The sequence below is a fragment of the Vibrio sp. L5-1 genome (assembly GCF_021728315.1).
Taxonomy (GTDB): Bacteria; Pseudomonadota; Gammaproteobacteria; order Enterobacterales; family Vibrionaceae; genus Vibrio; species Vibrio splendidus_K.
This window is the reverse complement of sequence record NZ_JAKKCQ010000002.1, coordinates 400582-631267: the sequence shown is the minus strand read 5'-3', so window position 1 is coordinate 631267 and position 230686 is coordinate 400582. Positions and strand designations below refer to the sequence as shown.

Annotated in this window: 193 protein-coding genes and 1 pseudogene (2 of these 194 running past the window's edge); 119 read left to right on the top strand and 75 right to left on the bottom strand. The window is 44.0% G+C overall.

Annotated features, from left to right (window positions below; all coding sequences use genetic code 11):
- The 3 genes in view from hisA to hisIE are tightly spaced (each overlapping or abutting the next) and all read left to right on the top strand, a layout consistent with a single transcriptional unit that may run on beyond the window.
- A protein-coding gene (gene hisA, locus L3V35_RS09640) for a 1-(5-phosphoribosyl)-5-[(5-phosphoribosylamino)methylideneamino]imidazole-4-carboxamide isomerase (RefSeq protein WP_012604374.1) crosses the window boundary here: on the top strand, window positions 1-668 show its 3' portion. Its footprint begins 70 nt before the window's first position; the window shows 668 of its 738 coding nt (coding positions 71-738); its start codon lies beyond the left edge, outside the window; its stop codon occupies window positions 666-668.
- Window positions 650-1423: an imidazole glycerol phosphate synthase subunit HisF gene (gene hisF, locus L3V35_RS09635; RefSeq protein ID WP_004734577.1), complete on the top strand. Its 774-nt coding sequence runs from the start codon at window positions 650-652 to the stop codon at window positions 1421-1423. Before hisA ends, hisF begins: the two co-directional genes overlap by 19 nt.
- Entirely contained in the window at window positions 1420-2070 is a 651-nt protein-coding gene (gene hisIE / locus L3V35_RS09630; RefSeq protein ID WP_004734578.1) for a bifunctional phosphoribosyl-AMP cyclohydrolase/phosphoribosyl-ATP diphosphatase HisIE, read from the top strand. Before hisF ends, hisIE begins: the two co-directional genes overlap by 4 nt.
- A gap of 184 nt (window positions 2071-2254) precedes the next feature.
- On the opposite strand, the gene L3V35_RS09625 is transcribed toward hisIE, so the two are convergent.
- The 4 genes from L3V35_RS09625 to L3V35_RS09610 all read right to left on the bottom strand — a co-directional run bounded on the left by L3V35_RS09625 (window position 2255) and on the right by L3V35_RS09610 (window position 5552).
- The gene (locus L3V35_RS09625) at window positions 2255-2779 is read right to left on the bottom strand and encodes a YchJ family protein (RefSeq protein WP_171327523.1); all 525 of its coding nucleotides are present in this window, start codon (window positions 2777-2779) and stop codon (window positions 2255-2257) included.
- A gap of 118 nt (window positions 2780-2897) precedes the next feature.
- The gene (locus tag L3V35_RS09620) at window positions 2898-4115 is read right to left on the bottom strand and encodes an EAL domain-containing protein (protein ID WP_017093549.1); all 1218 of its coding nucleotides are present in this window, start codon (window positions 4113-4115) and stop codon (window positions 2898-2900) included.
- A 123-nt stretch (window positions 4116-4238) separates the two neighbouring features.
- Window positions 4239-4973 (bottom strand): UDP-2,3-diacylglucosamine diphosphatase, encoded by a 735-nt coding sequence (gene lpxH / locus L3V35_RS09615; protein WP_237299483.1) that lies wholly within the window; start codon window positions 4971-4973, stop codon window positions 4239-4241.
- Window positions 4974-5057: 84 nt separating this feature from the next.
- The gene (locus tag L3V35_RS09610; RefSeq protein WP_004734582.1) at window positions 5058-5552 is read right to left on the bottom strand and encodes a peptidylprolyl isomerase; all 495 of its coding nucleotides are present in this window, start codon (window positions 5550-5552) and stop codon (window positions 5058-5060) included.
- A 191-nt stretch (window positions 5553-5743) separates the two neighbouring features.
- On the opposite strand from L3V35_RS09610, the gene cysS reads away from it, so the two are divergent.
- Window positions 5744-7129 (top strand): cysteine--tRNA ligase, encoded by a 1386-nt coding sequence (cysS, locus tag L3V35_RS09605; protein WP_004734583.1) that lies wholly within the window; start codon window positions 5744-5746, stop codon window positions 7127-7129.
- Between the two features lie 97 nt (window positions 7130-7226).
- On the top strand, window positions 7227-7805 hold the full coding sequence (locus L3V35_RS09600; RefSeq protein ID WP_004734584.1) for a thymidine kinase: 579 nt from the start codon (window positions 7227-7229) through the stop codon (window positions 7803-7805).
- 129 nt (window positions 7806-7934) lie between these two features.
- Here L3V35_RS09600 and L3V35_RS09595 read toward each other — a convergent pair whose 3' ends face one another.
- The 3 genes from L3V35_RS09595 to L3V35_RS09585 all read right to left on the bottom strand — a co-directional run bounded on the left by L3V35_RS09595 (window position 7935) and on the right by L3V35_RS09585 (window position 9819).
- The gene (locus L3V35_RS09595) at window positions 7935-8627 is read right to left on the bottom strand and encodes a YdcF family protein (RefSeq protein ID WP_237299482.1); all 693 of its coding nucleotides are present in this window, start codon (window positions 8625-8627) and stop codon (window positions 7935-7937) included.
- Entirely contained in the window at window positions 8620-9474 is an 855-nt protein-coding gene (locus L3V35_RS09590) for an NAD(P)H-binding protein (RefSeq protein WP_237299479.1), read from the bottom strand. Before L3V35_RS09590 ends, L3V35_RS09595 begins: the two co-directional genes overlap by 8 nt.
- A 114-nt stretch (window positions 9475-9588) precedes the next feature.
- A complete protein-coding gene (locus L3V35_RS09585; protein ID WP_004734587.1) occupies window positions 9589-9819 on the bottom strand; it encodes a TIGR02647 family protein in 231 nt (76 codons plus the stop codon).
- 257 nt (window positions 9820-10076) lie between these two features.
- Here L3V35_RS09585 and L3V35_RS09580 point away from each other — a divergent pair, with 257 nt between their 5' ends.
- Both L3V35_RS09580 and focA read left to right on the top strand, forming a co-directional pair.
- Window positions 10077-11384: an ATPase gene (locus tag L3V35_RS09580; protein WP_237299478.1), complete on the top strand. Its 1308-nt coding sequence runs from the start codon at window positions 10077-10079 to the stop codon at window positions 11382-11384.
- A gap of 363 nt (window positions 11385-11747) precedes the next feature.
- Complete coding sequence (focA, locus tag L3V35_RS09575) at window positions 11748-12590, top strand: formate transporter FocA (RefSeq protein WP_017078992.1); 843 nt, start codon at window positions 11748-11750, stop codon at window positions 12588-12590.
- 351 nt (window positions 12591-12941) lie between these two features.
- Here the strand turns inward: focA and L3V35_RS09570 are convergent, their stop codons facing one another.
- Complete coding sequence (locus tag L3V35_RS09570) at window positions 12942-13736, bottom strand: ABC transporter permease (protein WP_237299476.1); 795 nt, start codon at window positions 13734-13736, stop codon at window positions 12942-12944.
- A 437-nt stretch (window positions 13737-14173) separates the two neighbouring features.
- Here L3V35_RS09570 and torE point away from each other — a divergent pair, with 437 nt between their 5' ends.
- Genes torE through torA form a run of 3 tightly spaced genes read left to right on the top strand, consistent with a single transcriptional unit; the run spans window position 14174 to window position 18077 of the window.
- Window positions 14174-14356, top strand: coding sequence for a trimethylamine N-oxide reductase system protein TorE (gene torE / locus L3V35_RS09565; protein ID WP_004734591.1), 183 nt, complete (start codon window positions 14174-14176; stop codon window positions 14354-14356).
- 52 nt (window positions 14357-14408) lie between these two features.
- Window positions 14409-15590, top strand: coding sequence for a pentaheme c-type cytochrome TorC (gene torC / locus L3V35_RS09560; RefSeq protein ID WP_065205537.1), 1182 nt, complete (start codon window positions 14409-14411; stop codon window positions 15588-15590).
- A gap of 24 nt (window positions 15591-15614) precedes the next feature.
- Window positions 15615-18077: a trimethylamine-N-oxide reductase TorA gene (gene torA / locus L3V35_RS09555; protein WP_065205536.1), complete on the top strand. Its 2463-nt coding sequence runs from the start codon at window positions 15615-15617 to the stop codon at window positions 18075-18077.
- A 372-nt stretch (window positions 18078-18449) separates the two neighbouring features.
- On the opposite strand, the gene L3V35_RS09550 is transcribed toward torA, so the two are convergent.
- Entirely contained in the window at window positions 18450-19664 is a 1215-nt protein-coding gene (locus tag L3V35_RS09550; protein WP_065205535.1) for a putative manganese transporter, read from the bottom strand.
- A gap of 201 nt (window positions 19665-19865) precedes the next feature.
- Between L3V35_RS09550 and L3V35_RS09545 the strand changes: the two genes are divergently transcribed.
- Together L3V35_RS09545 and L3V35_RS09540 are read left to right on the top strand one after the other, a co-directional pair.
- Complete coding sequence (locus tag L3V35_RS09545) at window positions 19866-20771, top strand: manganese-dependent inorganic pyrophosphatase (protein WP_065205534.1); 906 nt, start codon at window positions 19866-19868, stop codon at window positions 20769-20771.
- Window positions 20772-20920: 149 nt separating this feature from the next.
- The gene (locus L3V35_RS09540) at window positions 20921-21310 is read left to right on the top strand and encodes a DUF2750 domain-containing protein (RefSeq protein WP_004734596.1); all 390 of its coding nucleotides are present in this window, start codon (window positions 20921-20923) and stop codon (window positions 21308-21310) included.
- Between the two features lie 248 nt (window positions 21311-21558).
- Here L3V35_RS09540 and L3V35_RS09535 read toward each other — a convergent pair whose 3' ends face one another.
- The 7 genes from L3V35_RS09535 to pspF all read right to left on the bottom strand — a co-directional run bounded on the left by L3V35_RS09535 (window position 21559) and on the right by pspF (window position 28738).
- Window positions 21559-22338: a DUF2927 domain-containing protein gene (locus tag L3V35_RS09535; RefSeq protein WP_065205533.1), complete on the bottom strand. Its 780-nt coding sequence runs from the start codon at window positions 22336-22338 to the stop codon at window positions 21559-21561.
- Window positions 22339-22374: 36 nt separating this feature from the next.
- Window positions 22375-23157 carry an ATP-binding cassette domain-containing protein gene (locus tag L3V35_RS09530; RefSeq protein ID WP_004734598.1) on the bottom strand — a complete coding sequence of 261 codons (783 nt, stop codon included), beginning with the start codon at window positions 23155-23157 and terminating at the stop codon, window positions 22375-22377.
- Window positions 23154-24155, bottom strand: coding sequence for an oligopeptide/dipeptide ABC transporter ATP-binding protein (locus L3V35_RS09525; RefSeq protein ID WP_017078997.1), 1002 nt, complete (start codon window positions 24153-24155; stop codon window positions 23154-23156). Before L3V35_RS09525 ends, L3V35_RS09530 begins: the two co-directional genes overlap by 4 nt.
- Window positions 24155-25042 carry a putrescine export ABC transporter permease SapC gene (sapC, locus tag L3V35_RS09520; RefSeq protein ID WP_017078998.1) on the bottom strand — a complete coding sequence of 296 codons (888 nt, stop codon included), beginning with the start codon at window positions 25040-25042 and terminating at the stop codon, window positions 24155-24157. Before sapC ends, L3V35_RS09525 begins: the two co-directional genes overlap by 1 nt.
- Window positions 25029-25991: an ABC transporter permease subunit gene (locus L3V35_RS09515; protein ID WP_004734601.1), complete on the bottom strand. Its 963-nt coding sequence runs from the start codon at window positions 25989-25991 to the stop codon at window positions 25029-25031. Before L3V35_RS09515 ends, sapC begins: the two co-directional genes overlap by 14 nt.
- Window positions 25991-27613 (bottom strand): ABC transporter substrate-binding protein SapA, encoded by a 1623-nt coding sequence (sapA, locus tag L3V35_RS09510; RefSeq protein ID WP_054546643.1) that lies wholly within the window; start codon window positions 27611-27613, stop codon window positions 25991-25993. The genes L3V35_RS09515 and sapA overlap by 1 nt, the downstream gene beginning before the upstream one ends.
- Before the next feature lie 102 nt (window positions 27614-27715).
- On the bottom strand, window positions 27716-28738 hold the full coding sequence (gene pspF / locus L3V35_RS09505) for a phage shock protein operon transcriptional activator (protein ID WP_004734603.1): 1023 nt from the start codon (window positions 28736-28738) through the stop codon (window positions 27716-27718).
- A gap of 316 nt (window positions 28739-29054) precedes the next feature.
- Between pspF and pspA the strand changes: the two genes are divergently transcribed.
- From pspA to L3V35_RS09460, 9 genes are all read left to right on the top strand, one after another.
- Window positions 29055-29726: a phage shock protein PspA gene (gene pspA / locus L3V35_RS09500; protein WP_065205531.1), complete on the top strand. Its 672-nt coding sequence runs from the start codon at window positions 29055-29057 to the stop codon at window positions 29724-29726.
- 14 nt (window positions 29727-29740) lie between these two features.
- Entirely contained in the window at window positions 29741-29974 is a 234-nt protein-coding gene (pspB, locus tag L3V35_RS09495; RefSeq protein ID WP_004734605.1) for an envelope stress response membrane protein PspB, read from the top strand.
- On the top strand, window positions 29967-30353 hold the full coding sequence (gene pspC, locus L3V35_RS09490) for an envelope stress response membrane protein PspC (protein WP_029405178.1): 387 nt from the start codon (window positions 29967-29969) through the stop codon (window positions 30351-30353). The genes pspB and pspC overlap by 8 nt, the downstream gene beginning before the upstream one ends.
- A 157-nt stretch (window positions 30354-30510) precedes the next feature.
- Complete coding sequence (locus L3V35_RS09485) at window positions 30511-31545, top strand: efflux RND transporter periplasmic adaptor subunit (protein WP_065205530.1); 1035 nt, start codon at window positions 30511-30513, stop codon at window positions 31543-31545.
- A gap of 1 nt (window position 31546) precedes the next feature.
- Entirely contained in the window at window positions 31547-32632 is a 1086-nt protein-coding gene (locus tag L3V35_RS09480; RefSeq protein ID WP_065205529.1) for an efflux RND transporter periplasmic adaptor subunit, read from the top strand.
- Window positions 32625-35735: an efflux RND transporter permease subunit gene (locus tag L3V35_RS09475; RefSeq protein WP_017083278.1), complete on the top strand. Its 3111-nt coding sequence runs from the start codon at window positions 32625-32627 to the stop codon at window positions 35733-35735. The genes L3V35_RS09480 and L3V35_RS09475 overlap by 8 nt, the downstream gene beginning before the upstream one ends.
- A gap of 76 nt (window positions 35736-35811) precedes the next feature.
- On the top strand, window positions 35812-36378 hold the full coding sequence (locus L3V35_RS09470) for a DNA-3-methyladenine glycosylase I (protein ID WP_017093177.1): 567 nt from the start codon (window positions 35812-35814) through the stop codon (window positions 36376-36378).
- Between the two features lie 109 nt (window positions 36379-36487).
- Entirely contained in the window at window positions 36488-37480 is a 993-nt protein-coding gene (locus L3V35_RS09465; RefSeq protein ID WP_054546638.1) for a winged helix-turn-helix domain-containing protein, read from the top strand.
- Window positions 37471-37941 (top strand): hypothetical protein, encoded by a 471-nt coding sequence (locus L3V35_RS09460; protein WP_054546637.1) that lies wholly within the window; start codon window positions 37471-37473, stop codon window positions 37939-37941. The genes L3V35_RS09465 and L3V35_RS09460 overlap by 10 nt, the downstream gene beginning before the upstream one ends.
- A gap of 86 nt (window positions 37942-38027) precedes the next feature.
- Here L3V35_RS09460 and L3V35_RS09455 read toward each other — a convergent pair whose 3' ends face one another.
- Window positions 38028-39212, bottom strand: coding sequence for a cystathionine beta-lyase (locus tag L3V35_RS09455; protein ID WP_017094405.1), 1185 nt, complete (start codon window positions 39210-39212; stop codon window positions 38028-38030).
- Window positions 39213-39395: 183 nt separating this feature from the next.
- The gene (gene cls / locus L3V35_RS09450; protein ID WP_004734615.1) at window positions 39396-40850 is read right to left on the bottom strand and encodes a cardiolipin synthase; all 1455 of its coding nucleotides are present in this window, start codon (window positions 40848-40850) and stop codon (window positions 39396-39398) included.
- Between the two features lie 367 nt (window positions 40851-41217).
- Here cls and L3V35_RS09445 point away from each other — a divergent pair, with 367 nt between their 5' ends.
- From L3V35_RS09445 to L3V35_RS09430, 4 genes are all read left to right on the top strand, one after another.
- The gene (locus L3V35_RS09445) at window positions 41218-42651 is read left to right on the top strand and encodes a sodium-dependent transporter (RefSeq protein ID WP_017093179.1); all 1434 of its coding nucleotides are present in this window, start codon (window positions 41218-41220) and stop codon (window positions 42649-42651) included.
- A 213-nt stretch (window positions 42652-42864) separates the two neighbouring features.
- Window positions 42865-44481 (top strand): methyl-accepting chemotaxis protein, encoded by a 1617-nt coding sequence (locus tag L3V35_RS09440; RefSeq protein WP_054546635.1) that lies wholly within the window; start codon window positions 42865-42867, stop codon window positions 44479-44481.
- A gap of 179 nt (window positions 44482-44660) precedes the next feature.
- Window positions 44661-45359, top strand: coding sequence for a TIGR01621 family pseudouridine synthase (locus L3V35_RS09435; protein WP_004734618.1), 699 nt, complete (start codon window positions 44661-44663; stop codon window positions 45357-45359).
- A gap of 8 nt (window positions 45360-45367) precedes the next feature.
- The gene (locus L3V35_RS09430; protein WP_237299475.1) at window positions 45368-46321 is read left to right on the top strand and encodes a class I SAM-dependent methyltransferase; all 954 of its coding nucleotides are present in this window, start codon (window positions 45368-45370) and stop codon (window positions 46319-46321) included.
- 76 nt (window positions 46322-46397) lie between these two features.
- Here L3V35_RS09430 and L3V35_RS09425 read toward each other — a convergent pair whose 3' ends face one another.
- The 5 genes from L3V35_RS09425 to L3V35_RS09405 all read right to left on the bottom strand — a co-directional run bounded on the left by L3V35_RS09425 (window position 46398) and on the right by L3V35_RS09405 (window position 51366).
- Window positions 46398-47015, bottom strand: coding sequence for a CDP-alcohol phosphatidyltransferase family protein (locus L3V35_RS09425; RefSeq protein WP_017083285.1), 618 nt, complete (start codon window positions 47013-47015; stop codon window positions 46398-46400).
- The gene (locus tag L3V35_RS09420) at window positions 47005-47655 is read right to left on the bottom strand and encodes an ATP-binding cassette domain-containing protein (RefSeq protein ID WP_102557723.1); all 651 of its coding nucleotides are present in this window, start codon (window positions 47653-47655) and stop codon (window positions 47005-47007) included. The genes L3V35_RS09425 and L3V35_RS09420 overlap by 11 nt, the downstream gene beginning before the upstream one ends.
- The gene (locus L3V35_RS09415; protein WP_237299473.1) at window positions 47621-49321 is read right to left on the bottom strand and encodes a thiamine ABC transporter permease; all 1701 of its coding nucleotides are present in this window, start codon (window positions 49319-49321) and stop codon (window positions 47621-47623) included. The genes L3V35_RS09420 and L3V35_RS09415 overlap by 35 nt, the downstream gene beginning before the upstream one ends.
- Before the next feature lie 5 nt (window positions 49322-49326).
- The gene (locus tag L3V35_RS09410; protein ID WP_065205520.1) at window positions 49327-50493 is read right to left on the bottom strand and encodes an ABC transporter substrate-binding protein; all 1167 of its coding nucleotides are present in this window, start codon (window positions 50491-50493) and stop codon (window positions 49327-49329) included.
- A gap of 426 nt (window positions 50494-50919) precedes the next feature.
- The gene (locus tag L3V35_RS09405) at window positions 50920-51366 is read right to left on the bottom strand and encodes an META domain-containing protein (RefSeq protein WP_017057112.1); all 447 of its coding nucleotides are present in this window, start codon (window positions 51364-51366) and stop codon (window positions 50920-50922) included.
- A 187-nt stretch (window positions 51367-51553) separates the two neighbouring features.
- On the opposite strand from L3V35_RS09405, the pseudogene L3V35_RS09400 reads away from it, so the two are divergent.
- A pseudogene (locus L3V35_RS09400) lies at window positions 51554-51810 on the top strand (DUF1289 domain-containing protein).
- Window positions 51811-51919: 109 nt separating this feature from the next.
- Window positions 51920-52087 carry a hypothetical protein gene (locus tag L3V35_RS09395; RefSeq protein WP_017079018.1) on the top strand — a complete coding sequence of 56 codons (168 nt, stop codon included), beginning with the start codon at window positions 51920-51922 and terminating at the stop codon, window positions 52085-52087.
- A gap of 74 nt (window positions 52088-52161) precedes the next feature.
- Here the strand turns inward: L3V35_RS09395 and L3V35_RS09390 are convergent, their stop codons facing one another.
- The 3 genes from L3V35_RS09390 to L3V35_RS09380 form a co-directional block, all read right to left on the bottom strand.
- Window positions 52162-52464: a thiamine-binding protein gene (locus tag L3V35_RS09390; RefSeq protein WP_017065764.1), complete on the bottom strand. Its 303-nt coding sequence runs from the start codon at window positions 52462-52464 to the stop codon at window positions 52162-52164.
- A gap of 142 nt (window positions 52465-52606) precedes the next feature.
- Window positions 52607-52828, bottom strand: coding sequence for a hypothetical protein (locus L3V35_RS09385; protein ID WP_004734659.1), 222 nt, complete (start codon window positions 52826-52828; stop codon window positions 52607-52609).
- 250 nt (window positions 52829-53078) lie between these two features.
- Window positions 53079-54317: a DEAD/DEAH box helicase gene (locus L3V35_RS09380; protein WP_237299471.1), complete on the bottom strand. Its 1239-nt coding sequence runs from the start codon at window positions 54315-54317 to the stop codon at window positions 53079-53081.
- A gap of 255 nt (window positions 54318-54572) precedes the next feature.
- Here L3V35_RS09380 and L3V35_RS09375 point away from each other — a divergent pair, with 255 nt between their 5' ends.
- Both L3V35_RS09375 and L3V35_RS09370 read left to right on the top strand, forming a co-directional pair.
- Window positions 54573-55199, top strand: coding sequence for a LysE family translocator (locus L3V35_RS09375; RefSeq protein WP_237299470.1), 627 nt, complete (start codon window positions 54573-54575; stop codon window positions 55197-55199).
- A gap of 218 nt (window positions 55200-55417) precedes the next feature.
- Window positions 55418-55774: a hypothetical protein gene (locus L3V35_RS09370; RefSeq protein WP_004734656.1), complete on the top strand. Its 357-nt coding sequence runs from the start codon at window positions 55418-55420 to the stop codon at window positions 55772-55774.
- A gap of 155 nt (window positions 55775-55929) precedes the next feature.
- Here the strand turns inward: L3V35_RS09370 and L3V35_RS09365 are convergent, their stop codons facing one another.
- On the bottom strand, window positions 55930-57054 hold the full coding sequence (locus L3V35_RS09365; protein WP_004734655.1) for a M14-type cytosolic carboxypeptidase: 1125 nt from the start codon (window positions 57052-57054) through the stop codon (window positions 55930-55932).
- Window positions 57055-57191: 137 nt separating this feature from the next.
- Window positions 57192-57467: a nitrogenase-stabilizing/protective protein NifW gene (locus tag L3V35_RS09360; protein ID WP_004734654.1), complete on the bottom strand. Its 276-nt coding sequence runs from the start codon at window positions 57465-57467 to the stop codon at window positions 57192-57194.
- Between the two features lie 173 nt (window positions 57468-57640).
- Between L3V35_RS09360 and L3V35_RS09355 the strand changes: the two genes are divergently transcribed.
- On the top strand, window positions 57641-57853 hold the full coding sequence (locus tag L3V35_RS09355; RefSeq protein WP_017093192.1) for a TIGR02450 family Trp-rich protein: 213 nt from the start codon (window positions 57641-57643) through the stop codon (window positions 57851-57853).
- Between the two features lie 39 nt (window positions 57854-57892).
- Here the strand turns inward: L3V35_RS09355 and L3V35_RS09350 are convergent, their stop codons facing one another.
- Window positions 57893-58630, bottom strand: a complete 738-nt coding sequence (locus L3V35_RS09350; RefSeq protein WP_054546626.1) for an HAD-IIB family hydrolase — start codon at window positions 58628-58630, stop codon at window positions 57893-57895.
- Between the two features lie 745 nt (window positions 58631-59375).
- On the opposite strand from L3V35_RS09350, the gene proV reads away from it, so the two are divergent.
- From proV to proX, 3 genes are read left to right on the top strand one after another with little or no spacing between them, the layout of a single operon-like run.
- Window positions 59376-60563, top strand: coding sequence for a glycine betaine/L-proline ABC transporter ATP-binding protein ProV (gene proV, locus L3V35_RS09345; RefSeq protein ID WP_017079026.1), 1188 nt, complete (start codon window positions 59376-59378; stop codon window positions 60561-60563).
- Between the two features lie 3 nt (window positions 60564-60566).
- Entirely contained in the window at window positions 60567-61661 is a 1095-nt protein-coding gene (proW, locus tag L3V35_RS09340) for a glycine betaine/L-proline ABC transporter permease ProW (protein WP_065205516.1), read from the top strand.
- Window positions 61654-62661 carry a glycine betaine/L-proline ABC transporter substrate-binding protein ProX gene (proX, locus tag L3V35_RS09335; RefSeq protein ID WP_004734648.1) on the top strand — a complete coding sequence of 336 codons (1008 nt, stop codon included), beginning with the start codon at window positions 61654-61656 and terminating at the stop codon, window positions 62659-62661. The genes proW and proX overlap by 8 nt, the downstream gene beginning before the upstream one ends.
- A gap of 212 nt (window positions 62662-62873) precedes the next feature.
- On the opposite strand, the gene L3V35_RS09330 is transcribed toward proX, so the two are convergent.
- Window positions 62874-63248 (bottom strand): nuclear transport factor 2 family protein, encoded by a 375-nt coding sequence (locus L3V35_RS09330; protein WP_237299468.1) that lies wholly within the window; start codon window positions 63246-63248, stop codon window positions 62874-62876.
- Window positions 63249-63389: 141 nt separating this feature from the next.
- On the opposite strand from L3V35_RS09330, the gene L3V35_RS09325 reads away from it, so the two are divergent.
- Entirely contained in the window at window positions 63390-64256 is an 867-nt protein-coding gene (locus L3V35_RS09325; RefSeq protein ID WP_237299466.1) for a LysR family transcriptional regulator, read from the top strand.
- Window positions 64257-64284: 28 nt separating this feature from the next.
- Here L3V35_RS09325 and L3V35_RS09320 read toward each other — a convergent pair whose 3' ends face one another.
- Window positions 64285-66144, bottom strand: coding sequence for a helix-turn-helix transcriptional regulator (locus L3V35_RS09320; RefSeq protein ID WP_237299465.1), 1860 nt, complete (start codon window positions 66142-66144; stop codon window positions 64285-64287).
- Window positions 66145-66450: 306 nt separating this feature from the next.
- Here L3V35_RS09320 and L3V35_RS09315 point away from each other — a divergent pair, with 306 nt between their 5' ends.
- The 3 genes from L3V35_RS09315 to L3V35_RS09305 all read left to right on the top strand — a co-directional run bounded on the left by L3V35_RS09315 (window position 66451) and on the right by L3V35_RS09305 (window position 81404).
- Window positions 66451-76842, top strand: coding sequence for a DUF11 domain-containing protein (locus L3V35_RS09315; RefSeq protein WP_237299926.1), 10392 nt, complete (start codon window positions 66451-66453; stop codon window positions 76840-76842).
- Window positions 76843-76869: 27 nt separating this feature from the next.
- Window positions 76870-80385 carry a hypothetical protein gene (locus L3V35_RS09310; protein ID WP_237299463.1) on the top strand — a complete coding sequence of 1172 codons (3516 nt, stop codon included), beginning with the start codon at window positions 76870-76872 and terminating at the stop codon, window positions 80383-80385.
- A 62-nt stretch (window positions 80386-80447) separates the two neighbouring features.
- Window positions 80448-81404: an OmpA family protein gene (locus tag L3V35_RS09305; protein WP_237299461.1), complete on the top strand. Its 957-nt coding sequence runs from the start codon at window positions 80448-80450 to the stop codon at window positions 81402-81404.
- Window positions 81405-81497: 93 nt separating this feature from the next.
- On the opposite strand, the gene L3V35_RS09300 is transcribed toward L3V35_RS09305, so the two are convergent.
- Both L3V35_RS09300 and L3V35_RS09295 read right to left on the bottom strand, forming a co-directional pair.
- Window positions 81498-81917: a BLUF domain-containing protein gene (locus tag L3V35_RS09300; RefSeq protein ID WP_123325881.1), complete on the bottom strand. Its 420-nt coding sequence runs from the start codon at window positions 81915-81917 to the stop codon at window positions 81498-81500.
- A 205-nt stretch (window positions 81918-82122) separates the two neighbouring features.
- On the bottom strand, window positions 82123-82314 hold the full coding sequence (locus tag L3V35_RS09295) for a hypothetical protein (RefSeq protein WP_004734640.1): 192 nt from the start codon (window positions 82312-82314) through the stop codon (window positions 82123-82125).
- Between the two features lie 527 nt (window positions 82315-82841).
- Here L3V35_RS09295 and L3V35_RS09290 point away from each other — a divergent pair.
- From L3V35_RS09290 to L3V35_RS09265, 6 genes are all read left to right on the top strand, one after another.
- A complete protein-coding gene (locus tag L3V35_RS09290; RefSeq protein ID WP_004734639.1) occupies window positions 82842-83267 on the top strand; it encodes a hypothetical protein in 426 nt (141 codons plus the stop codon).
- A 236-nt stretch (window positions 83268-83503) separates the two neighbouring features.
- On the top strand, window positions 83504-84316 hold the full coding sequence (locus L3V35_RS09285; RefSeq protein WP_237299459.1) for a zinc-dependent metalloprotease: 813 nt from the start codon (window positions 83504-83506) through the stop codon (window positions 84314-84316).
- A gap of 123 nt (window positions 84317-84439) precedes the next feature.
- The gene (locus L3V35_RS09280) at window positions 84440-84691 is read left to right on the top strand and encodes a TIGR03643 family protein (RefSeq protein WP_237299458.1); all 252 of its coding nucleotides are present in this window, start codon (window positions 84440-84442) and stop codon (window positions 84689-84691) included.
- Between the two features lie 58 nt (window positions 84692-84749).
- Window positions 84750-85145: a DUF3465 domain-containing protein gene (locus L3V35_RS09275; RefSeq protein WP_054546616.1), complete on the top strand. Its 396-nt coding sequence runs from the start codon at window positions 84750-84752 to the stop codon at window positions 85143-85145.
- A 50-nt stretch (window positions 85146-85195) separates the two neighbouring features.
- On the top strand, window positions 85196-85735 hold the full coding sequence (locus tag L3V35_RS09270) for a GNAT family protein (protein ID WP_065205505.1): 540 nt from the start codon (window positions 85196-85198) through the stop codon (window positions 85733-85735).
- A complete protein-coding gene (locus L3V35_RS09265) occupies window positions 85735-86268 on the top strand; it encodes a GNAT family N-acetyltransferase (RefSeq protein WP_065205504.1) in 534 nt (177 codons plus the stop codon). Before L3V35_RS09270 ends, L3V35_RS09265 begins: the two co-directional genes overlap by 1 nt.
- An 87-nt stretch (window positions 86269-86355) precedes the next feature.
- Here the strand turns inward: L3V35_RS09265 and L3V35_RS09260 are convergent, their stop codons facing one another.
- Window positions 86356-86877: a type II secretion system protein gene (locus L3V35_RS09260; protein WP_017083309.1), complete on the bottom strand. Its 522-nt coding sequence runs from the start codon at window positions 86875-86877 to the stop codon at window positions 86356-86358.
- Between the two features lie 204 nt (window positions 86878-87081).
- Between L3V35_RS09260 and L3V35_RS09255 the strand changes: the two genes are divergently transcribed.
- From L3V35_RS09255 to L3V35_RS09220, 7 genes are all read left to right on the top strand, one after another.
- Window positions 87082-87744 carry a DNA alkylation repair protein gene (locus tag L3V35_RS09255; protein WP_237299456.1) on the top strand — a complete coding sequence of 221 codons (663 nt, stop codon included), beginning with the start codon at window positions 87082-87084 and terminating at the stop codon, window positions 87742-87744.
- 71 nt (window positions 87745-87815) lie between these two features.
- A complete protein-coding gene (locus L3V35_RS09250; RefSeq protein WP_237299454.1) occupies window positions 87816-88577 on the top strand; it encodes a nucleotidyltransferase domain-containing protein in 762 nt (253 codons plus the stop codon).
- A gap of 389 nt (window positions 88578-88966) precedes the next feature.
- Window positions 88967-89176: a hypothetical protein gene (locus L3V35_RS09245; protein WP_237299452.1), complete on the top strand. Its 210-nt coding sequence runs from the start codon at window positions 88967-88969 to the stop codon at window positions 89174-89176.
- On the top strand, window positions 89177-90439 hold the full coding sequence (locus L3V35_RS09240; RefSeq protein WP_237299450.1) for an integrase: 1263 nt from the start codon (window positions 89177-89179) through the stop codon (window positions 90437-90439).
- Entirely contained in the window at window positions 90436-90753 is a 318-nt protein-coding gene (locus tag L3V35_RS09235) for a transposase (RefSeq protein ID WP_346730172.1), read from the top strand. The genes L3V35_RS09240 and L3V35_RS09235 overlap by 4 nt, the downstream gene beginning before the upstream one ends.
- A gap of 500 nt (window positions 90754-91253) precedes the next feature.
- Window positions 91254-91808 (top strand): hypothetical protein, encoded by a 555-nt coding sequence (locus L3V35_RS09230; RefSeq protein WP_237299447.1) that lies wholly within the window; start codon window positions 91254-91256, stop codon window positions 91806-91808.
- A gap of 286 nt (window positions 91809-92094) precedes the next feature.
- Entirely contained in the window at window positions 92095-93039 is a 945-nt protein-coding gene (locus tag L3V35_RS09220) for an SIR2 family protein (RefSeq protein WP_237299445.1), read from the top strand.
- 22 nt (window positions 93040-93061) lie between these two features.
- On the opposite strand, the gene L3V35_RS09215 is transcribed toward L3V35_RS09220, so the two are convergent.
- Window positions 93062-94018: an IS110 family transposase gene (locus L3V35_RS09215; RefSeq protein WP_237299443.1), complete on the bottom strand. Its 957-nt coding sequence runs from the start codon at window positions 94016-94018 to the stop codon at window positions 93062-93064.
- A 277-nt stretch (window positions 94019-94295) separates the two neighbouring features.
- On the opposite strand from L3V35_RS09215, the gene L3V35_RS09210 reads away from it, so the two are divergent.
- The 6 genes from L3V35_RS09210 (at window position 94296) to L3V35_RS09175 (ending at window position 99988) form a co-directional block, all read left to right on the top strand.
- A protein-coding gene (locus tag L3V35_RS09210) for an IS3 family transposase (protein ID WP_237299441.1) occupies window positions 94296-95476 on the top strand; the annotation gives its coding sequence in 2 pieces (ribosomal slippage) (window positions 94296-94575 and window positions 94575-95476; 1182 coding nt in all).
- Between the two features lie 153 nt (window positions 95477-95629).
- On the top strand, window positions 95630-96103 hold the full coding sequence (locus L3V35_RS09205) for a hypothetical protein (protein ID WP_237299440.1): 474 nt from the start codon (window positions 95630-95632) through the stop codon (window positions 96101-96103).
- A complete protein-coding gene (locus L3V35_RS09200; RefSeq protein WP_237299438.1) occupies window positions 96100-96735 on the top strand; it encodes a hypothetical protein in 636 nt (211 codons plus the stop codon). The genes L3V35_RS09205 and L3V35_RS09200 overlap by 4 nt, the downstream gene beginning before the upstream one ends.
- 795 nt (window positions 96736-97530) lie before the next feature.
- Window positions 97531-98433 (top strand): hypothetical protein, encoded by a 903-nt coding sequence (locus L3V35_RS09190; protein ID WP_237299435.1) that lies wholly within the window; start codon window positions 97531-97533, stop codon window positions 98431-98433.
- A 143-nt stretch (window positions 98434-98576) separates the two neighbouring features.
- Complete coding sequence (locus L3V35_RS09180; RefSeq protein WP_237299432.1) at window positions 98577-99266, top strand: hypothetical protein; 690 nt, start codon at window positions 98577-98579, stop codon at window positions 99264-99266.
- Between the two features lie 152 nt (window positions 99267-99418).
- Complete coding sequence (locus L3V35_RS09175; RefSeq protein ID WP_237299430.1) at window positions 99419-99988, top strand: hypothetical protein; 570 nt, start codon at window positions 99419-99421, stop codon at window positions 99986-99988.
- 1215 nt (window positions 99989-101203) lie between these two features.
- Here the strand turns inward: L3V35_RS09175 and L3V35_RS09165 are convergent.
- The gene (locus tag L3V35_RS09165) at window positions 101204-102229 is read right to left on the bottom strand and encodes an IS110 family transposase (protein ID WP_237299429.1); all 1026 of its coding nucleotides are present in this window, start codon (window positions 102227-102229) and stop codon (window positions 101204-101206) included.
- A 225-nt stretch (window positions 102230-102454) separates the two neighbouring features.
- Between L3V35_RS09165 and L3V35_RS09160 the strand changes: the two genes are divergently transcribed.
- The 8 genes from L3V35_RS09160 to L3V35_RS09125 all read left to right on the top strand — a co-directional run bounded on the left by L3V35_RS09160 (window position 102455) and on the right by L3V35_RS09125 (window position 107051).
- The gene (locus L3V35_RS09160) at window positions 102455-103183 is read left to right on the top strand and encodes a hypothetical protein (RefSeq protein ID WP_237299427.1); all 729 of its coding nucleotides are present in this window, start codon (window positions 102455-102457) and stop codon (window positions 103181-103183) included.
- Between the two features lie 160 nt (window positions 103184-103343).
- Window positions 103344-103664 carry a hypothetical protein gene (locus tag L3V35_RS09155; protein ID WP_237299425.1) on the top strand — a complete coding sequence of 107 codons (321 nt, stop codon included), beginning with the start codon at window positions 103344-103346 and terminating at the stop codon, window positions 103662-103664.
- A 21-nt stretch (window positions 103665-103685) separates the two neighbouring features.
- Entirely contained in the window at window positions 103686-103958 is a 273-nt protein-coding gene (locus L3V35_RS09150; protein WP_237299424.1) for a hypothetical protein, read from the top strand.
- Window positions 103959-104330: 372 nt separating this feature from the next.
- Window positions 104331-104480 carry a hypothetical protein gene (locus L3V35_RS09145; protein ID WP_237299422.1) on the top strand — a complete coding sequence of 50 codons (150 nt, stop codon included), beginning with the start codon at window positions 104331-104333 and terminating at the stop codon, window positions 104478-104480.
- Entirely contained in the window at window positions 104477-105268 is a 792-nt protein-coding gene (locus L3V35_RS09140; protein WP_237299420.1) for a hypothetical protein, read from the top strand. The genes L3V35_RS09145 and L3V35_RS09140 overlap by 4 nt, the downstream gene beginning before the upstream one ends.
- Window positions 105269-105393: 125 nt before the next feature.
- Window positions 105394-105834: a hypothetical protein gene (locus L3V35_RS09135; protein WP_237299419.1), complete on the top strand. Its 441-nt coding sequence runs from the start codon at window positions 105394-105396 to the stop codon at window positions 105832-105834.
- A 177-nt stretch (window positions 105835-106011) separates the two neighbouring features.
- A complete protein-coding gene (locus L3V35_RS09130) occupies window positions 106012-106599 on the top strand; it encodes a hypothetical protein (protein WP_231900863.1) in 588 nt (195 codons plus the stop codon).
- Window positions 106600-106724: 125 nt separating this feature from the next.
- The gene (locus L3V35_RS09125; RefSeq protein ID WP_237299417.1) at window positions 106725-107051 is read left to right on the top strand and encodes a hypothetical protein; all 327 of its coding nucleotides are present in this window, start codon (window positions 106725-106727) and stop codon (window positions 107049-107051) included.
- Between the two features lie 1184 nt (window positions 107052-108235).
- Here the strand turns inward: L3V35_RS09125 and rplY are convergent.
- Window positions 108236-108514: a 50S ribosomal protein L25 gene (rplY, locus tag L3V35_RS09120; protein WP_017079048.1), complete on the bottom strand. Its 279-nt coding sequence runs from the start codon at window positions 108512-108514 to the stop codon at window positions 108236-108238.
- 369 nt (window positions 108515-108883) lie between these two features.
- Here rplY and L3V35_RS09115 point away from each other — a divergent pair, with 369 nt between their 5' ends.
- Together L3V35_RS09115 and L3V35_RS09110 are read left to right on the top strand one after the other, a co-directional pair.
- Window positions 108884-109612 carry a glycosyltransferase gene (locus L3V35_RS09115; protein ID WP_065205493.1) on the top strand — a complete coding sequence of 243 codons (729 nt, stop codon included), beginning with the start codon at window positions 108884-108886 and terminating at the stop codon, window positions 109610-109612.
- Between the two features lie 14 nt (window positions 109613-109626).
- Complete coding sequence (locus tag L3V35_RS09110; RefSeq protein ID WP_237299415.1) at window positions 109627-110934, top strand: LssY C-terminal domain-containing protein; 1308 nt, start codon at window positions 109627-109629, stop codon at window positions 110932-110934.
- A 77-nt stretch (window positions 110935-111011) separates the two neighbouring features.
- On the opposite strand, the gene L3V35_RS09105 is transcribed toward L3V35_RS09110, so the two are convergent.
- The 4 genes from L3V35_RS09105 to L3V35_RS09090 all read right to left on the bottom strand — a co-directional run bounded on the left by L3V35_RS09105 (window position 111012) and on the right by L3V35_RS09090 (window position 115473).
- The gene (locus L3V35_RS09105; protein ID WP_065205491.1) at window positions 111012-112358 is read right to left on the bottom strand and encodes an ATP-binding protein; all 1347 of its coding nucleotides are present in this window, start codon (window positions 112356-112358) and stop codon (window positions 111012-111014) included.
- 121 nt (window positions 112359-112479) lie between these two features.
- Window positions 112480-113139 (bottom strand): response regulator transcription factor, encoded by a 660-nt coding sequence (locus L3V35_RS09100; protein WP_004734666.1) that lies wholly within the window; start codon window positions 113137-113139, stop codon window positions 112480-112482.
- 88 nt (window positions 113140-113227) lie between these two features.
- Complete coding sequence (locus L3V35_RS09095; RefSeq protein WP_004734667.1) at window positions 113228-113626, bottom strand: membrane protein; 399 nt, start codon at window positions 113624-113626, stop codon at window positions 113228-113230.
- 104 nt (window positions 113627-113730) lie between these two features.
- Window positions 113731-115473, bottom strand: coding sequence for a DEAD/DEAH box helicase (locus L3V35_RS09090; protein ID WP_237299414.1), 1743 nt, complete (start codon window positions 115471-115473; stop codon window positions 113731-113733).
- A gap of 97 nt (window positions 115474-115570) precedes the next feature.
- Here L3V35_RS09090 and rsuA point away from each other — a divergent pair, with 97 nt between their 5' ends.
- The 3 genes from rsuA to L3V35_RS09075 all read left to right on the top strand — a co-directional run bounded on the left by rsuA (window position 115571) and on the right by L3V35_RS09075 (window position 118335).
- Entirely contained in the window at window positions 115571-116266 is a 696-nt protein-coding gene (gene rsuA, locus L3V35_RS09085; protein ID WP_171307737.1) for a 16S rRNA pseudouridine(516) synthase RsuA, read from the top strand.
- Between the two features lie 192 nt (window positions 116267-116458).
- Window positions 116459-117676 (top strand): Bcr/CflA family multidrug efflux MFS transporter, encoded by a 1218-nt coding sequence (locus L3V35_RS09080; RefSeq protein WP_017079054.1) that lies wholly within the window; start codon window positions 116459-116461, stop codon window positions 117674-117676.
- Complete coding sequence (locus L3V35_RS09075; RefSeq protein WP_054546588.1) at window positions 117676-118335, top strand: DUF2913 family protein; 660 nt, start codon at window positions 117676-117678, stop codon at window positions 118333-118335. Before L3V35_RS09080 ends, L3V35_RS09075 begins: the two co-directional genes overlap by 1 nt.
- A gap of 168 nt (window positions 118336-118503) precedes the next feature.
- On the opposite strand, the gene L3V35_RS09070 is transcribed toward L3V35_RS09075, so the two are convergent.
- Entirely contained in the window at window positions 118504-119964 is a 1461-nt protein-coding gene (locus L3V35_RS09070) for a DUF2867 domain-containing protein (protein WP_237299412.1), read from the bottom strand.
- A gap of 96 nt (window positions 119965-120060) precedes the next feature.
- Between L3V35_RS09070 and L3V35_RS09065 the strand changes: the two genes are divergently transcribed.
- The 5 genes from L3V35_RS09065 (at window position 120061) to nhaA (ending at window position 127237) form a co-directional block, all read left to right on the top strand.
- Window positions 120061-121434 (top strand): MATE family efflux transporter, encoded by a 1374-nt coding sequence (locus L3V35_RS09065; RefSeq protein ID WP_237299410.1) that lies wholly within the window; start codon window positions 120061-120063, stop codon window positions 121432-121434.
- A 122-nt stretch (window positions 121435-121556) separates the two neighbouring features.
- A complete protein-coding gene (locus L3V35_RS09060; protein WP_004734674.1) occupies window positions 121557-122228 on the top strand; it encodes an ABC transporter ATP-binding protein in 672 nt (223 codons plus the stop codon).
- The gene (locus L3V35_RS09055) at window positions 122209-124662 is read left to right on the top strand and encodes an ABC transporter permease (RefSeq protein ID WP_065205488.1); all 2454 of its coding nucleotides are present in this window, start codon (window positions 122209-122211) and stop codon (window positions 124660-124662) included. Before L3V35_RS09060 ends, L3V35_RS09055 begins: the two co-directional genes overlap by 20 nt.
- A complete protein-coding gene (locus L3V35_RS09050; RefSeq protein ID WP_054546584.1) occupies window positions 124652-125800 on the top strand; it encodes a lipocalin-like domain-containing protein in 1149 nt (382 codons plus the stop codon). The genes L3V35_RS09055 and L3V35_RS09050 overlap by 11 nt, the downstream gene beginning before the upstream one ends.
- Before the next feature lie 273 nt (window positions 125801-126073).
- The gene (gene nhaA, locus L3V35_RS09045; RefSeq protein ID WP_054546583.1) at window positions 126074-127237 is read left to right on the top strand and encodes a Na+/H+ antiporter NhaA; all 1164 of its coding nucleotides are present in this window, start codon (window positions 126074-126076) and stop codon (window positions 127235-127237) included.
- Window positions 127238-127486: 249 nt separating this feature from the next.
- Here nhaA and L3V35_RS09040 read toward each other — a convergent pair whose 3' ends face one another.
- A complete protein-coding gene (locus tag L3V35_RS09040; RefSeq protein WP_065205487.1) occupies window positions 127487-128098 on the bottom strand; it encodes an OmpA family protein in 612 nt (203 codons plus the stop codon).
- On the bottom strand, window positions 128098-129405 hold the full coding sequence (locus tag L3V35_RS09035; protein ID WP_065205486.1) for a TolC family outer membrane protein: 1308 nt from the start codon (window positions 129403-129405) through the stop codon (window positions 128098-128100). The genes L3V35_RS09040 and L3V35_RS09035 overlap by 1 nt, the downstream gene beginning before the upstream one ends.
- A 301-nt stretch (window positions 129406-129706) precedes the next feature.
- Here L3V35_RS09035 and L3V35_RS09030 point away from each other — a divergent pair, with 301 nt between their 5' ends.
- The 4 genes from L3V35_RS09030 (at window position 129707) to fabV (ending at window position 138338) form a co-directional block, all read left to right on the top strand.
- A complete protein-coding gene (locus tag L3V35_RS09030) occupies window positions 129707-133516 on the top strand; it encodes a VCBS domain-containing protein (protein WP_237299408.1) in 3810 nt (1269 codons plus the stop codon).
- Window positions 133517-133958: 442 nt separating this feature from the next.
- Window positions 133959-134588: a TetR/AcrR family transcriptional regulator gene (locus tag L3V35_RS09025; RefSeq protein ID WP_237299406.1), complete on the top strand. Its 630-nt coding sequence runs from the start codon at window positions 133959-133961 to the stop codon at window positions 134586-134588.
- A gap of 55 nt (window positions 134589-134643) precedes the next feature.
- Window positions 134644-136926, top strand: a complete 2283-nt coding sequence (locus tag L3V35_RS09020; RefSeq protein ID WP_004734682.1) for an acyl-CoA dehydrogenase — start codon at window positions 134644-134646, stop codon at window positions 136924-136926.
- Window positions 136927-137135: 209 nt separating this feature from the next.
- A complete protein-coding gene (gene fabV, locus L3V35_RS09015; protein ID WP_237299405.1) occupies window positions 137136-138338 on the top strand; it encodes an enoyl-ACP reductase FabV in 1203 nt (400 codons plus the stop codon).
- Between the two features lie 474 nt (window positions 138339-138812).
- Here fabV and L3V35_RS09010 read toward each other — a convergent pair whose 3' ends face one another.
- The gene (locus L3V35_RS09010) at window positions 138813-140495 is read right to left on the bottom strand and encodes an aspartate:alanine antiporter (RefSeq protein ID WP_017077841.1); all 1683 of its coding nucleotides are present in this window, start codon (window positions 140493-140495) and stop codon (window positions 138813-138815) included.
- A gap of 250 nt (window positions 140496-140745) precedes the next feature.
- Window positions 140746-141009, bottom strand: coding sequence for a GrxA family glutaredoxin (locus tag L3V35_RS09005; RefSeq protein WP_009847069.1), 264 nt, complete (start codon window positions 141007-141009; stop codon window positions 140746-140748).
- Window positions 141010-141524: 515 nt separating this feature from the next.
- Here L3V35_RS09005 and L3V35_RS09000 point away from each other — a divergent pair.
- Window positions 141525-142817 (top strand): iron-containing alcohol dehydrogenase, encoded by a 1293-nt coding sequence (locus L3V35_RS09000; protein ID WP_108155564.1) that lies wholly within the window; start codon window positions 141525-141527, stop codon window positions 142815-142817.
- Window positions 142818-142925: 108 nt separating this feature from the next.
- Here the strand turns inward: L3V35_RS09000 and L3V35_RS08995 are convergent, their stop codons facing one another.
- The 5 genes from L3V35_RS08995 to L3V35_RS08975 form a co-directional block, all read right to left on the bottom strand.
- The gene (locus tag L3V35_RS08995) at window positions 142926-143780 is read right to left on the bottom strand and encodes a MurR/RpiR family transcriptional regulator (RefSeq protein WP_004734686.1); all 855 of its coding nucleotides are present in this window, start codon (window positions 143778-143780) and stop codon (window positions 142926-142928) included.
- A 359-nt stretch (window positions 143781-144139) separates the two neighbouring features.
- Window positions 144140-145783 (bottom strand): pyridoxal-dependent aspartate 1-decarboxylase PanP, encoded by a 1644-nt coding sequence (panP, locus tag L3V35_RS08990; protein WP_237299403.1) that lies wholly within the window; start codon window positions 145781-145783, stop codon window positions 144140-144142.
- A gap of 119 nt (window positions 145784-145902) precedes the next feature.
- Window positions 145903-146430, bottom strand: coding sequence for a hypothetical protein (locus tag L3V35_RS08985; RefSeq protein ID WP_004734688.1), 528 nt, complete (start codon window positions 146428-146430; stop codon window positions 145903-145905).
- Between the two features lie 174 nt (window positions 146431-146604).
- Entirely contained in the window at window positions 146605-147510 is a 906-nt protein-coding gene (locus L3V35_RS08980; protein ID WP_171312065.1) for a lysine exporter LysO family protein, read from the bottom strand.
- 54 nt (window positions 147511-147564) lie between these two features.
- Window positions 147565-148485, bottom strand: a complete 921-nt coding sequence (locus tag L3V35_RS08975; RefSeq protein ID WP_004734690.1) for an HDOD domain-containing protein — start codon at window positions 148483-148485, stop codon at window positions 147565-147567.
- A 358-nt stretch (window positions 148486-148843) separates the two neighbouring features.
- Between L3V35_RS08975 and L3V35_RS08970 the strand changes: the two genes are divergently transcribed.
- Entirely contained in the window at window positions 148844-149425 is a 582-nt protein-coding gene (locus tag L3V35_RS08970) for a TfoX/Sxy family DNA transformation protein (RefSeq protein ID WP_004734691.1), read from the top strand.
- A 161-nt stretch (window positions 149426-149586) separates the two neighbouring features.
- Here the strand turns inward: L3V35_RS08970 and L3V35_RS08965 are convergent, their stop codons facing one another.
- The 3 genes from L3V35_RS08965 to L3V35_RS08955 all read right to left on the bottom strand — a co-directional run bounded on the left by L3V35_RS08965 (window position 149587) and on the right by L3V35_RS08955 (window position 152791).
- The gene (locus tag L3V35_RS08965) at window positions 149587-150129 is read right to left on the bottom strand and encodes a hypothetical protein (RefSeq protein WP_004734692.1); all 543 of its coding nucleotides are present in this window, start codon (window positions 150127-150129) and stop codon (window positions 149587-149589) included.
- 228 nt (window positions 150130-150357) lie between these two features.
- A complete protein-coding gene (locus tag L3V35_RS08960) occupies window positions 150358-150855 on the bottom strand; it encodes a response regulator (RefSeq protein ID WP_146458092.1) in 498 nt (165 codons plus the stop codon).
- Window positions 150848-152791 (bottom strand): ATP-binding protein, encoded by a 1944-nt coding sequence (locus L3V35_RS08955; RefSeq protein WP_146458094.1) that lies wholly within the window; start codon window positions 152789-152791, stop codon window positions 150848-150850. The genes L3V35_RS08960 and L3V35_RS08955 overlap by 8 nt, the downstream gene beginning before the upstream one ends.
- 183 nt (window positions 152792-152974) lie before the next feature.
- Here L3V35_RS08955 and L3V35_RS08950 point away from each other — a divergent pair, with 183 nt between their 5' ends.
- Window positions 152975-154237 carry a DUF945 family protein gene (locus L3V35_RS08950; RefSeq protein WP_171307730.1) on the top strand — a complete coding sequence of 421 codons (1263 nt, stop codon included), beginning with the start codon at window positions 152975-152977 and terminating at the stop codon, window positions 154235-154237.
- 162 nt (window positions 154238-154399) lie between these two features.
- On the top strand, window positions 154400-155494 hold the full coding sequence (gene serC / locus L3V35_RS08945) for a 3-phosphoserine/phosphohydroxythreonine transaminase (protein WP_054546572.1): 1095 nt from the start codon (window positions 154400-154402) through the stop codon (window positions 155492-155494).
- A gap of 77 nt (window positions 155495-155571) precedes the next feature.
- Here the strand turns inward: serC and L3V35_RS08940 are convergent, their stop codons facing one another.
- On the bottom strand, window positions 155572-156384 hold the full coding sequence (locus L3V35_RS08940; protein ID WP_237299402.1) for a helix-turn-helix transcriptional regulator: 813 nt from the start codon (window positions 156382-156384) through the stop codon (window positions 155572-155574).
- Between the two features lie 134 nt (window positions 156385-156518).
- Here L3V35_RS08940 and L3V35_RS08935 point away from each other — a divergent pair, with 134 nt between their 5' ends.
- Window positions 156519-157211, top strand: a complete 693-nt coding sequence (locus L3V35_RS08935; RefSeq protein WP_237290632.1) for an MOSC domain-containing protein — start codon at window positions 156519-156521, stop codon at window positions 157209-157211.
- A 139-nt stretch (window positions 157212-157350) separates the two neighbouring features.
- Here L3V35_RS08935 and L3V35_RS08930 read toward each other — a convergent pair whose 3' ends face one another.
- Window positions 157351-158067: a 3'-5' exonuclease gene (locus L3V35_RS08930; RefSeq protein ID WP_237299401.1), complete on the bottom strand. Its 717-nt coding sequence runs from the start codon at window positions 158065-158067 to the stop codon at window positions 157351-157353.
- Between the two features lie 5 nt (window positions 158068-158072).
- Window positions 158073-159962, bottom strand: coding sequence for a DUF294 nucleotidyltransferase-like domain-containing protein (locus L3V35_RS08925; RefSeq protein ID WP_004734701.1), 1890 nt, complete (start codon window positions 159960-159962; stop codon window positions 158073-158075).
- Window positions 159963-160112: 150 nt separating this feature from the next.
- Here L3V35_RS08925 and L3V35_RS08920 point away from each other — a divergent pair, with 150 nt between their 5' ends.
- Window positions 160113-160754: an outer membrane beta-barrel protein gene (locus L3V35_RS08920; protein WP_237299399.1), complete on the top strand. Its 642-nt coding sequence runs from the start codon at window positions 160113-160115 to the stop codon at window positions 160752-160754.
- 167 nt (window positions 160755-160921) lie between these two features.
- Here the strand turns inward: L3V35_RS08920 and L3V35_RS08915 are convergent, their stop codons facing one another.
- The 3 genes from L3V35_RS08915 to L3V35_RS08905 all read right to left on the bottom strand — a co-directional run bounded on the left by L3V35_RS08915 (window position 160922) and on the right by L3V35_RS08905 (window position 164456).
- Window positions 160922-162112, bottom strand: a complete 1191-nt coding sequence (locus tag L3V35_RS08915; protein WP_237299398.1) for an amino acid aminotransferase — start codon at window positions 162110-162112, stop codon at window positions 160922-160924.
- Between the two features lie 202 nt (window positions 162113-162314).
- Entirely contained in the window at window positions 162315-163817 is a 1503-nt protein-coding gene (locus tag L3V35_RS08910) for an HD domain-containing phosphohydrolase (protein WP_054546566.1), read from the bottom strand.
- A gap of 339 nt (window positions 163818-164156) precedes the next feature.
- Window positions 164157-164456 carry a hypothetical protein gene (locus tag L3V35_RS08905; protein WP_017074608.1) on the bottom strand — a complete coding sequence of 100 codons (300 nt, stop codon included), beginning with the start codon at window positions 164454-164456 and terminating at the stop codon, window positions 164157-164159.
- A gap of 220 nt (window positions 164457-164676) precedes the next feature.
- On the opposite strand from L3V35_RS08905, the gene L3V35_RS08900 reads away from it, so the two are divergent.
- From L3V35_RS08900 to L3V35_RS08885, 4 genes are all read left to right on the top strand, one after another.
- Window positions 164677-166080, top strand: coding sequence for a PLP-dependent aminotransferase family protein (locus L3V35_RS08900; protein ID WP_171307725.1), 1404 nt, complete (start codon window positions 164677-164679; stop codon window positions 166078-166080).
- A gap of 127 nt (window positions 166081-166207) precedes the next feature.
- Complete coding sequence (locus tag L3V35_RS08895) at window positions 166208-166414, top strand: hypothetical protein (RefSeq protein ID WP_004734707.1); 207 nt, start codon at window positions 166208-166210, stop codon at window positions 166412-166414.
- 407 nt (window positions 166415-166821) lie between these two features.
- Complete coding sequence (locus tag L3V35_RS08890) at window positions 166822-167499, top strand: hypothetical protein (protein ID WP_171307832.1); 678 nt, start codon at window positions 166822-166824, stop codon at window positions 167497-167499.
- A gap of 1 nt (window position 167500) precedes the next feature.
- The gene (locus L3V35_RS08885) at window positions 167501-168661 is read left to right on the top strand and encodes a trypsin-like serine protease (RefSeq protein WP_146458110.1); all 1161 of its coding nucleotides are present in this window, start codon (window positions 167501-167503) and stop codon (window positions 168659-168661) included.
- Window positions 168662-168807: 146 nt separating this feature from the next.
- On the opposite strand, the gene asnS is transcribed toward L3V35_RS08885, so the two are convergent.
- Complete coding sequence (asnS, locus tag L3V35_RS08880) at window positions 168808-170208, bottom strand: asparagine--tRNA ligase (RefSeq protein ID WP_004734710.1); 1401 nt, start codon at window positions 170206-170208, stop codon at window positions 168808-168810.
- A gap of 746 nt (window positions 170209-170954) precedes the next feature.
- Between asnS and L3V35_RS08875 the strand changes: the two genes are divergently transcribed.
- The gene (locus L3V35_RS08875) at window positions 170955-172445 is read left to right on the top strand and encodes a SulP family inorganic anion transporter (RefSeq protein ID WP_171314645.1); all 1491 of its coding nucleotides are present in this window, start codon (window positions 170955-170957) and stop codon (window positions 172443-172445) included.
- Between the two features lie 151 nt (window positions 172446-172596).
- On the opposite strand, the gene L3V35_RS08870 is transcribed toward L3V35_RS08875, so the two are convergent.
- Both L3V35_RS08870 and L3V35_RS08865 read right to left on the bottom strand, forming a co-directional pair.
- Window positions 172597-174231, bottom strand: coding sequence for a methyl-accepting chemotaxis protein (locus L3V35_RS08870; RefSeq protein WP_237299396.1), 1635 nt, complete (start codon window positions 174229-174231; stop codon window positions 172597-172599).
- 328 nt (window positions 174232-174559) lie between these two features.
- Entirely contained in the window at window positions 174560-176884 is a 2325-nt protein-coding gene (locus L3V35_RS08865) for an FdhF/YdeP family oxidoreductase (RefSeq protein WP_237299394.1), read from the bottom strand.
- A 600-nt stretch (window positions 176885-177484) separates the two neighbouring features.
- Between L3V35_RS08865 and L3V35_RS08860 the strand changes: the two genes are divergently transcribed.
- From L3V35_RS08860 to L3V35_RS08845, 4 genes are all read left to right on the top strand, one after another.
- Window positions 177485-178369, top strand: coding sequence for a LysR family transcriptional regulator (locus L3V35_RS08860; RefSeq protein WP_237299392.1), 885 nt, complete (start codon window positions 177485-177487; stop codon window positions 178367-178369).
- A gap of 89 nt (window positions 178370-178458) precedes the next feature.
- Window positions 178459-179289: a formate dehydrogenase accessory sulfurtransferase FdhD gene (gene fdhD / locus L3V35_RS08855; RefSeq protein WP_171327465.1), complete on the top strand. Its 831-nt coding sequence runs from the start codon at window positions 178459-178461 to the stop codon at window positions 179287-179289.
- Between the two features lie 266 nt (window positions 179290-179555).
- Window positions 179556-179753 carry a hypothetical protein gene (locus L3V35_RS08850; RefSeq protein ID WP_171327464.1) on the top strand — a complete coding sequence of 66 codons (198 nt, stop codon included), beginning with the start codon at window positions 179556-179558 and terminating at the stop codon, window positions 179751-179753.
- 81 nt (window positions 179754-179834) lie between these two features.
- A complete protein-coding gene (locus L3V35_RS08845; protein ID WP_237299919.1) occupies window positions 179835-180977 on the top strand; it encodes an aromatic amino acid transport family protein in 1143 nt (380 codons plus the stop codon).
- A gap of 111 nt (window positions 180978-181088) precedes the next feature.
- On the opposite strand, the gene L3V35_RS08840 is transcribed toward L3V35_RS08845, so the two are convergent.
- The 3 genes from L3V35_RS08840 to L3V35_RS08830 all read right to left on the bottom strand — a co-directional run bounded on the left by L3V35_RS08840 (window position 181089) and on the right by L3V35_RS08830 (window position 184733).
- A complete protein-coding gene (locus tag L3V35_RS08840) occupies window positions 181089-182450 on the bottom strand; it encodes an L-serine ammonia-lyase (protein ID WP_054546558.1) in 1362 nt (453 codons plus the stop codon).
- A gap of 120 nt (window positions 182451-182570) precedes the next feature.
- Window positions 182571-183824: an aromatic amino acid transport family protein gene (locus L3V35_RS08835; RefSeq protein WP_004734718.1), complete on the bottom strand. Its 1254-nt coding sequence runs from the start codon at window positions 183822-183824 to the stop codon at window positions 182571-182573.
- 309 nt (window positions 183825-184133) lie between these two features.
- Window positions 184134-184733: a CoA pyrophosphatase gene (locus tag L3V35_RS08830; RefSeq protein WP_054546557.1), complete on the bottom strand. Its 600-nt coding sequence runs from the start codon at window positions 184731-184733 to the stop codon at window positions 184134-184136.
- 305 nt (window positions 184734-185038) lie between these two features.
- On the opposite strand from L3V35_RS08830, the gene L3V35_RS08825 reads away from it, so the two are divergent.
- Window positions 185039-185581, top strand: coding sequence for a heme NO-binding domain-containing protein (locus tag L3V35_RS08825; protein ID WP_017080579.1), 543 nt, complete (start codon window positions 185039-185041; stop codon window positions 185579-185581).
- A gap of 1 nt (window position 185582) precedes the next feature.
- On the top strand, window positions 185583-187301 hold the full coding sequence (locus tag L3V35_RS08820) for an ATP-binding protein (RefSeq protein WP_237299390.1): 1719 nt from the start codon (window positions 185583-185585) through the stop codon (window positions 187299-187301).
- A 230-nt stretch (window positions 187302-187531) separates the two neighbouring features.
- On the opposite strand, the gene pabB is transcribed toward L3V35_RS08820, so the two are convergent.
- Complete coding sequence (pabB, locus tag L3V35_RS08815) at window positions 187532-188911, bottom strand: aminodeoxychorismate synthase component I (RefSeq protein WP_171312037.1); 1380 nt, start codon at window positions 188909-188911, stop codon at window positions 187532-187534.
- A gap of 254 nt (window positions 188912-189165) precedes the next feature.
- Between pabB and L3V35_RS08810 the strand changes: the two genes are divergently transcribed.
- The 8 genes from L3V35_RS08810 (at window position 189166) to L3V35_RS08775 (ending at window position 197077) form a co-directional block, all read left to right on the top strand.
- A complete protein-coding gene (locus tag L3V35_RS08810) occupies window positions 189166-190683 on the top strand; it encodes a fumarate hydratase (protein ID WP_004734730.1) in 1518 nt (505 codons plus the stop codon).
- 163 nt (window positions 190684-190846) lie between these two features.
- On the top strand, window positions 190847-191032 hold the full coding sequence (locus L3V35_RS08805) for a hypothetical protein (protein WP_004734731.1): 186 nt from the start codon (window positions 190847-190849) through the stop codon (window positions 191030-191032).
- A gap of 204 nt (window positions 191033-191236) precedes the next feature.
- Window positions 191237-192610, top strand: coding sequence for a YcjX family protein (locus tag L3V35_RS08800; RefSeq protein WP_237299388.1), 1374 nt, complete (start codon window positions 191237-191239; stop codon window positions 192608-192610).
- Between the two features lie 14 nt (window positions 192611-192624).
- Window positions 192625-193677, top strand: a complete 1053-nt coding sequence (locus L3V35_RS08795) for a TIGR01620 family protein (protein ID WP_237299386.1) — start codon at window positions 192625-192627, stop codon at window positions 193675-193677.
- A gap of 164 nt (window positions 193678-193841) precedes the next feature.
- Window positions 193842-195386, top strand: coding sequence for a transcriptional regulator TyrR (gene tyrR / locus L3V35_RS08790; protein WP_017077872.1), 1545 nt, complete (start codon window positions 193842-193844; stop codon window positions 195384-195386).
- Window positions 195387-195404: 18 nt separating this feature from the next.
- Window positions 195405-195992 carry a ribosomal protein S5-alanine N-acetyltransferase gene (gene rimJ, locus L3V35_RS08785; protein ID WP_237299385.1) on the top strand — a complete coding sequence of 196 codons (588 nt, stop codon included), beginning with the start codon at window positions 195405-195407 and terminating at the stop codon, window positions 195990-195992.
- A 139-nt stretch (window positions 195993-196131) separates the two neighbouring features.
- Window positions 196132-196605, top strand: a complete 474-nt coding sequence (locus L3V35_RS08780) for a DUF2947 domain-containing protein (protein ID WP_004734736.1) — start codon at window positions 196132-196134, stop codon at window positions 196603-196605.
- Between the two features lie 256 nt (window positions 196606-196861).
- The gene (locus L3V35_RS08775; RefSeq protein WP_054546551.1) at window positions 196862-197077 is read left to right on the top strand and encodes a hypothetical protein; all 216 of its coding nucleotides are present in this window, start codon (window positions 196862-196864) and stop codon (window positions 197075-197077) included.
- A 156-nt stretch (window positions 197078-197233) separates the two neighbouring features.
- Here the strand turns inward: L3V35_RS08775 and L3V35_RS08770 are convergent, their stop codons facing one another.
- The 3 genes from L3V35_RS08770 to L3V35_RS08760 all read right to left on the bottom strand — a co-directional run bounded on the left by L3V35_RS08770 (window position 197234) and on the right by L3V35_RS08760 (window position 202839).
- Complete coding sequence (locus tag L3V35_RS08770; RefSeq protein WP_237299384.1) at window positions 197234-200074, bottom strand: Hsp70 family protein; 2841 nt, start codon at window positions 200072-200074, stop codon at window positions 197234-197236.
- A gap of 138 nt (window positions 200075-200212) precedes the next feature.
- Window positions 200213-202207, bottom strand: a complete 1995-nt coding sequence (locus tag L3V35_RS08765; protein ID WP_237299382.1) for an Hsp70 family protein — start codon at window positions 202205-202207, stop codon at window positions 200213-200215.
- Window positions 202207-202839: a DUF2760 domain-containing protein gene (locus L3V35_RS08760; RefSeq protein WP_017091262.1), complete on the bottom strand. Its 633-nt coding sequence runs from the start codon at window positions 202837-202839 to the stop codon at window positions 202207-202209. The genes L3V35_RS08765 and L3V35_RS08760 overlap by 1 nt, the downstream gene beginning before the upstream one ends.
- Before the next feature lie 350 nt (window positions 202840-203189).
- Here L3V35_RS08760 and L3V35_RS08755 point away from each other — a divergent pair, with 350 nt between their 5' ends.
- The 6 genes from L3V35_RS08755 to L3V35_RS08730 all read left to right on the top strand — a co-directional run bounded on the left by L3V35_RS08755 (window position 203190) and on the right by L3V35_RS08730 (window position 208345).
- Window positions 203190-204728 carry a sensor domain-containing diguanylate cyclase gene (locus L3V35_RS08755; RefSeq protein WP_146458133.1) on the top strand — a complete coding sequence of 513 codons (1539 nt, stop codon included), beginning with the start codon at window positions 203190-203192 and terminating at the stop codon, window positions 204726-204728.
- 87 nt (window positions 204729-204815) lie between these two features.
- A complete protein-coding gene (locus tag L3V35_RS08750) occupies window positions 204816-205346 on the top strand; it encodes a 3'-5' exonuclease (RefSeq protein WP_004734743.1) in 531 nt (176 codons plus the stop codon).
- A 369-nt stretch (window positions 205347-205715) separates the two neighbouring features.
- Window positions 205716-206072 carry an antibiotic biosynthesis monooxygenase family protein gene (locus L3V35_RS08745; RefSeq protein WP_004734744.1) on the top strand — a complete coding sequence of 119 codons (357 nt, stop codon included), beginning with the start codon at window positions 205716-205718 and terminating at the stop codon, window positions 206070-206072.
- 16 nt (window positions 206073-206088) lie between these two features.
- On the top strand, window positions 206089-206784 hold the full coding sequence (locus L3V35_RS08740) for a hypothetical protein (RefSeq protein WP_004734745.1): 696 nt from the start codon (window positions 206089-206091) through the stop codon (window positions 206782-206784).
- Between the two features lie 230 nt (window positions 206785-207014).
- Window positions 207015-207905 carry a helix-turn-helix domain-containing protein gene (locus L3V35_RS08735; RefSeq protein WP_237299917.1) on the top strand — a complete coding sequence of 297 codons (891 nt, stop codon included), beginning with the start codon at window positions 207015-207017 and terminating at the stop codon, window positions 207903-207905.
- Between the two features lie 2 nt (window positions 207906-207907).
- Complete coding sequence (locus L3V35_RS08730) at window positions 207908-208345, top strand: hypothetical protein (RefSeq protein WP_017077881.1); 438 nt, start codon at window positions 207908-207910, stop codon at window positions 208343-208345.
- A 135-nt stretch (window positions 208346-208480) separates the two neighbouring features.
- Here L3V35_RS08730 and L3V35_RS08725 read toward each other — a convergent pair whose 3' ends face one another.
- The 3 genes from L3V35_RS08725 to L3V35_RS08715 all read right to left on the bottom strand — a co-directional run bounded on the left by L3V35_RS08725 (window position 208481) and on the right by L3V35_RS08715 (window position 211651).
- Window positions 208481-208930, bottom strand: a complete 450-nt coding sequence (locus L3V35_RS08725; protein WP_237299380.1) for a TerB family tellurite resistance protein — start codon at window positions 208928-208930, stop codon at window positions 208481-208483.
- Window positions 208931-209077: 147 nt separating this feature from the next.
- Entirely contained in the window at window positions 209078-211159 is a 2082-nt protein-coding gene (locus L3V35_RS08720) for an alkaline phosphatase family protein (RefSeq protein ID WP_237299378.1), read from the bottom strand.
- A 6-nt stretch (window positions 211160-211165) separates the two neighbouring features.
- The gene (locus tag L3V35_RS08715) at window positions 211166-211651 is read right to left on the bottom strand and encodes a hypothetical protein (RefSeq protein WP_237299377.1); all 486 of its coding nucleotides are present in this window, start codon (window positions 211649-211651) and stop codon (window positions 211166-211168) included.
- Window positions 211652-211732: 81 nt separating this feature from the next.
- Here L3V35_RS08715 and L3V35_RS08710 point away from each other — a divergent pair, with 81 nt between their 5' ends.
- From L3V35_RS08710 to L3V35_RS08700, 3 genes are all read left to right on the top strand, one after another.
- Entirely contained in the window at window positions 211733-213046 is a 1314-nt protein-coding gene (locus L3V35_RS08710) for a MipA/OmpV family protein (protein ID WP_146458144.1), read from the top strand.
- A 252-nt stretch (window positions 213047-213298) separates the two neighbouring features.
- Window positions 213299-217399 carry an ATP-dependent RNA helicase HrpA gene (gene hrpA, locus L3V35_RS08705; RefSeq protein WP_237299375.1) on the top strand — a complete coding sequence of 1367 codons (4101 nt, stop codon included), beginning with the start codon at window positions 213299-213301 and terminating at the stop codon, window positions 217397-217399.
- A gap of 142 nt (window positions 217400-217541) precedes the next feature.
- Window positions 217542-218036, top strand: a complete 495-nt coding sequence (locus tag L3V35_RS08700) for an outer membrane beta-barrel protein (RefSeq protein WP_114633312.1) — start codon at window positions 217542-217544, stop codon at window positions 218034-218036.
- A gap of 150 nt (window positions 218037-218186) precedes the next feature.
- On the opposite strand, the gene L3V35_RS08695 is transcribed toward L3V35_RS08700, so the two are convergent.
- Both L3V35_RS08695 and L3V35_RS08690 read right to left on the bottom strand, forming a co-directional pair.
- Window positions 218187-218972 carry a hypothetical protein gene (locus L3V35_RS08695; protein WP_237299915.1) on the bottom strand — a complete coding sequence of 262 codons (786 nt, stop codon included), beginning with the start codon at window positions 218970-218972 and terminating at the stop codon, window positions 218187-218189.
- Entirely contained in the window at window positions 218893-219708 is an 816-nt protein-coding gene (locus L3V35_RS08690; RefSeq protein ID WP_114633314.1) for a hypothetical protein, read from the bottom strand. The genes L3V35_RS08695 and L3V35_RS08690 overlap by 80 nt, the downstream gene beginning before the upstream one ends.
- Before the next feature lie 554 nt (window positions 219709-220262).
- Between L3V35_RS08690 and L3V35_RS08685 the strand changes: the two genes are divergently transcribed.
- The 7 genes from L3V35_RS08685 to pheT all read left to right on the top strand — a co-directional run.
- The gene (locus L3V35_RS08685; RefSeq protein ID WP_017074568.1) at window positions 220263-221048 is read left to right on the top strand and encodes a TetR/AcrR family transcriptional regulator; all 786 of its coding nucleotides are present in this window, start codon (window positions 220263-220265) and stop codon (window positions 221046-221048) included.
- 120 nt (window positions 221049-221168) lie between these two features.
- Entirely contained in the window at window positions 221169-223676 is a 2508-nt protein-coding gene (locus tag L3V35_RS08680) for an MMPL family transporter (protein WP_237299373.1), read from the top strand.
- A 95-nt stretch (window positions 223677-223771) separates the two neighbouring features.
- Window positions 223772-224527, top strand: a complete 756-nt coding sequence (locus tag L3V35_RS08675; protein ID WP_237299914.1) for an outer membrane lipoprotein-sorting protein — start codon at window positions 223772-223774, stop codon at window positions 224525-224527.
- A 9-nt stretch (window positions 224528-224536) separates the two neighbouring features.
- Window positions 224537-225769, top strand: coding sequence for a hypothetical protein (locus L3V35_RS08670; RefSeq protein ID WP_237299372.1), 1233 nt, complete (start codon window positions 224537-224539; stop codon window positions 225767-225769).
- 202 nt (window positions 225770-225971) lie between these two features.
- Window positions 225972-227081, top strand: coding sequence for a GGDEF domain-containing protein (locus tag L3V35_RS08665; RefSeq protein ID WP_237299370.1), 1110 nt, complete (start codon window positions 225972-225974; stop codon window positions 227079-227081).
- Between the two features lie 356 nt (window positions 227082-227437).
- The gene (gene pheS, locus L3V35_RS08660) at window positions 227438-228421 is read left to right on the top strand and encodes a phenylalanine--tRNA ligase subunit alpha (RefSeq protein WP_004734764.1); all 984 of its coding nucleotides are present in this window, start codon (window positions 227438-227440) and stop codon (window positions 228419-228421) included.
- A gap of 18 nt (window positions 228422-228439) precedes the next feature.
- Window positions 228440-230686, top strand: the 5' portion of a protein-coding gene (pheT, locus tag L3V35_RS08655) for a phenylalanine--tRNA ligase subunit beta (protein ID WP_237299368.1). The gene runs 159 nt beyond the window's last position; 2247 of the gene's 2406 nt are visible here — the first part of the coding sequence; its start codon is at window positions 228440-228442; its stop codon lies off the right edge, out of view.

Sequence of the window (230686 nt, the reverse complement as noted above, 5' to 3'; positions counted from 1 at the left end):
TAACAGAATACAAAGTCGATCCAGCAGAGCAGTTCAATCTGTATCACCAAGCTGGCGCAGGTTGGCTTCACCTTGTTGACTTAACGGGTGCAAAAGACACAACCGCTCGTCAACTTGACCTCATCGCCAAGCTACTTGCTAGTACGCCTGCCAATATCCAAATTGGTGGTGGCGTTCGTAATGAACAAGATGTCGTTGATCTGCTAGAAGCTGGCGCACAGCGCGTTGTAGTTGGTTCAACGGCAGTGAAACAACCTGAGCTTGTTAAAGGTTGGATGGAGAAGTACGGTGCGGAAAAAATCGTGCTGGCTCTGGACATCAACATTGACGAAAGCGGCACACGTAAAGTGGCGATTTCAGGTTGGCAAGAAGATTCAGGCGTGACCATTGAAGCGCTAATTGAAGATTACCTCACTGTTGGTCTGAAACACGTTCTGTGTACTGATATTTCACGTGATGGCACGCTAGAAGGGTCAAACGTAGAGCTCTATGTTGATCTTTGTAAGCAGTACCCACAAGTGCAATTCCAATCATCGGGTGGCATTGGCAGTCTAGCTGATATCGAAGCACTGAAAGGCAGCGGCGTTGCGGGTGTGATTGTTGGTCGCGCACTGCTTGATGGCAAGTTCACTGCAGAGGAGGCATTTGCATGTTGGCAAAGCGAATAATCCCTTGTTTGGATGTCCGTGATGGACAAGTGGTTAAGGGCGTTCAATTCCGTAATCACGAAATTATTGGTGACATCGTTCCGCTAGCACAACGCTACGCAGAAGAGGGCGCTGATGAATTAGTATTTTATGACATCACCGCATCAAGTGATGGCCGTGTGGTCGATAAAAGCTGGGTGAAACGTGTAGCTGAAGTGATTGATATTCCTTTCTGTGTGGCTGGTGGTATTAAGTCTGCGGAAGATGCAGCACGCATTCTTGAGTTTGGTGCAGATAAAGTATCCATCAACTCGCCTGCATTGGCTAACCCACAGCTGATCACTGACCTAGCTGATAAGTTCGGAGTACAGTGTATCGTTGTCGGTATCGATTCATACTTCGATAAAGAGACGGGTAAATATCAGGTTTACCAATTCACAGGCGATGAAGCGCGTACCAAAGCAACCAAGTGGGAAACCAAAGATTGGGTGCAGGAAGTACAGAAGCGTGGCGCCGGTGAGATCGTGTTAAACATGATGAACCAAGATGGCGTTCGCAACGGCTATGATATCGACCAGTTAAACATGGTACGTTCAGTGTGTAATGTACCCCTGATTGCATCAGGTGGCGCAGGTGCGATGGAGCACTTTGCTGAAGCCTATAAAAAAACCAACGTGGACGGAGCACTTGCGGCTTCGGTATTCCACAAGCAAGTCATCAATATTGGTGAACTTAAACAGTATTTGAAACAACAAGATGTAGAGGTGCGACTATGAGTTTTGAACCCGTAAGCTTATCAAAAACAGAAGTAGGCGCATTGTCAGAGCGTATTGATTGGGAAAAAGTAGATGGCTTAGTGCCAGCTATTGTTCAAGATTACCAATCGAGCCAAGTGCTGATGATGGGATACATGAACCCAGCAGCGCTCGAGAAAACAGGTGAAACTGGCCAAGTGACGTTTTTCTCTCGTACTAAAGAGCGTCTTTGGACGAAAGGTGAAACGTCGGGTAACGTATTGCAACTGCAAAACATGTCATTGGATTGTGACAACGACACCTTGCTGGTTAAGGTTAATCCCATTGGCCCAACGTGCCATACTGGTACCACAACGTGTTGGGATGGCGATAAGCAAGAAGAAACACAGATGGTGTGGCTTCATCAGCTTGAGCAGCTACTGGCTGCCCGCAAGGACGCAGACCCTGAGTCTTCTTATACTGCCAGTTTGTATGCCCGTGGCACCAAGCGTATTTCGCAAAAAGTGGGCGAAGAAGGCGTTGAAGTCGCGCTTGCGGCGACGTCGGGCGATAAGGCGGAGTTAGTGTGTGAATCTGCGGATTTGATTTACCACTTGATGGTTCTTCTTCAAGACCAAGGCTTATCGATGAACGACGTGGTAAATAAACTAAAAGAGCGCCATAAGTAAGCCCTCTTTAGATTAATAGAACCACGTAAAAGACAAATAAAAGCCCCGTAAACAAACATGTTTACGGGGCTTTTTTAGCGTTCAATTCTTGAGTACATCTCTTCACCTTTAGGCGTTGTCATTCCGAGGAGCCCAAGCGACATCAGGAATCTCTTCTCTTAATCTGACTTCCTAGATGTACGAGTTACCCACAGCACTTTTTATATTTCTTACCACTGCCACAGATACATGGGTCATTGCGGCCGATTTTGAAACTCTCAACCGTTTGGTTTAGACGCGGGTCAATCTCTGGCTCTGATCGTTCTTCTTGTTCATCTTCTTGCTCAGGGAAGGTGCCATCAATGTAATACCAAATACCGTCTTCACGAACAAATCGAGAACGTTCTTGCATACAGAACTGCTCAGCCCCGTCGTTGAAGTAAGCTTTAAACTCAACAAAGCCTTCATTCTCATGTGAACCTGCGGCAGTATCGATGACTTCTAAACCCGCCCAATCACTATCTATGGATTCAGCAATACCTTCTCTCTGCGCTTCTGCGTTACAAGTCGGATGGTAAGTAGCAACCACATAATCAACCAAACCAAGTACATGTGCAGAATAACGTGAGCGCATTAATTGCTCGGGTGTTTCAACTGCACTGTGGTTAAGGTGCGCTGATTCACAGCACTGTTGGTAAGTATTTTTGCTACCGCATGGGCATAAAGACATAGTCAGATCCTGTAAAAATGGCCTCTATTAAGAGGCCATATATGAATGCGTTGGAGTTTACCAAGAAACGATCGCTCACCAAAGCTTAGTTTCTATTGAAGCAGCAATGTGAAGTGAACTATTTCAACGAAGGTGATAACAGCTCTTGAGCCCAAGTAGTCGCTTCATCATAAGCTTGACCAAGTTCCGCTTCACTTAGCTTGAGAAGTTTACGAATGCGCGTTGCTTCGTCCCAGCGAGCTTGTTCATAAGCGATAACCATCGCCAAAATTGCACCCAGCACACCTTTTCGTTGAATCAGAGCTTGCTTGATCTCTTCATCGATTGGTACTGAGTCCAAGACTTGCTGTAACGGTTGGTCAAAGAGTGAATCAAGTAGAGAGAACATACCGGTCAAAAAGGCTTGTCCGGGTTCTACTTTCACATTCATTTTTTCTACTAAGAGTTCACACTCACGTGCTCGTAACACGGCTAAACCATAGAGTGAATCCGGCTTATCTTCTTTCGCTGAGGCAATCGCTACCAGTGAAACGAACTTACGCAGCTTTTGCTCGCCAAGAAAAATAAGTGCTTGGCGGAATGAACGAATGGTCGTTGCTGAGCCGCCTGCGGAGTTCACGTAGGCAAGTAACTTGTAAGACAGCGTGACATCTAGCGTAATTAAACGTTCTACTTCGCCAAAGTCGATAGGGTCGTGCGCAATCTCTTTTAACAGCTGAACAATCGTCAAAAACGCAGGGTTGAGAGCACGAGTTTGAATCATTTCCGGCTTGCTGAAGAAATAACCTTGGAAGTAGGTGAAGCCTGCTCGATTTGCTTCTTGATATTCATCGTAAGTCTCGACCTTTTCTGCGAGGAACTTAATATCCAACCCTTTGAGAGAGTTCATGAACATCGAAGCTTTCGCGATTGAGATCAAACGGATATCAAACTTGATAATTGAAACGTACGGTAAAAAGCGCTTCCATGCTTTGCTTGGTACAAAGTCGTCTAACGCGATGGTGTAACCCGCGTCATAGATAGCTTTTATTGCTTCAAGTAGTTCGTCTGTTGGTTCGCAGTCTTCAAGAACCTCAACAACGAGGCTTTCTTTGGGGAACAGAGTCGGGACTAAGTTGATTAGGCTTGCATAAGGGAAGTTCACGAACCCCAATTTATCACCCAACGTATTATAGTGAGTTGATAAAAAGTGATCGGAAAGCAAACGGCTAGTAGCGAGCTCCGGCTCTACTTCAGGGAAAGTGTTCTTAGGACCATCCCTGAATAGCAACTCGTAACCTATGGTTTTCTTGTCTGTATCGAGTATGGGTTGACGCGCTACGTATGAATATTTCAACTTGGTACTGTGTTCGGTTTATTTCTGGTAGAGAGATAATAGCTAATTCAGTAGAAATTACCATACACTTTCTATGAAAGTCTGACCGATAATAATAATCAAAGTGAAAGTTTAAGAGTGATGTTAAAAGCGGTTGCTAAACTCTCGATTCTGTAGTTCAAAACTTTGCGGAGTGAACACCAGCACTGAACCTTGCGTATACCAATCACCCAATACGATACGAGTTTTAGTGCAATCATTGACGTTAAAGGTGTGGATGTCAGGACGATGAGTATGGCCGTGGATCATAAGATCGACGCTGTTTCGTTCCATCACATCTTCCACTTCTTGTTGTGTCACATCCATGATGTCGAGAGATTTGGTCTGCTTGTCATCTTTGATGTCAGATTGAACCTTCGAGACAATTTTCTTCTTGATGAAAAATGGAATTCTGTTGAAGACCCATTGCAGCCATGGTTGATGCACTTTTTCACGGAAGGCGAGATATTTTACATCTTCGGTACACAGGGTATCACCATGTAACACCACCGCTTTTTGTCCGTAGATATCGATCGTTGATACTTCATCTAGAAGTTGCACGCCCGTTTGCTTGGCAAATTTCTTACCAACTAAAAAGTCGCGGTTACCTTGTGTGAAGTAGCAAGGTACGCCCGTTTTCACTAAGTCGATAAACGCTTGGCGGATAGAAGTCGCGAACTCACTCTTATCGTCGTCACCAATCCAGAACTCGAAAAGGTCGCCTAACACGTAAAGTGCATCCGCTTTTACGGCTTCTTTCTTCATAAAGGTTAAGAAGCAGTCAGTGATGTCTTGTCGTGACGGAGTAAGGTGCAGGTCTGATATAAAATATGTTTTCATAGGTCTAAAAAAAGGGAGCGATTCGCTCCCTATATCCTGATTTTATCGGCTCATCAATTATTATTACTAACCGAAAGCAAGTGATTAAGCTTCGATTGTAGTACCAGTGATGATCACTTCTTCTAGAGGTACATCTTGGTGCATACCCATAGAACCAGTGCTAACACCTTTGATCTTGTTTACGATGTCCATGCCTTCAACAACTTCTGCGAATACACAGTAGCCCCAACCGTCTAGGCTTTCGCTACGGAAGTTTAGGAAAGAGTTGTCGTTAACGTTGATGAAGAACTGAGAGCTCGCTGAATGCGGTTCCATAGTACGAGCCATTGCTAGCGTACCAACTTTGTTTGCTAGGCCGTTGTTTGCTTCGTTCTTGATAGTTGCACGAGTTGTTTTTTCTTTAAGGCCAGAAGTCATACCGCCGCCTTGAACCATGAAACCATCGATAACACGGTGGAATAGCGTGTTGTCGTAAAAACCGTCACGGCAATACTGTAGGAAGTTTGCGCTTGTTTCTGGTGCTTTTTCTTCGTTAAGTTGAACTTTGATGTCACCAAAATTTGTGTGAAGGATGATCATGATTGTTACCTTACTGTCTTTTTAATATGAAGTTCGAATTCTAGCGCATGTTGGCGGACTTTCAAATCACCAAATCATTAACTTAACTTGGTTGTTTGAGGTAATTACTGCTTTGGGGGATTACCTAATAACGCATGAATTGATATACTTGACCTCTTATTTTGATTAATACACAAATATAGATAGAGATCATGCTGAAAATTTATAACACACTCACAAGACAGAAAGAGGAATTCAAACCAATTACAGCTGGCAAAGTCGGCATGTATGTCTGTGGGGTAACCATATACGATCTCTGTCACATTGGTCATGGCCGCACGTTTGTTTCTTTCGATGTAGTAACTCGTTACCTTCGTTACCTTGGTTACGATTTGAACTTCGTTCGTAACATCACTGATATCGATGATAAAATCATCAAGCGCGCTAATGAAAACGGTGAGTCTTGTGATTCTCTGACTGAGCGCCTGATCGGGGAAATGCACGCGGACTTCGATGCATTGAACATGAAGCGCCCTGATGTTGAGCCTCGTGCGACTGAATTCATCACTGAAATCGTTGAACTTGTTGAAAAGTTAATTGAACGTGGTTTTGCTTATGTTGCAAGCAACGGCGACGTGATGTTCGAAGTTAAGAAATTTGACGAATACGGTAAGCTTTCAAAGCAAGACCTTGATCAGCTTCAAGCGGGTGCTCGTGTTGATGTCGATTCTGCAAAACGTAGCCCGTTAGATTTCGTGCTTTGGAAGATGTCTAAGCCAGGTGAACCTACGTGGGAATCACCATGGGGTCCAGGTCGTCCGGGTTGGCACATTGAGTGTTCAGCGATGAACTCTTCTATTCTTGGCAATCACTTCGATATCCACGGTGGCGGTTCAGATCTACAGTTCCCGCATCACGAGAACGAAATCGCACAATCTTGCTGCGCACACGGCACACAGTATGTGAATACTTGGATGCACAGTGGCATGGTGATGGTAGACAGAGAAAAAATGTCTAAGTCACTGGGTAACTTCTTCACTATCCGTGACGTACTTCAGCATTACGATGCAGAAACAGTGCGTTACTTCCTAATGTCTGGTCACTACCGTAGCCAACTGAACTACAGCGAAGATAACCTAAACCAAGCTCGTGCATCACTTGAGCGTCTCTACACATCACTTCGTGGCCTAGACGTTACAGCAGCTCCGGCTGGTGGTGAAGAGTACGTGACTCGTTTCTCTACAGCGATGAACGATGATTTCAACACTCCAGAAGCTTATTCAGTACTGTTTGAAATGGCTCGTGAAATCAACCGCATCAAAACTGAAAGTGTCGAAAAAGCAAGTGCACTAGGTGCATTGATGCGTGAACTAGCAGACATCATCGGTATTCTTCATCAAGATCCAGAGGCTTTCTTGCAAGGTGATGCGGCAGGCAACGATGACGAAGTGGCTGAAATCGAAGCGTTGATTAAGCTACGTAACGACTCTCGTGCTTCGAAAGATTGGGCGAATGCCGACCTTGCACGTGACAAGCTAAACGAGTTGGGTATTGTTCTGGAAGATGGTCCAGAAGGTACGACTTGGCGTCGTAAGTAAGTATTATAAAAAGGGCTGATTTTCAGCCCTTTTTTCTAGCAAAAATTCTCTAATTTCACCTTTTTATCTTCAACTTTTAATTAACAGGAATATTTCTGTGGCTCAGATGTATTTTTATTACTCGGCAATGAATGCGGGTAAATCAACAACGCTTCTTCAGTCTTCATTCAACTACCAAGAGCGTGGCATGACGCCAGTGATCTTCACGGCTGCATTGGATGATCGTTATGGTATCGGTAAAGTTAGCTCTCGAATTGGTTTGCAATCTGAAGCTCAACTTTTTAAAAATGACACCAATATGTTTGACGCAATCCAAAAACTCAATGAAGAAGAAAAGCGTCATTGCGTTTTGATTGATGAGTGTCAGTTCTTGTCGAAAGAACAGGTGTACCAGTTAACAGAAGTGGTCGATAAACTGCATATCCCTGTACTTTGCTACGGTTTACGTACTGACTTCTTGGGTGAACTGTTTGAAGGTAGCCGTTACTTATTATCTTGGGCAGATAAACTGGTTGAGCTTAAAACCATTTGTCACTGTGGCCGTAAAGCTAATATGGTAATCCGTACCGACGAGCACGGTGTGGCGATTGCTGAAGGTGACCAAGTGGCTATTGGCGGGAATGATCAGTATGTTTCTGCTTGCCGTTTGCACTACAAAGAAGCGTTAGGTAAATAAGCCGATCTCAGAGTTCAGCTTGCTAAAACGAAAAACGGTGACCAAGTGTCACCGTTTTTGTTTATTGAGCCTGTGTTTTTGCTTTGTTCCAAGTCGCATCTTTGCTTTATTCGAAGTGGAGCTTTTGATTTATTCGAAGCCAAGCTGCTTCAAGGCTTGATAGGCATGATCAACGTCATCGGGGATTGGCATCTCAATTTGAAAGCCTTGGGCTGGGTAGAATTTGATTCGTTCATAATCAGCAATCAATGCGCCCAAGACCATGTCTAACGGCAACTCTTCATTAAAGTAATCATCCCAACTTTGCCATTGCGAAGTCACGGTTATTTCTACACTCTCTTCAGGCCATTGTTTACTAAACGTGGCGTAGGTACGTTTCTCCATAAAGGGCTTCTGTACTAAGGTCAGTCTTTTCGGTGACAGCCCACGCTCAATAAGCAATTTGTGGGTGAATCGTACATTCTCCCCAGTATTGGTTGCGTGTTTCTCAATGATAATGTCAGAGTCTGGCACGCCAGCATCTCGTGCAATAGCCGCGAATGTTTCGGCTTCTGAACGTTCAAAGCTCCCTTCTGTAAAGCGTCCCACACCGCCAGAAAATACGATATAAGGCGCCACACCTTGGTGATAGAGCTCAGCTGCGTATTCAGCAACGCGAGTATCATTACTGCACAGCACAAAGATGCAATCTGAAGGCGTAACCTTGTGGCCCATAGACATGAAGTTCCAAAGGGTGTCGATCGAACGATGTAGCTTAATCCTCGATTTATTTGTTACAGATTGCTTAGCTATGTCTTGGTTAGCTATGGATTGATTAGTCATAAAGAGCGTCCAGTGTGGATTCAAATTTAAACGAGTAACCTAAGTCGAGAATCTTTTTCGAAGAGATCAGCTTGTCTGGTGTATCGACCACGAGGGGCAGCGGCTCACTGCTGTTGGCGCTTTTCAGTGCAGCGGCATAAAATTCCGCCTTACTCACCGTGTTCGGGGTCGTAACATTAACCACTTCGTTATGCAGTTGGTTGATAGCGAAGTTGACCGCGCCAATCGCGTCGTCAAGATGAAGCATGTTGGCAGGAGCTTGAGTGCTGACCTGTTTCAATTTACTTGCAAACCTAGATGGGTGGCGGCTAGGGCCGATTAACCCACTGAAGCGAAGGATGGTGTAGTCGATACCGGAATCAATGATGTACTGTTCTGCTTGTAGCATCACGCGTGCATTGTCCGAAAATGAGTTGGCTTGTTCATCACTCGACGTAGAAATCGCTAATGAGGCATCTTGCTCGTATAAGATCCCTGGCTTGGTCGGGTAGACCGTAGTCGAGCTAACCATGATCAGCTTTTTGACATTGGCTTTCTGACAAGCATTGGTTAGCTGTTGCCAGTATTCAGCATATTCTTGTCCCGCACCTTTTCTAAAGCCGGGAGGGAAGCTACCAATGACGATCTCTGCATTATTTTCGAGTAACAGCGAATAGAGTTGGCCGATAGTATGCTCAGGCTCCGATGAGTCAAAGCTGAAAACTTCACATGGGATACGTTTGTTACCAATGGCGTCTGCACCCGCTCGGGTCGTTTTTGTGACCACCACTTGGTTACCATGTTTTTCTAGATGTTTAGATAAAGGTGTACCGACCCATCCTGCACCAACAATAAATATAGAAGCCATGTGTTCCTCACAACTGCAAATGACGAATTTACAATAAGCCTAACAAACCTTTGGCCAAAAATGAAAAAACTCCACGGCCGAGGCGAGTGGAGTTTTTACTAGAACAATGGAGCTTTAGTTTAGTACGCGAAGTAGTTTGTCTGCGCGCTCTGCCATCTGTATACCTTCATCTGTTAGGTAACCGCCGTCTGGCTGAGTACAAAGGTTCTTTTCGAATAGGCGCTTAACAGCGTCTTGAGTTTCTTGAGCTGCCTCTTGATGAACTTTAATTCCAGTAGCGGCGCTACTTACATCAAATTGAAGAAGGAGGTTTAAATCAGCAATGTTTTCAGCGTTGTACTTCATAATTAACCTATATATTCATAACGTTCTCTACCTTCACCTTAGTGCGCATTCACGGCTCAGGCAATAGCAAATAAAGAGAATTGATAAGTGATACCAAATTGATTGATTAATCATCGAGTGATGAGTTTATTTTGGTTATATTGGGTGATTTGCATCCACTTAAATCATCAGTGATGTTTATTGCTAAGTGGTTGTAATATATTGTGACTAGAAATAATTTGCATTGAGCGAATATTGTATAAAAAGGATATGCAGAAGTGAGAGCGAACAAAGTAGCATTAATGATCAGTATGCTATTTGCTATCGCAGGGTGTCAGAGTACACCTTCAGAGCAGACAGACGCGAACCAAACCACAAACAACAATAACCAATCTACAATCGAGGTCCGTTCATTTCAGTCTGTCCAAAGCGTTTACTCCGAATGGGAGGCTAAGCTCGCAGACCACGCTCAGTTGTCTCTCTATGCTCCAGAGAATTACAATGAACTATTAGACGCTTGGGACGACGCTGAAAGCATTTATGCGGATTTACTGAAAGACGAAACTCGGCTCACCAAGAGTTATTCAATTTTTTCGAGCCTGACTTACGCTGAAGCTTTTGATGAAAAAATTGCGTTGATCAAATCAAACTATGACTCGATATTAGTGCTAAAGAAGAAGGCTGACCGAGTATTAGCGGATTCGATTGTGCAAATGGATTACCTCAAGTTCCTTGGCGCAGATACCCTGTTTACCTCGAGCTACAAACGCTTGTATTTAGAATACAGTGAGTTGTTTGAGTATGTGCTGGTCGATGAGCTTGAAGACGCTCAAGAAGCACAGGTGGAGTTTCTTAATAATGCTCGCTTATTGGAAGTTAAAGTGGCACATAAGAAATACATCGAACCATTGAAGGACGAGTTAGAGTTCTTGGAAGATGAAGATTTTGATGACGTTGCTCCACTGACTTTTGCTAAAGCAGCATCTCAAATTGCTTTGGCAGAAAGCCAAGTCAAAGCCAGTCCCCGTGAAAAGTCGATCATTGAAGATGCGGTCCACGCTGCGGAGTTTGAGTTGAACCACGTGCGCAGTGTCGCTCATGAAGTCAAAGTGCTCGCGAGTGTAAAGGGCGACAAATTCGAACAGTCGGTTTTGAATGCAGAGAATCAGTTGTTGAGCATTTCACAAGTAGTTAATGATGAAGATTACCGAGATGTTGGGTTGCGTCAGCAATCTCAGAAAATTGTATCGAGTGTGAAAGCGTTAAAAAGCTTAGATATGACAGCGTCATTAAAGTCAGAAATTGAAACTTTGACTGAACAACTCGCTAAGCTAGAGAGTGATAATCAGAAGCAGGCGCAACAATTGTCTGAGGCGACTAAGCATAGCAATCTTCTAGATGAGCAGATTACCAAGAGTGATGCGCATATTAAGAGTTTAGAAGAGCTAGTGGACAGTTTGAGAAATCTAGGTGGTAAAGTTGCCAATGAAAGTGATTCTGATGTAATCCCTTTGAGTACTGGATCGAATCTAGAGGGCTCTGCTCTAGAACAATCATCAGAAGAAGTGATTGAACCTTCGGTTTAGCATCACTAATTTCTTTATTTGTGATTCAGTTAAAAGCGCCTAAGGGCGCTTTTTTACGTTCTGTTGATCTATATCAAAATCTAGAGGCAACAGCGATCTGTGAGTCATTATAGTGTACGTTATTCCTTTGCTTTCTTTCGTAACTTATTGATATTTATAAGTGTGCCATTTTTTAAGTTGATAACCTTTCATTCAGCATAGTTTTCTTTTTACTACTAAAGTTGTATGAATTTTGAATAACTTGGGCTATTTCCTTTCCACAAGGTTGTGGGAGGTATTTTGAGTCCCAAATAGCTCTTGAATTCAGAAATGAAAGAGAGGATTATCTCGCTCCCGACAACATGTTTCAAAATGTAAATCATCATGAATCTGAACCAATTTGACTCATTATTACCGCCACAAATGGCTGAGCGCGCTGCAGATATTGGCGTAGGTAAAGCAACCAAAGATCCAACCAAATCTTTTCTCCTAGCGATTTCAGCTGGCATACATATCGGTATTGCGTTTGTGTTCTACACAATTGTAACCACTGGCGCTGGTGATTTACCTTGGGGTATTACTCGCGTCCTAGGTGGCCTTGCATTTAGCTTGGGCTTAATCCTCGTTGTTGTTACTGGCGGTGAACTGTTTACCAGTTCGGTGCTCACTCTCGTTGCTCGCGCAAGCGGCAAGATTACCTGGGGAACCCTAGTAAAGAACTGGGCGACCGTTTATATCGGTAACCTTATTGGTGCTTTATTGCTAGTGGCATGCATGCTTCTGACTAAACAGTACATGTTCGACCATGGGCAAGTGGGTTTGAATGCGATGGCCATTTCTCAGCACAAAATGCACCATGGTTTTATCCAAGCTATCGCGCTTGGCATCATGTGTAACGTATTGGTTTGTATCGCGGTATGGATGACGTTTAGTGGACGAACACTGACTGACAAAATTGCAGTACTGATTTTACCTGTCGCGATGTTTGTATCATCGGGCTTTGAGCACTGTATTGCGAATATGTTCCAAGTCCCTTTAGCTATCGGTATCAAAACATTTGCTCCTGCTGAATTCTGGACAATGACAGGGGCTAATCCGGCAGACTATGTTGACCTAAACATGATGGACTTTCTGATGAACAACTTGCTGCCCGTTACTATCGGTAACATCATTGGCGGCGGTATCTTTGTTGGCATGTGGTATTGGTTGATTTATTTACGCGATTGATAAAGATGGCGGATCAACAAAGCTGCGTGACTAGCTCTGTGACAAGATTAGTTAAAGCTCAGTGAAAACATTGAACTGACTTATGACATTTACAAGACGGCCTGCATTGCAGGCCGTTTTTTATTTGTGGAAAACTTACTCGTTGATTTCCTAAATTATCATCTGAACGCTTAACAACGCAGTTCTGCTCGTGTGTATATGTCTTTGAAATCACCCAAGGATCAATGGCGATGATCTTTGTTCGAGCCGAAATGGACAAAAAAGGATCTATATAGATTTGGTTATCCACAATTTCTGTGGATAACCTGTATCAAATTCAGTGAGTAACCAGATCTAAGAGGAGACGGGAGGTTATTTTGAAGGCTGTATTTGAGCGAGAACTCGCCCTTCTTTGGTCAAAGAAGTCTTTAAAGAAAGGTGAAGTGCGAGCGCCAATGAACTACTCATCATCACGAAAATAGCCAACATGATCATCAGTTGATACTTAATTGCGATCATTGGTGAAGCTCCCCCGAGAATTTGACCTGTCATCATCCCCGGTAGCGTTACTAAGCCTGTGGTTGCCATTGAGGCCATAATAGGAGACATCGCTTTCTGTATAGCATTACGCACAAAAGGCGCTGCAGCATAAGTAGGAGACGCGCCTAACGCGATTGCTGCTTCATATTCTGATTTCTGTGTTTCAAAAGCACCGAACAAGTTCTGTAATGCCACGATGTTACTGCTTAAGCTATTACCTAACAGCATCCCTGCAATAGGGATTAAGTACTGCGCGTTAAAAACCGGTGTTGGTTTAATGATGAATAAGCAGATAAACAAGACAATGGGTACACAGGTTACCGCTAGGCTCACAGCGACAGGGACTAACAATAGGTTTCGCGGTAACTTGGATTTTTCAACAATCGAGCTTGCCCCAACGATAATCATCGTAAATAACCACAGTAAATTGACCCACAAGCTATTCAAAGTGAATAGGTATTCTAGGTAGAGGCCAACCAGAAATAGCTGAACAGTCATGCGAATGATGCTGATAGAAGCCTCTTTGCCCAGGCCAAGTTTTAGCTTGTGGTTGATTACAATTGGCAGCAAGAGAAGTGAACTGAAAAACAATAATTGCCACCAAGATATATCAATAACGTCTTGCATAATGCTTCCTTTTAATAAGGCTTCTATCATATCTGAAAGTGCCAAATGATGCATTTCGACTGCAAAGTCATCGATTCTAAAAACGATCAATCATTTAACATTCAAAGTACAAAATAATGGTTATTTGAGGGTTTTTTGGCTACTACTTAGTAGGTAAAACGTTAAAATTGGTTACAATGTGGTTGCGCAAATGTTGGTTTTTAACATTTGTGAAATATACTTAATTCTTCACATTTGTTAATACTTTTTAATAACTTTGTTTAACTAAAAACAAGTTTGGATGACCTCAAAAAAGTATTGATTAGCAAGGGATATAACAGGAGATTTGATTGAACCCTACTTTGTGTATGGTCTAAAATTTGTTGTTAGATACTCAAGAACTTTAGCTCCTTAGAATGAGCTACTCGAAATTACTAAATACAAAATAGGCAAAATGTATGAGTGATGTTAATAAAATTGAAACTGGCGAAAAACGCTCGTTGGAGTGGAAGTCATTCCTCTTCATCGCAGTGGTTCTCTTTCCAATATTAAGTGTGGCTTTTGTAGGAGGCTACGGCTTTCTAGTTTGGGCACTGCAAGTGTTTGTATTAGGTCCTCCAGGTGCACACGGCGGCATGTAATGCCCTCTTGCTATCACATTTTTATTAGAACTAATTTTTAAGAGAGCTAAACATGAAATCATTTTTAGTTAAATTATGGCGCACAATGACTCGCCCAGCAGTACACATCAGTCTTGGTGTACTAACCATGGGTGGCTTTATCGCCGGTGTTATTTTCTGGGGCGGTTTTAATACAGCGCTAGAACATACAAATACAGAAGAGTTCTGTGTAAGCTGTCACACCATGCGTGACAACGTATACGTAGAACTACAAGAAACGGTTCACTGGAAAAACACTTCTGGTGTACGTGCTACTTGTCCTGACTGTCACGTTCCACATGAATGGACAGCAAAAATTGCTCGTAAGATGCAAGCATCTAAAGAAGTATTCGCTCAAGTATTTGGTGACCTAGATACGCCTGAGAAATTCGAAGCTCGTCGTATCGAACTGGCTAAACACGAATGGGATCGTTTCTCTTCGAACAAATCTCTAGAGTGTAAAAACTGCCACAACTACGATTCAATGGATTTCGAAAACATGCGCCCAACAGCGCGTATCCAGATGAAGAACGCGGCAGAGCGTGATCAAAGCTGTGTTGACTGTCACAAAGGTATTGCTCACAACCTTCCATTAGATATGGCATCAGCGAGCGGCATTGTTGGTGAGCTAGAAAATGTAGCAAGCAGCACATCTTACGCAAATGGTTCTGACGTGATCTCTATTCGTCACCTGCCAATGTACACAGATGAAACAGCAACAGTTGAAGCGGGTCTACTAAGCCCTGCAAGTAAAGTTGCGGTTATCGACGAAAAAGGCGACATGATCAAGATTCAAATCGACGGTTGGCGTAAAGCGAAAGGCTTCGGACGTGTAATCCAAGAAGACTTCGGTATGAACATCTCAACTGCAATCTTGACGAAAGATGTATCTCAAAGTGACGTTATCACTGTTGGTGAGAAGAAAGAAGATGAGCTTACTGGCCTTCCATGGGAAGAAGTTAACCTAGCACTTTGGATGAAGAAAGAGTCTATGGTTGATAACTTCGATCCAATCTGGAACGCAGCGGGTCAAGCGTACCAATCTAACTGTTCAACGTGTCACTCACAGCCAGATGAAGCTCACTTCAGCGCTAACGGTTGGGTAGGCATGCTAGATGGTATGATTGCGTTCGTTAACTTCGATACAGATACAGAAGCACTTGTTCTTAAGTATCTACAGAAGCACTCATCAGATTTTTCTGAAGGCCATCACTAATAAGACGTCAATTGGAGTAACACAATGGCAATTACAAGAAGAAGTTTCCTGAAAGGTGTCGCTACTACAAGTGCGGCATCGGTTATCGGTCCAAGCTTATTGGCGTCGGCATCAGCGTCTGCTGCAGAAACAGACGGCGCGTGGAAAGTCTCTGGTTCTCACTGGGGTGCATTCCGAGCTCGCGTTTACGCGGGTAAAGTGCAAGAAATTAAACCTCTAGAAATCGATCAGCATCCAACAGAGATGTTGAAAGGTATCAAAGGCATTATCTACAGCCCTTCACGTGTGCGTTACCCTATGGTTCGCCTAGATTGGTTGAAGAAGCATAAATACAGCGCAGACACGCGTGGTAACAACCGCTTTATTCGTGTGACTTGGGATGAGGCACTAGACCTTGTTTACCGCGAACTAGAGCGCGTACAGAAAGATTACGGTCCATGGGCACTTCACACCGGTCAAACTGGTTGGAGACAAACGGGTCAGTTCCACAGCTGTACTAACCATATGCAACGTGCAATGGCACTTCACGGTTACTCTGTGAAGAAAATCGGTGACTACTCGACAGGTGCTGGTCAAACGATCATGCCTTACGTGCTAGGTTCGACTGAAGTTTACGCACAAGGTACATCTTGGGAACTTATCCTAGAAAACAGTGACAACATTGTTCTTTGGGGTAACGATCCAGTTAAAAACCTTCAAGTAGGTTGGACATGTGAGACTCACGAGTCGTTCGCATACCTAGAACAGCTGAAAGAGAAAGTTGCTAAGAAAGAGATCAACGTTGTTTCTGTTGACCCTGTTCAAAACAAAACAGGCCGTTACCTAGAAAACGAGCAGATGTACATCAACCCACAAACTGATGTGGCGTTCATGCTTGGTGTTGCTCACGTTCTTTACAACGAAGGCCTATACGACAAGAAGTTCATCGAAACTTACTGTCTAGGTTTTGAAGACTTCATCAAGTACGTTCAAGGTGAAACGAAAGATAAAGTTGAGAAGACACCAGAGTGGGCTTCGGCTATCTGTGGCGCAAGCGCGGACTCTATCCGTGAATTCGCTAAGATGCTGGTTAACGGTCGTACGCAGATTCTTGTTGGTTGGAGTATCCAACGCCAAGAGCACGGTGAACAGCCTTACTGGATGTGTGCAGTTATCGCAGCAATGGTTGGCCAAATTGGTCTTCCGGGCGGTGGTATCTCTTACGGTCACCACTACTCAGGTATCGGTGTATCTTCAACTGGTTTCGCTGCTCCGGGTTCTTTCCCGTTGAACATCGACCAAGGTCAATCACCTAAACACACGAATACAGATTACAACGGTTACAGCCGCGTAATTCCAGTAGCTCGTTGGGTTGATAGCTTGCTTGAACCAGGTAAGAAGATCAAAGCGAACGGTTCTACTGTAACGCTACCAGACATTAAGATGATGGTATTCAGTGGTAACAACCCGTGGCACCACCACCAAGATCGCAACAAGATGCGTAAAGCATTCAAGAGTCTACAAACTGTAGTGGCTGTTGATTTCGCTTGGACTGCAACTTGTCGTCACTCTGATATCGTGCTTCCAGCATGTACTCAGTGGGAACGTAACGATATTGATGGCTATGGCGCGTACTCTGGCCGTGGTTTGATCGCAATGCACAAGCTAGTGGATCCTCTGTTCCAGTCTAAGACTGACTTCGAGATCATGTCTAGCCTAACTAAGCGTTGGGGTCGTTACAACGATTACACGCGTGGTATGGACGAAATGCAGTGGGTTAAATCTCTGTATGACGAATGTCGTGCATCAAACGAAGGCAGCTTCGAAATGCCTGAGTTTGCTGAGTTCTGGGAGAAAGGTTTCTTAGACTTCGGTAAAGGTAAGCCATGGACTCGTCACGCTTCATTCCGTGAAGATCCAGAGATCAACGCACTAGGTACACCTTCTGGTTTCATCGAAATCACAAGCCGTACTGTTGGCAACATGGGTTACGAGCACTGTCAAGAACACCCAATGTGGTTCGAGAAATCTGAACGTTCACATGGTGGTCCAGGCTCTGACAAACACCCGTACTGGCTGCAATCTTGTCACCCAGACAAGCGTCTTCACTCTCAGATGTGTGAATCTGAAGAGTGGCGTGCGACTTACGCGGTACAAGGCCGTGAGCCTATCTACATCAACCCAGTCGATGCTAAGAAGAAAGGCATCAAAGATGGCGATGTAGTACGTGTGTTTAACGACCGTGGTCAACTACTAGCAGGTGCTGTTCTAATGGATAGCTACGCTCCTGGTGTTGTTCGTATCGAAGAAGGTGCTTGGTACGGTCCGATCAACGAGAAAGTGGGCGCGCTAGATACTTACGGCGATCCAAACACACTAACTCAAGACATCGGTACGTCTGAACTTGCTCAAGCGACTTCAGCAAACACATGTTTGGTTAACTTCGAGAAGTTCCAAGGCAAACTGCCTCCAGTAACTTCATTCGGTGGTCCAATCGAAGTTTCTTAAGACTTGTTCTTGAGAACCAAGATTGAAGCTTGAATTAAAGCCCCTGTAAGGATTCTTACAGGGGCTTTTTGTTTTTCTGGTATTCGTGTTGGGGGTTTCTAATTAAGCATTGTAGCGACGCTTATGGAGGCGTATATGGGAAGCGCTATAATGTGATGCGAATTAAGCAATTGAGCCGAGAGGGTAAGTCAAAAGAATCTCTTTTGAGAAGCTTGGGTTACTGGAAGCAATTAGATTACTGGAAACAAAAAGGCCGATACAAAGTACCGACCTAATAGAAACCTATGGAGTTAAGCTTGAACCTTGGATACAAACCGGAGCCTTAGATAAAAACTCAAGCTTCGATTATAAACCTAAGCCTTGAACGTAAAGCTACAGCTCGAACATAAACCAATAACCGTATGCACAGATTAACGCGGGCACACTGGAATACAAGGTCGCGACAAGCGCTGCTTTTGGTGCCATTGCAATCGCAGGGAATAGCGCGTCACCATCATTCGAAATTGCGTTACCTACTTGAGCTGACAGTGGCAGTGCACCAGAAAGGTACAGGCTAGTGACCAGCAACTGCGGACCACACCCCGGTAGCAAGCCCATCAACACTCCCGCCAGGGGGAGCATCATGCCCCAGCTTGAGAATAGCGTCGCAAAATCGACATTTGCTATCACAGAGCCAAATTCGAAGAAAAGAAAAGCAACCACCACCCATGCAGTAACGAAGTTAGTATCTTGAGCCGTTTTTTGTAGTGGATGAGAGCCTACACATTTCTCGTCTTCACTGACGGCTGATTTGTAATCTTCAATTTCACGGGTGAGACCCCATAGAAACATCGAGCTAATCAGCAAAATAGTGCCTGCCCATTCCATCGACATTTTGGGCAAAGCGAGCAACTCATTCACATCCACTTGAAAAGAGCCAAGTAGGGCAACCGCAGCACCTGGAATAATGAGTACAGACCAGAGATAGCCTTGTAGGTTGATCGCTTTTTTCGATACTGCTTCTTTGTCTTGAGATTGAGAAGCACAGCTGCTCACCGCTTGATTTTTTTCTGCTTTTTTTGGGCGTAAGAAGTCGTCTGCGTGAAACAAGTTAATGATTCGACCTGACGCAGTTCCGACGATCACGCCCATCGCCATCATGGCTAAACCAGTCTTGGGTTCGCTTGCAATGAGCAGGAAGGCCGCATCACCCATGGTTGAGACGAGCACAGCAACAACTGCGCCGAATCCGAGTTTGCCCGAGATAAATTGTGTGGTAACCACGATCGCACCGCCACAGCCGGGTAGCGCCCCCATAAGTGCAGCGAATACAACTTGGTTTGAACGGGATTGATGGACGAGCTTGTTGAATACGTTATCTTTGTTGATATACAGGCTTAACCCGTGGTAAATCGCTAAGGTCAAAGCAACATAACAAGACACGGCCCAAAAGGCGTCTGACAAGGTAGTGACCGTCAATTCTCGCGTGGCAGGCGCCATAACTAAAGCTGCAAGTGAGATTGGTAAAAGCAGGCGCTTAAAGGACAGTGAAAACTGAGTTGTTTTCGCAGCGCTACTGCTTGGCAAAAAAGAGATTAGTCGATCCATAGGTGTTACTCAAAATTAGTGGCTTAAGATAAATATATACGAATGATAATAATTATCAATTGCATTTGTTGTTTTTTTATCTATTGTTACCATTGGCTAAACCTACGAAACATGACCAACCTGAAAAAATGAGGTAAAGTATGGCTAATAAAGAGAGGCTCTAAAGGTAGAGTCATAATTGTTAGTGTAATAGGAAGAAACATGATTTTAGTTGTTGGTCACAAAAACCCTGATAGTGACAGTATTTGTAGTGCGTTAGTTGCAACAGAGCTTCTTAAAGCTCGTGGCGAGGAAGCGACACCAATTCGCCAAGGCGAGATCAACCGCGAAACTCAACACATTCTTGAAGTCGCTGGTGCTGAAAAGCCAGAACTTCGTACTTCTGTTGCTGGTGAAAAAATCTGGCTAGTAGACTACTCAGATCTAGCACAAGCACCGGACGATGTTGCTGAAGCTGAGATCGTAGGTATTGTCGATCACCACCGTTTAGGTGACGCGATGACAGTTAACCCTATGGAAGCTTGGATCTGGCCTGTTGGTTGTACAAATACTGTACTTTTCAACATGTTCAAGATTGAAGGTCACTCTATCTCTCAACAAATCGCTAAACTGATGATGTCTGCAATTCTTTCAGACACGGTTGGTTTTGCTTCTCCAACATGTACTCAAAAAGACAAAGACGCTGTTGCTGAGCTTGCTGAAATTGCTGGCGTGACTGACATTGATGCATTCATCAAAGCGCTTCTAATCGCTAAGACAAACATCGAAGGCCTATCTGCTGCACAGCTAGTAGAAAAAGACCTTAAAGGCTACCCATTCAACGGTCGCGATGTTGTTGTTGGTCAAGTTGAGCTTGCGACTCTTGAGCAAGTAGACGGCATGATTGAAGCGCTAGAAGCGGATCTTGAAGCGCGTTGTGAGAAAGACGGTCTAGCGTTCGCTGCAGTAATGCTAACAGACATCACTACAGCTCAAACTCGTCTTCTATACAAAGGTGAGTGGGCTGATAAGTTGGTTAAATTCGAGAAAGACGGTGTATTGATGATGGAAAATACATTGAGCCGTAAGAAGCAAGGTTGGCCTTGGCTTCAAGGCGAGCTTGTTTAACCAAGTCGCTTAATTATAAACGCCTGCTAATTTAGCAGGCGTTTTTCTTTGAAGTAGATTTTCTTCTTCATCGAAAATGTTTGAAGTTAAAAGCTCTCGGCATAAAATAGCTTTAAGAGCAAAGTTACTGACTAAAGTAGGAAATTAAGATGACTACACAGCTAGACGATAAAAAAATCGCTGAAATCAATAAGTATACGGGTGAGCAACGCCTAAAGTACTGTGTGAAAGAAATCGTAGCGAACCGTGAAGTATGGATCTTAACCGATGAACACGGTTGTGTAATGCTGAACACAGAAGATGAAGACTGTGTTCCAGTATGGCCAAACCAAGAGTTTGCTGAATCTTGGGCTACGGGTGATTGGTCTGAGTGTAAAGCTGAGTCTATCTCGTTGAACAAATGGCACAGCCGTTGGACTAACGGTCTAGAAGACGACGAGCTTGCAGTGGTTGTGTTCCCGAACGAACAGGAAGAAGGTGTTATCTTGTTTCCGGATGAGTTCGACTTCGAATTGAAAAAGCAGGCTGCTAAGCGCTAGTGCTTTCGTAACATTGTTACACGGTTACACGGTTACACGGTAAGTCAGCGTTGCCTTTTCTTAGGCAGCGCTATCATTCTATTTTCCCATCTAAGCTGTTCAGACAAACAAAGTAACGTCCCTGCCTATTTCCGCTAGTACTCAATTCTTCCGTTAGCCCTCAATATTCCTGTTCGTGGCTAGTTATTCCGTTAGTACTCGATCATTCCGTTAGTATTCAATATTTCTGTGTGCAGTCAGTTATTCCATTAGTACCCAATTAACTGATACAACGGTGCTTGCTGCGCTGCTTTTGAAGCTTGTTGGAGCACGCCAGTTTCGCTGTATTGCTTTAGTATCTTTCGAACAATAGGTTTTACTTCAGATTTTGTCATTCCAGCTTTCAATTCTGGCTCATACAGTAGCTTTAATAGCACCATATCTAAGGGTGACAATAAGTCTTCTGGCGTATGGTCATTAAAAATAGAAGGGTAGGCTTTATCTGAATCATTCGGCAGGCCTAAAACCTGTGTGATTTCTTCCACGATACAGGCGACGAGCTTACCTCGAGATCTTGCTTGATCAACGGGAATAACAATCCCAGCGTAAACAATCTCACCTTTAGAATTAGTTCGATAACCCGCCGTGCAAATAGCGTTGTTTAAGTGCTCAGTTGATTTGAGTTTGAGCACCAATTTCGCCTCAGATACCCACTGACCTTGCCTCGTGTATATCCATTTTACGTTCGCTTCAGACTCTTTGTTGACGATTGTTATCGGGTGCTGGGTGACTTCGGATAAGTGTCGGATATGAAGCTCTGTGAGCTCTTGATGCAGTTCTTCATCACCCACTCGATGATCGATCCAAATCTTGATCGGTTGTTTCCATTTGGCGAGTGGCTTGTTGCCTTGGGAATATTCGTGTTGAAGTGCGACGTTATAAAAGGCAATTTCGACGAAGCTTCTATCTAACCAAGTGAGCGGTGTGCTTGCTGCGTTAAAGGAAAACAGCGCTAACAAAAAGGGAAGCATTGAAGCTCTTAATAACATACCTTTCCCCTTTGTTAAACGTAGCGTGATTCGAGGTTAGTGGTTCGGCGCTTTGGAGAAATGGCTCTCAACCAATCTTTGGGTGATTTGGTGAGTTGGATTGGTTAGCACTTGATCCGTTTCCCCACTCTCAACCACATTACCTTCGTGCATGACGATGATTTTGTCTGTAATGTGCTTAACAATACCGAGGTGTTGAGATACATAAACGAACGATACGCCCATCTCTTCTTGTAACTCTAAGAACAGGTTGATGATTTGCGAGCGCATTGCCATGTCTAAACCATTCAACGCCTCATCAGCAACGATGATGGATGGCTGAAGAATCAAGGCACGAGCCAAACAAACCCTTTGTTTCTGACCTGCAGCCAGCATCTGCGGGTAGAAGTAAGCATGTTCCGGTAGAAGACCCACACGTAATAGGGTGTCTTTCACACGACGCATACGGGCTTCTGGTGGCATATTGGTGTTTCGCTTTAATGGACCTTCAAGAATTCGACCAATCTGAATGCGCGGGTTAAGCGAGGTGTTCGGATCTTGGAAGATCATTCGAATCAGCTTACAGCGAGTCGAGTAGTCCTTGTGCTCTAGCTTTTCACCGTTCACACGAATCTCGCCCGCAGTTGGCTCTACCATGCCCGCTAGCATTCTTGCTAATGTCGACTTTCCTGAACCATTCTGACCGATAAAACCAATCGTCTGTCCCGCCTCAAGCGAAAAGCTTACTGGTTTCACTGCCTGATGAATCTTTTTACGGAAAAGACCAGAGCGAGTCGTAAAGTCTTTAGATAAATCAATGACTTCTAATAATGCACTCATGATTTCTTTTTCTTCTCCATATTAAGAGGGAAGTGACAATTGAACTTATGGTTTTTGATTCGTTTGGTATAAGGAATCTCAACACATTGCCTTTGCGCATACGGGCAACGTGGTCCTAGTCGACAACCAATAGGAAGGTGCTGCAACGGAGGGATTGAACCTGGCAAAGACTGTAGCTTCTCTTTATGAGGAATCCAGTCGTTAAAGTCAGGCATCGCTTTCAGTAGAGCGACGGTATATGGGTGTTTAGGTGCATCTAACAGCTTCTGCGTATCCGCTGATTCCACAGACTGACCACAGTACATAACGGTAATGCGGGTTGCCCATTGGGTAATGGTGGTTAAGTCATGGCCGATCAGCACGATGGTCGTGTTATTGATCTGATTCATACGACTCAACAGACGCAATATTTGAGACTGTGTGATCGGATCTAGATCGTTGGTTGGTTCATCAGCGATCAAGACTTTTGGTTTGGCTGCGATCGCCATGGCGATCATAACTTTTTGACACTCACCATCGGTCAACTCATAAGAGTAACTGTCCATAAGACGAGAGTGATCTTTAATACCGACTTTGTGAAGTAGAGCGATGGCCTGCTTCTTACGCCATTTGAATCTCTGCCACCACCGACCTTCAAACGAATAGGAAGGAATCGCTTCAATCAGTTGATGGCCCACTTTTTCAGATGGATCAAGACAGGAGGATGGCTCTTGAAAGATCATCGCGATATCACGAGCAATAACTCGGCGTCGTTCTTTGGGTGTCAGTTGCAGGAGGTCGATATTGCCAAGGCGCATTCGGTCGGCAGATACTTTCCAGTTTTCTTTACAAACCCCAACGATCGCTTTTGCAACCAAGCTCTTGCCTGAGCCTGATTCACCTACTAAGCCGCGAATTTCCCCTTCATTGAGGGTAAGACTCATTCTGTCAACGGCTTTAACCATCCCTTGAGGGGTCTCAATCTCGATGGTTAGATGTCGAATATCAAGTAAAGGCATTATTCGATTCCTGCATTTAGCGCTTGGCGAACACCTTCACCGACGAGGTTAATCACGATCACTGTAAACATAATGGCTAAACCGGGTAGGGTTACTGTCCATGGTGCGAGGTAAATCAGCTCTACAGAGTCACCCAAGATTGAGCCCCATTCGGTACTTGGTGCTTGAGCGCCAAGCCCTAAGAAACCCAAAGCCGTGATATCAAGAATGGCGACTGACAATGCCAGAGTAATTTCAAGTGCCACCACGGTAAGAATATTAGGAAGGATTGAATTCCATAAAAGGTAGAAGTCGTTCGCACCATCGAGGCGAGAAGCCAAAATATAGTCTTTTTCTACCTCAGCGTGCACGGCAATGTATACCGAACGAATAAAGCGTGGAATCAATGCTAAACATAAGGCAAGCAAGATATTAAACTCGCCAAAACCAAGAAACGCCACGAAGATAATGGCCAGTAACAGAGACGGAATCGACATAACGGTATCAAGCAGGTGGTTTAGCGTGCTTGATAGTAATCCACGAGTCATCCCCGCAAGTACGCCAATCAGGCAACCAATGACTGCTGCGATAAAGGTAATCACAACCGCGGCACCAAACGTCAGCTGAGAGCCGATAATCAGACGAGAAAGAATATCTCGGCCTAAGTCATCGGTACCTAAGAAATACTCAACTGTTCCTGAGGGATCCCAAGAGGGTGGGGTTAACAGGTGTCCCGTTTGTTCTTGAGCATCATGCGGAGCTAGCCATGGTGAAGTGACGGTGATTAGAATGATTAAGGCCAAACACCACAGTCCAAACATAGCGAGATTATTGCCACGGAAGCTGCGCCAGAAACGCTCGAACTGGGTTGGAATCTGCTCTTCTTGGTAGACGTTATTTGTTAGCATACCATTCCTTCCTTACCAGTGGATTGACCATCGCGCCCAATAGATCGGACAGAATGTTTGCGGTCAAAACCAAGGTTGCTACCACGATCACGCCCGCTTGAATTGAAACGTAATCTTGATTAGATAAAGCATCCAATAACCAGCGGCCAATACCCGGCCAGTTAAAGATAGACTCGGTAATAATAGCGAGCGTTAACATACTTGATAGTTGAACGCCGACCTTAGGAATAATCGGTGGTATCGCATTTCTTAACACGTGCTGCGTGACGATCTCTCTTGTTGAAAGACCTTTAATTCGTGCGGCGCGGATGTAGTTTTGAGTCATCACTTCAGCCACTGACGCTCTCATCAGTCGAATTACCTGAGTCGTTGGGGCGAGTGCCAATACAAGACAAGGTAACGCCATATGTTCGATAACACTTTGCAGTGCGTGTGCTCGATAACGACCTTCTGCAAAAAAGGCATCAATTATAGCGAAGCCAGTGACGTGTTCAATTTCGTAAAGCAGGTCGTATCGCCCACCAACTGGGAACATCTCAAAGTGCAACGAAAACACCATGATCATCAGCAGTGCGACCCAAAATATAGGTGCAGAGTAACCGGCCATTGAAGTAAACGATATGGTGGTATCGACAAACTTGCCCTGTCTCATGCCAGCAATAGTGCCGAAAGGGATGCCGATAAACAGCGCAAGCACAAAAGCAAAGAAACACAGCTCTAACGTTGCAGGGAATACCACGACAAGCTCATCGATGATAGGCGCTCCGTGCTTGCTCAAGCCAAAGTTCAGTGTCGATAATTCTGTGATATAGCTAAGCCAACCGGGCCAAAAATCTTGAATCGCCCAGGGTGAGGTTTGGTCTAGTCGAAGCAGAGCGAACCCCACTAACGTCAGGATCCCCAGTGTAATAATGAATAAGTTTACACGTCTTAATGTATACCAAAACATCACTGCACCTCTCTTCTGACTTGATCAAAAGGTTGAGCATTGAACGGGCTCTGCTTAAAGCCACTTAGCGAACGATCGTGCACGCGGAATTGCACGCCATGAGCGAGAGGAATCACAGGAACTTCTTCATTGAGAATGTTTTGGGCTTGTCGATACAAGTTCACACGGTGCCTTTGTTGATTGATCTCTAATGCTAAGTCGAGAAGGAAATCAAAGTCTGAATTACACCACATAGAGACGTTTAATCCTGCTCGTTCTGAGCTACATGAAAGAAGCGGACGTAAGAAGTTGTCTGGGTCGCCCGTATTGCCGATCCAACCTGTGAGCAACAAGTCCGTTGAGGAAATGGATGACAGCTGTGTACGATCAAATCGGTCGTCGGTATAGAGCTTAAGTTCGATACCAATATCAGCTAAATTTGCTTGGATTAATTCTGCTGTTTTTCTTGGGCTTGGGTTGTAAGCTCTTGGTTCTAAAGGAACCCACATTGAAAGCTCTAGCCCAGGTTCTACCCCGGCTTCTTTAAGAAGCGCAACTGCGTAGTTGCGGTCATAGCGAACTTGAACGCTGTCTTTTTGGTAAGCCCAAGAGGTCGGTGGCAAGAGAGTGTAGGCTTTCGTGCCCGTACCGTAATAAACAGAATCAAGAATGTTCTGACGATTGATAGCCAAGTTCAGCGCTTTGCGCACTCGTGAGTCACGCAGTGCAGGGTGCTCGGTGTTCAGTGCGATGAAAGAGACATTAACCGCAGGCGTGGCGGAAATCTTCAACTCTTCATGAGCTTGAATAATAGGAATCTGACTAGAAATCGGTGAGTTCAATACATCACACTCACTACGAAGTAGCTTGGCAAGAGTCCCTGTCCCACGTTGTGAAGTATCAAACACAACTTGGTCCATTTCTACGTCACCCTTCCAATAGTGCTTGTTCTTTTTCAAGCGAACTAGATCATTGATTTGGTATTCATCCAAGTAGAAAGGACCTGTGCCAACGGGCTTGGAGTCTATTTCATTCTTTTCATCCGTAGCAATGAGTTTATTGGCATATTCTTTAGAGTGAATGACCGCATAGCTGGTGGCGATATTGTTGAGGAATGAATTGTCTGGGCGACTTAATTGGAATTTCACTGTTAGGTCATCAACCGCAGTGATATTGACGATCAGGTTTTGGAAGTCGATACCAGCAAACCATGGGTATAGGCCGCCGCCCACATAATGAAATGGGTTTGAACTGTCAATGATTCGCTCAAAACTAAAGACCACATCTTGTGCATTCATACTGCGAGTTGGGGTAAACCAGTCTGTGGTTTGAAACGCAACATTAGGGCGCAGTTTGAAAGTGTACTCTGTACCTGATTCATCGACAGACCAGCTTGTTGCCAAGTTCTGTTTTGGTCGATAAGTCATTGGATCAAGAGTGAGCAGTGTATCGAAAATTTGAGGGCTCAGCGATTCTGAGGTAATGCCACTATCAACCAGTTGTGGGTTGAAAGTACTAGGATTACCTTGGCCGCAATAAATGAAGCCTTTTTCACGGATTTGCTCGTGATTCACACTCTCACCACATCCAGCTAAAAAGCTCAGCGTGCAGATGCTCAGTGATAGTCTTATTAGTGCTTTCATAAAAAGAAATACTTTTCGAAACGAGGCGTTAGAGGAGCCTCAAGATCCGGACAATTTAACATTTTATTTATTCGGCTCCAAATAATAATCAAGTGCGGACAACTATTTATCGTTAGCTTGTCCGACAATCGCGTACTTCCTCACCATTCCACGTAATTGGTTGTAGGTTAATCCAAGTAATTCTGCTGCTTGTTTCTGGTTATACTTGCTTTGCTTTAGGGCTTGATTGAGCAGCTTGATGTCTTGTTGTTCTTGCCATGCTTTGTAATCAAGTGGCAAAGAAAACGAGCTCTCTGATGAAGTATGGCTGTTGGACGGCGCATTGCCAATTTCATGCGTGGAATCTTGATCTATTTTCCATGCGGGTTTGAATGGGTTAAACACCAAAGATTCAATAGGATATGGGTCTTTACCGTGCTGGTAGACTGCGCGCTCAATAACGTTCTTGAGTTCTCGCACATTCCCTGGCCATGAATAATCCAGCAGCGCCTCTACGGCAGACGGAGCAAAGCCAACAAACAACTCCAATTCTAATTCACGGCACATCTTAATGGCGTAGTATTCCGCCAGCAGCGTGATGTCTTCTTTTCGCTCTCGAAGAGGGGGAATAGTAATCACGTCAAACGCTAGCCTGTCCAATAAGTCAGCTCTGAATTCGCCCCTTAATGCCATGTCTGGCAAGTCAGCGTTGGTCGCGCAAACCAGTCTTACGTTGGCACTTAAAGCTTTTTGTCCGCCGACACGTTCATACTGCCCGTATTCAATAACGCGCAATAGCTTCTCTTGAACGGCTAGGGGCGTGGTTGCGAGCTCATCAAGAAACAGTGTTCCACCTTCCGCTCTTTCAAATCGACCCTGATGACGACCTTTTGAACCAGTAAAGGAACCAGACTCATGACCAAACAACTCAGAATCAATCAAACCTTCACTGAGCGTTGAGCAATTAAGTGAGATCAACGGCTGATCCCATCGCCTTGAAAGGTAATGCAGCCTTTGAGCTATGAGCTCTTTACCCGTCCCACGCTCTCCAATGATCAGGATCGGTCTTTCGATTGGTGCGAGTTGAGATACTTTATCTAAAACGGAGAGAAAACTGGGTGATTCACCAATGAGGTTCTGCTGCATAGCGGGTCCTTGTGCGATTTGAGCGCCGATGGATGTGATTTAGAGGGCTTTATTTAAGTCACGTCATGTAAATAGCTTAAGTATAAGAGTCGTAGTGGTGAAAAATACCAATACTTGGCCAAATTCATCATAGCATGGTTCGGGTTAATCACCATTTTATTGTAAGTGCCTGATAATAAATGGCTTAAAAGTTGGCACGTTACTTGGATTACTTATGGTAGGTTTAACAACAAACGTAAATTTTTGAGCAAGTGGATTGATAAATCGAATAACGCTTTAAAGCACATTTGCCATCATTGTAATTAAGGAGTTCCTCATGGGTATTTTTTCTCGCTTTGCAGACATTGTAAATTCGAACATCAGTGCACTTTTAGACAAGGCTGAAGATCCTGAAAAGATGATTCGCCTGATTATCCAAGAAATGGAAGATACGCTGGTTGAGGTTCGCACTAACTCCGCTAAAGCTATCGCAGATAAAAAAGAGTTAGCACGTAAAGTTGAAGCTATCGAAACTCAGATTCTAGATTGGCAAAATAAAGCGACACTAGCACTGACTAAACAACGCGAAGACTTAGCTAGAGCGGCGCTAATCGAAAAGCAAAAACTTGAAGATATCATCAAAAGCCTTCACACAGAGCAAACCTTGGTTCACGAAACCATCGAAAAGCTGACCAGTGAGATTGGTAAGCTCGAAACTAAAATCGTAGAAACTCGCGCAAAGCAACAAGCATTGATGATTCGTAATAATGCTGCGACTAATCGTCGTGATGTTCAAAAACATCTGCATTCAAGCAAAACCAACGAAGCAATGGCGAAGTTTGAACAATTCTCGCGTAAAGTGGATGAATTAGAAGCCGAAGCGGACGTTTACGCGAAAACAGGTAACGCAAAATCTTTAGATCAAGAGTTTGCAGAGTTACAAGCTCAAGATGAAATTGAAAAAGAGCTGGCGAAACTGAAGCAACAAGTTGAAAACCGCGATAAATAATTTAGGAGTTGTCTATGTCAACATTTCTAATTGCAGGCCCACTGATTGTCTTTTTAATCTTCGTGGCACCGCTATGGTTGTTCTTACATTACCGCAGCAAGAAGAAATCCAGTAATGGTCTTTCAGAAACGGATCTTCAGCGTTTGCACAAGCTTTCTGCTCAAGCTGAATCGATGCAAGACCGAGTGAAAACGCTAGAAAAAATACTGGATGCGGAGTCACCTAACTGGAGACGAAACTATGAGTAGAGAACTGTATCGCGATCCTATTAACGGTAAGCTGTCTGGCGTCTGCGCAGGGTTAGCGAACTATTTTGGCTTGGAAGTGTGGTTGGTTCGCATCTTGGTTATCTCGGCGGCACTGCTTGGTGGTAGCTTTTTGGTGTTATTAGCGTATTTAGCTTTGACATTTATGCTTGAAAAACAACCACCTCAGTATGTCGATCAGATGAAAGCCAAACAAGAGCACACGCTGAAGCAAAAACCTTGGGAAAAAGGGCAAACCGCAGAGTCGTTACTGGGCACTTTAGAGGGTGATTTCCAGAAATTAGAGACCAGTGTCCGCAATATGGAAGCTTATGTGACTTCGGATACTTTCAAAGTCGATCGCGCATTTAAGAACATGTAGTGGTAAACCTGAAAAACATTAGATAACGGTTTAGGAAAATTTATTCCAAGCCGTTATTTTTTTTAATAATTTTGTCTCAATAAATCTTACGATAACTGGTAAGTTACATGTGATTAATCTATGTTATAAAAATATTTATAGTTATGGATGATCACTAATGTATAGAGCCTCCGTTGTCCTATTGACAGCCTTAGCTGGGTTGTCTGGGTGTGGTAAGGAGCTTCCTCCCGTACCTGAACCTGATTCTAGACCCGCCAAACTCTTCACTGTCTCCGTCGGTAGTAATGCCTTTGAACGTAGCTTTCCTGCCACCACAGAAGCGGGTGACAAAGCAGTACTGGCATTTCGTGTTCCAGGGCTACTTCAGACTATCGATGTCACATCTGGTCAACAGGTTACCAAAGGTGATGGGCTTGCAACGCTTAATCCTGACGAATATCAGTTGTTAGAGAAGCAAGCGAGAGCCAACTTTAAGCTTGCCGATGTTCAATACCAACGTTCAATTAAGTTGCGCAAAGATCGCGTCGTATCTGAGCAAGACTTCGACCAAGCGAAAGCTAATCATAATTCTGCTAAAGCGGTGCTTAACCAAGCAAAAGCCAACCTACGTTATACCACCTTGGTTGCGCCTTACGATGGTACTATCTCCATCATTCCTGCTGAAAACCATGAATATATCGCTGCCAAACAAGGCGTGATGAATATTCAAACTAATCAAATCCTCAAAGTCGTATTCTTATTACCCGACCAACTTATCACGCGCTTTTCTTCAGGGTTTGAGACGGATGCAACCATGGTTTTTGATGCTTTCCCGGGTAGCTCCTACGCTTTAGCATTCCAAGAAGTGGATACCGAAGCGGATCCCAAAACCGGGTCGTACAAAGTCACCATGGTAATGGAGAGACCAACCGATGTTGGTATTTTGCCGGGTATGTCAGGCACGGTTCATTTAGTTTCAGCGTTAGCGGCGGCTACAAAAATCCCTACATCAGCAATGATGACTGATGGGGATGATGTCTCTGTGTGGCGAGTGAATAGCGACGGTATTGTTGAAAATGTCGCAATCATTATCGATGAAAATCGCCATATTGTTTCAGGGTTGAACGATGGTGATCGCATCGTAACTTCTGGTGTTAATGGTCTTGAACCGGGCGTTAAAGTTCGAGAGTGGATCAAGGAAAGGGGGCTATAACATGAAAACACTTAAAGTGGCCGCTGGACTGTCGTGTTTGGCTTTACTTACGGCTTGTGAAGATAAACAAGTTGTAGAAGTGAATAACACACCCTTGGTTAAAGCTATCGAGATTTCAGTCATCGATTTTAGCGACAAACTCTATTTCCCTGCGGTTGCAAACGCTGCCGAGAAGGCTCACCTCAGCTTTCGAGTCGCTGGTGAAATCAATAAGCTTGATGTGAAAGAAGGTGAAAGAGTTTCACAAGGAGACATCATTGCAGAGCTTGACCCGACCGATTATCAACTGGATGTCGACAATGCTCAGGCGCGTTACACGGTAATTAACAGTCAATACAGACGTTCAAGTCCGCTAGTGAAGAAAGGTTTATTGGCGAAGTCACAGTTTGATGAAATTGCTGCTCAACGCCAGATCGCTTATGCCGAGCTGGAACTCGCAAAACTGCGCTTGTCGTTCACTAAGCTTCGTGCCCCTGTTGATGGGATCATTTCTCGTGTCAGTGTCGACCAATATGAAAATATTCAGGTAGGCCAACAAGTGGTAAATATCCACAGTGTCGAAGATGTTGAGGTTGTTATTCAGCTGCCTGACCAAATCTACGTCAACCAACCGAGTGAACAACTGTTATCGAACGTTGAGGCTGTGGTTAGAGTGCCAAGTGGTAATGAATACTCTGCAGGTATTAAGGAGTTCACCACTGAACCGGATCCAAGTACGGGCACGTTTACGGTGACGCTTGCTTTGCCAATGCCCGAAGATGATTTGATTCTGGACGGTATGGCCGTTGAGGTGACATCAAATGGGCGAGATATCGGCTTGGAGTTAAAAGCTGGGGTACTTATCCCAATCGAAGCTGTGTTTAATGCGGATGGCGATGATTTAACGCGTCAGAACTCTTATGTATGGGTGCTTAATGACGACAGTACCGTCTCGAAACAGCAAGTCGTATTAGGAAAAGCAAATCAGAAAACATTGCAGGTCATGAAAGGATTGGAAATGGGGCAGCATGTCGTTGTTGCAGGCATATCGCGATTGCGAGATGGGATGACAGTGGAAGTATTGTCTCAGGAGACGAACAATGAGTGAAGTAAATAACAAGCCCCAAAATGACGATCAACAAGGTGATGATCAGATCACAGGTGTTGCTTCTTACTTTATACGTAACAAAGTCATTAGCTGGATGCTATCTCTGATCTTTCTTATTGGTGGTGTCTCTGCCTTTTTCGGCTTGGGTCGTTTAGAAGATCCTGCCTTTACCATCAAAGATGCGATGGTTGTGACCTCTTACCCAGGGGCCACACCTCAACAAGTCGAAGAAGAAGTTACTTACCCACTAGAAAAAGCGATTCAGCAACTTACCTATGTGGACGAAGTGAACTCTATCTCTAGCCGCGGCCTATCACAGGTAACGGTGACGATGAAGAACAACTACGGCCCAGATGATCTTCCGCAAATATGGGATGAACTTCGCCGAAAAGTGAATGATCTCAAGGTTGAACTGCCACCCGGCGTCAATGATCCTCAAGTCATCGATGACTTCGGTGATGTTTACGGTATTTTGCTGGCGGTGACGGGGGATGGCTATAGCTACAAAGAGTTGCTGGATTACATTGATTACCTAAGGCGAGAGCTAGAGTTGGTTGATGGGGTCAGTAAAGTCTCCGTTTCTGGCCAACAACAAGAGCAAGTGTTCATTGAGATATCGATGAAACGGATAAGCTCTCTGGGTCTGTCTCCAAGCACGGTATTTAACCTTTTATCGACTCAAAATATTGTATCAAGTGCAGGAGCGGTAAGGATTGGTGATGAATATATTCGAATCCATCCAACCGGTGAGTTCCAAAACGTTGAACAGCTTGGAGATTTGATTCTTACGGAAGGTGGCGCTCAAGGGCTTATCTATCTAAAAGATGTGGCGAATGTAACTCGTGGTTACGTTGAGGTACCGAGTAACATCATTGGTTATAACGGCGAACTCGCGCTTAACCTGGGTGTCTCTTTTGCGCAAGGCGTGAACGTGGTCGCAGTGGGTGAAGACTTTGATCGAAGACTCGCCGAGCTTAAATATCAACAACCCGTCGGTATCGACATCTCCGAGGTTTATAACCAACCTAAAGAGGTGAACAAGTCGGTAAGCGGATTTGTGGTGAGTTTAGGGCAGGCGGTTGCGATCGTAATCGTGGTGTTACTGTTCTTCATGGGAGTACGATCGGGCCTGTTGATTGGCTTAATACTGCTATTGACCGTATTCGGCACCTTTATTTTCATGCAGTACTTCAAAATCGATCTTCAACGTATTTCACTGGGCGCGTTGGTTATTGCCTTGGGGATGCTGGTGGATAATGCCATTGTGGTGGTGGAAGGGATATTGATCGGCACGCAGAAGGGGAGGACCCGGATGCAGGCCGCCACTGATATCGTGACCCAAACCAAATGGCCACTGCTTGGCGCAACGGTGATTGCGGTCACCGCGTTTGCTCCAATAGGTTTGTCTGAAGATTCAACGGGCGAATACTGTGGCACCTTGTTCACGGTGCTATTGATTTCATTGATGCTGAGTTGGTTTACCGCCATCTCGATCACGCCGTTTTTTGCCGATATCTTCTTCAGAGGACAGAAGGTTGATCCCGATAACGAAGGCAAAGACCCATACAACGGGATGGTTTTTGTTATCTATAAAAACTTCCTTGAGTTCTGTATGAAACGCGCGTGGCTAACCATGATCGTTCTGGTAATTGGTTTAGGTGCGAGTGTGTACGGTTTTGGCTTTGTGAAACAAGCATTCTTCCCATCTTCAACTACTCCGATGTTCCAAGTGGATGTTTGGATGCCAGAAGGTACTGATATTCGAGCTACTAATACCAAGTTGAGAGTGCTTGAGAGTTGGTTGTCGGAACAAAGTGAAGTTGAACATATCACGACCACAGCCGGTAAAGGTCTGCAGCGTTTCATGTTGACCTACTCACCCGAGAAGAGTTATAGCGCGTATGGCGAAATCACGGTTCGTGTGAAAGATTATCAGGTACTTGAGGGGCTGATGCGTCGCTTCCGTGAACACGTTGACAGTCAGTTCCCAGAAATTGATTACAAACTTAAGCAAATTGAATTAGGTCCTGGTGGCGGTGCGAAAATTGAGGCTCGAATCGTCGGTTCAGATCCAACCGTGCTACGTTCAATCGCAGCTCAAGTTATGGACATCATGCGTGCCGATGACGGAGCGTTTAACGTTCGTCATGATTGGCGTGAAAGAACTAAGGTCTTAGAGCCTCAGTTCAATGAAAGCCAAGCGCGTCGTTATGGTATTACCAAGTCTGACGTTGATGATTTCCTAGCGATGTCTTTCTCTGGTAAGTCGATTGGTGTGTATCGTGATGGTACTACGCTGATGCCTATTGTGGCTCGTTTACCTGAAGATGAGCGAATTGATATTCGCAACATCGAAGGTATGAAGATTTGGAGCCCGGCATTAAGCGAATACATTCCGTTGCAACAAGTGACGCTTGGCTACGAATTGGAATGGGAAGATCCACTTATCATCCGTAAGAACCGTAAGCGTATGCTGACGGTAATGGCCGACAACGACCTATTGGGTGAAGAAACGGCTTCGACGTTACAGAAACGCTTACAGCCACAAATTGAAGCGATTGAGATGCCACCGGGTTATTCGTTGGAGTGGGGTGGTGAATATGAGTCATCTGCTGATGCACAAGCGTCACTGTTTACCACTATGCCAATGGGTTACCTGTTCATGTTCTTGATTACCGTGTTCTTGTTCAACTCGGTCAAAGAGCCGTTGATTGTTTGGCTAACGGTTCCATTAGCGCTAATCGGAGTAACGACAGGCTTGTTAGCCTTGAATACACCATTTGGCTTTATGGCATTGCTAGGCTTCTTGAGTTTATCCGGGATGCTACTTAAGAACGGTATCGTATTACTTGATCAAATTGAGATTGAAATGAAATCAGGTAAAGACCCTTATGTTGCGGTAGTTGATGCAGCATTGAGTCGTGTTCGCCCAGTATGTATGGCAGCGATTACAACGATTCTAGGCATGATTCCGTTACTGCCTGACATCTTCTTCAAGCCAATGGCAGTAACCATTATGTTTGGTTTAGGCTTTGCGACTGTACTCACGCTAATCGTAGTACCTGTGCTGTATCGTTTATTCCATAAAATTGAAGTGGCTTAACGTCAACTAACCTTTGAAATAATGCCCCTATTTGGGGCATTATTTTTCTGTACGATTACTAAAAGAGACTATCGAAATGGAAGCGAATACAGTTGATAGAACGTGTGCATGGGCGCTTAAACATGAGCTAGAAAGGGAGTACCACGATGCAGAGTGGGGCGTGCCTGTTTATGATGACCAAGTTCTGTTTGAGTTCATTACTTTAGAAGGCGCTCAGGCGGGTCTTAGCTGGATTACTATCCTTAAAAAGCGCGAAGGCTATCGTGCTGCGTTTGATAACTATGATCTCAACAAGCTTGCAGCGATGAACGAAGACAACGTGCCTCATATCATTGAAAACTTCGATGTGGTTAAGCATAAGGGCAAGATCGCCTCTGTATACGGTAATGCTCGAGCAACGCTTGAACTCCAGAAAGAGTTTGGCTCTTTATCAAATGCTTTATGGCAATTTGTCGATAACAAGGTGATAGAGAACAACTGGACTGAGATGTCTCAAGTTCCCGCTTCTACCGAGCAATCTAAAGCTATGAGTAAGTTTTTGAAGAAGAGAGGCTTTAAGTTTGTAGGGGAAACAATCTGTTACGCGTTTATGCAAGCGACAGGTATGGTTAATGATCATCTAGAAGGTTGTCCACACAAATAAAAGTGTTATTTCTCGTCGCGAAATAATTGCGTGAGAATTGGAAAATTTACTGGTCATTTGTAAACTATTCAATATCATATGCGACCGAATTCAAACCTAGAAGACGATAGTGAAACAACAAATCTACCAAATATGTGATGCTAGTTATGATCCCTTGCTTAGGCAGTTTGTGCGTGAAGATGGCCACGTAGAAACTATTGCGCCGTTAGAAGGTAAGGTGTTTCTATTCTTGCTTGAAAATGCTGGCGAGTGCATCGAGCGAGGTCTGATATTTGATAGGTGTTGGGGCAATGTAATTGTTTCAGAGCAAGCGCTGACTAACGTTATCTCAAAGATTCGAAAAACACTGTCTAGGGTAACTTGTGGTTGCGCGACGATTCGTACCGTTAGTAAGACGGGGTATTCTCTTGAAATCGACGAGTTGAGCCGGTCCACAGTAACTGAAGAGGTGCCTTCTCAAGCGAGTAAAGAAGTCTACGAACTCGGTGTCTCGCTTGCCGATTCTACGTTGAAGCAAAACGTACCTTTGTCCCAAGAAATGTCCCAAGAAATAACCCAAGACCCGTTAACAATAAATGAAGTCTTGATTGATGCAGATTCTGCGAAAGTTGTTTCTTCCGAGCTACCTAGTGACTCACATCTAGACCAGAGTGCAGTTAAGCAAGAACAGGCAAATGTCGTGTCTAATAGACACCTAGCTAACGCCGGTTATTTGCTCGCTTTGGTTTGTGTCGCAGTAACGGCATTTAACCTTTTCCAAGCCTACTATACGCCTCTGCCTTATTTTATTGATAAAGCGGAATATCGTGACAGTTACACCGACAATACCAACCACTACTTCTTCCATATTGCTCATAATGACTCCTATTCGTTGCCTGCGGTTACTCAAAAGCTTACAGCGGTGATACCGAGCCACTGTAACGTTGATGTATTTGTCCGCATTTACCCATCAGTCGACCAACCCGAAGATGACGCGTTATACATGTTGATTCAAAGGAAAGATGGTGAGGTTCTGAATTATAGTGCTTCGGTTTTCAATGTAGAGTCGTCTTTTGATTCCTTTGCTCAGTATATGAAGAAGAGGAGTTACTTTTGCGACTAATTGGTTTACTCATTTTGATGGTAATTGCTGCGGCAAGTTTTTTGCCAGAACAGAACGTATTAGCGGGCACTCGATGGCATTGTAAAACGATTAAAACTGATTTTTTATCTCAGGCATTCCAACCATATCAATCGCTTTATGAGCGTATAAGCCTTACTTTTCAATCTGACCATACCTTTAGCATGAGAGAGTTTGTGACGATTACAGAGCAAGACGGTAAGGAGAGTACTATGGAAAATCTGTATTTCGGGCACTATGAGCTTGATGGGAATAATTTGTCGATGAGCATTATAGATGTGAGAACGGCGACCCCTTTCCATGATCCAATTATTAACAATGAATATAGTGAGTATAAAGGGGTGACGATTGATTACGCTATTGCAGTTAAGGATCAGTCTTTGTACTTGTTCAATGAACACCGCTCTGAAATTTTCAATTGGGCGTGCTTTGACGTTCAGTAGCTTTTTAAAGCGATGTGTCTAATGCGCTAATCTAAAAAAGGCAGGAATATCCTGCCTTTTTGGTCTGAGTCTGCTAACGCTTTAAATTAAACGAGCGCGTTGTAACGCTCCAATCCTGCCTCTAGGTCCGCAATCAGATCGTCAACGTCTTCTAAGCCGATATGAACACGTACCAAGGTTCCAGCGAAGTTAGGGTTCGCCACTGTTCTTAGACTATCAAAGCTGTTCGGTTCGTTCGCTAAAATCAAGCTTTCAAAACCACCCCATGAGTAACCCATACTAAAGTGCGTCATACCATCAAGCAGCGCGGTGGTCGCTTTTGTATTTGAGTTCTTCAGCACGAAAGAGAACAAGCCATTACCACCAGTGAAATCTCGTTTGAAGAATTCATGGCCTGGGCAAGACTCAAGGGCAGGGTGACGAACATGATCAACCTCAGGTCGAGTCTCCAGCCATTTTGCGACTTTCAAGCTGCTCTCTGCATGTTGGCGTAGTCGAACGTCAAGAGTACGAATACCACGAAGGGCAAGGTAAGCGTCATCTGGTGATACACATTGCCCCATCAAATAGCTCTGTTCTCTTAGTTGATCCCAACACTTCTCGTTGGCAACAGCCGTACCTAACATCACATCAGAGTGACCAACAATGTATTTGGTCGCAGCTTGAATCGAGATATCAACGCCAAAATCAAACGGTGAGAAGTTCACACCAGCAGCCCATGTGTTATCGAGCATCACGATGATGTCGTGTTCATGAGCAATACGCGCTAGCGTTGGAATGTCTTGCACTTCCATGGTGACTGACCCAGGAGATTCGGTAAACAGCACCTTAGTGTTTGGCTTAATAAGGTCTTGGATGCCTTCACCGATCGTTGGCTCGTAGTAGGTCGTCTCTACACCCATCTTCTTCATGATGGTGTCACAGAAATCACGCGTCGGTTCGTAGCAGGTGTCGACCATCAGAATATGATCGCCTGTTTCTACAAAAGAAAGAATGGCATTTGAAATGGCCGCAGTACCACAAGGGTAAAGTGCACAGCCTGCGCCGCCCTCGACTTCAACCATGGCATCTTGGAAAGCGAAGTGAGTGTTGGTTCCACGGCGTCCGTAAAAAAGCGTTTTATTAGCGCGATTAATCGTAGCTTTACGCTTTTCTTCTACTGAGTTGAACACGACAGTAGAAGCGCGCTGTACTGGTGGGTTAACGACACCATTGGTCCACTTCTTATCACGACCTGCAGTGATCAGTTTAGTGGTTTTGTTCTCGGACATGCTGTGAATTCCTTATCAATCGGTTATGTCCTATTTAAAACATGCCAATAGCATTCAAAGCAAGAGCAGAGGGGGAGTTTTTATGCTTTTCTTTCGCTTTTTAACCTTTCACGTCGTTTATCGTGAAAGGTCAAAAATCTGATAAGCAGAGAGATATGAGTCGCAGTGGGTCCATTGATTGGATTACAGCAGTGGATTGAACAAATAGAACAATCGTTCGAAGAAGCGGTTACGTAAATTTCTCTGCTCCCATTGCTCCAATTCCACTGGATGAGATGATTCAATATAGGATTGCTGCAAATCAAACAGTTGCTTAGTGAAGTGCACGTCATCAACGGCTAGTGTCACTTCGAAGTTTAGCCAAAGGCTGCGCATGTCGATATTGACCGTTCCGATTAAGCAAAACTCTTCATCAATCACTACCGATTTGGTGTGAAGAAGGCCACCGTAAAATTCGTAAATCTTAACGCCAGCTTCAAGTAACTCTGTATAGAAAGCACGAGAAGCCCATTTAACCATCAATGAATCGTTGTTGTGTGGAATGATCAGTTCGACGTTTACGCCCCTTTGTGCTGTCATTTTTAGCGTTTCTAACAAGTCGGCACTCGGTACAAAATAAGGTGTAGTGATGCGCACAGAACGATTGGCTTGATTAATGGCAATAGTCAGAACTTGTAGGATCAAATATTCCGGCATACCAGGACCTGACGGAACGACCTGAACCGGATGGTGCGTCATTATTTCTTCAATCGGGCATTCAGGTAAATCAGGAAGAATGCGTTCGCCTGTTTCTACTTCCCAATCCCAACCATGAATAGCCGAAAGTACGTTAACGGTTGGCCCAGTGACTCGGACCATTACGTCGATCCATTGACCAACGCCTGAACTCTGTTTGAAATGCGCCGGATCCACCATGTTCATTGAACCGGTATAGGCGATGGATTCATCAATGACGATGATCTTACGGTGCTGTCTTAAATCAAGGCGACGTAAGAAAATACGCCATGGGCTTACTTCTAATGCTTGCACAACTTGCACACCAGCGTCTTTCATCATTGAACGCCAATGGCTTTTGAAAAAGCGTGGACTACCTGCTGAATCGAGTAAAACCTTAACATCTACGCCACGTTTGGCCGCTCGAATCAGTGCAGAGGCTACGGAGTCGGTTAGACCACCAGGATGCCAAATATAGAAAACCATTTTGATACTGGTTTGTGCGTTTTCTATATCTTCGATAATTGCGTGAAGGATCTCATTGGGTGAAGCTTGCAGTGAAAGTGTGTTTCCACTAAGTGCAGGGATACCCATTCGATTGTTACAAAGCTCATCAATCTTGTGGATTGGGGAGCCAACTTTACCTGGGAGGTGAACCTGACAATCATTTAATTGGCGGAACCAATCACCGAACGGAGTAAACATGCGATGTGCGCGCTCAGCCCTCTTTCTACCTAGGTTTAGCTCGCCGAAAAGGAAGTAACAGGCCACGCCAACAATCGGGATAATGTAGATAACCATCAACCACGCGAGAGAAACGCTGACAGAGCGTCGTTTTAGTACGACACGAAAGGTCACACCGGCGACGAGAACCCAGTACAAAGCAACGGAAGCTAAAGTTAAAAAATGGTAGAGCTTTTCCACATTGAATACTCGAAAAAAGAGACACTTAGATAGTAATGCTATTTTGAGGATATGGGAATTTAAGGAATCAACTATTTACAAAATAGAGCAAAAGCTGTAAACAGGTTATAGTTGTTAAGTTTTGGTTAACTTAAGACGAAAACGATTGTTTTGTATAAAAAGACGGCATTTAACCATAAAAATTTACATTGGTAACGAAATATGTACGGTTCGGACTTCCAATTTTATTCTTAAACTGGTTTACTTGCCATACAACGAGCGTCAATCAAATCTTTTAAGTGTGTAAATTTTTTTATACACCTTATCTTTTAAAGACGCCACCCAAAGCAAAACACAACATCACACAACACAAAAGTTTGGAGTACACGTGGCTACTAGTAATACAACCACAACACCCCGCGATACCTGGGGTTCGAAGTTAGGATTCGTAATGGCTGCAGCAGGTTCTGCTGTTGGTCTAGGTAACATCTGGAAATTCCCTTACACAGCAGGCGAAAGTGGCGGCGGTGCATTCGTTGCAATTTACCTGTTTTTTGTAATCTTCATCGGTTTCAGTGTCATGCTGACTGAATTTGCGATTGGCCGTCACACGCAAAAATCAGCAGTAGGTGCATTTAAATCAACTGACCGTCGTTGGACGTTCGCCGGTGTTATCGGCGTAGTCAGTGGCCTACTTATCATGGGTTTCTACCCTGTAGTAGGTGGCTGGTCTATCGCATACATCGGTAAGATTGCTGGTGGTCTACTAGACGCACCTGAAGCAATCGGTGACAGCTTCGGTGGCTTTATCTCAAACCCAGTTCAACCACTTATGTGGATGGGCCTATACCTATTACTTAACGTTGTCATCGTTATGAAGGGTATTTCTGGTGGTATTGAGAAAGCGGGTAAGATTCTGATGCCACTTCTTTTCATTATCCTTATCGTGGTATCAATCAAAGGCCTAATGCTTCCGGGCGCGATGGCTGGTCTTGAATTCCTATTCAGCCCTGACTTCTCTAAAGTAGACAGCGGTGTAATTCTAGCTGCACTAGGTCAAGCATTCTTCTCACTATCTCTTGGTATGGGTTGTATGTTGACTTACGGTTCTTACCTTAAGAAGAAAGAGAACCTAGTTCAAACTACAGCTATGGTTACGGCGATGGATACAGGCGTTGCTATCCTAGCGGGTGTTGCAATGTTCCCTGCAATGTTCGCATTCGGTATGGAACCTGCAGCGGGTCCTGGTCTAGTATTCGTTGTTGTTCCTCAGCTATTCGCTGAAATGGGCGGCGTAGTTGGTCTGCTATTTGCTCTAATGTTCTTCGTTGGTCTAAGTGTTGCGGCACTGACTTCTTCAGTATCTCTACTTGAAGTTGTAGTTTCTTACCTAATCGATGAGAAAGGCATGAAGCGTGTGACTGCAGTACTGTCTGCAAGTGTAGTTATGGCGATTCTATGTATCTTCGCTTCTCTATCACTTGGCGGCTTCGGTCCAACATTGTTTGGTACTGGTGCATTCGATATCTTCGACTTACTAACGGATAAAATCTTCCTAGCAGTTGGCGGTATGTTGGTATGTATCTTCGCTGGTTGGAGACTAAACCGTGCTGACCTAGAGAAAGAAATCACTAACGATGGTGAAGTATCTTTCCCACTATTCGGCCTATGGTACACACTTGTTAAGTACATCATCCCAGTAGCTATCGCTATTGTAGCGTTCATGGGTATCTCTTCTGGCTTCGACAGCGGTAAAGGTGCAATCATGCTACTAGGTATTGGTATTATTGCTGGCTCTGCGGTCATCTCTAAGAAGTTATAGTTCTAAGAAGCTATAGCTCTTAGAAACCATAGCTCTTAGTAGCTACAATCGCGAGTTAAAGTAAGTTAAGAAACGGGAGCCATTGGCTCCCGTTTTTTTATGCTACTAACTTAATTATCAAAGAAAAATAAATACTTAAAGTTATTGGTCTGGTAGCCGATATAATGAAAAGTAATAGCTGATTGAGCTGTATTTTATTTAAGTAGGTGTTGTGTGAAATTGTCAGTTAGGAAGAAGTTGTACGCTGGGTTTGGCTCTATATTGGCGGTACTTGTCACGTTAGTCGGTATTGTATGGATAGAAGTCATTGGAGCTCACAAGAGCGCTGATGAAATTAGGATGGATGATGTCCCGGGAACGGTGACCTACCTTGTATTGATAGATGAGGCTGGGGATGTTTATCGCGATGCACTTGGTGCGATTACTCAGGCCGACAATGCGCTTAATGATTATCGAACCAACAAGAATGAATTTGCTCAGGCTATTAAAGAAGCAAAACGTTTAGAGAGTAGAGGTTCAGAAGACCATCGCCGTATTGAGCGAATTGAAGACCTGATGGGGCGCTTTACTCAAGAGTTTGAATCTAAGCTTGTACCTATGATCAACGATGAGTCTGCGCTGTTATCGAATATCCAGCAGCTTCGCTCCTTATATGAGAGCAATCTAATCCCGGTTGAAAACTTACTGGATCAAGCGTCTGCAAGTGAGCGTGCCGATACAGAACAATCGCTACTTGTATTAACCGATTCGTTTACCACCATCGAACGCACTATCATGGTGTTGTCTGCCATTGCGATTGTGTTTGGTTGTGTGATTGCGTATGTATTGTCTAGCTCTATTACTAACCGTCTAACTCGTGTTGAACAAGTTGCGCGACGCGTGGCAAATGGCGACCTTACCGCTGGAGATATTGTTGATAATTCTGGCGATGAACTGGCCGATCTTGCCACGTCGATTAACCAGATGCAGAAATCTTTGGTCAACCTATTAGGTTCAATTTCTTCTGTGACGAACCAAGTTCAATCGGTGACAGGTGAGCTATCATCAATCAGTCAAGACATCGTTTCTGGTGCCTCTGCACAAGCTGATAAAGCTAACCTGATTGCGACTGCCGCAGAAGAGCTAAGCTTGACCATTTCTGAAGTCGCGCAACAAGGTACTTCTACTTATGAAGAAGCGCGTCGCTCAGAAACGTCAGCAGAAGATGGCCGTAACGTGATTGTTGAAATGGTGGCAAGTATCCAACAAGTATCGACTCAAATGAGTGACATGTCGGTACAAATGAATACGCTAGGTTCACATGGCGAACAGATTGGCAGTGTTATTAAGGTAATCGAAGACATCGCTGGACAAACCAACCTACTGGCGCTGAATGCTGCGATTGAAGCGGCACGTGCTGGTGAGTTTGGACGTGGCTTTGCGGTGGTTGCAGATGAAGTACGAGCATTGGCAGAGAGAACGACCAAAGCGACTCAAGAAGTGTCTGGTATCATTCAGTCGATTCAATCTGGTACGCAAGAAGCGGTGACTTACACTCAAGATAACTGTCGTTTAGTTGAGATTGGTGTAGAGCAAAGCTCTGGCGCAGTTTCGGCGCTAGAAGCGATTGTAAGTGGTGCTGGCAATGTACAAAGCATGGTCAATTCTATCGCTACTGCGGCAGAAGAACAGACAGCGGTGACCAAAGAAATTGCAGCGGATATTACGGCGATCAGTGATATTTCTGAGCAGTCTTTGCAATTGGCGACTCGCAGCTCTGAAAATACCTCAGGCTTGAACGCTAAGGTTGCCGAGCTAGAAGCATTGGTGGGTAAGTTCAAACTTGCTTAGTGTGTGTGGCTTTGTTCTATTTGCCGAATGCTAATCGAGTAAAGACCAAGCACTGATCGCTACTTGCTGAAAAGAAGCCCAATGATTCAATATTTATTGAGTGAGTTGGGCTTTTTCGTAGCTGGAATCTGGATTCAGACACGGTATACTCCACGTTCTACAATGGAGCTAGCCTTTAAATGTTCGACATTCTTCTGAACCACTCTGATTTTTTACTCATAAACAAACATCCTGGCGTCAGCGTCCATAAAGACGATGGCGATACCATGTTGTTGCAAGAAGTTGCTAAGGCAATCAACGAGCCGAAGTTATATCTCGTTCACCGCCTCGATAAAATGACCTCAGGTATTCTGCTGTTAGCAAAGAATGCCTCGGCAGCGAGTGAGCTTTCACAGCTGTTCGCAAAGCGTGAAGTCGAGAAGTACTACCTTGCGATTGGTTCGAAGAAACCAAAGAAAAAGCAGGGGCTGATTTCAGGAGATATGGAGCGTTCACGACGCTCAAGCTGGAAGTTACTGACAAGCAAAGAAAACCCAGCGATTACCCAGTTTTTATCTGCAACGGCTGAACCCGGTGAGCGTCTATTTTTATGTAAACCCTATACGGGGCGAACTCACCAGATCCGTGTTGCGATGAAGTCGATCGGCTCAGCCATTGTTGGTGACCCTATTTATAATCCATCGAGTGAGGCCGACAGAGGTTATCTGCATGCCTTCGCGATTCGATTTACCTATCAATCACAAGCCTACGAATATGTCTGCGATCCAAGAAGCCTAAACTCCTTGGGCGAGAAGTGGCATCAAGAGATCGTGTCTAATGGTTTAGACAACTGGCTTGAACCTTGGTCATTAACTTGGCCAAAGCTAAACACTAAGTGAGTGAAATAATGGAAGCATCAGCTTTACCTCTGTTTTTTAGTCATATTGAACAGCAACTTAATGAAGTGCCGAATGAACTACGCCGTATTTTTCACGGTCGTGGTAAGTTTTGGCCAGGCCTAGATCAACTGACATGTGATTGGGTTGATGGGCAGTTATTGGTTAACGTATTCAAAGAAGTGGATGATGAGTTCTTATCATCTCTTAAAGCTGGATTGGTTGATTTGACTAATAAAGACATCTGGCAAGCAAAGCAGGGCACCAGTATTGTTCTGCAACATCGTTATGCCGATGGTGCGCCGTCAGAAGTTTTATGGGGCGAACTTAATGACTCACCCGTTGTGGTTGAGCACGGTCTTAAGTACCAACTAGACATTGGCCGTAATCAGAACTTTGGTTTGTTCCTCGACATGCGTAATGGTCGCCAGTGGGTACAAGACAATGCTAAGGATAAGAATGTTCTTAACCTGTTCGCATACACTTGTGGTTTCTCAGTAGCGGCTATAGCTGGTGGCGCTCGTCAATGCATGAACGTAGATATGTCGCGCGGCTCGCTAAACAAAGGCCGTGATAACCACCGTTTGAATGATCACGACATGCGCTCGGTTAACTTCCTTGGCTACGATATATTTAAGTCGTGGGGAAAAATCAAAAAGGGTGGCCCTTACGAGTTGGTTATCATCGACCCGCCTTCGTTCCAAAAAGGCAGCTTTGCTTTAACTAAAGATTACAAAAAGATCTTACGTCGCTTGCCTGATCTTCTGACAGAAGGCGGAGAAGTGATTGCTTGTGTTAACTCACCAGCAGTATCACCAAACTTCCTAATTGAGACGATGGCAGAAGAAGCGCCTAGTGTTGAGTTTATCGAACGTTTAGACAACCCACCTGAGTTTGTCGATGTCGACCTTGATTCAAGCCTAAAGGTATTGAGATTTCAAATTAAAGCCTCTACTGACGCTTAATTGAATTTCAGAATCAGCTAAAAAACGCAGCTCATATGAGCTGCGTTTTTGTTTATGAGGAATGCAGAAATTCACATTAGTTGGTTTGATTCTTGAGTGTCTGAAACCCAAAATAAATACGCATAAACGTAGTCAGCCAACACGCAGCGCCAAAGGTATAAGCGATAACTGCAAAGTGTTGAGGCCAAATACAGAAAGCAATGAAACAAGCGATGGTTTCTGTGCCTTCGGTTAGTCCAGACATGTAATAGAGAGACTTATGTTTATAGACTGGGTTTTCAATGCCTCGCTTACCAGCCATAACCGCAAACGCTAAAAAGCTGCTGCCAGTGCCGATAAAAGAGAAGATCAAAAATGCACCCGCAATGGCGTTGTGTTCTGGGTTGGCGATCACAAAGCCAAAGGGGATTAATGAGTAGAAAAGAAAATCGAGGCTGATGTCGAGGAAACCGCCCGCATCACTAATGCCTTGGATTCGAGCCAAGGCCCCATCAAGCCCGTCACAAACCCTGTTAAATACAATAAACCCTAACGCCCATTCGTATTGTTGAAATGCCAATGCTGGAAACGCTAAACATCCCACCACAAATCCGAATAACGTGGTTTGATTGGCCGTGATACCAAATTGGTTCAGTAACTTAGCCGACTGATTTAATGGCCACTTAATGACCTTGATGGAGTACTTATCCAGCATGGTTACTTCTCCACGGCCAAGACAGAACTTTTGCCCCTTGAGGCACATCAGCTTGGTCGTGCGTCACCATTAATGTCGGAATATTCGCTTTAGTGAGTTGCTCAAATACCCAGTCGCGAAACTGGGCTCTGAGTTCTTGGTCGAGCTTACTAAACGGCTCATCAAGCAACGCCAATTTCGGTTTCGCCAATAGCATACGAGTTAAGCTAATTCTCGCTCGCTGGCCGCCAGATATTTGGTCGGGAAACGACTCAGCCAAGCGGGTCAGTTCAATGTCTTTTAATGCTTCCATTGCTTGTTGTTGGCGATCTGAACCCTTAACCGAGTTTGGTAACGAAAAGGCCAAGTTCTCCCATACTTTTAGGTGTGGAAACAACAAGTCATCTTGAAACAGAATGCCGACTTCACGCTGATGTGATGGGATCTCGTCTAGCTGAATATCGTTCAAAATAACGGTGCCAGAGTATGAGAACTCGTCATTCAGGTGACCCGCGATGGCATCTAACAACGTCGATTTTCCGCAGCCGCTTGGCCCCATCAACGCCAATATTTGGCCTGATTCTAATGTTACGTTTAGCGCTGAAAACAGCGATTCGCCACCGTTTTTATGGATGGCGAGGTCGTTGAGGTGCAGACTCATTAGTAAGAAAACCTTTAAAAGTAAGACGGCGATATCTAAGTTGAAGTCGGCTGACTAATATCGCTAAAGAGAAAAAGAACAGAGGCAACAAGGCCTGCCAAATGGCATAAATTGCGGTTACCCTGCGGTCGAAACCACTGGTTAGGGCAACGGCTTCTGTGGTGATGGTGCTAATACGACCAGCACCGAGCATCAATGTCGGTAAGTACTGAGCTAAGCTCACACTGATCCCAACCGCCCAAGCGAAGGCGATGGCGGGCAATAATATAGGCAGCTTGATCGAATACCAGCTTTGAAATGGCGATTTACCCAAGCTCAGTGAAGCTTTTATCAGCCCATCGTTGAAGCTTTTCCATGGGCCGTCCAAAGACAAGTACACAAATGGAAAGGCGAAGAAAACATGCGCCCAAATAACCCAAAGCTCATAGGCACTACTGCCAATGTATAGAGTGGTGATTTGCATGCCGAACAACACCGACAGTTGAGGTATCAACATTGGAATAGCGATAATAAAGCCTGGGACTTGCCACTTGTATTTGATTCTGTATTCGTGAGCAACCAACGCAAGCAACAAAGCGATTGAAGCAGCAATCAGACCAATCCATAAGCTTTGACCAACGGTGCTCATGATGCCATCCCACTCGAACTCCCAGAAGCGCATGCTGTAGCGACTAGGCAGTAAATCAGGGAAGCGCCAGCGCTGCGCAAAACTCCAGATAATCATCAATGGAATGATCATCAGTGACAAAGCTGCAAGAGCTGTGAATACCGTTTTCCCCGGAAGGTTTGCTCCTGTTCTTCCTGAATACTGCCAAGTTCTAAAGTACTTAAGAATTGCCCATTCAACTAAACGCGCCAAGGCGATGATCAACGAAGCCAAGCCAAACAAAACGATCGCACCAGCAGCAGCTCGTGGTAGTAGATTAAGATCTGGGTCGTTGAACCATTGCCATACCAAAACGGCAAAAGTCTGTGGGTTGGTTGGGCCAATGATCAGAGCGATGTCGACAACCGATACGCTATAGGCGAGCACAGCCAGCATTGGGAAGCGAAGCTTAGTAAACCATTGAGGGAAAATACACTTCCACCAGATCTGAGCGCGGCTGTAACCGAGTGATGCACTCACCTTAGTGATACGTTCTACATCGATTTGTTGAAGTATCGATATGCTCATCAGCAACAAGAAAGGAACTTCTTTGAGTGCGAGCATAATGATTAGGCCAAACGCGTAAGGATCTTTGATCAGCAAAGCCAATTCAGAGCTTGTAGCCGATTCACCAAGTAAGTGATGCACGGCTCTTGCGCCAAGCCCTGTTGGGCTAAACAGAAAAGCAAAGCCGATAGCGAAAGCCACATGCGGAATGGCAAGCATTGGCGATAGCGTTAGCTCAATCTTTCTCCAAAACTTGTTTCCCCAAGAAGCCTGAAGAATACAAAAGGTCAGGAAGCAGGCAATGTAGCTGCTGGCGACCGCTGAACCTAGGCTTAAGCCAATAGAGTGCCAAGCCCCTTCCCATTGAAAGACTTGGCTAAAGCCGTTGAGTGTTGGCTTCTCTAAACCTAGGGGCGGGATGAAACTCAGTGACGAAGCCACGACTCCCGCTACCCCAGGAATGGTTGGGATAATGCACACAGCTATAACAACAAAATATAGAGCGCGAAGCATGGAGGTTAGTTACCGTATCGTTTAAGCCACTCTTTCTCGAGCGCGTTTTGCCAACTAGGATGCGGTTCATCAATCGATTTAAATTGCTGAGTATTTTTAGCGCTGCCGGTTAGGTACTTACTGCTCAATACAGAAGGGTCACCCCAGACATTGAGGTCACCTTTGCGAGATTGTGCTTCTGGGCTCAACAAGAAGTTGATGGTCACTTGAGCACCCGCGGTTGCATTGGCATTCCAAGGAATCGCAAGGAAGTGAATGTTAGACAGAGCGCCGCTTTCTAACGCATAAGCCTTGGTGGTTTCCGCTAGGCGGCCACTTGATTGTGCTGAATATACAGAGTTTGGATTGAACGTAATCGCGAGGTCGAGCTGTCCGTCATCCAGAAGTTGAATGCTTTCAGATGTACCTGCAGGAAATTGCTTTCCGCCTCTCCATGCCACTTTATGGAATTTATCTAAGTAAGCCCACAGTGGTTCCGTAACTTCTTGGAAGGTATCTTCTGAAACGGGTTTAGCAAGCGCAGGACTGTTGTTTGTTAGCTCAATCAGTAGAGACTTAATGAAGCTCGTACCGTGAAACTCTGGTGGGCGCGGGTAGCTTAAGCGATTCGGGAAAGCCTGAGCGTAGCTCAACATCTCTGAAAACGATTGTGGCGGATTGTGCAGTGTTTCTTGGTCGTGGATGAAGACAAGTTGCCCAACGCCCCAAGGTGCCTCCAAGCCTTCTGTCGGCTCCGAGAAATCGACATCGATCGGCAAAGACTTATCCACGTACTGCCAGTTTGGAAGTGTTTGAGTGAATGGTCCAAACAACAAGGCATTTTCTTTCATTGAACGGAAATTCTCACCGTTAATCCAGACGATATCGACACTGCCTTCAGTGTTCTTTCCTGCCGCCTTTTCTGCGAGTAAGCGAGTGGTAGTTTCTGCAATATCGGTTACTTTCACATGTTTTAAGGTAACACCGTACTCACTTTGTAATTTCTTGCCCGCCCACTGTAGGTAACGATTGATTTCTTGGCTACCGCCCCAAGCGTGAAAGTAGACAGTCTGTCCCTCTGCCTGCTGTTCGATTTGGTTCCAGTTATTGGTTGATGTTGCTTCATCAGCATAAATGGTTGCGCTGTATGCAACGGTTGCCATGATTCCTAACGTACTTACTATCTTGTTCATAAACTTTTCCATTTGGTAGTGAACGGGTAAGAGCATTGTTATTTAGAACTTCCTAGGACGTGTTGACCTTTCGCGGCTAACGAAAGATCAACACGGCCTAATAGTTATTCTATCTGTTTCTGAAATAATTTCTAATTCAACAGTAAATTCAATCAATTACTAGGGTGTGCTGATCTTTTTTGGTTGAACTTTGTTCGATATGCGATCGTCTCGAAAGCTCGACAGACTCTAGGCTCTTACCATCCTAGCAATAGACCGATAAACCAGTGAATTTATTGCATCTAAATGAGAGATATTTGAGGTTTATTGGAGGTTGGTACGAAAAGTAGGCGATGAGTGTTAATTTTGAAGGTGTTGTGAGGATAAGCAGGCAATAAAAAAGGAGCCATGAAGGCTCCTTTAATCAATATCTATTTCGAGAACGGATTAGTTTACCCAATCACGAATTGTGTACGTTAGCGTATGTACATCGTTTTTCAGTACTAGCGTATCGTTTGTTAGTGTTACGTCGCTCCACTCGCTTAGAGTAGCAGAAACCGATTGTTCGATTTCCATCGCAGAGCCGTGACACATTTTCATTGTCATGCCCATTTGCTTAATGCGGAATTGACCGTCTTTCAGCTCGCCTTGACCGAAGAAGTTGTTACAACCAGCCATGCCGTTTGCAGTCATCTTTTCGCCGATCTCTAGACGAGGAGCTGCTTGGTCTTCGTTTTTCACAATGTCCTTGCCATCAATTTGCGCAAGTTCCCAATTATGGTGCTGTAGATCGGTTGGTGTTACTTGCATCGCGTTGTCACCTGTTGTTGTGCATGCTGCTAGCATCATAGGTAAAGCGGCTACTGCTAGTAATTTTTTTGAACTAAACTTCATATTATAAGGCTCCAAAGGAAAGAACGAAGTTACCGAATAAGTGTAACTTGATGGGTTCAAAGTATAGTTTACAAAACACTATATGTGTCAGTATAAGGTCATAGTTTAGTATGAATTTCACGAGCTGGGCGACAAGTTAATCGCTTATTTTTTAATTAGTAAGCTCGATTTTGATGTGTAAGGAGGCATGGTGGAGCAGTTAGAGTTTTTCCAAGCCCTTGCGTTGGGGTTTGCTCAAGCGATGATAAAGGCTATTGCAATGGTTGTATGCGCAAAAGAGAAGAGCGCTTTAATTGGATGTCGATGACTCCGTCAGAACAATTGCACGTGATTAAGCTGTGTCGTCAGCGCTATCGGAGGAAGATAATGAAGCAAAAAAACTTGGTTGGTAAGTCGGTCGACGAAGAGGGAAATACAAGTCCCCAAAGAGATCTTTTCGGTTAAAGAGGAAGTATCAAGATTTTATTTAACTCCGAAGTAACTATTACTTTACATAATGGTTGGGGTGTAATATTAAGGTAGGTACCTTTGTACCAGAAGGAGTGATGTCGGTATGAATAAAAAGAACGTAAAACTCAAAAAAGAACCGGTTAAAGCACTGGATCGAAAAAACATTGGGGCCAAAAATGACCCTGAAGAGAGCCCGCGTGATTGGCATTCGATGTCAGAAGAAGAACGAATGGAAATCCTTTCTCACCTTTCAGACATGCCTTTTCAATAACATCACTGGTTCTTCAGAGTCTTTCTTAAAACCCTGTTTTCTTAAATAAACAGCTTTCTGAAATAAACATATTATTAAACAAACATGTGATTCGCTTTCGTTACACCACGATGGTATGTACAAAATGTATCATCGGCCTCGGTGGTTTTACTATGAATCTTAATGTTAGTTATCACTTCTACAGCCCCTGCATCGTAACAAGCTTGCTCTGCCTTTTTAACGATATCGAGTAATTGATTGAGTTCACCTTTCATTGTGGTTTCCATCGCACCAACTTGAAAAGGCACATCGGCTGCTTTCACAACTTCAATGGCTTTATCAACTACTTCGAAGTTGTTGCCTTCTTTAACGCGAGGGATCACTTGGAAGGCAACCATCACTTCTTTTTCTCTTTTTAACTCAGACACTTTCTGCTTACTCAATGATAGGGATTTGTTGCAGATGATAGGTTAATGCTGAGATAAATTCTACAACGGTTACGCTGCTTTATTTATGACACGAGTGACTGGAGATATCGGACTACTTGCTACCCCAGTGGTCGCTAACCCAACCACCAATATGCTCATCAAAATGACTACCACTGAACCTCTGGTTGCGTTCCACCGAGGTATCACAGTCGTCTTTGTTGTCGATTAGGTTTTGTATGTAGTTTGCCATTGGGTCATTGGAACTCTGACGATCTCGGCGAGTAGCCACTTCCTTAATCAGTTGTAATCGATATGTAGAGCTTGCACGTTTCATTTCAATGACCTCCCAGTTTTTAGACACTAATAGAAAAATCTAGTTGCCAGATATAGGGGCGTCAACGTGATCAGAAAGTATTTTTTTTGAGCAACCAAGAATCAATACCTTGGCATCATAATTCACAAAAATGTCATTTAAATTGGCATTTTGTCTGAGTCGATAGGTTGTGATCTTACATCTGATTGCATATAAAAAGCCCAGTGCAAACTGGGCTAATCGACTTTCTATGGTTATTTTGAAGAACTGGCTATTTCGAAGAACTTGGCTTGCTCTTAAATTGCTTAGCACTTTTCTTCTTTGCGGTTCTTCGGTTAGCCATTTTGTCTTTAGGTGGACGTTTGCGAGCTGTCGCTTCCGATGCAGGTTTGTCTGTAACAGGAAAACCTTCTAATGCTTGTAGCACAAGAGGCTTATTGGTCAGAGTACGAATCGCATTCAAGTAGTCAGTTTCGCTATGGCTAACCAGAGAGATAGCGCAACCAGTGCTCCCTGCTCTTGCTGTGCGACCAACTCGGTGTACGTAAGTTGCGGAGTGTGTCGGTAAATCAAAGTTAATCACGACAGGCAGCTGATCAATATGGATGCCGCGAGCCATCACATCAGTCGCGATAAGCACACGGGTCTCGCCATTTTTGAAACTCTCTAATGCTTGCTCTCGTTCTTCTTGGCTCTTATTTCCGTGTAACGCACTCACATTGATTTTAGATTTATTCAATCGCTTGGTTAATGCGTCGGCATTGTCTTTCGCACCAATGAACACCAATACTTGCGGCCATGTGTGTTGATTGAGTAGGGCAATGAGCGCTTGAGCCTTACTGCCTTTGTTCACTAAATACAGAGTTTCTTCAATAGTCGCGACCACGCTGTTTTCTTGGTGTGTCGTGACTTTAACTGGATTTGAAAGAAGCTCTTCAGCTTGCCCCACTAATTCGGGCGGAAGTGTCGCCGAGAATAACAACGACTGGCGTTTACTAGGCAGCGCTGCGGTAATCGCTTGAATATCTGGCCAAAAGCCCATGTCGATTAGGCGATCGGCTTCATCAAGAACCAATGATGAACACTGAGCGACATCCAGTTCACCACTTTTGATTAAAGCAAGTAGACGCCCCGGAGTAGCGATTGCTAATTGTGGTTGGGTTAGTAATTGTTGCTGCTGATCATCAGTATTCACGCCACCGGTTAAGGTTACAAATTTGATATCGAGCGCTGTCGCGACCGGCTCTAAAGATTCAGTCACTTGAGACGCGAGTTCACGTGTCGGGACGATGATAAGCGCTTGCAGTCCATTCACATCATGGTTGATGTTGTTCAGCAAGGGTAAGCCGAACGCCAATGTTTTTCCGCTACCCGTTTGAGCCAACGCAAGTACGTCTTTACCCGCAATAATTGATGGAATTACCGCTTGTTGTATCTCAGTCGGTTTGTCGAATTGAGAAGGGATCGTTGTGACGGTTTTTGCGTTAAGGGTGAGGCTATCAAATGACATAAATGAACCAAGTATCAAAATGGAGGTGGAGTCTAACAGGGCTATAAATGTTAGAGAATGAGTTTTGCTGCGTTACAGGATAAACGGGTGAATTATACACGTTAAATTTAAGCGTTATCCATACAACTGGAACTAAGGCAAGCGAGCTAAGCTAATTAAACGTTGGGCATATTGTAATGGTATTGAATGGACGTACAATACCCGCCCTAAAACGATCAAGAAATGAATAGGAAGCTTTAAGGAAATGAGAGCGAAATGAGTTGGGAAAGTATCTGGCTGTTTATTGTCATCGTGTTTTTTATTGCCATTATTCCAGGCCCAAATGCTCTGTTGGTATTGAGCACGGCTTTAACTCAAAGAAAGTTGTTTGCGTTTATTAACGTGTTGGGTGTGTCATGCGGGTTCTTGTTTCATGCGTTTGTTTCTGCGAATGGCATGAGCTTACTGTTATCTCAGACTCCAATGGCCTTTGAGGGACTGAAGTGGGTGGGTGTCTTGTACTTAGTCTGGCTTGGTTATAATCATTTTCGAGCGGCACTGCGAGCTCAAGAGGGCGTGCTTGCTATAGTGAGTGCATCGAGCAGTAAGCTTTATAACCAGTTTTTCAAAGGACTCCTCACTAATCTACTTAACCCTAAAATTGTTCTGTTCTACCTTTCGATATTCCCTCAGTTTGTTTCTAAGGGTCACATTGTGTCCGACAGTTTAATGCTGGGCGCGATACAGGCGACAGTGGTTGCTACATGGTTTTTGGTTGTCATTTTGATGGCTGATACGTTTAAGAAATTATTGACGAAAAAGCGCACGTCTCAATGGATGAACATTGTGTGCGGGTTGTTGTTTGTTGGCTTCAGTATTCAGTTGGCGCTGTTTCAGCTTTAGGGTTCATAGTTAATAATCGACCCCCTAGCATCTACGACTCATATCTCACTTTTTACTGAATGCTCAGCAATCCTTGTTTCTGTGCATAAATCTCTAAAGCATTAGCTCGTAAAGTCGATATAATGGTCAGATATCAATTCAGTGAATGTGTTCGTTCGAAATCCAATTGAAGCTAAAGGCTATTGCTTGACCGAATAAACAGAGACAGGGAGTCACAGATGAGTGAAGAGTTATTCACCCAGAAACGCAAATATTACCGCTTGAAGTACCCAAAAAAGGCACGTCCAGTGATGCGAATTAAGGATGAGCTTTTTCATGTGAGTGAAGTGTCTGAAAAGGGTGTGCGCTTGATGATGCGTAACATCATTCCTGTTTATCGAGGCTTCTCAATGGCGGGCAGTTTAAGACTGCACGATAACAACACCATTGATATTAGTGGTGCAGTGCTGCGACAAGAAGGCGATGAAGTGATCGTTCAGTTGTTAGAAGGACCAAGCTTCAAAGATATGGTGTCAGAACAAAGACATATTAGACAAAGATACCCAGTATTTTTTGCTAGCCTCAGAGTGGCATAGAAAGCTTTTAAAGTTAGATGCCTTAAAGCCCAAGTCACTCCTTTAGATCCGATATTAAAAAGCCCAGCACTTTCACAAGTGCTGGGCTTTGCTATATATCTAAGAAAACTAACTATACGGACAAACTAAGGCGCTTAGCCTGTCCATGGTTCGTTTTATAGCTCGTCTACTGTTGCCCAAACCGCTGCTAGCATGTCGTGACCAAATGCAACACTACGCTCTGGAGACCAGCCGTAAAGTTCGTCAGCGTGGCTGATGTGATCTTTAAATGGCATCTCGACAGTGTAAGCCAGACATTTGAACTGCTCGCCGATCCAGTTTGTGCCGACGGTCATATTTGCTTTGCCCGGTTCGTCTTTATCGTAACCAAATTCATCTTGGAATTCTGGCGTGATAGTTAGAAGAGCTTGCTTGAAGTGATTCTCCAGTTTTGCAATGCGCTCGTTGTATGAAGGTGTGCCTTCGCTACCTGCAACAAAGTTATATGGAATCGCTTCGTCGCCATGAATGTCTAGGCACAGATCAACGCCAGTTTCTAGCATGCGCTCGCGCACAAGGAAAACTTCAGGGCTGCGTTCTAGAGAAGGTGATTGCCATTCACGGTTAAGGTTTACACCAATCGCATTAGTGCGCAGGTGACCACGGATGCTGCCATCTGGGTTCATGTTCGGTACAACGCGGAACACAACGCTGTCTAGAAGAGAGCGACCGACTGTGTCTGTCTCATCAAGCAGGCGTTGCAGCAGACCTTCGATTAGCCATTCAGCCATAGTCTCGCCTGGGTGTTGGCGACCAATAACCCAGATGTTTTTCTTCTCTTCACTTGGCTCACCAATGGTTAGCAAAGTGATGTCATTGTTGTCTAGCGTGTGACCTAGAGTTTCAAGCTTACAAGCCGGGTGCGTTTGAGCACTGTGCAGAAGATCCTGGTGACGATCGTATGAGTACGGCGCGAAGTACGCGAAGTACATTGAATCGTGTTCAGGGATGATATCAAAGCTTAATGTATCGCCATCGAACTGAGATGGAATTCGGAACCACTCTTCACGGTCATAAGATGCTACAACATCATAATCTTTCCACCCATCAGGGTAAGCAGATGTTGCCAATTGGCCGATTTCAAAGTGGTGAGCTTGTTGAGCTTCGCTTTCTAAACGGAAGTGAAACCACTGAGAGATTTCAGTCTGGTTGTCTGCTGGGATAGTCAGTTGAATATTTTGTGGTGAATCTGCTGAAACGACGTGAATGTTGCCGCTTTCGAAATTGCTGAAAATTTTCATTGTAGTTTTTATCTCGTAGTTGAGTTGCCGTAAGACTAGCACACTTTTTTTCGAGCAAACCACTAACTAAATCGTAATGAGATGTTATTTCAATTCTCAATTTTTTGTTATCTACGTTTAAGCTTTCTGATTTTGAACTAGCGGCGTTGGCAAGTCGTACAACCACGACAAGCAGAACGTGTGTAACGATCCAGCTTACTGCGTTGAACCTTACAGTACGCGTTTTTCAGTGCTCTTCTTCCAGAAAACCAATCATCGGGTTTCGAGAGAATCAGATAACCATTAAAGCGCTTCACAAGCTCTATTCTATTTTGGTCGATAAACTTGCTATCAAAGCCAATTTCAAAGTAATCAAGCGCTTGTTCTATGGCGGTGAAACTCGCTATTTTTTGCTGGAATTCTGTTTGGTTCATGGGGATTAGTCTCTGAACTGGTGGCAGCTATTGTACCGAGTCTACGACTTGTTTTATTGACTTTAGTTATGACTTATCTGGATTTTAGTCGTGGGCTTTTTCAACTTAAAATGATCTTTTTAACTCTTTGAAGCTTATAGATAAAACATCAATCAACTGTGCAGGAAAGGATCATGAATCGAATTAACCCAAAGAAACTGCTCCGCAGTAAATGGACTGCTGTTAGCCCAGTAAAGAAAGAAAAGCATTTTATGGTCACTGAGGTTGAGTTTGAAGAAGGGGAGGTGATTCGTTGCTTGATAGAAGCAGTGATGACCAAACGAGAGGAAGCCATTAATTGGCGAGATCTAACCGACAAGGAGCATTGGCTTCCAGGTTGGAAGTAAGGACGTGAAGTAACGAAGAGTATCTCAACTACGCCCGTTTTAACTTCCCGCTACCGTTTGCGATTGCCAGTATTTGAGTCCTTCTAAAACACCTTCAGCGTGTGTTGCTCTGCTAGTATACACATTGTCTCGATCAGACAAGTGAGCGACCTCAGGATAATGGTTAGCCACTAATATTGAGTTTACGCCCTTTATCGTCAGCATCGAGGTGTCGTTGGCAGAGTCACCGGCAACGCACACTTCTTCAACGCTCAACTCATGTTGTTTAAGTAGATGATGAATCGCTGTGGCCTTATTGACACCTTTAGGCGTGATATCTAGGTACCAATCGTGAGAGTAAGTGAGGTGTACATCTATCCCATGTAATTCTAAGCTCGATTCGATCAGTTCATGCTGAGGCTCTGAGAGCTTTCCTTCAAAAGTGATTTTGTAATCACCCTGATGGCTCTCTAAGCGTTCGCCCATGAAATCGAGTGGCGCCAGTGCTGACTCTACCTTTGATTTGTTCCAAGAAGCTTCTAATTGGTTGTGCCAAATATGATCAGGCTTTTGGGAGTGAACGTGATGAATTCTGGTACCCACATCGCTGATAATACTGTGTGGTTTCGGGTAGTTATTTGATGCCAAACCCACTCGGATTGAGGGCAGAGTTCTACCCGTCGCGATGATAAAGCGGATATCAGGTTGCTCCGCTAAGTAGTCAAATAACTGATTAACCCCATGAGATGAACCCCCATCAAGTGTACCGTCAAAGTCACACACCAGCATTTTTATCATTCGAGCGCCTTGTCCTTTTCTTTAATAATCGCGGAAAGTATGTCGATTTCTTCTATAAATAATGGCTCAGCAATGAGGACTCTACAAGTTGTCTTTCGGCTTAGATAATCGACACTCATTAGTTTGCAGTAAGCATCACACTTGGCGTTATGTTTTGGATACTGAAGATAATTCTATCAATTTGACCAGTGCCAAACTTGGTTTATTCCATCGGCTATTTCTATTTTCATATAGTGACTTTCTGGCCCTCTATTGGTTTAAATGAGCGGTTGTAAATACCTCTGCGTTCTTGCCGAAGCTATACCGATCTTCTTGTTACATCGATAAAGAAGAAGGGGGGAGGTTTTGCTCTCCGTAAAGCGCAAATTTCCAGTTTTTAGATATCGTTAAAACTACAATAAATAGTTTGTATTCGAATTATTTGTGCACGAAGTATTTGTGTTGAATCCTAGTCTGTTTCACCCATTAATTGTTTTAATGTGAAATAAATATTCAATAATCTATCAGTAAGTAATAGATAATCTCGAACGCATTTATATCGTTTTAATATCCTTTATTATCAGTGTTTTGGTGGTTTTCGTCTGGGTGTTGAAACTTAATTTTGGTTGGCGAAATGATTGTTTTTGATAAGGGTTACCGAACGCAACCCCTTGATTTACAGCTCTACATTGCTTAGAGTGCTAATCGTTTTTCGAGCTTAAATAACCATTTTTAAGTTAAAATAGCTAAGAAAGGATTAGATTATATGGATCCCATACTGGAAGTTAAGGGACTGTACAAGGTGTTTGGTGAAGATACCGACCGTGCTTTTTCGATGATTAATGAAGGCGCGGATAAAGACAAAATTTTCGAAGAAACAGGGTTAACGATCGGTGTTAACGATGTTTCTCTTAGTATTCAAGAAGGCGAGATTTTCGTGATTATGGGATTGTCAGGATCTGGCAAATCAACCCTAGTACGCCTTCTTAACCGCTTAATCGAACCTACCAAAGGTAATGTGCTTCTTCGAGGCAAAGACATTGCCCACATCTCAGAAGATGAACTGCGCGAAGTCCGCCGCAACAACATCTCCATGGTTTTCCAAAATTTCGCACTGATGCCGCATATGACAGTTATCGAAAATGCTGCATTTGGCCTTGAGCTGGCAGGTGTTGAAGTAGATAAACGAAAACAGTCAGCATTTGAAGCGTTAGAGCGCGTAGGCCTTGGCGCATACTCAGAATCGTACCCAGATGAATTGTCTGGCGGTATGAAACAACGTGTTGGTCTAGCGCGAGCCTTGGCATGTGACCCAGATATCCTGTTAATGGACGAAGCGTTCTCGGCACTCGATCCTTTGATTCGTACTGAAATGCAAGATGAACTGATTCGCCTTCAAAATGACGATAAACGAACGATTGTATTCATCTCTCATGATTTGGATGAAGCGATGAGAATCGGTGACCGTATTGCCATTATGCAAAACGGTGAAGTGGTTCAAGTGGGCACACCAGACGAAATTCTTAACAACCCAGCGAACGACTATGTCGAAGCCTTTTTCCGTGGTGTAAATGTCGCAAGCGTACTTACTGTGAAAGACATTGCGCGTAAGAAACCGGCTGCGGTATTTAAAAAGTCAGAACACGACGGCCCAGCTTCCGCTCTGCAAATCCTAATGGATAACGACCGTGAATACGGCATCGTTGTTGAGAAGAGCAGCCTTTACTCCGGCATTGTTTCCATTGACTCCCTTCGCAAAGCTCACAAAGAGAACAAATCATTAGTGAGCGCGCAGCTCGATGATGGATTAACGCTGAACCCTGATTTACCAATCAATGACGTGCTTGGCCTTGTTGGTGGTGTGCCTTACTCAGTTCCTGTTGTGGATGAGCAAGGCAATTACTTTGGCGTGGTAACTAAGTCACGTTTGCTACAAACATTGGATAAGGGGTAGATCATGTCGTCTGAACAAACAAATAATGACCCATGGTCACAGTCTGCTCCTGCCGCTCAGCCATCAAGTGATCCTTGGGGTCAAGCCGCTGACTCTTCACCATCGGCAGATTGGCTAAGCAGTGAAACCGTAGAAACCATTCCTTTTGATCCTCTTAATCCTTTTGCAGAAGCCGTGCTACCTGTTGATACTTGGGTTGAGTCTGGATTGAATTGGCTAGTTGAACACGGACGACCATTGTTTCAAGCAATTCGTGTACCTATCGATTTCATTCTAAGTTCATTTGAAACGGCATTGGTGTCTACGCCAGCCCCATTTATGCTCATCATTTTGTTCTTGGTGGCATGGCAGTTTTCAAACCTGAAACTGGGTGTTGCTACGGCAGTATCTCTTACTATGATTGGTTTGATTGGCGCTTGGTCTGAAGCGATGACCACGCTTTCACTGGTGATGACATCTGTATTCTTCTGCCTGTTGATAGGTTTACCTATGGGGATATGGCTCGCCCGAAGTAACACGGCGGCTAAATTCGTTCGCCCAATTCTGGACGCTATGCAAACAACGCCAGCCTTCGTTTACTTAGTACCCATCGTAATGTTGTTTGGTATCGGTAACGTTCCAGGTGTGGTGGTGACCATTATATTCGCACTGCCACCGGTGGTACGTTTAACCATTCTGGGTATTCAGCAAGTACCGGAAGATTTGATCGAAGCGGGTCATTCATTCGGTGCAAGCAAAAAGCAGATGCTTTACCGAATTCAACTGCCACTTGCATTACCAACCATTATGGCGGGCGTGAACCAAACACTGATGTTGTCGCTATCTATGGTGGTTATCGCATCAATGATCGCGGTAGGTGGTTTAGGGCAAATGGTACTGAGAGGTATCGGCCGTCTAGATATGGGACTGGCCGCTGTTGGTGGTCTCGGCATCGTTATTCTAGCAATCCTGCTTGACCGCATTACCCAAGTTCTCGGGGTAAATGCAGGTAATACAAAATTACGCTGGTACCACATGGGCCCTGTTTCTCTTGTGCTCAATGCGATAAATCGCGGTAACAAATCAGAACTACAATTAAGGAAAAACACCAATGAATAATTCATGGAAGAGCAAACTTGCAGTTAGCATCGTTTCTACATTAGCAGTATCAACGAACGTGTGGGCAGCAAGCTTACCGGGTGAAGGTGTATCAGTTCAGCCAGTTCAATCGTCTGTAGCGGAAGAAACATTCCAAACGTTGATTGTTAACCGCGCCCTTGAAGAGCTTGGCTACGACGTGAAATCTACGCAAGAAGTGGACTACAACGTAGGTTACACCTCTATCGCAAAAGGTGACGCGACGTTCCTAACCGTAGGTTGGTTCCCGCTTCATGCTGATAAATACAAAATGGCGGGCGGCGATGACAAATTCTACCGCGAAGGCCAATATGTAAGCGGTGCCGCTCAAGGTTACCTAATTGATAAGAAAACGGCTGAAAAATACAACATCACTAACATTGGTCAACTGACGGATCCGAAAATCGCGAAGCTGTTTGATGCTGACGGTGATGGCAAAGCAGACCTTACAGGCTGTAACCCAGGCTGGGGTTGTGAGATGGTGATTGAACATCAACTTTCAGCGTTCAAACTGGACGATACGGTAACTCACAACCAAGGTAACTATGCGGCGATCATCGCAGATACAATTTCTCGTTACCAAAAGGGTGAATCAATCCTTTATTACACGTGGACACCTTACTGGGTAAGTGGCGTATTGGTTCCTAACGAAGATGTAGTTTGGTTAGAAGTACCTTTCTCAGCACTTCCTGGCGAGCGTTCGAATGTGGATACGACGTTATCTAACGGTAAAAACTACGGCTTCGAAATGAACTCAATGCGCATTATTGCGAACAAAGAGTTTGCTAAGAACAACCCATCAGCAGCGAAGCTTTTCGAGATCATCAAACTTAACATCAATGATGTAAGTGCTCAGAACATGATGATGAGTAAAGGTAAAAACAGCTCTGCAGATATCGAAGCGCACGTAAACGGTTGGATCAAAGCGAACCAAAGCACGTTCGATGGTTGGATTACAGAAGCGAAGAAAGCAGCACTGTAACTTTGACTTGTATTTGCTCTGTCTTACGAAACATTTTGATTTGAAATGATGAGCGTGTTGAGTGATTGTGTAGAGTCACTGAATCACCTTTAAATCAAGTGAAAAGGCGACAGAGTCAAATATTAAAAGGCCAGCAGTCCAATTTGGATTGCTGGCTTTTTGTTTTCTGTTTCTATTTTTGAGCTGTGAGCTTCTAGCTTTTAATTACAGCTCTAGCGTTCGCCTTGAACCTCAAAATCATCGCTGACTAAACGAGCGCAACCATCCGCTTCTAATGCCCAATGTTCACGATGCACAACACCAAACGCTTTGTTCATTGTCCAGCTAGCCGTAAGAATGTAGCCGCCTTCTGGGTGCTCTTCCCACTTAACATCGGTGTAATCAACGTCTTTGAAGCCTTGAACGATGATGTTTTGCCAAAACGCCTGTATTGCTTCACGACCTTCAAAAGTACCAAACGGACGCGCTTCCATTACACAGCTTTCAGTATATTGATCTGCACAGCCTTTCGCATCTTGGCTGTTGAAAGCTTTTTGCCACGCGTTAATGCCTTGCTTACATGCTTCTAAAATCTGGTTGTCTAACATTGTCTTTCTCCATAACAGTCTTGTTTCGAGCACTGTCTTTTTGATTTGCTATCTCGATAAGTTGAATTGAGTTTAGTCTTGGAAATTGATTTGAAAAACAGAGATAATAGAAAATACTGTTTGTAAAAAGAGAACAATAAGATGAGTAAGTTAAAGCAGATGTCGATTTTCGCTCATATCGTAGAGCAGGGTTCAGTATCAGCTGCGGCTGAAAAGCTTGAGTTGTCTAAATCTGTCGTCAGTCAGCACCTCAAAATCTTAGAACAAGAGCTAGGCGCTTCTCTTCTTAAGCGCACAACACGCAGGCAATCGCTGACCAGTATGGGGGAGCGTTTTTATTTGAGTTGCAAAGACATCAACGTGATCGCTGAATCGGCTTGGGATATGGCGAAAGCTGAGCTAGAAGAGCCCCAAGGTCGGATTCGTATTACGGCGTCAAATGCTCTGATGGACTTGCTCGTCGTACCCGTCATTGCAGATCTGATGAAGCAATATCCGAAGCTAAAACCAGAACTGATAAGCGACGATCAGCACCTAGACTTCATGGAACACGATATTGATCTCGCAGTACGAGTGGGCAGTTCTCGTGACAGTAACCTCAAACAGAAACGCTTGGGTGAATTTAAAGACGTGTTATGTGGTGTTGAAAGCATGCGAAGTCGTGAGCTTGAATCTATTCCTTACATCGCAAATTCTTGGCAGGGAAAACAGGTGACTCATCACTTTAGTTCGCAAAATGAACAAGACTTTATTTACCAACAGCCAGCCAGCTGCATTACGAACTCCTTTCACAGTTGTCTCGCCTTGATCAAATCTGGCGTTGGCATCGGTGTGATTCCAGATTTCTACCTCTCTCAGTTATCCAATGAAGTCGTCGACATGATGCCAAGCTTCCAACTACCGACCAACACGGTTTATGCGCTAAACCCATTCGCTTCAAATACGCCTATCGCCATCAAACTTTGTGTTCAAGCGTTGGAAGATAAGCTTAAGCAGAATTTAGTATAAGCTTTCTATAGTTAGTAAAATCCGGTGCTTAACCATATTTATTAATGAATGCGATAACATTCTTGTTACTCAGTAATTCAATCTTGTCGATAGTCAGTACGCAGTAGCGATAGTTTTTGTTTTTAAATGTGATGTTCGACTTTTCCTCTGTTGGTTCAGAAAACTTATAGATTTCAAATCCGATATTCTTCATAAGGTCCAATGCACTGGGGTTTTTTATGATCATGGAATACTTTTTAATCTTAGTGTTTCTTGCAAGAAGCTTCATATCGGAAATTAGGTTCGCAATAGATTGTTCGCGCTTCTCAGAATGACCGCTAACCACAATGTAATTTAAGTTATGATTGGATTCTAAAGAACAGGCTTGCTTAATATGTAGGTTCTTATTCTGGTATTGGGCGAATATATCTTCGTTGAAGAAAAAACCTAGGCTATGACTAACAATATCACCATTAACATTGACCATTTTTCTGCCATGCGCCTTTTTTTCACTGCAATAGAGAAACAGATCGATAGTATCAAGGGCTGAAGAATCCACCTTTGTATATTGTGAAATCAGCTTTATTCTATCTATTACTGCTTTGTCATTCTGATCTGTCATCAATGGCATGATCTGACAGTCGCAGCCTTCTTCTATCTCCCCTTTAGTGATAGACGATATTCGGCTTTGAAACGAAAAGAACCTCTCACGAAGGAAGTCTTCAAGTAGCGCACTGTCTTCGTTATCTTCTGAATCAAAGGATTTCAACGTTGTATACAAGTCCAGACCAAGGCTGTCCAATAACTTTAGGGCTTTGTAATTACTTGGCTTTACTTTGCTATTTTCCCATCGATTTATCGTTACGACATCTACAGAGCTGAATTCATCATCTAAGTGATTAATGTATGCCGCAAAATCCTTTTGCGTTAACTTCAATTTCTTGCGCGCTTCGCGCAGTAATTGCGGAAATTTCATCATGGTAGAATATTCATCTTTGATTAGTGACATTACATTCCGATTAGTCAGATAGTCTATTTTGTCAATCGTTAATATACAGTAGCTATAATGTTTATTTTTGAATGTGATATTACATTTTTTAGCAGAAGGTTCTGAAAATTTGAATACTTCAAATCCCACTCCTTTCAAGAGTTTCATCATGTTGGGATCTTTTACTAAAACAGAGTATCTTTTTATATTTTCATTCTGAGAAAGTAACTGTATATCTGAAACTATATGCTCAATAACATGATGTTTTGTCTCTGAGTGTGAGCTTATATTAAAATAATTTATGCTTTTGCTTGAATTTAAAGAGCAAGCCATTCTTAGATCTAGTTCTTGAGTCTTTAAATTCTCGAATTGATGCTCTTCAAAGAAAAAGCCTACGTTGTGACTCACAATGTCGCCATCTGTATTGATGAGCTTGTGACCGTGTGCTTTTTTTTCACAGTAATAGAGATATAAATCAATTTGGTTCAGTGGCGAAATATCGACTTTTGTGAATTTAGAAAGTAGTTTGATTCTGTCGATAACGCCAGTGTCACAAGGCTCTGACATTAAAGGCTGTGACTTAAAGCTGCGGCTGCCTTGTTGTTCATTCAGGCTTGATAGAGCTGAAATTCTACTTTGAAATGAACCATAGGATTCGTTTAAAAACAGTTCGATTAGTGTGTCTTTTTGTTCGGATTTAAAGCTCTTTATTGTCTCAAACACATCTCCGCCAAGGTACTGTAAGATCTTGAGTGCTTTGTATGCACTAGGCTTTACCTTACTGTTTTCCCAGCGATTTATCGTTACAACGTCAACCGCATTAAACTCATCGTCCAGCTGATTTAAGTAGGTTGCAAACTCTGTTTGTGTAAATTGAAGTTCCTTTCTGAAGTTACGTAACAACTGTGAAAACTCACTCATTAAAACATTAACCTTCTGATAATTAACTCAATGTCTTGATTCTAATTTAGACATCAGACTCTCTATTTAACATCTTCAGTAATTTGTTTTTTACGGATGTTAATTGTTCGGATTATTTGAACTGTATGTTGCGCATGTCCCTATTAGGCTAAGTGCCAAATTGGTGACGTCAAATCTATGGCTTCTTGCCTAGACACTTGTCAATCTACTGTGAAGTGCGCGTTAATGTTCAGATACAATCTTGCCTTTTTCTTATCCATTCTGCTGTTTCCATTGGCCTCCTATGCGGACACAACGGGTCTTGTTATGGATCTGTCTGTTGACAGTGCGTCTTATGACAACGACCAAGAGGTGGCTTATACGCTTGTTTTAACGAATGAGTCGGATAAAGCTATCGCTGAGTTGGACGTTAAAGATGAGCTGTTAAACATCTTAACGACAGATGATCAAGGAAATAATGTCAGCGCGTTCTCGCAAGTCTCGACTCAAGCGCAATCCTCCTTCCTCTCATCTCCAGGTGATTACAGTCGCTTCGGAAACTTAGATGCATCAGGTGTACGTATTGCGGCTGGTGGATCGGTGACCTATAGCATGGTGGCCACCGTTTCTGGTGACGCAGCCGGTACGATCGATAACGTCGCAAGTGCGAGCACTGGACTGTTGGGTGCTGTTGAATCAAATACAGAATCCATTCAGCGTGGTGTGTACCAACATGATGTTGTGGTGTCAGTAGACAAGACAAACTACCAACTGAAGAATGAACTCACGTACTCGATCAAGGTGTCGAATACTGGCGATTTGGTGATTAGAACGCTTGATGTTCAAGATGCTATTTCAGATATCAAGGCATTCGACATCGATGGTGTTCTTCAACAGGCCTTCACTGACAACGTGAACTCTGCCGAGGTCCAAGGCGGCGAAAGTGATGCGGGTACCTATAGTTTTTCAGGGGACTTGTCAGTCGCTGATGCATCGATAGATATTGGCGGATCTATCACCTACACAATTCGAACGACTGTTGCCGACAAACTCGTCGGCGACATTGTTAATGACGACATAACTGCTGAAACACGCGATGACTTGGTTACAGTTGATGAGGTTATCACTCCACCCACTGAGCCTAGTATCACCCTGACACATACCTTGAACCAATCGGATAACTACCTAGTCGATGATGAGTTTTCCTATACGGTCACGGTTGCCAACCAAGCAAGTACTGGTATCGCGTACCATTATTCTGTTCAGCAGTTTCTTGCGGATCTTGAAACCGATCTAGGCAACGATGTCAGCAACGAAAAGAATGCAACTGACACGGTTGGTAACCCCTACGATTTTTGGACCAATGAAGTGACCTCGATTGGTTCTCATAGCCTTTCTGAACTCAATGTATCTGGAAAGGAGTCCAACAAGTCACTAGAAGACAAAGTGTCTATCTATCCCGGTGAGCAGATTGTTTATTCCGTTGTAGTGGACGTTAGCCCTGTGTCTATTGGTCAAATTCCCCAAGTTGCAGCCCGAGTGGTTGATGCTGATGGCCTCGCAGATTCTGGCGACGCTTTGGCTAATATTCTTGATTCGAAAGGCGTTCTGACGACGTCATCAAGTCAAATTACACGTAATAAGAACACCACTGATACTACTTATGTTCCGGGGATAGTCGGTGATAACGAAGTGGTCTATGACATTGTTATTTCTAACAAAGATACTGAATTCTTCGCCAACGATATTGAAGTGATCGATAAATTTGCTTGTATCGTGACAGAACAAGCCGATGGCACTAATGCTTCTGCATTCTCTGAATGGAAGCTAGAAGTGGATGAGAGCAGCGGTGAGGGTTCTAACTATGGCTCATTTAATTATGGAGCTTGGACTACGAACGACATCAACCTAAAAGTCGATCTGGCACCTGAAGGTTTTGTTCATTACAAGTTAACAGCAAAAGTAGCAGATACCAGTGTGGGTCAAATTGTTGATGATGGTACTGATGCGGGCTTGTGCTTAGGGGATAATTTAGGCGAGTCAGGCTCTGGTGTTCAAATGCCAAACTCGAAATTAAAAGTCCAAAAAGAAGTGGATTCTCGTTACTACTCAGCTGGCGGTACCCTGAACTACGACATCACGGTAGAGAATAACGGTGACGGCTACGCGATTGATGTACCGGTTTATGATGATTTAGTCTCTGTCATGACTCAGTCTATTAATGATACAACGACCAAAGCGTATTTGAGCTGGGTTGTGACGGCGAAATCTTATGGTTCGGATGACTTAGTCTCAATAAACAGTGATCCCGGTTTTAGCGGTGAAATTTTAGGTAATCAGAGCAATAAGAACATTTTGGATGTGGAAGCGAAGCTAGCCCCACACGACAAAATCATCTACAGCATTGCAGCGGTGGTAAACCCGATTGCCGATGATGAGATTCGAAATGAAGTGACGGTAGACAGCGTGCTTTATTCCGACAGAGGTTCATACCCAAGAGACTATTACCTAGTCTTGGATAAGCGTGTCGATGGCAACAATGAACAAAACGCTTACACCGATACGACAAAGGAAGTCACTTATACAATCAGCGTTACCAACCCAGAAGGGAATGGTTTCGCGTCTAACATCAATATTAAAGATGAAATCAGCACGATAGAGGCTGAGTTACTGCATGAACCGGGTGAAACCAAGCCTGTGTTCTCATCGTGGACGATCAGTGCAGAAAGAGAAGCAGACTCTCCGTGGGTGAAAGCCGTAACCGACCCTGGATCGTTCTCGGATAATAATGATTTGGATGCCACCGCTCAGATCCCGCCAGGTGCGACGATTACCTATACCATTGTTGGGACACTCGATCGCAGTGTCGACAGCGAGATTCTTTGGGGAGCGTTCACCAATACCGCAACAGTGACGGGACCAGATACTAACCTATCGGATACCGTTCGCACCTACCCAAATGAACCTAATCTTGTTGTCGCTAAGACAGCTCGTAATACCGATTTTGTTGTAGGTGAGCGCGCTACGTTCGATATTTATATCTATAACCGTGGCATCGGCTACGCAAATGACGCAACGGTACAAGATAGCATTTCAGCACTTAATTTCTTTGATAGTTGGACTGTTGTTGGTTCAACCAACACTGATAAACCAGGTTCTCGCTACGGTGATATTGCTAACGACACTGACATCAATACCGACGTTGATATAACTCCTGGAGGGTGGGTTCATTACGAAGTGAGCGGCATTGTTAAGTCTGACTATGAAGAAGAACAAGTATCGAATCGTGTTGATGTTTACGATCCTATCACGGATCGTGACCACAGCTCTTCCGCTCAAATAGATAACTCACACAGTACCTATGACATCAATGTTTCACTAGCCAAAACGACCGATGTTGTTCGTTACACGCCGGGTGAAGATCTCACCTATACCATCGTTATTGGCAATAACAGCGACACTGATGAGACCGATCTTATCTTCATGGATCGCCTGAGTGAGATCACTACTACGCTAGCGAATGATAAAGATGGTGAAGTAGAAGACGTTCTTAATCAAAACCCGTTTGACTATTGGTCTGTTGATACTGGTTCTGGTTTCGGCCCTCAAACGACTGAAGATGTGGAGTTTCCAGTTTCAATTCCCGCGAAGAGCTTTGTCACGGTGCGTATTAAGGCGCATGTCAAAGACAATGCGGTATCTAACGGTGTCGCTGACAGAGACGGCGGCATAATCCGCAACGAAGCGGTGCTGCTACATGATGATAATGCAGGTTGTACTGACGATTGTGAGTATGCGAAACGTGCCGTGGCTGAAAACCATCAGGTACATAACAGTGGCGGCGTTGTTCGCACAACTAACATTAACCGCTACTCTCCGGGCGAACAGTTGACTTATACCATCAAGTACAACTCTCAAGACGGGCACGGTTATCGAAATAACGTTGACGTTAACGAACTGATTAATGACATATCAGTGGAGCTACAAGACGGCAATTCAGGTAATCCATTTTTCGATGATTCGGTAGGTTCAAACAAGTTTACGGTGGCGGTTGCTAAGAGCGACCCTGCGAACGCGGGTACAACCGATGGTACCAAAGACGGTGATGTTGCGAACGACACTGACATTGTGACTTCAATTGATATCGATGCTGGCGAAGACGTGACTTACACAGTAACAGGTACAGTAAGACCGGATGCGGTCGGTGATATTCATTACCGAGATACCGTCGTGATTCCCGATGATTACCATTTAGATTTTGATAAAACGACTGATGAAGTGGTGTACGAGCCAGCTCAGACGGTGACCTATCATTTAGTGATTGAAAATGACGGCAAAGGTAACGCTCACGATATTCCAATCGTCGATAACCTCGAAGATATTACGGTCAGCTTAGTGGATGGTAATACAGGACCAGCGTATTCAGATTGGACTATCACATCGATCGCAACTGGAACTGATTCTGAGTATGTGGATGCGGGCGCAGGTGCTGGCAATGTTTACACATCAACCAACAGTAACCTAAATGTTGAAGCCGATATTCCGATGGGCGCTAAGCTTGAGTACCAAGTTGTCGCGACCATCAATGACAAAGCCAATGGTGGTGTTGTTAACGTTCTAACCGTTGATGGTGACACGATATCTCATGATATTCGTCAAGAAGCTCGAAAAGTTGATTTTGAAAAGAACATTCTGGCGTATTACGACACGGATGAAAACGAACTGGTTGGCGCAACTAACTACATGCCAGGTGGTTATGTTGAGTATGAAATTTTAATTGAGAACATTGCAAGCGCCCACGTTGATGATATGAGCTTGCGTGATGACATCGACCAAATTAACACTCAATACTTTGATGGAACGCGTGGCCCTGCATTTGATAGCTGGACGATTGAAACATTCACTGATAGCTCAGGTATTTCCAACCCAGATGTTGATAACTCAATCCAAGACAATAAGCCGATTGATACTCACTTCGATATCTCGGCAGACAACTTTGGCCGAGCTGCATCGTCAGCGTTTGTCCGCTATGTCATAAAAGCCAAGATCAGTCCGAAAGCGGTTGGTTCTTTTACCAACAAAGCTTTCATCGACGAAGACAATGGCAATGAGTTGATCGCGGTATCGCCACCATCAACGATGGCCGATCCTGAAGTCACGTTCTCTAAAAAAGCGTTTTATGATGCAGGCTTCTCTTCGCAAAAAACTGAATATTCTCAAGCTTCTGGTGAGAGTGAGGTTTATTACCGCGTTGAGATTAAGAATGCGGGTGATGGTATTGAATATGGTTCTCGCCTAGAAGATGCGATTTCGGAAATTCAAACTCGTATTGCAGAAGACAGCACCACCACAGGTGGTGATCCTGTTGGAAAACCGTTCTTGGCTGGCTGGGAAGTTAGCCTAGATAAAACGGCTGCGACAGGCTCTATTACCGACGCGATTGATTTCGTACCGGGCAATAACATCAATATTGATAACGAAATTGTTATCGCGCCTCAAGAAAGCCTAACGTTCACTATTCATGCTCAAATTCGTGAAGATGCATTGGGTGACATTCAAAATAAAGCGACGTACGACGGTAGTGCTCGAACAGCGAATTTAATGCCGCTTGAAAATAATACCAGTGTTGAAAAACGTGTGGTGTCGATCAACGGCAACCCGTTCAGTGGTGGTGATACCTATCTTCCGGGTGACGAAGTTGAGTATGAATTTGTAGTCACAAACCCTGAAAACGGTTGGGCGAATGATATTCAGATCAAAGACACAATCACAGACATTCAAGTCGAAGTGATTGGCGGTAAAACGGAATCCGCTTTTGTTTCTGGCGATATCACCCATGAAGTCAGCAATGGTATTGATGCCAACGCTGATACTTATGTACCAAGCTACAACACCAGTGGCAACCTTGATATTGAAATCGATATTGCCGCGGGAGAAGTGCTGACCTTTAACTTAACCGGTGTCGTTCGTGACGACGCTTTGGGCACGATTGATGCGAACCAAGTGACCGCAGGAAGTGGCTCTGCGACGTCGCAAGTGATACCACCTAAAGATGCCGAGCTCGATTACTTCAAAACCTTGGTTTATACCGATGGTGAATCGGCTGGCTGTTCTGTTCCTTCAAACGATGGCAGCGGTTGTACTTACGCACCACGTGGTGATGTTGAGTATCAAGTTACGTTAGATAACACAGGCGATAGCATCGCAAATGATGTGAGCGTTATCGATGCGATTCACACCATCAAAACGGAAGATGGCGATGATGCGTTCTCTGATTGGGCAACAGCGATTGCAGTTGAACCGGTAGGATCTTATGACGTACAGGGCGACTACAACGGAAGTGTCCCGTTGGATGTGACTGTCGATCTTCGCCCCGGCGAACGCATCGTGTTCGATGTTAAAGGCACGGTTTCAACATCGGCAACAGGTACCATTACTAACACAGCACAAGTGAACGGCGATGACACCAACGACATAGTACTTGACCCCGGTCGCTCGAATATCTTAATCGATAAGTGGACAGATACACCCACGTACGTACCGGGTGGAACGGTGAATTACTACATCGACATCACAAACGACGATGTGGATTCTGGCCTGTTTTCGATTCGTGACATCATCAGTGGCTTCGAAGTCGAAACGGTCGATGGTTCAATGCAAACCGCACTCACAGAGTGGCGTGTCGATTACGATGTTTTATACAACTCTGCACCATCTGATCCTAACGCGAATGATTTCTCAGAGTTAGACAAGCTGATAGGAAAAAACAGTCCAGACATCGATTTACCTGCTGAGTCAGTCAAGATGGCAGGTCGTGATGATGCGGGCACTGGCGGTGGTGACAAGTACACGGTTGTTCGAATCCATGTTGAAGGCAAGGTGCGTGATGACGCGATTGGTCGCTTTACCAATACTGCATACCTACGACATGGCTTGGACGATTCGAAAATTGCTCGCTTAAGAGAGGGGTACATCACGCCTCAACCGGGACAGTTGGTGCTAACCAAAGAAGCCACCCCGATTGTCGAGCCTGATGCTAAGTACCAACCGGGTCAACCTATCTCCTACAAGATCACCGTGGCTAACACAGGTGAAGGTTACCTTGTGGATCAAGTCCTGACGGATCGTATTGATACCATAATGACAGAAGTGGCTAATAGCCCAGATCAAGAACAAGCCCTTACCGGCAATTGGATCATCAGCGATGAACAGATTGATGGTAGTGGCGACCCAACACTGAATGCTCGCAAGGATGTGTCCAATACCACTCAAGGTTACAGCGCCACTTACAGCATTCACCCCGGCGATAGCTATTCGTTTATTGTCACCAATACCGTGAATGACAAAGCCAAAGGTGAGATCACTAACGTTGTTAAAGTGGCTGGCAATGATGGTGAATACACCGCAGACGCGACTTACATTCCAGAAGACGCACAAGTTGAGATCACGAAAGATGTTGATAAAACGGAATACCTTCCGGGAGAAATACTTCAATACACCGTGACCGTTAAAAATAACGGCTTAGGTTGGGCAGAAGATGTTGTGATTGAAGATGCGTTGAAATCGGTTGAAACCACGATTGCTGGTGGTGAGACGAATCAAGCCTTTGATCCTGCTTCAATCCAAATTTCAGCGGTATCGACGACGGGTGAAACGCCAGTACCAGACGCAACCAGTGGTGAAGACCTCAAGGAGACGCTCGATATCGCACCTCAAGACAGCATTGTTTTTACGATTCAAGTAGCGACGAATGCGCTTGCGACAGGCGATATTACTAACATCGCATCAGCGACCTTTGACGGCACAACATTTGATGACAGTGTTACCAGCACACCAGTGTTGGCGACGGTTTCTATCGATAAGACTGTCGACACGTCATCTTATGAAGTGACCAAGCTGGTTAACTATGAGGTAACGGTAACCAATAGTTCTGATGCTTTTGCCTCTGACGTTCAGCTGCAAGACATCATCAGTGACATTCAAGTCGACACGACCGCGGATAAACAAGAGTCGGCATTTCTATTATGGGAAGTGAGCTTTGAAGCCTCAGATGATCGCTCCGTAGTAACTCCAAAGACGTTCGACCTCAGTGAAGACATTGATGTGAGTATGGATGTTGCGCCACAGAGCACAGTGACTTTCCACGTTAAGGCGTTGATTCGTACTACGGCGATTGGCGATATCAGTAACACGGCAACCATCACTTACAACGGTACACCACAAGACTCGACGGTAGTCATTACGCCGAAAGGCTCTGAGTTTGTTGCGACGAAAACCAACGTACAAACCGAGTATGAACCGGGTGGTGAGCTAGAATTCTTGATCACTATTGAAAACACCTCAAACAACTACATCAGTGACCTAAGCGTTGTCGATGATATGAGTACCATTGAGGTGAGCTATTACGATGGTACCACTGGGCCTGCTTTGGTTGACGGAACCACTTCTTTGGTTGTTGACTCAACCACGGTCGGGACTACGACCGAGCAAGTTAGCCCGACGGAATACAGTGTGGATATTGCTCCGCACGGTACGGTTGTATTCCGCTCAAAAGGTACCGTGGTCGATACTGCGACTGGGCGTATCATCAATACAGCGCAAGTCGACGGCGGTGATGTGGTTAGCCCTCCGGTTCAAACTGTTGCCGCGGTTGTTCAAGCCGATCTCTTTACAGACGCACCTTATTACGTGCCGGGCGACCAAGTCGAGTATCACTTAGTGGTACAAAACATTGGTCGTGGCATCGCTAAAGATGTCGCGCTTTACACCCAGTTCTCTGAGTCAATGGGTGATTACATCGACGGTTCTCGCAGCAATGCTTTTGATGGTTGGACACTTACCGCTAAATCGGAAGGGGCTGAAACGCAACCGGGTACGTTTGATCATGACAAAGACTTATTCACTTTGGTCGATATCGCGCCGGGCGGCAAGATTGATTACACCTTCACCCTGACAGTTAACGAAGACATGCTGACCAACATCGATGTGCTTGGCTACTACCTTGATTTAACCGGTAGCCCAACGATGCGTGCTCGTTCTAAAGGCATGTTGGCATCAGAAACCTCGATGCAGGCAGTGGCAGACCAAGTATCAGCTCTGGATTTACCGCCAGTGGGTGCAGATCTGGTTGTCGAAAAGCGTTCAGACAAACCTGAATACACTGAAGATGACGACAGTGTCACTTATTACCTAGCCGTGACCAACAATGGTTTAGGTAATGCAGCGAATGTGCGACTCACTGATGAGATCAGCGAGCTGCAAAATAGCGTTGGCAACAAAGTGTTTACTGACTGGACGATTGAAGGCGTGGAAGTCGATGACACAGGCTCGGTGATTCAGCGTCATAGCTTCCCGTCGAGCAAAGACCTAGACACTACCGTTAACCTGAAGTCCCAAAAGCGAAATGCCTATGCATTTGAAGTGGTGGGTACATTAGGTAAAGGTTTGGATGACGACATTACTAATACCTTCACGGCGACCGAATCTGACGGTACCGAAACCAGCGACAGCGTAACCACTCACATCAAGAAGATTCCTGATAACTCTGGGGAATTGGAGCTGACTAAATCTGCACTGCAAGATACCGCGCAAGTCGGTGATGCGGTTGAGTACGAGATCATCGTCGAAAACAACAATGAATCTTACTTTAAGAACGTGGCGGTAGAAGACCGTTACCCAGGTGGCTTGAAGTACATCGTGGACACGTCAGAAGTGGTGTTGAGCGGTATTGATGGTGAGTTTGGTACGGAAGACGATCAGGTTCTTTCTCAAGAGCCATCAGACACTGGCAAGCTTATGTTCACTTCGTTGAACTTTGATCCGGGCGAGAAGCTACGTATTCGATACTTATTGCGTGTATCGGTAGGTGCCACCTTTGGTGACTACATCAACACCGCAGTCGCGAAAGTGGATGGCTCGGCTGTTTCCAATGAAGACACCGCTAAAGTGACCGTAGAGCCGGACAAGGTGTTCGATACCTCATCAATCATCGGTAAAGTTTTTGAAGATCATAACAAGGATGGATTCCAAGCTGATGCAACCGCTTTTGATGTTGAGTTAACTGCGAACCTATCAACGCAAGGCTACATCGCTGACTCGACACACATCATCCGTGATGGTCAAGACGTTGTTGTTCAAGATGGTGCGATAACCACTGGGCTTGAGCAGGGCTTGGATCTTGGCGATCTTTGGGGGCATTCAGTAAACCGAACACTGCCAGAAACCAGCAAAGTGGTGGTTCAATTTAAGACTCGCACACAGCAGAGCTTTGATTTCTATGTCACGACCGATTCGGGCTCTCGTATTGGGTTCGACACAAAAGGTCAGATTCAGTTCAAGCATGAATCCGATAAGAAGAAGGGACTGAGCGCGGAAAACCTCAACGTAACCAGAAACCTATATCGCGATGGCGAGGATTACCTATGGGAAATCGTTATCGAGAACAAAGGTATTTACGAAGATGGTATTCCGGGCGTTAAGTTGATGACGGTTGAGGGAATCGTTATTTACACAGACCAGTACGGTCGTTACCACGTGCCCGACCAATGGGTACTCAATAAGAAAGGTAAGAACTTCCTAGTGAAGTTGGACACTGATTCGTTATCCACCTCTATGGAAGTGGTGAGCGAAAACCCGAAAGTGTTGCGAATTACCCCGAACAAGCTCACCAAGTTCAACTTTAGCGTTCATCGCAAAGATCAAGAAAGTGAACAGAAGTAAGCCATTGGAACCGTATCTGGAAATTATATGAAAGTATTTAGTAAGTCTCGTTTAGCGACGTGTGTGTTGACTGCCATCCCAGTGATGGCGGTAGCGAAAGACACAGGTAAGCTTGAAAAACTCGGTTCTGAGACGACTGGCATTGAAATCACCAAACCGAATCAAGACCAAGACAGCTCACGTATTTACCTAGAGCAAGGCGCTATTTGGGCAAGCCGTGACATCACTCGCTTTGACCCAGTATTAGATGTCAGTGTCAGTGATGAATTAGAAGTCGAACAAGGCACACTGCGTGACAGCGTCGGTTTCACCGTCACCACCAACTATGGTTACTACATCAAAAAGTACCAATTGGAAGTGTACCGTGTGGGTGACTTTGGCTTGTCTGAGCCAATCGCTGTGCTTGATGGCGATAAACTGGCAAACGATTCTGACATCAACTGGGATGGTCAAACTGATGTCGACTACCAGTTTGCGGTTGGTGAGCAGTTGATGTTCCGCCTAAAAGCGTGGGACAAAGATGGTAACATGGATGTGACTACCGTTGGTGTGACGGACTTAGTAAAGCCTGATTCTGAAGTCGATATCGATCGCAACGATAACGACGATGAAGAGAGCAAAGACAAAAGCTATGGCCAAGCTAAGCTGATGCGTCACAATATCCCGACCAATGCAGGCCTAGCCAAATTCATTGGTAACGGTTTAAAAGGCGTCGATAAGGTCATCATCGGTGAAGACGAATTTGACGTTGAAGACGGCAACTTATACGCAGAGCAGTACTTACCTACAGACTCCTATATTTTCCCAACCAAGGTTGTGTTTGATAACGGTGATGAACGCCGTTACAAGTTGTACGTTCGTATCCCAGATACTTATTACGCGCAAACGGGTTTGGCTGATCTTTATGTTGGTAAGAACAATGTTTCTGGCAATAGCGATGCATTAAGTGTCGATGACCAGTATCAAAATGACATCTATAATCAAGGTCGTTTAGCCTACTTTGGTCAAGGTAAATTTGGTGACAAGCTTCGCGTGACAACTCACTTCGATACTCGAGAAAGTGAGATCAAAGACATGTTCAAACATCCGTTCGCATCAGACGATTCGGATGTATTCGATATCCTCGAAGACGACGATGAGCTGTATTACGGTAACTATGGTGACAGCTCAAACATCGAAAAAGTGGTCAACACTAAGGGTAAGGTTTACCTCAATGTGGAATACGATAAATCGCAATACTTGTGGGGTAACTACAACACAGGTTTAACCGGTACTGAGAACAACGACTACAACCGTAGCTTATATGGTTTCAAAGCTGATTACCGCACTCGCGATACCACCCAATACGGTGAAGACCGCTTGAACGTGGTCGGATTTACGGCAGAAGCTGACTCCTTGTATGCGCATGATGAGTTCTTAGGTACGGGCGGTTCTCTGTATTTTCTTCGCCACGGCGAAGCGGTACCGGGAAGCGACAAGGTTTACGTAAAAGTAAAAGATGAATATGGCCTAGTACAAAATGAAATCCCACTTGAGCCGGGCGTCGACTATGACTTTGACCCGTACCAAGGTCGCATTATTTTGACCAAGCCACTCGACAACATCCTATCCGACAGCTTTGGCAGCGTGATTGAAAACGGCGACGACTACGAAAACTTTCTGGTTGTTGATTATGAGTATGTTCCTCAAGGTTCAGACTCGTTAGATGCGATGTCTTACGGTGGTCGTGCCAAAGGTTGGGTCAACGATTACATTGGCGTGGGCGTGACGTATGCGACTCAAGAAAAGGACAATCAAGACTACGAGTCTTACGGCACCGACTTAACGTTACGTGCGACAGAAGGCACTTACATTAAAGCTGAATTTGCACACAGTGAAGGTAGGCAAACCGAGTCGAATTTCGTCTCTACCGATGGTGGTTTAACCTTTACACCAATTGGCGACACATTGGAAGACCGCGAGGGTGACAGTGTTCAAATCACAGCTGTTACCAGCCTTTATGACCTTGCTCCCACCATTTTTGGTGCCGTTGGTAATGACCTGAAGCTTTGGTACCGAGACAAAGACGCGGGATATAGTTACGCAAGCAGTAGCGATGATCTAGAACAAGAAGCCTACGGTGCAGAACTTCGTTTGCAAGCGACCGATCGCTTGGCGGTTCTATCTCGTTTCTCTACCAATGAAGAGCGTGATGTCGACGGCAATTTAGAAGCGGATACTGAAACCATTGAGGTCGAGACTCAAATTAAAATCACTGAGCACATCAAGGTGTCTGCGGCGGGGCAACAAACTGAAGAGCTTAATCAAAACGACGAGCACAGCGATGCGACCTTAGCGGGTGTGCGTTTGGAATACATGTGGGACAGTGACAATAGCGTCTACATTAAAGGCCAAACCACAGTCTCTCAATCGGATGACTACGACGAGAACGATAGCGCATCGATTGGTGCTGAATTCCAAGTATTGGAAGACTTGTCATTGGGTGGTGAATACACCGACGGCGACCGTGGCCAAGTTGCTGAAGCAACGGTGACTTACGATGTATCCGATGACCACTCAACCTACGTAACTTATGTAGATGATAACTACGAAGGCCAAAACAACGTGATTGTTGGTCAGCGTGCAGACCTGACTAGCAGTGTCGATTTCTACCAAGAGAACCAGTTCGTTGATGAAAACGATGGCCACGGTCGTATAGACTCGTACGGCTTTGGTTACGATGTGACGGAAGATGTCGAGATGGGGATCGGTTATCAACTTGGGGAAATTGAAGATGACCAGAACATCACCACAGAGCGTGAATCTATTAGCTTAAATGCTTCAATTGACCTAGATGACATCACCTTAAGTCACAAATTTGAATATCGAGTGGATAAGAGTGAAGACGACCCTGACATCGCTCAACGAGAGCTACAACAAATCGTGACGACCAACCGTTATACGCATCACTTAACGGAAGAGTACACATTGTTCGGTAAGTACAACTACTCCATTACCAAAAGCGAGACTACGGGCGAAACCATGGCGCAATTTACCGAAGCCACTGGCGGCCTCGCGTATCGTCCGATCTACAACGATCGACTCAATTTACTGAGCCGCTACACCTATATTGCAGATTACGACCAACTGGATCGCGATGTGGATTATCAAGACGAAACCAGTCAGATCATTGAAGTTGAAGCGATCTATTCGATCGACCAACACTGGGATGTCGGTACTAAGTACGCGCACAAAGACAAACAGCAAGCTTTTGAACGAGCGTCTGGTTCGAATGAGCTGGTTAAAAGCGATATCGACCTATACGGGTTAAGCGCTTCTTACCGCGTGATGAAAGAGTGGGATGTGACGGGTGAATACCACTGGAAAACAGACACTCTCAACGATGAGCTAGAACACGGTGCATTAGTTTCGGTGAACAAGCACATCGGCGAGAACTTCAAAATGGGGATTGGTTATAACTTCTCTGCGTTTGATAGTGACTTAACCAATGATGATGACTACGACGCATCCGGTGTGTTCATTAACTTAGTCGGTAAGATCTAAGCCAGCCCAAAAGTGGGTTGAAAGTTAAGAGTTGAGAATTCGAAGTGACAGTTAAGAGTAAGATGAAAACAATTATTTTCCTAATAAGCGCAGTGATGAGTACGTTGCTGCTTTCCGGCTGTGCAACCGACACGTACGTGAGTCAGGAGAACCGAGACAAGTTTGCTGGCATAGACGTGTCTAAGTTTTTAATCAACGAGTGTTTGGCGCCAGAGCGTGAGGTGCACATCGCCATCGCAGAGCATTTTGCCTTTGATAAACACCAATTACGCGACCTCGACAAGATCAACTTGGATACCTTTGTTAAAGAGATCAGAGGCCTCAAAGGGCGTATCACGATTGTCGGCCATACTGACTACAAAGGTTCTCTGGAATACAACGAACGTCTTTCACAGCGCCGTGCTAAATCGGTCGCAGATTATTTGAAAGGGCAACTAGACCCAATGCAATATGACTGGGAAGTGAAACACCTTGGTGAGACTCAACCCCTTCTGTTTGGTAAGACAGATAAAGACCGAGCGGAGAACCGCCGTGCATTTATTGTGTTTGAAGAAGCTCAGAAGTATGAAGAGATGCCTTTCTGTGAGCCACCAAAACCAGAACGTAAAGTTTATATGGCAATGACGCCGCACTTTGATTTTGATAAATCAGTGCTTAAGCCAGAAGACTTAACTCAGTTGGATGATTTCACGGCTCAGTTGAGTGGCTTGCAAGGCAGTATCATGGTAGCAGGGCATACCGACCAAGCGGGTTCGCTCTCTTATAATGAGAAGTTGGCCGAGCACCGCGCCGAAACGGTGGTTGAATACCTCAAAACCAAACTCGACCCTAAGCAGTTCATTTGGGAAGTGAAGTCGTTTGGTAAGTTACAGCCAGCGATTAATGAGCGAACAGAGCAAGCCGATGCGTTAAACCGTCGTGCATTCATTGTGTTCAAAGAGTCTGATATTACTGCCGAACAGCAAGCTCTTTCTGGCAGTGAACAAGAGACGGTGAGCAGCGAGAGTAGAAATTACTGAAAAATAACAAATAGATGCCTCTATAAAATGCAAAAAGCCCCATATGTTGGGGCTTTTTGTTGCTAACTCTAGGGATTAAGTCGGGTCGAAGATCTATTCAGATGGCAAATTTTTCTTTAACTCTAAAAGCATTCGATAAGCACTTTCGCCAGACATTTCGTACGGGTTAAATTGGTCTGACGTTGAAAACTGTAAGTTCAACAGATCGGTTAAATTGGACTGCGGAATGTCTCCCATCGACCAATCTCCAAATTCTCTGCTATCAATCTCTTTAAAATAAAGTATTGCGACGTGATTGTGTCTCTCGTCGTTAAGAATATGATTGTACGTGTGGTTAACGGCCTCTCTAGACCCTTCAATGCATTGAAGAAAGTACTTTTGATTATGGCTGAGAAGCCCCGTTAAATGGCTCTGCCGATTATGATCTCGCGAGATAGCGAGTATCTCCTCCAATGCTTTGGAATCACAACATTCGGAAAGCGTACTGACATAAATTAACCGAGTTAGGAACATAGGCATCATTTCGAATTTTTGTTCAAAGGGTATTAATAAATATAAGCCAAGCTCATGGAATTGCGAGTTATTGATTTAATTGTCACTCGGTGACTTTTGAAAAGAAGAGGATGGGGATGAAGTAGAAAATGGCAGGTCGCAAGATACGCTAAAATGACTCGAATGTTGGCCATTCAATTATTTTAGCGACCTGCTTGTGAGCTCGTTAGTTGTTTAGAATTGAAATCGATTCAACGTTTGAAGACGCATCAAAACGAACATTGACCAACACACTCTCTCGTTCGAAAGTCACATCATCAAAGTCAGTAGCAGCGATCTTGAATCCATTTCTTGCGAATAAACTCGTCACTGTTGTTCGTTGTTTCTGTTCCATAGCGCATGTCAGTAGTTCATTCATCGTGATCTCCATTAGGTAACCGTGTGCATAACGCAAGCGTACAGTCTCTTTGTTATGAAATCAATTGCTTAATTGATAAGCTATGTTGATATGTTCAATTGAATGATTTTGGTATTCAAAAAATCAATGATCAAGAGGGAGGGTGGCTGTTCTGATTATGGAAGATGGAGCGTTATGTGACCGTGGTTCAGCATTCCTAGAGCGTGAGATTCATTGCAAAAATCTCTTTGAAATAAGTAGTTACAAAGCAGGGTGAACCATGCCCGCCGTTTAGTATGTTCGGTCGATTATCGGAATCACTATCGGCCTATATCTCACTTAACTAAAGTACACCGATTTATGATGAGTAGATTCCTTAATAAGCCTTCTTTGTATTGAAATTTGACATGTAAGATGGTGTTGTTATAAGTGTTATTAATTGCATAAGCTTGATTTTAATATTAGTTTGATTTATAAAATAAGCGCTCGTTCATTAACTTCATGATTATATTAGTTTTTACTAACCTTTAATAACATGGAGAAAGGCGATGAAAAAGAACCAAACACGCAACAGGTTAGCGAATTTAGTGCGACTCCGTAGGTCATACAAAGCATCAGATTTTCTGGTGAGCTCTAACGAACTCCGAGTGAAGAAAGATGTGTATAGCTTACGTAAAATCAAACAGTTAGAAATTCGTCAATTGGGTCTTAAAGAAAACGCAATCAATATTGTTTCGTTGGCTTTAGTTCTCTCGGCTGCGACTTGGGCATTTGTTCCTCAGTTCGGTTTACCGATGCTTGCACTGACCTTTATCTTGGCGTTTGTTACATGGCGAAGATATGAATTGCGTGCAGAGTTTAAAGGAGCCGATGAAACTGGCGACCATTGGGTTTCCGTGGCACGCGGTTGTACTCGCGAAGAGTTCAAAGTGTTGAAAAACGTTGAATTGGCTTTGCGCGATCAGGTGTCTTAATACTTTAGATTTCTTCGTATTTGGGCCTTGTTAATGCCAGGGTCTTATAACCGTTGAACTCCCATAATCAATAAAGCTCGTCATTGCATGGCGAGCTTTTTGTTTTCTGAAAAACACAGATAGTGCAGGTTACTTTGAGAGGCCAATGCTTATATGTGTAATGGTGATTGATATGAATCTTAAGTCACGGCATTTGTGATGCTTTTTGTGGTTTTGAATATAGGGAGAGGGTGGAAATGAATACACGAGTCAGTGAGAGTTCTTTTAAAAGGCTCATCCAGTTAGTTGGTTGTGTTTTGATTATAGTGTTGAGCAATAGTCGACTCTCCAATGCTCAAAGCATCGAGTTTCCTACTTGTGCACAGAGCGAGGTTTTGAATACAGAAATACACCTTTATGTTGATGAATCGGTGTTAGCCGAATATTCCAAAGCATTTATAGCCTCTAAGATAGCGACATGGGAAAGCTATTCGAATCTGGTATTGAAGAACTCCTGCATCCCTATGACGAGAAAAGTTACCAAGGTGACTTATACGCCAGAAATCGACAGCCTTTGGTTTCAAGATTTGGGCGCAGCAGAGAGGTTATTAAAACTCTCGATGGATGAGCCGATTCCAGAAACAACAGAAGACGGCGTCCCCATTTTTACTGGGATAGTATTTTCTAATTATAATTTTAGCTTTGAGTCTGATTATTGTGGTATGTCATCTTCAGTATCCTACTTTTTTTCTTTAGCGGTAAACTGCCCTGATTACTTAATGGAGCATGAAATTGGCCATTTAAGTGGTGCTAATCATGACTATAAAACGTTATTGAAAGATTTTGATAGTATCGAAAGTTACATTTCTGGAACGTATCCAAGAGCTCCTCAATATTCCTTCGGCGCAATTTGTGCTGACAGAGGGACTGTGATGTCTTATGAGAGAGATGTTATACCTGCTTATTCCAGCCCGGACATCAGAGTGGATGGCATAAAGTGCGGGGATAGCAAATACCACAACAATGCGAGAGTGCTTAGAGAGTTCGTACAAGCTTATTTAACCCCATGATTGCCTCGCTGCTAGCCTGTTGTTTTATCGAACTTTATAAGTCGTGGAGTTCAAAGTGGTCACCCTGTGATCTTTAAATCTAAGACGAGCGTATTTCTCCCAGTTTATAAAGGAAGAGTATGCATGATGTTATCTAAAGAGAATGAATCAAGAATTATTGAAATGGCGTGGGAAGACCGAACGCCGTTTGAAGCAATAGAACTGCAATTTGGTTTGAATGAATCGCAAGTGACTCGTTTTATGCGTAGCCATCTCAAGCTTGGCAGTTTTAAGCTGTGGCGCTCACGTGTTTCTGGGCGCTCGACCAAGCATGTAAAACTGCGCAGTTCGGACGTTTCGAGAGGTTATTGTCCGACTCAGTACAAGCATCGTTAAAAGATGGGATGCCCAGTCAGTATCCCAAATCAACACACAGATATGGGAAATGAAAGGAATGAAACAATTTTGCGCTCTACTTTTGGTGCTGCTTAGCTTCGGCATCAGTCATGTTCAAGCGAATGATACGCGACTTAAGCAAGCTTACGAAAATCATCAAAGCGACGTTCAGGTGCGCGGCTCGGGTACGGTGTATCGAGTACTTCCTGATGATAATAAAGGATCTCGACATCAGAAATTCATTTTGCGACTCGATAGCGGACAAACCTTGTTAGTCGCACATAATATTGACTTAGCGCCTCGTGTTCAGGGACTGGCAAAGGGCGATCGAATTGAATTTTATGGTGAATATGAGTGGAACAAGAAAGGTGGCGTAATGCACTGGACACACAAAGACCCTCGTAATCATCATACTCATGGTTGGTTAAAGCATAACGGGAAAGTATACGAGTAAACACCTTCGAGACTTTTCCCTTCAAGGCTATAAGATAAAAAGGAACTTTGATGTTTAAGCTGGAAACTGACAGGTTGATTCTTCGAGATATGAGTCTCGAAGACGAGTGTGCGTTTGTTGCGATGTCTCAAGACGTGAAGTATCAGCGTTTCTATGACGAAAGTGATTGTGAACCTAACAAATATCGAGAGCTAACTCAGTTGTTTGTTGCGCAGGCTTTGGAAGTTCCGCGCCGGTCTTTTCAATTAGTGGTTGAAAGCAAAGACTCGGGGAAGTTTATTGGAACCGTTTGTTTGCGCCTTGAGGGCGAGCGACAAGCTTCGATGGGCTGTGCTTTCTCAAGGGAAATTCAGGGAAAAGGGCTTTCTATAGAAGCTTCTGAAGCCCTCGCTGATTTTGGTTTCTCAGAGTTAGGCATACACCGTATCTACGCCGAAACCATCAGCAAGAACTTGGCTGCGATTAAATTATGTAAGTCAATGGGAATGAAACAAGAAGCGTGTTTTAAAGATCATCGATTCTTCAAAGGTCAATGGTGGGATACCGTTGTGTTGGCGGTTCTACGTTCTGATTGGAAAAAGGCTTGGTGATGGAAAGTGAAAGGCTCAAATTAACCCCTCCATCATTAAAATACAGCGAAGAGATGTTTGAGGTGATAAATGAGTGCAAGGCCGAGTTTTCCCCATTCTTACCTTGGGTTTCTGATTCTCTAAGTAAAGAGCAGCTAGAACTTAACATTCAAGATGCTACCAATAATTTCGCCAACTTTACTGGCGAGTTCTGGTTCAATATTATTGAAAAGCAAACAGGGGTATTTATCGGGGCTATTGGTTTTATGATCAGAGACGATACTGTCCCTTACTTTGAAATCGGCTATTGGTTGCGAACATCAAAAACGGGCTTGGGTTACGTGAGTGAAGCTGTCCGAATTATCGAAGAATATGCATTCACTCAAAAAGGTGCGAAAAGAGTCGAAATTAGGATGGCAGGCTCGAATCTTAAAAGTCAGGCCGTGGCCAAACGATGTGGCTATCAACTTGAAGATCGCTTAGCCAATGATCGACGTTTGCCATCAGGAGATATGGACAGCACGCTTGTTTACGCCAAAATAAGTCAGTCTTAAATGTGTGCTGTTGATTCTTAATGTGTGGCACTTTTATTGAGAGAAACCGTAAATTCCCAAGTACTCTGAAAGACCAACATTTAGCGCTTAGTTATCTGGCTCATCGTCTACAGTGACGTCACCATTCATTGAGTTGTAGTTAATGGAAACTCCCGGCACGACTCGATAATGATAGATACACTGATCCGTCTGTATATATTCAGCAATGTAGTCGGTTTCTTCTGGTGAATTGAAACTTGAAATACTAGGTGGATCGAGGAGCAGTGCGCCCCATACCGAAATGCAGTCTTCAGCGTTATCTAATCTTGGGGACTCTTCGGGTAAGTGCCATTGTTGGGCCGGGTATCCCCATTCATTGAAATCGAGCTGACCTGTTGCAGAGTCATCATAGATAGGGACGTTCGTGGAAGCACCGCCACCGTTTGAGGTTAAATTTTTTGAATAGGCAAGATCGACCCCTGTTTTAAAAGAGGCTCCAGTGCCTTTTACAACTGCAATATGAGAATCAGTACTTACGTTGAGGAACCTTGGAGCAGCAGTTACGGCGAGTATTCCAAGGATCACAATAACGACAACAAGCTCAATAAGTGTAAAACCGTTCTTTTTCATTTAGCACCTCTTTTAAAGGCCGCTAGTATGCATTATAAGTTACTCTTACCAAAGGGAATATCCTTATTTTAGTGGTAATTTAAATGCTCAATAATGAATGTTGTGATTAAGGTAACTTATATTTTATAAATCCAATGCGTATGGTTTAAGTGCTGTGTATCTCACTTTGATATTAATTTTAGTTCTATGAAGGTTTGGCAATTAATGAATATCGTTGAAACGGTAAAGCTTCATCTTTCAGACGTTGGTTATCCAGAGGCTAGTGTTAAAACAGGGCAGGTTCGATCTATATCGGCGCTCGTTTTTAAAACCATCAAAAATAAAGATATCTCTAATGTTTTGTCCCTGTGTACTCAATTGCTTGAAGAAAGGGATTGGGCGTTAGGTGTTATTGCTTACGACTGGGCTTTTAGAGTAAGAAAACAATATTCTAAAGAAACGTTCTTCATATTTGAACATTGGTTACTCCACTACGTTACTGACTGGAATGATTGTGATGATTTCTGTACTCATGCGTTTGGTGAGTTACTGTCTCAGTACAATGATTTGTTCGAACTCACAACCAAATGGGTCGAGCATTCCAATTTTTCTGTACGTAGAGCTGCTGCTGTCACCTTAATTTATTCTATCAATAAGAATCGATATTCTGCGTTGGATCCGTTTCGTGTGTCGGATTTATTGTTAAAAGATGATCATGACCTCGTACAGAAAGGATATGGTTGGATGCTTAAAGTCCTCAGTAAAAAGGAACCTCAACAGGTTATTGGTTATTTAAACGCTAAGCATGCTGTAATACCAAGAGTTGCTTTTCGCTACGCGATTGAAAAGCTGGACGATAAAACTAAGCGAGAGTTAATGTTACTTTAACCACTGGCACTCCTCAAATCATCATCAGAATCCGGTGTGATTAATTATAACGATTAAAATAGGAACCCAAGGTGCAAGAACAAACTAGAGGACTCGATCGAGAAGGGTTCATTCAAAATCTTTATTCGCCAAAGAACATTGCGCCTGAATTTCAAGACGTGGTGTCAGCAGTCGTTGATTCGTTGCTAAGAGAGCTCCCAGGTCAAGTTGATGGTATCTACCTGTATGGGAGTGTGCCTAGAGGAACGGCCATTGTTGGTAGCTCTGATTTGGATGTTTCTATCGTACTCACTACGCCGCTTGGTCAAAAAGAGAGGGGAGTATTTAAGCACCTTTCTGACACCATACCCCAAATCTATCCTCAAGTGACTAAGCTTGATATTGATCCAGGATCTCTCTCAGAGGTTCTGCAGCCCAGCGAAGAATTCCATTGGCAGTTTTGGCTCAAGCATTGTTGCTGTTGTATTTGGGGGAATGATTTATCTATAAAGTTTCCACGATATAAGCCCAGTAATGAAATAGCCCAAGCTCTTAATGGCGATTTATCGACTTTTCTTAAGCAAATGACCCCGAGTTTTAAAACAATGGCTGATACGGATGTCGCCAAGGTGATTGGCAAGAAGCTAGTTCGAGCGGCGTATTACTTTGTGGCTGAGAAAGACGGCAGTTGGTACACCAATCTGAGCCAGTGCGCTGCAGTCGCCAAGCGCTATTACCCCAACCAAAGCGACGATATTGAGCTCGCTTATCAATACGCTCTCGGAAATTTGATATCTAAAACGGAAGCTTTTGAATTGTATGAAAGGCTGAGCAAAAAGCTTGTTGTAAGTTAAGCATTAACACAAGCGAGAAAATCAAACTTAACCACCGTGCAACGGTTCAAGGAAACCCCGATGTTGGTAGTAATCTTAGCTGTATGATGTTGATTTATATGAATTTCATGTATTTAGAGCTGGTGGTTAAGCTATAATTGGCCTAAAAAACGGTTAAAAAGGCCAATGAAATAGTCAAATAAAATCAATGTATTAGCAACTTGGTACTACTGTATTAGTCCACCCTAAAGTGGGCTTGAAATCGATTCGTTGAATCGTTTTACGCTTCGGGAATCCTTTTCGTTAATTGCTGCGCAAATAGAATGTCACTGAAAAAATCGTGCATAGTTTTTCTACCAGTAGATGAAAAATCTTAATTTTCATGTAGTGAGAAAGGTAAGGAGAACGACATGGCGACGCGTAAAATCAGACCTAGACAATTTATTGATGAGTTTTACCCTGATTCAGGGATATGCAATACCACCATCATAAACTGGATTAAACATGGCAAGCTCGAGGGCATTAGAACGCCAACGGGCCGATATTTAGTCTGTGTTGACGACGAGATAGGGAACCCTGCAGACAGGGTGAGTGAACTTCTAAGATTCTTGGAGTCATAAATGGTTGGTAGAGCTAGAAGCAAAGAAACGGCTCATTACCCTCCATTCTTGGTGAAAATGAGCCATAGGGGGCAATCTCGATTTCGGTTTACGACCGTAGATGGTGTGAAGAAGCTATTTCCTATCGGGACTGTAGAGCAAGAAGCGATACAAGCTGCGCATGTTTACAACTTGCAATATCGTCCTGAGCTAGGAAGCGCGTTTTCCCTTTCTGAGATGACCCCATTTCGTAAAGCTGTCTCCAAAGGCCGTAAGGACAAATTTAATCGGCCTTTAAAAGAGTGGCTTCCATTAGTGTTGTCTCGTGTGAAGAAAGAAGAACGGCTTTCCAAAGACGTTTATCGAAATTTGGGAAGGGACTGTTACCGCCTTGATGAGTTCATGGGGCGGTTGCCAACCAAATCGATCAAGTTACAGCACATCAATGAGTTCCTTTCGAAATACTATTCAGAGTTAAGTAATCGTCAGCTCAACAATAAGATCAGTAATCTTAAAAAGGTATTTTCCTACCTTGCTGATGAGAGCGCTATTGAGAGTAATTTTGTACTCAATAAAAAACAGCGTCGATTGACCAGAGAAGATTACACAAAAGCTCGCCACGACCTAGATATCGAAAACTACCAAAAGGTCTACGATGCAGCGCCACTGTTTCTTAAGGTCGCAATGAGCTTAACACTTGAGACGACTCATGCTGTGAGAGAGATCTATAGGCTTCGTTATCGTATATACAAACCACGGGAAGGCGTTTGTGGGATTCTTTGGAACCCTGACAAAGAGGTGGAGTATGTTGATGGGCATGCTGTGTATGGAATGCTATATGTTCACCGAGAGAAGGTGAAAAAATCCGATGCTTCCACTGTAGCCATTCCTGTCACTCAGACGATTAAAGACATTGTCGACCTTTCTAAAACATCGAGATTAATTTGTCCTTATATCGTTCATCGTAAACCCAAACAGCAGCAACGTGGCATTTCAAAAGAGACCGACCATCTTTACCAAGTACATCACCACAATATAAGTAAAGAGTTCAGTAAGGTTCGAGACTCTTTAGGGCTATATAGCCATCTAAAGAAATCGCTAAGGCCGACCTATCATGAAATTCGAGGACTAGCAGCTCGAATGATTGAACAGCAAGGGCAGAGTGCTACCGAGCGAATGGCGCATGCGAACGCAAAAACAACAAAAATCTATACAGGCACAAGTGACATTGTTTGGCATCAAGTACCACCTGTTGAGGTTATGCCGAAAAGTGGCCAGAAGTGATTTTTGTCAGTTGTTTAGTTTTGGAGGAATTCGGAATCCGAATTTCATCTATCAAGAACTTATTAGAAGAAGCCGCTAGTAAGAGATGGGTTGTGTACAGTAAACCTGTACTCCACGAGCCCACAGCGGTAGTGGGGTATCTATCTCGGTATTGCAATCGTATCGGGCTAAATCCAAACCAATTAAGTTATAACGTGGATGGCCGTATCACGATGAGTTACAAAGACTATCGAACCAATGGGACGCAAAGAATGTGTTGTAATGCGGGCGAGTTACTTCGACGCTTACTTTACATGTGTTGCCTAAAGGGCTAATGCGTATACGCTACTATGGCTTTTTAGCCAAGGCTGTATGGGTAAAAGCGACAGCGGAAATTAGACATAACTTACGAGAGCGACCCGCAGAAAAGTCGGAAGTGTTGAAAGAGAAACTGTGTTGTCCGAACTGCCATAACAATACTATGGTACTTGTGTGCATCAATATCAGGCCTAGAACAGTCGTTTCAGAGCACCGACTGACCTAGTTGTCTGATTATAATGAATAAAATTTTCGCTGTGTTATGGCGAGAGAGGGGTATTGTTCGCTTTTAAAAATATTATGCAACGGGTATAGTCGCTGTAGATAAATTGGCGGCTAGAAGTGGAAAATGTACGGCTGACGGGGTACCGGTCTTAATAATAATAGTGGAACGTAAGTCAGTCCTAAAAAGCAAATTCCATAGATAGAAGCGGCCAAGTCCAACAGGTATTTATCCATTGTGCTACGACAACGGATAAATACTTAAGCGTTGTCATAGCCAGCAGGGGTTGATCAGATGTTTATAAAAACAAAAGAAATATTAGAAGCTTCAGAGTCTGCTTTACTCGGATTTTCTATAAATCGAAGTTTGCTGAAGCCAGTTCAACGACTTTTTGTCTATCCTTTGGTCTACCTAAAGCTAGGCTTCGGTGATTTCACCAAACCTATGGCTGTATGGTCTTTTACGAGCTTTGCATTAATGGTGCTATTGGCACTGTTTTCATCAAGTATGGAGATGCCTCAAGAGATATTTCTCATATTATTTAATATCTGCATTTGGGGAATATTGTTATTAACAATTTTTTCAACACCTAGTGCTTACGCATTCTATGGAGCGACTGAGGCTAGTGTTAATAAAATTGTCGATATACTTGATAAAAACGGAGTTCAAAGTGAGTCAGGCATAGAACTCTTAGAAAGCAACCTTGAGAAAGTCGAACAACGTATTGATGCTAAAGTGAAGTTCTACAAATGGATAATTGGTGCTTTTTGGGGGCTGTATCTATTAAGTCTTAACTTCCAGCTACGCTTTCTCAGTTTGTCGGGCGAAAAAATAGACGACACTTTTTAAATAGTAGTTTTGAAGACTTCTTGTATGTAGTTTTGTTTACAGTGTTCGCCTTATTAGCAATGATCAGCTACAAACGAGCATCCAACATGTTAATAGCGAACCTTCAATACGCGTGTGTAGAACAGAAGGCTCGCCACCCAGCAGTTTAACAAACTGTTCCAGAGAGATTCGCAACGCGTGGCATTTTTACTATGCGTTGGTTTTAGTGTTTAAGATGGTATGCAGCGGCTTAGGTATTGCGTTGCTCACCCCTTAACAGGGCGTTAGGCGATATGAGGAGGATTCATTGGTAACTTTATTTCTAGGTGCGGGCTTTTCGAAATGGGCGTTTGACCTACCGTTAGTTAATAATCTGTTTGATTTTGATATAGGCACCACCTCTGACGCCGAAGAGAGAAGACTTGAGCTCATCAAAAAAGACTGGGTTCTGTGGAGGGAAAGCAACCCCGATTGCACTCCAGAAAAGTTTGTTCATTGGTGCGTTGAAAAATCTAGCCACAGGAAAAGTCGAGTTATCTGGTATGTGAATCGACGCCTTACAGAACCATTTATGACTAGAATTAGTGGGTCATATTCAGCAGCAATGTTTGACGAGCGTGTTGTTAGAGAAAATGAAAAAATTGTTGCCCTAAAACAATTCTTTGAGAAGCTGAAAGTTTTTGGTCTAAACGGCATTATTACGTGTAACTATGACACGATTGTCGAATGTGCACTTGGAACATCGGGCTTTAATTATGGCGTGGTTGGGGAGCAATTAAGAGGTCGAGGAATCAATCCACAGTTTCCATGGCAAAATGCGCATTTAAGAGTTACTGGTGACACACCATTGGTTAAGCTCCATGGCTCACTTTCGTGGGATAAAGACACCAAATATACTAGCGGTAAGCCAGGAAAGGCGGGTAACGCACTAATTGTCCCTCCGGCTCCTGAAAAAGAGCCTCCAGCTGAACTAAAAGAAGTTTGGGATCTAGGGGCAAATATACTATCTCAATCACAAAGCATTATTATTTTTGGTTTTGCGTTTAACCCTTATGACCAAGCATTATTGGAGTATCTTAAAAAGTTTGGTTCAAATATCAAAAACGTTCTTTTAATTGATCCTTATCCGCAGGTTGAAAGTGCCAAGAGCCTATGGGCTAATAGTAAAATTGAGGTGTTGGATCCTAGAGAAGAATTTGATATTGAGCCGTGGGTAGAAACGTGTACCGTATCGCGCGTGGTCATCGCCTAACAAACGACTATGGCGTCAATGATTAGTTTTTGGCTGTATTTTCATCCCACATAGCGCCATCTCTCAGCATAGAGTTTAGGGTCACAACCATCTTTCGAACACACGCGATTATTGCGACTTTCTTAGGCTTTCCGGCAGCTAAAAGTCGAGCATAAGTCGCTTTGAATACGGGGTTACATTGCATGGCTGACATCATTGCCATATATAACACTGTGCGTACTTGCGCTCGACCGCCTTGGATCACGCGCTTACCTTTGTAGCGCACACTTTCGCGTGTTATTGGAGTGACACCAATCAGTGATGCTGCTTGTTTATTCGTGATGTAACCAAGTTCAGGTACGTTGCTAATTATTGATGCAGCGGCAATGTTTCCTATTCCTGGGACGCTTTGCAATATTGTGTTTTTAGCTTGGTATTCAGGGTTATCTTCAATGAGTTTAACGAGCTTTTCTTCTAACTTGGTGATTTGATTTTTTATCGTGGTTAGCATTGGTTTGATAGTCGGATGGAGAGAGGCGGGAAGTATCTGGATTCGGTTCTTTTCCATGGTTTGCATGGATAACAACTGGTTTCGGCGAATGACTAAGTCACTCATTAGGCGTATGTTTTTTGGCTTTATGACAGTAAGAGCTGGTTTGATTGCTTCTCCATAGTGAGCGATCAATTCTGCATCTAAACGATCATTTTTGGCTCTGCGGCCAATAGCACCAGCGAATCGTTTTATGTGGACAGGGTTTGCTCTGACAATAGGTAATTGAGCCTCTGCACATGCAAGAACAAAAGGCATTTCTAATCGGCCTGTAGCTTCAATAACGATTCGTTCAGGACTATGACTCTTAATCGTTTTGAGTGCTTTTTTGATGCCTTTATCATTGTTCTCTACTGAGAAAAATAGGTCTAGTGGCCTGATGTGGATGTCTAATTGTGTTTTGCCGGTATCAACTCCAACGTTGATGCTTTGATTGATTTTGGTATTCATAATAAGCTAACTCATGCTTGCGTAATGCGGGTTCGAGACCCAGTCGACTATTCGAGGTTTATGCTTGAAGTCCTATGTAGCGTTCATGTTTGTTATCGGTCTCTCGATAGAGGAGCCAGCGTTTAAACGAACTGCTACATAGAAAGCTTTAGTTGCAGCTAAAGCCTGGGTCTCACATTACCCGATTGGAGCGCTTATTATCCATACAAACTGTTCAAGAGGGATTCTGTAGTTGACCCGATCTAGTGGACACCTTCAATTGTAATTGGAGGTGTTTATGCCAGCTTATAAATCAGGTAAAAAAACTCAACAATATCTCACGGAATTTAAGGTAACTGCCGTCCGACTTTCGCTTCGAGAAGGAGCTACAGTTAAAAGCGTGGCGCTATCATTGGATATCCATCCTTATATGCTTTCTAAATGGCGAAAGGACTATAGAGAAGGGGTTATTATGGAAGATAAACGTAAGAAAAGGACTAAGATCCCGAGTCAGAAAACTGAGTCTAGTCGGATTGCAGAGCTTGAACATCAGAACGAACAACTTAAGCTCGAGAATGGCTTGCTAAAAAAGTGGCAACGATTCGTTGCCCAAGAAAATCGACAAAATTCCGATTCATAGCCCATTACAAAACGCGTTATTCCATTGTATTGATGTGTCGCTTTCTATCTGTTTCTAAGTCGGGTTACTACGCATGGCTTGATAGAGAGCCAAGCTGCTACGCTCAAGAAGAGCAGGTTTTGAAGAAGCGGATAATTAAAGTGTTTACCCAGAGTCGAGAGACTTACGGTAGTCCACGAGTTCATGCAGAGCTGAGGCGCCAAGGAGTTTTGGTTAGCCGCAAGCGTGTGGCTCGGATCATGAGAGAGCAAGGGCTAAGAGCGCGAAGTTATCGCATTTACATGAAAATGGCCAATCTACATCGGTTCTATCAATCGATTAAGAATATTAAAAAAGACACACCAAAACCAACGGCAGTTAATCAACAATGGTCTGGAGATCTAACGTATATAAAGCAAGGTAAACGTTGGATGTATCTAGCGGTCGTTATCGATCTTTACTCGCGTAAAATCGTCGGTTGGTCACTTGGTAGTAAGAAGAGTACACAGCTAACGATGAGCTCGTTGAGAATGGCAATTAGAAATCGAAAGCCACAAGAGCGCTTATTGTTTCATACCGATAGAGGCTCTGAATATCGAGCTCATGAAGTTCAAGCTTTATTATCAAAAAATGGAATGGTCCCAAGTATGAATCGTCCAGGTCATTGCACAGACAATGCGGAGGTAGAGTCGTTCTTCCATACGCTCAAAGGCGACATAATTAGGAAAAATAGTTTTAAAAGTGAGAAGCAGCTTAGAGATAAGCTTGCCGGTTATATCCAGCATTTTTATAACCGTTATAGACTGCACTCAAGTCTTGGATATCGAACCCCGCATGAATATGAAGTAGCGACGGGTTAAAGATAATAGGGTGTCCATTTTATCGGGTGAAGATCATTCCCAACGCTTGGCGTTTTCGGTTTGATTCGGCTTTAGTATCTACGGCACAATGGTTTAGGTAAGGTGGTAGCGTTGCTCACCACTTAACGCGGCGTTATTCGGCAAGGAGGGTACGTGAAAAAAAATAATAGATTATTCGCTTGGGGTAATACGACAAAAATTGGTGTTTTTGACCATACTTGGGTAACAACGTATTCAAAAGGGCAAGGTGAGCCTAATAAGAGTTTAGGTGATTATTGGTATTGTTGGGGAGACCCACACTCTAAGGCTACTCTTTTTGGCGAGAGTGATACGGGAGGGGATTTTGCTAAAGAAGTTGCAAAACCAAACGAACCTCAAGAAAGTGTAAATATCAAGTATGGAGTTGATGGAGTTTGTCACCAAATGGCTAACAGATTGCTTATGTTTACTAAGAGTAAAACAACAGGTGAACCTATTGTGGTCTCTAAGGCATCGGGTTATCAGTTGTCAAAAGCTATGTATGGTGTATATGGTGGTTCTAAGAAATCTAAAGACCGAAAAGAACGTTTGGAGGCATGGGAGTCAAAAGTTGATTCATACCTTAAAGCTACAGGGACGAAAAAATGAGTAGAGAAGAGCGTATTCATGAACTAGCGAACCTTCATCCAGCATTGTCTACGGAGGTGGTAGAAAAAATTTATAACCTAGAATTACAATTACAGTCTAATAATGATTTAGTTATTGAACTATTGGAAAGGAATATAATTGCTGAATCCGAAATTACCGAGAAAATTGACCGTTGTTTTCAAGTATTCTTGAAAGATGTGGTAAATACGTGCGGTGAAGATATCTGTAAAGACATTTATGACTACCTACCGGGTGAGAAAATAGGTTTTCTTAATGAATATAAGCCTAGCGAAATTGATGGCGTTCACGCAATTGAAGTGGCATCTATCGAGCTGTTTAATGCTATAGAAGTTGTAGCTGCTTCTAAACTTGACCTAGAGAGTCGGCATAGAATAACTGCAACATCTCGTCATTTCAAAGCACTTAGCTCTAATATCGTTGGCAGAGTGTATCGAAGAAGAGCAATGCTGGCTGAAATAACCAATGAGTTGGATCGTGAGGTTGGTGTAATTAAAGCTGCAATAGATAACGTTGATATAGGCGATATCGAAGTTATCAATACAGATATTGAAGCTATAAACATCGAATTAGAAGAAATCTCCCATCGATTTATCGAATCGGAAGCCGAATAACAAACAATTTGAGAGTGATTCAGCACGCTTTGCATTTTCGGTTTGGGGCAATTTTAGTGATTAAGGTGTTTAAATTGAGTGTCGTGGTAGCGTGCTTCACACCTTAATTGGGCGTTATTTTTCAGAGTGTCCCGCATCAAATGGAGCTAAATTTAAGTGAAAAAACTATACGAAAATTTTAAAATGATCAGCCCTTTACCTGTGTTTTGATAATTGGTCTGCTAGCACAGCTTGTTTATCCGACAACAAAAATTAATTCTGACAATGTTTCCGTTGCAACTCTACAGTTTGGTGGGCTTCTTTAATTGAAAACTCTAAAAAAAGTCATTATTTACAATTCTTTTATGACAGCTCAAAACAGTTTGCGGAACTAGCTATGGGAGTTGCTGGTTTTTCATCTGCCTATTTTTTGTACCATGAAGTGGTGTGCCTACCTGTAATCCTGATAATCTGTTCGTTAGTACTCTCAGTCTGCTTGAATCATCTATATTTGGTAATCTTTGACGAGAAAGATGTAGGTACATATAAGTGGGCGTTAGAGCTTGATAAAAAGCATGGTAATTTGAAGTCTTCCAATCTAGTTAAAGCCGTTGCTGGGTTCTTTTCGAGCCTGTCTGTGGTGGTTTTTTGTACTTTTGCGTTGGGGTGGTTATCAACATAACAAACAATTCCAAGTGATTCATCACGCTTGGCATTTTTGGTTTGCGTTGAGTTCAGTGATTACGGTAGTCAAGTTGACTGCCGTGGTTGCGTGCTTCACAACTTAATTGGGCGTTATGTTTATAGGAGAGTTCTGTGAGTGGAGTGAAGATTCCATTTGGTTATGATTCAAATCGAAACCAAGTAACAATTCTAAATTACTTACCTTTTGGAAGACCTGATCCAATATTTTGTGGTGGAAAAGGCTGTGAAGCGGAGCTTGCGTATGTTTCAGCCAGTCAAAGGGTAGGTAAGTCAAAAACAACACAAGTTCCAGCTTATTTCAGGTTGGCGAAATATGAAGATCATTCAGTGACTTGTTCATTTGCTACAAAAGGCAAACAAGTGATTGATGCAGCAGGTTCAACCAATGAAGTTCATACTGCTCTTGCTAATGGTAGCCGGGTTTTTCGTATCCATTTGATGGATGATAATGACCAAGTGAGAATGAAAGGTAAGGAAAATGATTTTTTAAAAAATCATAATCATGACACTGTAAAACGAACCTATAAAACGCGTGGTAGAAAGTTACCTTATGTAAATAATCTTAATGGCTTATTTGACCTTTACGAATATGGGCGTAAGAACCCAACGATGCGTCAGTTGATTTTCGTTATGGTGGATAAAGAAAAATTAAGATGGGATGAATTCTTCTTTGATGTTAAGCACTATGATGAATTACACCAAAAGGTACTTGCTAGTGGTACAGTTAAAGCCGCAGTTATAGGTCAGGTTAATAAAGTTAACTTTAGTAGCCCAACTAGGCGTTTCTCGTCGGCAGAGCTTTCCCCAAAGCTTCAAGGCAAAGGGAATAATATTTACCCGATCGCTCGCTTAAAATTTGGCTTAAGTCATCGCTTCATTACGCCCGGTAAGAAAGTAATGTGCTTTGGTTCGTTTAAGTTAGAGTATGATGTATCTAAACGTATAGTCCCTTCTAATAGAGGGTATGAACTAGTTATGGGCTTAGCAGCACCATATCAGTGGTTTGAAATATAAACATAACAAGCATTTAGGAGTGATTCGGCACGCGTGGCATTTTTACTATGCGTTGGTTTTAGTGGTATGCGGTGACTCAGGTATTTCGTGCCTAACACCTTAATAAGGCGTTATATGCAATTACTAATATTTAGAGAGATGAGATGTTTAGCGATAGTTTTCTAGAGACGCTCGGTGCTTGGCAAAATGGATGGAAAGAGAATCAGGAATTAAGGACTAAGTTAGCAGATAAGCTGCTATCAGAATCCGCTAAAATTTCAGATGAATTTAGGAAGGTTGATCGTGTATGTTATCGAAAAAGGTTTCTTCACTACGGTGAACTATTCGAGATAATTATGGTTGACTCTAAAAATGAGGGTATAGTTAGTTGGACTCAGGATCAAGCATATGCAGAACGATTTAAAGGGCTCTATAAACCTAGTGCTGTTTCTGGTGCGATTTTTGAACACACTCCTAAAGAAGCAGAAGTTGTTGTAAACATCTGTGCGCTCTGGGAGTCAGAAGAATTCATCGACGCTGTTAGGGTCTATACCAATAAAAAAGGCTTGCATTGTAAGGCATTGAATAACTTCAAGGCGACGCAGGGAGAAGTGGTTTTATCTTCACCATTGAAAGGATCGGAAATTATTGCATTAACGGGAGCATCTAGCCCATTCGATGATCTTTGTGATGAACTTAAAGTTCCCGAAGAAATGCGAGACGAGTACTTTCGACAACTGGTGAATCAAGGTATATGCCCTGAAGAGATCAAGTATACCTCCAAAGAAGGAACTCAAAGAGTTATCGCTAAGACAATTAAAGCGTTTGAAGCAAAAATGGCATCACTCAAGTAGCATCTAATAAATGCATCAACACGATTTGCTACATTCGACGTTATCAGTTTGCCTTTAGTTTCAGTGATTAAGGCCGTAAAATTCAGCTTGGTTTGCATAGTAGCAAACGTGTTATGCCGGCGTTAGGCTTTTGTATTATCGAGTCAATAAAAATGAAAAATTCCAACAAATTGTATAAAGCATTATTTTTAATCTCTTTAATCGCCACATTCATAATTGCTGTGGTTTTGTACTTTTATATTGATACTTTTAGCGCCATTATAAAAACTGAACCAGGTGTATACGGAACAGTTGGCGATTTTTTAGGTGGGACATTAAATCCAGCACTTAGCTTCTTAGGTCTGATAGCACTTTTGCTGACATTAGGGCTTCAGCATCAGCAACTAGAGATTTCTCACAAAGAGTTACAGTTATCACGAAAGGAGCTACAAGAAACTAGATCAGAGTTGAGTCGAAGTGCAAAGGCACAAGAAGAAGCTACACAACATCAACAGAAGCAAGTAAGGGTTCAAGAATTGGCCACTAGACTTTCTGCTATTGAAATGCTTCTTTCCATTGATGGAAAAGATCTAACCGTGCACTTTGCGAATGGATACTCAAGTTCAAGAGTCGATGTTAAAAGCTACTCAGGAGTGCAAAAAGCAGTTTTATATCAAGAGTTAGGGGATATTTATAAAGAACTTTCAAAGATGGATCGCCCAAAAGCCGAACAAAGCGTTTAAGACTGATTCCCAACGCTTGGCATTTTTGGTTTGATTCGACTTTAGTATTTACGGCACAATGGTTTAGGTAAGGCGGTCAGCGCTGCTCACTACTTAACGCGGCGTTAAATTACTTAGTTTAAGAACATCACAAGGCTCGAAATGATTTTCTACATTTACTCCTATTTCTCGTACATACTTTTTGAATACGTATTTAGGAAAAAGCTATTTAAACATGAGTGTCGAAGTAAGTCATTGCATGAGTGTAAGTGGAAAAAGGGGAAAGAGCATTGGTTGCTCTTTAGCCCAGGGTATTGGTTTACTCGATACTACAAGAATAAGATTAAATTGTTTTGTCCAGAAGCTGAGGCAGAGCTAAGAAAAAGTTATTTGAAGTCTATGAATGCATGGAACCTTTGGATAACAGTTGCGATCTCAGTTCTTTACTTGGTGTTATCTAATTTTGAATATGAGTTTGTTCAAGTTTTTGCTGGTTTCCTTCTATTTCGTTTCTTTTCACGAATGCTAGAGGTCTCATACGCATTTGTTAGTGATGTGCTTTCTCAAAAAATAGAAGTAATTTAAGCCGATATGAGAGAGTTAGGCTTGTATCGTCTAGTTATATAGAGCTCTTTTTCTTGTCTGCTCCTGTATATTTAATTTTCAATCTAGTGTGTGACCCGTTGACAGCCTTTACCGCTTCACTCTCCGTTGGGACACATTACTAATGTTGGTTTCTGGTACAGGATAGGGCGTCAATTTTGGTGAATATTGCTTTCGTTCAAGTGCTCGTGACTATGAGTTTAATTATCTTTTCGCTGGCTATGTATTTATCGCGGGAAAAGTAATTTAACAAACAATTTAAGAGTGATTCGGCACGCGTGGCATTTTTACTATACGTTGGTTTTAGTGTTTAAGGTGGTATGCGGAAGCGTCGATATTGCGTTGTTCCCCCCTCCTTAACAGGGCTACATGGATTCCCCCCAGGTTGTCAAACATCCGCTAAACTTATGTTGATGGGTTTTGGACTGCCGCTCTACATTCGGCCTACTTATCGACGATTCGCATACGTCGTGGCCCTGATGACTTGCGCGACTGCGGTGCCTAATTCGTTAGATGACATCTAGTGTGTCCGCCGCATTAACAGGCTCTCCGCAAGTGGTCTTAACCTATCTCCATCATTAGCGTCTGCAATGACCCGGTGGGTTTAACTCTTTATGCTGCTTAGGTTTTTACTTAAGCAGCATAGTTTTCATATTCTGTTTGATTGTGTAAAAGCGAGCATATAATTCGTGCGTTCTTCGCAGCAAGTGCCACTATTGCTCGGTTCATTCCTCTCCGCTCTAGAACGCCCCGACACCACTGACTTAATTTATCTTGCTTGTCGCCAAGGTTGGCAATCACGGTCCTTGCTCCGTGAGCTAATAGTGTTCGTAAGTATTTGTCGCCGTGTTTGGTTATCCGACCTAAGCGAGGCTTTCCTCCCGTCGAATATTGTTTTGGTACTAGTCCTAGCCAAGCTGAGAAATCACGGCTTTTATCAAATTGAGAACCATTGCCTATCGACGCAAGTATCGCAGTAGCGGTTTGCGGTCCAATGCCACGAACCTTCATCACTCGTTGAACATTAGCGCTGACCTTAGCAAAAGAGTCAAAGACTTGTTCTGTATCGGCGATACGTTGATTCAACTCACCAAGGTGGTGATAAGCATCGGCAATGACTGTTCTTGCGAGGTGTGGCAGTTCATTTTCTGCATCTTCGAGCATTAAGGGAACGTGTTTCAACAATGAAGAGCGACCAACAGGAATGATTAATCCGAATTCAGAAAGCAGGGCACGCATGCGATTCATAAGCGCGGTGCGTTCACGAACCCAATGCTCTCTCATTCTATGTACCGATAGGATGGCTTGTTGCTCGGGGGATTTTACGGGTACAAAGCGAGTTGATGGACGCTGAACAGCTTCGCAGATAGCGACTGCATCATTAAGGTCGTTCTTCCCTTTAGTTCGATAAGGAACCACGTATTTAACGGCCATGATACGGGCGTCATGCCCCAGTTTATTGAGTGTTCTTGCCCAATAATGTGCACCACCACACGCTTCGACGCCTATACTCATGAGTGGCATATTTGCTATTGTAGTCAGTAGTTTAGAGCGGGTTACTGACTTATGAAGTATGACCTTACCATTTTGGTCTACGGCATGAAGACTGAAGTGGTTTTTAGCTAGGTCGATACCGCAGAAATAAGAATAATCAGACATGGTGCCTCCGATGCATTTAAGTACCACATAAGTGTGGCAGATCCTCGGTAGGGGGAATCCATGTCATTCGTTAGTACAACAAATCAACACCTTCAAACTTGAATTAGCTTAAAATTGGCTATGACTTCTCAATTATTGGATGTTGTAATAGGTGATCCTTGCCAAAGAAAAAGTGGGTGGCATCTTGTATATCAAGATTATTAACTAGACAAATCGGATGTAACTTTGACTGATACCATAAAAGTTTCTATTGAACCTAACGATAAAAAAGATAGCTGGGATATTGCTAAAATTATTTCGGTAGCTGCAGTAGCACCGTCTGTTGCATTGGCTGGGTATTTACTCAGTGCGGACGTGAAAGTTCAAGAAGTAGAAGCAAAATATGTTGAACTTGCAGTAGGTATATTGAAAGAACCTACGGATCAAACAGAGCCATCAGTAAGAGAATGGGCGATTGATATAGTTAACGAGTACTCTGGTGTAGAAATGTCGGAAACGACCAAGAACGCGTTACGCGAAAAACCTTTTATTTATGAGAAGCCAGCGTTAGAGACAAACCTTTATCTTTCAGATAGCGTGCGAGGTAGTGATAAAAGTATAAGAATTACCGTTGTAAACCATGGGAAAACAGATGTAGTGGTTGATAAGGTAACTATTTTTGATGATCAGACCGCAAAGTGCAAGTTTGAAATCAAACCAACTCAGAGCATATCGGCTGAAGCTTCTTATTTTATCGATGTAGTGTCACTAACGAAAATCTCCGAGTGTTTAAGTGTCGATAGTTCTAAAGTCTATGGTGCGTCAACTAAGCCAACCATGGATGCTGGTGCTTTTGGGGGGAAACTAAAAAACTACACAGTTTATAATCAACCTTTTTTCGTTACGATGCACTATTCAAACGTATTTGCCAAGACAGAGTCTACGTTTGGGGCTAGCCTTCATATCTTAGAATAATATTGTACTAACAAAGCATTCAAGAGTGACTCTCAACGCTTGGCATTTTTCATTCCATCGTTGGGTTTTGTGTTTTCGGTAGGGTGGTTAGGCTTCGTGGTAGAGTTGCTCACACCTTAATACGGCGTTAGCTGTTACGGTATTACATTTAGGATCTGCGATGAATAATTGTCACTACTTTTCAATGATATATCTAAACGATTGGGTATATTGGGATGAGCCATTTGTAGAGAGACTATCTGATCTTGATAAGAGTGTAAGGATTACAGGTCTTCATGATGCAGCTAAGTATTATAAGGTAACAAGGAATTTTAAGAAGATTGCAGAAAATGTACGATTTGAAAAAGCTTTAGATGAACTGGAGCTAATTAGTCGTCCTACTAACGCTGAAGAAGCTATCTCAGCCGTTAACGATTTATCAACAGCCCTTATGAATATTTATGGAAAAAATGCAGTTTCTGCAGCTTCCAAGTTCCTATAGCTTAAATTTAAAAGTCCGATTTTGATTTACGATAGTAGAGCATTTGAGTGGCTTAAAGCTCGTGGGTATCAAATTTCAGTGGGTGATTACGCTTCATACTATGACGCTTGGAGTAGAGCTTATTGTGCAGTAGAGTCAGAAATTGATATGTCCGTTAAGGGCTTATATAAAGTTAAAGAATATTCTCAAGCTTATGATCGTGATGAACAAACCATTAAAAGTCTGACATCAGAGCGTTGGTTTAAGGAACGTATCTTTGATAAATATTTATGGTTTAATGCAGGTAACGGCTAACAAGTGTGTTTGTATATCATAATAAGCTAACTCTTGCTTGCAAGTGCGGGCTCGAGACCCAGAAGACTATTCGAGTGTGGTGCTTGGAGTTCGATCTGACGTTCGTGCTTGTTATCGCTCTCTCAAGAGAGGAGCCATCGTTCAATCGAACTACCAGATAGAAGAACTTTAGTTGCAGCTAAAGTCTGGGTCTCACCTTACCCGATTGAAGTGCTTATTATCCATACAAACTGTTCAAGAGTGGTTCACAACGCTTGGCGGCCTCACTTCAAGTCAGTTTAGTTTGTATGGCACGATGATTTAGGTTAGGTGTTGTCGTTGTTCACACATTAATTTGGCGTCATTTTGCCTAATGAATTAAGGAGAATTTAATTGGCATCTTTAGAAGAAGCTTATAGCAATGAATATGATGACATTATTGATGCGGAACTCGCCTATGATCTTTTTTGGTCTGGGGTGATTTCTAGTAAATCGGCGTTTGAATGTCCAAGTGAATTTGCGAAGCAAAAGTTACTTGCGTGAACATGGATGTAGAAAAGCAAGATATGCAGCAATCGCCACACTTTCGAGGTTACAATCACTCGCCAGAGTGTGATGCCACAATAGGTAAAAAACCGAAAGTTAGTGCTGGCTCTAAATATGAACCTAGTGCATCTAAAGTTGTAAAGAGTGACCAGAAGTCAGATATATTTAATTTACATAGACCGTATAATCAATTTGCCAAAAAGAAAAAAGGTGAACGTGATAAAAGCAAAAAGCGAGCAATCGATTCGCGACGTCCTCATGTTCAAGGAAAGCATGAGCTTCAATCTAGTTCAGACTTTTATGCTGTCAGATATTTAGTCACTAAGTATATTCGTCACAGAAAAGATGAAAAACTGTCGGAACACTATGTAAACATTAGTGGGAGGGACATTAGCTATAGAGAGTTGTTCAAAGGTGTTTTCAATCAACCGATAGAGGCTCTTCCTGAAGAAAATCGTATTTATTGGGGAGTTGCGTATATTAATCATATGCTGAATAAAGGTATTTATCGTATTGGATTCCAGAAAAAAATGCAGCATGGCAGCAACTATATTAATCCCTCATTTTTCATATCGGCGGAACAAATTGAAGCCCATCCTGTTAATAATCTTGTCACCAAGAGGTTGACTAAAATTTCAGAATCAAAAGATAAGCGAGCATTTGTATTTTTGTACTCTAAGCCATATGCTCAAGGGCCTAACTATATTAACTTTGATGTAGATAGTTTAGATTACCTTGAGATTAGATATTTAGACTTATTTGATGAACTAAAAAAGTCAACATAACAGCTGTTTAAGAGTAATTCGCAAAGCGTGGCATTTTACTATACGTTGCGTTTAGTGTTTAAGGTGGTATGAGTTGCTCACACTTTGATGCAGCGTTATGTATCTCATGAAAAGGAACGTTTTTAATGGATGCAGTTCCAAAAATATCAGATATAAAAAATCTTAAAGATCTCAGCACAGTTTTAGTTCTTCCGTTATTGTGTGCCTGCTATATATACCAAACCGAATTCATTTTATCGCTGGATATTTTTAGTTTCTCAATAGACCCTGACAGCACGGGCTTCTGGTACTATGTCCAAATCGTAGTGATTTTCGTTGGCAAAACCGTCTGGGTAGCATTTTTTAGTTCTGCGCTCTATATGGCTGTAATCTACGCCTATATATACATTCACCAATCAATTATTCATCTAATCGTGTTGCTCCTGTTAACATTTGGGTTTGTTGGTGTTTTTGCTACGGATAAAATTAATACGTACCTATCTTTGGCACCATTGTGGTATTACAGTTGTTTCGTCGTCGCATTCTTTTTACTTTCAATGTTGGAACAAATCGATTCCGATACATAACCGGCCTTTAGGGGTTGCTAATACTTGGTATTATTATCTCTAGGCTGGGGGTTGTACTTACGGAGTAGTATTTTAAGTTTGGTGCTAGCGTTGTTCATACCTCAATGGAAGTAAACGAAAAACAAGGAGCAGATCATCGATAACCTACTTGCAAGGTCAGCGGAATATGAAAATTATGTGGACTACATACTGAGACAGCCTTTGTTTGATGATTCAGATAGAGTTCGAGTTAGCAAAATAATGTGCAGCGTATCTTTGGAGCATGCTGAAAGTTTAAAGATTTTGCTAGCGACAAGAAACTTTACTTCTGCACTTGGACTTTTGAGGCTTCAGTTCGAGAGTCTAGTGCGAGGCATGTGGGTGTTGTATGCTGCGAGCGATATAGCGGTAAGTAAACTAACAGCAGAGTTAAACGAAGAAAATCAGAAAAGAGCCAATAACTTACCGATGTTGAGCGAAATGATAAGCCAACTGGAAAAGAAGGCTCCGAAAAATGCAGTAGATCCTATTCTGGAGTTCAAAGAGTATTCTTGGAAGCCGCTGAGTTCATATGTACACGGAGGCTTACATGCTGTAGATAGACATAGCAAAGGATACCCTGTTGCTATGCTAGAACAGGTTTTGAAAGCATCGAATGGTGTTAACGGGTTAGTTGCGGTGTTTGGCTCCATCCTTACCGGTCAAACAAACTTAACCAAAGATGTATATAAGTCATTTGATACATATGCAGACTGTTTTCAGATGAAGGGGCCACTTACTTTGTAGTAAATCTTACAGGCTAGTTCTTTTAGCTTTCGTTTTCCGCTTCGTTCATAGTATAGCCAACGTGAATCACCTCGTAACGTGCAGTAATGTCCTACCCTAAGAAGTGTCACTTTATGGAGGTAAGTATGAATATCAAAGAGTCTGATTGGAAAATCTTTTGCGAGATAAAGAGTGAAGCAGCGCAAGTGTTTTGTACTCGGCAGCTAGATGAAACCATCAAAATGATTACTGATGAATCAGAACCTGTAGGGGAAAGGTTCAACTTTATGTGTCAGCATTCCAAAGAATCTCAAAAGCAAATGAAGCTTATTTTTGACGGCCACTCTCGAAGCCGTGCATTTATTCAGCTCATGCAAATGTGTGAGGAAGGCTTGGTTGCACAAGAACAATTCGAACGCCTTTCAGAGGAACTCAAAAAAGACATTACGAGTATTCTAGAAAGAAGAGCCTAAGGAAAGTTAGCTAATCAGGCCGCTTCTTTTTCATAGCTGCAACCATCTCAATATTACTCCTTTTTATTCGCGAATTCGGATATCCGTTACAGTTCTGCTTCGGCAACCTCACTTTTACGAGTTTTATTATACGAGTTGTATTGAAAACCTGAGAGTTACTCGTTTTTTTCTCCTTCAAAACGCCGTTGATTTTTAAGAATTAGCACTAGAATCTGGATGGAGATTTCTTCCAAAAAAGTGTCAACATTACTTGGTCAATAAAATCTCTCGTTAGCCCTTTAAATCCGTGCACTCTAGGTGAACTGAAAGTGTCACCTAGAGTGCATGAGGGTGGGGGTTGCGGGAGTTTATGCTTGTGATGCGACCAGAGCCCCACCATCACAAATTCTTGGACCCAAATTCTTCAATATTTTTGGTTTGTATAGACGTTCTATTAATTATTCGGATTCCGAATCCGTGATTTTTGGTCAGGGAAGTCGAGTGTTATGTTTTGAAAAGTGACTGTGCGGATCAGTGATAGCCTATAGATCTTTAAAGTTCTCAATACTGGACTATTAGGTTTACTTGCTGGTGGGTAGTTCAGGCATGTTATGTCATTAAATGAGAATTGAAGGATTAGACTGGAAGGTGGTGTTAAGAATGAACGAAAGGCTAGAAGTGTTTTCTTGATCGCCTTTCAGTGTTGTTTGATTAACCTGGAGTGTATTACGTGGTGGTAAAGCCCAATCCAATATACATGAATGTAAGTAGGCGGTTCTCAGCACTAGCGAGTTATGCCAAAGGAGTAATTCTTATCCTAGATTGCTCTATTCGTTTAGAAATGCGTACAAGGCCATACAAGTAACATTCTAGATGCAAGTCAGTTTTGTTTTTTGTTTGAGTAGTGTGTTGAACCTAGCGAAAAAGCGGTCTAGTCTTACTGTTAGAAAAACTACTGTATAAGTCCACCTTTCGTCCACCCTTAATCCACCCAAGCAAGATTGGGACAACGTGGGGAAGGGGAAAGTTGATTCTTTTCAGTGTATTGCGCGAGATTTACGACGTTTTTGAGGGCTCAAAAACGGTGAAACCCCGATGTTGGTAGCATCGGGGTTTCGAATTTCTAGATTTCTCGACTGGTAAGATCGATTATCTTTTCTATGCAGAAGGCTTGGAATTATCCAATCTTATTCCTTGGTAGGGAATTAGATACGGATGAAGTCCATGTGCTCAACTTTAGGCTTGAACGCGTGACGTTGAACGTCTTGCGGCTTAACCTTAACTTCTGCGCCGTCAATCAACAGAGTGATTGCTTCGTAGAATTCAGGCTTATCCATTTGGTTGATCACTTCAGCGTGAACAAGTTCGATAGCTACAGCTGCTGCTTCGCCACCGTAGATTACAGCTGGGAATTTACCAGCGTGACGTAGGCGGCGGCTCGCACCTTTACCTAGTTCAGTACGTACTACTGCTTCAAATTTCATAGTTTTACTCTCAAATTAGTAAAAATTAACTTCACACCTCAATGCGACCTTGAGTATGTGGTAAAGCTTATGCATAAACGAGTTCATGCTTAAGCGAGCGCGGATACTAACATCACATTCAAATCTGAGCAAGTCAGAAGCCCATCTCAAAGTGAATTTCCTTCGATAAATGATTCGTTTGGAGATAAAACGTTCACTAACTCTTATTTACTCCATTTTATCTCCTTTTACACTGCCAATCTTATCTATTTATAGTGATGCTAAATCATCAAGTTAATGAACGGAAAATGAATGTTCGCCTAAGACTTGGTTAAGGCTTGGTTCGTTAATCTTAGTGTTAATTAAACAGCAGAATGAATAGGTGAAAATATGGAACCGGTAAGCATTGTCGTAATTACGCTAAACGAAGAGAAACGCATTAGCCGCTTAATGGAAGAGTTGAGTGTGCAAACCCACCAAGAGTTTGAAGTGATTGTTGTCGACTCCAACAGTGAAGACAATACAAGAGAAGTGGCACAAGCTTATGAAAACGCGTTGCCAAAATTAACTGTTCATCATATGGAAAACCGTGGTGTGAGCCTTGGCCGAAACACGGGTGCTTCATTGGCGCAATACAACAGAATCCTTTTCTTAGATGCTGACGTGAGCTTGCCTCGAAACTTCCTTGCGAAAGCACTTTATGAACTAGAAGAGAAGAAGCTTGAAGTTGCGGGTGTGTACATGAGTTCGAAAGGTCTGCCGCTTGTACACAAGTTTGGTTACGGCTTATTTAACGCAGGCTTGTTCACTACACAGTTCTTTTTCCCGACGGCGATTGGTGCCTGTATTTTCTCGACTAAACGTGCGCATGATGAAATCGGCGGTTTCGATGAAGATATCGTCCTGTGTGAAGACTGTGACTACGTAAAACGGGCGAGCAAGACATGGCGATTTAGATTTCTGAATATGACCTTTGGCTTTGACCCACGCCGATTAGATCAAGATGGCGTTGTGAAGACAGGCTCAACTTACCTTAAGGCGAATATAAGACGTTTCTTTAAAGGCGAAATGCGTAACAACGAGATGAACTACAAGTTTGGTCACTACAAAGAACAGTAAGTATTGAGGTTGTTATGTTTGATGGACTAGGGCTGTTTCTGGGGGCATTGGGTGATGCTCTCATTGGTCCAAACCTATTTGTACCGGGAGAGCCCTTCTTTATCGCTGCGGGCTTTCAACTGTATTCAGGTGCATGGATGGCATTGGTTTTGGTGATGCTAGGTGGTTTTCTTGGTGACCAACTCAGTTATTTCATTGGTTATAAATGCGGTGCTAAGGCGCAACGAAGGCTCATTAAGTTTCGTCCTAAAACCAAAAGATTAATTGCGCGCTGCCGCTATCTGGTTGCTCGCAAAGGCACATACATCATTCTTTTTGCTCGCTTATTAGGGCCTATCGCTTGGGTTGTGCCATTTATAGCTGGCTCGCATCGTGTACCGTGGCGTAATTTTAGTGTGTTGGCGTTGTTCGGCTTGGCTCTTGGTGGTGGACAGTTCATTGCTTGGGGCATGTTACTGGCGCACGGCGTTGAAAACTTTCCGTGGCTTAATCGTCTTAATATATTTATCTCTGAGCATAATAGCTTGATCGCCGGTGTGTTCACGGTATTGGTCTTCACCATTATTGGTTATCGAATGAAGTGGCGACGCTTGGTGCTTAAATCCAGTGCGCTGTTGTTGGCGTGGATATTGTTTGCAAACTACGCTCACTTTTTCTGGAAGGCCGATGATTTTCAGAATCAACAAGAGACGGTTCAAATTGAAAAAGTCGACTGGAATTCGGTGACCTATAAAGCATTCCCAGGCAAATCTTCATTCTACTCGGCACAAGCGATCAACGTAATTTATGTTGGAGCCACTCCCAGAGATTTAATGAAGCAATTAGGCTGGATAGAGAATCAAACGTTCTCTCGAAACGAGATTGAATGGGCAGGTTACCTCGCATTGCTTAGAGACAAAACGCCACCAGTGTCTGATTTGTATTGGCGAGACAAGCCACAAGATATGGCGTTTCAATTGCCGGGTAACTTGATGAAGCGCAGCCATATTCGCTGGTGGCGTGCTGGTGTTGATATTAAAACTAACCAGCCTCAGTGGTTAGGCGCAATTAGCTATGATGATGGCCTTAAAGTCACCCCTTACTCGGGTATTGTTACCATACTTCATAACATCGACCCTAATGTTGATGAAGAACGAGATAGGCTCGCTAATCAGATACGAACGTCACTGCCAGACATCGAGTTAGTTAAACACCCATTAGCAACGGTGGAAGTGATCGATGAAGATCATGACTATTATACTGATGGCAGGATCTTGATGATCGGAGTAGCAACCTACCGCGATGATTCACAAGCTTTGGATGTTGCTGTGAACGATATATAGAGTCGTATATAAGGTCGAGTGAACTAAGCCCTAGCATTACGCTAGGGCTTATTGCGTTTAATATTTACTGGATGTGGTTAGCCTTTACTTAGTTTAAGCACCAGAGAGGCTTTCAATCCGCCCATTGAGCTCTTGCTGAGCGTTAGGCTGCCTCGGTAGCTGTGCGCCATTTCATTCACGATGTTAAGCCCCAATCCTGTTCCCGGTGTGGTTTCATCAAGTCGAACACCACGTTTGGTGACTTGCTCAAGCTTCTCTTCAGGAATGCCTTGGCCATCATCTTCAATCACCAATTCAATGTTGCCATCGTCGAGTTCATTCGAATGGACTCGGATAATGCTGCTCGCCCATTTGTAACTGTTCTCGAGTAGGTTGCCGACCATTTCATCAAGGTCGGTTTTTTCTACCGCTACTTCAATCTCAGAGTCTAGCTCGTTAATCATGGTGACTTCGTTAGCAGCGTAGACTTTATCAAACGCCATTGAGATAGCTTCAACACGCTCACAAGGTGAAGACTTCACCGAAAGAATGTTCATTGCACCAGCCATGCGCGCACGGCCAAGGTGATAATCTATTTGGTTCTGAATCTGATGAATGGGTTGTTGTAACAATGTTTTGTCATCGTCTGGAAGTCGCTCTATCTCATTTTTCAGAACTGAAAGCGGTGTTTTCAACGCGTGAGATAAGTTACCCGCGTGGTTACGAGCTCGCTCCAATAACTCTTGATAGTGGAAGAGTAGGGCATTGAGGTCAGAAACTAATGGAGAAACCTCTTTCGGGTAGTTGTCGCTTAACCCTTGTTGCTCGCCGTTTCTTAACATCACCAGTTCACGTTGCATCTTACTGAGTGGCAATAGTGACCAACTGACTTGAATGCCGATGAGCAGTAGCACACCCACAAACAATAACATCAGAATCAACCATACTTGACTAGTAAGTTCGGTCAATGTGGATTCTAGTGGGTCTTCATCAATACCTATGGTGATGGTAACGGGCTCATTTAGTTCAGGTAAGTAGATGTCTTGCTCAATGTAAATCAGCTTCTCATCTTGTGGCCCTTTGACCGATGTGTGGATAGGAGAACGCTTGATGGTGAGGTCTTTGTCCCATAGCGAGCGAGATCGAATAATCTGGTCTTGGGTAGCAGCTCGCCAATAAATACCACTGTAGGGTTGGTTGAACCTAGGGTCAGACAGACGCTCTGCCATGATGAGGTTACCACTGTCGTTGGTTTCTATGTTGGCGGTTAACTCGTCCATGGTTAGGCTGAGCTGTTGCTTGACGTCATCGACCAAGTAATCGTTAACCAACTTAGGTATTCCGACGCCTGCCGCTAATATCATCGCACCTAGCCAAAAAGCCGCAGCGAGGAGCAAGCGGCTTTTAAGACTGACGTTTTTAAGTGTTCGTTTTTTTAGATTCATACGTTACCAGCCTGTCTTTGCTCATCTTGCTATTAGAACAACGACGATCAGCACAGGCTGTCCACTTAATTGATGGTTGTGCTTAAATTGACGACTGCTCTTAGCTTAATTAAATACAGCATTATTCAGCATTCAGTTGGTAGCCAAGGCCACGAACGGTTTTGATAATCTTAGGTGCGATTTTCTTACGAATACGACCGATGAAAACTTCAACCGTGTTCGAGTCGCGGTCGAAGTCTTGCTTGTAGATGTGCTCAACCAACTCTGTGCGCGAGATAACCTTGTTTTGGTTATGCATGAAGTACGCGACAACTTTATATTCTAGCGCCGTGAGGCTAACCGCTTGACCTTGCCACAACACTTTAGAGCTGCGTGTGTCTAGGCTTAAATCACCAATTTGAAGTATAGGAGCAGCACTGCCTGACGCTCGGCGCAGTTGAGCTCGAATGCGGGCTATCAGTTCTACCATCTCAAATGGCTTAGTTAGGTAGTCATCAGCGCCTGCATTCAAACCTTCTACACGTTGGGTCAGCGTGTCACGCGCACTTAAGATAATCACTGGCGTGTTAATGTTTTCGTCTCGAATGCCTTTTAATACGGTTAGGCCGTCAAGCTTAGGTAGACCTAAATCGAGAACAATAGCATCCCATTCTTCTGATGTTGCACGGTAGAGTGCGTCAATACCATCTTGAGAAAGTTCTGGAACCCAGTCGGCTCCCTCAAGAGTTTCTAGAATTTGTTGGCCCAAGCGAGGTTCGTCTTCAACGACTAAAATTTTCATAATTGTTCTTCTTAATTCTTGTAATGACTGTTCGTTGTGCTTAATTGCTCGTCGTGATCAATGGTGTCTTTAAAGTTGCGGCTCTTATTTATTCACCGTGCTTAATGGCGTCTTTAAAGTTGCGGCCTTTAATCATGAGCATTTCTAACGTCTCAGCGTTGTATTCGACTTTGATGATGTTGTTTTGGTAATTGATTTTTAGTTCATACACCCAAATGTCGTCATCTTCTTCTAGCTCTACTTTAATAATTCGACCATGAAGATCGTTCTCAACGGCCGCATACATTTCCGAGAAAGGGCGAATATAGCCTTCGCGTACGGCTTCGTAGACTTCGTCTTGATCTTCTTCAAATTCGATACGGGTTCCCGCTTTATGGACATCTTGTACAAGATCATGACCGTTATGATCTGAGTCAGCCCACGCACTAGCGGCGACACATAAGCCTAAGCTTAAAGAAAACATAGAAATCATAACTTTACTAAACATAGCGAATCCTAGAGAAGGTTGATAGCGTTCAGTATAAAAAAGTAATTCTGAACAGAAAGTGAACCTGATGAATAATGAGATTTAGGTTCTCAAAAAATGAGATGTTAACGTTGTTGAAGCTCGTCTTCGAATATCTTGTCTCTCATTTTCCAAAAACGCCCGACTTTACGCGCAATCACGAATTGAGGTGGGCGGAATCTATGTTGGTGAGCAACCACTTTCGTTGGTGAGGCTTCCTCAAAAGGGCGGTGTCTGTCTGCAAGGTGAGGGCGAACAAACTGGTCTTTGAAGTTCTGCTTCTGCTTTTTGGTGGTTAGTGACCAAAACTCATGCACTTGCGCTTGGTTTTCACCACGGTAAGTGACTTTAAGTTGCGACTTACCTTTGTCGTCCTTGAGAACGTTAAGATCCATCTCTAAACATTCAAACACCAAGGCATCTTTTAGGTTTAACGCTTCTTTCAGTTTTTTGTCTGGGTCGACTAAGGTTGCATCGCACTCATGGCAAATGCGCGCGGCAATGTCGTTGTCAGCGCCGCATTCACCGCAGTATTTGGCTCGGAAGCGATAATTACAGTGTTCGCGTTCGCCCGTGTCTTCTTCGGTAAAGTAGCCTTGGCATTTACGGCCAAAGTGCTCTAGCAAGAAGCCATTGCTGTCTAGCTTGCCCCAGAAGTTATTGTTGAAGCCGCATGCAGGGCAGGGGATGGTGATGATTTCACTGTCTGAGTCGGGTTTAGGGTCGCCCACTTCAGGTTGGTAAAGATCGTAACTGTTGCCAGCATAGTCGAGCACCAAACACTCTTTTTTACCCGGCGATAAGCGTAAGCCACGGCCAACGATTTGTTGATACAAACTGATGGACTCTGTCGGGCGTAAAATCGCGATTAAATCGACATGAGGGGCATCAAAACCTGTGGTTAATACCGATACGTTAACCAAGAACTTGATTTTACGTTCTTTGAAGTCATTGATGATTTGGTCACGTTCGAGAGTTGGTGTGTCGCCGATTACGATCGATGATTCACCTTCGGGCAGTAAGCCAAGGATCTCTTGTGCGTGTCTAACAGTGGCAGCAAATACCATGATCCCTAACTTGTCTTTGGCCAGTTCAATGATCTGGTCGACAATTTGTGGGGTCGCACGTTTAGATTGCTCGATCACCATATCGAGTTCGGCTTCTTTGTAACGACCTGTACTTGCAGGTTTTAGCTGTGAGAAGTCATAACTCAATACTGGCGCATCGATCATACGTGCTGGTGTTAGAAAGCCTTCGTCCAACAAGTAGCGAATTGGCAACTCGAAAATACAATCTCTGAAAAACCTAGGCTCTTCAGATCGTACTTGTCCACGCGTGTGATACTGATAAAGCCAACCCATACCAAGACGATAGGGGGTCGCGGTTAGCCCAAGCACCTTGATCCCCGAATTATTCTCGCGTAAGTGAGTGATCACTTTTTGGTAGCTACTGGTCTTTTCATCGGGAACACGGTGGCATTCGTCGATAACCAACAGTGAAAATTGGTTAGAGAATGAATCGAGGTTGCGAACCACAGATTGAACCGAAGCGAACACCACTTGTTGGTCTGTCTCTTTTCGCCCTAAACCCGCAGAGAAAATTGAGCCTTTTAGCCCATAACCTTCATACTTTTCATGGTTTTGTTCGACCAACTCTTTAACGTGAGCGAGTACCAGTACTCGACCTTTCGCAAGCCTTGCTAGCTCTGCAATCACAAGGCTTTTTCCTGCGCCTGTAGGCAACACAAGAACAGCTGGAGTTTGGTGTTTTCTGAAGTAATGAATCACTGATTTTACAGAATCAGCTTGGTACGGGCGGAGTGTATACATATCGCGTCTTGTAGGGTAGAAAACAAATAGTGTGAAATAGCTCAACTAATTGAGCAAAGGTGACTATAATACCCGACTTAGATTAGTTGAGGTATTCATGCGTTTAGATAAATTTCTGTGCGATGCATTAGGCGTCACTCGAAGAGAAGCAACACACTTATTAAAATCCAAGGCAGTGACAGTAAATGATGTCATTCAAAAAAGCGGTTCACTCAAGGTAACTGAAGAGTGCATTGTGGAATGGCAAGGCAATGAACTGAATGTTCACGGCCCACGTTACATCATGCTTTATAAGCCAGAAGGCTTTGTTTGTTCGCATGAAGATGGCGCAAATCGTATCGCCTTTGAATTACTCGATGAAATCAAAATGGACAAGCTGCACTTTGCTGGTCGTCTAGATATTGATACGACGGGTCTTGTGTTGATTACCGATGATGGTAAGTGGTCTCACCGCATTACATCACCAAAGCACAAGTGCGAGAAGACGTACCGTGTGTGGTTGGTTGAACCTGTTGAAGACGATTACGTTGAAAAATTCAAAGAGGGCATCCAGCTTAAGAGCGAAGATGGCCTAACACTTCCAGCACACTTAGAAGTTCGTGCTGAGCGTGAAGTACTATTAACGATTCACGAAGGCAAATACCACCAAGTAAAACGTATGTTTGCGGCACTTGGTAATAAAGTTGAAGGGTTACACCGTGAGCGTATCGGTGAAATCGAGATGGATGAATCTTTGGAGTTGGGTGAATACCGTTACCTAACACAAGAAGAAGTCGACTCTATCTGGAAGTAATCTTTTCTGCTGTAGATGTAGCCGACCAAGGATAGCGTCGGCTGATTATTTTGACTGGTACTAGGAGTGTTTCAGCCATTATTACTATATGTTCATGTATGTGTGCGCATATTCGTGTATCACTGTGCGTATTCGTATATTGCTGCGTGCATGCTCGTGCTCACATAGAACTTAGTACTTAGTCGGAGAGTTATGCAAACGTCTACCCAACAGACCCCAAGCTCACAACCACAAACTCCTCAGTTAGGTTGGATGCTATTTTTGGTTCTGGGTGCGATTGGTGCACTGACACCACTCGCCATCGATATGTACCTGCCTGCTATGCCAACGATCGCCAAAGATCTAGGCGTTACAGCGGGTGAAGTTCAAATCACACTCACAGCGTACACCGCAGGTTTTGCATTAGGTCAGTTGTTACATGGTCCGTTAGCCGACAGTTATGGTCGCAAGCCTGTTCTACTGATTGGTGTATTCTTTTTTGCGGTCGCGTCTGTTGTGAGTGCGACGACTCATGGCATTGAAGCGTTAACGTTAGTTCGTACGGCTCAAGGTTTTGCAGGTGCTGCGGCAGCGGTTATTATCCAAGCGGTTGTGCGTGATATGTTCGACCGTGAAGATTTCGCAAGAACCATGTCGTTCGTTACCTTAGTGATGACGGTTGCACCACTTATCGCGCCGATGATTGGTGGTTACTTAGCATTGTGGTTCGGTTGGCGTTCAATCTTTTGGGTATTGGCTATTTTTGCGGTGATTGTCATTCTCGCGGTGATAATCAAAATTCCTGAGACATTGCCTGTCGATAATCGTCAACCATTGCGCTTTAAAACCACGATTCGTAATTACGCTCGTTTATGTAAAAACCCAACCGCTATGGGCCTGATTTTCTCGGGTGCGTTCTCGTTCTCTGGGATGTTTGCATTCTTAACTGCAGGCTCTTTTGTCTACATTGATGTCTATGGCGTACGTCCTGACCTGTTTGGTTACCTATTTGGTCTGAACATTGTTGCGATGATTCTGATGACGACAATCAATGGTCGAATCGTTAAGAAGGTCGGTTCTCATACAATGTTGAGGGCAGCGCTGGTCATCCAATTACTGGCTGGCGTGGGTTTACTTGTCGGTTGGGCATTGGATCTCGGGCTTTGGGGAATTGTGCCGTTTGTGATGCTATTTATTGGCACCATCTCTACTATTGGCAGTAACTCTATGGGTCTATTGCTCAGTGGTTATCCAAACATGGCAGGCACGGCTTCATCGCTTGCGGGAACATTAAGATTTGGTACTGGTTCTGTCGTTGGGGCTATCGTTGCGATGCTGCCAAGTGACAGTGCTGGGTCTATGGCTATGGTAATGGCTGCGTGTGCAGTAATGTCAGCATTACTATATTGGACATTAGGAAAGAAGGCATAATGTCAAAATACTATATTGAAATTCAGAAGTTAGTGAATGATGCGCTAGGCGAGCTATATGCTCTACATAAGTCTGGTAAGGCCATTGATGCGCCTATCGCGAACAACCTTTACCTTGTTCGATGGGTAACAAAGGCGATTAAATCCCAAGCTTATGATCGTGTGATTGTGCCTGACTTGGTTCGTTGGCAGAAACAGGGTCGCTCAAAAGGCAATAACTCTGATTTAACTTTTATCTTTAAACGTATTTCTGCGTTTTACGGGCGTTTTTTCCCTGAAGGCGAAGAGCCTAAAGCGCTAAAAGACAGCGATGTTGAAGCATTCATGGACAAAATGTACGAGATGGGTTGGAGCGTATCGAGTGAAGATGAGCTAACGACTGGCGGTAAGATTCAATTCTTCACCGATGGTGAGCACTCTTTTGCTTTGTGTGGAAAACAGTGTGACGACTCTTTCGACGGTGAGTTGATGGTTAAGCCAATGAACTGGTTTGTTCGTGGTAACCACGCCGAGTTCATTCAAGCGGCGATGGAAGCGGGTTTCATGCTTCACAAAGTAACGGACTACAAGTCTGCGGTGAAGTATCACGGTGAATACATTGTTTACCCTGCTAACCAAGGCAACCAACTTGCAGAGATCCCAATTAGCGTTATTGGCTAGTAGCGGATTCGGGATTCGGGATGCGAGATACGAAGAGCGGAATTATCCGCTCTTTTTTTGCTTCTCATAGCGCGTGTCGCAAATCTGCTGTTAAGTCTTTTCGCATCTCGACATTCGAATCTGCTTTTAATCTCTTCTCATCCCGTTACTCTAATCCCGTATCTGCTTTTAGTCTTTTGGCATCCCGCCACTCGAATCCCGTATCTGCTCTTTAGCCTGCTTCTCAATCGCTTTAACCATGCCTTTAAAGATAAACAGGTGGGCTGGCATCATCGCAAACCAATACAGTAACCCTAGAAAGCCTTTTGGATGCCACCAAGCTGATATGTTCAGTTCACGTGAATCACCGTGGTCAGAGACGGTAATCTCGAGTCGCCCCAACCCTGGGCCTTTCATACCGAAAAGCAGGGATAAAAACTGATTCTCTTCACAACGAATAACCTTCCAAGAGTCAATTTTGTCACCGACTTTTAGGGTCGGTCCTTCAGGCATTTGTCGAACCGGTACACCACCGCCAAAGAGAAGATCTAACCATTCGCGTGTGCGCCATAGAGCATTAGCAAAGAAGTAACCTTGCTTCGGGCTTCCTATTTGCTGAGCCACCTGCCAAAGGGATTCTAAAGATGCGCTTGAGGTAATACTTGCGCCAGTTTTCTTAGGATAATAGCCGTACCCAGCTTGCCAGCGTTTGAAGGCGGTCTTATCAAAGCCCCAAACATTACTTTTCACGAAGTTTCCTTCAGCGTGGATCGCTTGCTCAACCATATTTTCGAACGAGATAAGCTTCTGAGGGTACTTTTCTCTAATGATGGTCGAACTGGCAATAAAGTCATGCTTTAAGCCCGCAAGAAGCGCTCTGCCTATGTTGGACGGAACAGAAGTCACAACACCTAGCCAATATGACGCGATTGAGGGCGTGAGGAGTGACGTCGCCCAAAGCCTGAGTGGGCGATCGGCTGTTTTGGCAATGTGAGCAAATTGATTTCGATAAGAGACAATGTCTGGCCCGCCAACTTCGAAGGTTTGGCTTTCGCTAGGCGTGTCCTGTGCGAGTTTTAGCAGATAGTGGTTCAGGTTCTGCAAGGCAATAGGGTTGGCTTTAGAGTCGACCCATTTGGGTGCAATCATGATAGGTAAGTTGTACACGAAGTCTCGCATGATCTCGAACGCTGCAGAGCCTGGACCAATGATCACGCCTGCTTGCAGTTCAGTGACGGGGACTGGTCCTTTGCGTAGCAGTTCTCCGGTTTTCTTTCTCGCTTGAAGGTGTTCTGAATCACCCGTTTGCGGCTGAAGCGAACTCAGGTAGATGACGTGTTGATTCTTTGGCCCAAGAGCTGAAACAAAGTTACGTGCCAAATTCAGTTCATAATCAATAAAGTCGTGGCCTTCTGCCATCCCATGAACTAGAAAGAAGACAAGATCAAAGTCGGGGACTAATGCTTGTGTTGCGGCTTGATCTGCAAGATCAAGATACTCTAGTGACAAGTTGTCATGAGGTTCGGTTCGTGCCTTTAAATAGTCGATATGCCTTGCTGCAGCAGTGACTTGATAGCCTTGCTCGAGCAGGAGAGGGAGGAGCTGCGAACCAACATATCCAGAAGCGCCTAAAACCAGTACTTTCTTCATTGTTACTCCATTTATATCTGTGGTTAAAAACCGAACATTGATATAATAGCGCGATATTTATCTTTATTCATCAATACGTTCCGTTTAGGTATCTCTATGTTGCTCTCTTCAATTATTCATCACACTCGAGGTGATTTTGTTCGTAGGCTTATTGCGATTGCTTTGCCTATTGCTTTGCAGAGCATTATGTTTTCAAGCCGAGGCTTAGTCGATGTGTTGATGTTAGGTCAGCTTGGGGAAGCAGACATTGCGGCAGTGGGGGTTGCGAGCCGTGCAATGTTTGTGACGACCATTATGCTGGTGGGTGTCACTACGGGCGGCGCTTTGCTAACGGCTCAATATTGGGGCGCGGGTAACAAACAAGGTGTCAGAGAAAGTACCGCACTGACGTGGCTAGTTTCGACCCTGTTTGCGTTGCTGACCATTGTTTTCTTTGTTTCTTTTCCTGCGCAAATCATGGGCGTGACGACCGACTCTCAAGAAGTCATCAGCCTCGGCGTTGAATACATCGCCATCACCTCATTCAGCATGCTGGCGGTGTCGTGCGTCAGCAGTATGGCGGTAGGTTTGAGAGCGATGCATAAACCTGGGTTAAGCACTTTCTTCAGCGGTATCGGCATTCTGTCTAATGTGTTCTTAAACTGGGTGCTGATCTTCGGTAACTTGGGCTTTCCATCGCTTGGAATCAAAGGAGCAGCGATTGCGACGGTATTGAGCGGTGCCATTGAAGTGGCGACCTTATATGGCTACCTCTATTTATCTAAACACCTATTAGCTTTTAAACTTTGTGATATCAAAGCGGCTGCAACCGTTGAGAAAGTCGTTCGCTTCTTGAAGTTGTCTTTGCCAACCACGTTTAACTTCTTAGCGTGGGCGGGTGGCTTGTTTGCTTACCACGCGATCATGGGACAATCGGGTGTTCAAGGTTTGGCTGCGCTTTCAGTCATGACGCCGGTTGAATCTATTTCATTGAGTTTATTGATTGGTCTGTCTAATGCAGCAGCGGTTCTGGTGGGTAACCAACTTGGCGCGAAGAACAATGAAGCGGTTTACTATCAAGCATTAGGCTTAACGATTCTGTGTTTCTTAACCAGTATTGTTGTGGCGATTTTTCTCTACTTCGTCCAAATGCCAATATTGAATGCGTTCAGTGCGTTGACTGAAGAAACCAGAGCCCTCTCTGAGAAATTCATTCTCATTCTCAGCGTGGGGATTATTATTCGCTCGGTACCGCTGACTGTGATCGTTGGTGTGTTGAGAGCGGGTGGTGATGTGAAGTTCTGTCTCTATCAAGATTTGATTGCTCAGTGGGTGATTGGTATTCCACTGGCTGCGATTGCGGCTATCTATTTAAAGTTTCCACCTGAGTGGGTGTATCTGCTTTTCCTCACCGAAGAAGTGATTAAGTGGGGTGGGTCGCTCTATCGCATGAAAACAAGAAAATGGATCAAAAACTTGATAGGAAGTTGAAGTAGGGCGCATCGATCACATCACTTTATCGTTGGTGTGTGATCTATCTTTCAAAATACTTCCTCCTAACAGGGAATTAGTGTAGATTCTCCTTCCAAATTCTAACTAATGTGAGCTGTTTAATGTTAAAGCTGTCAGACCTATGTAAAGGCTATGTCGACGGGGGGGAATTTCACCCTGTTTTGCAAGGTGCTGAACTAACATTAAACCAAGGTGACCAGCTTGCACTAATGGGCGAAAGTGGATCAGGTAAAAGTACATTACTGAATCTTATCGCGGGTTTAGACCTAGTAGACTCTGGCGAAATTGCTTTCCCAAACTTCAATATGCATGATTCGACAGAACGTAATCGCACCGCATATCGCCGAAATAATATTGGTCACATCTTCCAGCAATTCAACCTACTTCCAACGCTTAATATTGCTGACAATATTCGTTTTTGTCGCCAGTTAAAAGGCTTGCCTGAAGACAAAGGCCTCTGGCGACAGATTCTTTCTGCTTTAGACCTTATGCCTTTACTTGGACGTTACCCTGAAGAAGCGTCTGGTGGTCAACAACAACGCGCAGCGATTGCTCGTGCTCTGTACATGGAACCTAAAATTCTGTTAGCCGATGAACCGACGGGAAGTTTAGATGAGCGTAATGCAGAAGCGGTAATGCGTTTGCTGACCTCTTTGGCTCGCCAATTAGAATGCACTTTGTTGTTGGTGACACACAGTGAAAAAGTAGCACAGCACATGGACGGCAGAATCCGTCTACAAGGAGGGCAACTGCATGTTATGGCCCGTAGTTAAGGCACTACTCGGTCACTATCGACGCTACCCACTTCAGATTATTTTGGTATGGCTTGGTTTAACCCTTGGCGTATCACTTTTGGTTGGTGTTACTGCTATCAACCAACACGCCAAGCAAAGCTATGCGCATGGCGAAAAACTCTTTTCGAATCCTCTTCCTTATCGTATTCGACCAAAACACAACGCCAATAAAATCCCGCAAGGTTTTTATATCCAGCTTCGCCGTGAAGGCTTTCAACAGTGTTCTCCTTTTGACCACCATCGTATCACTGATGAAAATGGCGCGAACTTTATGCTTATTGGCATCGACCCTGTGTCTATGCTTCAGCTTCAGCCGGGTGTTGCGTTAAAAGATCTCACTACGTTAAACCTTATGAAGCCGCCATACCCAATCCTTGTGAGTGATGATCTCGCAGAACACATGGAATGGAATAACGGTGATTACATTCCTCTCATGGATGGTTCTGAGCTTGGTCCTATCGCTGTTGATCAAAAAAACCTGATTGATGGCACAAGGTTGATTGCAGATATCTCTTTGCTCAGAATGCTTAAACGCAGTGCTGGGCTGTCTGTGATTGCGTGTTCAGATATGTCACCTGAGAAGTTTGAGCGTCTTAAAAACATGCTGCCTAATGGTTTGACGATCTCTCGCAGCTCTAAAGCTGAGCTTGAGTCGCTGACCAGCGCGTTTCACTTAAATCTAAAAGCGATGGGTATGCTGTCGTTTGTGGTTGGCTTATTCATTTTCTATCAAGCGATGTCGCTGTCGTTTATTCAGCGCCAACCGTTAGTTGGAATCTTAAGGCAGACGGGTGTGTCGGGTTGGCAACTGGCTAAAGCGCTTTGTTTAGAATTACTGTTATTGGTGGTATTGAGCTGGATCTGCGGCAATGTATTCGGTGTCATGTTGGCAAACCAACTGTTACCAGCGGTATCTTCAAGTTTAGGTGACTTATATGACGCCAACGTTGGATTAACTATCGACTGGAATTGGCGATGGAGCGGTTACAGCTTATTAATGGCATTGCTTGGTGCATTCCTAGCGTGTGCTTGGCCATTGGTTCGTCTGCTTCGTTCACAACCGATTCGTTTGACCTCTCGTTTATCTTTGATGCGCTTTGCTGGTACTGAATTCACTTGGCAGGCTTTGATTGGTTGTGGTTTCTTGGTTGCAGCTGTCGCTGTCTATCAAGCGCCTCAGACTCAAGAAACGGGTTTTGCGATTATCGCGCTGATGCTTGTTAGTGTGGCTCTTTTTACGCCGTTCTTGATGTGGAAGTTATTTAACAGCCTGTCTTATTCATTACGCTGGGTTCGTGCTCGTTGGTTCTTCGCGGATGCCGCTTCAAGCATGAGTTACCGTGGTGTGGCGACAATGGCGTTTATGTTGGCGCTAACCGCGAATATTGGTGTAGAAACCATGGTCGGCAGCTTTAGAGATACCACAGATAAATGGTTAACACAGCGCTTGGCGGCAGACCTTTACATCTACCCAACCAACAATGGTGCTGCTCGTATGAGTAACTGGCTGTCAGAACAGCCTGAAGTGGATTCTGTTTGGTGGCGTTGGGAGAAAGATGTTGCATCTCCAGTTGGCAGTATTCAAGTGGTCAGTACTGGGCCTTCTGAAGGTGAGCTAGAAGCGCTGACGATCAAATTAGGTATTCCTAATTACTGGTATCACTTACATCATTCTAAAGGTGTGTTGATCAGCGAATCGATGTCTCTCAAGTTGGGTATTCGCCCTGGTGACTACATTGATCTCTATGACAATCTTGGCTCTGGTTGGCAGGTTGTCGGTGTGTATTACGATTACGGTAACCCTTACCATCAAGTCATGATGTCGCATCGAAACTGGCTGTATGGATTTGCAGGGCGGGGCAATGTGGGCCTTGGCGTAATACTCAAAGATGATGTGAATTCAGTAGGGCTTCGAAGCCGCTTAGAAAGCGTATTCAGGCTTGGCTCGGAGCGTATTTTCGATAACAACAATATTCACAGCCAAGCGATGCGTGTGTTCGATAGAACGTTCGCGATTGCAGATACATTGGGCAACATCACACTAGTCATTGCAGTCTTCGGCATCTTCTTCGCAACGGTTGCGGGTGAAGTGTCTCGACAAAGGCATATTTCGTTACAGCGCTGTTTAGGTGTCTCAGCGAAAGAACTGATTCTGACCGGTAGCTTACAACTGTTTGTGTTCGGGCTTATTTCCTCCTTAATTGCTATTCCGCTCGGCTTAGCGTTGGCTAGTTTGATCGTCGATATCGTGATCAAGCAGTCTTTTGGGTGGTCACTCGAGTTGCAAGTGATTCCCTGGGACTATTTACAGACATTTGCGTGGGCTATGGCAGCATTGATGTTAGCTGGTGCTTTGCCAGTGATGAGAATGATTCGGAACACTCCGATGAAATCACTGAGGGATGCGCTTTAATATGCTTCAACGAAATGGCTCAACGAAATTCAGACACCGATTTGTCTCCTCTCTATTATTGATAGGTTTCTTTGGCACCATTTTAGGTGTCTGGGCATACTACTCTTACTTTGTTGATGTTGGCGAGAAAGGCGTGAACGAGGTCAATTCAGTGCTTGTAAGCGAGCACTTTAATGTATTCGAGCCTGTGTTACCTGACCGCAGCGTTTCGTTACCTCGAGACTTCCAATTCCACCCAGAATTTCAACACGAGTGGTGGCATTACTTTGCTTCTCTAAAAGGGGATGATGGCAAAAAGTACTCGGTTCAATGGAGCTTCTTCCGAATAGCGACTGATGAACGCGAGACGCCGGGGTGGCAAAGCCCACAGGTCTATATCTCAAATGTCGTGATCTCTTCTGATTCTAAGGTTTGGAAAGAGCAACGCTTAGCGCGTGGCGGTATTGGCCAAGCGGGAATGACCAGTCGTCCGTTTAGAATTTGGATTGATAACTGGAACTGGCGCGCCCTTGGCAACACACCATTTCCAGGTCGCCTTCAAGTGAAAACGGATACGTTTGGTCTTGAACTCGACACCATTGCTAAAGGGCCATATGTGCTCAACGGCGAGAATGGTTACCAGAAAAAGCACGATTTATTACCTGTCGCGTCTTATAACTTCAGCGCTCCATTTTTATCCCTAAGCGGTGTATTGAATCTAGACGGCGTTACCAAGGAAGTAGAAGGCACGGCTTGGGTGCATAAAGAGTGGGGCAGTGGCTTGCTCGGAGTGGGTCAACAAGGCTGGGATTGGTTCGTGTTTAATCTCGATGATGGTACAGCGTTGAGCATTAACCGTTACCGCCATAATCAACAACTGCCTTATGTTTTTGGAACATTGGCCACTCGTTCGGGCAAGGTGTATCAGTTAACGGACTCCGATATTTCTATCAAGCCTTTACAGAATACGACGCTACAGAATGGTAGAAGAATGCCGCTCCAATGGATTATTAACGTGCCACAGCACAATATCAACCTCACGACACGCATTAAACGCCGAGATATGTGGTTGCCATTTGTCATACCATATTGGGAAGGGCCAATTATGGCGAGCGGAAGTCATGAAGCGACAGGCTTTATGCAGTTAACTGGTTACTAAAAACACCTAAGGCTATCATTTGATAGCCTTTTTTGTGCTCATGATTTTTGTGAGCCCCTGATTAATTGTGCATACAGCCTTTGTGATCTCATCTATACTTATTTTATGGTGCATAACAACATTATGGAATATACGACGTATTGTTTAGTATTTGTAGGAAAAACCGAAGTTAAACATCCGAAGAAGTGATTATCTATCGATTACGCTTGGATATAAACTCATGGTTATTCTTTGTTATTCGTTTATTTAAATAATAAATATAAGGGCGAAATCATGACCGACGTCATCCGTGACTTCTTTAAAATGGAATCTGCTGGCGGCATCATACTAGTCATCGCTGCGGCGATCGCAATGTTTGTAGCAAACTCACCACTGAACGAAATGTACCAAGGCGTATTGCATAGTTACGTTCTTGGTATGTCTGTGTCTCACTGGATTAACGATGGCTTAATGGCTGTCTTCTTCCTTCTAATCGGCTTAGAAGTTAAGCGTGAACTTTTAGAAGGCGCATTAAAGTCTAAAGAGACAGCAATCTTCCCAGCTATTGCAGCTGTGGGTGGTATGCTAGCTCCTGCACTTATTTACGTGCTATTCAATTCAAGTAACCCTGAAGCGCTTCAGGGCTGGGCTATTCCAGCAGCAACAGATATCGCATTCGCATTGGGTATCATGGCTCTTCTTGGTAACCGAGTGCCGGTAAGCTTGAAGGTATTCTTACTAGCATTAGCAATTATCGATGACTTAGGTGTTGTTGTTATCATTGCATTGTTCTACTCAGGCGATCTATCGACGCTTGCACTAACGGTTGGCTTCATCGCAACGGGTGTGTTGTTCATGCTAAACAACAAGCATGTGACTAAGCTAAGTATTTACCTCATTGTCGGTGCAATTCTGTGGTTCGCAGTATTGAAGTCTGGTGTTCATGCAACATTGGCTGGTGTAGTTATAGGTTTTGCTATCCCACTGAAAGGCAATAAAGGGGAGCGTTCTCCACTGAAACATCTAGAACATGCTCTGCACCCATACGTCGCTTTTGCAATTTTGCCAATCTTCGCATTTGCAAACGCAGGTATCTCACTTGAAGGCATCTCAATTTCAAACCTTACAGGCATGTTACCGCTTGGTATCGCTATGGGTCTATTGGTTGGTAAGCCGCTGGGTATCTTCCTATTCAGCTGGGGCGCAGTGAAAACGGGTGTAGCTAAACTTCCTGAAGGTGTGAATTTCATGAACATCTTCGCGGTATCTGTGTTGTGTGGTATTGGCTTTACGATGTCTATCTTTATTTCATCACTAGCATTTGGTCCAACGAACGCAGACTTTGATACGCTCGCTCGATTAGGTATCCTGATGGGATCAACGACTGCAGCTATCTTAGGTTACTGCCTGCTAAGTATTTCTCTACCGAAGACTAAGCAACAAGAAGTAAAGCTATAATTGGTAAGTAAAAGCATAGTTGGTAAGTAAAACTATATTCGGTAGTAGGTTCACTTGATAGCGAGCCTACTCACTGAGTAACAAGTCAACTCCTGAGTAGCAAGAAGAGTCACAGAGTCATCCCTCGACTCATGTGACAACAAAGAACAAAAAAGCCGTGATGGGCAACCCCATCACGGCTTTCTTGATCTCGCTGTTAAGCTGTCTTTGTAAGATAACCCGTCTTATAGATTTAGTGACAATGTCACGTTATTTTTCTAGCGTGGTAAAAATGGTCCACTCTTCAACGATTTGTTCACTTAACCCAACCACGGTTGCCGTTACCTTACGGTTTAGTGCATGAGAAGTAGCATCATCCCCCTCGTTTTCTAGGCGTTCTTCACCATAACCGACAATTCTCACTCGATCTGGCTCTATACCATTCGACAGTAACTCATCTTGAACATTGTTCGCTCGTTTTTTTGATAAATCTAAGTTGTATTCGTTGGAACCCACTTTACTCGCGTAACCTTGTATTTCAATCGACGCACTTTTGTAAGTCTCAAGGAATTCAGCCATCGTGCTGATTTGATCAGAAAATATTGGGTTCACTTCAAATGAGTCATGAGCAAAGAGTATTTTTAACTGTCTGACTTCTTCTGCTCGAATCGTTTCACCACAGCCGTCATTGTCGACTTGTGACGCTTCAGGCGTTCCTGGGCAGGTGTCTCGAGCGTTTACCACACCATCGTTGTCGTCGTCTTGCAGGTCTGCAATCTGTTCTGCTTCAGGTGTCTCGATGTAAGCCTCTTCCTGTTGGCTAGAACAGGCAAATAAAGTCATCGTTAATACGGGAAGTAATAAGTAAGTTACTTTCATCATTAATACTCCATAGCCGTTGTCCACTCTTCTGGAATATCAACCAGTAGAGCATTCAATAAAGAACCTGTTGCGTTCATTACACGGTATTTAGCGTACTGCTCAGAGTAATGGGCATCCAGATAATCTTTGCGGGCTTCAAATAGTTCGTTCTCAGTGTTGAGCAAGTCAAGCAGAGTCCGTTTGCCTATTCGGTATTGTTTTTCATATGCGATAACAGTTTCCGAAGCTGAATCAACATGATCAGATAGGAAGTTCTTTTGTTGTAGCGTGAGATCTAAGGCGCTCCATGAAAGGCGAAGGCCTTCTTCCACTTGGCGATAAGCACGATCTCTCAGATCTTTTGCTTTGTTCAATTGGTAAGCAGCAGCTTCAGAATTAGCACTGTCAGTTCCACCGTTGTACAAGTTATATCGCATTCTCAGCATCGCTAGCGTTTCTTGACTTGAGCCTTCATCGCCACCTGCATCGTCACGCCATGACTGTGATGCTTCAATGGAGAAGGTAGGGTAGTTCACGCCTTTCGATTGTTTGTATTGGAAGTGCGCAGCGTCAACATCAGCTGCCGCGATTTTGATCACGGGGTGTTTGTCCAAGGCATCAACAATGGCGTCCGTTAACGACAAAGGAATTCTAGAAATATCAGCTCTTGGGTAAATTAAACCTAGGGGTTCTTGACCTACCACACGTCTAAATTGGGTATGTGTATCGATCAAATTATTCTGTGCAGCCAATAAGTTACCATGAGCTTTTGCAATCCTAGCTTCTACTTGTGACACATCCGCTGTTGAACCTATACCAGAATTAGCTCGTTTCTTAATATCTTTATAGATTTTCTTGTGTATTGAAAGGTTACTTTCTGACAGTGCCAACACCTCAGTGGCTTTCACTGCGTCTAGATAGATTTGTGTTACCTCCAGCGCTTTGTCTTCGGCATCTGCGATCAATTGTAGACGAACCGACTCGGCTTCTGCGGCGGTACGATCAATGTCGTATAGAGTTGCGGAACCATCCCACAGCAATTGCGTGAGGGAAATCGTCGCTTCCTTTCTTGTTAGATCGGTATCGGGGCCGTTATTTGGTGCAGGATTTATGCCTTCGTAACCAATACCAGCATCAAGGTCGATACTGGGCTTGTACGCTCCTCCAGATGCATCATTACGTTTTTTCACGCTCGCATATTCGTTGAAGATGCTTTTTATCTCTGGATTCGTTGCCAAGGTAATAGCGACAGACTGTTCTAGAGTTTGAGCGGTGAGTGGTGCTGCAGCAACTAAGCAACACATGATGGATAATTTAAACAATTTCAAAGTAGCTCTCCTTCTACTTTCAATGTCTCATCCGTTTCCCAACCTACGTTTCCCGTTAGATTGAGAGAAGGGTATTAAACGAAGCTTAGGACATTTGCAAAAAAATGCGAAGTTTGTTGGTTTTTTTTTGAATGTAAGTCGCTATTGCTATTGACTAATTTGAAAATCGCCAGATTTACACGCTTCTAGTGAGTTGATTATCAATAGTGGCACTACTAAATTTAGTGTAGGAAATAGCCACAGCGCAGAGTGGGATTGAATCCGCGTTTGGCATGTTCTGGGCAGAAGTGGGAATATGGATATGGGAAACATCAACCTAAATATACTAGGTCTTGCTAGCGGGAGTGTTGTGCTCGACGCTCAAGGCCAAGTTAGACGTTTGTCTCCGGGCGAACAACCAGCGGCTAGCGACGTAATTATCAGTTTTGATACTAGTGAAGAAAATGTGCCAAGTGTTTCTGCACGTTTTGTAGATAACCAGGGCCAACAAAATGCACTAGATACTGATGATGCGATCGCTCAAGTTCAGCGTGCTATTGAAGAAGGATTTGATCCAACGGAACTAGGAGATGAGTTTGACACTGCAGCTGGTGAGGAAGGCTCGAGTTTGACCAACAGCGGTAGGATTGAACGTACTGGGGCTGAAACTCAAGCTGCCACGAATTTTGAAACTGACGGGTTTGAGTCTCAAGGATTGTCAGAAACTCAAAGTATTGCTCTTTTTGATATCATCGCTTTTGCGCTTATTTCAGGTGAAACTAACGTTATTGAGTTTGAGCAGGATGAACCAATTGAAACCGGTGGCGCTTTAACCAGCGACGACCCGGACGTTACCTTTATTGGCAAAGAGGTCGCTGGAGACAATGACCTCGGTACCTTTGTCGTCAATGAGGATGGTACTTGGACCTTCGTAGCCAACAGTCCTTATGATGAACTTGCTGACGGAGAGCAAATTCAAGATACAACCACAGTACAAACTTCTGATGGAGGTGAGCAAGTCATTACAGTCACAATTATTGGTACTGATGATGCGGCTGTAGCCACTGATGATTCAGGCAGTGTGACTGAGGACATTGATGTCGATGACATCACCAACCAATTAGTGACGTCTGGTCAGATCGTGATTACAGACGTAGATAGCGACACTCCTACCTTTTCAGCTGATGGTGAGTTTAACCTCGTAGGTTCAACAAACGACTCACAACTTGGCGTATTGAGCATCGAACCTGATGGCGCTTGGACTTACGTAGTCAATAACGATGACGTGCAGTACCTAGACGACGATGAATTCGTGACAGAGGTTTATACCGTTACAGCCAGTGACGGTACCACGAGCGAAGTAACCATCACTATCAACGGTGCCGATGACCCATCTGATATAACCGTTGGCGAAGGTGATTCAGACACAGGTGAAGTGACTGAGGATGTGGATGTTGACCAAGAGAGCAACAACTTAACAACCTCCGGAACGCTCACCATCACCGATGTAGACGACAACGACGTTGCTGCTTTTGAACTAAATGGTACGTTTAATCCAGAAGGTTCGACCAATGATACCGCGTTGGGTATGTTGACTATTACCGACGATGGCGAATGGACGTATATCGTCAACAACGATCTTGTGCAGTATTTAGATGACGACGAGACAGTCACCGAGGTTTACACGGTTACTGCGATTGACGGAACTACAAGTGAAGTGACTATCACCATCAATGGTGCCGATGATCCATCTGAGATCACCGTTGGTGAAGGTGACTCTGACATGGGTGAGGTGACGGAAGATGTCGATGTCGATCCAGAAAGCAACGACTTGATGGCGACGGGAACACTGACGATTACCGATGTTGATGCTAACGATGTCGCGGCTTTTCAACCTAACGGAACGTTTAATCCAGAAGGTTCGACCAATGACACCGCGTTGGGGATGTTGACCATTACCGACGATGGTGAATGGACGTATGTCGTCAACAACGATCTTGTGCAGTATTTAGATGACGACGAGACAGTCACAGAGGTTTACACGGTTACTGCGATTGATGGAACCACCAGTGAAGTAACCATTACCATCAACGGCGCTGATGATCCATCCGAGATTACCGTTGGTGAAGGTGACTCTGACATGGGTGAGGTGACGGAAGATGTCGATGTCGATCCAGAAAGCAACGACTTGATGGCGACGGGAACACTGACGATTACCGATGTTGATGCTAACGATGTCGCGGCTTTTCAACCTAACGGAACGTTTAATCCTGAAGGTTCGACCAATGATACCGCGTTGGGTATGTTGACGATTACCGACGATGGCGAATGGACTTACGTCGTAGACAACGACGATGTGCAATATCTTGATGACGATGAATTCGTCACCGAGGTTTACACTGTTACTGCGATTGACGGAACCACCAGTGAAGTGACTATTACCATCAACGGTGCCGATGATCCATCCGAAATTACTGTCGGGGAAGGTGACTCAGACATAGGTGAGGTGACGGAAGATGTTAATGTCAATCCTGATACCAACGAACTCTCGGTTTCTGGTACTTTAACGATTACTGATGTCGATACCAGTGATATGCCGGCCTTTAAGCCTAATGGTGTGTTTAGCCCTATTGGGTCTACTTATGCACTTGCTTTGGGGATGTTAACGATTACTCCCGAGGGGGCATGGAGTTATGTCGTTGATAATGATGCCGTTCAATATCTCGGTGACGACGATACCGTTATTGAGAACTATGTGGTCACTGCAATTGATGGTGTTGAACATGTCATCGAAATAACGATCAATGGTGTCAACGATGCCCCTGAAGCGACCAGCTTTGTGGTGGTTAATGATGACGATGCCGTGATCCCAATTCTGTTCGACTCTGAAGATGGCGGCATGCCTGATTACATCTCAGATATAGAAGATGATCACAATGAGATACCTCTAAATGTTCGCATTAACACCTTGCCAACCAGTGGCACCCTTCTTTATACCGATGAAAATGGAGACACCAGGGAAATAGTGCAGTCCGATGTGGATAGTGGTGTGTTGTTTGTTCCAAACAATATTAGCTTCGTTGCTGGGCCCGGAGAGATGTTTGAAATGGGCTTTAGTGGCGATCCTGAGGACATGCCTGAACTTATTGATGGCTTCTATAACTGGGGAGTGGCGGTATCACCAACCGAAAGGCTAATTACCTTAGCTAACGGCAACACAATTACATTATCTATTGAAGACAATAACGATAAACCGCTTGAGCAGTACCAAGGGGAACAACCTCACGTCGGCTTTGGTATTGGTGACTCTGACGGCCAAGGAATGAACATGCAAGAAACCTTGGTCTTAGATTTTACCAACAATCCACTTGAAGTCGTTCAATTTGGATTAGATGGGTTGGGCGGGTCGTTCAACACAAATAGTAATGTTTATGTTGAAGTACTTTATACTTTCGCTGACGGTACAACCCACACAGAGCAGTATCAAAAAGACGAAGGTGATACTGGTCATGAGCAGATTCTTTACGACTTCAGTTACTCATCACCAAGTAATCCAATTGTTGGAATGGAGCTGTCATCGACTGGGGGCAGTTGGGAGTTACGTTATGTACAAGGTAATGAAGCTGTAACCGATGACCCTCAATTTGACTATGTCGCAGTAGATTCAAATGGCGCTGAAAGTACAGTCGAAACGGTGACGGTTGATATTGAAGAACCACAACAATATAACGTGATCAGTGCTGCGAGTAACGAGCCTTTATTTGCGGGCTCTGGGAATGATCTGCTTATTGGTGATAGCGATGACAATATTTTCACCTGGTTAGACTCTGCACTCGACAATGGTACAGACATCATTAGAGACTTTGAGCTTTATACCAATGGCTCTGGTGATTTAATTGACCTCAATGATCTGATTGAAGATCCACAAGACGAAACGCAAATGGCCGAGCTTCTTGATATGATCGAAGTGTCGGTCGATGGCGAAGACATCGCTTTGTCTATTCCAATCAATGGTGGAGTCGACGTTCAAACAATCGTGGTAGAAGGGATTGCTACGGAAATGGGCGCTTCGGTTGATCTTGGTAGTGATCTCGCAATATTGGGAGAACTTATCAAAAACGATGCAGCTTAGTCGGTATCGTGAAGTGTTCTATGGCTTAACGTAATGAAAGCCCTCGGTTTCGGGGGCTTTTTTGTACCCAGCATTAGCCGAAGAAAAATTGCCTGAATCATAAGCAAAAAAAAGCCCAAACCAACACGGTTTGGGCGGATACAAGTATAGGAGTTAATAAGGAAAATGCAGTAATTAAGAAAGCAGGGGAGAGACAAGTTTGACGGCCTGTTAAACTTCTAAATACTCTGTTTTCTACTTAATTTATGACCCTCCATTTCTATTTCAGTTCCAAGAAAATTCATTAATTTTTCCTTTTTTTGTAAACATGCATCGATTCAATCGCTTAGTGAATAAAGCGATTAACTGGTACGACCAATTTGTGAAAATGTGATGTTGCTTGCTTGTTAAATAAATGTACTAAGCGTATATTTCAAACAGTTGTTTAATACGAGTGATTGAAATGGCACCAAGAAGTACAACCAAAGACAAAATCTTAGATGTGGCTGAAGGCTTATTTGCTGAGCACGGTTTTAATGACACCTCTTTACGCACCATTACGGGTAAAGCCAATGTCAATCTTGCTTCAGTGAACTACCACTTTGGCGATAAGAAGACTCTGGTTCGTGCCGTATTAAATCGATACTTAGAAGCATTTATGCCTGCACTGCAAGACGCTTTAGTGAACTTAAACTTGAACGAAACGTATTCTATGAGTGATGTGTTTGAGTCTTTAAGGCAGCCGCTAAGAGCACTGAATGATGTAAGGCCAAATGGTACGAGTCGATTTATGTTACTCATTGGTCGAGGTTATACGGATGTGCAAGGGCACTTGCGTTGGTTCATTACCACTCGCTACAGCGAAGTACTGACTCTGTTTACCAGCTCAGTGATGAAAGCCAACCCGAACCTCACTCAAGAACAGTTATTTTGGCGATTGCACTTCACCCTAGGGACTTGTGTATTCACCATGGCATCTAGCCAGGCTCTGATAGAAATTGCAGAGAATGACTATGACAGAGAGATAGATGCTAAGGCAGTGGTCGATATTCTCATTCCATATTTAGCCGCTGGCATGTCAGCAAGAGAATAAAACAATAAAAAGCAAAATATTCACAAACAATATAGTGAACAAAAGGATCTGAACTATGAGCTCTCTAAGACAAAAATGGGTAAGTGACCCAGCTTTTAAACTCTTTAAAAAAGTACTACCACCACTATCTAGCACCGAGAAAGAAGCGATGGAAGCGGGTAGCGTGTGGTGGGACGGAGAGCTGTTTTCTGGTAAACCAGATTTCACTAAGCTTCACCAGTACCCAAAACCTCAGCTGACAGCAGAAGAGCAATCGTTCATGGATAATGAACTTGAAACTTTGCTCGCTATGCTTGACGACCACAAAATTGTGAAAGAAGACCGAGACCTTCCAGAGGAAGTTTGGAACTTCTTACGCAAAGAGCGTTTCTTCTCGCTAATTATCGCGAAAGGGTACGGCGGTCGTGAGTTTTCGGCGCACGCCAACTCTACAATCGTAACCAAGATTGCAACTCGTAGTATCAGTACTGCGGTTTCGGTAATGGTTCCAAACTCTCTTGGCCCTGGTGAGCTACTTTCTCACTACGGTACTCAAGATCAAAAAGACTACTGGCTACCACGTCTTGCTGACGGTACAGATATCCCTTGTTTCGCACTAACAGGCCCTGAAGCGGGTTCTGATGCGGGTGGTATCCCTGATGTCGGCACTGTGTGTATGGGCATGCACGAAGGTAAAGAGACACTAGGTATCAAACTTAACTGGAACAAGCGTTACATTACGCTAGCACCAGTGGCAACGGTACTTGGTCTGGCTTTCAAACTGCACGATCCAGAAAAGCTACTGGGTGACAAAGAAGACATTGGTATCACTTGTGCGCTTATCCCAGCTGACCACGAAGGCGTTGTGATTGGTGAGCGTCATGACCCTCTTGGTCTTGCGTTCATGAATGGTCCAACTCGCGGTCACGATGTATTTATTCCTATGGAGTGGCTAATCGGTGGCGCAGATTACGCAGGTAAAGGCTGGCGTATGCTGGTGGAATGTCTGTCTGCAGGTCGTGGTATCTCATTACCAGCACTGGGCACGGCGATGGGTCACCTAACTGCGAAAACGACTGGCGCATACGCTTATGTTCGTAAGCAGTTCGGTATGTCGATTGGTAAATTTGAAGGTGTTGCAGAGAGCTTAGGCCGTATTGGTGGTTTAACGTATCTATTAGAAGCGACTCGTACACTGACAACCACTTCACTGGATATGAAAGAGAAGCCGGGTATCGTAACGGCAATCGCGAAGTATCACATGACAGAAATGGCTCGTACTATCCTGAATGACTCAATGGATATCCACTCAGGTCGTGCAATTCAAGATGGCCCAATGAACTACTTGGCTGCGCCTTACCTAGGTATTCCAGTTGCTATCACAGTAGAAGGTGCGAACATCCTAACTCGTAACCTTATGATCTTCGGTCAAGGTGCGACACGTTGTCACCCATACGTATTGAGCGAAATGGAAGCGGCAGCGAACCCAGACGAGAAGCAAGGTGCAAAAGATTTTGATAGCTTGTTGTTCAAGCACATCTCACACGCCACTAAAAACACCTTCGGTGCTTTTGGTGCGGCACTAACGGGCTCTAAGTTCATTAAAGCCGACATGAGCGGCCCAACGAAACCTTACTACCAAGATTTGACTCGTTTAAGCCGTGCGCTTGCAGTCAGTGCGGATTTCGCAATGTTGACATTAGGTGGCGAACTGAAACGTAAAGAGCTTATCTCTGCACGTTTGGGTGATGGTCTAAGTTACCTATACATGGCTTCTGCTGCACTTAAGAAGTATGAAGACGAAGGTCGTCAACAAGCTGACTTAGACTACGTACATTACGCGGTTCAACACTGTTTCCACAACGCGGCTAAATCGCTACAAGAAGCGTACCGTAACTTCCCGAACAAGATGGTTGGGAAAGTACTTAAAGGTCTAGTTTTCCCTGTAGGTAACCACTTCGAAAAACCAAGTGATAACCTAACAGTTCAACTAGCAGAAAGCTTGATGACTCCGGGCGCACACCGTGAACGTCTGACTCACCTTTGCTACATCGGCAAGGAAGAGGATGATAGTGTTGGTCTTATGGAGAACGCTTTCAATGCGATGTACAGCATCAAGCCTCTGGAGCGTAAGATCTTCAAAGCAGTGAAAGAAGGCAAAGTGGCTCGTAAAGGCTTGCTGGCAGACAAATTGGCTCAGGCACTTGCTGCCGATGTTCTAACGCAAGAAGAAGTCGACCAAATTGTTGCTGCTGATAAACTACGTTACACAGCGATTCAAGTTGACCACTTCAGTCATGACTTTAGTGAAACTTTGACGCGAAAAGAGTTAAAACCTAAGCTAAATAGCGTTGCTTAGATAACGAAATGATAAAAGGCACCTATTAAGGTGCCTTTTTTGTTTTTGTCGTAGAAGTCTCAATAGAAGCGTTAACAAATGGCGACTTAGTCAGCAAATATCAGTTGAGTGCTCCAACCACTTGCATTTTCACCACATTTTTACAGAAATTAGATGCCATTTGCGCACGAAACTCTTATCCTTAACCTGATTTTTTAAGGAAGTTGAATATGATCATCAAACCTCGAATTCGCGGATTCATCTGTACTACAACACATCCAGTCGGTTGTGAAGCTAATGTAAAAGAACAAATTGCTTACACAAAAGCTCAAGGCCCAATCGCAAACGCACCTAAACGTGTACTAGTTGTTGGCTCTTCAAGTGGCTACGGCTTGTCTTCACGTATTGCGGCAGCATTTGGTGGCGGCGCTTCTACTATCGGTGTTTTCTTCGAGAAAGCCGGTACTGAGAAAAAAACTGGCACAGCTGGTTTCTACAACTCAGCAGCGTTCGACAAGCTAGCTAAAGAAGAAGGCCTGTATTCAAAAAGCCTTAACGGCGATGCTTTCTCTAACGAAGCAAAACAGAAAACAATTGACCTGATCAAAGAAGATCTAGGTCAGATCGATATGGTTGTGTACTCACTGGCGTCTCCAGTGCGTAAAATGCCAGAGACTGGCGAAGTAATTCGTTCAGCTCTTAAGCCTATCGGCGAAACGTACACATCTACAGCTGTAGATACAAACAAAGATGCGATCATCGAAGCAAGCGTTGAGCCTGCTTCTGAAGAAGAGATCAAAGACACTGTTACTGTAATGGGCGGTGAAGATTGGGAACTTTGGATCAACGCACTTTCTGAAGCAGGTGTTCTGGCTGACGGTTGTAAGACTGTTGCTTACAGCTACATCGGTACCGAGCTAACGTGGCCAATCTACTGGGATGGCGCGCTAGGTAAAGCTAAGATGGATCTAGATCGTGCAGCGTCAGCGCTTAACGAAAAACTAGGCCAAACTGGCGGTACTGCAAACGTTGCTGTTCTTAAGTCTGTTGTGACTCAAGCAAGTTCTGCGATTCCTGTTATGCCTCTTTACATCGCTATGGTGTTCAAGAAGATGCGTGAAGAAGGTATTCACGAAGGTTGTATGGAACAGATCTTCCGTATGTTCAGCCAACGTCTATACAAAGAAGATGGCAGCGCAGCAGAAGTGGATGAAGTGAACCGTCTACGTCTAGACGACCTAGAACTTCGTGACGACATTCAAGAGCATTGTCGTAACCTATGGCCTCAAATCACAACTGAAAACCTAAAAGAACTGACTGACTACGTTGAGTACAAAGAAGAGTTCTTGAAGCTGTTCGGTTTTGGTGTTGAAGGCGTTGATTACGAAGCTGACGTTGATACTGCTGTTGAATTTGATGTAGCTGACATCTAATTCAAACAATCGAATCAAAACGAAATAGGCGCTCATTGAGCGCCTATTTTTTTGTCTGTCGTTTGAGGAAAGAGATTAAAAGCAGACATGGAAAAATAAAAGCAGATGCGGGATACGAGTGGCGAGATGCGAAAAGATTTAAGAGCGGATGTAGGATTCGAGTGGCGAGATGCGAAAAGATTTAAGAGCGGATGTAGGATTCGAGTGGCGAGATGCGAAAAGATTTAAGAGCGGATGTAGGATTCGAGTGGCGAGATGCGAAAAGATTTAGGAGCGGATGTGGGATTCGAGTGGCGAGATGCGAAGAGAAGTTAAGAGCAGATGCGGGATATGAGTTGTGAGATGCGAAGAGATTTAAAGAGCAGACTTGGGATGCGTTAAAAGCTGAGAATAAGTAATAAAAAATGCACTAATCCAAAGATGAATTAGTGCATTCGAAATATCTAAGCTTCGCTGCTTTTAAAGCAGTAGACGCTAGCTAATGATGATGATGAAAGTACCTGCTAAGGTCATCAATATATTGGCAATCGCGTACGTACCCGCGTAACCCAGAGCTGGGATAGTTGAGCGAGCGTGGTCATTTACGATGTCCATCGCCGGAGCACAAGTTCGCGCGCCAATGATGGCACCAAATAGCAGAGCACGGTTCATCTTCAATACGTAAGCACCCACCAAGTAAGCGAAGAATACCGGTAGCACACTCACTACTAGAGCAATACCGATGACCTGAGGGCCTACTTGCGTTAAGTGTTCAAACATCTTACCACCGGCACTCAAGCCGATACCGACCATAAAGAACATCAAACCTAGGTCTTTGACCATGTTCAATGCTCCCTGAGGCACATAACCGAAAGTAGGGTGGTTTGCTCTTAAGAAGCCAAGCATGATGCCGGATAAAAGCAGGCCAACCGCATTACCTAACCCAAACGACACCTGACCGAATGTCATGGTGATCAAACCAAACAAAATACCCAGAATGAAGAAGCTACAGAAGGCCATCAAATCCGCCATTTGGCTGTGGATTGAGATGAAACCAATTTTCTCAGCTAGGCCGTGAACACGACTCTTTTCACCACTCACCTGCAGGACATCGCCTTTCGAAAGCACGATATTTAAGTCCATCGGCATTTCAATTTGAGCACGTACTACGCGGTTAAGGAAACAGCCGTATTCAGATAGGTTCAAGTCGGATAGGCGCTTACCTGCGATGCTGTCACTCTTAACGACGATCTCTTCTTCAACGATACGAAGATCGAGAAGGTTACGGTCGAAAACCTCTTTACCATTACGGAAGCTCGGGTCGAGACGCGCGTGGCTATCAGGGAAGCCTACCAATGCGATCTCATCACCTTCTTGCAGGATCGCATCACCATCTGGGTGGGCAAGAATACCGTTACGACGAATACGCTCGATGTAACAGCCCGTTTGGCGATAGATACCCAGTTCACGAAGGTTCTTACCGTCTGTCCAAGATATAAGCTCTTGTCCTACGCGGTAAGCTCGTATGATTGGAAGGTAAACCTTACGTTGCCCTGAAGCACCTAAGCCACGCTCTTGGGCGATTTGCTCAGCTGAATCGTGTAGGTTAACTTTCTGAAGCTTTGGAATAAGGCGAGCAAACATAATCATACTGATTAAGCCAACTAAGTAAGCCATCGCATAACCAACTGATAGGTTCTCGATGATCAGGCCTATATCCATGTTTCTTGGTAATTCTGCAAGCCCAGAATTCAGAGCATCTTGAGCACCTACTAATATAGGCGTTGCTGTTAAGGCCCCCGCCATCATGCCTGCGGATAAACCAAAGCCTAACCCAAGGTAGTGGCTACTGAAATACGTTAAAGCAATTGCGGTAGAGAGAACCACAAGGCTCAGAATGAGATAATGCTTACCGTCTCTGAAGAAGATACCGAAGAAGTTTGGTCCAGCTTCAATACCCACACAGTAGATGAAAAGCATGAAGCCAATCGTGAGCGCATCAGCGTTAAATGAAAAACCAAGATGTCCCATGATAAGGGAAGTAATCAGAACACCGATTGAATTGCCGAGTTGGAGGCTACCGAAACGAATTTTACCAATGGCTAATCCAATCGATAAAACAACAAAGATGAGGAGAATGGGGTTTTGTTCTAACAGAAAAACAACGTCGATATTCACAGTGGTCGCTCAATAATTGGCGTGAAACACAGGGTAAGTTTAAGAGGTGAATTGTATCTAAATATAAATAAAATATAAGCGATATTTTGCTATTTTACTTGATTTTGACTTTATTATTATTCCGTACGAAAACTGGTCATAAAAAAAGCCCGCTACAGTGAGCGGGCTTGATATAAATCGTACAGTCTAACGCGTAAATTAGTCAGCTGTTTAAGGCCGTAGCCTCGATTCTCGTATGAGAAATCCTAGCTTAGTCGAAAAGACCTAGGTTTTCTTTTGCGTATGCTTCAAATTCTGTGCAGCCGCCGATGTGGTCTTGGTCGATGAAGATTTGTGGCACTGTGTCTACAGGCTTACCAACAGTCTTCTCTAGGTCAGCTTTGCTGATGCCTTCAGCGTGGATGTCAACGTAACGGTAGTTGAAGTCATCGCGTTTAGCTTTAAGAGTTTCAGCATGCTCTTTTGCACGAACACAGAATGGGCAAGCAGGGCGACCAAAAATAACTACAAACATTTAATTTCTCCTAAATACGGGATGAGGCTCGTTAACTCAATTATGTTAACTATTCTTTAATGAATGCCACTCAAAATTTCTTAAAACCAACTATGCCTCAATGCCATGGGGAAATAAAGATGGAATTGCCTCTTAATACGATAGGTTTTGCCTATCAGCGCAAATATTAATCATAAAAAGGCAGGGTCGCGTTCACTGGCCTCTACCATTGTTAAGTACCCTTAATATTAGAGTGTGAATTACCCCTAAGATTGCGACTTTAATCCATCTTTAGTGTGACAAGTTGCACCTCGTCAAAAAAATCAAACACAGAACGAGGCATCTTATCATTGGGTATAGAACCATATTCGGTAAGCTGCCTGATGTAACCCCATTTTAGTCTGCTTGTATTTAAGATGCAGGCATTGTGTTGTAAGTACAAAAGTTACATTCCGAAGGTTAAATTCCAAAAAAACAAGAATTTCAAAAAAACCAAGAGTTCGTAGTTTTGTTTAGTCATAGGCGCAGGAGGCTCCATGTTTCAATTTATGACATCTACAAAGATCATCTTTGGTGATGGGGCACTTCCCGCTTCATTGTCTCTCTTTAATCAATACGGCTACAGCGTGTTATTGGTTACTGGAAATACATTAGAACGCACCTCACTTGTTACTGATTATCTAGATGCGCAGAGTATGCGTTACCAGCACATTGCCGTTTCCGGTGAACCCAATATCAAAATGGTTGAAGAGGCTGCCACGTCTGCTCGGCGATTTAAACCTGATATGGTGGTGGCAATGGGTGGTGGCAGTGCCATTGATATGGGAAAAGCGTTAGCTGCGGTTTTACCTAATCAAGGTAATTTATACGACTATGTTGAAGTGGTTGGGCGTAATGTTCCTCTTAAAACCAAACCACTGCCGTTTATCGCTATTCCAACCACAGCGAGTACTGGCGCTGAGGTTACTAAAAATGCGGTACTTAAATCAGGCCAAGACCAAGTCAAGATAAGCCTTAGAAGCCCAGACATGCTAGCTGACGTCGCGATTGTTGACCCAGCATTAACCCATGGCACTAATCCGTATTTATCTGGCCGCGGCGCTATGGACGCATTTACCCATTTAATGGAAGCCTATGTGTGTGGTGAACCGAATCCGTTAACCGATATGATTTGTGAAGAAGGGTTGCGTAAGCTGAGTCGTTCTGTCATTCAGGCGTGTATCTATGATGAACCTCAAGCGCGTTCTGATCTTGCCTTCGCTTCTATGCTCGGAGGAATGGCGATAACCAATGCTAAGCTCGGCGCTGCGCACGGGTTAGCTTCTGCGTTAGGAGGTAAAATTTCTGCGCCGCACAGTGTGATTACAGCGCGCTTGGCGCCATTTGTGATGTTAGAAAACATAGCCGTAGCGAAAGAGCAGCAAAGAAACGACATATTAGCGCGTTATCAGCGAATCGCTCAGATAGTGACGGGTAACGTAGAAGCAAAAGAAGAAGAGGCGATTGCTTGGTTATCTGAAGTGTTGGATACACTCAAGCTACCAAGCTTACTTGAATTTGGTGTCTGCGAAGCTCAGTTTGATGAGGTGTCTGCCGATGCGCTCAAATCAGTGGCGATTAAAGGAAACCCTTTACCGTTGAATCAAGAGAGGCTTGTACATATTCTGAAGCAGGTTTGCGAGGAGTGCAGTTGTGGAGAAGGGGATCATGAGGAAGCTTCAATGAATCAAGTTGTGCAAGAACAGGCTGCCGAGTCGAGTTTTACCATTATCAACTCTTATGCGTCTGAGAATAATGTTGTAGAGAAAGGCAATAGCTGGACGATCTAACGGTCTTCGAACAGTTCACGGCATAAACCATTATAAACAGATAAATAAAAACGGAGCACTAGGCTCCGTTCTTTAATTCAACTTGTTCTCAGTTCATGCCTTAACAGATTAAAACTGAGAATACTTCTCGTAACGTGAATCACGAAGTGACTCTTTCACTCGCTTTAGGTTCTCTCTGAAACCAGAACCACGACGAAGCGTAAAGCCTGTTGCTAGCACATCAATAACCGTCATCTGAACAACGCGACTTGCCATTGGCATGTAAACGTCAGTGTCTTCCGGTACATCCAATGAGATAGACAGCGAGCTCGCTTTATCTAATGGAGAGTCCTTCGCAGTAATTGCGATAACGGTTGCGCCGTTCTCGCGAGCTAAGTTCGCAATCTCAACTTGGCTTTTTGTGCGGCCAGTGTGAGAGATCAGAACAATAACGTCGTTGTCACTGCAGTTAATGCAGCTCATGCGTTGCATCACGATGTCTTCGAAACAAGTGATTGGGATATTGAAACGAATGAACTTGTTTTGAGCATCTTTGGCTACAGCAGAAGAGGCACCCAGTCCGAAGAATGAAATGCGTTTTGCTTGAGTCAGCAGGTCAACCGCACGGTTAACTTGCATCGCGTCTAGACTGTTTTTAGCTACGTCTAGACAAGCCATAGTTGATTCGAAAATCTTATGCGTGTAAGCATCTGGACCATCATCTTCTTCAACATTACGATTCACATAAGGTGTACCGTTCGCCAAGCTTTGAGCTAGGTGAAGTTTGAAGTCAGGAAAGCCCTTTGTGTCTAAACGACGACAGAAGCGGTTAACTGTAGGCTCACTCACGTCAGCCATTTTAGCTAAGGTAGCAATGCTAGAATGAATTGCAGTTTGAGGGGAAGCCATGATTACTTCGGCTACCTTACGCTCAGACTTGCTGAAATTTTCCAGGTTTTTTTGTATTTTTTCTAATGTATTCATAGTGTTCACAAGGGTATAGAGAACAACTTGCTAGTTAATATCTTTTACCAGGGGGTATGGCTGAAGCAAATATCAGTAAACACAAAGCCAAAGTTATATTCGGTCTTGTAAATACTGCTGCATCAAATAGATATCAAGCTAACTAGCACCATAGAGTCAGTATAAACCCAACATACTATTTACTAATACAAAAACACGGCATGAATGCTTAAGAATATGACAAACCTCAACAAAATTTTAGAAAACTACAGAATTGGAAGAGAGTTTGAGCAAAAAGAATGCAAATTGAGTATGAACTGACAGCTTAGTTACATCAAAAAGAAAGAAATTTTCAATTTGATGCAACTAAAATTGAATGACTATGCGTTGATTTGCGTAACCAGTTTAGTGATTTTACTCATCAAGTTAGGTGCTAGTGTAGAGATTTCACGCTGTTCTTCAAGCACTGAAGAAAGAATATCATTACCTGTCAGTGGATTTGCTAACACCACCCGGAAAACGATGATTGGTTGATGCGCCCATGCTTCGGGATTTAAGCGCGTTCGCGATACGAAAGACTTGCCTGTTTCACGCTGCTTCTTTTGAATAAACTTGGTCAGTTCATTCAGTAGCTCATTCAGTTCAACGCGTTTTGTTGCGTCAGCTTTAAGCAGCGCCGCTTTAACTGGTTCAGGCACGTAGCGATAAGTCAGTAGGCACAGCTCAGGCTCTGAAACCAGTTCGAAATCGCTTTGATTTTTAATCAGGTCGGCAAAGTAGCGCGCTTTGTTGATGCTTTGGTCGATTAGCAGTTCGTAGCCAGGTCGGCTGATGATGTGCATCGACGCATAAACAAGCATTGCCATACCGGAACGAGAGCCTTCTAACGTATGACTACCAAGATCTTTCGAACCCTTACGCAATATGTATTGAGCATGATGTTCGATCGCTGTCATCGCATCTGGTTTCTTAAACAGCACCATACCCGCACCCATAGGGATATAAAGCTGTTTATGTGCGTCAATCGTGACTGAATCTGCTAGCTCGATGCCATCAAGCAGGTGACGATGATTGTTCGACATCAGAGTCGCACCGCCCCAAGCTGCATCTACGTGGAAGTGACAATCTGTTTCGGCACACACCTCAGCAATGTCTCTTAGCGGGTCGATATTACCAGTTTCGGTTGTACCAGCCACACCAATGACGGCGAAAGGTTTGATCTTGTTCTGCTTGAGTTGCTCGATCTTGAGTCTTAGATCGTCAGTGCAAATGCGGTTGTCGTTATCCGTCTTAACAGACACTAGACCTTCTTGACCAATACCAAGGACATCTGCGGCTTTTTTCAGAGAGTAGTGACCACGTTCAGAAACTAAGATGGCTAGGCCTTCGTAGTCGTAGTGTTTCATGGCTTTAAACAAGCCTTCTTTTTCTACACCTTTGAATGAGCCTTGTGCCTTCAGCGCATTGTTGCGTGCAACCCAAAGCGCAGTAATGTTCGCGATGGTACCACCAGAACAAAACGCACCCAAAGAGTGGTTCGCACTGTGCATCCAGCGTGAATAAAACTGATCGTCATCTTGGTAGATCAAGCGATGTAGCATACCCAGAACTTGACGCTCCAGGGGCGTGAAAGCTTTGGAGGTCTCAATTTTTACTAGATTCTGATTCAACGCAATCATGATCTTAGAAAGCGGCATCAGAAAGTACGGCAGAGCAGACGTCATGTGGCCAATAAAACTTGGCGAAGACGTATGAACCGAGTGAGACACGAGAGAATCGAGGAGATGCTCAGTATGTTCAGAAACAAACTCAGGCTGCTCAGGGATATGAGCATTTGAAAAATCTTTCTCAATTTCACGCAGCGGCTTTTCTTCAGCCACAATGTGTTCACGTAAGAATTGATTCAGGTTTCGTGAAAGTTTGTCTTCAATTTGAGTGAGTGTTGAATCTGGGCCTTCAGGTACCGTGAAGATACGTAAAAGACTGTCGAAGCTAACATCTGCTGTTTTTTGTTCCGTAACCATAGCAAGCGATTTATTGTTTTTTATATTGACGCGAGCGGGACAATCTAAACGAAAACGGGAACAATGTCCCGTCTTAATTATGAAATCCAACTTCTCAAAAAAGCATATTAAATGAGGGGTTATTTACACTTAATCGCTTCAAGTTTAGTAATTGACTGATTGTAGCGTTGCAGTGCCGTATCGATTTGCTTAGGGTGGCTAAGCAATTCTGCAAAGGCTGAGCGTAGCTCGTAGTTTTGAGCATGAGGCGTTGACTGGCGGTCGTCGAACGTTGTTTTCGCGATTTTACCTAGCTCATCATCACGTGTTGATAGCGTTTTAATGTCGTGTTGCTCTAGTTGTAGCCAACCTTCGACAGGTTGTTCTGTAGCCACTTTGCTTGAGTCGTTCACAAGGTAGTAGTTTACTGCAGCACGATTAAGCTCAAAGTGGTGCTTACGACCTTCTAGGAACCACTCACTGACTTCTGTTAGCTCTGGGTATTGCTCAGAGGTCAATGCAGCAAGGTCGGCATACCAATTCAAAGAGGCGTCGATGTACGCATCATATTTTTTTGCTTGGCACTGGTTTGTTTCAGACATTGAATCTGCTGCAAAAGAGAAAGTAGAAGTTGAAGCTAGCAGTAATGCGACGCAAAGGCGTTTCATAGTGGTTCCTTTTGTAAGTTTATTCTTTTTATAACTTTGTCGTTACAGGTTACCGTGATCGTTATTTGTTGAGCAATGACACTTAGTGTCTTTTTATTTCGGTAACTGTATCGGTGTCTTGGGCATGGGTATTCGAGTTGCATTCTAATCTAAAACAAACGCTATTCCTGCGATCTAGTTAGCAAGAGATACAAAGAACAACATCAAAATCGGGACAAGCAAGCTTAGGATAAAGCCACTGACGATAGCGATAGGCACACATCGCACACCGCCTGTTGTTTGAATGACAGGTAGAGTGAAGTCCATCGCCGTAGCACCTGCATAGCCTATAGAGGTACACGGATAGCTGCGAATCAGCACTGGAATCAGTACTAAGGCAACTAACTCTCTTAACAGCTCAAGCATGAAAGAAGCACCGCCATAAACAGGGCCAAAGGCGTCACCCATCAAGATACCAGCCAGAGAATACCAACCAAATCCAGAAGACATAGCCAAGGCTTTGAACAGAGGGATATCCAGAATGTAAGCCGCGATAACGCCACCTAGCATTGAGGTGATGATAATCGTGATTGCGATGACCATGCCGTGTTTGTTCAGCAAAATTTGTCGAAGTGTTAAACCGCTATTACGCAGTTGAATGCCAATAAAGAAGAGAAGTACAAACAAAATCCACTCACTGGCGGTATCAACCCAATCAAGGCCAATAGGGAGCACTAAGCCAGCGATAAGGCCTGAACCCACAACTAGGATCAGTTTGGCAGACTCCATCGCCATCGAAGAGAGGGGAAGCTTCTTTTTGCTGCTGTCGGTTTTGAGTGGCAGTAACTTATCAATAGCGGGTAGCGCCATCAGATTACAGACGCTTAAGCAGACAAAGAAAGTGATGGTGTAAAGAAGGATTGTCTGCAGATTACTGCCTAGGTTATCGAGGGCGGCTAAGCTTAGCCCCATTAACGCGAGAATCACGTAGATCAACCGCGATGTCGAGCGGTTGATAAATTCTAGCGTCTGATCGTTCGAAATAGAAAAAAGATACCCCACGACGAGTGGTGCAAATATAAAGATCATCCCTGTAAACATGCTTTCCCCATTGCATTTACTTCATATTACATTTACTTGTCACTTAACAGTGACTTAGAAGCCACTAGTATTGATCACGTCGCTTAGCTTTGCATTAAAATCATGTTTGCTCAAGTTGCTTAATTTATAAAGCACCTCTGCACCTGTCACGTTAAGTTCAACTTCGTGATCATCGATGTTCTCATCCTTGTTTCTGAACATCAGCAGGTGATTAGCGATTCGAGCAATATCCAAGTAAGACACTTCGCGTTCTTCGTGGCTATTAATGGTATTACTGCACACATCAATAAAGTCGCTGTCGAAGCCCCAACGATTAAGCACCAGTTTACTGGTTGCGGAACATTGGCCTTGGAATATTTGTAGGGCGATATCGTGGTCTAGGTAATTGCCATTTTCGAGGTAGAGATGGTATTCGCTAACTAAACAGAATAAACCAATGTCAGCCAGTAACCCAACAAGCAGTGACTTCTCATGTTCAAGGTAGCGGTATTCAATAGGGGAGAGTTCTTTGAAGCCGTTGGTAACCAGTACCATAGTGGCGCCGAGTTCTTTGGAGACAGAAGCGCTCTGAACCAGTAACTCATTACACTCTTTGCTCAGGTTGACTGAATGCTTGAGTTGTTCAATAGCCTGAGCCGTAACGATGTCACGCACTCTTAATATGCCAAGGCGTGACACAGCCGTCATCATATCGACGCAAGTAATGTTGCGTCTGTTGAATACGACAGAGTTAGCCACTCGAATGACGACAGCAGTGAGGCCTGGGTCTTCAAGTAAGCATTCGGCAACTTCGGCAATCCCGGTTGATTCGAGAGTGCAAAGCTTTTGAATTTTCAGTACAACGTTAGGGATAGGAGGAAGTGTTATTTTTCCCGCTGAAATAGAATGGCCAACAAGTTGGGCAAACTCTGATTCTAGACCCTTTAAGAGAAGAGCCTTATTTTGTGGTAGCCAGAAAAACGATAAATGATTCATAAAAAAAGTAACAACATGTATGTTCTGCCATTTTACAAGCCGCGATGCTGTGAAGCAATACTCATCCGACGACATAACCTTGAATAATTTGAACGGGTGTATCACTGGGTGTCGAAATTTAAGCATAGTTTGATAGTTTACTGTGATATCAATCATGAAAAATCATAATACTCAATTGATTGATGTGAACTAAGCCCAGACTTATTTTTCTTTTCGAAGTATCATTTATTTAAAGGTGGAAAACGAAATCATAATATTCACCTAAAGAATAAAAAAATAGATTAAAAATTTTTCGCATAAAAAGCTGCTTGTCTGGTAATGAACCTAATCGGGGTAATTTGATTAAGGATCAACGGATATGACCGAGACAGCATTTATTAATTACGTGAATCAATTTGGTGAGCATCAAAAACGTTCTATGTTTGGAGGTATTGGCCTCTTTCAAAATGACGCTATGTTCGCTTTATTGAGCGAAGGTTGTTTATTCATCAGAGGTGGAAAGTCATTAGATAAAAAACTGACGGATCTTGACTGTGAAAAGTATCGTCATGTAAAAAAACAGACAACAGCTACCGTAAATTATTACGATATTACTGATCTTTTTACATGCGAACATCCTGAATTGGATAGTATTATTCGTACTTCAATCGATAATTCAATTCAGCAACGTAGCTTTAAGAAATCATCCGCTAGCCGTCGATTGAGAGATCTACCAAACATGCAACTTACGTTAGAGCGCATGGTTAAAAAGGCGGGTGTGGACGATGTTTCAATGTTTATGCAGTTGGGCGCGCCTGAAGTGTTTAATAAGGTTCGTAAAGCGTACGGAAACGATGTTGACCTAAAACTACTTTGGAAATTTGCGGGTGCAATTGATGGTATTCACTGGAAACTATTACAAGAGCCACGCAAGCAGCAATTATTAAAGGGCTGCCACTAAAGAAGTTTACCTTATATGCTTAAGATTATTACTAATAAATAAAAACCGAGGAATGTCCTCGGTTTTTTTGTTTCTGTCTTAGCCGGATTTCTTAAAAGACTAAGTATCAAAAGGCTAAGTGCTCATGGAGAGCTTATTTGCTAGGGCTTGAGCGTTAAGTATTAGTACTTGAAACGAGCCGTGAACATTAGCTGATCACCGTAGAAGTCGTTAATACGAGCTTCAGCACCTAAAGAGAAAAGCTCTGTAGAATGGAAACGCGCGTAAACAGAACCCGTCCAATCATCGTTGTCATCGATAGAAACGTAACCACCTTTACCACCAACTTCTAGTTGTGGGCCAAGCCATTGGCGAACACCAACGTTGATTTCCATACCGATATCAGTAGAGCTTGAGTTTTCAGGCTGAACGATACGAGCTAGCATTTCACCTGTTAGGTCTGCCCAGTTGTTTAATGGAGCGTGGAAACCAAGACCTACAGCTGAGTCGTAATCGCCTTCAAATTCTGAATCGATACGTGCTATAGCGTGAGCATTCGGGTGAATTGACTTACTGAACGCGCCACCAAATGTTACTGGGCTAGCACCGATACGTGCTTCAAAGTAATCGTAGTTAAAGTTGCTCATTACTTGTGGTTGTTCATCAACAGCTAGTGCTTGGCTAGAAGCCAATAGCATAGCGGTAGTAAGTAGAATTTTGCGCATAACGACCGTAAACCTTTATTTAGTGTTAATTCCTTTGGCTTGAGAAAAATCAGGCAAACCATAAACATTGAGACAGTTTAATCTAACTCGTGGAAAAGTAATCCATAAAAATGCCAATCCTTTGCCATTTAGTTAAAAAATATACAATTTAGGCGCTGCTCTGCAACTGAGATCTCATGTTTATAGGACTATTCACCAAAATTTAAGGTCGATTCACAATGTATTAGGTTATTCACCAAAGCTTGTTCGCTTGTTTGCCATTGACGTGAGGATGCGCTCGGTATCTAAAATGGAAGTCCAGTTTAGCAATTGCTTGTCGTTTGCAATGACATAGTCGGTCAGTTGTTGAGTAATCGTGTCTCTGAGTTGATCACCTTGCCAAGGCTTAGAAATATAGAAATCAAGCGCAGCGTTGTTAATCGCGGTCACCGTATCTTCCAGGCCTGCTTGCCCTGTGAGCAGTAGTTTGCGTGTCGGCTTAGTGTAATCGTTCTGATTGAGCTCTATGAGAAAGTCGATACCGGTTTTGTCAGGCATGATGTGGTCGCACAAGATTAAGGCGAGTTTAATGCCATCTTGTCCCATTTCTTTGATTACCTGCTTGGCTTCATAGACCGATTCGGCGCCTTCAACAATAAAGTTTTCTTCAAATGGTGCTAAGTCTTGAAGGACACTGTTGAGGACTTCAGGCTCATCATCGACACATAAAATTAGGTACTTATTCATGAGGTGCTCCTTCTTGTTTGAATGGAAGCCACACTTGCATGTGTGTATGGCTGCCTACCTCAGACTCCACCAAAATAAACCCTTGATGAGCCGAAACGATTTGTTGAGAAATAGATAAACCAATTCCTAAACCAAAATTGCCTTCTTTTTTGGTCGTGAAATTTGGGTTGAAAATGGTGCTGATGTCTTCTTTCGCAATGCCATGGCCGGTGTCGGAGATTTCCACTACAAGAAATGTGTCGTCACCTTGCGTCTGTTGAGAGGTAGTGATTGACACTTTTCCTCGTTCAGAAAGGGCATCGAGTGCGTTAGAGATCAGGTTTGTCCATACTTGTTGTAGCGAGAGCGACTGGCACAATAAAGGCGGTAATTCGGTGTCGTAATGTTTTTCGAGTTGGTGATGTTTGAGTCTGTTTTCAAAGATCACTAAGGTATCTTCAAGCCCTTCGTGAATGTCTGCGTAGTGGCGAACCTCTTCATCTTCTCGGGCATAGCTTTTTAGGCTTTTAACCATATCGGCAATACGCTTGCTGCATACCTGAATTGAGCGGATAGAGTTTCCCACATAGTGGTAATGCTCTAAGTCATTGAGCAGCTCTTTGCCTGCGACAGGGGAGTCTTTTAGGGTATCTAAAACCGCCGAATCTTGGCTTAGGTTTAGTCTCACGGCTTTTTTGGCTAGCGCACGATCATCGATAGTAGAGGTGAGGTGCTTTACGAGTTGTCTTTCTTGAGCCGTTGATAGTGGCTTGGCTAACTTTGAATGCGCCAGCACGTCAGTCCCTTTATTCGATTCTGGGAGCGACGAGTTTACGAGTATCTGGTCGAGATGTTCAGACAAGGTTTCAATACTTCGTAGAATCGCAGCAATAGGGTTGTTCAACTCATGAGCAACGCCCGCGACAAGTTGCCCGAGCATCGCCATCTTCTCTTTCTCGATCAATTGTTGATGTGCAGACTCTAGTGACTCCAACGTTTGTTGCAGCTTGATTTTATTAGTGATACTTCTTTGCAAGCGGCGGTTAAAGTGACGGAGCAATAGATTGGTGAATAACGGCAGCAGGGTATTGTTTGAGTGCATTACCTGAGCAAAGCTATCTTTATCCAGTTTGATGACCCGTGTTTGCGTTAGGGTTATCGCGGTTGAGAACGAAGGTTCACCCGTCACAAACGACATCCCGCCGACAATGTTGCCCTTAGAGTGTCGTACCACTTCCCGCTGTTGCCCCAACTCGTCTTTTTTATAGAGAGCGGCTTCACCCTCAATGATCAGCCATAAAAAGCGATTGTCTTCACCTTCTACAGTGAGGAGATGTTCGGGTGAGTAGTCTCGAATAGCCTTAGTTTTGTCATCTTTTGAAAACACATCTTGTAATGCACTGACGACACGCTCTGCAAGGGCATTGTCAGAAAGCTGGTGGTAGTCGTGAATGAAACCTGATTGAAAAGAATGAATCTTTTGCTCGATGTGTGCTCTGAATAAGCGCTGTTGATCCAATGCGTCGCTGTAAGATAACAGGTTTTCTGAGTCGTATTGGATAACAAAAGAGGTCAGTTCTTTTTGCGCCGATTTGAATAGAACTTGATCTTGAACGGGTTTGGTTAGGCAGTGATTGAGCCGGCCTTCATTCACCGCGGTCAGAATGGATTGAATGTCTGACGAAGCGCTGACTAATATCGTTCTTGCGGTATTACTATGGGGCAGCTGTTCCAGTTCAATAAGAAATTGCACACCATTAAATCCAGAATGATGATGAGTGATCACTAAAGCAACGGTTTGGTGGTGATCATGGATATCTTCTAATGCGTGATGCGCGTCTTCTATGTTCTCGGCAGTATAAATATCGAATACAGAAGCTAACGGAGCCAGCTCCGAACGTATTCTTTCAATGCTAACCGGATTATTGTCCAAACAGATAACAGCGTATTGATTCACAGCTCAACCTTAATAGTAGCGACGTCTCTAGCCTAGCAAGAACCACTGAATAAGGATGAGAGCTAGCCGTTAATTTATTGAGGCAATCGAAGTATCGAGCAATAGACTGATTTAACTCAATGTTTCTTGTTTGCTACTGATGGGTTAGACTAAAAAAAACAGACTAGTGTAGAAAGAGAACTCATGGAACAGTTAAGAAAAATTGGTGCAATTGGCGGAGCAATCTCATTGGCACTTTGTTGGCCATTAGCGGTTGGGCAAATTGGACAAAATGCGATTACTGATGGCGTTGCAAAGCTTAACAATTCAAGCATTCAAGCTGAGATCGTGGAATACGATAGAGGTTACCTTTCTTCTACTGTAACCACTCGCGTAACTGTGACGGATGAGAGCTTGAAAGAGCAGCTTGCGCTCGATGGCTTACCAAGTGAGTTTGTCATTAATAGTGCGGTGAGCCATGGCTTAGTGAGCTTAAACGCGCTGTCGACGTTTGAGAATACTGACATTCTGCCTCTTACTCTGACTACCAGCACTGAACTAAACGGCAACACGGATTTCAACTTCGAGTTAAGCCAGTTCAATCACCAAGGCTCAGAAGAAAATGGTACCTCGGTATCTATCACGAAGTCGAATCTGTCTGGCCACGCCACTGTATTAGGGCAGGTTGATTACCAGCTTTCTATCCCATCGGTTCAAATTGATTTTGAAACGGGTGAAGAGGTGACACTCTCAAATCTAAAAGGTATTGGTTCAGGCCAGCAAGCAAAAGGTTACTGGTTAGGCACGCAGAATTTTACTATTGATAGCTTCTTGATTTCAGATTCTGCAATGCAGCCATTCATGACCATCGAAAACTCTAAGTACGATTTTGAATCGCATCTAGATGAAGCGACTAAGCGCTTGAGCAGCAGTCTTAAATTGGATGTCGCCAATATTGAGACCAACGAAGGCCAGTTGAACAATCTAAACGTCGATTTTGAAATGTCGAAACTGGACAGCCAGTCGTTTGAGAAAATCTTTGAAATTTACCAGGCGAATCCTGTTCTGACACAAGAAGATGTGGCTGAGATCATTCCGTTCATCGACGTACTGTTTGCTAAAGGCTTCGACCTTTCAATGAACAATATGTCGTTAGAATTAGGTAAAGGTCAGTTTGAATCTAAATGGTTGGTGAGCGTACCGGAAGGCACAGAAAACATCAGCAGTAACCCTTCAATGATTGTTCCTGCATTAACAGGTAATGTTCAATCTAGCTTCTCAAATGAGCTTGTTGAAGAATACCCTTTTATCCGTGAAGGTATCGACGAATTGATCGTGATGGAAATGATCAAGCAAACAGAAAGTGGTTATGAAATCACGGCTGACCTAGAGAATGGAAATCTAGTGTTTGAAAATGGACAAGAAATTCCATTAATTGCACTGCTTATGCCGGCTTTTGTTCAATAAAAAGAGTCGGGCTTAATACTGATAGGGCGATCTAACGGGTTAAGTTAAACATTTTGTACGGTACGAAACAAAAGAGGTCTTAAGACCTCTTTTGTTGTTTTTATGTTGGGTAAAACATGGTATTACTTGCTTAGTTATTATTTAGCAGGAGCAATTATCCCCATGGAACTTACATTAGATAACGTATTCAACTTTAGTGCTGGCCCAGCGGCACTGCCTAAACCGGTAATGAAACAAGCGCAAGCAGACTTCATTGATTGGAATGGTTTAGGCACTTCCGTTATGGAAATCAGCCATCGCAGCAAAGAGTTTATTCAAGTTGCCGATGAGTCTGAGCAAGACCTACGTGATCTTCTGAACATCCCAGACAACTATAAAGTTCTTTTCTGTCAGGGGGGAGCTCGTGCTCAATTCGCTGCTGTTCCTCTAAACCTTCTAGGTGACGCGACGAAAGCGACTTACATTGATGCGGGTTACTGGGCAGAAAGCGCAGTGACTGAAGCGAGCAAATATTGCGAAATCGATGTATTTAACGCGAAGACATCTATTGATGGCAAAGCGGCGGTTGTTCCGGCTAAAGATTGGAAAATCGACCCAGAAGCGGCGTACGTACATTTCTGTCCAAACGAAACCATCGATGGCATTGAAATCAGTGAGCTTCCTCAAACGGATAAGCCAATCGTCGCGGATATGTCATCTAACATTCTGTCTCGTAAGATCGATGTGTCTCAGTACGGTGTTATCTACGCGGGTGCTCAAAAGAATATCGGCCCAGCTGGTATCTGCATTGCTATCGTACGTGATGATCTACTAGAACTAGCAAACGAAGTATTGCCGAGTATTCTGAACTACAAAGTACTTGCTGAAAAAGACTCAATGTTCAACACACCGCCAACGTACGCTTGGTACCTATCAGGCCTTGTGTTCAAGTGGCTTAAAGCTCAAGGTGGCGTTGAAGCGATGGAGTTGGTGAACAAAGAGAAAGCGGCGTTGCTTTATAATGCAATTGATAGCTCTGCTTTCTACAAAAACGATGTTCACACCGCAAACCGTTCAAGAATGAACGTACCTTTCCAGTTGGCGAAACCCGAGCTAGACAGCAAGTTCTTAGAGCTGGCTGATACTGCAGGTCTGAAATCGTTAAAAGGTCACCGAGCGGTGGGTGGAATGAGAGCGTCACTTTACAATGCGATGTCTCTGGAAGGCGTTCAGGCACTAGTTAGCTTTATGAAAGACTTCGAAGAGAAATACGCTTAATAAGCGACCTAGATGTTTACCAGTGAAAAGAGGAGCTTAGGCTCCTCTTTTTGTTTCCTATAAATATAGAGGCCTAATTACCTTCTTCGACCACTAAAGCGAAACTGCTGCGGGGTTACATCAAAAGATGCCTTGAAAGCTTTAATGTAAGACGAGTCGTTTTGATAACCGACTTGATCAGCAATATTCTGGATTGAGAACTCTTCATCCAACAAAGACAACGAGTAAATCAGGCGGATTTGTTGTCGCCATAACTGAAATGACGTGTTGAACTCTTTTGAGAATAAGCGCGATAAGGTTCGCTCTGATGCACCGACTTTACCTCCCCATTCCTTCAACGAAAAGTGCAACGTTGGTGCCTCTGTCAGCGCTTCAAAGATAAGCTTCAATCGTCGGTCTTCGGGTAGCAACAATTGATAGGTCTGAACGTTGTCTTTCATGATCTGATCGTGCAATACCGAGAGCAATCGCGATACCTCTTCATCACTCACTAATCCTTCGCACTGTCTGCGAATTTCCTGCAATAACTCATTCAAAAACGGCGTCAGGGTAATGGTTCGCACTTGAGGCTCATACTCAATACCAAAGGCTGGATTAAGGTAAATACCGACAAACGTCGTATGGCTCAATGCGATAGATTCATGTTGAATCCCTGCAGGCACAAACAAAGCAGAAGTATGGGGCACAAGATGCTGGTAGTGATCGGTTTTCGTTTGCAATAGGCCTTTGAGCGGGAAAATCACTTGATGCCACGTATGTTGGTGCATTACATCGACGTAGCCCTTGGGCATATCGATGGTCTTCACTAACGCTGGTGAATTAGGATTAGCGACCATCATCTCATTTGAGTTGATGATTCCGGAGTGAGAATCTATTTGGCGGGTTAGCATGGTTAAGTGTCGTTATGTCCCTATTGTGACATTGGTTTGTTAGATTATCATGCTTGGCGTAGTGAATGAAATCGAGTTATCGTGTCGTTTGTCTCACGCAGTTCAGAAAATAAGTTTAGGTAAAAGGGAAAGATATGAAGAAGTTAGGCTTAGTAAATAGCGTATTGGTAGGTAAAACTGTTGCCTTTGCACACGGTGCAAATAGTGCCATCAACAAGCAGGTTTCACCTGAGCGTCAGCATGCCACAGAACTTGGTTTTACCAATGATGAACAAGGCGACCCTCGCTTTCACGGTGGTATTCAAAAAGCCCTTCATATCTACCCAAGCGAGCACTACCCAGTTTGGCAGGAAGAGTTAGGTGACAAAATCATCTTTCAATCTGCAGGCGCATTTGGCGAGAACCTAAGCTCAAGCGGCGTCACGGAGCATTCCATTTGCTTGAAAGATAAGATTCGTATTGGTTCAACATTGTTGGAAGTCTCGCAAGGGCGCATGCCGTGCTGGAAGCTGAACGTGAGATTCGATCAAAATGATATGGCAAGAAGGCTGCAAGATACGCTAAGAACTGGCTGGTATTTCCGTGTATTGGAAGAGGGTGATATCGGCGCTGGAGATGAGATCATTCTATGTGAAAGACCTTATCCAGAATGGCCGTTAACTCGCATCATGGGGGCGGTGTTTACAGGTTGTTTGGATAAACAAGAGCTCAAAGAATTGGCGGAGCTACCTTTAGTCGAATCTTGGGGAGCACTTATAGATCGTCGCCTTGAAACTGGCAAAGTCGAAGATTGGGAAATGCGATTAGTTGGTCCGACAGCGAAGTAAGCTTTTCCTAATACGCAAAAACAAAACGCTCACTATTTAGATAATGTGAGCGTTATGAGTATTAAGGTGTAAAACGGCTAATGGCTAATGGCTAATGGCTAGTCGCTTCACGTACGATTTAAACAGTATTTAAATCTAGCTATAACCAGAAATCTTTAACCGGCATGTCAGGGCTAAAATGATGCGCAATCTGCGCTTGTAGTAACTCTGCGGTTGCAATTGCATCCGTTAATGCATGATGCGGCGTGTAGTCCGGCAAGTGGTATCGACGGCGACTCTGACCAAGCCTTACTGATGCTGGTTTCTTTCCTTTGAGCTTATTCCATAAGCCGCCAGCCAGTTTGTTCTGGATTTGAGATTCAATCTCGAGTGTGTCGAGGACTGGAAATTCGATCCCTTCACCTAATCTCACTTTCAGTGCGTTATCCAAGAAATCACGCTCGATACGACGGTAATGAACCACTGGGATGTGACCCGCCAGTGATTCTAATATCTCATCTAACACCTCGCTAAGGTCTGGCGCGTCAATGATGTCGTTGTGAGTGATGCCATGAATAACCACAGAGTCTTCTTCTAATTTCTGCTTTGGTCTCAGTGTCCAGTGTTTGGCTTGTCGTAAGTAAATACGATTTAGCGTAAACGGGACAAGGCCAATGGTAATGATGCCATCTTTGTTTGGGTTTAAACCCGTAGTCTCAAAGTCGACAGCTAAGAAGGTTATTTCTGATAGTGGCGTATCAGGTGCAGGAAGAGGTTGGCTATAAAATTGCTTTAAGCGCTCGTCTCTCGCTCGTTCCAGCTTTTGAGCAAACTTAAATGGCCAGTCGACCGCAGGTGATCTGAATAGTTTGTTCATAGGCCCTACTTAAACTTATTGCTGGCTTGATAACGGAACTTAAGGAAGTTCTGCGCATTACTTAATATTTGGAATGCGTCCTTTAGGTTGCGTCGCTCGAAGTCAGATAGGTTCTCTGGCTCAATGTTGTTATCCGGTTCTATGTTGTTGTCGACATCGTGTGCCTGGTGGCGAATACGAACTAAGGAGATAAACTCCATCGCATCTTTCAAATCTTGAGCTCGGCCTTTTGGCAGAATACCTGCGTCGATAATGTCATCCAAACGTTCGAATGAGTTCTTCGAACGAGATGCTACCGCCAAAGAGTGAACACGAATTAGATCGGCAAGTGGTGCGGTACCACGACGTTTAAGGTTGATCGAGTTGTTATGACGACCATCTTTTTCCATAACGAAATCTTTGAAGAACCCGAGTGGCGGTGTGCGGTTAAGCGCATTACGAGCAAGACATGCTAAGAAACGGTTGTTCTTACGTGCTCGGCGAACAATAAAGCTGTTCAGTTGTTCCGCCCATTTCAAGCGGCCGTAGACACCGTCTAAATCAAAGAAGATAGAAGCGTTCAATAGCGCTTTCGGGTTTGGATCATCAATCCAATCGGCAAAGCACTCTTCCCATTGGCGACGAGTCATACGCCACGTTGGGTTGGTGGCCATGATGTCACCAGTACAATACACGTAGCCACACTGATCTAAGCCATCACAAATGAAGGTTGATAACTCTTCAAAGTATTTACCGTGCTTTTTCTCGTCGTAGGTGTCATCAAGAATAATGGCGTTGTCTTGGTCAGTAACGAGCAACTGCTCATCACGTCCCATCGAGCCGAGTGCAAGGAAACAATAAGGAATGGGCGCTTTACCTAATTTCTCTTCACCTAGCTCAATAATACGTTGCTTAAAGCTACGGCCGATTACCGACATTGCGGTACCCACCATGTGGGCGTTGGCATCTTCGTTTACTAGGCGAACGAAGCTGTCTTTTACTTGCTCAGAAAGTACTTTAAGATCTTCAATGCTTTGTTGCTGGAAGATGCTGCTTACCAATAACAGCGAGTTTTGAGACTCGTAGCGAACAATATCGGTCGCTTCGATAATACCGATAGGTTTCTTATCTTTAAGCACTGGCAAGTGGTGCACGTTGTAGCGAAGCATAGTCATCATTGCTTCATATACATAGGCATTGTGGTCGAGTGAGATAACCTCTGGTGTCATCACACTGGATACTTCATCTGATGGGTCAAGGCCTTCGGCTAGAACGCGAGTACATAAGTCTCGGTCGGTAATGATGCCGATAACAGGTGTTGAATCGTCTTCATCATCTTCAACAATATCAGGGTCGATGATCAGTAGAGAAGAGACATTGTCTTCTGCCATCATGGTTGCTGCTTGTTGGATGGTGCGCGTTTTCTCGATCATCGGCGCTTCGCTGGTCAAGAGCGTTTTGACCTTAGATGTCGATAAATCGTTGGCGTCGTTGCTGTCTGAGTTTGCTTGGCGAAGTCGCGCGTTATCTTCCACCTCGACAAAGTCGGCGAATGAATCATAGTTGTCGTAGAGCTCTTGGAAAATCGGCTCAGGGATGCAGTAGAGAAGGGTATCTTCGGTCGCTTTAACTGGGAAGCGAACTTTGTTGTTGGTCAGCAGCCCCATTTGTCCAAACACATGCCCTTCATCAAGGCGATTATAGAGTTCGCCCTTACGACGATAGACTTCAACTTCGCCACTTCGAACGATGTAGAGATCATGAATTTGATCACCAAAGTGAATGATAGGGGTATCTTGGCGGTAATAAGAAATTTCCACACTACTGGTCACTTTCACCAATATCTCTTCAGGAAGTTCAGAGAAAGGGGGGTATTGTGCCAGAAAGTTTTGAATCTCTAATAACTCAGCATCCATAATGATCATCCATTGGTTTGTATGATTTCATGGTACAACATTTGATAATAATTTTCCGGCACAAATCAATCTGTGAGCTAAAACCTTTTTAAAGTCTTATGGATAGACTAATCTTTCAGTTAACGGAGTGACAGTTGAAGGATGATAGGAATGTCGAAGTGGAAGCTTAGTTTGGTACCTGTAGTTTTTATGTTTTCTCCAAGTTTGTGGGCGGACACTAACGCGGTGGATATTCTTGATTATGACCATATATATGCCACCGCGCATTCGGGCAGTTTAAATGAAGATGCAGGTGGCAATAATAATGCCTCATCGTATGGATTAGGCGTCAGTTACGCGATGACGGATGATTGGTTGTTGTTGGGCGACTACAGTGCGCGCTTTATTCACCCGGATGACACGACAACTCGAATTGATACGCTTATGCCAGGTGTTGGTTACCGTTACAGCATTAAGAAAGATTTAGATATAGTGGCTTACTACCTGCTTGGTATCACTAAGGGGGAGGTGGAAGATAACGATACCAACCGAACTGAGTCTTCAGATACCGAGTTTATCCAAGGGATTAAAGCCGAACTTAACTATGGCTTCGCCAAACGCTGGATTGCGAACGGTAGTGTGCAAGCAAATCGCAGTGACCTGTTTGATGAAGAGATCTATCACCTAGGTTTACGCTATCTGGTGACCAACAAGTTTGCGATTGGTGGCTCTTATCAACACCGAGATGGCGAAGGTAAGATTCGTAGTGAGCGTACTAACGAGCTAGGTGTAGAGTTCTTCTTAGAGTACTAACCAGTAACGCAGAGGCTAAGCGTTAGTACACAGAGACTAAGTGTTAGTAACGAAAAGGCTAAGTGCCTTAATAGCTCTTATATACAAAGAGACAGACACAAAAAAGCCAGCTTAATCGCTGGCTTTTGCATACCTATAGGTCGACAGATAAAGGTTTCGCTTTTCGATTAAAGAACCGCAGCAAGACCTTTACATAGAGGACCCATGTTTGACTTAGTCATGCCAGCAACACTGATACGGCCAGAACCAACAATGTAGATAGCGAATTCGTCTTTCAGGCGAGTTACTTGCTCTTTGCTTAGGCCAGAGAACGAGAACATGCCGTTTTGGCGCTCGATGAATGTAAAGTCTGCATCAACACCTTCAGATTTCAATGTTGTTACGAATAGCTCACGCATCTCTTGGATACGGTCACGCATTTCTGCCACTTCCGCTTCCCATTCAGCACGTAGATCAGCATCACCAAGGATGTGAGTTACTACAGCACTACCGTGCGCTGGTGGGTTAGAGTAGATAGAGCGGATGATGCTCTTAACTTGAGAGAACGCTGTCGTTGCTACGCCTGCAGATTCTGCAACTAGAGTGAATGCGCCCACACGCTCGTTGTACAAGCCGAAGTTCTTAGAGAATGAGCTAGCAACAAGGATCTCTTTGTTGTACTGAGCAAAAATACGTAGACCAGCTGCATCTTCTTCAACGCCTTTTGCAAAACCTTGGTAAGCAAAATCGAATAGAGGTAGCAGTTTCTTCTCAGCAACCAGTTTAGCCAGCACTTCCCACTCGTCAGTTGTTGGGTCGATACCTGTTGGGTTGTGACAGCAGCCGTGAAGAAGAACGATATCACCTTCAGAAGCTTTCTCTAGGTCAGCAACCATGCCTGAGAAGTCTTTGTCTTTTGTTTCAGCATTGTAGTAGCTGTATTGAGCTGTCTCGATACCCGCGGCAGCGAAAACGCCGTTGTGGTTTGCCCAAGTTGGGTTACTGATCCAGATTTTAGCATCGCCTAGTTGGCGCTTGATGAATTCGCCAGCAACGCGAAGTGCACCAGTACCACCAGGAGCTTGTGCAGTTTTCGCGCGTTGAGACGTTACGATCTCTGCGTCTGAACCGAAAAGAAGCTTCTGAACAGCTAGGCCGTACTCAGCTGTACCTTCAATTGTCAGATAAGATTTGGTTTTTTCGCTTTCAAGAAGTGCAGCTTCTGCTTTCTTTACTGTTTTAAGTACAGGCGTTTGGCCAGCTTCATTTTTGTAGATGCCAACACCAAGGTTGATTTTCTCTGCACGAGAGTCTTTTTTAAACTCTTCAGTAAGGCCGAGGATAGGATCGGCGGGAGCAGCTAACACTTTTTCAAACATAATCTTCATCCATGTCAATTGAGAGGGGATAGTATCTATGGGTAGTTATACCTGTATGGAATTTTTAAGACAATACGAAGTGAACAGAAAGGCCAAAAAAAATCCATTTCAATCAGATTTATTGACTAAAGAGGGTATTTGATAACAAAACACCCTACGGATTAACCTATAGGGTGCAAGAAGTTAGTGGTTTTAATATAGATTAGGCTGGTTGAGCAATAAAGCTTTCACGCTCGAGTTCACTTGGTACATTTTTGCCATCTTTGTAGGTCGCGGCAATCGAAACAAACTCTTGTTCGACAGCCAGAAAAGCTTGGACAACTTGCGGATCAAAATGCGTCCCATTGCCCTCTAAGATAATCTGCTTAGCTTGTTCATGAGTAAAGGCTGGCTTGTAGACTCGTTTTGATATTAACGCGTCATAAACATCGGCTAATGCCATTAAGCGACCGGATAATGGAATGTCCTCACCAGACAGCTGATTTGGATAACCGCTGCCATTCCATTTTTCATGGTGAGTCAGTGATATTTCTTTTGCGACTTTTAAGAAAGAGCAGCTTCCCAACTGCTTTTCTGCGATAGACAAGGCTTCAGCGCCAATTGCAGGGTGGCCCTTCATTATTTCAAATTCTTCGTCGGTTAATTTCCCCGGTTTTAGTAAAACATTGTCAGGGATACCCACCTTGCCGACGTCATGCAGGGGAGCCGACTTATAAAGCAACTCGATATAATTTGGTGTTAACAAAGTAGAGTGCGTTTCAGATTTGCTGAGTTCTTGTGCGAGTACCTTAACGTATTCTTGGGTTCTTAGAATATGGGCGCCAGTTTCATTGTCTCGAGATTCTGCGAGTGCAGACAGGCTTACAATTGCAACATCACGGGTAGTTTTGACTTCGTTTTGTGCGGTTTCGAGGCTATCAAGCATGGTGTTGGTCATTGACGCCATAGAACCCAGTTCGTTATAGCCAAAAATAGGCAAACGAACGCCGTGCTCGCCTTTAGTTACCTTGTTCAACGCGTGTTCTTGGCTCAGGAGAATGCGTTTAATCAACTTGCTCCACAATGTCATGATGGTTATTGCGTATCCACCAAGCACCAACGCAAGGTAGATGAACTCTTTAATCACGCTGACTTTACCTGTGCCGTCCAGTAAGCGAGCTGGGTTATGTTCTAACCAAAAGATATCTTTAACGGCAACCATCGTCAGCATGGTGGTCAGCGTGATCAGAAGTACGATGACTAAACCGACCATTTGTTTAACTAATGAACTTCGTTCGCCAATCAGTTGGAAGTCAAACTGCCCAGAATGTTCCATTTTATCCATTTGCGTAAGTTTAGCTTTCAACTGAAGAATGCTTCCAGTAAAGAAGCCAAATAACGTCATTCCAAAGAGCACTTTTAAATTGCTATCGATGGTGAAGTCATAACTTAAGTTGTAATAAAGCGCAAAAGGGACACTAGCAGCAAAAAACAACAAGGTGTCTAGCTGCGCAAACCGACCTTGTTTAACTAAAGCATGGCGGGCTAATAGGTAATGGCGCGCAAACCAGACTAAGGCAAAAACGACACTCACTTGAGTGAAAATTTCTAACGTCGTTAAGGTGTCGAGCATAGGGCATACCCGACTGCCATAGGTGCCAAAAAGCACACCAGCGATGGCATATAGCTGGGTTGTTAGCGATTGATTATAGTTTGATGTATCCATCGATAAGCCTTTGTTCAGTTTCGTTTCTGGTCTGTATAATTCTTACTAGATTCACGAGTTTTAAGTACGCATATTTTACTTTGCAAGACGCATTGCTTGCTTTGAAATATACATAACTTGAATGACTTGCGTAAATAGGACCAGAAATTCTATCGATAGCTTTCGCTGAATGATACAAGAAATTGGTGTGTGTAAGTGATTTGTTAACTAAGTGAGGATTATTGCAGCATTACTATGCGTATATGTGAATAACCTCGATTGAGATTCGAGGCTATTCAGTGATCGATCTTGGCTTGCTCGTTCGTGAAAACAGTCAAAGCCGATACGCCTCATTGCGTATTATTTTTTTAGATTGATTTCAGCTTCAATAGAGCTTGTTTCAATATCAGGATGAGACGCCAGTTTGTCGGTTGCCCACTGGTTTAGGTGCTTAAGAATTGCAGATACCGCGTGTTTCTGAGTTGGAGCTTTATCTTGGTCGATGTCGATTTTCTGCTTTGGATGTGAACCTGTCGCATCTTCAGCGATATGTAGCCAATCTGGGTGCCAGTAGTATGGCTGCCCACTTGGTGTTGTCCAACTATGAACACCGTTTGACTCTCCTTTATAACTTAGTTGGTCTGCTTCTATTTTTTTCATTGTTATCTCGCATGTTTTTTGGGTTACATCAAATTATAGAGGCGTAGAGCGAACTTGGCTCCCGCCTTGGTTACAAACTTAGCAAAGCATACAAAGTTATCTGTGAACCAATTCACACTATTATAGAAATTAGGTCCAATCATATGGATAGCAGCAATAGTTGTTAACGTTAGTGATAAAATCCTCGGCTTATTAGAATTTATCTAGGTAGTACAATTAGATGGCGCGTTATGAAGAGCTTGCAAAGGATATTCGAACTCAGATCGCTAATAACACTTGGCGATCCGGAGAGAAGATCCCTTCGGTACGCATGAGTTGTCGAAATTACAACGTCAGTAATAGTACTGTCTTACAAGCCTACCAATTGTTAGAAAGCGAAGGGTGGATCATCGCTAAGCCTCAGTCGGGCTACTTTGTTGCACCACGTGTGGACGGCGTTGATTATGAACTGCCGTTAGTACACCAAAAGAAAGCCATTAATGATCGCTTATTCGACTTTTTGAAGTCGAGTTCCGCAGAAGGTGTGATTCCTTTTGGCTCAGCATTCCCAGACCCTGATCTGTTTCCTTTACCTACCTTGACCCGAAATCTCGCGAGTGCTGGCAGAAAAATGACTGGCGCGAGTGTCATTAATAATCTGCCACCGGGCAGTGAGTCCTTAAGAAGACAAATCGCGCAGCGTTACCTGCAACAAGGCATTACGGTTAACCATCAAGATATCGTGATTACCTCTGGCGCAATGGAAGCGCTTAACTTAAGCCTGCAAACGGTTACTAAGTCGGGTGATAATGTTGTGATTGAATCTCCTGCTTTCTATGGTGCTTTACAGGCCGTTGAGAGGTTAGGGCTTAACCCTATTGAAGTGGATGTATGCCCTGTTAATGGGTTGAATCTCCAACAGTTTGAACACGCGTTGAAAACTCAAAACGTGAAAGCGTGTTGGTTGATGACAACCTTTCAAAACCCGACGGGAACAAGTTTGTCTGAAGAGGCGAAGCGCCGTGTGGTTGAGATTGCAGAACAACACGAAACCTACATTATTGAAGATGACGTATATGGTGACCTCTACTTCGAAGGGCATAAACCCAAGCCACTAAAAGCCTTCGATAAGACCGATTCTGTTCTGCTTTGTGGTTCGTACTCAAAAAGTCTGTGTCCGGGTTATCGGGTCGGCTGGGTTGTGAACACGCGTTTCAATGATGCCATTCAAAAGCTGCAACTTCTTTCTACACTGTCGAGTAGTGCGCCTGTTCAACTTGGCGTCGCACACTTCTTAACACATGAAAGCTACGACAATCACCTTCGTAAATTACGTAAAAATCTTCTAGTGAGAAAAGAGCGATTCATTGAGGTCATCAAGCAGTACTTCCCGCATTCCGTCGAGATTGAAGAACCGGCTGGTGGATACTTCATATGGATTCGTCTTTCCGCCAAATTCGACAGTCAACAATTTTACCAACTAGCGATTGCTCAGGGGATCAGCGTCGCTTCAGGCGATCTGTTTAGTGAGCAGGGCAGAGTAGATAACGCGATCAGATTGAACTTCTCTTATGAACTCACAGAAGAGAAAGAACAAGCACTAATCTTGCTTGGCAAACTGGCACATCAACTTACGCATTCGTAAAATCTTAAGTCACTCATAAAACAGACAATGATTTCAACTGTACGGATTGTTTCTGGTGCAACTGTACGCCTTGTACAACAAAGAGTTGTGATTCAATACAGTTAGACCAAATATTGGAGATACCGTTATGTTGAAAATGACTATGGGAAATGAAGTTAAGCTGATTATCGTCGCGATTGTGTGTGCGCTTCTGCTTATTCTCGGCCACGTATTGCTGGCAAAAGCCTTCGCTGATATGGCTTGGGCTGAATATACAACAGCGGCTATCCCGTTCGTTATGATGGCAATCTGCGGTCTCGCGATAAAATACGCTATCGACCAAGATGTCGATTAAGCCGATTATCCAGTCGAATTATTTTAAGCCCTGCCAGAATTTGGCAGGGCTTTTTTGTTTCAAATAACCTGAATTTTTGAATAATGGCATCAAACCTGAGCTCTGAAGGCTATCTCATACTTTAATGCCACAGGCTTTGTAAGTCTGTGTAAGCGCGAAATGGTGATTATTTGGAATATGCATCACCTTTAGTCAAAAACTTGGCTTATTGGTTGTGCTGGGAAATAACTAGAGCCTACCTTTCATTGCTATATATTCACGTCAATTATTGGTCGCTGTGCGATAAAAGTGACCCAGTTAAGGGCTTACAGTACCTTACAGGTTTAAATTCCCCATTTATTACAATTGGTTATGACTAATTGAGGTGCGGGATTATGAGATTGAAATATACAAAAACAAACCTGTGCATGTTGGCTTTGTTAGCCACCAATGCTTCAGCAAGCGAACTCCATGTTGATTTGAATCGACTAAGCAATTTTTCGGAAGTTGGTACGAATAGATTGTCTATTTCCAGTGAATTTATCGGCTATGAGCTTGATGAGGGAAAGTATCGTTACGCAAGAGAGGTGGATCTAAACGGCTTAGATTGGGCTTTTCTTTATGGAGAGCATCAAAGAAAAGATAAACCCAATAGCGCCTTAATTGGTGATGTGAAGGTTATTGGTGATTTAAAACAAGTCGCTAATTCAGAGACTAAAAATGCAGTTGGCAATCGTTACTACTGGCAAGACGGCGACTCTACGGATTATAACCAAGAGCTGGCTTTTTCAGGTTTGCTTGTTGGTTCTAGTGGTTTTTCTTTTGACGTTCAGCCGAGTAAAGAAGGGCGATTTTCTGTAGAGCTTTATACACATAATTGGCTGTCTTCTGCTGATGTGACGGCATGTATTAACAAGCAATGCATCACAATTAAAAATGACATTTCATTTCACATGACCAGTGTTAAAAATACGATTGTTTTCGAATCTCAATCGCCAGATGACATCGTAGAAATCTCATATTCACGCCAATATAGGCAGTTTGATTTTGAATCGAGACAAGGCTATCACGCTATTGAGGCTATCCAGTTGAGAGAGGTTGAGTAACATGAAAAGAATCATTCTAGCATCAGCAATTGTAGCGACTTTTTCTGCTCACTCAGGTCTCGGGAAAATGGATCGTTCGGTCACTCAACACAAAACGTTCGCTCTACAAACTCAGTTCGATTTTGCATGTCATATGAATGCAGGCTCGGCAACGTTGATTGACCCTTACTGGGTGATAACGGCAAATCACGTATCAGGCTCTAAAAGTGAAGGGTATGAAAATGCAGTAACTTGCTCTTCTTATGAAAAAGATGAGAACGGTAAATACAACGTTATTCATACATCACGTGCGACTACTGACCCTGATGGTGAGTGGGGGGAGTATGAATTTACCGATGGCATTTATGATTTCGCTCTGGTGCGCTTAGACACGCCAATAACCGGTATTAAACCTGCGAAGTTACCAGAGAAAGGGATGTTCGATCATTCAGAGGTTTATGAAGTAAATAGCGTTGGCTTTGGCAACTACAACGGCCGTAATGGCGGAAAGAAATTTGTTAAGTACAATGACACAGATAAGAAATGGTTAGCTGAATATAAATATAACCCGGTGATCATGCCTCAAAGTGATTTGCAGTGGCTGATCATCCATGGCGACTCAGGTTCAGGCATTACGATTGAACGAGACGACGAGTTTTACATTATTGGAGAAATTGGCCTTCAATATTATGGCGAGCTTGGTTGGCAAGATACCTTTGATGATGTTTTGGGGAGATTAGATTCCTTAAACAAGGATATGAGAACGCATGGGTTTAGTTACTCGAAGCCAGTAAATCTTGGTGACGTAAGATGGACGCCAACGACCCAGAACAGTATCGAAGATCTTCATGCCTTTTACAGCTACTGGAAAGCTGGAAGTATGGACTTTAATGGTACTTATTGGACGAAGGATGGCGGTATTTACAACACCGCTTATGCGCAAGAAGGTGAAACGTACACTTTTGAAACTGTCATTCCTGCAAACCCAAAAGCGCCCGCTTTTGATGTGTTTGTAAATGGTCGTCAGGTTGCTCATAACATTAGGGCGGATAAGGATAGTTTATTCTTTAAAGTGAATGCTTTTGAGCAAAAGGGTGATCAGATGGTGATTGAATTTAAGCCGCTAGAACAGACGGGCGAGAAGATACTTTTAGATCACTTTTTGGTTCGTACTGTCGAGTAGATTGAGCAGTTAAGCTTTTATCAGTAGGCGCTTATCAATGGCGCTTATGAACATGCCCTTATAAATGAGCGCGTATAAAAAAACCTCCGTATATACGGAGGTTTTTATCTATCTATACTGACTTCTCTGAAAGAAGAAAGCTGAGATTAGAAGTTAGCAGAGCGTGGCGTACGTGGGAATGGAATCACGTCACGAACGTTGCCCATACCTGTTACGTAAGATACTAGACGCTCGAAGCCAAGACCGAAGCCTGCGTGTGGCACGGTGCCGTATTTACGTAGGTCGCGGTACCAGCTCATGTGTTCTGGGTCGATACCCATGCCAATCATGCGCTCGTCTAGAATGTCTAGACGTTCTTCACGTTGTGCACCACCGATGATTTCACCGATGCCTGGTGCAAGTACGTCCATTGCTGCAACTGTTTTACCGTCGTCGTTTAAGCGCATGTAGAAAGCTTTGATGTCTTTCGGGTAGTTCTTAACGATAACAGGAGCTTTAAAGTGCTCTTCAGCTAGGTAACGCTCATGCTCTGAAGACATGTCGATGCCCCACTCAACGTCGAATTCAAATTTCTTACCAGAATCTAGTAGGATTTGGATTGCGTCAGTGTAGTCAACCTGTGCGAAATCAGCGTCTACGAATTGCTCTAGACGAGTGATTGCTTCTTTGTCGATGCGAGAAGCGAAGAACTCAAGGTCGTCGCGGCGCTCTTCAAGAACAGCAGCGAAAACGTACTTAAGCATGTCTTCAGCCAGTTTTGCTACATCGTCAAGGTCTGCAAACGCAACTTCAGGCTCAACCATCCAGAACTCAGCTAGGTGGCGGCTTGTGTTTGAGTTTTCAGCACGGAACGTAGGACCGAAAGTGTAAACCTTGCTTAGTGCACAAGCGTAAGCTTCAGCATTAAGTTGGCCAGATACAGTTAGGAAAGTCTCTTTACCGAAGAAATCTTCGTTGAAATCAACTTTGCCTTCGTCAGTGCGAGGTAGGTTTTCCATGTCTAGCGTAGATACGCGGAACATTTCACCAGCGCCTTCTGCATCAGATGCAGTGATAAGCGGTGCTGAAGTCCAGAAGAAACCTTGCTCGTGGTAGAAACGGTGAATCGCTTGCGATAAACAGTTACGTACACGTGCTACTGCGCCGATCACGTTTGTACGTGGGCGTAGGTGAGCAACTTCACGAAGGTATTCGATAGAGTGACGTGTCTTAGCCATTGGATAAGTGTCAGCGTCTTCAACCCAGCCTACAACTTTAACGTCAGTTGCTGCTAGTTCGAAGTCTTGACCTTTCGCAGGAGACTCAACAATCTTACCAGTTACTTCAACAGAGCAGCCAGTTGTTAGCTTTAATACTTCGTCTTCGTAATTATTAAGATTATTAGGAACCACGGCCTGAATCGGGTCGAAACAAGAGCCGTCATAAATGGCAAGGAAAGAGATTCCAGCTTTGGAATCACGACGTGAACGGATCCAGCCGCGAACAGTTACTTCACTGTCTACCGCTAGCTTGCCGCCAAGTACGTCTGTTACAGGCGCGTAAGTCATGTTGATTTCATTCTCCATTGAGGGACAAATTCAACTCAAAGGTACTGGCATTAATACAAACAAATAGACATTTGCATAATAATTAGCCGAAACATTGAGTTGTATAAACTTTTTAAATCGATTGAACATATTACCTGTCATACAGACAGCTTCAACCTTTATTCTTGCTCGACGAAAGAAATATTGTGTCTACAGACAAGAAAAACCACTAAGGGTTGTTTTTTTGTTCGATTTCATGCGGTGCAATTGCCGTTAGACGTTTATAGACGTTTATAAACGTTATGTCGAGTTAGGCTGTTAAACTAGGTTAGTAACCGTTTTGGTCAATAGCCGTAACCGTTTTAATGAATAGCAGTAACCGTTGACGAGGTGGTATAGGTTTGGAATCTTTGTTTGCAATAATGAATGTGTGATTGCATCAAGACTCACTTTATATTGGCGCGGCTCAAGCTAGCTCAATGCTTACGATCCAACTTAATACTTACGATCTAGTCTAATGTTTACTCGCTAGCTTAATTTGTATTGTTTACCTTAGTACCTATTATCAATCGGCTTGAGCTTACTTATTCAATAGCAAATCAATCACAAACCAGAGGAGTTTAATATTCACGTGTTAATTACGCCGCCTTAGCCCCTGCATTCTCTCTACACCCGCACTTTTCGAGCGCTCGCTCATTCAAGAAAAACAGTCGATCAAATTATGTCTCAACAAGGCAGGGATGACTGTATAAGTAAAAGAGAATTACATGCTTAATTATTTAAAAAAACACTGGTTATCAAATGTTAAAGGAGATTCATTATCTGGGATTGTCGTTGCACTTGCATTGATCCCTGAAGCTATCGCATTTTCAATTATCGCAGGCGTAGATCCTAAAGTAGGGTTGTACGCATCTTTTTGTATTTGTGTCGTCACCGCTTTGGTTGGAAGTCGTCCGGGAATGATCTCCGGAGCAACGGGCGCAATGGCACTGTTAATGGTTACTTTAGTTAAAGACCACGGGCTAGAATATCTACTCGCCGCTTCATTCCTTGCTGGCGTGATTCAAATTGCCGCGGGTTATCTCAAGCTGGGTAACTTAATGAACTTTGTTTCAAAATCAGTCATAACGGGTTTTGTTAACGCACTCGCGATTCTTATCTTCATGGCGCAACTCCCCGAACTCATCAATGTGCCATCAAGCGTTTACCTGTTAGTCGTTCTTGGTTTAGCGATCATTTATCTGCTTCCTTATTTCCCTAAATTAGGCAGTGCGATACCGTCTCCATTGATTGCCATCGTAGTACTTACTATCGTCAGTCTGCTCTTTGGTTTGGATGTCAGAACAATTGGCGATATGGGTAAGCTTCCCGATTCACTCCCGGTATTTTTGATTCCTAATATTCCATTCACGTTTGATACGCTGGCGACCATACTTCCTTATTCTATTGCTCTGTCCCTCGTAGGCTTATTAGAGTCCTTAATGACCGCGACGATCGTCGATGATCTGACTGATACAGAAAGTAATAAAAACAATGAATGCAAAGGGCAGGGTGTAGCGAATATCGTGGCCTCTTTATTTGGTGGTATGGCGGGGTGTGCGATGATTGGCCAGTCGATCATTAACATCAAATCTGGCGGCTTAACCCGATTATCCAGTCTGATCGCCGGGGTTGTTTTACTGCTAATGGTGGTGTTTGTTTCTGATTGGTTGAAGCTGATACCGATGGCCGCTTTAGTGTCTGTGATGATCATGGTTTCAATCGGCACGTTTTCATGGCGTTCTGTTGTTGAGCTTAAAGACCACACACTCCCAACTAACGTAACCATGCTAGCAACCGTGGCGGTGGTGGTGTTTACTCACAATCTCGCAATAGGTGTTGCGGTTGGCGTGGTGCTATCGGCTCTGTTTTATGCACATGCTAGCAAGTCGATGGTCTTTATATCCGATGAAGTGGTGACTAACGAAATGCACACTACCCACCGAGTAAAAGGCCATGTCTTCTTTGCTTCTTCAGATGCGTTTGTCGATCTATTTGATTATGACAATGCGACCTCTTTAGTGACCATCGATATTTCGGATGCGTCTTTCCTAGATAACACGTCGGTTGAGGCTCTTGATAAGGTCGTATTTAAGTTCCGTAAAAAGGGCGCTTATGTAGAAGTCGCAGGAATGGATACCGTGAGTGCGAATCTGATATTCAAACACGCGATGTACCACAAGCATAAAGATTTAACTGCGGTTTCCATTACGCACTAATCGTGGTTTAAGCCTTTAAGCCTTTAAGCCTTTAAGCCTTTAAGCCTTTAAGCCTTTAAGCCTGAAACTCGGAACTAGACATTGTTATGAAGATAAAGCGCTCATCTTTGAGCGCTTTTTTTGTTGATGTCGGTCGGGGAGTTCTAACGACCTATGACTGACCTTTATCGTTGGTGTTTGAGTTCGATAAGGTGAATTGGTTGATAAGAGATTCAAGGTGATCAGACAGCTCTTCTAAATCATTACTGATTCCACGAGTCTCAGCCGCAGACTGCGATGTGTTGTCGGCGTGAGAAGTGATGGTTTCAACCTTTTGTTGAACATCTTCGGTCGCGTGTGTAGTGGATTGCGTCTGTTGTTGAATATTTTTCGCATGAGCCAGCACTTGTTTCATTTCTTCAACGACACCATTCATTTCAACGGACAGTGCATCGATATCTGTTGAGCTTTGATGCGCTTGTTCGCAAACACGGTCGGCCGAAGTTAACGACTCTTCGCTACCTTGTTGGAACTGATGGATAATCGATTCAATATTACCTGTCGCTTCAGCCGTTCGTGATGCAAGATTACGAACTTCATCTGCCACCACCGCAAAGCCCCGACCTTGTTCTCCCGCGCGAGCAGCTTCAATCGCTGCATTCAAGGCGAGCAGGTTAGTTTGATCGGCAATGCCTCGAATAACGCTCAATATTGAAGAAACCTCTCCGGTTTGCTCATTGAGTGTCAGTATCTTGTGTTTCACTTCTTCTATGCTACTGACTAGATTCTTTATCTCACTGCTTGCATCATGTGCTTGGTTAGCACTTTTACATGCCACATCAGCGGTATGATTGATGAGCTCTGAAGCGGTTAAAGTGGCTTGTTCTACATTGACCTGTTGTGCCTGTATTCCTTCGATATTGTTTTGTACTTCAGCTGTTTCGTTTTGTTGATCGCTGGCGGCTTGCTCGGTAATTTGTGCAACACTGGTCAGTTGGTTGGCTGAAGCATTCAGTTTGTGCGAGGTGTCTTGTACCCTCTCTAAGCTGTTGGAAACAGTGCCCATGAACGAGTTGATGGAGTTAGCAAGCGTACCAATTTCATCTTTGCTTTGCTCTGGAAGCCGAGTGGATAGGTTCTTATCGCTGCTGACTTGGGTCATAAAGCGAGAGGTTTGTTGAAGCGGGCGAACGATTATCTTACGAATTAATCCCATCGTTAGCACGAAACCAGCAAAAGAGATCACCGCCATGATACCGATCGCTGTCATCGTTTGAGTATTGATCAGCGAGTTGACATGGCTAAGGTTATATTCAAGTCGAATTGCACCTAATACTTCCCCTTCTGGCGCCATATGACATGCCACACAATTGGTGCCACGATAGTTCTCGCTCGATTTCATGGGCAGAGCAATAACCAAGCCTTTTCCCCAATCGGCAGAAAAGGGTTCGATAACGGTTTCACCCGCTAGCGCTCGTTTATCAATATCATCAACAGGCGTTTGGTTGTCATTGCCAGGCCCGTATAACTTACTCACCGCATCAGCACGCAATACACGAACATTTTCAATGCCTTCTTGAGCTAACGCTTTCTGACGAAGGGTCTCTTTTTGTGCCATAGTGCCAGTGAGCATCATCATATTGAGGCTATCGAAATAGTTGCTCGCTTTATCGTGAAGCTGCTCACTTAACACTGAGTTTACAAGTTGCTTTTGCTGCGAATATTGGAAGTAGGTAGATATTGCTAATAGCAAAGTGAACACAATGGCGAGGGCCACTAGGATTTTAAAGGTGATTGTTGAGCGCATAAGGTGTTTGTTTTTATTAATTATAATGACGCGCATACTTTACGTGTAAGAGACTCTACCACCTATGAGGTATAACCGATTGTGTGACCACACTCCGGTTGTGGTTATGTTTCTGTGATGTAGCGAGTTTGTGATGATGTTCTTTGGGCGAATGAAAGGGAGTTTATCGTTAAATTTTAAGGGTATGAAAAGCCCAATAAACGTAGATGACTTAAATAAACATATTCAGCGGGCTGTGTTTATACTGGCCAAGCGTCAATATTAAAATCCACCTGCCAAAACAGGTGGATTTTTACTTTTACTTTTACTTTCAGTTGTCGATTGACAGTTAGCTGACGGTTGAAAGGGGAATGGCGTCAGAGGTTGATTTCTCTAATCTGATGGCAATAAATTTTGAGGTCGGAGTAAAGGTTCGTTCACCATAGCTGTCTAGAGGAACCAAAGGGTTGGTTTCAGGATAGTAAGCCGCCGCCTGACCCTGTGGAACGTCATAAGCTACCAGGGTAAACCCTTTCACTTTTCTCATTACACCATCTTCCCAAAGCGACACCATATCGACCTTGTCACCCGGTTCAAAACCGAGCTTCAATATATCAGCTTCATTGATAAACAAAACTTCGCGCATACCAAAGACACCGCGGTACCGATCATTCAAGCCATATAGCGTGGTGTTGTATTGGTCATGGGAACGCATGGTTTGCAAGATCAAATCGGGTTTATTACCACCTTGCAACACCGCTTCATTAATCAGTTGTTTTGGTAGTTCATTGGAGCCAAATTGCGCTTTGCCGCTGAGGGTGTTCCATTGACGATTTGCGGCAGGATTGACTAAATGAAATCCACCCGGATTTTCCAGTTTCTGATTGAAGTCAGTAAAGCCCGGAATCGTATCTGCAATGAGGTCTCGAATATGCCCATAATCTTGAATGACCCAATTCCAATCGATTGGATGGCTGCCCAGTGTGGCATTGGCAATACCCGCGACAATGGCTGGTTCAGAACGTAAATGCTCTGATCGAGGTTCGAGCTGTCCGTAAGAGATGTGAACCATGCTGAAGGTATCTTCGACGGTGATGCCTTGTGGCCCATTAGCTTGTGTATCGATTTCCGTGCGCCCCAAACATGGCAGAATCAGGGCATCTTGACCGGTAACAAGGTGAGAGCGATTGAGTTTGGTTGAGATATGAACGGTAAGGTCACAATTTTTCATCGCCAGATGTGTGCGAGGAGTATCGGGTGTAGCTTGCGCAAAATTACCACCTAAACCAATAAAGACTTTCGAGCGTTTTTCCTCCATCGCTTTAATCGCTTGTATGGTGTTGTGGCCTACATCTCGCGGGGCATTGAAGTTAAAGCGGCGTTCTATGCTATCAAGAAATTGGTTTGACGGTTTTTCATCGATGCCCATTGTACGATCGCCTTGGACATTACTATGCCCCCTAACTGGTGATAGCCCAGCACCTGGCTTACCGACGTTACCGCGCAACAATTGCACATTGGCTACTTCTTTGATGGTTTGTACTGAATGACGATGTTGTGTTAGCCCCATAGCCCAACACATGATCACCTTTTCTGAACGGCGGTACATGTCTGCGACTATTTCTATTTCGCTTAAAGCTAACCCTGATTGTTCAGCGATATGCTCCCATGTTGTCGCATCAACTTCTGCTAAGTATTCATCAATACCTGTGGTGTGTTCGCTGATGAATTGACGATCAAATATGGCTTTTCCTTCGGTTGCGAGCGCATCACGTTCCCATTGCAGCAAATATTTAGCCATCCCACGAAAGACCGCCATATCGCCACCTAATGCTGGTCTTAAATAAGCGGTATTGGTTGGTTTTGAACCGTTGCTTAACATTTCAACTGGAACTTGAGGATTTTGGAAACGTTCAAGTCCACGTTCTTTCAATGGATTGAAACAGATCACCTGAGCGCCGCGTTTTACCGCTTCACGCAATGGTTCAAGCATGCGGGGGTGATTAGTGCCTGGGTTTTGTCCGAGCACAAAGATCGCGTCTGCTTGTTCAAAGTCGTCAAAAATCACGGTTCCTTTGCCCACACCGACCGTATCTTTCATGCCAATTGCACTGGCTTCGTGGCACATGTTTGAACAGTCAGGGAAGTTATTTGTTCCAAACGCACGGACGAAGAGTTGGTACAAAAACGCCGCTTCATTACTGGCTCGACCCGAAGTGTAGAACTCGGCTTGATGTGGCGAGTCGAGTTGCTTCAAATGCTTGGCTACGAGCGAAAAGGCTTCATCCCACTCAATAGGAATATAGTGGTCGGATGCTGCGTCGTACTTCATCGGATGGGTTATTCGGCCTTGGTATTCCAGCCAGTAGTCTGTTTGTGATGACAAGGATGTTACGCTGTGTTCGGCGAAAAACTCAGGATCCACAAATCGATTTGTGGCTTCCCAGTTCACGGCTTTTGCACCGTTCTCACAGAAGTTCACTTTACTGCTGTGTGGGGATTCCCCCCATGCGCATCCCGGACAATCAAAACCACCGTTTTGATTCGTTTTAAGCATTGTTCGAATGTTTTTGATTGCGTTTTCGCTGCCCCACCAACTCTTAGTGACGGCTTTTAACGCACCCCAACCACCAGCAGGACCTTTATATTTTTTTATCTGTTCTTTTTGGCTCACAACTGCACTCCTCACACACGGGAACGGCAGTAAACAAGGGAACCGGTAAAAACAGGCGCGTTATAAAAATAAGGCGTGAGTAAAACGGTTTTGATTATTTGGTATCGATACCTGTTTACTGCTTTGAATATTTAGAAATAGACTGGCTAATTGTTTGCCATGATCTAAATCAAAGGTTATGCCGTTAAGGGGCGGTGCGTCCAATTGATATTGCCGACTAAGTGATAAATAGAATCTATCATGGCGAGTAAATATGGAAAGTGTCGCTTTTGTCACAGTGATAAATAGATTTTTCATAGTGATAAATAAAATTTATTAGCCAGTGCGATGTGAGCTCTATTTTACGAGAGATTTGTTAATCAGCCTTGATATAGCTGAGTCTCCCATGATAGTTGCTGTCTATCACGCTATAGATAATTTAGATTTGACCTATATTTAAATTAGGCATACTTTGATTTAAATCAAAAATACCGTTGTTATTTTAGCTGTTGCTTTACAGATTGAGCTATTTCCCGTGATAGGTATTTTCAATCACAGAGAACCGTTAATGTACGACGAACGCGAAGAAGACGCTTCATTTCAAGGTTTTACTAATCATTCATGGATATAAAACAACTTAAGTATTTAATCGCTTTAGACCAAACGAAACACTTTGGTCAGGCTGCGACACTTTGTCATGTTACTCAGCCTACGTTGTCGATGAGGATAAGGCGTTTAGAAGAAGAGTTAGACCTCGAGTTGATTTCAAGAAGTCAACGTTTTGAAGGGTTTACCGAAGCGGGTGAACGTATATTGGCTTGGGCAAAGACGGTCTTAGCGGCTCATGACGGTTTACAAGCCGAAGCGGCTAACTGCCGTGGCCAACTGGTCGGCTCGCTAAGAGTTGGCATGGTGCCTTTAGCCAGTCAAAACCCGATGCAGTTGATTAAGCCTTTAGCAGAAAAATTCCCTGAACTTCGCTTTCAAATTTTGTCGATGACATCTGAGCAGATCATAGACCAGCTCAATCGTAACCAACTTGATTTAGGCATGTGTTACACCGACCAGATCAATACGGCTTATTTTGACGTTATAGAAATGAACTCGACGGATTTAGGCATTCTGTATGACAGCCGATTTTTTGATTTTGCTGAGTCGGAAGTCTTATGGGAATCACTCAATAGCATTCCTTTGGGGCTTTTGTCTAAAGGAATGCATTATCGTCATTCGATTGATTTGAGCTTCGGTAGTAAAGGCTTAGTTCCGCAGACTTTGATTGAAAGTAACTCTACGTTTCACCTGATCCAAGCCGTTACCAGTGGCCTGTGCTGTGCTGTTATGCCGCTTAACTCTGGATTGGAAGAGCTCAATGAACAACTGCGTATCGTACCAATAGAAAAAGCCGTGGTGCATTCGCCTCTCGGTCTACTTAAGCGTAAACAAGAACCTTATTCGGCACTCACTGATCAGTGCTTTGCTGAAGCAAAACACTTGTTTAACCAGTGATGTCTATTTAATCAGTAATACTAGTTTAATCAGTAACGTTTTCAGTCTGAATCGATATCGTCAAGCTGACCGTCTTTCCGGGTGATTTTATGAGATGTATAACTCAATCCTATATTGAACTGCCTGATTTTAATCAAGCGCCTCCACAGCCCAATGCCATGAGCTATCGAGAGCTTACGGGCTATAGCATGGTGGTGGATGCACCTCTGGCAAACGAATCTGCATTGGCGATCAGTTATAACGGGATCAGTCAGGCGGTTATGATGGTGACACCCGGTCACATGGAAGACTTTGTGCGCGGTTTTAGTTTAAGCACCGGTATCGTAAAAAAATTCAGTGAAATTCGTGATATTGAGATTGGTGGCAATGGTGAATCTCATTTCGCGCAAGTAGAAATCAGCAACCGTGCTTTTTGGGAAATGAAAACTCAGCGGCGTAACTTGGCTGGAACCACCGGCTGTGGTTTATGCGGTGTTGAGGCGCTTGAACAAGCACTTCCGGATTTGGTTCCATTGCCATCGTCATTACCACCCAGTCCACTGGTTTTTGAGGGGTTGAGAGGGCGAATTGCCGAACATCAAAAAGCAGCCAAAATATCCGGTGCTTTACATGCCGCTTTGTTTGCGAATTCGAAAGGTGAAATTTCACTTTGTCGTGAAGACATCGGCCGCCATAACGCACTGGATAAACTAATAGGAGCGATGGCTGTGAACGAGATCAACCCTAAGTTAGGGTTCGTGATTATGACGAGTCGTTGCAGTTTAGAGCTTATCCATAAAGCCGTGCGTGCTGAAATTGCAACCTTGGTTTGTTTGTCGGCTCCGACCTCATTGACGGTTGAATGGGCAAGACGTAATCGCTTAAATCTGATTCACTTACCCAACAGCAGTCCACCTCGTTTATATAGCCCTGCGCCTTAATGTAATGTTTTCGTTTGGATAAAAAGAGAGACCATTGGGTCTCTCTTTGGTTTTTATTCATAATGATTATTGTTTTACGCGGTTTGGTGGTTAATTTCTGCTCAAACGGCTGTTTTGTTCAATTTAATAGCAGAAATTGTGGTTATAGCGTTGTGTTTCGAGACTCATTCGATAAGATAAAACGACCTCTAATGCTTAGGGGTAGGGCAGCAACGGATACGCTGCTTTAAATACTATGGAATGTGACTCAATTATTGGACACATACATGAAATTCAAGATTACATCGCCGATTATTGAACCTACGGAAGGTTCACCACATCAGTTAACGCTCACTCACGCTTCTCGTTTTACCTCTTTTAAGACAAGCTCCCCTTTGAACGCCCTGTTCGACAACGTCTCTGCACGCTTCTTTACCGTTTATCGCTCCTATTGTTATTCGTTTTATAACTCTATTTCTATCTGAACTCCTTTGTCATCCGCTCGATGTACGAAGACTCATATCTATAAAAACTAAACAAATAAGTTAAAAACAATGAATATTAAAATGATGGGTAGCTCCCTAATTATCGCTGGTACCGCTCTCGGTGCTGGTATGCTTGCGATCCCAATGGTATTAGCTCAATTCGGATTGCTTTACGGCACACTGCTGATGGTACTGATCTGCTTCGGTACGACTTACGCAGCATTATTACTTCTAGAAGCGACCATCAAAGCGGGTGGCGGTCTAGGACTAAACTCAATTGCCCGAAAAACCTTGGGTAAACAAGGCCAGTTACTGACTAACGGCTTGCTATACGCGCTATTGATTTGCCTATTGATGGCTTACATTTTAGGCGCAGGTGATTTACTGAGTAAGTTACTGTCTAACTTTGGCGTTGAACTCACCGCGACCACGAGCCAAGTCGTGTTTACGTTACTTGCTGGTGCTGTAGTCGCAAGTGGCACCGGTGTGATTGATAAACTCAACCGTGCACTGTTCTTCGTGATGCTTGCTAGCTTGTTCGTAACCATGGTGTTCTTAGCGCCGAGCATGACTCAAGAAAACTTGATGCAGGTAACCAGCCATGACCACGTTGATCTAATCAAAACCAGTGCCATCCTGTTTACGAGCTTTGGCTTTATGGTTGTGATTCCAACCTTGGTTTCTTACAACCACGAAGCGACAGACAAACAGCTGCGTAACATGGTGATCGTCGGTTCTCTGATCCCATTAGTGTGCTACTTGTGTTGGTTGTTTGCTGTGGTCGGTAACTTGAGTGAAGAGCAATTCAGAAGCTTCAAGAACGTATCAGATTTGATGGCGGCGTTTGAGGCTCAGTCTCCTTGGGTGGGTAACGTTCTGTCTACCTTCACTGGCTTGGCGTTGTTGACCTCTTTCTTTGGTGTAGCGATGGCGTTGTTCAACCAAAACAAAGACATGTTCAATCAAAATACAGCGGTAACGTACTGCATTAGCTTCATCTTACCGTTGGCGGGTTCACTGCTTGCTGCAGACAAGTTCCTACAAGTGCTGAACTACGCTGGAATCATCTTAGTGTTCTTGGCTGTTTTTGTTCCTCTGGTGATGGTTCATAAGCAACGCTTCATGAAAGTAGCGGAAGACAGATACAGCGCTGAAGGTGGCCGACCAATGATGCTTTTCTCATTGTTGTTTGGTTGCTTCTTACTTATCTCACAAGTGATTTAATCTGGCTATTTGGCTATTTGGCGAGTTGAGTAAATACCTCGCCAAATTTCAGATACAAAAAAGGAACGCCTCGGCGTTCCTTTTTATTATTTGTTTGTTAATTCAGATTTATTAACAAACAACCTTAACAGCCAAACCACCTTGAGAAGTCTCACGGTATTTAGCGTTCATGTCTTTACCGGTTTCTAGCATTGTTTCGATAACTTTATCTAGAGAAACAGTAGGAGCAGAAGAGCGACGAAGTGCCATACGAGTTGAGTTGATTGCTTTCACTGCAGCAATACCGTTACGCTCGATACATGGTACTTGTACTTGGCCTGCAACTGGGTCACACGTTAGACCTAGGTTGTGCTCCATGCCGATTTCTGCAGCCATACATACTTGCTCAGGGCTACCACCCATAAGCTCAGCAAGACCAGCTGCAGCCATAGAACATGCTACGCCAACTTCACCCTGACAGCCAACTTCAGCGCCAGAGATAGAAGCGTTACGCTTGTAAAGACCACCGATCGCACCAGAAGCTGCGAAGTAACGGATGTAGTCTTTCTCAGTTACTGTTTGAATGAACTTATCGTAGTAAGCCAATACCGCAGGGATAATGCCACACGCGCCGTTTGTCGGTGCTGTTACTACACGACCGCCAGCAGCGTTTTCTTCATTTACGGCGAACGCAAACATGTTCACCCAATCAACAACCGTCATTGGATCGTTGGTTGTTTTTTCTGAAGTAATCAGAAGTTGGCGAAGTGAAGCTGCACGACGAGGTACACGTAGTGGGCCAGGCAAGATACCTTCAGTATTCATACCGCGATCCATACACTCACGCATCGTTCTCCAGATGTTAGCGAAGTAAGTGCGAGACTCTTCATCTGAGTGGAAAGCCGCTTGGTTTTTCATAACCAGTGTACTGATAGAAAGACCGCTTTCTTTACACTGATTAACCAGCTCTTCAGCTGTTGTGAATTCGTATGGTGCTTTAATTGGGTTTTCTTCTTCTTTGCCGAAGCTCTCTTCGTCAACGATGAAACCGCCACCAATTGAGTAGTACGTTTTTGAGTAAGCTACTTCGTCATCAACCCAAGCATGAATGCTCATGCCATTCTCGTGTAGAGAAAGGTTCGAAGTATGGAAATTCATTCCGCCATCTTTCGGGAACGAAACAGTATGACAGTGCATACCAACAGGTAGACGTTCAGTTTCTTCTACGCGAGCAATGAAGCCTGCGATAGAGTCGATATCTACTTTCTCAGGAGTATTGCCAGCAAGACCCATGATGATTGCGATATCTGTGTGGTGACCTTTCCCTGTCAGTGATAGTGATCCATATACGTCCACGGTGATTTTAGTGATGTCGCGCAATTTTCCCATTGAACGTAGGTCATCAATAAACTCTTTACCCGCTTTCATTGGTCCAACTGTGTGTGAGCTCGATGGACCAACACCGATTTTATAGATATCAAATACACTAATCATAGCGATTACCTCAAAAAGAGAGCCTCCCAAGGGGAGTAGGGAGGCTCATTTATTATCATTATATTTTTTGTCTAATCTCGCGATATAAGATGGATGCCATCTTATAAAAAAGGCTTGAGATTAAAGAGCGCCGTAGATTACAGAACTAATAGCCGCTAGACCACATAAAGCTGTAAAGATTTGCACAGGTGCTGAAGTTTTGTACTTAGCCATTGCTGGTACTTTCTGCATCGCGAATACAGGCATTAGGAACAGGATAGCTGCAATCATTGGAGCACCCATTGTTTCAATCATACCTAGGATGCTTGGGTTAACTACCGCAACAATCCAAGTTGTAACAACGATGAACGCTAGAGATGCTTTCTCAATCGTGCTGATTGAAGAACCAGAGCGAGACTTGATTAGACCAACAAGACCTTCATGAGCACCTAGGAAGTGACCGAAGTAGCTAGAAGTAATCGCTGCGAACGCTACTAGAGGACCCATGTAAGAGATAAGCGGAGACTCGTGAACGTTAGCTAGGTAAGAAAGTACAGAGATGTTTTGCGCTTGTGCTGTAGCTAGTTGCTCTGGAGATAGAGAAAGCACTACAGAGAATACGAAGAACATTACAAAACCCATCAGCATCATTGCTGCGCCGCCAGTGATCGCGTCAGTTTTCTTAACTGCGTCTTCACCGTATACACGACGTTGCTCTTTAGAGAACTGTGAAATGATTGGGCTGTGGTTGAAAGAGAACACGATGATTGGAATCGCAAGCCAGATAATAGAAGGCATTGAAGACCATTCTGGGCTTGTTTCCATCATTGAAGTGTTCCATTCAGGAACTAGGTAGAAAGACAGCGCTAGTAGGACGAATACTAGTGGGTAAACCATTGCTGAAGTTGCTTTAAGCATCAGTTCTTTACCGAATACAACACCTGCTGTCATAGCAAGGATCAGTGCACCAGAAAGAAGAGGACGTGGAATAGATTCCATACCCATTTGGTTTACTAGGAAAGAATCAACCGTGTTTGTGATACCAACACCGTAGATAAGAACGATTGGGTAGATAGCGAAAAAGTAAGCAAAAGTAATAATGTTTGCGCCAGTCTTACCGAAGTGCTCTTCAACTGTGTCTGTAATATCAGCTTCAGGGTTTTTAGCCGACAGTACGAAACGAGCTAGAGATTTGTGTGCGAACCAAGTCATTGGTGCCGCGATTAGAGCTAGGATAACTAATGGCCAAAAACCACCCGCACCAGCTTTGATTGGAAGGAATAGTACGCCAGCACCAACTGCTGTACCGAATAGTGATAAACACCAGGTAAAATCTTTATAGTTAAACTTGCTTGAATCTTTAACGGCATTTGCCGAAGAAGTTGTTGTGTTCATGTTAAATTACTCATTTTTTGGGAACAGGAAATAAGTTGGGGCTAATTCTGCAGAATTTTCTTCTGTAAAAAATAGATCTAAATCATGTAATGAAACGGCGTGTCACATGATATGCGAAAAACGGATTTTTGATCACGAAATTGGCGTGCTACAGGTGATTTATGCTCATGCTAGGTATTAGTTTTTATTATGCGAAAGGTGGGGTTGTTCAGATTTATACCAAGAAAACGTTTGCGTAAAATTGCATTAATAAATCTGTTCTATAGAAAGGCTGGATTTTGTTAACAGAGATTAAACAAAACGTAGTTGCTATGTAATTTGTTGCACTACATGTCGCTGCAGAGATTGGATGATTTGAGCTGTAACGCCCCAAATTAGGTGCTCTTCGAAGGGCATCGCAAAAACACGATGCTTGATTTGTTTAAAGTTAACTGTGTGGCTGTGTAACTTAGCTTGGTCTAAAACATAGGTGGCAGGCACCTCAAAAATCGAGGCCACTTCGTTCTCATCGATGATGGCTTCATAGTCAGGATCGACCATTGCAACAATCGGTGTCACAGAAAATTTACTAATAGTACTCAATGCAGGTAATTGGCCAACAATTTTAACTTGATCCGATCGAATTCCCACCTCTTCGTGGAGTTCTCTAAGTGCAGTGAATTGCATAGAAGGGTCGGAAAGTTCGTGTTTTCCTCCAGGAAAGCTGACTTGGCCTGGATGATGCTTTAAATGAGCGGCTCTTTTAGTAAAAATGACATGTAAACCATCTTCTCGTTCCACTAAACCGACCACCACTGCCGCTTTGCGCAATTGATCTCCACTGATATGCGAAACACGCTCTACAGATTCGGGATGATAGCCAACCGTAGGATTAAGCTGGAATTGTTGAAGGAAGTTTTCTTTATTCATATCAAGCCAATATATTGATTATTATGATTTTAAGTATAGACATAACCGTGGGCTGATTGCCAATTTTGAGTGTGTCTTCATTTACTTACCCTTAGTTCAGTCATTTACTAAGCATAATAAAGGAGAGGGGGAGTCACCCATCGCCTCAAAACGAGGGGTTTTGCTATATTCAATATTTGCACATTTCCGAGTAAGCGTTACCCATGTCATAAAATTAGGTGATGAAACGTAGTTTTTTTGTTTAAGAATTTGATAACAATAACTTAGTAGACCATTCTAAAAAGAAATAGAAGAAAAGGTATGAGATGAAAGGAATCATATTCACCGAATTTTTAGAGCTTGTTGAAGACAAGTTTGGGCTAGAGCTTTTGGAAGAAGTTTTAGAGATGTCAGAAGACGAAGGGATCTACACGTCGGTCGGAAGCTATGACCACAAAGACCTTGTCAGGTTGATTATCAACTTGAGTAAGAAAACCGATATTGATGCAGCCAGTTTACAGCGTGTTTTTGGGCAGTCAGTCTTTAAGAACTTATTGGCCTCATTGCCTAATAAAGCGAGCCTTGCTCATAGCACGACCACCTTTCAATTTATCCAACACGTAGAGCGCTATATTCACGTTGAAGTGAAGAAGCTCTATCCGGATGCGGAGCCGCCTGAATTCAGCTTTATCACCACGACTGAAGCACAGCTTGTTTTTGACTATAAAAGCGCAAGGTGCATGTCTCACGTTTGTTTGGGGCTTATTGAAGGGTGTGCTGAATACCACGGTGAATCTATCGCGGTTGAAATGACGCCGCAAAATGATGACCAAAGCGTGGTTAGGTTTAATCTCAAAGTAGAAAAGTGATATGGATCCGTCATCTGCCATAGAGAAGAAACTTAAGCGTCAAATCGCGGCCAGGAAAGCGGCTGAAGTGTTGTTGGAACAAAAGAGCCTCGAACTGTTTGAGGCTAACCAACAGCTTGAACTTGCTCTGCGTCAGCTAGAAAAGCGCTCCAATGCGAATATACGTCGTATTGAATTCCAAGAACAAATCGACAACTTGTTGATTGATTTCGGGCGCGCGTTCCTTAGAAACGATCTCGATGACATCATGTTGTCACAATTGACGATGAATGTGGCTAACAGTTACTTGATCGAAGCCAGTCGTTTGATTTTGCCTCCCAAGCTGATTCCTCAGTTACACACCTACGACTATGGTGACGAAGCCGTCGAGGTGATAGAGCAATACATTCAAGAACCTCATTGGCAAGGCAACTTGCTAACGGTGCCATTAGAGGTCGAAAAGGTCATAGTCGGTGCGTTAATCGTGAAGGTCAGATTGTTAGACCAGGACTACGAATTCATTCAAAGCCAACTGTTGTTAGTGACCGATCTTATCTGCAGTGCACTAACTCATCAGCTTGCTATCAATCGAAATGTTGAGTCACGTAAACGAGCGGAAGAGTCCGAGAGGGCAACGCGCGACTTTGTGGCCATGATTAACCATGAATTAAGAACTCCGCTTAATGGTTTGCTAGGTAGTGCAGAATTGATCAGCGATACCGAACTCAGCAGTTCTCAGCGTGAAATAGTGAATAACCTGAGCCAATCTGGAGAGTTTCTCAGAACCATCATTAATGATTTGCTTGATTTCAGCAAAATCAATGCAGGGATGTTGGATCTTATTCCCAAGAAATTTGCGTTGCATGATTTGAGAAATACGATTGAAAGTATCTTCGTCAATCGCGCGATTGAGAAGCAGATCGAATTTAATATCAGTGTCGCATCTAACGTACCTTCTCATTTCCAAGGCGATTTAGAACGTATCACGCAACTGTTTGTAAACTTAATCGGTAATGCGATCAAATTTACAGAAGAGGGGCACGTCAATGTCGATATTGAGTGGGACAAAAACCAGTTTGTTTTCTCAGTGGAAGATACTGGGGTAGGCATTGCCGAATCTGCACATAAGACGCTGTTTGAACCTTTTACTCAGGCTGATAACTCAAGTAGCCGAAACTACGAGGGTACCGGGCTTGGGTTAGCGATTTGTCGTAAGCTGGTGGCTTTAATGAATGGCGATATTGGGGTGACCAGTATTGTTGGCTCAGGTACTACATTTACCATTTCGATTCCTCTTCAGGTTGTCGACGTACCAGCAGAGAGCGATAGTGTCGCCAAAGGCTTTGAATCTGAAGTCGAATTGTCACTGCTTGAAGTGCTCGTAGTTGATGATATTAAGATGAACCAGATCATCATCCAACAAATGTTACGTAAACATGAGATTGAACCTGTTATTGCAAGTAACGGTGTAGAAGGACTCGAGCTAGCCTCAGATAATGACTACGACATTGTGTTCATGGATTGCAGAATGCCAGTTATGGACGGCTTTGAAGCGACAGAGAAGCTAAGAAATAAAGGGTATTCGAAGTCTATAGTTGCACTGACTGCCGGAACGACGCTTGAAGAGCGGGAACGCTGTATTCAATGTGGAATGGATGACATTCTTAGTAAGCCTTATACGGCCAACGACCTTAAAGAGATGCTCAAGAAGTGGGGTGTTACGCCTGCGAAAGTAACTTAGCGCTTGTTAACTAAAGTAGTTTAGAGTTTGTTAACTAAAGTAGTTTAGAGCTTTTTAACTAAGGTAACCTAAAGGTTGTTAATTAAGCATCGCTAGTCAGAAGTGGTCATTCACACGCTCTGGCTCAGAGACTAAAAAAACCGAAGTGATCTTACGATCCTTCGGTTTCTTCTTATATAGAGCTTTTACTGGCCGTTAAGCAGCGAAACTGTCAGTTAATGACGTTATGCTTAGCATTCTTCAAGCACAGGCAGAATGCGACTCAGCTTATCGAGCGTCTCTTGGTATTCAGAGGCACAGTCACTATCGAACACCACACCGCCGCCAGCCCACGCATAGAGCGTGTTGTTTTCAGCAACTAACGTACGAATGGTAATGCTGGTATCCATTCTGCCATTTCGACTGATGTAGCCGATACTGCCACAATAGGCGGAGCGTCGATGGGGTTCTAACTCTTCAATGATCTGCATTGCTCGCACTTTTGGTGCTCCGGTAATCGACCCTCCAGGGAAACAGGCTCTCAGAAGGTCAGTTGCAGAATATTGGTTATCAAGGTCTGCTCGTATCGTGCTCACTAAGTGGTGCACGGCAGGGAAGCTTTCAATATCGAAGAGCTTTGGTACATGAACCGATCCCGGCTTTGCGACTCGGCCAATATCATTACGAAGCAGGTCGACGATCATCAAGTTTTCTGCCTGATCTTTATCGGCGTTGACCAGGTCTTGTGCGTTGGCATCATCAATCATAGGGTTTTCAGAACGAGGGCGTGTGCCTTTGATCGGTTTTGTTTCAATGGTGCCACTATTGAGTTCTAAGAATCGTTCAGGCGATACACTGATGATTGCGCAGTCGGCCAAACGGATGAAGCCAGAAAAGGGTGCCGAGTTGTACTGCTCTAATTTGTCATAGGCTAGCCATTCACTGCCTTGATATTGGGCATTGAAACGCTGAGCCAAGTTAATCTGATAGCAATCGCCGGATAACAGGTACTCTTGAACACTATCGAACTTGTTCGCATAGCTATCTTGACTCATGTTGGATTGCCATGGTGTCGTTAATCCAAAGGCAGGTTGGATTACTGCATTGTGCTTTGACTGCGAGGTTAACCAATCGAGATGTGAATCAATATTTTGGCCGACAATACATGCCGTCTTCAGTTTGTGATCAACGACAATGGCCCACTCATACAAACCAACCGCCATGTCTGGCGCTTCAATGTCTCGCTTTGCGAGTGAAGGAAGTGTTTCAACTCTGCGCCCCAAATCATAACTAAAGTAGCCCAATGCACCGCCAACGAATGGCAACTCAACGTGCTCTTTCGTTACAGGCAATAACTTTTGCTGATATTGGTCGAGTAGTTCGAAAGGATCGGAGTCTGAAACCTCGCACGTCTCATTAACATTAACGGTCGTTTTTGCACCGACTGTCTCAAAGGTGGCGATGGGTTGAGCAACTAAAATGTCGTATCGACTATCAACGTGGCTTTCTGAAGCAGAGCGTAATAGCATTGCCCACGGCATACTTTCAATATGAGAAAACAGCTGTTTAGCTAAAGTTGATTGATATTCAAGCGGCTTGATTTGGATAGAGCGAAATTCGTTGTTATTCATTTGTTTAATTTGTGACAAAGAGTTCGATCACTGCATGGCGTGTGAGAGGAAGCAAGAGTATCATAAATTGAAAATAAAATGGGTTCTTGATTAGAACGGTGCAAACCAAATGGTTTAGTTTAAAGCTATGCAAGCGATTGCTAAAGCAACTAAATACAGCTCAACATAATAAAAAGCTAAGCCAACTAACCCGGTTAGACAAAAACAGTCAAACCAAGACCCCACATGGAACCAGAACAATAAAGAGGCATGCAATGACGGTTATTCGTAAGCAAGATGTGATCAGCAGTGTCGCTGACGCACTTCAGTACATTTCTTATTATCACCCTTTAGATTTTGTCCAAGCCCTAGAAAAAGCGTATGAGAAAGAAGAGAGCCAAGCAGCAAAAGATGCTATCGCTCAGATTCTGATTAACTCACGCATGTCTGCGGAAGGTCATCGTCCAATTTGTCAGGATACGGGTATTGTTACTTGTTTCGTGAACATCGGTATGGATGTTAGGTGGGAAACGGATCAAACAGTACAGCAGATGGTTGATGAAGGCGTTCGTCAAGCTTACAACAATCCGGATAACCCATTGCGTGCATCTGTCCTAATGGACCCTGCAGGTAAGCGTATTAATACAAAAGACAACACACCAGCGGTTGTTCACATTAATATGGTTCCAGGCAACAAAGTTGAAATTCAAATCGCGGCTAAAGGCGGTGGTTCTGAGAACAAAACCAAGATGGTCATGCTAAACCCTTCTGATGACATTGCAGAGTGGGTAGAGAAAACGCTGCCGACGATGGGTGCTGGTTGGTGTCCACCGGGCATGCTAGGTATAGGTATTGGCGGTACGGCTGAGAAAGCCGCGGTACTCGCTAAAGAATCTCTGATGGAACACATCGATATTCAAGACCTTATCGACAAAGGTCCAGAGAACGCAGAAGAAGAGCTTCGTTTAGACATCTTCAACCGTGTAAACAAGCTTGGTATTGGTGCACAAGGTCTTGGCGGTCTAACCACTGTCGTGGACGTAAAAATCAAAACAGCACCAACGCATGCAGCTTCAAAGCCTGTTTGCTTGATCCCGAACTGTGCAGCAACGCGTCACGTTCACTTCACGCTAGACGGCAGCGGCCCTGCAGAGCTAACACCACCTAAGTTAGAAGAGTGGCCAGACATTACTTGGGAAGCTGGCGCGAATACACGCCGTGTTAACCTTGATGAAATTACCAAAGAAGACGTTCAAGAGTGGAAGACTGGCGAAACGGTTCTTCTATCAGGCAAGATATTAACCGGTCGTGATGCTGCTCATAAGCGTATTCAAGGCATGCTTGAAAGTGGTGAAGGTTTACCAGAAGGCGTTGACCTGAAAGGTAAGTTCATTTATTACGTAGGCCCTGTTGATGCGGTACGCGATGAAGCGGTTGGTCCTGCTGGTCCAACAACCTCTACTCGTATGGATAAGTTCACTGACATGATGCTAGAAGAAACAGGCATTATGGGCATGATTGGTAAAGCAGAACGTGGCCCTGCAACGGTAGAGTCAATCAAACAACATAAATCGGTTTACCTGATGGCGGTTGGCGGTGCAGCTTATTTAGTCGCGAAAGCAATTAAAAAAGCACGCGTGGTTGCGTTTGAAGATCTCGGTATGGAAGCGATTTACGAGTTTGAAGTTGAAGACATGCCGGTAACGGTCGCGGTTGACTCTAACGGCGTGAACGCGCACCAGATCGGCCCTGATACGTGGAAAGTGAAAATTGCTGAAGCTGAAAAAGCATAATTTACCGAAGTCAAAAGTCGTAACAGGCGCTAGCTTCAGCGTTTGAATTGCAATTCTTGACAGAAAGTTGAAGACAAAAGTGCAGCATTATTTGCACTTTTGTCTTATTATCAATGATATAGTGATAAACACATCGTTTGATATAAGAATATAGGAGAGAGGAATGCCTCGTTTTATTCAGATCCTACAGATTATCTTGGCAGTGGTGATTGGTGCTTTTGTTGGATATGACCTGATCTTGAAAGGGATCAGTATCTTTGATAATAAATACGTGACAATTACTTGTGCGCTTTGGCTAATTGCAGAGATTGCACTGTTTGTTATCTACAAGTTGATTGAAGACGATTAAACGTCGGATACCGCAGAAAAATTCTAAAGCCCCTGATTATGAATGTAGTCAGGGGCTTTTATTCATCTAGCATTAAGAATGTGTATTGCATACTCACTACTATTAGAAAAAGAAAAAGCATACATACTATCCCAACAGGGAAAGAACATAGGCTGCCTCTCTATTATCATAATCAGCTAGCCTAACTATCACGGAGTCGTTCAAATGAAACACCTAACTCAAGAAATGAGTGACTTTATAAGCAGAGGAACGGATTCTCACATTCGAGTCGCGGTCACGGGGCTTTCTCGTGCGGGTAAGACAGCATTCATTACTTCGCTGGTTAATCAGCTTCTTCATACGTCTACCCACAAAAATCTGCCTCTACTTGCATCAGCGAGAGACGGAAGAATTATTGGCGCTAAGCGCATTCCTCAACACAACATGATGATCCCACGTTTCTCTTATGATGAAGCTATGGAATCGTTGAATGCTCAGCCACCAGAATGGCCAGTGCCGACGCGTGATGTCAGTGAGATTCGTCTAGCAATCAAATATAAGCCAGCCAAAGGCGCAAAGAAGCTACTGAGTAAAAACAGTACGCTCTTCCTCGATATTGTCGATTACCCGGGAGAGTGGCTACTTGATTTACCCTTGTTGGATATGGACTTTGATACGTGGAGTCAATCTCAATTCGCAGCGTTGAAAGGCGACAGGGAAACCTATTCACAAGACTGGAACGCAATCCGCGGTGACATTGATTTATTAGCAGATGCTGACGAAAAGAAACTGGTCGCGATTGCTGATAGCTACACTCAATATCTTCATACTTGTAAGAATAACGGACTGCATTGGGTACAACCCGGTAGGTTCGTGTTACCTGGAGAACTTGAAGGTGCGCCTGTACTGCAATTTTTCCCGTGCATAGCACCAGAAGATAAATTTTCAAAAACCAGTAACTACGCAGTATTGAAAGCGCGTTATGAAGAGTATCAACAAAAGGTCGTAAAAGCGTTTTACAAGAATCACTTCGCGACGTTCGACAGACAAATCGTGCTGGTGGATTGCTTACAGCCGCTCAATGCGGGCTATGACTCTTTCATGGATATGCGTGGCGCATTAGAGCAGCTATTAAAGAGCTTTAAGTACGGTCGAAGCAATATGCTAAGACGCTTGTTTGCGCCTAAAATTGACAAGATCTTGTTTGCAGCCACCAAGGCTGACCACGTGACACCGGATCAACATCCGAACTTGGTATCGCTGTTACAACAGATGGTGCATCCGGCTTGGCAGCAGGCGGCCTTTGAACACATCGACATGAGTTGCATGAGCATCGCGTCTATTCAAGCGACCAGTGCGGGTTATATCTCGTCAGGTTCAGACAATGTCCCTGCGTTGCAAGGTGTGACTTTAGATAATGTTCCTCAAACCATGTATCCGGGTGAGGTGCCGCGTAAACTGCCCAATAAACAGTATTGGGAAACCAACCAATTTGATTTCACGAGCTTTAGGCCGTTGGAGCAGCATTCTGACGAGCCTTGTCAGCATCTAAGAGTCGACAAGGTTTTAGAGTATCTCATTGGCGACAAGTTGAAGTAATTGAGGCAATCAAAATGAGTGAATTAAAAACAAAACAGATCTTTGATGAACCGATGAAGACCTCGTTCGATGAGCCTGATGATAATGAAGTTACCCCAGATTTGGGTGCTCAAAAGCTATTTGCGGAACAAGAAAAGTTTGTACCCGTTGCACCACGAGTGGAAACCGACCTTGATGGTGACGCTGAGCAACAATTGGAACAAGTGATTCGACCGAGCAAAAAGAAGAAGTGGTTTGGAACTGGCTTAGTTGTCGCTTTCTCCGGTTTAGTGGGCTGGCAAGCGATTGACTCTGTCATTACTGCTGTTCAAACCGCTGACTGGCTAGCTTTAGGTTGGGCAGGCTTTATTGCAGCTATTGCTTCATTGGGTTTAGGCGCAATAGGTAAAGAGCTATGGAAGCTGCGTTCATTGAAAGATCATTTCAGCGTTCAAGAGCAGAGTGAAGAGCTATTGCAAAGCCAAAGTGTCGGCAAGGGTAAAGCGTTCTGTGAAAACATTGCCAAGCAGGGCGGTATTATCGCTGAGTCTCCTTCGTACGATAAGTGGCGAAACAGCATTAACCCGGCACACAGCGATGCCGAAGTGTTGGATATGTACGATGCACTCGTTGTCGCCCAGCAAGACAAAGTGGCGACTCAAATTGTCACTAAGTTCTCCACGGAATCCGCAGCTTTGGTTGCGGTGAGCCCATTGGCGGCTGCCGATATGTTGCTGGTGGCGTGGCGCAATTTCACCATGATAGACAAGCTTGCTGATGTGTATGGCATTGAGCTTGGCTACTGGTCGCGTATTAAGTTGTTCAAGTTGGTGTTGATCAACATGGCAGCTGCGGGTGCCAGTGAACTCGCGATAGACGCGAGTATGGACCTCGTCTCGATGGATCTTGCAGGCAAGGTTTCAGCTCGAGCAGGACAGGGGCTCGGTGTCGGTATTCTCACCGCGAGACTGGGTTTAAAAGCCATGACATTGCTGCGTCCTATGCCTTGGCATAATGAGCGAAAAGTAAAAATATCGGACCTTCGCAAAGCCGTCCTTTCTGAAATAAAGCGCATTACGCTTAAATAGAGTGAGTTGCTTATCAATAAAGCGAGTCACTTAGCAATAAAGTGTATGACATTGAGTCGTTTGCGAGTGAAGAGTAAACATATGTTTACTCTTCTTCTTGACTGAACTCAGAGCTTAATCCACACTACTGTCAACTTATCCTGACACCTATAATAGGACTATTTGTGCGTCTTGAAGTATTGTGTGAAGACAGACTCGGCTTAACGCGTGAGTTGCTCGATATCTTGGCCTCAAAAAGCATTGATTTAAGAGGAATCGAAATTGATGTTAAAGGCATTATTTACTTAAACTGTCCTGATATCAATTTTGATGCTTTTAGTGAACTTATGGCTGAAATTCGCCGAATTTCAGGTGTGAAGGATGTACGTAAAATCCAATTTATGCCAAGCGAAAGGCATAACACAGAGTTGATTGCTCTGCTGGCAAACCTACCTGACCCTGTGATAGCGATTGACCTTAAAGGCTCAATCGATATGGCAAACCACGCTGCATTGAACCTTTTTAACAAGCAAGAAGACGAAGTGATCGGTGAGCCGCTAGCGACGTTCGTTCCTAGCTTTAACTTCGCTCGTTGGATTGAAGGCGATGTAACACGTCATCGTGAAGTTGTGGTGTTAGATGGTTTAGATTTCTCTATTGAGATTCTGCCGATTTACCTCGGTGGTGATGTGAACGAAGCGGTACTGGCTAGCGCGGTAATGACAATTCGTTCTTGTAACCAAGAGATGAACACGCCAGACGCAATCCCTGAACAGAATAACCTAGGTTTTGAACACTTTGTTGGTGTCTCTAATCGCCATAAAGCTTTGATCAGCCAAGCTAAGAAACTGGCTATGCTGGATCAACCTCTGCTTATTGAAGGGGACACTGGTACGGGCAAAGAGATGCTGGCTAAAGCGTGTCATAACCGTTCGAACCGAGCGTCATTCCCATTCTTGATTCTAAGCTGTGCATCGATGCCTGATGACGTAGCGGAAACGGAATTGTTTGGTCATGCTCCGGGTTCATTCAATCATGAACAAGGTCATAAAGGCATTTTCGAACAAGCGAATGGCGGTACTGTATTTTTAGATGAAATTGGCGAGATGAGCCCACATCTACAAATCAAACTGCTGCGTTTCCTACAAGATGGTTCATTTCGTCGTGTTGGTGAAGAAGAAGAGATGCACGCGGATGTTCGTATTATCGCATCAACGCGCCATCGTCTTTCTGAATTAGCCGACTCAGGTTCGTTCCGTGAAGATCTGTTCTACCGCTTGAACGTGCTGACTTTATCGATTCCTGCTTTGCGTGAACGTTCGAACGATGTTGCCCCATTACTGGAGCTATTCGTTGCAAAGTACGCACAGCAATTAGGTATGTTGAAACCAAAGCTGACTCAAGAACTAATCGACCAATTAGGTAACTACCAATGGCCGGGCAACATTCGTCAGTTAGACAATATGGTTTTACGTGCACTAACAGAGTTGGATTCAGATACTTTAACGGTTGAGCAATTCCACCTGCCACAGCTTGAAACCATGACTGCTGGAATGGCGAACTTGAGCTTAGACGGCTCGCTTGACGAGATCATGAAAGACTATGAATCTCAGATTCTAGAGAAGCTCTACCAGTCTTTCCCATCAAGCCGTAAGCTTGCAAAACGTTTGAATGTATCTCACACCTCAATTGCGAATAAGCTTCGTGATTACGGTATTAGAAAGAACTGATCGAATAAGAACAAGATTATGGAAGATTTGAGTACACCGGAGCGCATTTATAAGCGTGACGGTAACCTGATTCTGAGAACGGCTGAAATCGACGACGCAGCGATGATCAGTGAGTACTTTCAGGCTAACAGAGAGTACCTGAAACCTTGGGAACCGATTCGCGAAGACGCGTTCTTTGATAGAGCGAGTTGGGCGCAGCGACTGATCAAGTTAAACGAGCTTCATAAAATGGGACTAGGCTATTACTGTTTACTGATTAATGCTGACTCTAATGAAATGTTAGGCACCATATCGTTCAGTAATTTGTCTCGTTTCCCGTTCTACGCCTGTAATGTCGGTTACTCATTGGCGCAAAGTGCACAGGGCCACGGTTACATGCGCAGAGGCTTGAGCATGGCAAAAGACTACATGTTTGATGTGCAGAACATGCACCGCTTAATGGCGGGCTACATGCCTCACAATGAACGCAGTGCGGGTGTATTGAAACATCTTGGCTTTGTTCGAGAAGGTTTTGCTAAAGAATACTTACAGATTAACGGTAAATGGGAAGACCATATACTGACCGCGTTAGTTAACCCTAACTGGGAAGACAAACGCAATGTCTAGACTAAATAGTATCTAGGCGTAAGAACAAGTAATGAATTTAAAGGCAGCGAATATCAAGCGACCTCTGGTCGCCGCTGTATCGAAAGAACATATAGGCATGGTAAATCCATCAGCCTGAGAAGATATTTGAGGAAATTTGATGTCATACACAACTTTGGACGAATACCAAAGAAAATGGATTTTCACTCACCAGTCAATGCCGCTGCCGGCAGAGGATTTGGAAAAGATTAAACCAATGACACAGGCGAGAGCATCTCAGTTTTGGAAAGAGAACGTGAGCCCTCAAAGCCCTGATGCGGAAAGACTAAGTTCGCAAGACTGGCCAAGCAAAGCATCGAACTGGAATGAAGAGATCAGCTGGATGGCGAATTGGGAAGCCGACGAACCAGAAATGCCAGAAGAAATCCTAAACTTCATTGATTGGCAAGATGACGTAACTGTTTATTTTTGTTACGAAAAATACAACGTCCTTGAAACTAAATGGTCAGTATTTAAGAAACATTGGAAGAACTTTTTGTTCTACGATGATGGCCCAATTTTACTAGGTCGTCGCCGTTCAGAAGCACTTTGGTTTGCAACAAATGGTACCGTTAAAATTGGCAACCGAGCTTAAGTAAGACACTACTTAATCAAGCGAATGTTGAACAAAAGATTGATAAAAAGCGAGCTCTGAGCTCGCTTTTTTTGTGGCTAAAGATCGTCGAGGATCATCGATAAATACACGCCATTTGAAGCCGATTTCTGATGAGGGTTTCCATTAGCTTAGATCTAGTAATTTTCGAAATTGAGATCGCTATCTCATTGGCTTGGTTGAAGTTTTGTGGGTTTGGGTTATCTTTATAGTACTGCCTTAGTGGAGGTGAAGTATTATGATTTGGGATACTCTCGAACGTGTAAATAAACTTCGCAAGGAAGCAATGGAAGATCCAGAGTTTTTGGATTCAGCAAAAATGCATGAGCAATGGCTTTTAAGCGAAACTCATAATCAATCGAACAAAGGAGCTAAAGAGAAGAAACCGAAAAAGTTATCTGATATTTATGAAAATACGGATTTTCCTATCAACCCAACAGGAACGAAACATTAACAATGATGAACTGCAATACGGCTAAGGCTCTTAACCAAGAAGCGATAAGTCGACTAAACATATCAGCCTTAAGCCACCAATAAAAAAGCCACTTTCAACGAATCGAAAGTGGCTTTTTCTTTACTAGTTAGCTCTCCAATCTAATGAGCCCTAAAACTAGTTATTAATCAGGCTTAACCCGCTTGGTAATGCATCACCAAATACGCGCTTAGACTCGCTCTCAGAAAGCTCAGTCACTTCACTCACTAGCGTTAGCCATGAATCAGGTACCTTGCTTTGCTTTAGCTTCTCAATCACTTGATTACGATAGTCGTCAGAGATGTCAAATTGACGGTCACCAGTTTTACGGCAAATCATCACAGCAGCGAAGGCGATCATCTGCTCTTTCTGCCAGTTCTGTTCAAGCAGTTTTGGTAACCACTGTTCAGCTTGCTCTCTAGGAATTACGCTGTGTTGGCTGCCATACAAAGGCGTTCTTGATGCTAATCGTCCTAGCGCCCACCAGTGAGCCTGTTCGAACTGGTTATGGTTAATCGCTTTGCTCAAGAACCAGCTTGCGAGCAGCACTTTGTCTTCCACTTCAAGTTGCTCAAGCGACGCCGCTAAACGAACCATGGCTTCATAGCCATTATCTTGTGCATCTTTGGCTGTCTTAGGGTTTTTCATTGCCCCCGGGTGAAGGTACTTAGCGATATCAGCCAAGATACTCTCTTGCTGCTCTTGGTTTAATCCACCGGCAACACGACGCCAGAATACCCACCAGTCCGTCCAACCTTGGTGGTTCTGGAACTGAATGTTTTGTTGGTAAAGGCCCCAAATTTGTTCGATACGCCATGAGTCAGTCGGATCGCCAAAGCCTGGACGCAGCGAGTAGCCCGCCAAACGCAGCCAGTTCTTCTCGTGTGCTTCTGAACGACGGCGGCGTTTACGACCTAATGAAAAGGTATCAAACAGATGGCGAAGGGTCGTGAAGTCCCATTCATCACGCTTACCAAGTCGCTTCTCAAGATCTTTCGATAGTGTTTTGATCTCTTTCGATTCAGCACTCTTCTTGTTGCCGCTGTACAGACGAGAAATCAATTCCTTACATTCATCCAGTCTTGGGTGAAGTTTAGCGGTATCAGACTCATCGCCTTGCTTGTTTCTTACTTCAAATTCAAGCAACCAACGCTTAGTGTCATCTTCCGTGCTCACACACTCCATTTTCAGTGTGCCGACTTCTGTTAATTGACACGCGAGCAATACTTCGACGCGTTCTTTTTGGTTGGCTTGGAGCTCTGCAGTACCTGAACCTTCTAGCGTAGAAATATACGGTGGAAGAGGGGAGAACAAGTCAGCGTCGACATTGACCATCACGCCATTTTGAATGGCAGTGTCATGAGCAATTTGATCGTGCGTTGAAGTCAGTAGATTGAAACGTACCGGCTCACCCAAAGTTAGTGAGAAACGACGACTGTTCAAACGTATTTCTTGGCCTTCTTCAGTCCCTTTGGCAAGCAGACAAAGTGCTTTACCCATCTTGTTCTTCTCTTGCAGATGTAAGAAGTAAGAACGAGCCGCACCGCCACCAATTTTAAGTTGCGCACCGCGGCGAGCCTTACCAAAGGCCACTGCGCCCAATGCCACAGACCAATCAGGATGAGGGTTATCTAAGACGGTGATTGGCGCACCGTTCCAATTGCCAAGTAACTGAGTAATACGTTCAGTAACAAGCTCACTGTTGAATACACCGCCGTTGAGTAGTACACCGACAGGTATCGCTGGTTTTGTCTCATCAAATTCGATTGCGCCAGATTTTTCTAGTGCCGCTTTTGATACTTGCTGATGTGTCGCTAGGAATTCGGCAACGTGCTTACTTACCGCAGGATCTGCAGCGTAGGGTAGGCCGAACTCTACAACCGCGCTACGGCGTTTGTCAGGTACTTCAGTGAACTCAGAAAGTGGGAAGAAACCTTCCAGTGCAATCTGATGAACTTCTTGTTTCGTTAAACCAATACTCTTGGTACCGCCAAGTAGCTTTGAACCGCTGCCCAGCATGGTGATCTTCACATCGTCTGGCGCGTTAGCAGAAAGCAGGCTCTCTTTTGCGGCGCGAGTCTGTTGAATCAGTTTGGTTAAGCTTGAGGCATTCAGCTTTTTGTTTTGATTGAAGCGTTGCTCTGCAAGGTGGGCAAGGGCTAAATCTAGGTTATCACCGCCGAGCATTAAGTGTTCACCAACGCCGATACGGTCGAGTGCGAGTTCTTGGTCATCGCCATTGTTTGAGTTGAAGCTTGCTTCGATCAAACTTAAATCGGTGGTACCACCGCCGACATCACACACTAGAATCAGCGGGATTTGCTGAAGTTCATCGGCAGCGGTTTGTTGATGACGTGCATACCAGTCATAACAAACGGCTTGCGGCTCTTCGAGTAACAGAATCTTACCTAAGCCCGCCAGTTCTGCCGCTTCGAGTGTCAGCTTACGTGCTGTCTCATCGAATGAAGCAGGAACGGTTACTACAACGTCTTGGTCTTCAAGCTTGTTGCTAGGGTTACGGTAGTTCCATGCTTGGCGGATGTGGTTGAGGTAGCTGGCGCTTGCGACAACAGGGGATACCTTATCGACGTCAGTTGCGCCTGCCCAAGGCAGAATGTCGGAGTTACGATCAACCGCTTGGTGAGATAACCAGCTCTTAGCACTGGATACTTGGCGGCCTTCAACTTTTGCGCCCAGTTCGCGTGCCCATTCACCTACGATGACGTTTTGAATATCGCCTTCAACCAAGCTCGGTTCCCAAGGCATAGTGAGATCGGAAGGGGAGATCTGACCTTGTGCAGGATGGTAACGAAAGGATGGAAGTAGCGGTTTGCGAACCACTTCACCGGGGCCGATGAGTTGGTCAATATCGAAAAGAGAAACGGGAGCATGTTGTAGGTCGTCGTTGATTTCACAGTAAGCAACAACGGTATTGGTTGTGCCTAAGTCAATGCCGACTAAAAAACGAGGAGATGCCATACAAAACCTTATTCTGCCAAAGTGATGACCAGTTAATGGATAGTCTTGGTCTTATTATTGTCTTTGGAATGCTTTTAATACAGGGCTAGGGAATCGCATTGATAAAATAACGGCACCCGTTAAGGTGCCGTTGATTCATTATGCTTGTTCGTTTGAGTCGTTATTCGAGTCTTCACGAACATCGAACTCAACGTGCCATTTCTGACCATTGTCTGTGGCAATCGCTTCTAGGTATAACGTGCCTAATTCAGTAACACGAGACGCCAAAGTCACGGGAACTACTTCGCCTTCGCGACGACCTTCAGAAACAGGCAGTGTCACTTGGATTTCAGGAAGCTCATCCAGATCTTCTGGAGCCCAGTGATCAAGGTGCGTACCCGCTTCATCTTCACGACGTGTGGTTGAACCGAAGAATTGGAAGTGTACTGGCTGACCAATCACTAGACCAAACTCTTGGCTAGGAACTTGAACGCTTGAACCTTCTTCCATACCAAATGGTGCAACACACAGTGCTTCCATCGGAGGAGCCATACCTGGGATTGCTGGCATCGCGCTTTCAATTCCTACGTAGTAAGAAGAAGCAATACCACCGCGGATACGAACGCCTTGGCCACGACGTACTGCGCCGTAGTAAGAAGCGCCACTTGCAACCGCTAGGTCTAAGTCTAAGCCTGAAAGCTGTTTAGCGAATTCAGCGTCTGCGTTAATTAGCCATTCATTGATCGTGTCTGAAAGACGATCAGCTAGTAGGTTAGATTTTAGAACACCACCATTGAACAGTACCGCTGTTGGTTTGATGAAGTCTGCTGCTGGCGCTTCTGACCCTTGCGCTTCTGTACCGGGCATACCGGGCATATTTGCAAACGGGTTGAAATCTTGTTGAGCGGCTTCGGTATTTCCAGAAAGCGCATTGGCTTGCTTAGAAAGGAACGCGGCAATATGACGAGTAATACCTGCGTCTTGAGCGTAAGGCAGACCCATTTGAGTCAGTGCACCACGAGTTTTCTGTACCGGATGATCCGTTACCGCTACTTGTGGGAAGAAGCCATCAACCAATGTTTGTTGTACTTCTTGCTGAGTCAGTTCTGTTTTCAATGTTGCGCCAAGTAGCTTAGAGCCACGGCTTGGAACAACGATTGGCACAGATTGAAGCTCAGCATCGTTAAGCAGAGCTTCTTTCGCATCACGACAAGCGTGAGTCATCGCTTGAACCTGCCAAGGAGCCAGTTCTTTGCCTTCTTGAGCCAGTTTCATCTTCAGACGGTAAGCCAGAGCTAAGTCCATGTTGTCGCCGCCCAGTAGGATATGTTCACCTACAGCGATACGGTTCAGGCTTAGGTTGCCTTCATCTTGTGTTACTTCAACCAACGAAAGGTCAGTCGTACCACCACCGATATCGACAACAAGAACGATGTCACCAACGTTCACTTCATCACGCCATGTGTCGTTGCTGTTATCAATCCAGCTGTAAAGAGCCGCTTGTGGTTCTTCTAGAAGCGTTAGGTGAGTGAAGCCCACATTACGCGCAGCTTCTGCTGTAAGGTCACGAGCCGCAGGATCAAACGAAGCTGGAACCGTGATCGTTACATCTTGGTCTGCCAGTTTGTGTTCTGGATTCGCGTGATTCCAAGCATCTTTAAGGTGCTCAAGGTACAACTCAGTTGTTTTAAGCGGAGATACTTTTTCAATTTCTTCAGGGCTACCTGCTGGAAGAAATGCGTCGCGACGATTTACACCACTGTGGCATAACCAAGATTTCGCGCTAGCGACTAAGCGAATAGGGGTCTTCGAACCAAGGTTACGAGCAATAGCACCAACCAGTGCTTTAGGCTCAGAAGACCAAGGTAGAACGCGAGAACCCGCATTCATTTCATGTTCGTGTGGCTGGTATAGGAACGAGCCAAGTTGGCTGCGAGTTTCTACTGTACCAGGTGCCGTTAGCTGAGGGATTTGCATCACCTCTACACGAGCATCTTCATTGGTTGTGTCGATGTAAGACAAAACGCAGTGTGTGGTACCTAAATCGATACCAACACTGAACTTAGGCGCTTGATGTTGCTCTTGAGAAGATAGCTCTTGTGAATGCGTCTGTGCAGACGACTCGTGCGATGATGGCTGAGTTTGGTGTTCCATTATAGCTCCACCTCTGCCGGTGCAATCACAGATGCATCGTAGTTCTCAGCAAGCTTAGGCAGGTTCATGTCAGTTGCTTTCCAACCTTTGTGAACCAATGTGCCATTGAACGGTGCGTTACCCGTTACGTTGCCTGTTAGGCGAATTTCTTGAGGGTTGAAACCTTCAGCAATAGTGATACGTGTTTCTTCATCTTCAGTGCGGATGTGAGAAAGCGTTACATAATCAGCTAATACTTTTTGACCGCCAGTGTGAATAACACGAGCAGCTGCGCCAACTTCTTCATCAGAGAATGATGTTAGGTCTTCTTTTAGGAAGTCAATTAAACGAGCTTCTTGCTGCATGATAGACAGTAGCTGCATTGCAGAATCTGTTGGTGCTGTTGCCAGCTTAGATTCAACTTCTACTACTTTTTCGATCACACGTTCAACTTCAACAACTTTCTCTACTTCGACAATTTTCTCAACTGGCTTTTCAACTTCAACGATCTTTTCTACTGGTTTTTCTACGACTTTCTCAACCACTTTGGTTTTACGAGAAACGGCAATTAGCAGTAGTAAAACGCTTGATGCCGTTAGGCCTGCGTGAAGCATATCAAACGTTTGTGGGATTAGGTTCAAATCAACGATCATAGTGATTTCTCTTTAAAATTGATTTAACGGTATATTCGTCGGTTTAAAGGAATATACAGGTTGGAAAGAAACTCAGTGGCATAAGGCCAAAATGGTCACTTTCAAGCTATAAATATGGGTGGATACTAGCATATTCAAGGCTTAAGGGCTTTATTTAATGTTTTCAATAAACTGGCTTTTTGGTGACTTAGCTTGAAAGTTAATCGAGATTTGTTGGTTTATTAGCCGCAAATGTCCATGGGTTGTAAATAGTGTTAGTTTTATCCCATTGTGAGAGTCAAAGATAAATAGAGCCTAGCATTCCGGCAGTGTATACTTTCGACTCAAAATAACATCATATGGGAAGCTGTATGCCCCACACTACCGACCCTATAACAGGGTTGAAGAAACGAACTTTGCCGTTAGTTGTCTTTTTTGCCACATTTTTGATGACGGTGTTGTGTTTTGTTTTAGTTGCGTTGAATCAAAATAGGTCTTTGAATGAGAATCTGGATAGCTTTGCACAGCATCAAACGCTCAGTTTAAAAGCGTTTATTGATAACGATGTCGCTTATATCGGTTCCGGTGCAAATTTTTTCTATTCTAATGATGTCGATAGTCGGGATCGATTTGATCGTTTTGCTCAGCAAACGATTAACGGTTCGAAAAGCCTGATCGGATTGCAGTGGATGCAAAAAGTAGCGGTAGAAGATCTTGCCGAGCACACCGCCAAAATGAAAGCTCAATACCCATCCTATAGAATGTTTACTATCCCTAAACATGGGCCAAAAACTTATGGTTATATCTTGGATGGCGAGCCCGTATTTATCGCGACAGATATATATCCGAATGATCCAGTGAACAACGGTGTTTTGGGTTTTTACTCTTCTCGTGAGCGGTTTAATCTGATCATTGATAACATTAAAAAAACACGTGAAGCGAATATTTCAGACAAAGTTCGTCTATTGCAAGATGGTTTAGACAGCAACACACCTAAGAGCGGAATGTTGGTCTACCACCCTGTGTTTGATGGTGAAACGGACAATTTGTTAGGGGTTGTGATTGGTGTTGTTCGTACCACATACTATTTTGAGAAACTTCTGGCATCTACTGTCGGCGATATGGACGTTTATGTGCGTGTTACCGATAGTGGTTTTGAAGCTGAAGATGCCCCGATAATGTTCGAAACCAATGGTTATGAAGCGGTAACTGGGCAGCACATTACAAAGACGATTACATTAACTAATCGTGAATGGATTATCGACTTCAAGATAGATGCATGTATTTCATTTAATGGTTACTTAGTGTTGGCGGGAATCGGCATAGTTGGTACCACTATCTCGTTACTGCTTGCTTATATCGTGAACCTGCAAATTAGAGAGAAAGAGCGCTTGTATCGAATGATTGATGAAAGAACAGAAGAACTTCGCTTTCTTGCCAATCATGACAGTTTAACGGAAATTTATAATCGCCGAGCTTTTAATAAGATGCTTGGTCAATCGATACAAAGCGATAAGCCGTTTAGCTTAATAGTGTTTGATGTTGATAAGTTTAAAGAGATCAATGATAAGTTTGGGCACCCAGCCGGTGATGCGTTACTTATCCATGTGATTAAGGTTATCTCAGTGAGCTTGAAGTCTGGAGATAACCTATTCCGGATGGGAGGGGATGAGTTCGGTATTATTTCGAGCATCACCGAACATGACTCATTGTCTCGCTATTTAGAATGTATTTTAGAGACGGTGAGTGAGTCTCATTGCGAGCATTCTGGCCAGCTATTGAGTTGCACTCTAAGCATCGGGGCGACCATCCGCACTAATGAAGACATTGAAGCGCTCCTTCAAAAAACTGACAGCATGTTATACCTAAGTAAGTCAAATGGCCGAAATCGAGTCACAATTGCAGGCTAAGTGAGCACTTGATGCAACTGGGGTCGAGTTCTTTATTAGGCTCATGTACAATTTCACGAAATTTTTGACGAGAGAATTAGGCGACGTATGAATCACAATCGAGTGGTGTGTTTCGATTTGGAAATGTGCTGTTGGAGCGAAGACGGTGTAGGAACAACAGGGGAGATCATTGAAATTGGTCTTGCTGAGATCGATCTTGTATCTGGAACCATCGTGAAGCGCGCGCAATATTACGTTAAGCCCGAAAAAGACGAAGTCTCTCTATTCTGCGCCGAGTTAACGGGTATTACACCTCGTAAAATCGAAAAACAGGGTCGCCCATTAGAGTCTGTTATCAAGTCGATGATTAAGAACTTCGGTGGCCCAAAGAAAATCTATGCAGCGTGGGGACGTGACGACCTTATCTTACACAAAGAGTGTATTGAGAAAGGCATCGAACCGCCATTTAGCGAGTTCTTGAACATCGCCACACTTTATCGAGTTCAGAATCGATTGAAAGAGAAACGTATTGGTCACCGTGCTGCTCAAGAAGCGAAAAACATTGAGTGGGAAGGTCGTCAGCACTCTGGTTATGTTGACGCTTATAACTTGGCAAAGCTTGCGCTGACGATGTTGTGATCGTTTGTATTTCAGAGAGGCGCTTGGTTAAATACTGAAAGGTTAAACACTTAAAGTTAGCCTGAATCTTGTGAGTTATTAAAATGAAGAGCCACCTACTTATTAGGTGGTTTTTTTGTGCCTGTTATTTGAGGGTAATGACGATGCAAATTGAGGGCAATGACTATTCACGTTAAGGGCAATGACTATTCCAAGAAACCTAATTTCAACAAGTGGCTTATCAATAGTGAATGGCTACATCGCTTATTTTACGAGTGAATAATATTCGTTTGAAATTTAGCTTTTTAATTAATATTAAATCGTAGGTTTCGACCTTGATTGGGTAGGGCTAGGTGGTAGCGTTAGCTCACCCAAAACAAGGAGAATAGGATGAAGAACATTATTAAGTATGGATTGGCACTGGGGGCGCTAAGCGTAAGTGCGTTGGTCTCGGCACAACCTGTTGTATTGATAAACACTTTTTCAGTCGAGCCAGCCCATGAAGCCGCTACGTTAACGTATTGGGAAGATGCGCGAGACGTATTGGTGAAGCAACCAGGATATATCTCTACCAAATTGCACCGCTCTTTAAGCTCGGATGCGACATACCGTTTTATTAATGTTGCAGAGTGGGAAAGCAAAAAGCATTTCCATGATGCGATACAGGCGATGAGAAAAGAATTACCACCTTTAAAAATTGAAGGGGTTTCTGCTGACCCTAACTTGTATGAAATTATTCGCGACTAATTAGGAAGCCACCACAATGAAAACAACTCTAGGAACCTTTTTAGCTATTTTTAGCTTTCTATTTTCAGCCATTCTTTTTTCAACCCATGCCCACGCAGCGGCATACGGCGTGTCAGTGGCTTGGAAAACCGATGACGCCCAAGCCGTATTTGAGGCAATGCCTCATCAGAAAAAAGCATTTGCCAACCTGATTGATGCGGGCTTGGTACACGATATGTTCGTATCACAAAGCTTTATTGGGGATAAAAAGTTTCCGATGATTAAGTTTGTGATTGAAGCGGACAGTGAGCAGCACGTTAGAGACTTGATTGGTAACTTACCATTCCAATTTAAAGAGCTTGTAGAGGTGACTGAAATCAGAGACATCGGTAATAAGTGGTTAAACACGGATGTCGCTTTCACAAACTACGCAGTAGAACTCGCTTGGAAAGAGCCTGAGAATCAATTCATTGTCGATGAGGTTATTAGCAAAGATTTACAAATGGTTGTCGATTGGAGTGCTCAAGGTGTGATTACGTCTGCTTACTTAAAACATCAAGAAATAGCAGAAGAGAAGCCAAACCAAAAAGCGATGATCAGGCCTGTTTATTCAATGGCAATATTGGCTAAAAACGAAGAGCAAGCGCGCGAAGTTGCCAATCAGTTGAATGCAGTAAAGTTAGGCTTCGCTGAAGTTATGGTAAGTGAACTTGGATTCAAACTGGAACTCTAATTTCGCTAGAACAGAATTGTGACCTCGTTTTCAGATTGCGTAACGACGAGGTTTTAATATAGGGCATGACCAGTTTAGAGTTAAACCTTGGCTATGTTCAAAGGTGAGTTAGTTTACGTGACTGACTCACTTTGTTGTTATTTTATATTATTACTCACTGAGCTTATATTGTTGCTCGCTGAGCTTATATTTAGCTTAATTATTGGCTAAACTTGTCACTACTCTTTTCTATGTATGGTTTGCTATTAGTTCGACCAAACAAACACTTTTTTGATGACCTTTTTATTTATGAACACCTCGCCGAAATGAACGCCAATAGCCATGAAAAAATCACCTTAGACGCTTCGAGCATCGAGTTGATTAATAACACACTCATTGATTCGGAATCTGGTAAGCGGGTCACCTTATCCCCCTCAGAAGGTCTGATCCTTGAGCATCTAGTGAAGAACAGCCCAAAAGCCGTTGGTCGAGACTTTTTACTTGAGCATTGCTGGCCGGGCAGGGTTGTGACAGGCAGTTCACTTAATGTCGCGGTTAAGAATATTCGCACTGCATTAAATTCGTTTGAGTGTGATTGCAAAATCTTAACGGTTCAAAAGGAAGGGTACAGCTTCAATGGTTTGAAACAGGTCGGTAGTTATTTATCGATGCCAACATCTACCGCTGAAGCGCATGTTGAAGCTGCGTTTTCAGAGAAAGCTGGCATCGTTTCAGAGAAAAACATCATCGTTTCAGAGAAAGGTGCCATCGTCGATGAATTGACATCAGCGCCACCGTTTAAGCCGAAGCACTTTATCGCTCGTCACCAATCTCGTATTGCCGGAATTGTAGTCAGCGCGCTTCTTCTCATGCTGTTTTATCAGTTTGCTTTTTTTATAGATAAGAGTGCCTACCGAGGTATGGATGTTTATCACGACAGTTTGAATTTTGATGAAGCCGTCATAAAAGAGTTGGATGCCGTGTCAGAGCTCGGTGTTGATTCGCTCTATCTGCATCGCATTGGCGTTGGGTGTCAGAATATCCAAGCCGTCGCATTGATAAATGGACATTGGAAAGAGATAAGCCATCAGTTTAAAACTGTCTCTTGCGAAGGCGACAATGACAATGAGCGAGGGCAATAAGTATGAATCGTAAGTTTTGGATGCCTATCTTATTGACGCTGTTTGTGATTCTAAATGTAGGTTTAATCTCTGGGCTCGCAACCAAAAGTACCTATCGATTTTCTGCGGAATACCCGATGGTCGGGTGGGAGAGAATCTCGCTCCGATTGGAAAATGGTCGAGTCAAAATGCAGTATATTGGCTATGACATGGATGGGAATGTCGCTCAAACCAAGCAAATGTTTGGTGTGTTCTTGCGCTGGGGGAATCATTACTACCTTTATCAATTGGACCAGGATCAGGCCCAAGATAAGCAGACATTCAATATCAAGCACTTATACATTCAACAAACACAAGGCAAGCGCAGTGTGTTGGTATCAAATCAGCGCGGCCTTTATGTCACTAAGAAGGGCACGCCGTTAGAGCTTAAAGGCATCATGCATGGCGATCGATTACGCTGATAGATACCGTCAGTTTAATCGATAGTTAACTGCCTAGTAGAGCTCGTTTGCTCTATTGACGGCCATTAACGCTATTAGCACGATTAGCGACCATTAACGCTATTGGTGCCATTAACACGATTAAAGAGCCTTTGGTTAGTTTTTACCGAGGACGTTCAGCTTAGTCTTGATAAAGTCACTGTGGTCAACGTAGAGCAGTTCCGCTGTTTTACGGATCACAGAATCTTCGATAGGGTCAATTTCTCCGTCGGCATGCGCCACTTCCCACATCGCTTTGATTAAGTCGATTCGCACTGGCTGAGAAAGGTCTCTAAGTTGTGATGTAAAGTCATACAGCGATACTGATTGCTCTACTTTCGGTTCTGCTTGCGCTAGCAGAACCTTTGCTTGTTCTTCATCTAAATCCAGCAAACGTTGCAGAAGCTGTAGCTTAGCGACTCTTTCTGATTCATTGATCTGATGGTCGGCTCCCGCGACTTCACACAATAAACTCGCAATGGCGACATTAGGTGATGCGCCTTGGTTTTTGCTTAGGTCCTGGCCTTCAATCAATTGTTTAAACATTGATGTGAGAGAATTGAACATAACGAGCTCCAGTTAAAATTTGTATCGGGTTCCGTAACGCTGATAGCTATCAACTATAACTACAACTATTGGGTCTACAGAGTGTGATCGCAAGCGTCTTTACTAAAAACTGACATTACGGATAGGCGAGCGATAAGGAGCACTTTATCAATCTGGCTCTGGGAAACGGGTAATTTTACCATCACCACTGAGTGTCGTGATCGATTGCGGTTTCCCGTCGTTATCTAACCTGAGCTCACCAATTGCACTGCGGTTTGAAAGGCGATAGAAGGTCTGATTATCAGGGCTTCGCTTCTCGATTTTTAAGCGTTTACGCTTAGTGAAGTAGTTCAAAACTGAGCGAGGGCTGTATAACAGGCGGTCCCATACATCGCAGAATTTAAGCAGCGGAGCAGGGAACTGATTTTTAATGCCACTACAGGTGATTTGATAGATGTTCGGGCTGTTGCGACGATACCTAAGCTTGATGTCATAAGCGAAGGAGTAGTGAACGTCACCAGACAGTACCACGAAGTTGGTCGGTGTTTTTGTATGGGTAAAGATACTGATCAGTGTATTGGCACTGCCCGGATGCGCCATCCAGTTTTCAGCATCTATAACTAATGGCTTGCCGATTGTGGTCGCCATCTTTTGTAGTGTTTCAATAAACTTCACGCCAAACATCGGTGCCGCAGAAACGATCACTACTTTATCTTGATTCATTAACTGATGCTGAAACTCAATCAAGGCTTCCCAGTCCATTAAACCTGAAGGCTTATTCATGCGTGACTCTGAACGCCAACGACGTGTTCGAGTATCCAACACAATGACTTTGGGTGAGGTATCTATTGTGTAATGCCACTCTTCAAAGCGACTTAACATCTCAATGAAGGCTTGATGCTTGTCTGGCTCGATATTGCTAACAGAGTGAGTAGTATTGCTATCATCGGCTTCATTATGCGCTTGTTTAGTAATGCGCGGTTGATCGACAAAAAGATGTTTTGCTTGCTCGATGAACGCTTCGTCGAAGCTCTCCGGCTTGTTACCCCAGCCCTGACACATCCAGTAAGCCGCAAGGCCGTTACCTATTACTTGAGTGGCGAGCTGGTTTTGGTCGACAGCATGCTCCCAACCTACAGTGAGATTCCAATCATCGGTAACATCGTGATCATCGAAGATCATGTAAGTCGGAATATGAGCGAACAGGCGCTGAACTTGCGGTAAGCCTGTAATGAAATCATCCATGATGACGTTTTCATCACGCCACTGTTGCTGGTCAGTCGGTGTTAATTGGCGTCCACCTTGAGTGAAGTTATTCTCAATCAAACGTCCTCGATTGACGCATTGCCACAGTGTCGGAGACCAAACCAACAAGTACATCGCGATAAACTCAGACAGCGTGACCAAGTGGTTTTCACAATCGGTAGAACTAAAAATCGGCACGCCGCGATTCGGGAAGAACTTATCGAGCATGGATTCTGAAGCGGTGTGGTGCGGTAAATAGTGATGACGCTGATATAAGTGATATTCACTGCTATACAGTGCGTCACTGCTGTTGATTTCTTTAATTTGTGAGTCGGTCGGTAAGCTCTCACCAACAAGACCAAGCAGTTGAATCACTTGTTGAATAGCATCAAGTGTTGGGCCTGCCACATGGTCGGCGTAAATCTGGTCGCCGCTCATCATCAGCATGTCAGGTCTTTCAGCGACGGTTTGCTCGGCTATCTTGTTATCGGCTGCGACTAAGCTGTCTTTGCTGGGATGATGCGGGTTACGGCAAGAGCCATGAAGAATGTAATCAGCCGATGTAGATATTTTAAACTCAACGCGAGATTTACCGTTGTAAACAAGGTGAGGGGCGAGCTCTTTTAGTGAACCTGACTCTGTGTGAATGTCATATTCAAGAGGCGTATTAGTCGGGAATTCACCTTGTAAGCGAATTAGCGTTACCCACGCATGCGTACCGATTTGAATCGAATCATGCTCTTCAAGCGATGAGGTATAAAACGGTTGGTTTTGTTTTGGTTCAGAATGCTCTTTTTCGTTCGAAAAGCCTGTTTCTCGAATATGCTCAGTTTCACGAATGTGCTCAGTTTCACTAATATAAATATCAGCCCGGCCAACAAGGGGCGAGCTGGAGGCTAACCAAAGTACCACTTCAGTCGCGGTGGTTTTTCTTAAAATGGGTCCGGCGAGTAACAGGGGAAGAGATGATGTCGTAGAGGGTTTCAATACGGTACCTAAAATCATTGGTGGTTAGTCGTCGTGGAGTTCTTTTGTTTCGAGCTTGTTCGTGTCTGGTTTTGTGGTTTCAAGCTTTGATGCTTCAAGTTCTACTGAGTCAGATTCTGTTGATTCAAGAACTTCGATAACTTCCGAGCTAGAAAGTTCATGACCCATTAGAAATATTGCCAATAGGGCATCGGCTTTGGTCTTGGTATCGGAAGGCTCGTCTAACAACAGTTCGAGCTTTTCTCGAATCATAGCAATCTCGTGCTCAACAAAGCCACGGCCTTCTTCATCCCCTTGATTGTCTTCAGGGGCATTATCGAATTCAAGAAATAGCATGTCGCCGTCTAGGTTGGTATCCACCAAACGCTCGGGCAGCCACGCCTCACCCACAACAATATCTGGATCGGAATCTTTGGGTAACTGATCTATAATGTTTTGTAATTCGGAGACTTTCACAATACTTTCATTTAACCGAGAATATTCTACATTGTAACGGTCAATGCCGATCAAACCTAAAAATAGTTAGCCATCATGGTTAATAAATGTCTATTCAGTTACACAATATTTATTACAAAGAGTAATTACATAAGAATGAAGCTCAAATATTTACCGACTCTCACTTCAACTGGAGTGGCTTTACTAAGTAGCGCTTTCCTAAGTGCTAATGCGTGGGCTGCTGAAGAACAAGAGTGGGGCATCGCTGCAATGTTCCGTACTGCAAGCATCCCTTATGACACGTCTGGTGGTGACCAATCGGTTAACTCATTCGTACCGATGCTGTTTTTCAAGAACGACTATGTGTTCATTGATGGTACCGAGATGGGTGCTTATCTTTATCAAACAGATGACGAGAAATGGTCTTTTAATGCTATTTCTCGCATGCGTTTTATTGATATCCCAGCTTCTGAGCAGAACGCAATTGAAGGCGATACTGCGGACTTCGGTGCTCAACTGACCTACCAACTTGATGGTTCTTGGTCTGTCGAGACGGAATTAATGAGCGACAGTGAATTCAACCTCCATGGTAACTTACGTGCGAAAGCCAAGTATGAAACCGGAGATTGGGAGTTTTACCCAAGTGCGACACTTCGTTACAAAAGTGCTGACTTCAATAGCGAGTATTACTCAGCGTCTAATGAAACCATTGGTGCAGGTGTAGATCTGAATGTCGGCGTTGAAGCGCGTTACCATGTGGCTTCAAACTTGTACTTATTGGGTTCAACCGGTGTGACTCGATTAGATGATAATGCCTATGATTCGTCGATAGTTGAAGACCGTTATCAAGGTGAATTGTACCTTGGCTTTGGTTTCTTTAACGACAAAGAGAAAGCGCCGAAACCTAAGCTGAGCAATGCGCCGTATTTACGTGTCGCACACGGCTGGGCTACGCCATCCAATATTGGCGACATCATGAAGTTCAATCGAGAGAAAGACGAATACAACAACCAGTTGACCTCGTTCTTCTATGGCCACCCGTTAACCGATGAGATCTTCGGCTTTCCATTGGACATCTACCTAACGCCAGGTATCGCGCATCATTGGAGTTCAGAGGTTCAATCAAGCAGCACTGAATACATCATCGCAATCAAAGCGTACTACACCTTTGATTGGCCAACTCAGTGGCGTGTTGGTGTGGCAGAGGGTATGTCTTACATCGATTCGATTACCTATATCGAAGGCTCTGAGATGGACCGTAAAGGTTACACAGCAAGCCATCTGTTGAACTATTTAGACTTCTCATTCGACGTGAACGTCGGCGACTTGATTGGCAAGAACGACTTAAACAATTTATGGTTCGGTTATTCATTGCATCACCGTTCTGCGATCTTTGAAAACGCCTCTCAGTTTGGTCGTATCAAAGGCGGCAGTAACTACAACACGGTATATTTCCAATACGAGTTCTAAGCGTAGTTTTTAGCTGTTCTTTTTAATCGTGGTTTTTGACTGTCATTTTCGTAGAGACAGTTTTTAACGTTAGCTTTAAGCCAGAGTTTACTAAGTACGACTTGCATTTGACCTCGCTTCTATAGCTCCTGCGAGTGTTAGCGAGATTAATCAGCCTGATAGCAAAAGGTTTTCCCTTTGCTGTCAGGCTTTTTTGTTTGAGACTTGTGATATAATCGCGCGAGTTTAATAAGTACAAGAATAGGACACGCTTTGACTTCGTCTCCGGAAAAAGCAGACAACAACAAGAATGCAGCACAGCCAAGTTCTCCACAGAACGAAGCGAAATCGAATAAGCCTGCATCGAACCGACCTGCTAAGCAACTAAAAGCTAAACAACCAAAAACTAATCAACCAAAAGCTAAACCTGCCGATCATTCAGCAGCAGCCCATACTAAAACATCTCAAAATAGCCCAGCTTCTCTTCGTAAAGCGCTCAACGAATGTATGATGCGCGATCGCTTCCGTCTGAGTAAGCGAATTGCTGGTGCGAGTAGAATTAAAAACGAACAATCCAAGAACGTTGTCTTCGATGAGATTGCGTTAGACATTGCCAAGTCTATGATGACGGCAAATCAGCGTGCCTCGCACAAACCAACCATCGAATACCCAGAGATTCTCCCAGTTAGCCAAAAGCGCGATGATATTGCGAAAGCCATTTCTGAAAACCAAGTGGTTATCGTGGCGGGTGAAACGGGCTCGGGTAAAACCACTCAGTTACCAAAGATTTGTTCTGAGCTTGGTCGTGGCCGCTTTGGCTTAATTGGCCACACTCAGCCTCGTCGTCTCGCGGCTCGTTCGGTTGCAAACCGCATCGCGGAAGAGATGGAAACACAGCTAGGTGATTTTGTTGGTTATAAGGTTCGTTTTAACGACCAAATTTCTGACAACACGCAAATCAAATTGATGACCGACGGTATTCTACTGGCGGAAATTCAGCACGACCGTTTCTTAAGCCAATACGACACCATCATCATCGATGAAGCCCACGAGCGTAGCCTGAACATTGACTTCATCATGGGTTACTTGAGAGAGCTTCTACCAAAGCGTCCTGATCTTAAAGTTATCATTACATCGGCGACCATCGATCCTGAGCGTTTCTCGAAGCACTTTAACAATGCGCCGATTATTGAAGTATCAGGTCGTACTTACCCCGTTGATACGCGTTACCGCCCACTAGGTGGTGATGAAAGTGATTCAGATCGTGACCAAATCGAAGGTATCTTTGAAGCCGTTGATGAGCTGTGTGATGAAGGCCAAGGCGATATCTTGATCTTCATGAACGGTGAACGTGAAATTCGTGACACTGCCGATTCTTTAAGTAAACGTAACCTGCGTGATACTGAGATTGTTCCGCTGTACGCGCGTCTTTCTGCTGGCGAACAGAACCGTATCTTCCAGTCTCATACTGGTCGACGCATCGTTCTGGCGACCAACGTGGCAGAAACCTCGCTAACTGTTCCGGGCATCAAGTATGTCATCGACCCGGGTACGGCGCGTATTAGCCGTTACAGCTACCGTACTAAAGTACAACGCCTACCGATCGAGCCAGTGTCTCAAGCGAGTGCGAACCAGCGTAAAGGTCGTTGTGGTCGTGTTGCTGAAGGTATCTGTATTCGTCTGTACTCTGAGGAAGATTTCGAATCACGCCCAGAGTTTACTGACCCAGAGATTCTTCGTACTAACCTAGCATCGGTTATCCTTCAGATGACTGCGCTAGGCTTAGGCGACATTCAAGCATTCCCATTTGTTGAAGCGCCAGATAAACGTAACATTCAAGATGGTGTAAGGCTGCTTGAAGAGTTGGGTGCGATCGCGACAGTCGAACCGTCTGCGAATAAAAACAAGAATCATGGCGACGACAAGAAGAAGCTAACCGCGATTGGTCGCAAGCTCGCTAAGCTGCCAATTGATCCGCGTTTAGCGCGTATGGTGATTGAAGCGCCAAGCAACCGCTGTCTGCACGAAGTGATGGTGATTGCTTCTGCGTTGTCGATTCAGGATCCGCGTGAGCGCCCATCAGACAAACAACAATCGTCTGACGATAAGCACAAGCGCTTCTTTGATAAAGAATCTGATTTCATCACGTTTGTGAACCTTTGGGATTACGTTAAGCAGCAACAAAAAGAGCTGTCGAGTAACCAGTTCCGCAAACAGTGTAAGCAAGATTACCTGAACTATTTACGTATCCGTGAATGGCAAGATGTGTACTTCCAAATTCACCAAGCGATGCGTGAATTGGATACCAAGCTGAATACAGAACCGGGCAGTTACGATGGCATTCACATGTCTCTGCTATCAGGTTTGCTTTCTCACATTGGTATGAAAGACCAAGAGAAGAATGAATATCAAGGTGCACGTAATGCGCGCTTCCATATCTTCCCTGCGTCTGGCCTATTTAAGAAACAGCCTAAGTGGATCATGTCTGCTGAGCTGGTGGAAACCTCAAAACTTTGGGGTCGTGTTATCGCGAAGATTCAGCCTGAATGGATTGAACCACTAGCAAAACACCTGATTAAGCGCAGCTACAGCGAACCACATTGGTCGAAGAAGCAAGCGGCAGTAATGGCACACGAAAAAGTGATGCTTTACGGAATCCCAATCATCCCGAAACGTTTAGTGAACTACGGTGCGATTGATGCCACTGTCAGCCGTGAATTGTTCGTGCGCAGCGCTTTGGTTGAAGGTGAGTGGGAAACCAAACATGCCTTCTTCAAGCAGAACCGTAAGCTACTGCAAGAAGTAGAAGAGCTAGAACATAAATCGCGTCGTCGTGACATCTTGATCGATGATGATGAACTGTTCGACTTTTATGACCAACGTGTTGGCGAAGAGGCTGTTTCAGGCCGTCACTTCGATACATGGTGGAAGCAAACCAGCCAGAAAACACCAGAGCTGCTTAACTTCGAAAAGTCGATGCTGTTCCGCGGTGATGCAAGCCACGTTACTGACTTGGATTATCCGAACTTCTGGCACCAAAATGGTATCAAGCTGAAGCTGAGCTACCAATTTGAGCCGGGCGACGACAACGATGGTGTAACGGTACACATTCCACTGCCTATCTTGAATCAGATTGACCAAAACGGTTTTGATTGGCAGATCCCAGGCCTACGTCAGGAACTGGTAATTAGCCTAATCAAGTCGCTACCTAAAACGCTACGCCGTAACTTTGTGCCTGCGCCAAACTACGCCGATGCGTTCTTGGCTCGTGTTACACCACTTGAAGCACCGTTGTTGGATTCTCTTGAAAAAGAGCTGCGCCGCATGACAGGTGTAGAAGTGGTGCGTGATGACTGGAAGTTAGACCAGATCCCAGAGCACTTAAAGGTAACATTCCGCGCCGTAGATCATCGCAAGCGTAAGCTGAAAGAACAGAAAGACTTGCATGAGCTAAAAGAAAGCCTGAAAGACAAGGTTCAAGAAACGCTTTCTAAAGTGGCAGACGATGACATCGAACAGCAAAACCTGCATACGTGGAGCTTTGGTGAGTTACCAAAAGTCTACCAGCAGAAACGCGGCGGCTACGATGTTAAAGCCTTCCCAGCGCTGGTGGATTCTAAAGACAGCGTAGAGATCAAATTGTTCGAAACCGAGCAAGAACAGATCTCTGCAATGAAATCGGGTCAGCGTCGTTTAATCCTGTTGAACGTGCCATCGCCGATCAAATACTTGCACTCTAACTTGCCGAACAAATCTAAGCTTGGCTTGTATTTCAACCCATACGGACAGGTGCTCGATCTTATCGATGACTGTATCGCTTGTGGTATTGATAAGCTGATTGAAGAGAAGGGCGGTTTGGTTTGGGAACCAGAGCAGTTTGAAGCACTGAAAGAACACGTACGTGCAGAGCTGGGCGATAGCGTTGTTGAGATTGCTCAACAGGTTGAAACCATCCTAACGACCGCATTTAGCATCAGTAAGAAGCTCAAAGGACGTGTCGATCTTTCAATGGCATTCGCACTTTCTGACATAAAAGCTCAGGTAGAAGGTTTGATTTTTAAGGGGTTTGCCACAGAATGTGGGTGGAAACGCCTGCCGGATATTCTACGCTATATGAGAGCGATTGAACGCCGCATGGAAAAACTGCCGATTGACCCGAACAAAGATCGCTTGCATATGATCAAAGTTGAGTCAGTAATGAATGATTACAAAGAGCTGCTGAATAAAATCCCAAAAGGGATCGCGGTTCCAGAAAATGTAAAAGAGGTGCGTTGGATGGTAGAAGAGCTTCGTGTAAGCTTCTTCGCACAGCAGCTCGGAACGCCTTACCCAGTATCAGATAAGCGTGTTAAAAACGCGATTGATGCTTGCTAAGGAATAAAGCTAGACGCAATAGCAAGGTTTAGGTATAAATCTTGCTTATTGCATTACTAATTGAATAGTTATTACATACAGGGCGACTTGGTGGCAATTTATTACCACTCAAGGCCTGCCACTAGGACGAAAAAGGTCGAATATGAAAAAAACGTTATTAGCACTAGTATTGCTAGGTGCATCTTCAACAGCAATGGCTGATTCATGGTTATACGGTGGTGTTATGGGTGGTCAAAACTCATTTGCTGGTGAAGATGAAACGGCGATGGGCATCCACGTAGGTACAGGTATCCTTCCACTAATCGGTGTTGAAGCGGGTTACTGGGATCTTGGTTCTTTCGACAACGTTAGCTACGGTAACCGTGCTAAACAAGGTGTTGACGTAAGTACTGCTTACCTAGCGATCAAGCCAAGTATCGACTTCGGTCCTCTTCACGTATATGCGAAGGGTGGTCTTCACTCTTACGAAGTGAAAGGCGATAGCTTCAAACAAGACGACGTTGATATCATGTACGGTGTAGGCGCAGAATACTTCATCTTTGGTCCACTATCTGTCGGCGCTAGCTACCAAAACTTCAAAATGAAAGATGACGACTCTGGCGTATTTACGCTAAACGCAACTATCCACCTACTGTAATTAATCAGTAAGGCGATCGTAAATAACGGTCGGATAGTCGTTAAAGAGTTCGTAAGAATTCATAAAAAATGCCAGCTTGATAGCTGGCATTTTTGTATCTGTAGAATAGTAATGTCGCTGACTTAAGCGGTATAAGTTAAGCGAGGAGCGCTATTTCTTACTGTTTAGAATCTTCTGAATTCTTGGGTTCATCGCTTTGCCGTGTTGGCTTTCATACTCTTCGCGTTTCAAGTCGTTTAGGTTCTTCACTGAGTTAGCGGCAAGCAGGAACTGCGGCAATTCTGTTTCCAGCATACCTTTCTCATCTAAACGCTTTGCTTCCAAGTAGTATTTCTTAAACAGGCCATCGAGCTTGTTTTCAGCCGTACGCTTTAAGTCGTACAGTTTGTTTTGGATTAACCACTTCTCAATCTTGTTCACAGCAGTGCGCGACAATACACGAATACGGCTATCAAGCAGCTCTTCTTCAGTCAAAGAATCTTTAAGGATCCAAAGCTCACCCATTTGCGGCGGCCAACTGTTTCCAAGTTGAATACGCTCATGGCAGTGCATTAGTACGCGGTTAAGGCCGTCTGAGTCAACAGAGTGGGCAAACTCAAGAAACTTACCGCTCGGTTCACTACCGTATTGGTATTCCCACTGAGTTTCGTACACGCTCAAGAAAGAACCGAACACATGGATACACCAATCGGTTAGCTCAAGATCTGCTGGATCTTGATCAACAACAGGCACTTGTTGAGACGTACCAGAGCCCGCAGCGTTTGGTGTCGCTACTTTCACTTCTGTACTTTGTGCTTCAATCACTTCAGGTGCGTTAGGCTGTACTGTAGCGTCGGGAACAACAGGTTGAGCTGGCTCAGAAGGTTGGCTTTTTGCCTTTTTGAATGAGCTGCTGCCTGAAGCGTTCAGATGGGCTAAGCTTTTGTCTATACCCATTTCCTTGAGCTTGTCCTGCATTTCCTGAATATTGAGAGGTCTTCTGCTGTTGTTGTCTTTCATTTTGCTTCTCGTTAACTAGCCAGTACTGCAGCTTGGATTCGATGCGAGATAATGGCATTAATTCATTGGCTTTGGCTTTATACCAGAGGACAAATTTCTTCCATACTAAACTATGGTCACCGGTCAAACCGGAGAATTTAAACGCACGTTCTGCCCATGATGGTATCTCTTCTTCGTTGAGATCATGAGTAGAGACGGTGTTGCTGTTCATTGAGCCTCGACCTTGTGGGCGAGGGGCCTGCTGCATGTGTTGCATTGGTGCCGGAGCAGGCTGAAACTTGGGTGCAGGTGCAGGTGCAGGTGCAGGTGCAGGTGCAGGTGCAGGTGCAGGTGCAGGTGCAGGTGCAGTAGAGTAGACCGGAATACTATTGGTCGGTTGAACCTCAACGTGCGCCGTAGCTTGCTCTTGCTCAATGAGCATTTTGAAAACGTGAATCTCTTTCTTATCTCGATAGTCTACTTTCACCTTATCGAGGAAACCTTGGTCGACTAAACACTTAAGGCAGTCGGCTAAACCAAACGTAGAGAGAGCACAAAGCTGACCTGCCGTTTGCAGGCACACATTGGTGTAACCGAATTCATCAGCACCATCTGCAAGCATCAATAAAACCAGCTTTTCTGCTGGGCTAGAAGTATTCACTTGCCAAGCTAAATAAGAATATTTGGCGCTCAATATCGTGTTCTCAAAAAAGGTAAGTCGTTGTCACTATTGTAAGTCACCCCTTACCGAATTTATAGCAACTTAACAGAAAACGACATTAGTAAGCCAAATATTGACCATAAGGAGAGGTCTGCCCCAAAAAGTAAGCCTACACTCATTCATTCTAGGTCAGAAGGTGGCTAAAGATGGGGTTTACGGCCGTCTTTTTCGGGTCTGATTCTGTACCAAGGCTTAAAATAACGTGGTCTATTAACGTTAAGAATGAGCTTCTAAACTTTCGTGTTGTCTTCATGAAAGCGCCTATCTTCTCTCTCTAGTGACTGTTGATGATTTCTTTATCTACTTATTGACATACTTACCCATACATTCATAAGTTGTATTTAATTTATAAAACACCTTGATATGATCAATATTTGCGCTATTATGACGATAAGTCAGAAATGACGAAGCGTCATAAAATGGTTAACCACATGAATTTACTATTCGTGTTAATATATTGGACAGGAGCGTTTTAAATGCTGATTAAGCTTAGGTAATAGCTAAGCTCAAATACGGACTGAAAAATTATGTTTGGCTTTGGTTGTAAAGGCGATAAACAAAGTATCTTTGGTTGCAAGGCGGTGCTGTCTAAGAAGCAGCAATCCATAGCCGACCGAGAAGTAGAATTGATGTTGTTAGCGAAAGATCTGGTTCGAGAACAAGGGTTCGGAAACCTGACGATGGATAGGCTAACGGCGGCAAGCTCTTATTCTAAAGGTACGATATACAATCACTTTTGCAGCAAAGAAGACGTGGTTTTAGCGTTATGTATTCATTCTCTTAAGTCTGAGGCACTGTTGTTTGCTCGTTCTGGAGAGTTTGAAGGCAACTCACGCGAAAAGATTGTCGCATTGCACGTTGCGTACCGAGTTTATGCTCGTATGGAACCGGTATTATCAACTTGCGCGATTATGGCGAAAAGCCCATGGGTACTAGAGAAAGCCTCCAGTGCACGCGTGGCCGAGATGAATCAATTAGAAGAAATCGTTATCGAACAAGCGGATCTGCTCGTCAATCAAGCAGTAGAAGCCGGTGACCTAAAGTTCTCTTCTGGCGTGGGTTCAGATGCCATCGTATTCGCCAACTGGTCAATCGCATTTGGTTCAAATGCTTTGTCTCAGAATGCTTCAAACAGTCATTGTATCAAGCGGTTACAAGACCCGTATTCAGTATTACATAACGCGAACATGATTTTAGACGGCCTCAACTGGCAGCCCCTTTCGAGTGATTGGGATTACCGTAAAACCTGGCGCCGTGTAGAACAAGAACTGTTCAGTGAAGAAGTCGCTTACTTAGAGTCAGTAGGTCGATAAGCTTCAACTAAGCCCACCTATGTGGGTTTATTAATAACCATTAGTGACGATTCGTCATAAACTTAAGTTTAGCCTAGTGTGGTTTTGGTTTTCTTGAGTATATGACTAAGAATTGTGTTTTTGTCAGCTTCGGCTGGCTTTTTAAGACACAACTATGACGAATCGTCACAAATGGAGACTGTGATGGAACATGACAGCCAGAAGCCAGCTTTCGATCACCAAAATCGAGATAACCGTAATGTCGATAGCGTAAACGGGGATCTAAATAACAGTTGGCACTCAATACCGACCAAGCGTTCGTTTATCGTTCTGCTGGTGGTTTTTTCAATCATCATGCTCTCTGCATTAGGGGCGAAGAACCTCTATTTTAGAGGGGACTACAATATCTTCTTCGAAGGCACCAACAAACAGTTGATGGCGTTCGATGAAATCCAAACCACCTTTGCGAAAACTGACAACCTCGCGATTGTCGTCGCACCAGAAGGCGGCAATGTCTTCACCCCAGAAACCCTCACCTTAATTCAAAACCTCACGGTCGATGCCTGGCAGATCCCGTACTCAAGCCGTGTCGATTCGCTCGCCAATTATCAGAATACCGAAGCCGTTGAAGACGACTTGTTAGTGGAAGATTTGCTGTACGAAGAATACGAGCACACACCAGAGCGGATCGCTAAAGTAAAACAGATCGCGCTCAACGAACCACTGCTTAAGAATGCACTGGTATCGGCTTCTGGTGACGTGACCATTGTTAACGTGACGGTGCAATTGCCCGAAGTGGACAAAACGGCGGAAGTGCAAGAAGTCATTGCGGCCATCAACGCCATGATTGACCGCTACGAGGCACAATATCCTAATGTCGAATTCCACAAGGCGGGCATCATTGCCATGAATAACGCCTTTATGACCTCGGCTCAAGAAGACAGCTCCACACTGGTGCCGTTAATGCTGTTAGTGGTGTTGGTGTTCTTAACCTTTATGCTGCGCTCGTTCTTTAGCGTGCTTGCTACCTTAGTTGTGATTATCTCTTCGATTGTCGCGACCATGGGTTTATCTGGTTGGGCAGGGATGTTCCTCAGCACCGCAACGGTTAACGTGCCAACCTTGGTTTTAACCCTTGCTGTTGCCGATTGTGTTCACGTGATTGTGACCATGAAACAAGCGATGCAACGCGGGATGGAGAAAGCACAAGCCATTCAATACAGTATCAAGCTTAATGCGATGCCGATCTTAATTACTTCTGTCACCACCGCGATTGGTTTCTTGATGATGAATATGTCGGACTCTCCCGTATTACGAGACTTCGGGAACTTGTCGGCATTGGGCGTGATCATCGCGTGCTTCCTCTCTGTGACCATGCTTCCTGCGCTGTTAAAGCTCTTGCCAGTTAAGACTTTACCAGCCAATGAAGCAGCGGAAAGCAAAGTCACATTCATGGATAAGCTCGGTGATTTTGTCGTTGCTAACCGCAAAGCGTTATTGCCTATTTCTACTCTAGTTATCGTTGGCGCTGCCGCGTTAATTCCATTGAACAGAGTAAATGATGAATCGGTGAAGTATTTCGATACCTCAAGCGAGTTCAGACAAGCGGCGGACTTCATGGAAGAGACCGTGAGCGGCATGACCACCATCAGCATCGCGGTCAAAACTAACGAGTCTCAAGCAATTGCCGATCCTGTGTTCTTGCAAGCGATTGGTGACTTTACCGATTGGCTACGCGTACAACCAGAAACCGATCATGTGGCCACGCTCTCCGATGTCTACATGCGTTTGAACAAGAACATGCATGGCGACGATGAAAGCTACTACCAATTGCCGCTTAACCGTGAACTTGCCGCGCAATATCTGCTGCTTTATGAGATGTCATTGCCGTACGGCTTGGACTTAAACAACCAAATCAACGTCGATAAATCATCGATCAAAATGGTGCTGACGGTGGACAACCTGGGCAGTGTGGAATTAGTGGAACTCGAAGAGCGCATCTACTCATGGTTTGCCGCTAATGCGCCGCAATATGAAGTCGTAGCATCTAGCCCGTCATTGATGTTTGCTCACATCGGTGAAACCAATATGGCGAGCATGCTATCGACTCTGCCTATCACCTTAGTGCTTATCTCTGGCTTGATGATCTTTGCATTACGCTCAGTTCGCTTGGGCATTATCAGCCTAGTGCCAAACATTGCCCCGGCGATTATTGGTTTCGGTTTGTGGGCGCTTATCTCCGGTGAAATCAACCTAGGTTTATCGGTCGTGGTCACGCTCACACTGGGTATCGTTGTCGATGATGCAGTGCATTTCTTAAGTAAATACCAACGAGCACGATTAGAAGGGAAATCAGCAGAGGAAGCCGTTCGTTACGCCTTCCACACCGTTGGTCGCGCACTGTGGATCACCACTGTCGTGTTAGTGGCTGGTTTCTCTGTACTAGCGATGTCGAGCTTCAGACTCAACTCAGACATGGGTTTACTCAGTGCGATTGTGATTTTCATTGCGCTGGTGGTCGATTTCATTTTGCTACCTAGCTTACTGATGATCTTCGACAAGCAGACTCATTACGAACCAAAGTCATCCGCTAAAGCTCAACCCAGCCCGTCTAACCCAACTGGCGAACTGACTACTTCAACCAAATAAGGAATCGTCAGCCTGCTGCGGTGGGCTGACTCAAGGAGATCATTATGAAAAGCTTTAAACACTCTATTACAAAGAAAACACTAATAACGTCATTGATGACTATTGGCGCGTTCGTGGCTTTCCCTGCGTTAGCCGATCCTGCGAAAGGCTTAGAGATCGCCGAACAGCGTAAAGCCGTCGATATAGGGTGGGGCGATTCTGTTGCGACCATGGAAATGCTACTTCGCAACAAACAAGGCGAAAGCAGCTCGCGCCTAATGCGATTGAAGTCGTTAGAGGTTGATGACGACGGCGATAAAGGGTTGACCATTTTTGATGAGCCTCGTGACGTAAAAGGCACGGCTTTTTTGAATCACTCACACATAGCGAAATCAGATGATCAATGGCTGTATCTACCAGCATTGAAACGAGTAAAACGCATCTCTTCACGTAACAAATCGGGCCCGTTTATGGGAAGTGAATTTGCTTACGAAGACTTGAGCTCGTTCGAGCTAGGAAAGTACACCTTCAACTACATTGAAGACGCCGAAATCGAAGGCGTGGATACCTTTGTCTTAGAGCAAGTTCCGACCGACAAAAACTCTGGCTACACCATGCAGAAAGTATGGCTAGACCAACAATATTACCGCCCCGTTCAAGTGGAGTTTTACGACCGTAAAGGCGCATTGCTAAAAACCCTGACGTTCCAAGACTACAAACAATACCTAAACCAATACTGGCGCGCGCACACCATGTCGATGCAAAACCACCAAACAGGTAAGAGTACCGTATTAACCACGACAGATTTAGCGTTCCAGACCGGTCTTAAGGACAAGGATTTTCAAAAAAACACACTTAAACGTGCAAAGTAAGGCAAGAATATGAAAAGGATTGTGTTAACAGGAACGCAGTTATCTTTAACCTTGGCGGCGACCGTTGGGCTTATGCAGGTGTCGTTGCCATGTGTTGCGGCAGGTTTTAGCTCTGAGTTCGTAGAACAGGTCACCCCAGAACTTGCAGGGCAGGTTAACCTTGAACACAGGAAGTTCTTTAGTGACGGCTTACAAGGGCAAGATAAAGGGCAAAGCTCACTGGTGTTGCAACCGGAGTTTTACTGGGAACAACAAGAGGGCAACGGCAGCTTTACCTTCACGCCATTTTATCGCCTAGACAGCGAAGATGATGAGAGAACCCATGGCGACGTTCGTGAAGCTTTGTATCTTACCTACTGGGATGATTACGAACTGCGAGCGGGTGTCGGTAAGGTGTTCTGGGGTGTAACCGAATCAGCGCACTTAGTGGATGTGGTAAATCAAACCGATGCTATTGAATCGGTCGATGGTGAATCCAAATTGGGTCAGCCTATGGTGCACTTCACGTCGATCAAAGACTGGGGAACGATTGATGCCATGTTATTGCCGTATTTTCGTGAGCGTACCTTTGCAGGGGAAGACGGTCGATTAAGGCCGACTGTACCTGTATCGGACGATGCACTTTACGAATCCTCGAGAGAAGAAAAGCACGTTGATGTAGCACTGCGCTATAGCCAAATGTACGGCGATTGGGATGTTGGTTTAAGCTACCTAGGTGGTACAAACCGCGACCCTTATTACCGTGTAGAAGGCAATGAACTTAAGCCGTATTACGCGCAAATGCAGCACTTCGGATTGGATGTGCAAGGCATTATTGGTGATTGGTTATGGAAGCTGGAAAGCATTTATCGCGATAGTTACGATAACCACACAGGTGTCGCGACAGGCTTTGAATACACTTGGGTTGGGGCGCTTGAATCATACTGGGATATCGGTTTCATTGCCGAATACTTGTATGACAGCCGAGGCAATAATGCCCAAACCATCGGTCAAAACGATGTGTTCCTTGGTGCGCGTTTCGCCTTGAACGATGAAGACGGCACCGAAGTGCTTACAGGCATCACTCAAGACTTGGACAACAGCGATGTCTACAGTGCCAAGTTGGAAGCCTCAAGCCGCATCAATAACAACCTCAAGTGGCGACTGAACGCTTGGTTGTTTGAGAACGAAACCCCAGAAGACTTGTTGTTCTTCGCTCGAAAGGATGATTTTGTTGAGGTAGCGTTGGAATATTATTTCTAATGTTGGTTTGGTGGGGCGCTCTTGTTAAAGGGGGCGTCTCAGATTTAAGACGCGCTATATTTAGAATGTTCAATGTCATCTTTTTATAAAATAGAGCAAATAATCGAATAGCCCCACAGGTAAGATGGTTATATTTTTCGAACCTCTATAACCTCCGAATATGCATGTAAGTTGTGCTGGTGGTATCGGCCCTAAGGGATTTATGAATTCATTTAATTGGGATAAAAACTTTGAAACAGGCATTGGTGTCGTAGACGAACAACATCAATACCTTGTTGGTTTTATCAATCACTACGGAAACCTGTTGTCAGAGAATACGATCTCTATAGACGGCATGAATGTCGCTTTACTCGATCTCACACGCTATGCCGAATTTCACTTTAAAGAAGAAGAATCTTTGATGAGAGATTGCGGACTCTATGACTTACACATTGAAGAACACATCAAAGTGCATCGTGTGTTTATGCAAGATATCTACAGCATGCAAGCTTTCATCTTGGAAGAAGATCAGGCGTCAGCACGTCACCTACTGGATTTCCTCATTCATTGGCTTGCTTATCACATCCTCGGCATCGACCAAAACATGGCGCGACAAATAGCCGCGATAGAAGAGGGCGCAACACCCCTCCAAGCCTTTGAAGCAGAAGAAAAGCAGCAAGACTCGTCAACCATCCCTTTATTAGCCGCGCTTAAAGGCTTATTTGAGCAGGTCTCTGAACGCAACAAACAGTTGTTACGCTTCAATCAGTTACTCGAAGACAAAGTCGAGGAACGTACGGCAGAGTTAAAACAAGCGAATAAGAAACTTGAAGAACTCTCCTTAACAGACTCACTCACTAATTTGCCTAACCGCCGCTGCGCTTTTAAACAGTTAGCCGTGCATTGGCAAGACTCCAAAGAATTTGGCGTGCCTTTGGTATGCATTATGATTGATGCCGACCACTTCAAGCGCATTAATGACACCAGTGGCCATGATGCAGGTGATTTGGTGCTAAAAACTCTCTCGCGCGAACTGAAAAACACATTCCGCAACGATGATATTGTGTGCCGATTAGGGGGCGATGAATTCTTGGTGATTTGCCCTGATACCGATCTTAAAGGGGGTATGCACATCGCAGAAACGACTCGCCAGAAAGTGTCTGAATTAGAGGTCGAGACCGGCAACCAAGCTTGGATTGGCAGCATTAGTGTCGGTGTGGCTGAAATGACCCAAGAATTCGAAACCATGAATGAATTGATTAAAGCGGCTGATGAGTCCGTTTATTTAGCGAAAAACGCGGGGAAGAACAGCGTTTGTTCGATTCAGATTTAGATCTCGATTTACTTAAGATTTAGAACCATAGCTCTCGTCAGTTTTAGCGCTCAGGCCACTTTAGTTTTTGAGCTCTACTCGCTTAAAACCTCGAACCAAGCAACTTCAAATTGAGAGCCTTGCTCACTTTATTTTTTGAGCGCGATTCGCTTCCAAATTAAGGAGTGGTACCAGTAATTGTTCCACTTCTTCCTACTCCTCATTAATATCCTGTTAAATTTGCCGTGTTTTTAGTCAATAACTTGCTCTTTTAGCGATTCAATTTGGCATTGGTAGCGTGTTTGATTACTATGTGTAGCTATCTAAAAAAACTAATCATCCGATACGGACACTACCAACTGGTAGATGAGGAAATGATGCAACATCTAGAAGAGATCATTGCTAATGCAACGACTGCTATTGATACAGCAGATTCGTTAGTCGCACTTGATGAAGTGCGAGTTCAGTATTTAGGTAAGAAGGGTGAATTAACTCTTCAACTACAAAGCCTAGGTAAACTTCCACCTGAAGAGCGTCGCACTGCTGGTCAAGAGATCAACAAAGCGAAAGGTGCTGTTCAACAAGCGATCGCAGCTCGCAAAGACGCACTTCAACGTGCAGAGCTTGAAGCGAAACTAGCTGAAGAAACTATCGATGTGAGCCTACCAGGTCGTCGCATTGAGAACGGTGGTCTTCATCCAGTTACACGCACAGTTGAGCGTATCGAACAGTTCTTTGGTGAGCTTGGCTTTAGCACTGAGTCTGGCCCTGAGATCGAAGATGCATTCCACAACTTTGATGCACTAAACATCGCAGACGATCACCCAGCTCGTACTGATCACGATACTTTCTTCTTCAACCCTGATCTAATGCTACGTACGCACACTTCTGGTGTTCAAATCCGTACGATGGAAAACGGCAAACCGCCTTTCCGCTTCATTGCTCCGGGTCGTGTTTACCGTAACGACTACGATCAAACTCACACGCCAATGTTCCACCAAGTGGAAGGTATGTTAGTTGATGAGAACGTAAACTTCGCACAACTTAAAGGCATTCTTAACGATTTCCTTTGTAACTTCTTTGAAGAAGAAGTTGAAGTGCGTTTCCGTCCTTCATTCTTCCCGTTCACAGAGCCTTCAGCTGAAGTTGACGTGAAACGTAAAGATGGCAAATGGCTAGAAGTTCTAGGCTGTGGCATGGTTCACCCTAACGTACTTCGCTCTGTTGGCATCGACCCTGAGAAATACTCTGGTTTTGCATTCGGTATGGGTGTAGAGCGTCTAACGATGCTTCGTTACGGCGTAAATGACCTTCGTGCGTTCTTCGAGAACGACCTTCGTTTCCTTAAACAATTCAAGTAATCCGGGGCAGTCAAAACTATGAAATTCAGTGAATCTTGGCTACGCGAGTGGGTAAAACCTGCAATTAACAGCGAAGAGCTAGCTCACCAAATCACTATGGCTGGTTTGGAAGTTGACGATGTAGAACCTGTTGCGGGTGTTTTCACCGGCGTTAAAGTAGGTAAAGTGGTTGAGTGCGGTCAGCACCCTGACGCAGACAAACTACAAGTTACAAAGATCGACATTGGCGAAGAAGAACTTTTAGACATCGTATGTGGTGCATCTAACTGTCGTCTTGGCCTAACTGTAGCAGTAGCAACAGTTGGCGCAGTACTTCCTGGTGACTTCAAAATCAAGAAAGCAAAACTACGTGGCGTTCCATCGCACGGCATGCTTTGTTCTTTCTCTGAGCTAGGTATCGACGTAGAGTCTGACGGTATCCTTGAGCTGCCAGAAGGCACAACGCTAGGTATGGACGTACGTGAGCTTCTTGAGCTTAACGACGTAACTATCGACGTAGACCTAACTGCAAACCGCGCAGACTGCTTCAGCATCCGTGGCCTTGCTCGTGAAGTTGGCGTACTAAACCGCGCAGACGTTACAGAGCCAACAGTTGACGCTGTTGCAACAAGCATTGAAGACACAGTATCTGTTGAAATCAAAGCAACTGATGCTTGTCCACGTTACCTTGGCCGTGTGGTTAAGAACGTAAACGTGAAAGCGGAATCTCCAATTTGGATGCAAGAAAAACTGCGTCGTTGTGGTATCCGTTCAATCGACCCAGTTGTAGACATCACAAACTACGTGATGCTAGAGCAAGGCCAACCAATGCACGCATTTGATCTTGCTAAGATCGAAGGCGGTATCGTGGTTCGTCTAGCAGAGCAGGGCGAAAAGCTAACACTTCTAGATGGCAACGAAGCTGAACTAAACAGCAACACACTTGTTATCGCTGACCAAAACAAAGCACTAGCAATCGCTGGTATCTTTGGCGGTCAAGATTCAGGTGTTACTACTGAAACAACTGACGTACTTCTTGAAGCAGCATTCTTCGCACCGGATCACATCCGTGGTCGCGCACGTGCTTACGGCCTTCATACTGATTCTTCTCTACGTTTCGAGCGTGGTGTTGATTCAACACTTCAAGCAGCAGCAATGGAGCGTGCAACACAGCTTCTAGTTGAAATCTGCGGTGGTGAAGTTGCGCCAGTAAACGGCAGCGAATCTGAAGCTGATCTTCCTAAAGCAAACGTAGTTGCTCTACGTCGCGCTAAGCTAGACAGCCTACTAGGTCACGAAATCCCATCTACAGACGTAGTGGAAATTCTTACTCGCCTAGGTTGTGAAGTTGAGACTACGGACGCTGGCTGGACGGCAACGTCTCCATCTTGGCGTTTTGATATCGCAATCGAGCAAGACCTAATTGAAGAAGTAGGTCGTATCTACGGTTACGATAACATTCCAAACCAAGCGCCTAAAGCGGCACTTAAAATGAATGACCACAAAGAAGCTAACCAACCGCTTAAGCGCGTTCGTGACCTTCTTGTAGACCGTGGCTACCACGAAGCAATCACATACAGTTTCGTAGAACCAGAACAGCAAAAACTTGTTGTACCTGGTGTTGAGCCGCTAATCCTGCCATTCCCAATCTCTGCGGACATGTCAGCAATGCGTCTTGGCCTAATCCAAGGTCTTCTAAACACAGTTGTTCACAACCAGAAGCGTCAACAGTCTCGCGTTCGTCTATTCGAATCAGGCCTACGTTTCATCCCTGAAGCAACGGCTGAAAACGGCATGCGCCAAGAAATGATGCTTGCGGGCGTTATCTCTGGTACTCGTGGCGAAGAGCACTGGGACATTGCAACGAACACTGTAGATTTCTTCGATCTTAAAGGTGACCTAGAAGCCGTTCTTGAGCTTTCAGCAAACGAAATCGCATACAGCTTCAAATCTCTTTCTTCTGAAGCAAAAGAGCGCAACCCAGCACTTCACCCAGGTCAATCGGCTACGATTATGGCTAACGGCAAAGAAGTGGGTATCATTGGTACTGTTCACCCAGAACTAGAGCGTAAGTTTGGTCTAAACGGCCGTACTATCGTATTCGAAATCGAATGGGCAGCTATCAACACTCGCGTGCTTCCAGAAGCAGTAGCCGTATCTAAGTTCCCTGCAAACCGTCGTGATATCGCCGTTGTTGTTGATGAAGCAGTTGCTTCTGGCGACATCGTTGAAGCGTGTATCGCAGCGGGTGGCGAATTCCTAACAGGCGCTAAACTGTTCGACGTA

Excerpts from the sequence above, each read along its gene's own strand:
- L3V35_RS09455 (WP_017094405.1), bottom strand. The coding sequence starts at position 39,212 with ATGTCCGAGAACAAAACCACTAAACTGATCACTGCAGGTCGTGATAAG.
- L3V35_RS09375 (WP_237299470.1), top strand. The coding sequence starts at position 54,573 with ATGAGTTGGGAAAGTATCTGGCTGTTTATTGTCATCGTGTTTTTTATT.
- L3V35_RS09165 (WP_237299429.1), bottom strand. The coding sequence starts at position 102,229 with ATGTCTGATTATTCTTATTTCTGCGGTATCGACCTAGCTAAAAACCAC.
- L3V35_RS09135 (WP_237299419.1), top strand. The coding sequence starts at position 105,394 with ATGGATGCAGTTCCAAAAATATCAGATATAAAAAATCTTAAAGATCTC.
- L3V35_RS09215 (WP_237299443.1), bottom strand. The coding sequence starts at position 94,018 with ATGAATACCAAAATCAATCAAAGCATCAACGTTGGAGTTGATACCGGC.
- L3V35_RS09005 (WP_009847069.1), bottom strand. The coding sequence starts at position 141,009 with ATGTTTGTAGTTATTTTTGGTCGCCCTGCTTGCCCATTCTGTGTTCGT.
- L3V35_RS09075 (WP_054546588.1), top strand. The coding sequence starts at position 117,676 with ATGTCAAAATACTATATTGAAATTCAGAAGTTAGTGAATGATGCGCTA.
- L3V35_RS09175 (WP_237299430.1), top strand. The coding sequence starts at position 99,419 with ATGAAAAATTCCAACAAATTGTATAAAGCATTATTTTTAATCTCTTTA.
- sapC (WP_017078998.1), bottom strand. The coding sequence starts at position 25,042 with ATGCTAACAAATAACGTCTACCAAGAAGAGCAGATTCCAACCCAGTTC.
- lpxH (WP_237299483.1), bottom strand. The coding sequence starts at position 4,973 with ATGAAAACATATTTTATATCAGACCTGCACCTTACTCCGTCACGACAA.
- L3V35_RS08985 (WP_004734688.1), bottom strand. The coding sequence starts at position 146,430 with ATGAAACGCCTTTGCGTCGCATTACTGCTAGCTTCAACTTCTACTTTC.
- L3V35_RS09405 (WP_017057112.1), bottom strand. The coding sequence starts at position 51,366 with ATGAAGTTTAGTTCAAAAAAATTACTAGCAGTAGCCGCTTTACCTATG.
- L3V35_RS09255 (WP_237299456.1), top strand. The coding sequence starts at position 87,082 with ATGAATATCGTTGAAACGGTAAAGCTTCATCTTTCAGACGTTGGTTAT.
- L3V35_RS09110 (WP_237299415.1), top strand. The coding sequence starts at position 109,627 with ATGTTTGATGGACTAGGGCTGTTTCTGGGGGCATTGGGTGATGCTCTC.
- L3V35_RS08820 (WP_237299390.1), top strand. The coding sequence starts at position 185,583 with ATGGATCCGTCATCTGCCATAGAGAAGAAACTTAAGCGTCAAATCGCG.
- L3V35_RS08860 (WP_237299392.1), top strand. The coding sequence starts at position 177,485 with ATGGATATAAAACAACTTAAGTATTTAATCGCTTTAGACCAAACGAAA.
- L3V35_RS09280 (WP_237299458.1), top strand. The coding sequence starts at position 84,440 with ATGATGTTATCTAAAGAGAATGAATCAAGAATTATTGAAATGGCGTGG.
- L3V35_RS09270 (WP_065205505.1), top strand. The coding sequence starts at position 85,196 with ATGTTTAAGCTGGAAACTGACAGGTTGATTCTTCGAGATATGAGTCTC.
- rplY (WP_017079048.1), bottom strand. The coding sequence starts at position 108,514 with ATGAAATTTGAAGCAGTAGTACGTACTGAACTAGGTAAAGGTGCGAGC.
- L3V35_RS08850 (WP_171327464.1), top strand. The coding sequence starts at position 179,556 with ATGAAATTCAAGATTACATCGCCGATTATTGAACCTACGGAAGGTTCA.
- L3V35_RS09240 (WP_237299450.1), top strand. The coding sequence starts at position 89,177 with ATGGTTGGTAGAGCTAGAAGCAAAGAAACGGCTCATTACCCTCCATTC.
- L3V35_RS08875 (WP_171314645.1), top strand. The coding sequence starts at position 170,955 with ATGCTTAATTATTTAAAAAAACACTGGTTATCAAATGTTAAAGGAGAT.
- L3V35_RS09550 (WP_065205535.1), bottom strand. The coding sequence starts at position 19,664 with ATGGATCGACTAATCTCTTTTTTGCCAAGCAGTAGCGCTGCGAAAACA.
- L3V35_RS09420 (WP_102557723.1), bottom strand. The coding sequence starts at position 47,655 with ATGAGTCTGCACCTCAACGACCTCGCCATCCATAAAAACGGTGGCGAA.
- L3V35_RS08780 (WP_004734736.1), top strand. The coding sequence starts at position 196,132 with ATGTCATACACAACTTTGGACGAATACCAAAGAAAATGGATTTTCACT.
- L3V35_RS08675 (WP_237299914.1), top strand. The coding sequence starts at position 223,772 with ATGACTATTGGCGCGTTCGTGGCTTTCCCTGCGTTAGCCGATCCTGCG.
- L3V35_RS08740 (WP_004734745.1), top strand. The coding sequence starts at position 206,089 with ATGAAAACAACTCTAGGAACCTTTTTAGCTATTTTTAGCTTTCTATTT.
- L3V35_RS09310 (WP_237299463.1), top strand. The coding sequence starts at position 76,870 with ATGAAAGTATTTAGTAAGTCTCGTTTAGCGACGTGTGTGTTGACTGCC.
- L3V35_RS09610 (WP_004734582.1), bottom strand. The coding sequence starts at position 5,552 with ATGATCATCCTTCACACAAATTTTGGTGACATCAAAGTTCAACTTAAC.
- L3V35_RS08775 (WP_054546551.1), top strand. The coding sequence starts at position 196,862 with ATGATTTGGGATACTCTCGAACGTGTAAATAAACTTCGCAAGGAAGCA.
- proX (WP_004734648.1), top strand. The coding sequence starts at position 61,654 with ATGAATAATTCATGGAAGAGCAAACTTGCAGTTAGCATCGTTTCTACA.
- L3V35_RS09570 (WP_237299476.1), bottom strand. The coding sequence starts at position 13,736 with ATGCAAGACGTTATTGATATATCTTGGTGGCAATTATTGTTTTTCAGT.
- L3V35_RS08885 (WP_146458110.1), top strand. The coding sequence starts at position 167,501 with ATGAAAAGAATCATTCTAGCATCAGCAATTGTAGCGACTTTTTCTGCT.
- L3V35_RS08995 (WP_004734686.1), bottom strand. The coding sequence starts at position 143,780 with ATGAATACATTAGAAAAAATACAAAAAAACCTGGAAAATTTCAGCAAG.
- pspA (WP_065205531.1), top strand. The coding sequence starts at position 29,055 with ATGGGTATTTTTTCTCGCTTTGCAGACATTGTAAATTCGAACATCAGT.
- L3V35_RS09320 (WP_237299465.1), bottom strand. The coding sequence starts at position 66,144 with ATGAGTGAGTTTTCACAGTTGTTACGTAACTTCAGAAAGGAACTTCAA.
- L3V35_RS09470 (WP_017093177.1), top strand. The coding sequence starts at position 35,812 with ATGGAAGCGAATACAGTTGATAGAACGTGTGCATGGGCGCTTAAACAT.
- L3V35_RS09030 (WP_237299408.1), top strand. The coding sequence starts at position 129,707 with ATGGGAAACATCAACCTAAATATACTAGGTCTTGCTAGCGGGAGTGTT.
- L3V35_RS08910 (WP_054546566.1), bottom strand. The coding sequence starts at position 163,817 with ATGGATACATCAAACTATAATCAATCGCTAACAACCCAGCTATATGCC.
- L3V35_RS08870 (WP_237299396.1), bottom strand. The coding sequence starts at position 174,231 with ATGCGCTCAACAATCACCTTTAAAATCCTAGTGGCCCTCGCCATTGTG.
- L3V35_RS09595 (WP_237299482.1), bottom strand. The coding sequence starts at position 8,627 with ATGACTAATCAATCCATAGCTAACCAAGACATAGCTAAGCAATCTGTA.
- L3V35_RS09080 (WP_017079054.1), top strand. The coding sequence starts at position 116,459 with ATGCAAACGTCTACCCAACAGACCCCAAGCTCACAACCACAAACTCCT.
- L3V35_RS08845 (WP_237299919.1), top strand. The coding sequence starts at position 179,835 with ATGATGGGTAGCTCCCTAATTATCGCTGGTACCGCTCTCGGTGCTGGT.
- L3V35_RS09380 (WP_237299471.1), bottom strand. The coding sequence starts at position 54,317 with ATGTCATTTGATAGCCTCACCCTTAACGCAAAAACCGTCACAACGATC.
- L3V35_RS09390 (WP_017065764.1), bottom strand. The coding sequence starts at position 52,464 with ATGGTTGCCTTCCAAGTGATCCCTCGCGTTAAAGAAGGCAACAACTTC.
- L3V35_RS08700 (WP_114633312.1), top strand. The coding sequence starts at position 217,542 with ATGAAAAAAACGTTATTAGCACTAGTATTGCTAGGTGCATCTTCAACA.
- L3V35_RS09410 (WP_065205520.1), bottom strand. The coding sequence starts at position 50,493 with ATGAACAAGATAGTAAGTACGTTAGGAATCATGGCAACCGTTGCATAC.
- rsuA (WP_171307737.1), top strand. The coding sequence starts at position 115,571 with ATGCGTTTAGATAAATTTCTGTGCGATGCATTAGGCGTCACTCGAAGA.
- L3V35_RS09545 (WP_065205534.1), top strand. The coding sequence starts at position 19,866 with ATGATTTTAGTTGTTGGTCACAAAAACCCTGATAGTGACAGTATTTGT.
- L3V35_RS08795 (WP_237299386.1), top strand. The coding sequence starts at position 192,625 with ATGAGTGAATTAAAAACAAAACAGATCTTTGATGAACCGATGAAGACC.
- proV (WP_017079026.1), top strand. The coding sequence starts at position 59,376 with ATGGATCCCATACTGGAAGTTAAGGGACTGTACAAGGTGTTTGGTGAA.
- focA (WP_017078992.1), top strand. The coding sequence starts at position 11,748 with ATGAATCTGAACCAATTTGACTCATTATTACCGCCACAAATGGCTGAG.
- L3V35_RS08765 (WP_237299382.1), bottom strand. The coding sequence starts at position 202,207 with ATGGAACACCAAACTCAGCCATCATCGCACGAGTCGTCTGCACAGACG.
- L3V35_RS09275 (WP_054546616.1), top strand. The coding sequence starts at position 84,750 with ATGAAACAATTTTGCGCTCTACTTTTGGTGCTGCTTAGCTTCGGCATC.
- L3V35_RS08755 (WP_146458133.1), top strand. The coding sequence starts at position 203,190 with ATGCCCCACACTACCGACCCTATAACAGGGTTGAAGAAACGAACTTTG.
- L3V35_RS09050 (WP_054546584.1), top strand. The coding sequence starts at position 124,652 with ATGCGCTTTAATATGCTTCAACGAAATGGCTCAACGAAATTCAGACAC.
- L3V35_RS09590 (WP_237299479.1), bottom strand. The coding sequence starts at position 9,474 with ATGGCTTCTATATTTATTGTTGGTGCAGGATGGGTCGGTACACCTTTA.
- L3V35_RS09430 (WP_237299475.1), top strand. The coding sequence starts at position 45,368 with ATGGAAGCATCAGCTTTACCTCTGTTTTTTAGTCATATTGAACAGCAA.
- L3V35_RS08800 (WP_237299388.1), top strand. The coding sequence starts at position 191,237 with ATGAAACACCTAACTCAAGAAATGAGTGACTTTATAAGCAGAGGAACG.
- L3V35_RS08805 (WP_004734731.1), top strand. The coding sequence starts at position 190,847 with ATGCCTCGTTTTATTCAGATCCTACAGATTATCTTGGCAGTGGTGATT.
- fabV (WP_237299405.1), top strand. The coding sequence starts at position 137,136 with ATGATCATCAAACCTCGAATTCGCGGATTCATCTGTACTACAACACAT.
- L3V35_RS09265 (WP_065205504.1), top strand. The coding sequence starts at position 85,735 with ATGGAAAGTGAAAGGCTCAAATTAACCCCTCCATCATTAAAATACAGC.
- L3V35_RS09330 (WP_237299468.1), bottom strand. The coding sequence starts at position 63,248 with ATGTTAGACAACCAGATTTTAGAAGCATGTAAGCAAGGCATTAACGCG.
- L3V35_RS08970 (WP_004734691.1), top strand. The coding sequence starts at position 148,844 with ATGACCGAGACAGCATTTATTAATTACGTGAATCAATTTGGTGAGCAT.
- cysS (WP_004734583.1), top strand. The coding sequence starts at position 5,744 with ATGCTGAAAATTTATAACACACTCACAAGACAGAAAGAGGAATTCAAA.
- asnS (WP_004734710.1), bottom strand. The coding sequence starts at position 170,208 with ATGACTTACGCGCCTGTAACAGACGTACTTGGCGGCAAGCTAGCGGTA.
- L3V35_RS09230 (WP_237299447.1), top strand. The coding sequence starts at position 91,254 with ATGTTTATAAAAACAAAAGAAATATTAGAAGCTTCAGAGTCTGCTTTA.
- L3V35_RS08920 (WP_237299399.1), top strand. The coding sequence starts at position 160,113 with ATGTCGAAGTGGAAGCTTAGTTTGGTACCTGTAGTTTTTATGTTTTCT.
- L3V35_RS08725 (WP_237299380.1), bottom strand. The coding sequence starts at position 208,930 with ATGTTCAATTCTCTCACATCAATGTTTAAACAATTGATTGAAGGCCAG.
- L3V35_RS08770 (WP_237299384.1), bottom strand. The coding sequence starts at position 200,074 with ATGGCATCTCCTCGTTTTTTAGTCGGCATTGACTTAGGCACAACCAAT.
- L3V35_RS09475 (WP_017083278.1), top strand. The coding sequence starts at position 32,625 with ATGAGTGAAGTAAATAACAAGCCCCAAAATGACGATCAACAAGGTGAT.
- L3V35_RS09480 (WP_065205529.1), top strand. The coding sequence starts at position 31,547 with ATGAAAACACTTAAAGTGGCCGCTGGACTGTCGTGTTTGGCTTTACTT.
- L3V35_RS09385 (WP_004734659.1), bottom strand. The coding sequence starts at position 52,828 with ATGAAACGTGCAAGCTCTACATATCGATTACAACTGATTAAGGAAGTG.
- L3V35_RS09020 (WP_004734682.1), top strand. The coding sequence starts at position 134,644 with ATGAGCTCTCTAAGACAAAAATGGGTAAGTGACCCAGCTTTTAAACTC.
- L3V35_RS09115 (WP_065205493.1), top strand. The coding sequence starts at position 108,884 with ATGGAACCGGTAAGCATTGTCGTAATTACGCTAAACGAAGAGAAACGC.
- L3V35_RS08975 (WP_004734690.1), bottom strand. The coding sequence starts at position 148,485 with ATGAATCATTTATCGTTTTTCTGGCTACCACAAAATAAGGCTCTTCTC.
- L3V35_RS08745 (WP_004734744.1), top strand. The coding sequence starts at position 205,716 with ATGAAGAACATTATTAAGTATGGATTGGCACTGGGGGCGCTAAGCGTA.
- L3V35_RS09515 (WP_004734601.1), bottom strand. The coding sequence starts at position 25,991 with ATGTTTTGGTATACATTAAGACGTGTAAACTTATTCATTATTACACTG.
- L3V35_RS09105 (WP_065205491.1), bottom strand. The coding sequence starts at position 112,358 with ATGAATCTAAAAAAACGAACACTTAAAAACGTCAGTCTTAAAAGCCGC.
- L3V35_RS09180 (WP_237299432.1), top strand. The coding sequence starts at position 98,577 with ATGTTTAGCGATAGTTTTCTAGAGACGCTCGGTGCTTGGCAAAATGGA.
- L3V35_RS09360 (WP_004734654.1), bottom strand. The coding sequence starts at position 57,467 with ATGAACCAAACAGAATTCCAGCAAAAAATAGCGAGTTTCACCGCCATA.
- L3V35_RS09200 (WP_237299438.1), top strand. The coding sequence starts at position 96,100 with ATGAGTAGAGAAGAGCGTATTCATGAACTAGCGAACCTTCATCCAGCA.
- pspB (WP_004734605.1), top strand. The coding sequence starts at position 29,741 with ATGTCAACATTTCTAATTGCAGGCCCACTGATTGTCTTTTTAATCTTC.
- fdhD (WP_171327465.1), top strand. The coding sequence starts at position 178,459 with ATGAGATGTATAACTCAATCCTATATTGAACTGCCTGATTTTAATCAA.
- L3V35_RS09535 (WP_065205533.1), bottom strand. The coding sequence starts at position 22,338 with ATGTTATTAAGAGCTTCAATGCTTCCCTTTTTGTTAGCGCTGTTTTCC.
- L3V35_RS08735 (WP_237299917.1), top strand. The coding sequence starts at position 207,015 with ATGTATGGTTTGCTATTAGTTCGACCAAACAAACACTTTTTTGATGAC.
- L3V35_RS08835 (WP_004734718.1), bottom strand. The coding sequence starts at position 183,824 with ATGAACACAACAACTTCTTCGGCAAATGCCGTTAAAGATTCAAGCAAG.
- L3V35_RS08750 (WP_004734743.1), top strand. The coding sequence starts at position 204,816 with ATGAATCACAATCGAGTGGTGTGTTTCGATTTGGAAATGTGCTGTTGG.
- L3V35_RS09540 (WP_004734596.1), top strand. The coding sequence starts at position 20,921 with ATGACTACACAGCTAGACGATAAAAAAATCGCTGAAATCAATAAGTAT.
- L3V35_RS08760 (WP_017091262.1), bottom strand. The coding sequence starts at position 202,839 with ATGATCGTTGATTTGAACCTAATCCCACAAACGTTTGATATGCTTCAC.
- L3V35_RS08925 (WP_004734701.1), bottom strand. The coding sequence starts at position 159,962 with ATGGATGCTGAGTTATTAGAGATTCAAAACTTTCTGGCACAATACCCC.
- panP (WP_237299403.1), bottom strand. The coding sequence starts at position 145,783 with ATGGTTACGGAACAAAAAACAGCAGATGTTAGCTTCGACAGTCTTTTA.
- L3V35_RS09365 (WP_004734655.1), bottom strand. The coding sequence starts at position 57,054 with ATGAAAATTTTCAGCAATTTCGAAAGCGGCAACATTCACGTCGTTTCA.
- L3V35_RS08965 (WP_004734692.1), bottom strand. The coding sequence starts at position 150,129 with ATGCGCAAAATTCTACTTACTACCGCTATGCTATTGGCTTCTAGCCAA.
- L3V35_RS09245 (WP_237299452.1), top strand. The coding sequence starts at position 88,967 with ATGGCGACGCGTAAAATCAGACCTAGACAATTTATTGATGAGTTTTAC.
- L3V35_RS09060 (WP_004734674.1), top strand. The coding sequence starts at position 121,557 with ATGTTAAAGCTGTCAGACCTATGTAAAGGCTATGTCGACGGGGGGGAA.
- L3V35_RS09325 (WP_237299466.1), top strand. The coding sequence starts at position 63,390 with ATGAGTAAGTTAAAGCAGATGTCGATTTTCGCTCATATCGTAGAGCAG.
- pspF (WP_004734603.1), bottom strand. The coding sequence starts at position 28,738 with ATGCAGCAGAACCTCATTGGTGAATCACCCAGTTTTCTCTCCGTTTTA.
- L3V35_RS08895 (WP_004734707.1), top strand. The coding sequence starts at position 166,208 with ATGTTGAAAATGACTATGGGAAATGAAGTTAAGCTGATTATCGTCGCG.
- L3V35_RS09095 (WP_004734667.1), bottom strand. The coding sequence starts at position 113,626 with ATGTTTAGTAAAGTTATGATTTCTATGTTTTCTTTAAGCTTAGGCTTA.
- L3V35_RS09435 (WP_004734618.1), top strand. The coding sequence starts at position 44,661 with ATGTTCGACATTCTTCTGAACCACTCTGATTTTTTACTCATAAACAAA.
- L3V35_RS09125 (WP_237299417.1), top strand. The coding sequence starts at position 106,725 with ATGAATATCAAAGAGTCTGATTGGAAAATCTTTTGCGAGATAAAGAGT.
- L3V35_RS09485 (WP_065205530.1), top strand. The coding sequence starts at position 30,511 with ATGTATAGAGCCTCCGTTGTCCTATTGACAGCCTTAGCTGGGTTGTCT.
- L3V35_RS09300 (WP_123325881.1), bottom strand. The coding sequence starts at position 81,917 with ATGTTCCTAACTCGGTTAATTTATGTCAGTACGCTTTCCGAATGTTGT.
- L3V35_RS09355 (WP_017093192.1), top strand. The coding sequence starts at position 57,641 with ATGAATCGAATTAACCCAAAGAAACTGCTCCGCAGTAAATGGACTGCT.
- L3V35_RS08720 (WP_237299378.1), bottom strand. The coding sequence starts at position 211,159 with ATGATTTTAGGTACCGTATTGAAACCCTCTACGACATCATCTCTTCCC.
- L3V35_RS09350 (WP_054546626.1), bottom strand. The coding sequence starts at position 58,630 with ATGATAAAAATGCTGGTGTGTGACTTTGACGGTACACTTGATGGGGGT.
- torA (WP_065205536.1), top strand. The coding sequence starts at position 15,615 with ATGGCAATTACAAGAAGAAGTTTCCTGAAAGGTGTCGCTACTACAAGT.
- L3V35_RS09585 (WP_004734587.1), bottom strand. The coding sequence starts at position 9,819 with ATGAAGTACAACGCTGAAAACATTGCTGATTTAAACCTCCTTCTTCAA.
- pabB (WP_171312037.1), bottom strand. The coding sequence starts at position 188,911 with ATGAATAACAACGAATTTCGCTCTATCCAAATCAAGCCGCTTGAATAT.
- L3V35_RS08810 (WP_004734730.1), top strand. The coding sequence starts at position 189,166 with ATGACGGTTATTCGTAAGCAAGATGTGATCAGCAGTGTCGCTGACGCA.
- L3V35_RS08830 (WP_054546557.1), bottom strand. The coding sequence starts at position 184,733 with ATGAATAAAGAAAACTTCCTTCAACAATTCCAGCTTAATCCTACGGTT.
- L3V35_RS08890 (WP_171307832.1), top strand. The coding sequence starts at position 166,822 with ATGTTGGCTTTGTTAGCCACCAATGCTTCAGCAAGCGAACTCCATGTT.
- L3V35_RS08670 (WP_237299372.1), top strand. The coding sequence starts at position 224,537 with ATGAAAAGGATTGTGTTAACAGGAACGCAGTTATCTTTAACCTTGGCG.
- nhaA (WP_054546583.1), top strand. The coding sequence starts at position 126,074 with ATGACCGACGTCATCCGTGACTTCTTTAAAATGGAATCTGCTGGCGGC.
- proW (WP_065205516.1), top strand. The coding sequence starts at position 60,567 with ATGTCGTCTGAACAAACAAATAATGACCCATGGTCACAGTCTGCTCCT.
- L3V35_RS09155 (WP_237299425.1), top strand. The coding sequence starts at position 103,344 with ATGAATAATTGTCACTACTTTTCAATGATATATCTAAACGATTGGGTA.
- L3V35_RS09090 (WP_237299414.1), bottom strand. The coding sequence starts at position 115,473 with ATGTATACACTCCGCCCGTACCAAGCTGATTCTGTAAAATCAGTGATT.
- L3V35_RS08840 (WP_054546558.1), bottom strand. The coding sequence starts at position 182,450 with ATGATTAGTGTATTTGATATCTATAAAATCGGTGTTGGTCCATCGAGC.
- pheS (WP_004734764.1), top strand. The coding sequence starts at position 227,438 with ATGCAACATCTAGAAGAGATCATTGCTAATGCAACGACTGCTATTGAT.
- L3V35_RS09290 (WP_004734639.1), top strand. The coding sequence starts at position 82,842 with ATGAAAAAGAACCAAACACGCAACAGGTTAGCGAATTTAGTGCGACTC.
- serC (WP_054546572.1), top strand. The coding sequence starts at position 154,400 with ATGGAACTTACATTAGATAACGTATTCAACTTTAGTGCTGGCCCAGCG.
- L3V35_RS08825 (WP_017080579.1), top strand. The coding sequence starts at position 185,039 with ATGAAAGGAATCATATTCACCGAATTTTTAGAGCTTGTTGAAGACAAG.
- hisF (WP_004734577.1), top strand. The coding sequence starts at position 650 with ATGTTGGCAAAGCGAATAATCCCTTGTTTGGATGTCCGTGATGGACAA.
- torC (WP_065205537.1), top strand. The coding sequence starts at position 14,409 with ATGAAATCATTTTTAGTTAAATTATGGCGCACAATGACTCGCCCAGCA.
- L3V35_RS09100 (WP_004734666.1), bottom strand. The coding sequence starts at position 113,139 with ATGAAAATTTTAGTCGTTGAAGACGAACCTCGCTTGGGCCAACAAATT.
- L3V35_RS09000 (WP_108155564.1), top strand. The coding sequence starts at position 141,525 with ATGTTTCAATTTATGACATCTACAAAGATCATCTTTGGTGATGGGGCA.
- torE (WP_004734591.1), top strand. The coding sequence starts at position 14,174 with ATGAGTGATGTTAATAAAATTGAAACTGGCGAAAAACGCTCGTTGGAG.
- L3V35_RS09395 (WP_017079018.1), top strand. The coding sequence starts at position 51,920 with ATGAATAAAAAGAACGTAAAACTCAAAAAAGAACCGGTTAAAGCACTG.
- L3V35_RS09625 (WP_171327523.1), bottom strand. The coding sequence starts at position 2,779 with ATGTCTTTATGCCCATGCGGTAGCAAAAATACTTACCAACAGTGCTGT.
- L3V35_RS09285 (WP_237299459.1), top strand. The coding sequence starts at position 83,504 with ATGAATACACGAGTCAGTGAGAGTTCTTTTAAAAGGCTCATCCAGTTA.
- L3V35_RS08905 (WP_017074608.1), bottom strand. The coding sequence starts at position 164,456 with ATGAAAAAAATAGAAGCAGACCAACTAAGTTATAAAGGAGAGTCAAAC.
- L3V35_RS08900 (WP_171307725.1), top strand. The coding sequence starts at position 164,677 with ATGGCGCGTTATGAAGAGCTTGCAAAGGATATTCGAACTCAGATCGCT.
- L3V35_RS08695 (WP_237299915.1), bottom strand. The coding sequence starts at position 218,972 with ATGGGTATAGACAAAAGCTTAGCCCATCTGAACGCTTCAGGCAGCAGC.
- pspC (WP_029405178.1), top strand. The coding sequence starts at position 29,967 with ATGAGTAGAGAACTGTATCGCGATCCTATTAACGGTAAGCTGTCTGGC.
- L3V35_RS08930 (WP_237299401.1), bottom strand. The coding sequence starts at position 158,067 with ATGAACAAACTATTCAGATCACCTGCGGTCGACTGGCCATTTAAGTTT.
- L3V35_RS08730 (WP_017077881.1), top strand. The coding sequence starts at position 207,908 with ATGAATCGTAAGTTTTGGATGCCTATCTTATTGACGCTGTTTGTGATT.
- L3V35_RS09065 (WP_237299410.1), top strand. The coding sequence starts at position 120,061 with ATGTTGCTCTCTTCAATTATTCATCACACTCGAGGTGATTTTGTTCGT.
- L3V35_RS09025 (WP_237299406.1), top strand. The coding sequence starts at position 133,959 with ATGGCACCAAGAAGTACAACCAAAGACAAAATCTTAGATGTGGCTGAA.
- L3V35_RS08950 (WP_171307730.1), top strand. The coding sequence starts at position 152,975 with ATGGAACAGTTAAGAAAAATTGGTGCAATTGGCGGAGCAATCTCATTG.
- L3V35_RS08935 (WP_237290632.1), top strand. The coding sequence starts at position 156,519 with ATGAAGAAGTTAGGCTTAGTAAATAGCGTATTGGTAGGTAAAACTGTT.
- L3V35_RS09295 (WP_004734640.1), bottom strand. The coding sequence starts at position 82,314 with ATGAATGAACTACTGACATGCGCTATGGAACAGAAACAACGAACAACA.
- L3V35_RS08940 (WP_237299402.1), bottom strand. The coding sequence starts at position 156,384 with ATGCTAACCCGCCAAATAGATTCTCACTCCGGAATCATCAACTCAAAT.
- L3V35_RS09415 (WP_237299473.1), bottom strand. The coding sequence starts at position 49,321 with ATGCTTCGCGCTCTATATTTTGTTGTTATAGCTGTGTGCATTATCCCA.
- L3V35_RS08960 (WP_146458092.1), bottom strand. The coding sequence starts at position 150,855 with ATGAATAAGTACCTAATTTTATGTGTCGATGATGAGCCTGAAGTCCTC.
- L3V35_RS09260 (WP_017083309.1), bottom strand. The coding sequence starts at position 86,877 with ATGAAAAAGAACGGTTTTACACTTATTGAGCTTGTTGTCGTTATTGTG.
- hisIE (WP_004734578.1), top strand. The coding sequence starts at position 1,420 with ATGAGTTTTGAACCCGTAAGCTTATCAAAAACAGAAGTAGGCGCATTG.
- L3V35_RS09315 (WP_237299926.1), top strand. The coding sequence starts at position 66,451 with ATGGATCTGTCTGTTGACAGTGCGTCTTATGACAACGACCAAGAGGTG.
- L3V35_RS09040 (WP_065205487.1), bottom strand. The coding sequence starts at position 128,098 with ATGATGAAAGTAACTTACTTATTACTTCCCGTATTAACGATGACTTTA.
- L3V35_RS08685 (WP_017074568.1), top strand. The coding sequence starts at position 220,263 with ATGTTTGGCTTTGGTTGTAAAGGCGATAAACAAAGTATCTTTGGTTGC.
- L3V35_RS09055 (WP_065205488.1), top strand. The coding sequence starts at position 122,209 with ATGTTATGGCCCGTAGTTAAGGCACTACTCGGTCACTATCGACGCTAC.
- L3V35_RS09305 (WP_237299461.1), top strand. The coding sequence starts at position 80,448 with ATGAAAACAATTATTTTCCTAATAAGCGCAGTGATGAGTACGTTGCTG.
- L3V35_RS09530 (WP_004734598.1), bottom strand. The coding sequence starts at position 23,157 with ATGAGTGCATTATTAGAAGTCATTGATTTATCTAAAGACTTTACGACT.
- L3V35_RS08665 (WP_237299370.1), top strand. The coding sequence starts at position 225,972 with ATGAATTCATTTAATTGGGATAAAAACTTTGAAACAGGCATTGGTGTC.
- L3V35_RS08915 (WP_237299398.1), bottom strand. The coding sequence starts at position 162,112 with ATGTTTGAAAAAGTGTTAGCTGCTCCCGCCGATCCTATCCTCGGCCTT.
- L3V35_RS08710 (WP_146458144.1), top strand. The coding sequence starts at position 211,733 with ATGAAGCTCAAATATTTACCGACTCTCACTTCAACTGGAGTGGCTTTA.
- L3V35_RS08980 (WP_171312065.1), bottom strand. The coding sequence starts at position 147,510 with ATGTTTACAGGGATGATCTTTATATTTGCACCACTCGTCGTGGGGTAT.
- L3V35_RS09070 (WP_237299412.1), bottom strand. The coding sequence starts at position 119,964 with ATGAAGAAAGTACTGGTTTTAGGCGCTTCTGGATATGTTGGTTCGCAG.
- rimJ (WP_237299385.1), top strand. The coding sequence starts at position 195,405 with ATGGAAGATTTGAGTACACCGGAGCGCATTTATAAGCGTGACGGTAAC.
- L3V35_RS09370 (WP_004734656.1), top strand. The coding sequence starts at position 55,418 with ATGAGTGAAGAGTTATTCACCCAGAAACGCAAATATTACCGCTTGAAG.
- L3V35_RS09425 (WP_017083285.1), bottom strand. The coding sequence starts at position 47,015 with ATGCTGGATAAGTACTCCATCAAGGTCATTAAGTGGCCATTAAATCAG.
- L3V35_RS09525 (WP_017078997.1), bottom strand. The coding sequence starts at position 24,155 with ATGCCTTTACTTGATATTCGACATCTAACCATCGAGATTGAGACCCCT.
- sapA (WP_054546643.1), bottom strand. The coding sequence starts at position 27,613 with ATGAAAGCACTAATAAGACTATCACTGAGCATCTGCACGCTGAGCTTT.